The organism is Kaistia hirudinis (assembly GCF_014196455.1).
Classification (GTDB): domain Bacteria; phylum Pseudomonadota; class Alphaproteobacteria; order Rhizobiales; family Kaistiaceae; genus Kaistia; species Kaistia hirudinis.
Genome location: NZ_JACIDS010000001.1, coordinates 738278 through 966721 on the forward strand (window position 1 = coordinate 738278; position 228444 = coordinate 966721).

The window sequence follows — 228444 nt, forward strand, 5'->3', positions numbered from 1 at the left end:
AGCGCGGCTGGCGCGAGCGCACCGCCGAGCCCGGCAGCCGGACCGCGGGCCTCCGCACCTATATGCTGATCGGGCTCCTTGGCGGCGTCTTCGCCGCGCTCGGTCGCGTGCTGCAATCGCCGATCCTGATCGGGATCGGCTTTCTCGGCTTCATCGTCGTTTTCGCCTGGTTCAAGCGCGCGGAATCGCGGGCGGACGAGGATTTCAGCGTCACCGGCACGATCGCCGCGATGCTGGTGTTCGCGCTCGGCGCGCTCGCCATTCTCGGCGACGCGGAACTCGCCGCAGCCGGGGCGATCGTGACGGCGGCCGTGCTGGCGAGCCGCGAGAGCCTGCATGCCTTCATCGCCGAGATCACCTGGGTCGAGCTCCGCGCCACGCTGCTTCTGCTCGGCATGGCGCTGATCGTGCTGCCGATCCTGCCGGACCACGCCTATGGCCCCGGCGGCTCGCTCAATCCGCGCGAGATCTGGATGTTCAGCATCCTCATCGCCGGTCTCTCCTATGCCGGCTATGCCGCTATGCGCATCATCGGCCCCTCCAAGGGCATCGTCGTGACCGGGCTGACGGGCGGCCTCGTCTCGTCGACGGCCGTCGCCGTGGCCTTCGCGCGTCGCGCCGCAACGGGAGAGGATGCGCGGCTGCTTTCGGCCGGTGCCGCGATCGCGGGCGCCGTCTCGCTCAGCCGCGTCACCGTGGTGGTCAGCCTTGTCGAACCGACGCTCGTGCCGTATCTGGCGCCGCCCGCCATCGCCGCTGCCGCGATCTTTCTGGCGCCCGCGCTGTGGTGGGCGCTGAAGAAGGGCCCCGCGGGCGAAGGCGGCATGAAGCTCGGCAATCCGTTCGAGCTGACCCCCGTGCTCGGCTTCGCGGCCCTGCTCGGCGCCATCGGCTTCCTGAGCGGCTGGCTCAGCGCCAATTTCGGCGCGAGCGGCCTGTTTCCGCTCGCCGCGATCTCCGGCCTCGTCGATGTCGATGCGATCTCGCTGTCGACGGCGCGCCAGGCAAGCCAGGGGCTGGACCTCTCCACGGCGGCGACGGCGATCCTGATCGCGCTCGGCGTCAACGCCACCGCGCGGGCCGTCTATGCCGCGATCATCGACCATGGCGCGTTCGCGATCCGCCTCGGCCTTGTCTCGGCGGCGGCCATTCTGGTTGGCGGCGCGGTAACCCTCGCGATCGGCTGAGCATCGCGGCGCTGGTCCGACGGACGCGGCTGGCGCATAGTCTATCCGCGACCCCCGACCGGCCGCAGGAGAGCTGGCGTGCTCAAGCGATTGTCGTCTGCCCCGCCTTCGCTCGGTGTCGAACGCGAGATTAAATTCGCGCTCGATGCACGGGCGGCCGGGCGTCTGCGCGGCGACCCGCTGCTCGCCGATATCGCGCCCACATCGCGGCGTCAGGTCTCGCAATATTGGGACACCGAGGATCGGGCGCTGCGCGCCGCCGGGCTGTCGCTACGGCTGCGGCACTTCGACGACAGGACCATGCAGACGATCAAGCGCGAGGCCGACCTCGCCGCCGGCCTGCTCGCGCGCGTCGAGGACGAGATACCGCTCGACGGCACGACGCCAGACCTCGACGCCCTCGCCCGCCATGTCACGCCGGAATTCCTGGCGGCAGTCTCGAACCGCTTGCAACCCCTCTTCGATGTCGATGTCGAGCGCACGCAATGGCGCTTGCAGCGGGTCGGCAGCGTGCTGCAGTTCGACCTCGACGAGGGCGTGATCCATGCGGGAGAGCGCGAGCAGGCCGTGCTCGAACTCGAGATCGAGCTCGCCGAGGGCGGTGCCGCGCCGCTATTCGAGGTGGCGCGCGAACTCGGGCGGCGCATCCCGCTGACCCTCGTCTTCTGCACCAAGTCGGATCGCGGCTACAGCCTCGTCGGGGGCGCGCCCTGCACGCCGCGACGCCCGCAATCAGTGCCCCTCGGGCCGGCAGCGACGCGCGCCGACGCCTTCCGCGTCACCGCGATGGCGGCGGTACGCGCCTTCGCCATCCATGCCGCGACCTTCACCGAGCAGGCCGAGGCGGAGACCGTCCACGCCATGCGCGTGGCGCTGCGCCGGCTGCGCACGCTGATCCGCTTCGATGCGGACCTCTTTTCGGCGCGGGAAGCGCGGGCGCTGCGCCGCGAGATCGGCTGGATCTTCACCCGGCTCGGCGCGGCGCGGGATCTCGACATCCTGATGGCCGAGACGGCCGCCTGGCCGCCCTCGACGCTTTCCGACCACGCGCTTGCGCAGTTGCGCCGCGCCCGCCATGTCGCCTATCACGCCGTGGCCGAGGCGCTGGCCGCCCCGCGCTATCGCCGCGGCCTGCTCAATTTCGTGGCGCTGGTCGAATGCGGCGCCTGGGCCAGCCGCCCCGCAGCGACGAAGCCGGCGCGCGAAGGCGCCGACGCGGCGCTTGCGCGGCAATGGCGCGCGATCCATGACGCCGGACGGCCGTCGAAGCTCTCCGAAAAGCGCCGTCACAAGCTCCGAATTCACGCGAAGCGGCTCCGCTATGCCACTGATTTCTATAAGACGCTCTATGACGACGATCGCGCGGCCAAGCGCAGCGCCGCCCTGATTTCCGCGACGACGGCGCTGCAGGATCTTCTCGGCCTGCTCAACGACCGCGCGATGATGAAGGCGCTCATCGCCGAGCGGCTGCCGTCGATCGCGCGGCGGAGCCTGCCGCCGCCGACCGGGCGGAACGAGGCGGAACTGCTGGCCGAGGCCGACGAGGCCTATCGCCGGCTGCGCGGCCGGAAGCCGTTCTGGGACTGAGCCCGAGCCGACCGGGACGTTTCTTCCGCGTCAGGGAATGGCGGCCGATGCCTTGGCGGCGCGGGCCGCCGCCACCAGCACGGCGACCGCGCAGGAGGCGAGCCGCGTCAGCTCCGAATCGGCCCGGCTGGTCAGGATGATCGGCACGCGCGCGCCGAGAATGATGCCGGCGGCATCGGCGCCCGCGAGGAAGGAGAGGCTCTTCGCCAGCATGTTGCCGGCCTCGAGGTCGGGGACGACCAAGACGTTGGCGCGGCCCGCGACGGGCGATGTGATGTGCTTGATCTCGGCCGCTTCGACATTGATCGCATTGTCGAGCGCGAGCGGCCCGTCGATCAGCGCGCCGGTGATCTGGCCGCGATCGGCCATCTTGCACAATGCTGCGGCCTCGATCGTCGACGGCACTTTCGGATTGACCGTCTCCATCGCGCTCAGGATCGCGACCCGCACCTCCTCGACGCCGAGCGCATGGGCGAGGTCGATCGCGTTCTGGACGATGTCGACCTTCTCCTCCAGCGTCGGCGCGATGTTGACGGCGGCATCCGTGATGATGAGCGCGTCGTCGTGGCCCGGCACGTCCATGATGAAGCAATGGCTGATGCGGCGCGCGGTGCGCACGCCCGTGTCGCGCGCGACGACGGCGCCCATCAGTTCGTCGGTGTGCAGGCTGCCCTTCATCAGGCCATCGGCGCGGCCGGCGCGCACCAGCGCCACCGCCTTGTCCGCCGAATCGTGGCTGTGCTCCGATGCCACGATCTCGAAGCCGGCGAGGTCGAGCCCAGCGCGCGCCGCGACATCCATGAGACGCGCGGGCGGCCCGACGAGGATCGGCACGATCAGGCAGAGCTTCGCCGCCTGGATGGCGCTTTCCAGCGAGACCGCGTCGCAGGGATGGGCAACGGCGACGCGAAGCGGCTTCAGCGCCTTGGCGGCGGCGACGAGCTGCTCGTATTTGCGATGGTCGGAGCGCTGCGGCGCGGGCATGTCGGGCATCGGGACGTTCCTTGCTGCCGGTCGAGCGTGCCGAAGTCGCGCGCCACAAGCAATGCTAACGGCGCCCCTGCCACAGGGTTTGACATGGCGCAACGGCCTGCGGCGAAGAGAACCGGCATGAGTTTTCTTTTCACATGTGAATTGCAATCCGCGCCGAAATTCTGATTAAGATCGTCGCGACCGGGATGGCGAGAGGAGACCGAGCAATCGGGCTCGCGGTCCCGGAGGGGGAGGAGCATTTCGCGGCCGTTTCAGGCCTTGCGATGTTAGCGCTCATCCTGCTCGCATAGGAGGGTCGCCCGGGCTGTCATCCGACACCCGCAAGCGACGTCAAAGGGAGAGAGACATGAAGGTCAAAGCACTTCTGATCGCAGCCGGCGTCGGCCTCGGCATGCTGTCGAGCACCGCATTCGCCAAGGGTCCGGAGGTCGTCAGCGGCCCCGGCTATGAAGAAGCCTGCTTCAAGCCGTGGAATGCGGAAACGAAGTTCTTCAAGTGGCCGGCCAAGCCCGGCCCGTACAAGATCGCCCTGGTCAACGGCTTCGTGGCCAATGTCTGGCGCATCCAGATGATCCAGACCGCCAAGGCCTATGCGGCCCTGCCGGAAGTGGCCAAGGAGCTCAAGGAGTTCAAGGTCGTCTCCGTCGGCACCGACATGGCCGCCCAGCTCGGCGCCGTCGAGGACTTCATCAACCAGGGCTTCGACGCCGTCCTGATCGACCCGAACACGCCCACCGGCTGGGATCGCGTCATCCGCCTCGCCAACCAGAAGGGCACCGTCCTCGTCGGCTTCGACAACGGCATCGAGTCGAAGGACATCCCGGCGGTCGCGCAGGACCAGATCGACCTCGGCAAGATCTCCGGCGAGTGGATCGTCAAGAACGTCGGCAACAAGGGCAAGCTGCTCGAAGTGCGCGGCGTTGCGGGCACCTCGGTCGACAATGAGCGTCACCAGGGCTTCCGCCAGGTCGTCGAAGCGCCCGGCAACTCGTTCGAAGTCGTCGAAGTCGTCGGCAACTGGGCACCGGGCGACTCGCAGAAGGCGACCGCCGACGCGATCGCCGCGCATGGCAAGTTCGACGGCATCTTCACGCAGGGCGGCTCCAACGGCACCGTCCAGGCCTTCCTCGATGCGGGTCAGCCGCTCGTTCCGATGGCCGGCGAAGGCGAGAACCTGTTCCGCGTCCAGATGGCCGAGCTGCAGGACAAGGGCCTGAAGGGCCTCTCCTACGGCCAGTCGCCTGCCCAGGTCGCGATCGCCATGAAGGCGGCCATCGCCGCGCTCCAGGGCCATCCGATCCCGCAGCTGACCTCGGTTCCGAACCCGGTCGTCGACTACACGACCCAGAAGGCCGGCGAGGACTACTTCCCCGAGCTGAAGGGCGACTTCTTCGCCGCGAATGCGTTCCCGCCCTGCGACATCAAGTTCACGGCGCCGCAGATCATGTCGCAGTCGGGCGACAACACGAAGTAATCCGTCTCGGATACCGCCATTGCACCGCCGGCTGACGCCGGCGGTGTCCCTTCGTCGCGGAACATCATGCCGGGAACGTCCGCAATGACCATTGCCACCACCGCGCCGCGCCTCAAGCTCTCGGGCATCTCGAAAGCCTATGGCGGCGTGCGCGCCCTCACCGACGTCGAATTCTCTGCCGCGCCCGGCTCTATCCATGCCGTTCTCGGCGAGAACGGCGCGGGCAAATCGACCCTCATCAAGATCATTTCCGGCGTGGTCGTGCCCGATCAGGGCACCATCACCTTCGAAGGCCAGAACGTTCGCTTCGCGACGCCCAAGGATGCCAATAATGTCGGCATCGTCTCGGTCTTCCAGGAACTCTCCGTGCTGCCGGACCTTTCGGTGGCTGACAACATCTCGATCGTCGGCCCGCCGAAGCGGATGGGCCTCATCGATCAGCGCGCGCAGCGCCGCCGCGCCGAGGAGCTTCTCGCCCGTGTCGGCTGCGAGGACATCAACCCGCTCGAGCGCGTGCGCAACCTGCCGCTGTCGCGCCGGCAGATGGTCGAGATCGCCAAGGCGCTGGGCCGCGATCCGAAGCTGCTCATCCTCGACGAGGCGACCTCCGCCCTCACCGCCTCGGATGTCGAGCGCGTCTACGAGATCCTGCACAAGCTTCGCCGCGACGGGCTGACGCTGCTCTACATCTCGCACCGCATGCACGAGATCCAGGAACTCGCCGACACGATCTCCGTGTTCCGCAACGGCCGCTACGTCTCGAGCTTCGCCACCGGCGACAAGACCGAGGACGAGGTCGTGCAGATGATGATCGGCCGCGAGGTCACGAGCGTCTATCCGCCGAAGCCCGTCCGCACCGCGCCGGTCAAGCCTGCCCTCGAAGTGAAGAACCTTTCCTGGACGGACCGGCTGAAGAACATCTCCTTCGGCGTCGGCCCCGGCGAGATCGTCGGCCTCGGCGGTCTCGACGGCCAGGGCCAGCGCGAACTGCTGCTGGCGCTGTTCGGCGTGCTGAAGAGCGTCGAAGGCCAGGTGACGGTGAATGGCCGCAACGCCAAGGTCTCGAGCCCGCGCGCCGCGACGCGGTCCTCCGTCGGCATGGCGCTGATCCCCGAGGACCGCAAGACCGAGGGCCTGATGCTGCCCATGTCGATCGGCGACAACATCTCGCTGACGATCCTCGGACGCATCGCGAAGGGCTTCGTGATCGATCGCTCGGAAGAGGCGAAGCGCATCGCCGAGATGATCCAGAAGATGCAGATCAAGATCGGCGCCGTCGGCGACGCCGTCGGTACGCTCTCGGGCGGCAACCAGCAGAAGGTCGTCATCGCCAAATGGCTGCTGACCGGCGCCAAGATCCTGCTGCTCAACGATCCGACGCGCGGCATCGATGTCGGCACCAAGCAGGAGATCTATCGCCTGTTGCGGAACCTCGCCGACGCCGGCACTGCGATCGTGCTCTATTCGACCGATTATGACGAGCTCATCGGCTGCTGCGACCGCGTGCTGATGCTCTATGACGGCTCGATCGTGCGCACGCTCGAAGGCGACGCGATCTCCGAAACCAACATCCTCGCCAGTTCGTTCAACTTGTCCGTCGGGGCAAAGACCTCCGGACGGGAGCCCGTCTCCGCATGAAAGACCTGAAGCTTCGCATCACGCAGAATATCGGCCCGATCCTGGCGCTGATCCTGTTCCTGATCCTCTACGTCTTCTATTCGAGCCTGCATCCGCGCGGCTTCACCTCAGACCTGTTCGTCCAGAACTCGAACGAGGCGCTGACGCTGATCCTGCTCGGCATGGCGCAGACGCTGCCCGTGCTGCTCGGCGGCATCGACCTGTCGGTCGGCCCGCTGATGACGCTGGTCAACTCGCTCGCCTCGCACCTCGTCTCCGGCTCGGCGGTCGAGATCGTCGCCGGCATGATCGCCTGCCTCGTGGTCGGCGCGCTCGGCGGCCTGCTGAACGGCCTGATCGTCGTCTATGGCCGGCTGCAGCCGATCGTGGTGACGCTGGCGACCGGCGCCGTCTTCTCCGGCATCGCGCTGTTCCTCCGCCCGACGCCGGGCGGCACGGTCGACCCGGACCTCAACTGGGTCGCGACCAACGCGCTCGCCGAACTGCCGGCCACCTATGGCTGGTGGCCCAATGGCTCGCCCGCCTGGTTCCAGTTCATCCAGGGCATCCCGATGCCGATCATCATCCTCGTCGTGATCGTGCTCGTGGTCTGGATCCCGTTCCGTCGCTCCGAGACGGGCCGCGCCTGCTATGCGGTCGGCTCGAATGAGGGCGCGGCCTATATGTCGGGCGTCAAGATCGAGCGGGCCAAGCTCGCGGCCTATACGCTGGGCGGCCTCTTCGCGGGCCTCGCCGGGCTCTATTTCGCGATCCAGACGGGCAGCGGCAATGCCGATCCGATCCAGGCCGGCACCTATACGCTGAACTCGATCGCCGCCGTGGTGATCGGCGGAACCTCGCTCTTCGGCGGCGCCGGCGGCGTCATCGGCACGATCTTCGGCGTCGCGGTGCTGCGCTCGATCACCTTCTGCTTCCGCGTCGTCGATTCCGACTCGGCGATCGGCTTCCTCGCCAATCCGCTGCTGCAGCCGATGTTCGAGGGCCTGATCCTCCTGCTCGCCGTTTCGATCGGCGCGGCCGGAATATTCCGCATGAAGAACCGTCTCTCGATATTCAGGTAGGCACCGTGGCAAACACTTCGCTTTCCGCGGTCGTCCGCTCGATCGACAAGCCCCTGCTCTTCGCGGGCGCCTTCATCATCGCGATCCTCGTCGTCGGTTCCGTCTATACGATGGTCACCGCCGGCACGCTGACGCTGCTCTCGCCGACCTATCTGCTGCTGCAATTGAAGGTCGCGTCGTTCCTCGGCATCGTCGCCTGCGGCATGATGCTGGTCGTGCTGCTCGGCCATATCGACCTGTCGGTGCCGTGGACCATGGCGGCATCGGCCATGATCGCGGCCGCCGTCGGGGGTCCCTGGGCCATGCCGATCGGCCTCGGCGTCGGGCTGCTGATCGGCATCGTCAACGGCATCGGCGTCGCGTATCTGCGCGTGCCGTCGATGATCTTCACGCTCGGCGTCAATGTCGTGCTGCGCGGGCTGATGGTCATGCTGACCGGCGGCTTCTCGCCGTCGAGCCAGCCGACCGATCTGATGCTGTTCCTGTCGAAGAACGACGTGCTCGGCGTGCCGAACCCGGTCATCATCTGGGCGCTGGTCTGCTTCGCCGTCGCCTTCATGCTGAAGCGCACGCCGCTCGGCCGCTACATCTATGCGATCGGCAACCGCGAGTCGGCCGTCTATCTCTCCGGCATCAACACCCGCCTCGTGCTGGTGGCGAGCTTCGCGCTCTGCTCGATGCTGGCGGCGCTCGCCGGCATGCTGCTCGCCGGCTATTCCTCGAAGGCCTTCCAGGCGATGGGCGATCCCTATCTCCTGCCGGCCATCGCGGCGGTCGTCATCGGCGGCACCAACATTCTCGGCGGCTCCGGCAAATTGTCGGGCACGGTGGTGGGCACGATCCTGATCGTCTTGCTGCAGAGCGTGCTCTCGGTGATGCAGATGCCCGAGGCCGGGCGGCAGATCATCTATGGCGTCGTGATCATCGCCATGCTGCTCGCCTATGGCCGCGGCGGCCGCTTGAGGCTGTGAGGCGGCGCGGGAAAGCGAGGAGAAGGATGGCGCGGCGGGCGCAGCTGCCGCGCCGTTCCTTCACCTCTCCCAGAGGGAGAGGTCGGACCGGAGGTCCGGGTGAGGGGTTACGGCCCTTTCCGGAGAATTCCCTAACCCCTCACCCGCCGGCTTCGCCGTCGACCTCTCCCTATGGGAGAGGTGAACGATCGAGCCGCCACCCGCCCCTACTCCACCTCCACCACGCGATCCGAATCCAGCACCGCCTGGACGAAGTCCGGCAGCGTCAGCCCGGCCTTCACCTTGGCGTCGAGGCTCGCCTCGGCAGCCTTGACGGCTTCGAGGCGGGCGATGACCTCGCCGGCGCGGCGACGCGGGATCACCACCACGCCGTCCTCGTCGCCCACGATGATGTCACCGGAGGCGACCGGCACGCCGCCGACGACGATCGGCAGGCCGACCGTCCCGGGGCCGCTCCGTGCCGGGGAATTCGGCGTCAGCCCGGCCGCGAAGGTCGGCAGGCCGACGGCGCGAATGCCGACGAGATCGCGGATCAGCCCGTCGGTGACGAAGGCAGTGACGCCGCGGTTCTTCGCCATGCCGAGCAGCAGATCGCCCGTCACCGCGGTCGCCGTGAAGCCATCCGTCGCCGCGACGAGCACGTCGCCGGGACCGGAGATGGCGAGCGCGCCGAACAGCGCCAGATTGTCGGCCGGCCCGCAATCGCAGGTCACCGCCACGCCGAGCACCGGCCCGGCGAGGGGGATCATCGGCTTGATGCGATAATCGAGCCCGCCGCGCCCGCCCATGGTGTCGACGACGAAGCCGGTCGGAACGCCGGCCAGCGCCGCCAGTTCGGCTGCATCCGGCCGATCGAACTTCCGGCGGATCGTCAGCACCGGCGGGTCCTTGATCATCGTATCCTCCCTCGTCGGCCGACGCTTTCGATCGGCGCGCCGGCTCCACTCCCTTGCGTTTCCTTATTGCCGATCGCACGCGGATTGGCGAGGCTCCGGGCATGAGCGAGCGCTGGAAGAAACAGGCCTTCTCGATCGCCGACATGCGGCGGCTGGCGAAGCGTGCCCTGCCCCGCCCCGTGTTCGATTTCGCGGATGGCGCGGCCGAGGACGAGGTGACGCTCGCCCGCAACGAGGCGGCGTTCGGCGACTGGAGCTTCGTGCCCCGCCCGCTCGATGGTCCGGCGACGCGCGACCTCTCGGTCGAGCTCTTCGGCCAGCGTCTCGCTTTGCCCGTGATGATCGGCCCGACCGGGCTCTCGGGCCTCTTCGCCGTCGATGGCGAGCGCGCGGCGGCCCGCGCCGCTGCCGCCGCCGGCACCGCCTTCTGTCTCTCGCACGCCTCCGTCTGCACCATCGAGCAACTGGCAGAAACCGGCATCGCGCCGCGCTGGATGCAGATCTTCGTCTATCGCGAGCGCGCGTTCACGCAGTGGTTCGTCGAGCGCGCCGCGGCGTCGGACTATGACGCGCTGGTGCTGACCGTCGACAACCAGCTTCTCGGCAACCGCGAACGGGACCTCCGCAACGGCTTCACGATCCCGCCGACTTTCTCGCTGCCCGACATGGTGGCGATGCTCGGCAAGCTGCCCTGGCTGCTCGCCATGCGGCGCGAACTGCCCAAGATCACCTTCGCCAACTATATCCGCCCCGGCGAGGCGGCCGACCTCGCCTCGCTTTCGAAACGCATGGCCGGACTGCTCGATCCCGGCCTCTCCTGGCGCGATGTCGACTGGCTGCGCGGGCTCTGGACGAAGCCGCTGATCCTCAAGGGCATCTTGAGCCCGATCGAGGCGCGGCGCGCGGTCGAGGCCGGCGTGGACGGCATCATCGTCTCCAACCATGGCGGGCGCCAGCTCGACGGCGCGATCTCCGCGCTCGATGCGCTGCCGGCCATCGTCGAGGCGGTGGATGGCCGCATTCCCGTGCTGCTGGATGGCGGTGTGCGACGGGGCGGCGACGTCGTCAAGGCGCTCTGCCTCGGCGCCGCCTGCTGCCTGATCGGCCGGCCGCAGCTCTTCGGTCTCGCGGTCGGCGGCGAAGCCGGCGTCGCCCATGTGCTCGACATCTACCGCCGCGAGATCGACCGAACCATGGGCCTCCTCGGGGCCGCCCGCATCGCCGACCTCGAACGCGGCCATCTCGTGAAACAATAGAAACGACAAGAGGGACAGGACATGCCCGAGTTTCCCATCATCGACAGCCACGTCCATCTCTATGACGTGCAGCGCCTTTCCTATGGCTGGCTCGCCAATGTGCCGAAGATCGACCGCAGCTTCGATCTCGCCGATTTCGACGCGGCGCGCGGCCCCGTCGATGTCGAGAAGCTGGTCTTCGCCGAGGTCGCCGTCGATCCGGGCCTCCACATCGACGAGGCCGAATTCATCCAGCACATGGCCGATGCCGACCCGCGCCTCGCCGCCTCCGTCGCGCACGCGCCGCTCGAGAAAGGCGCGCGCGTCGAGGCCGACCTCGAGAAGCTCGCCGCCCTGCCGACCGTGCGCGGCATTCGCCGCCTGATCGAGACCGAACGCGATCCGTCCTTCGTGCTGGCGCCGGGCTTCCTCGAAGGGCTGCGCCTGCTGCCGAAATTCGGCTTCACCTTCGATATCTGCGTCAAGCACTGGGCGCTGACCTATGGCATCGAGCTCGCCCGCCGCTGCCCGGAGGTTTCCTTCGTGCTCGACCATATCGGCAAGCCCGACATCAAGAACGGCCTCCGCGAGCCCTGGTGGAGCCAGATGGTGGAGCTCGCCGCGCTGCCGAATGTCGTCTGCAAGATCTCCGGCGTGATCACCGAGGCCGACCACCAGACCTGGAAGGCCGAGGACGTGAAGCCCTATGTCGCGCACGCGATCGAGGTCTTCGGCTTCGACCGCGTCATGTATGGCAGCGACTGGACCGTCTCCGAGCTGACCCACCGCTATCCCGACTGGGTCGCGATCCTCGACGACGTCGTCGCAGGCGCCAGCGAGAGCGAGCGGAGGAAGCTCTATCGGGATACCGTGACGCGGGTTTACCGGCTGTAGGAGAGCGGGACGCCAGCGCGTCTACCGGCCTCCGACTGAAGCCCGCAGGGCAGGCAAGGCGCCCGAGCCGTCCCCTCTCCCGCGAAGCGGGGGAGTCAGGGAGGGGGCTGCAGCCGTGACGCCAGGGCGTCACCGCATGGCGACCCGCACGATGGCACGCCGACCCGGACGCTCGCCGCGATCGCCCCACGCACTGCCGTCATCCCGGGCTCGACCCGGGATGCCTGCAGCCGAAGCGCCAGACGCGGAAACGCCTCAGGCTGGATGGATCCCGACTTGCGTCGGGATGACGGAGATTTCGCGGTTAGGAGCGTGCTCCACGCCGGACCCGAATCCTCTCCCCTTGCGGGGAGGGAGAAGAGGGCGCCCTCGCCTCAGCGCTTCACTTCCCAGGTCGTGACAATCTCGCCCGTCCCCGGATCCTTGGCGTCCTTGAGCGCGATGCCCATCGCGTCGAGTTCGTTCCGGATACGGTCGGCCTCGGCGAAGTTCTTCGCCTTGCGGGCATCGAGGCGGGCAGTGATGAGGTCTTCAACCGCGCCGATATTGATGCCCTGCTCAGTTGCGCTGCTCGTCTGCTCGCGTTCTTCAATCGCAGCAAAGGCGCTCTCAAGACTCAACTCGATATCGCGCTGGTGATCAATCGCGACCTTCGCAGCATCGTCAACTAGATCGTCGAAGCCGAGCAACTTCAGCGAGGCCGCGAGTTGGCCACCAGCTTCTATCGCACGGGCGCGATTTGAATAGTTGCGAGCGTCGCGCACCAGCTGCCAGACTGCAGCGAGGGCAGCAGGCGTATTGAGATCATCAGCGAGAGCACTCACAACGTCGTCCGAAGGGTACGTGGGGACAGCGAGCCGGATCCCCCTGCGAAGCCCCTCGATCTCGGCCGCTGACTCCATCAGCCCCTTCTCGGTCCAATCAATCGGCTGGCGATAATGCGCCTTCAGCATGTTCAGCCGGGCGATTGAACCCGGATAGCTCCAGTTCTTCAGCCGATCGAGAACCTCCCTGATCGTCACGAAATTCCCGAGGCTCTTGCTCATCTTCTCGCCTTCGACTTGCAGGAAGCCGTTGTGCATCCAGATCGAGGCCATGCGGGGGGAGTTGAAGGCGCAGCAGGATTGGGCGATTTCGTTTTCGTGGTGCGGGAAGACGAGGTCGATGCCGCCGCCATGGATATCGAATGTGTTCTTCGTCGGGTCGTCGCAATTGAGCCCGCCGCCGAAGGGCTCCAGCAGCTTCGCCATCGACATGGCCGAGCATTCGATATGCCAGCCGGGCCGGCCCCTGCCCGCGATGCCGGCCGGTGACGGCCAGCCGGGCTCGTTGTCGGCGGACGGCTTCCACAGCACGAAATCGGTCGCGTCGCGCTTATAGGGCGCCACGTCGACGCGCGCGCCGGCGATCATCTCGTCGAGCGAGCGGCGCGCCAGCGCGCCATAGCGCGGCAGCACGCCATCGAGCGCGTCCATCGCCGCCGGCGAGAACAGCACATGCCCTTCCGCGACATAGGCGACGCCGCGCTGCACCAGCCGCTCGATCATCGCCTTCATGCCGTCGATGTGCTCGGTCGCGCGCGGCTGCTCGCTCGGCGGCAGGCAGCCGAGCGCCGTCACGTCGGCCTGGAACTGCGTGTTGGTCTTCTCGGTGACGCGGCGGATGGCCTCGTTGAGCGGCAGATCGGGATAATCGACCGCGGCGCGCGCGTTGATCTTGTCGTCCACGTCCGTGATGTTGCGGACATAGGTGACGTGATCCGGCCCGTAGAGATGGCGCAGCAGGCGGAAGAGCACGTCGAAGACGATGACGGGCCGCGCATTGCCGATATGGGCGAAGTCATAGACCGTGGGGCCGCAGACATACATGCGCACATGCGGCTTGCCGTCGGCGTCGTGGAAGAGCGGCTTGAGCTCGTCCTTTTCCTTCGTCAGCGTGTTGTAAAGGCGAAGCGTCATCGTCGACCCCGAAGTGAGGAACCCATCAGGCGGGGCGCACTTCTCGGGATGGATCGGGCCGAGACGGAGCGCCCGGCCAGCTTGCGCTAACCGGCCAGGACGTCGCGACAGAGGCAGAGAAGGGCGCGTCGGCAAGCCATCATGCGGGGGTGATCGCCGATTTCCACAGCGCGGTCAAGACACTGTGAACTGTGACCGGATCGTGGCCGATACTTCCAATTTTAATCAAATCGCAATCAATCCGAACGATATCTGAATGCGTGTTTCAGGGCTCGTTCAGCGCCGAAAAGCGAGAGTTCGAGCGGGTCCTGTCGACAAGTTGGAGTATCAAGTCATGGCCACGCGTTCCTTTCTGGTCGTTACCCTGTTCGCCACAATCTTCGGCATCGGCATGGCCGAGCTGGTCCGCCCCTCCCTGCATCGCGATCTGGCCGATGGACGCAATTCGATGCTGGGCCTGTGCCTGAAGAGCGGCATCGGCTGCGGCGTCGTTCCCGGCGGGCCGGTTCGCAACCTCTGAGCCTCGCGCGGGCGCGGTCGATGTTGTAGGAGAGGTCGAGCCGCCAGATCGCGCGGCGACCTTTCAGACGGCAGGCAGAACATGACCGAAAGAGGCCGGACGGACGCCGATCTCGACCAGAGCGCCCTCTACTACCACCAGTTCCCGGAGCCCGGTAAACTCGAGATCCGCGCGACCAAGCCGCTGGGCAACCAGCGCGATCTGGCACTCGCTTATTCCCCCGGCGTCGCCGCGCCCTGCCTCGCCATCGCGGACGATCCTGCCAAGGCCTTCGACTATACGTCCCGCGGCAACCTCGTCGCCGTGATCTCCAATGGCACGGCGGTGCTCGGCCTCGGCGCGATCGGCGCGCTGGCCGGCAAGCCGGTCATGGAAGGCAAGGCCGTCCTGTTCAAGAAGTTCGCCGGCATCGATGTATTCGACATCGAAGTCGACGAGCGCGAGATCGACAAGTTCGTCGATGTGGTGGCGGCGCTGGAGCCGACGTTCGGCGGCATCAATCTCGAAGACATCAAGGCGCCCGAGTGCTTCGACATCGAGACGAAGCTCCGCGCACGCATGAAGATCCCGGTCTTCCACGACGACCAGCACGGCACGGCGATCATCGTCGGCGCCGCGGTCACCAATGCGCTCGGCATCAAGAACAAGCCGATCGAGGAGGCGAAGATCGTCGCCTCCGGCGCGGGTGCGGCCGCCCTCGCCTGCCTCAACATGCTCGTCTCGCTCGGCGCGAAGCTCGAAAACATCACCGTCTGCGACATCGAGGGCGTGGTCTATGAGGGCCGCACCACGCTGATGGACCGCTGGAAATCCGCCTTCGCGCGGAAGACCGACAAGCGGACGCTCGGCGAGGTCATCGACGGCGCGGACATCTTCCTCGGCCTCTCGGCGGCCGGCGTGCTGAAGGCCGACATGGTCCAGCGCATGGCGGATCATCCGCTGATCCTCGCGCTCGCCAACCCGACGCCGGAGATCATGCCCGAGATCGCGCGCGCGGCGCGGCCGGACGCGATGATCTGCACCGGCCGTTCCGACTTCCCCAATCAAGTCAATAACGTCCTCTGCTTTCCTTACATCTTCCGCGGCGCGCTCGATGTCGGCGCGACGACGATCAACGAGGAGATGAAGCATGCGGCGGTGCGCGCCATCGCGGCGCTCGCCCAGGAGGAGCCGTCGGATGTCGTGGCGCAGGCCTATGGCGGCGTCGAGCGAACCTTCGGACCGGATTTCCTGATCCCCTCGCCTTTCGACCAGCGGCTGATCCTGCGCATCGCGCCGGCCGTGGCGAAGGCGGCGATGGAATCGGGCGTCGCGACGCGCCCGATCGCCGATTTCGACGCCTATATGGACCGCCTGACGCGTTTCGTCTTCAAGTCGGGCCTCGTGATGAAGCCGCTCGTCGCGGCGGCGAAGAAGGACGTGAAGCGCGTCATCTATGCCGATGGCGAGGATGAGCGCGTGCTCCGCGCCGCGCAGGTCGCGATCGAGGACGGCCTCGCCGCCCCGATCCTCGTCGGCCGTCCCTCGGTCATCGCGACGCGGTTGAAGCGCTTCGGCCTCAAGATCCGGCCCGATGCCGATTTCGAGGTGATCAATCCCGAGGACGATCCGCGCTATCGCGACTATGTCGACCTTCTGCTCGAAAAGGTCGGCCGGCGCGGCGTCACGCCCGACGCCGCGCGCACCATGGTGCGCACCTCGACGACGGCGATTGCGGCACTCGCGCTGGAGCGCGGCGAGGCCGATGCGATGCTGTGCGGGCTCGAGGGGCAGTTCCGCACCCATTTCAAGATGATCCGCGAGGTCATTGGCCTGCGACCCGGCAGCCGGCGCTTTGCGGCGATGAGCCTGCTCATCTCCTCGGAGTCGACGACCTTCCTCACGGATACCTATGTGAATGTCGATCCGTCGGCGGACGAGATCGCGGAGCTGACCTGCCTTGCCGCGGACCAGGTCCGCCGCTTCGGCATCGTGCCCAAGGCGGCGCTGCTGTCGCATTCGAACTTCGGCTCGCACGACACGCCGTCGAGCCGCAAGATGCGCGACGCGGTCGAGCTGCTGTGGCAGCGGGCGCCGGAGCTCGAGGTCGATGGCGAGATGCATGGCGACTCGGCGCTGTCCGAGACGCTGCGCCAGCGCGCCATGCCGAAATCGCGGCTGACGGGTGAAGCGAACCTGCTGATCTTCCCGAATATCGACGCGGCCAACATCACGCTCAACGTCGTCAAGGTGATGACCGATGCGCTGCATGTCGGCCCGATCCTGCTCGGCGCGGCCAAGCCGGCGCATATTCTCACCCCCTCCGTCACGTCGCGCGGCGTCGCCAACATGACGACGCTGGCCGCCGTCGAGGCACAGGCGAGCTGAGGAGCAGCGCGGCATGACGGCTCGCGACGACAGCACGGCGAGCGATCCGCATGCCGTGTCGCTCTATCTGAGCGACATCCACAATTTCTTCCAGACGCCGGAGCTCGACCCCTTCCTCGGCGAGAACCTGGAAGATTCCGGCATCGAGCAGTTGATGGACACGCTGAAGGCGCGGCCCGGCCTCGCGGCCCGCGTCACGCGGATCGTGATCCATCTGCCGGAAGCGAAGATCGAGCCCGGCCTGATCGGCAAGACGCGGGCGGCGATCATCGCCTATTGCAACGCGCAGATCCGCGTCTGCCAGCAGCGCAAGCGCGACATCCATCTGCAGGCCCGCCGGGCGCTGCCGATCGGCTTCGTGTTCTGGACGGTCTGCTTCGTGCTCTCGCTGTTCTTCGAGCAGGTGCTCGGCTCCGAGACGGCGCTCGGCCGCGTCTTCAGCGAGGGCTTCATCATCGCCGGCTGGGTCGGCCTCTGGCATCCGGCGGAGCTGCTGCTCTACGAATGGCGCCCCTATGCGCGCTCGATCCGCCTCTATGAGCAGATCCGCACCATGGACGTCGCGATCGTGTCGTGGGCGGAGAAAAGCGCAGTGGCGGGCTGAACCACACGAGGCCGGCAGCGACGATGAACGTGAAACACCATCTCGGCTTCGATAGCGAACAGGCGGTGTTGCGCACGTCGATCGCCGTGACCACGGTTGTCGCCGGGTTCGGCATCGCCTTTGGCATCCTGTCGGGATCGTTCTCGATCGCCTTCGACGGCATCTATTCGCTCGCCGATGCGAGCATGAGCGTGCTGGCGCTGGTCGTCTCCAGGCTCATCGCGCTGTCCGCCGATAGCTCGCAAATGTCGGGCAAGCTGCGCGACCGGTTCACCATGGGCTTCTGGCATCTGGAACCCATCGTGCTCAGCCTGAACGTCACGCTGCTGATGGGTGTCTCGATCTATGCGCTCGTCAATGCGATCGGCAGCCTGCTGGCCGGCGGGCGCGTGCTGGAGTTCGATTTCGCGATCCTCTACGCCGTCGTGACGCTCATCACCTGCGCGACGATGGCGATCCTGGAAACACGCGCGGGCAAAAGGCTGCGGTCCGATTTCGTGAAGCTCGACGCGAAGTCCTGGGTGATGTCGGGTAGCATCACGGCGGCCCTGCTGATCGCGTTCTGCTTCGGCTATGCCGTCGAGGGCACGCGGCACGCCTGGATCGCGCCCTATATCGATCCCGCCGTCCTCGCCATCGTCTGCGTCGTGATCATTCCGCTCCCCATCGCCACGCTGAAGCGGTCCCTGTCGGATATCCTGCTCGTCACGCCGCAATCCCTGAAGCGGCATGTCGACGAGGTCGCGGCCGCGACCGTCGCGAGGCACGGCTTCCTGTCCTATCGCGCCTATCTCGCGCGCGTCGGGCGGTTCAAGCAGATCGAGCTCTATTTCATCGTCGCGGCGGACACGCCGGCGCGGAATATCGGCGACTGGGACCGGATCCGCGATGAGATCGGCGAGGCCATCGGCGGCGAGGGCAATGATCGCTGGCTGACGATCGTCTTCACCGGCGACATCGAGTGGGCCAGCTGATCACAGGCAGCAGCGCCGCGCGCGGGCGCCCCGCCCGTCAGCTGGCGGCGCGGGCGTCCGGGAATTCCACGTGGAAGGCGGTTTCGTGCTTCTCGGGAACGCGGATGGAGATGCGGGTGGTCCCGTCCTCCTCGTCGTGCCGCTCCATAACCTCGCCGAGCTCGTAGAGGCGATGCAGCTTCGATAGCGCGGCGTCGGCAAGCCTGACCTCGAAGGTCAAGCGGTCCTTGTTCAGCCGGTCCTCGATGAGCTGCAGCAGCGCCGGGATGCCCTCGCCGGTGAGCGCCGAGATGGGGACGATCGCCGGACGGCCCTTCTCCGCCGTCAGGCGGTCCATCGGGCGCGCGTCGGGCGGCAGCAGGTCGATCTTGTTCCAGACCTCGATGAGCCGTTCGCTGTCGCCGATCTCGATGCCGAGTTGCTCCAGCACCTTCATCACGTCCTCGGACTGCGCCTCGCTGTCCTCATGCGCGATGTCGCGCACATGCAGGATGAGCGACGCCTCAACCACCTCTTCGAGCGTGGCACGGAAGGCAGCGACGAGATGCGTCGGCAGGTCCGAGATGAAGCCCACCGTGTCGGACAGGATGACCTCGGTGCCGTGTGGCAGGACGAGCCGGCGCAGCGTCGGATCGAGCGTCGCGAAGAGCAGGTCCTTGGCGAGGATGCCGGCATTGGTCAGCGTATTGAACAGCGTCGACTTGCCGGCATTGGTGTAGCCGACCAGCGCGACGATGGGATGCGGCACCTTGCGGCGGCTCTCGCGCTGCAGGCGACGCGTGCGGACGACGGTTTCGAGCTCATGCTCGATGCGCGAGATGCGCTCCTGCAGCGCGCGCCGGTCCGCCTCGATCTGCGTCTCGCCGGGGCCGCCGAGAAAGCCGAAGCCGCCGCGCTGGCGCTCAAGGTGGGTCCAGGAGCGGACGAGCCGGCTCTTCTGATAATTGAGATGGGCGAGTTCGACCTGAAGGCGGCCTTCGCGGGTCTGCGCGCGCTCGCCGAAGATTTCCAGGATCAGGCCGGTGCGGTCGATGACCTTGGCATTCCAGGCCTTTTCGAGATTGCGCTGCTGCACGGGCGACAGAGCGTGATCGACGACCACGAGACCTGCCCCGCGCTCGGCCACGATCGCGGCGATCTCGTCGACCTTGCCGCTACCGAACAACGTCGCCGGCCGCGGCGCGGAAAGCGGTACCGTTTCGGCGCCGACAATGTCGAGGTCGATCGCGGCCGCGAGGCCGACGGCCTCGTCGAGCCGCGCCTTGCCGCCACGCTCGTTCAGGCGGGCATCTGCCGAACCTCGCCGATGGCGCGCGCTGCGCAACGGCACGAGGACGAGCGCCTTGTCGGCATCCCGCTCCACGGCCTCGTCTTCGGTGTCCGGATGCTCGGCGTCATCCGGAAACTCCGTTTCCTCGATCATCAGGCTCCCGATCGGTCGCCGTCTTCGCCGGGCTCAAAGAGCTGGACCGGCGCGCCCGGCATGATCGTCGAGATCGCGTGCTTGTAGACGAGCTGCGAATGTCCGTCGCGCCGCAGGAGGACGCAGAAATTGTCGAACCAGGTGACGATGCCCTGCAGCTTCACGCCGTTGACCAGGAAGATCGTCAGCGGGGTCTTGCTCTTACGGACATGGTTCAGGAACGTGTCTTGAAGGTTCTGTGCGCGGTCCGCCATTCGTGTCTCTCACGCCTCGACTTTGTTGGGGACGACAGTCCCGACGGTCGCGCAGGTCGCGACCTGCGAAACAGTTTGCCCGCTTAATGGGCGCACGTCACCCCGGAAATGCAATGCAGCACTGATTTTGCAGTGCAGTATGGCGTCTCAGCCATGCGACCAGCGCGGCGCACGCTCGGCGGAATCGTGAAATGCCTTGCGCAATGCGGTCGCGACGCTGCCGGGCGCGCCATTGCCGATCACCTGATCGTCGATCTTGACGACCGGCGTCACGATGGTCGTGGCGCCCGTGATGAAGGCCTCACGCGCACGCTTCGCCTCCTCCACGCTGAACTTGCGCTCCTCGACCTTGACGCCGAGTCGCGCGGCGACCTCCATCAGAACCGTGCGCGTGATGCCGCGCAGGATCCCATGCTCGGCCGGCCGCGTCACGAGCGTCCCGTCCGCCGTCACGATCCAGGCATTGGTCGAAGAACCCTCGGTGACGTTGCCATCCGCGTCGTAGAGCCAGGCCTCATACACCCCCGCATCACGCGCGGCCTGCTTGGCGAGCACGTTGGGCAGCAGGCCGACCGTCTTGATGTCGACGCGGTCCCAGCGATTGTCGGGCAGCGTGATGACGGCGATCCCCGTCTCGGCCGAATGGTCATGGACGCTGCGCGGCACCGACTTCGCCGTCACGACGAGCGCCGGCTCGGTCTCCGGCGAAGGGAACGGATGGTTGCGCGGCGCGACGCCGCGCGTGATCTGGAGATAGACGAGCCCGTCGCGCACATGGTTGCGGCGCACGACCTCGCGCAGCACGACGCCGAGCGCGGCGCGGCTCATCGGCATGCGGATGCGAAGTTCGGCGAGCGAGCGAATCAGGCGGTCGATGTGGCGGCGCTCGTCGGTGAGGAAACCGTCCCGGATCTCGCACACCTCATAGACGCCATCGGCGAACTGATAGCCGCGATCCTCGACATGGACGGCAGCTTCGGCGTGGCGGACATAGCGGCCGTTGACATAGGCGATACGGGACATGATGAGGCCTGAGAGCGGAGTGGAATAGTGCGGGCGAAGCATAGCCGCGTTCGCGCGGTTTTGCGAAGCGCCCGGGATGACGCCGGCGTGCCGGATGCCGATCAGCCGACGCCGAGCGACTTGAGCTTGCGGTGAAGTGCCGAGCGCTCCATGCCGACGAATTCCGCCGTGCGCGAGATGTTGCCGCCGAAGCGGTTCACCTGCGCCGTAAGATATTCGCGCTCGAAGATCTCGCGCGCATCGCGCAGCGGCAGCGACATCAAATGCTCGCCGCCCCGATTGGGCGTCGTCGGCAGCAATTCGCCGACCTCCGGAGGCAGCATATCGGCCGTGATGAGCTGGTTCTCGTCGCCGCGCGCCAGTATCAGCAGCCGTTCGATATTGTTGCGCAGCTGGCGGATATTGCCCGGCCAGTCATGCGCCTGGAGCACGGCCAGCGCATCGTCGCCGACCTTGCGCACCGGCAGCCCGGTGGTCACCGAGATCTGCTGGATGAAGTGCTGCACCAGCGAGGGAATGTCGTCGCGGCGTTCGGCCAGAGCCGGCACGCGGAGCGGCACCACCGACAGGCGGTGGAAGAGATCCTCGCGGAAGCTGCCCTCCTGGATCTCCCGCTCGAGGTCACGCGCGGTCGAGGAGATGATGCGCACATCGACATTGACGCGGGTCGTGCCGCCGACGCGCAGGAAGTTCTGCTCGATCAGGACGCGCAGGATCTTGCCCTGCGTCTCGCGCGGCATGTCAGCGACTTCGTCGAGATAGAGCGTGCCGCCATGCGCCTCTTCGAGCGCGCCGATCTTGCGCGGACCGCCATCGACATTCTCGGTGCCGAACAGCTCGTGCTCCATCCGGTCCGGCGTGATCGCCGCGGCATTGAGGACGATGAAGGGACCGGACGCGCGATGCGACGCCTCGTGGATCGTGCGCGCCACCGTTTCCTTGCCGGCGCCGGACGAGCCCGAGATCATGATGCGGCTGTTGGTGGGCGCGACGCGCTCGATCGTCTGGCGGAGATGGTTCATCGCCACCGACGAGCCGATCAGCGCCGAGGTATCGCCCGCCCGCTGGCGCAGTTCCTTCACCTCGCGGCGAAGCTTCGAGGCTTCGAGCGCGCGCTCGGCGACGAGCACCAGCCGATCGGCCTTGAACGGCTTCTCGATATAGTCATAGGCGCCGCGTTTGATGGCGGAGACCGCCGTCTCGACATTGCCGTGACCGGAGATCATGACCACGGGCACGTCGGGATATTGCGCCTTGATCGTGTCGAGCAGGGTGAGGCCGTCAATGCGGCTGCCGGTCAGCCAGATGTCGAGAAATACCAGATTGGGCCGGCGCATCTCGATCTCGGCCAGCGCCTTGTCCGTGTCGCCGGCGGTGCGGGTGCCGTGGCCTTCATCCTCCAGGATGCCGGCAACCAGTCCGCGGATATCGGCTTCGTCGTCAATGATCAAAATATCAGAAGGCATGGTTCTGCTTCTTCAGTTTGGCGCCGTAGCGGCAGCTTCCGGCACGACGGTCCGATCAGCCGGATCGGCGATCGGCTCGACGCGCGGTAGCGAAATGCGGATCATGGCGCCCCTCCCTCCGGCCGCCACGGCGGGTGAATCGAGGAGTTCCAGCGTTCCGCCGTGCTCCTCGATGATCTTGCTGACGATGGCGAGACCGAGCCCCGTGCCCTTCTCGCGCGTCGTCATATAGGGCTCCAGCAGCCGGTGGCGATTCTCCACCGGCAGGCCGATGCCCGTATCGATGACCTCGATGATGTTGCGCTCGCCCTCGACCCGGCCGAGCACGGTGATGCTGGCGCCGGCTTGATCTTCGGGCGGCAGCGCCGCGATCGCCTCCGTCGCGTTCTTCACGACATTGGTGAACACCTGCGACACCAGCCGAGGATCGAACTGCCCCATCATGGGCTCATAGGGCAAGTCCGTGCGGAAAGTGATTTCCGGATGCGCGACTTCCTGCAGGAACACCGCCTCGCGCACGGCCTCGCCGAGATTGCGCTTCTCCATGGTCGGCTTCGGCATACGGGCGAAGGACGAGAACTCGTCCACCATGCGCCCGATATCGCCGACCTGCCGGATGATCGTGTCCGTGCACTGGTCGAACACGTCCTTGCCCTCGGTCACGGTCTTGCCGAAACGGCGTTTCAGCCGCTCGGCGGAGAGCTGGATCGGGGTCAGCGGGTTCTTGATCTCATGCGCGATGCGCCGCGCGACGTCGGCCCAGGCGGAGCTCCGCTGGGCGGCCACGAGGTCGGTGATGTCGTCGAGCGTGATGACGTAGCCGTGCTGGCTCGATTCCGCCGCCTCGGTCGTGACGCGGACATTGATGATGCGCTCGCGCCCGTCGCGCACGATCGTCACCTGATCGCGGTGCTCGGCGCGATAGGCATCGCCGAGCGTCGCTTCCATGACGCCGTGGAGCTCCGGCGCGACTTCGAAGATCGACCGGCCGACAATGTCGCCGGAGCCGAGCACGCGCAGCGCGCCGCGATTGATGATCGTGACCGTGCCCTGCGCATCCGTGCCGATGACGCCGGCGCTGACGCCGGCGAGCACCGCTTCCGAGAAGCGGCGGCGCGCGTCGATCTGGGCGCTCGCGGCCATCAGCTCGGCGCGCTGGCTGCGCAGCTCCGCCGTCATGGTGTTGAAGGTCGCGCCGAGCGCGCCGAGATCGCCATCCGCGCTGCGGAACGGCACGGTGACCTCGAGATTGCCGCGGCCGATCTCGTCGGCCGCATCAATGAGGCGGCGGATCGGCGAGACGAGGCGGTTGGCAAGGCCGATGCCGAGCCAGATCGCCGAGAGTAGGAGAACGAGGGCGAGGCCGAGATACAGCACGCCAAACGCGATCTGGACGCCGAGGCGCGTCGCGGCGAGGCTCTTATATTCGTCGACGCTGGCGCTCGTTTTGGCGATATAGGCGAGGACCTTGGGATCGATCTCGCGGGCGATGTAGAGGAACACATCGTTGTAATTGTCGAGGCGAACCACGCCGCCGATGACATTGGTTTGCCCCGGCGGGATCAGCACCGGCTGGCTCCCCGGCTTCGCCGCCTGATCCATGGCGTCTTGGGGCGGGGGCGGAAAATCGGCCGAGAACTGGTAGTCGGACTGGGCGATCATCTCGCCATTCGGCTTCACCAGATAGACGCCGGGCACGCCGCGCAGCGCCGCGATCGAGTTCATGAACTTCTGGAACTGGTCCGGATCATTGACGAGCAGCGTCTGCGCGCGCTCGAAATCCGTCTTGAGGCTCATGATGTCGACCTTGAGCGCACGCGTATGGTCGTCCGCATAGGCCTGGGCGATCTGCAGCGAGGTGTCGACGATCGAGCGCGTTCGCTCCGAGAACCAGTGGTCGAGCCCCCGGTTGAGCGTCACCGACGCGACGATCGCCATGATGATCGCAGGCACCACCGCGACGATCGAGAACAGGCCGACAATGCGGATATGCAGCCGCGCTGCGGCACGGCCGCGCCTCCGGGCGCGTATCAGCACGCCGACCTCGATCGCGGTTTCCACGACCAGCAGCGCCGTGAGCAGGCCGTTCACGACCAGCGCCCAGAAGACGACCTGCTCCGTCGGCTCGATGGGCGTGAGACCCATCAGGAGGAAGAGCGAGGCGCCGGCGCTCGACAGGGCGAGCACCACGGTCACGTAGCCGGCACCGCGCACGGTCAGGCGCCGGCGCTTCGGCTCCTGCTCGGTAGAGATCGGGGCTTGGGTATCTGCGACGGCCGTCACGAAAGGTGCCCTCTCGTCCGGCGCGTCACGGTTGGTCTCGAATCCGACATGCGCCGAAGCTGAGACCGAATTGCAACATCATTGTGGCGAAGCGGCAACAGCCGCCTCACTTATCCTCAGCGCGAAGACCGGATCACCTGCACGTCCAGGTCCCGGATCTTCTTGCGCAGCGTGTTGCGGTTGACGCCGAGCAGCTCGGCCGCCTTGATCTGGTTGCCGCGCGTGGCCGCAAGCGCCGTGCTGATCAGCGGATACTCCACCTCGCGCAGGATGCGGTGATAGAGCCCCGGTGGGGGGAGATTGTCGCCGAAGCCGTGGAAATAGGCCGCCAGATGGCGCTCCATCGAACCGGCGAGCGTGTCCTCCATCGCCGATTCCGGCGCGGCGAGGCTCACCGCCGGCTGGTCGAGCTCGGTGTCGATGATGTTTTCGGTGATCGAGTCCTGCGGATAGAGCGCCGCCAGACGGCGAATGAGGTTCTCGAGCTCGCGCACATTGCCGGGCCAGCGATAGCGCTTCAGCCGTTCGATCGCGGACGGCTCGATCTGCTTGTGCGGCAGGCCTTCCTTTTCGACGAGCGCGAAGAAGTGGCGCACGAGATCCGGAATATCCTCCGAGCGCTCGCGCAGCGGCGGCAGGCGAATCGGCACGACATTCAGGCGGAAGAACAGATCCTCGCGGAACATGCCCTGGTTGATGAGGATCCGGAGATCCTTGTTGGTCGCTGCGATGATGCGCACATCGGTCTTGATCGGCGTGCGACCGCCGACCGTCGTATATTCGCCCTGCTGCAGGACGCGCAGCAGCCGCGTCTGCGCCTCCATCGGCATGTCGCCGATCTCGTCGAGGAAGAGCGTGCCGCCCTCGGCCTGCTCGAAGCGGCCGGCCGAGCGCGCCTGCGCGCCGGTGAAGGCGCCCTTCTCATGGCCGAACAGCTCGCTTTCGATCAGATCGCGCGGGATCGCCGCCATGTTGATGGCGACGAAGGGTCCGGTGCGGCGCTTGCCATAATCGTGCAGCGCGCGGGCGACCAGTTCCTTGCCCGTGCCGGATTCGCCGGAGATCATGACCGTCAGGTCGGTCTGCATCAGCCGCGCGAGAACGCGATAGATGTCCTGCATCGCCGGCGAGCGGCCGACGAGCGGAATATTGTCGCTGCCCTCGTCGACATGGCTCTCCTGCCGGCGCAGCTTCGGCTCGGCGAGCGCGCGCCCGACGATCGAGATCAGCTCCTTCAGGTCGAACGGCTTCGGCAGATATTCGTAGGCGCCCTTCTCCGAAGCGCGGATCGCCGTCATGAAGGTGTTCTGCGCGCTCATCACGATGATCGGCAGTTCCGGCCGCGCCCGCTTGATGCGCGGGATCAGGTCGAAGGCGTTCTCATCGGGCATGACGACGTCGGTGATGACGAGATCGCCCTCCCCCTGGCTGACCCAACGCCAGAGCGTGGCCGCGTTGGACGTCAGGCGGACCTCATAGCCCGCGCGCGAGAGCGCCTGGTTCAGGACCGTACGGATCGCCGCGTCGTCGTCGGCGACCAGAATGTTGCCGATCGGCATGTCACTCATCCTTGTCGGTGGGGAGCGCGCCCGGATAGGCCGGCATCAGCACGCGGAATGTCGTTCTGTTCTGTTGCGACTCGCATTCGATCACGCCGCCATGGTCGCCGATGATCTTGGCGACCAGCGCGAGGCCGAGGCCCGTGCCATTGGTCTTGGTCGTGACGAAGGGATCGAACAGATGCGGGAGGATCTCGGGCGGCACGCCGGGGCCGTTGTCGCGCACGGAGAATTCGAGCGGCAGCGTGACGCGATTGGCCGAGCCCGGAACCGAGAGACGGATGCCGGGCCGAAACGCCGTCGTCAGAAGGATCTCGCCGTCGATATCGTCACCGATGGCCTCGGCGGCATTCTTGACCAGATTGAGGAAGACCTGGATCAGCTGGTCGCGGTTGGCGAAGACCGGCGGCAGCGACGGATCATATTCCTCGATGATGCGGATGTTGCGGGCAAAGCCGGATTGGGCGAGCCGCTTCACATGCTCGAGCACCACATGGATGTTGACGGGCTCACGCTCGATCGGCCGCTCGTCGGAGAAGACTTCCATGCGGTCGACCAGCTTCACGATGCGATCGGCCTCGTCGGTGATCAGCCGCGTCAGCGCGCGGTCATTGTCGTCGACCGAGGATTCGAGCAGCTGCGCGGCGCCGCGAATGCCCGAGAGCGGGTTCTTGATCTCATGCGCCAGCATCGCGGCGAGGCCGGTGACGGAGCGCGCCGCGCCGCGATGGGTCAGCTGGCGATCGATCTTCTCCGCCATGGTGCGCTCCTGCAGCATGACGACGACGGCGTTGGGGCGCTCCAGGATCGGCGAGGCATAGATGTCGACGATCCGTTCGGAGCCATTGCGCGGCGTTCCGACATCGACGCGATATTCATTCACCGCCGAGCCGCGCATGCGCACCTGCTCGATCAAAGCGAGCAGCGGGCTGCCGAAGGGCACGAAATTGGCCAGCGGCTGCCGGCGCAGCATCGCAATCGACACCTGGAAGAAATCCTCGGCGGCGCTGTTCGCCTCGCTGACATGGCCGTCGGCATCGACGAGGAGCACCGGATGCGGCAGTGCGTCGAGCAACAGCGCGGCGCTGTTTTCGGTCGCCTTGCGTGCCGCGGGTGTGGGTACGCTCATGCCGCCCTCCGGAGCGACTCGGCGCTCAAATGGTTGCCGAGCAGCGCGACGACCCGCGCCGGACGCTTCTCGGTCAGGATCGCCAGCCGTGCCGCCTCGTCGAGGCTTCCGGCCGGCAGGCGTTCGATGGTCCAGGCGAGATGCTTGCGGGCCTGGCGCACGCCGACGATCGGCCCGTAGAGCTCCACCATCTCCTCGAACTGCGCGATGAGCAGTTCGACAAGCGCGTCGCCCGTCGGCGCCTCCGGCATCGTCCCGGTCCGGCAATAGGCCGCGACATGGCCGGGCAGCCATGGACGGCCATAGGCGCCGCGGCCGATCATGACGCCGTCAGCGCCGGAGCGCGCGAGCGCCGTCGCGGCGTCCTCGACCGATTCGATGTCGCCATTCACGATCAGCGGAATCGAGATCGCCTCCCGGACGGCGCGCACCTTCGACCAGTCTGCCGAGCCCTTGTAGAACTGGCAGCGCGTGCGGCCATGGACCGTGACCATCGCGACCCCGGCGGCCTCGGCGCGGCGGGCGAGTTCCGGCGCATTGATGGAGGCATCGTCCCAGCCGAGCCGCATCTTGAGCGTCACGGTGACCGGGCTCGCGGCGATCGTCGCCTCGATCAGCGTCAACGCATGGTCGAGATCGCGCATCAGCGCCGAGCCGGAATAGCCCGTCGTGACCCGCTTGGCGGGGCAGCCCATATTGATGTCGATGATATCCGCGCCGGAATCGGCTGCGGCGCGGGCGCCCTCGGCCATCCAGTGCGCCTCGCGCCCGGCGAGTTGCACGACATGAAGCGCATTGCCCGTTGCCTCGGCGCGGAGCAGCGTCTCCGGGCTGCCGATGGCAAGCTCTTCGCTCGCCACCATTTCGGACACCACGAGCCCGGCACCGGCATCGGCGGCGATGCGCCGGAACGGACGATCCGACACGCCGGACATCGGCGCGAGGATCACGCGATTGCCGATCTCGACATCCCCGATGCGCAGCGGCTGCGCCAGCTGGCGCAGCAGGGTTGAGTTTTCGATCAATTGACTACCGAATAGGCATGGCTATGGCTGCCCACATATTAGTCAGGGATTGCGGCGCGGCAAGAGTCTTGTTGCACGCCCAGCCGAAATCTCCGATCCATGCGCGGCAAGCGGTCCAGATACACAGGCACGACGGAAGCAAGCCATGCCAAAAGCCGATCCCGAACGTGTCGTCGCGCTCATTGTCGCGGCCGGACGGGGTGTGCGCGCGGGCGGCGGAATACCGAAGCAGTATAGGGCCGTCGCAGGCAAGGCCATAATCCGGCACACGGCGGAACGATTTGCCGCGCATCCGCGGATCGATGCCGTGGCCGTGGTCATCCATCCCGACGACCGCGCGCTCTATGACGAGGCCCTGGCCGGCCTCGAAGGGCTCGCCGCGCCGGTCGCCGGCGGCGCCAGCCGGCAGGAATCGGTTCTCGCCGGGCTCGAGGCGCTCGCTGGCTTGTCGCCCGACCGGGTGCTGATTCACGATGCAGTGCGCCCCTTCGCCTCGCATGGGCTGATCGACCGCGTCATCGATGCGCTCGACGAGGCCGAAGCCGCGCTGGCCGCCTCGCCGGTCACGGACACACTGAAGCGCGGCGCGGAAGACATCGTCGCCGACACGGTGCCGCGCGAAGGCCTGTTCGCCGCGGAAACACCGCAGGGCTTTCGTTTCGCCGCGATCCTCGATGCGCACAGGCGCGCGGCCGAAGCGGGCATCCCCGTCACCGACGATGCCAGCATCGCCGAATGGGCGGGGATCGCGGTCCGCCTGGTTCCGGGCGAGCGCGGCAATGCGAAGCTCACCACGCCGGAGGATATCGCCATGGCCGAGGAGCGGCTGAATCCGTCGCTGCCGCGCGAGACGCGGGTCGGCACCGGCTATGACGTGCATCCCTTCACCGATGGCGATGCCGTCTGGCTCGGCGGTATCCGCATTCCCTATGGCAAGCGCCTCGCGGGCCATTCGGACGCCGACGTCGCGCTGCACGCTCTAACAGACGCGGTGCTCGGCGCGATCGCGGAAGGCGATATTGGCACGCATTTCCCGCCTTCAGACCCGCAGTGGCGCGGCGCCTCGTCCGACCGCTTCCTGGCGCATGCGGTCAAGCTGCTGCGCGCGCGCGGCGGGCGGATCCTCAATCTCGACCTCGCCATCGTCGCGGAAGGACCGAAGGTCGGCCCGCACCGGGACGCGATGCGCGCCCGCATCGCGGAGATCGCCGGGGTCGGCATCGGCCGCGTCGCGGTCAAGGCGACGACGAACGAGAAGCTCGGCTTTGTCGGCCGCGGCGAGGGCATCGCCGCAATTGGCACGGCGAGCGTGAGCCTGCCCGCCTCGGAGGATGAATCATGACCGACCTGACGCCGCTGCTGCCCGCCGCCGAGGCGCTGATCCGGCGCTGCACCGCGTCGGGACTGATGATCGCGACGGCCGAATCCTGCACCGGCGGGCTGATCGCCGGAACGCTGACCGAGGTGTCCGGCTCGTCATCCGTCGTCGATCGCGGCTTCGTCACCTATTCGAACGCAGCCAAGACGGCGATGCTCGGCGTGCCCGCGGACCTCATCGAGCAGGTCGGCGCGGTCAGCCGCGAGGTCGCGCTCGCGATGGTGGAAGGCGCCCTCGTCCGCTCGCAGGCGGATCTCGCCGTCGCCGTGACCGGGATCGCCGGCCCCAATGGCGGATCGGCCGAGAAGCCGGTCGGCCTCGTCCATTTCGGCGTCATCCGCAAGGGGCGTAGCGCCCGGCACGCCGTGCATGTCTTCGCCGGTCTCGACCGCTCGGGTGTCCGCCGCGCGACGATCGAGAGGGCGCTGGCCCTGCTCGCGGAAGAGGCCGGCTGACGCCGCCTCAGAGCCCGCCGCGCACCATCAGAGCGCCGGCGATCGAGAGCCGCTCGGCCGGCAGATCCCCTGCCCCTTCCGCCTCTCCAGCCTGGCGATACCAGTAGCGCGCATTCCAGTCGTCGCCCTCGGCGCGATGCAGATGCGCATGCACCCAGGCCGAGGCACGGTCCTCACCGTGCTGGACGAGCTCATGCGCGCCGTTCCAGTCGCCCTTCTCGGCGAGAAACAACGCCCGCAGCGGCGCCGGCCAGTGTCTGGGCGGCTCCTGGGCGGCCAGCGCATCCGAAAAGACGTCCGTGGCGGCTTGCTTGGTGTCGGGCATCGGTTCCTCCCGTTGCTGCCGCAAACCTTGCGCTTCCAGCGCGGGGTCGCTATCTCAATCGCGTCCCATAGGAGCGTGGATGTCAAGTTCGACTGAGGCCCGGTGAACCCTGCCCGTGATGGGCAGGGAAGAAAGCCCGCGATGCAACGCGTCGCGGCCCGCTTTGTTGCGGCTTTCTGCTACCGGATTTCCGACGGACATCATGAACATCTCACGATGCGAGCAGCGCGTGCTGCACGCCTTGGCCCAGGGCGGCCAGATCAACCATATCCGTGACACGAAGGGCGCCATCGTCGCCGTCGACTGCATGACGCGCGACGGCTTTCGGCTGGTCGACGGAACGATCGAACTCTTCAAGCGCCTGAAACGGCGGCGCCTCATCGCATCCCGCGGCGGCGCGCCCTACCGGATCACCCGCCTCGGCCTCGAGGCGGTCCGCGCACAACTCGACAACCGTTGACGAATAACGAGGGCGGCCGGATGACGGCCGCCCTCGGCAAGAAGATCGCCATCCGCCACGCCGATACCCGCCAGGGGCCCGACGGGCCAAAGCCTAGGGCGAATCGAGGATTTCGCGGAGGCGCAGGGCGAGTTCGCGCGCCGTATAGGGCTTCTTGAGCCAGCTCTCGTCCTGCGACAGTTCCCGGCCGGCGATGCTCGGTTCGGCATAGCCGGAGGTGAAGAGCACCTTGATGTCCGGCCGCATTTTCCGCGCCTCGCGCGCGAGCTCGTCGCCCGTCATGCCGCCCGGCATGATGACATCCGTGAAGAGCAGGCGGATCCGCGGCAGCGCGCGCAGCAATTCCAGCGCTTCCGCGCCGGTGCCGGCCTCGACTACCTCGTAGCCATTGTTCTGCAGCCGCGCGACGGCAACCCGGCGCACGCGCACATCGTCCTCGACCACGAGGATCAGTTCGTCGCCGCCCGGCAGCGCCTCGGGCTCCGCACCCGCCTGGCCGGCCGGCCCCGCCTTCTGCACGCCGGTGCTGGGCAGGAACAGCCGCACGCTGGTCCCCTGCCCCGGCTCGCTATAGAGTTGGACGTGGCCGCCCGACTGCTTGACGAAGCCATAGACCATGCTGAGGCCGAGACCGGTTCCCGAGCTGACGCCCTTGGTCGTGAAGAAGGGCTCGAAGGCGCGCTGCTTGACCTCCGCGGTCATGCCGCTGCCGGTGTCGGTCACCGAGACCAGCACGAAGGAGCCGCTGCGCACGCCCGGATACATTTCCGCATAGTCCCGGTCGAGCACGCTGCGCGAAACCTCGACCGTCAGCCGACCGCCCCTCGGCATCGCGTCGCGGGCGTTCAGGACCAGGTTGAGCAGGGCATTCTGCAGCTGCGAGCCGTCGATCAGCGCGAGATGCGAGCTTCCCGTCACCACGGTGCGCAATTCGACCGTCTCGCCGAGCGTCCGCCGCAGCAGGCCGGCGAAATTGGTGACGAGCTGCGCGACGTCGGTCGGCTTCGGATTGAGCGGCTGGCGGCGCCCGAAAGCGAGAAGCTGGCCCGTGAGCTTGGCGCCGTCGTCGGCCGCATCCTGCGCCTCGCGGAGCAGTTCGAGGATCTGGGGATCGGCCACGCGGCTCTCGATCATCTCCAGATTGCCGCTGATGACGGTCAGCAGATTGTTGAAGTCATGCGCGATGCCGCCCGTGAGCTGCCCGACCGCCTCCATCTTCTGCGACTGGCGGAGCTCCTCCTCCATGCGGTGGCGGCTGGTCAGGTCGCGGATGAAGCCGGTGAAGATGCGCCGGCCCTGCGAGATCGCCTCGCCGACCGCGAGCTCCATCGGGAAGGTCGAGCCGTCCTTCTTGCGCCCCGTGACGACGCGGCCATAGCCGATGATCCGCCGCTCGCCGGTGGTGAGGTAGCGATGGATATACTCGTCATGCCGTTCGCGATCGGGCGAGGGCATGAGAATGCGGACATTCTTGCCGCAGACTTCGGGGGCGCGGAAGCCGAACAGCCGTTCCGCAGCAACGCTGAAGGATGTCACGGTGCCGCTGTCGTCGACGACGATCATCGCCTCCGGCACGGTCTCGAGAATGGAGCGCAGATGCGCCTCGCGGCTCGCAAGATCGGCCTGCGCCTCGCGCAGACTGGAAATGTCGCTGTTCGTCTCGAGAAAGGCTGGCTGTTCGCCGTCCGCGACCGGCAGGGGAAGCCATCGACTCGCGACCCAGATTTCGCCACCGTCGCGATGGTGGTGGAGCAATTCGCCTTCCCAGGCGCCGAATTCCCGGACGGCGTCGAAAATGGCTTGCGGCGGCTCCGGATAGACGGTCGACAACAACTCGTCGACGTTTCGGCCCAAGGCCTCATCGCGCTTCCAGCCATAGAGCAGCTCGGCGCCGCTCGACCAGGCGCGGATACGCCCCTCGCGGCCATGAATGACGATGTTGGCGCCATCGAGAAGGCGGGCTACCTCATCGACGAGCGGACGGCCAGCATCAGCTGGCGCGGCTCTCTCGGACACGGCGCGTCACCTCTTCAAGCGTCAGTTCGGCCAAACCGCCTGATGGGTGTAGGCGGCGGAAGGGTTATGGTCCGCTTCGACTTCGCCTGCAAGGGTCGTCAACTTGTCGCTCTTGCGCACGATGATCGCGTGCCGGCCGCTCGGCGAAATGACGCCGCGGCTGGTCAGACGCGTCATGATGCGGGACACGGTCTCGATGGTGAGGCCGAGATAGTCGGCCATGTCCAGCCGCGTCATCGGCACCTCGACGACGCGCAGCGCCTGCCCGTCGCGATCGAGGCGCCGGGAGATCAGGAGGAGGAAGCTGCACACCCGCTCCTCGGCGCTCTTGCGGGCGAGAAGGACCATCTGGTCCTGCGCCGCGGCCATCTCGTCGCAAAGCCGCGCGAAGAGCTGGGGACGAAGCTCCGGGGAGCGGTTGATCTCCTCCTGGAAGCGCTGGCGCGCGAAGCGGCGAACCTGGATGCGGGTGACCGCTTCGGCGGTATAGAGGTAGCGATCCTTCAGCGAGACGCCGATCAGGTCGCCTGGATACATGAAGCCCGTGATGACGCGCCGGCCATCGCCGAGGATCTTGTAGATGCGCAGCACGCCCTCGACGACCTCGAAGACATGATCGGCCTCGTCGCCTTCCCAGAACACCGCCGTGCCGGCCTCGAACTTCTCGATGGGCTGGCGGCTGAACAGCCCCTGGAGCGTCGGACGCTCGGCCTCGCAGGGGACCTGCCGGACGAAGTGGTTGACCGCAGCGATCGAATCTTGGGACAGCATGATGGGGCTCCACATCGGGTCGCGATGCAGCCATTTGTGGTCCTCCGCGTGACGACAGATCGATGCGCGTGTTAGCGTGAGTGCCAATTTGTGACGGACTGTAACAAGGCGTGCCGGAACGACCCGGCCAGATACGGCGCATGAGCGACGCAGCTGAACGCACGGAGCACATCCTGGTGGTCGATGACGACCCCAGGATCCGCCAGATGCTCGTGCGTTATTTCGAAGGGGAATCGTATCGCGTGACCGCCGTCGCCGACGGCAAGGCCATGCGCGAGGCGCTGCGCGAGCGTGCGATCGACGCGATCCTGCTCGATCTCGTGCTTGGCGGCGGCGAAGACGGGCTCGAACTCGCGCGCGAAGTGCGCAGCCGTTCCGATGTGCCGATCATCATGCTCACCGGGCGCGACGACGTCGTCGATCGCATTGTCGGCCTGGAGATAGGCGCCGACGACTACATCGCCAAGCCGTTTCACCTGCGCGAAGTGCTCGCGCGGCTGCGCACCATCCTCCGGCGTCGCCGTCCCCGTCCCCTAGCCGAGCCAGAGGCGCGGCCCGGCGACGTGATCCAGTTCGATGGCTGGCGGCTCGATGTCGGCCGGCGCGAACTGCACGACGCCGCCGGCGAGGCGATCGCGCTCACCACGGGCGAGTTCGACATCCTGATGGTGCTCGCGCGCCAGCCGGGCCATGTCTTCTCGCGCGAGACGCTCATGGACCTCACGCGCAGCCGCTCTCTCGAGGCGTTCGACCGCACGATCGACGCGCAGATCGCGCGGCTGCGCAAGAAGATCGAGCGCGATCCGGCCAATCCGAAGCTCGTCAAATCGGTGCGCGGGATCGGGTATGTGTTCACCGGACAGGCCGACGACTGAGGCCGAACTATCGGGGCGCTGACGCCGACCGCGCCGGCGGGGCGCCGCCGCTGTCCGGCAGCCTGACCTTGGGCGTCGCCCGCAGCAGGAAGTTCACCTCCTCGGGGGCCGCATCGGCCGACAGGGTCTGCTCGGAATCGTCGGCGAAATGGATGTGGATCGACGGGCAGCCAGCCTGCCGCGCGCAGTCGGCAACATAGCGAAAGAGCTCCTGCCCCACGCCCACGTCGTCCGCGGCGCTCGCGACGACGAAACAGGGAACTTCCAGCGCGTCGTGCCGCAGAAAATGCCCCGGCCGCACGATAATCGCGAGGCCCTGGACGTAGCCGCGCGTATTGGAGACGACGGCGATCTCGCCAGCGCCGTGCCACCGCGAGCGCAGACAGCGATCGCGCCACCCCTCCAGATCGAGGCCCGGCTCGGACAGCCGCGCAAGCACAAAGGCGCCCTCGATCTGTTCCTCCGCGATGGGATGAGTTTCATACGCCTTGGCCATGTGCCGTTCCCTCGCCGCTGCGCCGCGATCCGGTGTCTGTTTCGTTGCCGACTTCCCGCATGGGCAGGCGCCGGGGCATGATGGGCGCTCTCGGCGCCGCTCGCTCTAGATGCTGCGGCTGTGCCGGCCGGCGCTGCGATCGAGATAGCGATCGAAGACGGCGCAGACCGAGCGCACGAATGGCCGTCCCCGCTCCGTCACCGACACACGTCCGTCACGCAGCACCACCAGCCCGTCATCCACGAACGCCCGCAGATTCTGGATCTCCGTGTCGAACGCTCCTTCCCGCAGCCCGAAGCGGGCGGCGATCTCGCCGAGATCGACCCGGAAGCTGCACATCAACGTTTCGATGATGGTCCTGCGCATCCGGTCGTCGTCCGAGACAGCGATGCCGCGCGCGACGGGCAGGCGTCCTTCCGCCAGCGCGTCGCGCCATTCGGGGATCCGCGTCGCATTCTGGATATAGCCGCCATCGAGCCGGCCGATGGACGAAGCGCCGAGTCCGACCAGCGCCTCGGCCTCGTCGGTCGTATAGCCCTGGAAATTGCGATGCAGACGCCCATCGCCAGACGAAACCGCGAGCTGGTCCTCGCGCGATGCGAAATGATCGAGCCCGATCTGGACGTAGCCCGCCTCGACGATCAGCGCCGCCGCGACGGACTGCTGGGTGAAGCGCTCCGCCGCATCCGGAAGGGACGCATCGGCGATGAGCTTCTGGGCCGGCTTCATCCAAGGCACATGCGCATAGCCGAAGAGCGCGAAACGATCGGCGCGGAGCGGCAGCACATCGGCGATCGTGCGGGCGATCGTCTCGGTCGTCTGGTGCGGCAGGCCATACATCAGGTCGAGATTGATCGAGTCGACTCCGGCCTTGCGGAGGCGTTCGACAGCGCGTTCCGTCAGCGCGAAGGGCTGGATCCGGTTGATCGCCGCCTGAACGCGCGGATCGAGGTCCTGGACGCCGAGGCTGGCCCGGTTGAGGCCGTTCGCCACCGCGACGTCGACCCATTCGCCTTCGAGGACGCGCGGATCGATCTCCGCGGCGATCTCGCAAGCCGCGTCGATCGAGAACTGGCGGCGGAGGGCCACGAGGATGCGTTCGAGATCACGAGGGGACAGCGCATTGGGCGTGCCACCGCCGAAATGGATCGACGAAACGCGCGCGGCATGGCCGATGGCGTGGCGCACCAACGCCATCTCGCCGAGTAGCGCATCGACATAGTCCGAGAGCGCGCTGGAGCGGTTGGTCACCTGCGTATTGCAGCCGCAGTACCAGCACAGCTGCTTGCAGAACGGGATGTGGAGATAGAGCGAGATCGGTTTGTCACGGTCTATGGCGGCAAGCCAGTTCCGATAATCGCCCTCACCTATGCCGGCGTGGAAATGCGGCGCGGTCGGATAGCTCGTGTAACGCGGCACGCGCGCATCATATTTTTCGAGGAGGACCGCATCGGGCGCAGGGCTCCAACGGATGCAATCGCTCTTCAATTCGCAGGCCGCCTTCATATCAAATACCTCGTGAGGACATCGATATGCTTGGCGATTACGGGAATTTTGCCTTGATCCGGATCAAGCGGCCGATGTTTGCCACCGTTCGCGCTCTGCGACGACAGGCGGCAAGACGCGCGGCTAAGGCTGCCGACCGTCCTGACGGGCCCGGAAGATGAAGGTCCTGGAGATGTAGTAGTTAAGCACGAGCGTGACGCACATCGCGACGAAGATGCGCCCGCAATCCCAATAGAACCCGGCAGGCGTCACCAGCGCCGCCACCGTCACCACGACATAGCGCACGGGCAGCAGGAAGGCGCAGTTGAGCGCGAACTGAAGGAAACTGCGCCAGGTCGGCCGGACCCCGAAGGTCCAGAACGCCTGGGCGAGATAGCCGATCCCGAGCCCTGCGGACCAGCCAGCCGCCAGCGCGATGGGCAAGGCCGCGCCGAAATAGAGCGCCGTCGTGGTGCCGAGAAAATCGATGCCGGCGCCCATGGCACTGACGATCACGAACCGCAGCGCCCGTACCCACCGTCGAACGAAGGCGATCAAGGACGTTCCGCCAGATCGAACCTGTCCATTCCACCCCGCCCTACCAATCGTGCCGGCACCGCGACGCTTTCAATCACGATTCGAATCCATCCGATGACGCTCGAAATTCAGCGTCTCCTCGACGATGAAGCGGGGGCGACGCTTGCTCTCCATATAGATCTTGCCGATGTATTCGCCGATGACGCCGATCGACAGCAACTGAATGCCGCCGAGAAAATAGAGCGGAATGACGGTCGACGCCCATCCCGGCACGGCGAAATTCAGCGAGTGCGACACCAACGCCCAAGCGGCCAGTAGGAATGAGAGAGCCGAGATCACGAGCCCGGCGATGCTGATCCAGCGCAGCGGGCGCGTCGAGAACGACGTGATGCCGTCGATGGCGAGGCCAAGCATCCGGCGGAGCGGATATTTCGATTCGCCGGCGAGGCGGGGCTTGCGGTCATATTCGACCTTGGCCGTCCTGAAGCCCAACTGCGGAATGATGCCGCGCAGGAAGAGGTTCACCTCGCCGAATTCGCGCAGCGCCTCGACGGCGCGTCGGCTCATCAATCGATAGTCGGCGTGGTTGAAGATGATGTCGACGCCGAGAGCGTGCAGAAGCCGATAATAGCCCTCGGCGGTGAGGCGCTTGAACTGCGTGTCCGAATCGCGCGCGCCCCGAACGCCATAGACGATGTCGGCGCCCTCGCGGTTCGCCTCGATCATCCCGCGGATCGCGCCGAGATCGTCCTGCAGATCGGCGTCGATCGTGATCGTCAGATCGCCTGGCGCGGTCAGGATGCCGGCGAGCACGGCGTTCTGGTGGCCCCGGTTCCCGGAGAGCTTCAGGCCCGACAAGAGGCGATCGCCGCGCGCCAGCTGGGCAATGAGGGACCAGGTGCGGTCGCGCGAGCCGTCATCGATGAATAGGATCCGGCTTTCCTCGGCGACCAACCGCTCGGCGATCAGATCCTGCAACAGGGATTTCAGCGCTGACGACGCCGCCGGCAGAACCTCTTCCTCATTGTAGCAGGGCACGATGATGGTCAGAGCCGGCGGCGGCTGGCCGGACCCTCCCTGAAACGGATTGCCCTCTCCAGATAGATCAGGTTTCACGTCATCCCGCGCCACAACGCCCACCACGCACAACCCCGACAAGATTCCCCGTTGCCTCATACTACAGAAGCGAGCGGCGAACAGTATGCGGGTGAGTGGTGCCGAGGCCGATCGATATGCATCGGCCGCATTGAAGAGCTGGTGCGGAGCGAATGGCCCTGGATCAGGAAATGACCATCGCGCCAGCGGCGAGCGTGGTGCCGATGATGCTGCCGAACATCAGAGCGATAATAAGAGCGAATGTCGTGCGCATGATCATGACCCCAAGTCTCGCGCGTCAATCCAAGTCTCGCGCTTCGTGAGAAGAGGTGTAGACCCGCTCGCAACCTTCGGCAGTGAACGCCGTCACCATGATTTCGCCACACGCCTTAAGCGTCCGTATCGACGGAACCTGCGCTTGCGCTCGGCCGTTCCAGACGAGAGGATCGATGTCCGGTGAAGCCGATCGTGACGGTGCCTGGGCAGGGCTCCCGTCGCGTCACCCTGGAGAAGAGCCATGACCGATCGATCGCGGCTGTTTCCGTGCCTTCGCTATCGCAACCCACGCCCGGCCATCGATTTCCTCGTGGCTGCGTTCGGATTCGCGATCCATTCCATTCACGAGGGTCCCGACGGCACCATCGCGCATGCGGAACTGCGCTTCGGCAATGGGTTGCTGATGCTCGGCGGATTCGATGCCGATGCCGTCGCCGCCGGGCGCACCGTGACAGGCGGCGCCGGCAGCATCTATGTCTGCGTACCCTATGTCGACGCGCATCACGACAAGGCAGCTGCCGCCGGCGCCGTGATCGCACGGCCGCCGGAGGACACGCCCTACGGTTCGAGGGAATATTCCTGCCGCGATATCGAGGGCTATGAGTGGCACTTCGGCAGCTACGATCCGCTCGCCGCCGACGAAAGCTGAGCAACTGCCTCAGCGATCGAGGCCGGCGACGAGAAGGTATTTCTTCTCGACGAACTCGTCGATGCCGTGATGCGAGCCCTCGCGGCCGTTGCCGCTCTCCTTCACGCCGCCGAAGGGCGCAAGTTCCGTCGAGATCAGGCCGGAATTGATGCCGACCATGCCGTATTCCAGCTGCTCGCCGACGCGGAAGATCCGGCCGATGTCGCGCGAATAGAAATAGGCGGCGAGGCCGAATTCCGTATCGTTGGCCGCGTGGATCACTTCCGCCTCGGTTTCGAAGCGGAAGACGGGCGCGATCGGCCCGAACGTCTCTTCGCGCGCCAGGATCATGTCGGCGCGGGCGCCCGCGAGCACCGTCGGCTCGAAGAACGAGCCGCCGAGCGCATGGCGATGTCCGCCGAGCACCACGCGCCCGCCCTTGGCGATGGCGTCCTTGAGGTGCTCCTCGACCTTGGCGATCGCCTTGTCGTTGATCAACGGGCCCTGCGTCACGCCATCGGCCGTGCCGTCGCCGACCTTCAGCTTCGCGACGGCGGCGGTGAGCTTCTCGACGAAGGCGTCGTAGATCCCGGACTGCGCATAGAGGCGGTTAGCGCAGACGCAGGTCTGGCCCATGTTGCGGAATTTCGAGACCATCGCGCCCTCGACCGCCGCATCGAGATCGGCGTCGTCGAACACGATGAACGGCGCATTGCCGCCGAGTTCCAGCGCGACCTTCTTCACCGTGCCGGCCGCCTGGCGCATCAGCGTCTTGCCGACCTCGGTCGAGCCGGTGAAATTCACGAGACGGATGGCGGGATGCGAGGTCAGCACGCCGCCGATCGCCCGCGACTCGCCGGTGACGACGTTGAAGACGCCCTTGGGGATCCCTGCCCGGTCGGCGAGTTCGGCAAGCGCCAAAGCCGTGAGCGGCGTCTCGCCAGCCGGCTTGAGCACCACCGTGCAGCCCGCCGCCAGCGCCGGTGCCGCCTTGCGCGTGATCATGGCCGCCGGGAAATTCCAGGGCGTGATGGCGCCGACCACGCCGGTCGGCTGGCGCAGCACGAGGATGCGCGCATCGGCGCGGTGGCTCGGCAGCGTCTCGCCGGCGATCCGCTTCGCCTCCTCGGCGTAAAACTCGATATAGGACGCGGCATAATCGATCTCGCCAAGCGCTTCGGCGAGCGGCTTACCCTGCTCGGACGTGAGGATCAGCGCGAGATCGTCGCGATGCGCCATGATCCGCTCATACCACTGGCGGATCAGCTTGGAGCGCTCCTTGGCCGTCTTCGCGCCCCAGGGCTTGAACGCGGCGGCGGCGGCATCCACGGCCTTGGTCGTCTCGTCCGCGCCGAAGCGGGGCACGCGCCCGATTACCGCGCCGCTCGCCGGATTGGTGACGTCGATCTCGCCCTCGCCGACCCAGGCGCCATCGACATAGCAGCGCGACTTGAGCAGCGTTGGATCGACGAGGTTCAGTTCGGTAACGACGGCTTTGTCCATGGCGGGTTCCTCGATCTGGTCCGGGCGCGGGTCAGCCTTCGGGCACGACCGTGCATCGGCGCTGTAGATAGCGTGCCGCGCCGGCCGGCGCCACCGAAGGCGGCGCTAAAGCGCCTGATGCGCGAGGAGGTCCGGAAGTTCCATGATGGAGGCGATCACGTGGTCGGCATGCGGCGCCATCGCCTCTTCCGACAGATAGCCGCTGGTCACGCCGATCGCGAGGACGCCGGCCGCGCGCGCGGCGTCGAGATCGTGCATCGTGTCGCCGATCAGCGCAGCCTCGGCCGGGCCAACGCCGAAACGGTCAAGAAACGCATGGATCTGGCCGGGATCGGGCTTCCGGCCATGGCCGGAATCGTAGCCGATGATCGCGTCGAACAGATGATCGAGGCCGAGCTTCTCGGCCTGGGCCCGCGCACCGGATTCGGTGTCGTTGGTGATGATGCCGAGCAGATAGCCCTCGGCCTTGAGCAGTGTCAGCAGGCTGTGCGGATCGCCGATCGGCGCGACCGAGGCGAGCGCGCCGGCGTTGAACAGCGCCGAAAGCCGCACGGCGAGCGCCTCGGGATCGTCGTCGCCGAGCGCCGGGGCGAACTCGACCGCGATGTCGTCGACGGTGCTGCCCACGAATGGCGAGGTCGGCATGATCGTGGCGCTCGCGCGATCGAAATGCAGGATGCCGGCGAGCCGCGTGTGCAAACCATCATCGTCGCCAGCCAAAGTCGCCAGGACGGACGCCGCGGCGCCGTTCCATGTCAGCGCGAAATCGACCAGCGTCCCGTCCTTGTCGAACAGCAGCGCGCGCAAAGCCATGTCAGATCACCGCCTCGATCAGGAAGGGGCCACGCCGCCCGAGCGCGGCCTTGAACAGATCGCGAAAGGCCTCGGCGGTCTCGGCCCGCGCCGCCTCGACGCCCATGCCGCGCGCCAGGCTGACCCAATCCAGCGCCGGCGCGTCGATGTCGAGCATGCGCTCGGCGTTGCGGCCAAAATGCCCCGCCCCGACATTCTGCATCTCAAGGCGCAGGATCGCGTAGGCGCGGTTCGAATAGATCACTGTCACCACGTCGAGCCCTTCGCGCGCCTGCGTCCACAGCCCCTGCACCGTGTACATCGCGCTGCCATCCGCCTGCAGGGCGACGACCTTGCGATCCGGACACGCGATCGCGGCGCCGGTCGCCATCGGGATGCCATTGCCGATCGCGCCGCCGGGGATCATCAGATAGTCGTGCGGCGCCGCCGAGGCGGAGAGCGACCAGAAGCTGCGCCCCGATGTCAGACCCTCGTCGGCGAGAATGGCATTCTCGGGCAGCAGCGCGGCGACGACGCGCGTGATCGCGTCGTCGGTGAGCGGTCCCGCGAGCCCCTCGATCAAGGCCGGCGGGGCGGCGACGGGCACGGCAGCCGCCTGCGCCGGCGCATCGAGCGCCTCGGCGAGCGCCGCCAGCGCCCCGGCTTCGTCCTCGCCGACGGCGGCCAGCGTCTCGACGCGGCAGGATTCGGGCAGGATGCGGCTCGGCTTGCCGGGATAGGCGAAGAAGGCCACGGGCTCCTGCCCGCCGACCAGGATCATCACATCGAGATCCTTCAGCGCGGCAAGCGCCAGATCGATCGGATAGGGGATGCGCTCGAGCGGCACCCTGCCCCGGCCCCGTGCCGTTCGGGCGCTCAGGACTTCGCCGAACAGGCGCGCACCGGTCGCCGCGGCGATGCGGCCGGCCGTCTCCAGCGCGGCGCCATAGGACGACCGGCCGGCGAGGACGATACCGGCCCGCGTACCATGCGCACGCAAGGCGGCGGCGACACGTTCGATCGTCGGGGCATCGGGAAGCGGCGGCACCGGCCACGCGATCGGCGTGACGGGCGCGGCCTCGACGGGCCCCCAAGCGGAATCGGCCGGCAGGATCATGGTCGAGACGCCCCTCCCCGTCTCGGCCGCGCGAATCGCCGCCTCGGCGGTCGCGCCGACGCTCTCCGGTCCGCTCGCCCGGCCGACCCAGTGCGACATCGGCCGCGCGAGGCTCTCTATGTCGGTGGTCAGCGGCGCATCGAAGGCGAGGTGATGGCTCGCATGGTCGCCGACGACCGTGACGATCGGCGTGTGCGCGCGGCGGGCATTGTGCAGATTGGCGAGGCCGTTCGCGAGACCCGGTCCGGTATGCAGCAGCACGGCGGCTGGCTTCTCGGCCATGCGGCCATAGCCATCGGCCGCCCCGGTCGCGACACCCTCGAACAGGCCGAGCACGCAGCGCATGGCGGGCTTTCGATCCAGCGCCGCCACGAAATGCATCTCCGACGTGCCGGGATTGGCGAAGGTGACGTCGATCCCGTTGGCGAGAAGCACATCGCAAAGCCTGTCGGCACCGTTCATGTCGTCCGTCCTTCGAGGGTGGCAGCGGCAAACTATCGGCCCCCGAGGGCAAGTCAACGCGGCGCCGCGCGCTTCAGATTCGCGGCGGCTCCGCGGCGTCGAGAATGCGGAAGCTCGCCTGACGGCGCCCCTGCCAATGATCAATGCCCAGCATGCCGGCAAAATGGAGCGGCAGGCCGCGGCGCTCCAGCATGGCCCGGCCGAGATCGGTGTCCGCAGCGCGGAACGCGATCGCCTTCAAATTGTGGTCTCCGGTCGACAGCGAGGCGCGGACATGGCCGTTGCCGACCACCTCCGCATAGGCGATGCGGTGGGAGGGCAAGGCGAAGACCGGCTCCGGGTGACCGGCGCCGAAGGGCCCGGCCCGCTCGATCGAATCGATCAGTTCCGCCGTCGCCGCGCGCCCCGTCAGCGCCCCGTCGATCCGCAGCACATGCTCCTCGCGCGCCGCGCGCGAGGCTTCGGCCGCATTCGCCTCGAGGAAGGCGCGAAAATCGCCGAGCCGCGACATCTCGATGGTGAGTCCCGCCGCCATCGCGTGCCCGCCGCCCTTGACGAGCAGGCCCTCGGCGACGGCGCGGCGCACCAGCGCTCCGAGATCGACGCCGGAGACCGAGCGGCCCGACCCCGTCCCCGTCCCGTTGGCGTGGAAGGCGATGGCGAAGGCGGGCCGCCGGAAGCGCTCCTTGAGACGCGCCGCGATCAGGCCGACGATACCCGGATGCCAGCGCGGATTGGCGGTTACCAGAACGGCCGGGCCTTCCGAGCTGCCGATCTCCGCATCCGCCTCGGCGACAGCCTCCTCCAGCATCGCGGTCTCGATCGCCTGGCGCTGGCGGTTCAGATCGTCGAGCGTCGCCGCGACGATCTCGGCCTCGGCTTCATCGTCGAGCGATAGAAGCTTCGCGCCGAGCGCCGCGTCGCCAATGCGCCCGCCGGCATTGATGCGGGGGCCGAGCAGGAAACCGAGATGATAGGGCGAGAGCGGACCATCGACGCGGGCGAGGCGCGCCAGCACCGCGAGCCCCGGATTGCCGGCCTGGCGCAGGATCGCCAGTCCGCGCACGACGAAGGCCCGGTTCAACCCGACGAGCGGGACGACATCGCAGACCGTACCGAGCGCCACGAGATCGAGCCACTGCATCAGATCGGGTTCGCGCCGCGCCTCGCCATACCAGCCGCGCCGCCGCAATTCGCGGTTCACCGCGACGATCGCCATGAAGGTCACCCCGACGGCGGCCAGATAGCCGAGACCGGAGAGATCGTCCGGACGATTGGGATTGACCAGCGCGCGGGATGGCGGCCGCTCTTCCGACATCTGGTGATGGTCGAGCACCACGACATCGCAGCCGAGCGACTCGGCGAGGGCGAGCGATTCGAAGCTGGTCGAGCCGCAGTCGACGGTCACGATCAGCCGCGCGCCCTCGGCGATCAGGCTGCGGATCGCTTCCGGATTGGGGCCGTAGCCCTCGAAGATGCGGTCGGGAATATAGATGCGCGCCTCGATGCCCTGCGCGCGCAGGAACCGCGCCAGGAGCGCCGAGGACGAGGCGCCGTCGACGTCGTAGTCGCCGAAGATCGCGACGCTTTCGCCGGCGGTCACGGCGTCGGCGATGCGCGCCGCGGCGGCGTCCATGTCGGTCAGCGTCGAGGGATCGGGCATGAGCGCACGGAGGCTCGGCGCGAGAAAGCCGGCCGCATCCTCGATCGCCACGCCCCGTCCCGCCATGACGCGGGCGACGAGTTCGGAAATGCCGTCGCGCTGCGCCATCGCGCTGGCCGCAAGCGACCCCGCCTCGTCGAGCCGTTCCGTCCAGACGCGGCCGGTCAGCGAATGCTCGACACCCAGGAAGCGCCGCCGCGCGGGACCGGCTTCCGTCACAGTCTCAGCCGGGAAGGTCGAATTTGGAATGATCGCGATGCGTCGCCTTGATCCAGCGGATCGTGCCGGTGGAGGAGCGCATCACCACCGTATCGGTGGTGATCTCGCCGGAACGGGCGAAACGGACGCCGGCCAGCAGATTGCCATCGGTCACGCCCGTCGCGGCGAAGAGCACGTCGCCGCGCGCCATCTCGCGGTGCGTGTATTTCCGGTCGACATCCTTGATGCCCATGGCGAGCGCGCGGGCGCGCTGCGACTCGGACTGGATCATGAGACGGCCCTGCATCTCGCCGCCCGTGCAGCGCAGCGCCGCCGCCGCGAGGACGCCTTCCGGTGCGCCGCCGCTGCCGAGATAGATATCAATGCCGGTCTCGTCCGGATTGGCGACATGGATCACGCCCGCGACGTCGCCATCGCCGATCAGGCGGACAGCCGCGCCGGTCTCGCGGACGGCCTCGATCAGCGCCGCATGGCGCGGCCGGTCGAGGATGCAGACGGTGATCTCATTGACGGGCACGCCCTTGGCCTTGGCAAGCGCCGTGATGTTCTCGGCCGGCGAGCGGTCGAGATCGACCGTACCCGGCGGATAGCCGGGCCCGATGGCGATCTTCTGCATGTAGATGTCGGGGGCGTTGAGCAGGCTGCCGGCTTCTGCGATCGCGATCACGGCGAGCGAATTCGGCTGGTTCTTGGCGCAGATCGTCGTGCCTTCGAGCGGGTCGAGCGCGACATCGACCTGCGGACCGGCACCATTGCCCACGGTCTCGCCGATGAAGAGCATCGGCGCCTGATCCCGCTCGCCTTCGCCGATGACGACCGTGCCCTGGATCGGAAGGCGGTTGAGTTCCTTGCGCATCGCATCGACGGCCGCCTGGTCCGCGGCTCTCTCGTCGCCGCGGCCGCGCCACCTGGCCGCCGCGACGGCGGCTCGCTCGGTAACCCGGACGATCTCCATCGTGAGGATGCGGTCGAGCCCCGCCTTCTTCTCCACCGTGATCGCCATGACGCGGCCCCGCCCTATGCCAGTTGTTCTATCCGTATCATCTGCGGATGCTCGGCGATGTGTCCATCTGTCGAAATCCGCTCCAACGCCGCCTTCACCTGCGCTTCGGTCGTATCATAGGTGATGAGGATGACGGGTTGCGGCTCGAGCGGCTGCGGATGATCCGGCGCATCGGCCTTCGGCGCACGCCGGCGCTGCACGATGGATTCGAGCGAGATGCCCTGTTCCGCCATCCGCGTGGTGATCGCGGCGAGCGCGCCGGGCCGATCGAAGACCGCGAGGCGGAGATAATAGCCGCCGGCATGCGACTGGATGGTCGCCCGCTGGTAGGGCCGCATAGCCGAGGCCGGACGGCCGAACGTGCCGACAACATCGCCGCGCGCGATATCGGCGATATCGCTCACCACCGAGGACGCCGTGGCATCGCCGCCGGCACCCGGACCCGCGAGCACGAGGCGACCGACGAAATCGGCCTCCACGGCAACCGCATTGGTCACGCCGTCGACGCGCGCGATGGGCGAGGATTTCGGCAACATGGTCGGGTGGACGCGCTGCTCGATGCCGCTCTCGGAACGGGTCGCGACGCCGAGCAGCTTGATGCGATAGCCGAGCTCGTCCGCAGCCTCGATATCCGCCGTGGTGATCGAGCGGATGCCTTCGACATAGATCGCGCCGGCGTCGATCTCGGTACCGAAGGCGATCGCGGTCAGGATCGACAGCTTGTGCGCGGTGTCGAAGCCGTCGACATCGAAGGTCGGGTCCGCCTCGGCATAGCCGAGCCGCTGCGCATCGGCGAGGCAGGCGTCGAAGGACAGGCCCTCGCGCTCCATCCGCGTCAGGATGTAATTGCAGGTGCCGTTCAGGATGCCATAGATCCGCGTCACCGCATTGCCGGCGAGCGACTCGCGCAGCACCTTGATGATCGGAATGCCGCCGGCGGCCGCGGCCTCGAAGTTCAGCGAGACGCCGCGGCTTTCGGCCAGAGCGGCGAGCTCCGCGCCATGATGGGCGAGCAGCGCCTTGTTGGCCGTGACCACATGCTTGCCAGCCTCGAGCGCCGCACGAACGGCGGCGTTCGCCGCGCCCTCTGCGCCACCGATCAGCTCGACGAAGACGTCGATATCAGCCGACTGGGCGAGTGCGATCGGATCGTCGAACCAGGCGAAGCGGGAGACGTCGACGCCGCGATCGCGGCTGCGATCGCGCGCCGATACGGCCACGATCTCGACCGTTCGTCCGGAGCGCGCCGAGAGTTCTGCGCCATGACGATCGACGAGTCGCACCAGCGACGCGCCGACCGTGCCGAGGCCGGCAACACCGAGCCTGAGAGAAGAAACCATAAGCCGCCCCTAGGGGGCCCGGTGCGAGACGGGAGGGCCTCTACCGCCGGGCGCTGCTGATCGGGACGACGTTGTGCAATGTTTTGTCGGCCGATTCAAGGAAGCGGCGGATGTTGCGCGCAGCCTGGCGAATACGCTGCTCGTTTTCGACCAACGCGATGCGGACATAGTCGTCGCCATGCTCGCCGAAGCCGACGCCCGGCGCGACCGCGACATCGGCCTTCTCGATCAGCAGCTTGGAGAATTCGAGGCTGCCGAGCGCCTTGAACTCTTCGGGGATCGGCACCCAGGCGAACATCGACGCCTTCGGTGCCGGGATCTGCCAGCCGGCGCGCGAGAAGCTCTCGACCATCACGTCGCGGCGGTGCTTGTAGGTCGCGCGCATCTCCGCGATGCAATCCTGCGGGCCGTTGAGCGCCGCCGTCGCCGCCACCTGGATCGGCGTGTAGGCGCCGTAGTCGAGATAGGACTTCACGCGGCCGAGCGCGGCGATCAGCCGCTCGTTGCCGACCGCGAATCCCATGCGCCAGCCGGCCATGGAGAAGGTCTTCGACATCGAGGTGAACTCGACCGCGACATCCATCGCGCCCGGCACCTGCAGGACCGACGGAGGCGGATCGCCCTCGAAATAGATCTCCGAGTAAGCGAGATCGGACAGGATGAAGAGCTCATGCCGGCGCGCGAAGGAGACGACGTCGCGATAGAAATCGAGATCGGCGACATGCGCCGTCGGGTTCGACGGGTAGCACAGCACGACGGCGAGCGGCTTCGGGATGGAGTGCATCACGGCACGCTCCATCGCGCGGAAGAACTCCGGCCCCGGCTCGACCGGCACGGAACGGATCACGCCGCCGGCCATCAGGAAGCCGAAGGCATGGATCGGATAGCTCGGATTCGGCACGAGCACGACATCGCCCGGCGCCGTGATGGCCTGCGCCATATTGGCGAAGCCTTCCTTGGAACCGATCGTGGCGACGATCTGCGTGTTCGGATCGAGCTTCACGCCGAAGCGGCGGTCGTAGTACGCCGCCTGCGCCTTGCGCAGGCCATTGATGCCGCGCGAGGCGGAATAGCCGTGCACATCCGGGCGCGCGGCAGTCTCGGCGAGCTTCTGAACGATGTGCTGCGGCGTCGGCAGGTCGGGATTGCCCATGCCGAGGTCGATGATGTCGGCGCCGGCGGCCCGAGCGCTCGCCTTAAGCCGGTTAACCTGCTCGAAGACGTATTGCGGCAGACGCCGCACGCTGTGGAACTCGCTCATGGCTCGGAACCTGTTGTTTTCGTTTCCTCGGACGCGTCACATCCCGTGGCGCGCGCAGCGCATTTAGCACTCGAACGGTGGCGAGACGAGGCCTCTATTGCGGGCATTTCGTGGCGTCGGCCGCCGTGCCCGAATCGCACCCCGACTGAATCTCCTGGATCGTCTTCTCGCCATGCGTCTTGGCGAGGTTCTCGAGGTCCTGCGCCGACGCTGCACTTTGCTGCTGCGCCGTGGCGCCGACGGCCGCGCTGGTCTGCTTCGCCTTCGCCTCGAGCGCGGCCTTGGCCTGTTCCTGCTGCTCGGGCGTCAGAGCCTTGCCGACCGGCTGCTTGCCGGCCTCGTTGATGTTCGGAAAGCCGCCCTGCTGAAGATTCGGATCGGATGAGAAATCCAGCGTCCGCGACACGGTCGAACAACCGGCGACCAGCGAAAGGGCCAGCGTCAAGCCAATGATGGCAGCGGAGCGGCATCGCAACGTTCCAGACTGAGACATCCGCTTCGCCACTCTCCGCCCTCAGGGTAAGCATCTCGTAAACACACGAGCCATATGCCACGAGAGCCGAAGCTATTACACTCCCCGTGTTGGGGAAAGCCGGACGCATCCGATCCGGCTCGCGAGATTGGGAGCGAGAATGCCGGCGAATGGCGGGGCCGATCAGAATAGCGGCGCAATCCCCTTCTTCGTGAAGGACCCGGAACTCCTGGCGAAGAACATCGCCTTGATCATCGAGGGCGCGACTCGCGCCGCGCGGGCCTTCCTGAAGCCGCGCGAAGAAGGCGCGGTTTCGACCGATCTCGCCGACGAGATCGCGCAGATCGTCCGCACGCTCTCCAAGGTGATCGAATACTGGCGCTCCGAGCCAGCCCGCGCCGTCGAGGCACAGAGCAAGCTTTACGGCCGCTATTTCGCGCTCTGGACGGCGATGATGCAGCGCATGTCCGGCCTCAGCGTGAAGCCGATCGCCGAGCCGGAGGCCCGCGACAAGCGCTTTCGCGATCCGCAGTGGAGCGAGAGCATCTATTTCGACTTCTTCAAGCAGATCTACCTGATCACGGTCCAATGGGCCGAGGAGATGGTCGACAAGGCCGACGGGCTCGACCCGCACACCCAGCTGCAGGCCCGATTCTATGTCCGCCAGATTGCCAACGCGATCTCGCCGTCGAATTTCCCGCTCACCAATCCGGAGGTGATGCGCGACACGGTCGATTCGAGCGCCGAGAACCTGGTGCGCGGCGTCAACATGCTGGCCGACGACATCACGGCCGGCGACGGCGAATTGCGCATTCGCCAGTCCGACCTCTCCGCTTTCGAGATCGGCCGCAATCTCGCGCTGACGCCGGGCAAGGTCGTGCACCAGAACGACGTCTGCCAGTTGATCCAGTACAAGCCGACCACCGAGACGGTGCTGAAGCGGCCGCTGCTGATCGTGCCGCCCTGGATCAACAAGTTCTACATCCTCGACCTGACGCCCGAGAAATCCTTCATCAAATGGGCGGTCGAGCAGGGCCATACCGTGTTCGTCGTGTCCTGGGTCAATCCGGACGAGCGGCAGGCGGAGAAGGCGTTCGAGAATTACATGCGCGAGGGTATCCTCGCCTCGCTCGACGTGATCCAGAAGATCACGCGCGAGGATGAGGTGAACGCGATCGGCTATTGCGTCGGCGGGACGCTGCTGTCCTTCACCCTCGCCTATATGGCGGCCACGGGCGACACGCGCATCGCCGCCACCACGCTGTTCGCGACGCAGGTGGATTTCACGTTCGCCGGCGACCTCAAGGTGTTCATCGACGAGAGCCAGGTCGAGGCGATCGAGAAGAAGATGAGCGTGCGCGGCTATCTCGAAGGGAGGAACATGGCCGCCTCCTTCAACATGCTGCGCTCCAACGAGCTGATCTGGTCCTATGTCGTGAACAATTATTTCCGCGGCAAGGAACCGATCCCGTTCGACCTGCTCTATTGGAATTCAGACGCCACGCGAATGCCGGCCGCCAACCACTCGTTTTATTTGAGGAATTGCTATCTCGACAACAAGCTCTCCAAGGGAGAGCTGTCGGTCGGCGACACGAAGATCTCGCTCGGGGACGTCAAGATCCCGATCTACAATCTCGCCGCCCGCGAGGATCACATCGCGCCGCCGCGCTCGGTCTTCTACGGGTCGAGCTTCTTCGGCGGCGACGTGACCTTCGTACTCTCCGGCTCGGGCCACATCGCCGGCGTCGTCAATCCGCCCGCGCGGCGCAAATATCAGTACTGGACCGGTCCGGCGCCGAAGGGCGACGGATTCGAGGCCTGGGTCGACAAGGCCGACGAGCATCCGGGCTCCTGGTGGCCGCACTGGCAGGCCTGGATCGAAAAGCAGGATAATCGCCGCGTGAAGGCGCGCGTTCCGGGCGGTCGGCGGGTCAAGACGATCGAGGATGCGCCGGGCAGCTACGTCAAGGTCATGTCTTGAGCCGACCGCTGCGGATCGCGCTCGTTTGCGGGCGCGCCCTCCCCGTCTCGCTCTATGGCGGCACAGAACGCGTCGTCGAATGGCTGGCGCGCGAGTTGCTGCGCCGCGGCCATGCCGTGACGCTGGTCGGACCCAAGGGCACCTATCTGCCCGGCGTGCGCGTCGTCATGGCGAGCGATGCCGTCAGCGCCGCGGCGAACCTGCCCGCCGATATCGACATTGTGCATGCGCATGGCTGGACCGGCGCCCGCTTCGCCGTCCCCTCGCTCTGGACGATGCATGGCAACGCCCCCGGCTATGGCTTCGAGGGCAACTGGAACTTCATCTCGGCCGATCACGCGGCCCGGCACGGCCGCAGGACCTTCGTCTATAACGGCATCCCGCCGGAGGACGTCTATTTCTCGGCGGAGAAGAGCGACCGACACCTGTTCTTCTCGCGCATCAACCGCGCCGGCAAGAACGTGACGCAGGCGATCGATCTGGCGCGCCGCTTCAAGCTGAAGCTGGATCTGGCCGGCGGCGCCCGCATCGAGCTACTGACGCGCAGCGCCGTCCGACGCGAGGGCGTGTTCTTCCGCTCCTTCGGCGAGCAGTTCCGCTTCCACGGCATGGTCGGCGGGTGGGAGAAGGCGCGGCTCTTCGCGCAGGCCCGCTCGCTGCTGTTTCCGATTCGCTGGGACGAGCCGTTCGGCCTGGTGGTGATTGAGGCGCTGCTCGCCGGCACGCCGGTGATCGCAGCCGCCCGCGGCGCGGTGCCGGAACTGCTCACGCCTGAAGTCGGTTTCCTGTGCGAAAGCACGGACGACTATGGCCGCGCTTTCGCGGAGGTCGGCGCGATCGATCCGGCGCGGTGCCGCGACTATGCGGCGTCCAACTTCTCGGCGGCGCAGATGGCCGAGGGCTATCTGGCGCTCTATCGGCGCATTCTCGACGGCGAAACGCTCGATTGAAGGTCCGGGGCGCTGGACGCGCCCCGGAGCACCGTCGATGCCTCAGGCAAGCGCCTGCTGCAGATCGGCGATGATGTCTTCCTTGTCCTCGATGCCGACCGAGAGGCGAACGACATCCGGCCCGGCCCCCGCCGCGATCTTCTGCGCGTCGGTGAGCTGGCGATGCGTCGTGGACGCCGGGTGGATCACCAGCGAACGCGTGTCGCCGATATTGGCGAGATGCGAGAACAGCTTGACCGACGAAACGAGCTTCACGCCCGCGTCATAGCCGCCGGCGAGCCCGAAGGTGAGAACCGCACCGGCGCCCTTGGGCACATAGTGGCGCCCGAGATTGTAGTAGCGGTCGCCCGGCAGGCCGGCATAGCTGACCCACGACACCGCGGGATGATCGGCCAGGAATTCGGCGACCGCCTTCGCATTGTCGGAGTGCTTCTGCATGCGCAGCGGCAGCGTCTCGATGCCGTTCAGGATCAGGAACGAGTTGAAGGGCGAGATGGCCGGGCCGAGATCGCGGAGACCGAGGACGCGCGCGGCGATTGCGAAGGCGAAATTGCCGAAGGTCTCGCCGAGGACCATGCCGTTATATTCCGGCAGCGGCTGCGACAGCTTCGGATAGCGCCCCTCGCGCAGCCAGTTGAACCGGCCGCCGTCGACGAGGATGCCGCCGATCGAATTGCCGTGCCCGCCGAGGAACTTGGTGAGCGAATGCACGACGATATCGGCGCCATGCTCGATCGGGCGGCAGAGATAGGGCGTCGCCAGCGTATTGTCGACGATCAGCGGCACGCCGGCGCGCTTGGCCACGGCAGCGATGGCCGCGATGTCGGTGACGATGCCGCCCGGATTGGCGATCGATTCGATGAAGATCGCCTTGGTCTTTGGCGTGATCGCGCGCTCGAACGAGGCGATGTCGTCCGGATCGGCCCAGACGACGTTCCAGCCGAAGCTCTTGAACGAATTGTTGAACTGGTTGATCGAGCCGCCATAGAGCTTGTTGGAGGCGACGAACTCGTCGCCCGGCGACAGGAGCGTGTGGAAGACGAGCAACTGCGCGGCGTGGCCCGAGGCCGTCGCCAGCGCTGCGGTGCCACCTTCGAGCGCTGCGACACGCTCCTCCAGCACGCCGGTCGTCGGGTTGGTGATGCGCGTATAGATGTTGCCGAAGGCCTGCAGGCCGAACAGCGACGCGGCGTGCTCCGCGTCCTCGAAGACGAACGACGTCGTCTGGTAGATGGGGGTCGCCCGCGCGCCCGTCGTCGGATCGGGCTGCGCGCCGGCGTGAACCGCCTGCGTCGCGAACCCCGGAAGCCTCTCGTCGGTCATTTCATCCTCCCAGCTTTCTGTGCCGTTACCTATCGATATCGCGACCGTCGACAGGGCAGCAAAGCAAATCGTTCCGCAAGCGGCGGCCGTGGAGGTAGAAAATGCTGCGTGGGGTCGGTCGGCGCGGAGTTCAGGCGCCGAGGAGGCGCGGCCGCTCGATCGCCGGGCAGCGGTTCATGACCACGTCGATGCCCGCCGCCTCGAGGCTGGCCGCGGCCGCGTCGTTGCGAATGCCGAGCTGCAGCCAGACGACCTTGGGCAGCGGCGCGAGCTGCAGGACCTCCTCCGCGAGCGCGGGGATCGCATCGGAATTGCGGAATACGTCGACCATGTCGATCGGCACGGGCACATCGGCAAGGCGGGCATAGACCTGCCGGCCGAACAGCGCCTGTCCGGCGAGACCCGGATGGATCGGATAGGTCTCGTAGCCGCAGCGCGTCAGATAGCCGAGCACGCCATGGCTCGGCCGCGAGGCGTTGGCGCTGGCGCCGACGACGGCGATCGTGCGCACGCTCGTCAGGATGCCGCTGAGATAGGCGTCGTCATAATGGTCGTGGTTCATCGGAACCTTCCTGTCAGACGCCCGGCACGATGACGGCGGTGACCGCCCAGTGATCCTCGACCTTGCCGTAGCAGACGGAAACGGCCTGGAAGGCGAGCGACGAATCATTGGCGCCATAGCCGACCTTGCCCGACGGCAGGACGACCGAATACCAGTCCTCGTCGCTCTGCTCGGCCGAATTGTCCTCGACCGACCCTTCCAGGAACGGGACGATCGTGCCGGCCGGAAGCGTCTCCAGCACCGGCGAAGAAGTCGTCGGCTTCTCGTGGAACGCCGTCTGCTCGGACAGGATCCAGAGATTGCCGGGCGGAACATCCGCCGCCGTCGCGATGTCGAGCGCCTTCTGACGGTCGAAGATCGCCTCGGCCGGCGAGCACAGCGCGTTTTCGGCCGTCGGCGACTTTCCGATCGTCTTCGGCTGCAGCGCCATGCCGAAGAGATCGACGATGAGGCTATCGAGATCCTCGCGGGAATAATCCGTATCCGCCGATGTCGTCAGCGCGGCGGCCTGGTCGAGACGCTCGTCGCCGGGGCGCTTGTCGGGATTGGCGAGCGCCGGCGACGCCTTCTCCTCCGGAAAACCGATCAGCGGCGTATAGATCTTGAGATCGGGCGCGACGGCGGCCTTCAGCGTGGCGACATCGTTCGAATCGACGGCGTCCTGCAGCGACTGGATGAATGTCTTCAGTTCCGGATCATTGGCGCCCGCGGCGTCATAGGTCACGGTCAAGGGCTGATAGGGCTTGGGATCGGCTGCTGCGGCAGTGGCCCCGAAGGCGAGCAGGGGTGCCAGGGCAAGGACGAAAGTGCAGGAACGGATCATGACGCGAGCTCGGGTGGAGGAAGCTGGAGACGGCCTTGGCCGTCGAGAGACGTGAAGGGGTTGTGCGCGACCTCCCAGAGGTGGCCGTCGGGATCGGAGAAATAGCCCGAATAACCGCCCCAGAAGACCTTGGAGGCCGGCTTCACGATGCGCGCGCCCGAGCGCTCCGCATGGGCCAGCGCCGCATCGACCTCGGCATCGCTCTCGACATTGTGCGCGAGCGTCACGGCGCGGAAGCCGTCCCCCGCCGGGGCGACCGTCGCATCATCTGCCAGATTTTCGCGGTTGAAGAGCGCCAGGACCACACCACCCAGATCGAAGAAGGCGATCGAATCGCGGCTGGCCGACGAGGCCCGCCAGCCGAGCGCTTCGTAGAAGGCGCGCGACTTCTGAACATTCGCCACCCCGAGTGTGACGATGTTGAGGCGCGGCGCGAGTCCTGTGGCAGCCATGGAAACCTCCGTTCGCGGGCGGCGCAGCATATCCGATCGGACCGCCCGGTACAGGGCGTAGGACGGTCCGACCGCGCCCAGCATGGACCGGAATTGTCGCAGGCGATGCGGTATTATGATACCACTCTTCACAAGCCACTGTTTTTATTGGATTTACGATCGATCGAGAGCGGAATATCAACTTGACGCGAGGGGGCGTGGCGGTTACAAGCCGCTCCAAAGTCCGGTCCTCGGTCCGGATGCTTCCGCCCCTCACCTTCCGCCCCGGAGCGCTCGTCGCTTCAGGGCTAACGGAAACGAGTTTCGCAATGAGCACCATTTCCACCAAGCCGGCGGACGTCGAGAAGAAGTGGATTCTGATCGACGCCGAAGGCCTTGTCGTCGGCCGGCTCGCCTCCATCGTGGCGAACCGTCTGCGCGGCAAGCACAAGGCCTCCTTCACGCCGCATGTCGATGATGGCGACAACGTCATCATCATCAATGCCGAGAAGGCCGTCTTCACCGGCGCCAAGTACTCCGACAAGGTCTACTACTGGCACACCGGCTATATCGGCGGCATCAAGCAGCGCACCGCGCGCCAGATCTTCGAGGGCCGCTTCCCGGAGCGCGTCATCGAGAAGGCCGTCGAGCGCATGCTCCCCGAAGGCCCGCTCGGCCGTCGCCAGTTCGGCAATCTCCGCGTTTACGCCGGCACGAGCCACCCGCATGAAGCCCAGCAGCCCGAAGTCCTCGACGTCGCCGCGCTGAACCCGAAGAACAAGAGGATTGCCTGAACATGGCTGATCTCCAGTCCCTCCAGGGCCTCGTCGCGGCTTCGGCCGAGGACGCCGCTCCCGTCCATGTCCAGAAGCTCGATGCGCAGGGCCGTGCCTATGCGACCGGCAAGCGCAAGGACGCGATCGCCCGCGTCTGGATCCGTCCGGGCACCGGCAAGATCGTCGTGAACGACAAGGACTTCTCGGCTTATTTCGCGCGCCCCGTCCTTCAGATGCTCGTCCGCCAGCCGATCGGCGTCGCCAATCGCAATGGCCAGTACGACATCCACGCGACGGTCGCCGGCGGCGGTCTCTCGGGTCAGGCCGGCGCGCTGCGTCACGGCATCTCGAAGGCGCTCACCTATTACGAGCCGGAGCTGCGCGGCGCCCTCAAGAAGGGCGGCTTCCTGACGCGCGACAGCCGCGTCGTCGAGCGCAAGAAGTACGGCCGCGCCAAGGCCCGCCGTTCGTTCCAGTTCTCGAAGCGCTGATCGCGTCTCAACCACGCTGTTCGGAAAGGGCGCTTCGGGAAACCGGGCGCCCTTTTCTTTTGATCCGTCACAACCACTTGATGATCCGCATGCGAGGCTCGCCGCTCAATCGGCGCACGCATGGCTTACGGAGGCGTACATGGTATCCAAGGTCTTCATCGACGGCGAAGCCGGCACGACCGGGCTGCAGATCCGCCAGCGCCTCGAGGGCCGGCACGACATCGAGTTGCTTTCGATTGCGCCGGAGCGGCGCAAGGAAGCCGCGGCGCGCGCCGAGATCATCAATTCCGCCGACGCGGTCATCCTCTGCCTTCCCGACGACGCCGCGCGCGAAGCGGTCGCGCTCGTCGCGAACGACCATGTGAAGGTCATCGACGCCTCGACGGCGCACCGCGTGTCGCCCGGCTGGGCCTATGGCTTTGCCGAGCTTGCCAAGGGCCAGCGCGAGGCAATCGCGGCGGCAAATCGGATCGGCAATCCCGGCTGCTACGCCACCGGCGCGATCGCGCTGCTGCGCCCGCTGGTCGATGCCGGCCTCCTTCCGCCCGACGAGCCGATCGTCGTCAACGGCGTCTCGGGCTATTCCGGCGGCGGCAAGGGGCTGATCGCCGAGTTCGAGCAGCAAGACGTTCCGGCGGGCACGCATGATGCGTTCCGCCCCTATGGCCTGACGCTCCAGCACAAGCACCTGCCGGAAATCCGCGCCTATGCCGGCCTCGCCGAGGCGCCGCTGTTCATGCCGTCCGTCGGCCGCTTTGCGCAGGGCATGATCATCGAGGTGCCGCTGCATCTGCACCGCCTGCCGGGCCGACCGGGCGTGGTCGATCTCGAACACGCCTATCTCGCCCACTACGAGGGCGAGCACTTCATCGAGGTGGTCAGCCCGCGCGACGCCGCCGTGCTGAAGGAGGCGCGCGCAGGCGCCGCCGGCTATCAGAGCCTCGTCGACCCGGAAAGCCTCAACGGCACGAACCGGCTCCGCGTGATGGTGGTCGGCAACGAGCGGACCGGGCAGGCGATTGCGATCGCGATCCTCGACAATCTCGGCAAGGGCGCCTCGGGCGCCGCCGTCCAGAACCTCAACCTCGCGCTCGGCCTCGACGAGTCCGCAGGGCTCTGAGCCTCCGGCTCTCCCGATTCGGTCATAGGCCCCGCGCCGGATCGGGAGTAGCTTCGTTGTCGCCCGCGCCAACGGGAAACGACAACGAAGGAGAGGAACGATCATGTCCGAAGGGGTACGGCTGCACCCGGCCATCGATGGCGGCATCCGCCAGGGCTCCGATACATTCGCAGGCGGTACGCTCGTCTGCCATTGCCTCGACAAGCCGGTTAAGGTGCGGATCGAAGGGCAGGTCGTGCACAATCACGCCTGCGGCTGCACCAAGTGCTGGAAGCCCGAAGGCGCGACCTTCTCGATCGTCGCCGTCGCGCCAACTGACAAGGTGAAGGTAACCGAGAACGGCGACAAGCTCGCCGTCGTCGATCCCAGCGCCCTCATCCAGCGCCATGCCTGCAAGGTCTGCGGCGTGCACATGCACGGCCCCGTCGAGCGCGACCACGCCTTCAAGGGCCTGACCTTCGTCCACACCGAGCTTTCGCGCGAGACCGGCTGGCAGGCGCCGCAATTCGCCGCCTTCGTCTCGTCCGTCATCGAAGGCGGGGTTCATCCGAGCCGGATGGGCGCCATCCGCGGCCGCATCCGCGAGATCGGCCTCGAACCCTATGACTGCCTCTCCCCGCCCCTCATGGACGCCCTCGCCACCTTCGCGGCACGGAAGTCAGGCGTGTTGAAGGATTAGCGACAGCAGTTCGACCGCCGGCCTTGGCCGGATAGAAGGTCCTCGTTGGCCCCGCTGGTCGGTCTGCGACCGCTCTGCCCGCTTCATGAAGGCGTCATCCCGGCGAAAGCCGGGATCCATCCAACAGCGGTGCAGGGACAGGTGTGCTCACGCGAGGCATTGCAGCCCCGGACTGCATGGACTCCGGCGTCCTCCGTGGTGACGGCAGCGGGTCGATCGCCTGCGGCCTGCCATTTGTCCATTGGACTCACACCGCCTGACCAGCGCACCAGCCGGATGCCCAGGCCCATTGGAAATTATAGCCGCCGAGCCAGCCGGTGACGTCGACCACCTCGCCGATGAAATGGAGGCCCGGCACCGCCTTGGCCTCCATCGTCTTCGAGTCGAGCGCGCGCGTATCGACGCCGCCGAGCGTCACTTCCGCCGTGCGATAGCCTTCCGGGCCGGCGGGACGAACCTCCCAATGGTTCACTGCCGCATCGACGGCGTGCAGCGCCTTGTCGGAGAAATCGGCCATGCGCCGGTCGGCGCCATGGCTTTCGGCGACGAGCAGCGCGAGGCGGCGGGGCAGATGCTCGGCGAGAAGCGTGCCGAGGCTCTGGCGTCCCCGCTCAGTCCGCGCGCGGCGCAGCGTCTCGCAGAGGTCGGCACCGGGCGCCATCGCAATCTCGATCGTACCGCCTTCACGCCAATAGGACGAGATCTGCAGGATTGCGGGCCCGCTCAACCCGCGATGCGTGAACAGCATCGCCTCGTCGAAGCGCGTCTTGCCGCTTTTGACGGATGCGTCGACCGAAACGCCGGCGAGCGGTTGCAGGCGCTCCAGAAGATCGGGCGCCAGCGTGAGCGGCACCAATCCTGGTCGCGTCGCCACGATCGGCAGACCGAATTGCCGCGCGATGTCGTGACCGAGGCCGGTCGCGCCCATTTTGGGGATCGACAGCCCGCCGCTCGCCACGACGAGCGACCGGCACATGATCGTCCCGCCGGAGGTCTCGACCGCGAAGCCCTCATCCGTCTTCGCGACCGACACCACCGCGGTCTGCAGACGCAGCTCGGCACCGACGGCCTGCATCTCGGCCAGCAGCATATCGACGATCTGCCGCGCCGACCCGTCACAGAAAAGCTGGCCGAGCGTCTTCTCGTGCCAGGCGATGCCATGGCGTTCGACCAGCGCGATGAAATCCTTCGGCTGGTAGCGGCTGAGTGCGGAGATGCAGAAATGCGGATTGTCTGAGAGGAAGTTCTTCGGCGCGGCGTTCAGATTGGTGAAATTGCAGCGCCCGCCGCCCGAGATGCGGATCTTTTCGCCCGCCGCCTTGGCGTGATCGACGACCAGAACGCGGCGGCCGCGCTTTCCCGCCTCGATCGCGCACATCAGCCCGGCAGCGCCGGCGCCGATCACGACGACGTCGAACGCCGCGCCCTTCATGGGCGCGCGCCGAAGATCGTCGCGATCTCGGCCTCGCCGAGCAGGCGGTATGCGCCGGGCTCGAGGTCCGCCGGTAGGTCGAGCGCGCCGACGCGATCGCGATGCAGCGCGGTCACATGATTGCCGAGCGCCGCGAACATGCGCCGAACCTGATGATAGCGGCCCTCGTCGAGCACGACGAACGCCTCCTTCGGTCCCAGAACCTCCATGGCGACGGGCAGCAGCGGCTTGTCCTCGCCTTCCAGCATCAGCGTCCCGGCGCCCAGGATCGCCGCCTCGTTGCCGGCGAGCGGCCGATCGAGCACGACGTGGTAGCGCTTCGGCACATGGCTTTTCGGCGAGATGATCCGGTGCAGCAGCGCGCCGTCATCGGTCATCAGCAACAGGCCGGAGGTTTCCTTGTCCAGCCGCCCGACGGTCGAGATCGCCGGATCGCGACGGCGCCAGCGGTCGGGCAGCAGCGAATAGACGAGCGCGCCCTGCTCCTTGTGCGAGCAGGTGACGCCGAGCGGCTTGTTGAGCATGAGCACGAGCAGGCCCGGCGGCGGATCCAGCGGAACGCCGGCGACCGTCATGCGCTGCGCGAGGTCAGCCTTCACATAGACCCGCTGATCGGGATCGCGCTCCGCCTCGCCGTCGAGCACGACGCGGCCGGACTGGATCAGGCCCTGCACCTCCTTGCGCGAGCCATAGCCGAGATTGGCGAGCAGACGGTCGAGCCGCAGCGTCGGGATCGTCTTGCTCATCGAACGGCCTCGTAAATCTTGTAGCCGCCCTGCTCGGCGACGAGCCGGACGCGGGCGAAGGAGCGGCGCAGCGTCTCCTCATAGGGAAGATGGCGATTGGCGACCAGCCAGAGCGAGCCGCCTTTTCGAAGGCTCGTCGCCGCCTCCTCGATGAAGGCGCGGCCGAGCGCCCGGTCCTCAGCGCCACCATCATGGAAGGGCGGGTTGGTGACGATGAAATCAAGGCCGGCCGGCACGGCGCCGCCCTTGCGGATATCGGCCCAGACGAACCGGGCCCGGGGATCGACGACGTTGTGCTCGGCGCAAGCCACCGCGCGACGATCGATGTCGATCAGCGTCAGCTCTGTCACGCCCGGCGCCATCAGCACGGCGCGCGAGAGAAATCCGATACCGCAGCCGAAATCGGCGCCGCGCCCCGCCGGCACCGGCAGCGTGTCGATGAGCAGACGCGTGCCGGGGTCCATCCGGTCGAACGCGAAGACGCCGGGCTGCGACCAGAGACCGAAATCGGGCAGGATGCGCGGCGCTCCCTCCTCGAGAGCCTCGTTGATTCCGCTGAGCTTTTCCGGTCGCGTCGCGGTGCAGATGCGGTGATGACGCTTGGAGACCTCGTTCGCCGCGACGCCGAAGGCGGCCAACTCGCCAGCGAGGCGCGCGCCGCCCTTGTCCTTGGGCGCCAGCGCGATCAGCTCGCCGCCGGGTTGGAGGGCGCGCAAGGCTGCCGCCAGCGCAGAGCGGCGCTCGACGGTGCCGGGCGGTGCCAGCATGACCAGCGAGGCGACCGTTCCCTGCTCCTTCTCCAGCACCTGGGAGCCGGGGATGAGCGGCGAGAACTGCACCGCGCCGGTCGGCACGGTTGCGAGTTCGGCGGGCGGCGTCCCGTAGACGCCATGGATTTCCGGGCTTTTCATGGGAGACGTTCCTAATGCGGCCGCCGCGCTGGCGAAAGGGCCGACCGCTGCTAGTCTCGCCTCCCGAGGAGAATCAGAAGCCGCAATGCGTCCCGAGATCCTGAATCCGCTTTTCCGGCCGGTGACGAGCCTGCCCGGCGTCGGGCCGAAGACCGGCGAGACGATCGGCCGCCTGCTTGGGACCGAGGAAGAGGCGCGAGTCGTCGATCTCCTGTTCCATCTGCCCGTCGGGCTGATCGACCGGCGGAACCAGCCGGGGATCGCGCTTTCGCCGGAGGGGGCGATCGTCACGCTGGAGGTGCGGATCGACCGCCACCAGCCCTCCCCGCCTGGCAACCGCAAGGTGCCCTATCGCGTCTATGCCCATGACGATACAGGGGAAATCGCGCTCGTCTTCTTCCATGCCGAGCGCGCCTTCCTGGAGCGGACCATGCCGGTCGGCGAGACACGTTTCGTTTCGGGGCGGGTCGAGTGGTTCAACGGTCGCCCGCAGATGGTCCATCCGGACCATGTCGTCGATCGCGAGGCCTTCGACCAACTGCCCAAGGTCGAGCCCGTCTACCCGATGACCGCGGGGCTCGCCCGCAAGACGCTCGCCAAGGCGATCTCCGGCGCGCTGGCGAGCTGCCCGGACCTTCCGGAATGGCTCGATCCCGCGCTTTTTCGCCAGGAGAAATGGCCGACCTTCAAGGATGCCCTGACGCGGGCGCACCATCCGGCCGAGCCGGCGGAGCTCGATCCGGCCGGTCCGGCGATCGCGCGGCTTGCCTATGACGAATTACTCGCCAACCAGCTGGCGCTCGCGCTGACGCGGGCAAACCTCCGCCGGACCGCCGGCAAGACGCGGATCGGCGACGGTCGGATGCGGCGGGCGATCGCGGACGCCCTGCCCTTCAGCCTGACGATGAGTCAGCAGGCCGCCATTGGCGAAATCGAACACGATCTCGCCTCCGACGATCGCATGCTCCGCCTGCTCCAGGGCGATGTCGGCTCGGGCAAGACGCTGGTCGGCCTGATGGCGGCCGCCATCGTGATCGAGAGCGGGGCGCAGGCGGCGATGATGGCGCCAACCGAACTCCTCGCCCGCCAGCACGCCAAGACGATCGCCCCGCTCGCCGCAGCGGCCGGGATGAGCATGGCGATCCTGACCGGCCGCGAGAAGGGCCGCGAGCGCGACACGGTGCTCGCCGGTCTCGCCGACGGGACGATCGATCTCGTGGTCGGAACACATGCGGTGTTTCAGGAGGGCGTCGCGTTCCGCGACCTCGGCCTCGCGATCGTCGACGAGCAGCACCGCTTCGGCGTGCATCAGCGCCTGGCGCTGGCCGGCAAGGGCGCGGCGGTGGATGTGCTGGTCATGACGGCGACACCGATCCCGCGCACGCTGGTGCTGACGGCGTTCGGCGACATGGATGTTTCCCGCCTCACGGAGAAGCCGGCCGGCCGTCGGCCGATCGAGACGCGCACCATTCCGCTCGAGCGGCTCGGCGAGGTGGTCGAGCGCATCGGCCAGGCGGTCCGCGGCGGCGCGCAGGCCTATTGGGTCTGCCCGCTGGTCGAGGAGTCGGAAGAAGTCGACGCGGCGGCGGCGGCCGAGCGCTTCGGCGCGCTGCAGAAATCGCTCGGACCCCTGGTCGGGCTGGTGCATGGGCGAATGAAGGCGGCGGAGAAGGACGAGGCGATGCGCCGCTTCCAGAGCGGAGAAACGCGCGTCCTCGTCGCCACCACGGTGATCGAGGTCGGCGTCGACGTTCCGGATGCCACCATCATGGTCATCGAGCATGCCGAGCGCTTCGGCCTCGCGCAGTTGCACCAGCTGCGCGGACGGGTTGGCCGCGGCTCGAAGCCCTCGACCTGCCTGCTGCTCTATCGCGGGCCGCTCGGCAAGGTCGCGCATGACCGCCTCGCCATCTTGCGCGAAAGCGAGGACGGCTTCCGCATCGCGGAGGAGGATCTGCGCCTGCGCGGTGAGGGCGAGCTGCTCGGCACGCGCCAGTCCGGCATGCCGGGCTTCACCATTGCGCGCTTCGAGCATCACCAGCGGCTGCTCGAAATCGCGCGCAGCGATGCGCGCCTGCTCGTCGAGACCGATCCGGCCCTGCGCACGGAACGCGGCGCCGCTTTGCGCCTGCTGCTCTATCTTTTCCGCCGCGACGCCGCGATCCGGCTGCTTCGGGCCGGATGAGCGCCTCGCTTCCGTCACCCAGAGGCGATAACGAGGAGATGCGCCCACCTCTCCCTCCGCGACCCGCCATGCACCCCAATCCGCTCCTGAACCGACTGATGCAGCGCATTCGCTCGCTGGCGCGTTCCAGCGAGCCCTCGTTCATCGTCGTCGCCGCAGTCATCGGCGTGATGTCCGGGGCGATCGTCGCGCTGATCGGCTCGCTGACGCAGGCCATGCACGTCCTGCTCTTCGCCATTCCGCTGGACGAGCGCCTGTCAGCCGTTTCGATGCTGGAACCGACCTGGCGTTACGCGGTCCCGCTGGCCGGCGGGCTTCTGCTCGGCGTCATCCTCTATATCTTCCGCAAGCCGCGCCCGCCGATCGTCGACCCGATCGAGGCCAATGCGCTGCATGGCGGACGCATGTCGCTGAAGGACAGCCTGCGCGTCGGGCTGGAGAACATCGTCTCCAACGGCTTCGGCGCCTCCGTCGGCCTCGAGGCCGGCTATACGCAGGTGTCGAGCGGCGTCGCCTCGGCGATCGGCATGCGGCTCGGCCTGCGCCGTCCCGATCTGCGCCTCGTCGTCGGCTGCGGCTCGGCAGCGGCGATCGCCGCCGCCTTCGGCGCACCGCTGGCCGGCGCCTTCTACGGGTTCGAACTGATCATCGGCGTCTATTCGATCGCGACCGTCGCGCCGGTGATGACGGCGGCGCTCTGCGGCTATCTGACGGCCCGCAGCCTCGGCATGACGCCGCATGCGGTCTCGATCCCCGGCGCGTTCCATGTCGAGGCCGCCGACTATGTGCCCTATCTGCTGCTCGGGATCCTGCTCGGCCTCGTCGCCATCGGCATCATGCGCCTCATGACTCTGGTCGAGCGCGGCTTCCAGAAAAGCGGCCTGCCCCGCTTCGCGCGGCCGGCCATCGGCGGAGTCGCCGTCGGCCTGCTCGCGCTCGCCACGCCGCAATCCCTCTCCGCCGGCCATGGCGCGCTCTATCTCAACCTCGCGGCCGAGAGCTCCATCGGCGTGCTGGTGCTGGTCATCCTCGCCAAAGTCGCGGCAAGCGCGGTATCGATTGGCTCCGGCTTTCGCGGCGGCATGTTCTTCGCCTCGCTGTTCCTGGGCGTGCTCTGCGGCAAGCTGTTCGCACTGGTCGTTGCGACGCTCGCCCCGGAACACGCGATCGACCCGACCGTCACGGCCATCGTGGGCATGAGCGCGCTCTCCGTCGGCGTGATTGGCGGCCCGCTGACCATGACCTTCCTGGCGCTGGAGGCGACGGGCGACCTGGGACTGACAGGGATCGTCCTCGCCGCCTCCATCCTCTCGGCGCTCACCGTGCGCCGGCTCTTCGGCTATTCCTTCTCGACCTGGCGGCTGCACCTGCGCGGCGAGACCATCCGCAGCGCGCATGATGTCGGCCTGCTGCGCGACCTCACGGTCGGCCGCATGATGCGGACGGATGTCCGCACAGTGCTATCGACGCTGCGCCTCGATGCCTTCCGCAGCCTGTTTCCGCTCGGCTCGACGCAGCGCGTCGTCGTCGTCGATCCGGATGCGCACTATTTCGGCATCGTCGTGGTCGCCGAAGCGCATGCGCGGCGCGGCGCCGAGGACGAGACCGTCGCCGAACTCAGCCGCTATGGCACGGATATGCTGCTGCCGCAGATGGATGCGCGCGAGGCAGCGACCTTGTTCGACAAGGCGGAAAGCGAGGAGCTGGTGGTCGTCGACGACCCGCAGAGCCGCCGCGTGATCGGTCTCTTGACCGAAACCCATTTGCTGCGCCGCTATGCCGAGGAACTCGACCGCTCCCGTCGCGATCTCGCCGGCGAAGTCTGAGAGGCGCTGCCGGCGCCTCCGCGCGGGTGACGACGGCGGCCACAACGTTAGCCCACCTGCCCGCGCTCGGGCACGGCGAAGGTGCGGCCCACAACCTCCGGCTACATCTTCATTGTATGCAAATCTTATAAGTTGTATCATTCATTCCCTCAATCATGGAGGGAATGCGCATGGCCGCCGATCTGAAGCCGCTGGTGCCCGAGTTCCGCAAGAAGGTTGAGGCGCTCATCGCCAACTGCGCCAAGCGCGGGATCGAGATGCGGCCGAACGAGGCGCTGCGCGACCCCTGGCGCCAGGCGCGGTTGTGGCGGCAGAGCAGCGCGATCCAGGAGATCGCCGTCGCCGTCGAAAAACTCCAGAGCGAAGGGGCGCCATACCTGGCAGGTATCCTGACCGCGGTCGGACCGCAGCATGGTCCCCACGTCACCAATTCGCTGCCCGGCTTCAGCTGGCACCAGTGGGGCGAGGCCTGCGACTGCTTCTGGGTGGTCGACGGCCATGCCGAGTGGAGCACCACGAAGAAGATCAATGGCCAGAATGGCTATCAGGTCTATGCGGCGGAAGCCGGACAGCTCGGTCTCGACGCCGGCGGCCTCTGGTCCAAATTCAAGGACTGGCCGCATGTGCAGTTCCAGACTGCAGCCTCCCCGCGCAAGCTCTTCAGCGTCGCGCAGATCGACGCGAAGATGAAAGAGCGCTGGGGCACCACGCCGCCGAAGGACTGAGACGCCGGAAGGCCGCCCCGCAGGGCGACCGGCATTCGGCACTCGCCGTGGTGACGACAGGACGCGGTGAGAGTGTGGGATGACGATCAAGGCCGGATCGTCCCGGGCGGCCCTCATCGAGGGCGGCATACGGCGCCGGCAGAAGCAGGCGCTCATCCGGACCTGTGGCCGGCAACTCCAGAGCGGATCCGGCCGCGCAAGGCGGCCGGATCCGAATGCGTCACGCCGCGTCGGCGGCGACCTTCATCGAGATGATCTTGTCGGGGTCCTGGACGGGCTCGCCTCGCTTGATCTTGTCGATGTTGTCCATGCCTTCGACGACCTTGCCCCAGACGGTGTACTGGCCATCGAGGAAGCGGGCATCGCCGAAGCAGAGGAAGAACTGGCTGTCGCCCGAATCCGGGTTCTGCGCGCGCGCCATCGAGGCGGTGCCGCGCACATGCGGCTCGCGCGAGAATTCGGCCTTGAGCTTCTTGCCCGAGCCGCCCATGCCGGTGCCGGTCGGATCGCCGGTCTGGGCCATGAAGCCCTCGATCACGCGATGGAAGACGATGCCGTCATAGAAGCCCTGGCGGGCCAGTTCCTTGATGCGGGCGACATGGCCGGGCGCCAGGTCCGGGCGCAGCTCGATGATCGCCGTGCCCTTGGTCGTTTCCAGGATGAGCGTGTTCTCTGGGTCCTTGATATCGGCCACGGGGGTCTCCTTTTTCAGATGGGTTGGTTTGGATCGGGCGCCGGCGTCACTTCTTGACGTCGGCGGCGACCTGCATCTTCACGATCTTGTCGGGGTTGGACGGCGGCTCGCCGCGCTTGATCTTGTCGACATATTCCATGCCGCTGACCACCTCGCCCCAGACCGTGTACTGGCCGTCGAGGAAGCCGCCATCGGCGAACATGATGAAGAACTGCGAATTCGCCGAATCCGGATCCTGCGCGCGGGCCATGCCGAGCGTGCCGCGGGCAAAATGCGCCTTCGAGAATTCGGCCGGAATATCGGGCAGGTTGGAGCCGCCGGTGCCGGTGCCGGTCGGATCGCCGGTCTGGGCCATGAAGCCGTCGATCACGCGGTGGAACACGATGCCGTCATAGAAGCCCTCGCGGGTGAGCTTCTTGATCTGCGCCACATGCTTGGGCGCGAGGTCGGGGCGCAGCTTGATCACGACGCGCCCATCCTTGAGATCGAGATAGATCGTGTTCTCGGGATCGAGCTTCTCGTTCGCAGCCTGCGCAGGCATCGCGACGAAGAGGAAGGCGGCGAGCGCCGCCATCAGGCCAAGGAATCGGGTCAAGGATCTCTCCGGAGTCTGGCTGGCCGCGGGAAGCGCGGCGGGCTCAGGAAGCGAATTTTTGTGTCAGCTTTCGGGCGACATGGGGCGGGACGAAGGGCGAGACGTCACCGCCGAGCCGCGCGATCTGGCGCACCAGCGTCGCCGTGATCGGCCGCGTCTGCGGCGAGGCCGGCAGGAAGACGGTGCGGATGGAGGGGGCGAGCTGGCCGTTCATGCCGGCGAGCTGCATCTCATAGTCGAAGTCGGTTCCATCGCGCAGGCCCCGGATCAGCAGCGTCGCGCCATGGGTGCGGGCAGCATCGACCGTGAGCCCTTCGAAGGCGACGACATCGATCCGCTCGGCGGCGCCGGGCTCGCTCGCCGCGGCCTCACGGATCATCGCGACGCGTTCCTCAAAGGTGAACAGCGGCGTCTTGCCAGGATGAACGCCGATCGCCACGATCAGACGGTCAGCGATGGCCAGGGCGGAATGCACCATCTCGACATGGCCGTTGGTCGGCGGATCGAAAGATCCGGGGAAGAAGGCGATGCGAGTCATGCCGGATGTAAACGCCGTATCGCGAAAGTGTTACCGGACGCCGGTTGGAATCTTGGGGGAACCAACTGGCAGGAAAGGCATTGATTAACCACCTGAACAAGTAGTGGACGGCGCGTTGTGATGCCGTTCATAGCCGTTAAAGCAGTTTGTGTCCAAGTTCAATCCGAACAAGACACGGAGTTCGGTCATGACCACGTGGTTTCATGCAGCGATCCTGGCGACTGGTGTCGTAGCGACGGCCGCGGTCGGACTGGCCAGCGCGAGCGCCTACAAGGACGAGCACTTCCCGCTGGCCCAGAAGACCGACCGTCTGGCCTATGTCGCGAGCAGCGCCGCCTCGAATGAAATAACCATCGAGAAACGTATCGACGGTATCTCGATCCTGACCCGCGTACCGACACCGGTCGCGGACTGACCTCAAGACCCCACCCCCTCGACCTCCAAGCGCCGGCCTCTGGCCGGCGCTTTTTTATTGGCACCGCCATCCTTCGGATGCCCATAAGCCTGAAAGCGTGTGCTTTCGCATGCCGGTCTTCGAAGCAGCCCGCCTAGTCTTCGAAGCGCCCGGCGCCTTCCCGATCGCGCTCATAGTGCCGTGCCAGCTCGAATGGCGGCAGCCAGGATTCCCGGCGGATAGTCCAGTTCTCATAGGTGGGCGCAAGCTGGTTCGGGGCATCGAGCGAACCGAGATTGACCTCGATCTCGTCATCGGAACGCGAGAACACCGAGGAGCCGCAGCGAGGGCAGAAGAACCGACCTGCATAATCCCGCGTCTCGCCGGCGATCGTCACCGCATCCTCAGGGAAGATCGCCGAAGCGTGGAACAGCGCCCCATGATGCTTGCGGCAATCGAGACAATGGCAGAGACCGACCCGATAGGGGCGTCCGGATGCCACAACGCGGACGTTGCCGCACACGCAGCCGCCTTCGAATCGATCCACGCCCCTACCCTTCCGCGCCCGCCTCGCCCTCGGTCTCCGCCTCGCTCAGCCGATCGACCGACACGACCTTCTCGCCCTCGTTGGTATCGAAGACGATCACGCCCTGCGAGCCGCGGCTGACGATGCGGACCGGCTTGTCGCCACCCACCGGCATGCGGATCGTCTGGCCACCATCGGTGACCAGCATGATCTGGTCGCTATCCTCGACCGGGAACGACGCGACGAGGCGGCCATTGCGCTCATTGACCGCCATGGCGACGATGCCCTTGCCGCCGCGATTGGTGATCCGGTACTCGAACGACGAGGTCCGCTTGCCGTAGCCATTCTCGGAAATCGTGAGCACGAACTGCTCGGCGAGGCTCATGGCGATGTAGCGATCCTGCGGCAACTGCTCGTTGCCGCTGACGGCCTCGGCATCGCTCTCGACGCCGGCTTCCTCTGTCTCGGCCTCGCCGCGCACCGCACGGCTCATCTTGAGATAGGCCGAGCGTTCGTCGCCGGAGGCATCGAAATGGCGCAGGATCGCCATCGAGATGACCTCGTCGCCCTCAGCGAGCTGGATACCACGCACGCCCGTCGAATCGCGGCCCTTGAAGACGCGCACGTCGGTGGTCGCGAAGCGGATGCACTGGCCGGCCGCCGTGGTCAGCAGCACGTCGTCGCTTTCCGAGCAGAGCTGGACGTCGACGATCGCGTCGCCCTCCTCGTCGAACTTCATCGCAATCTTGCCATTGCGGTTGACGTTGACGAAGTCGGACAGCTTGTTGCGGCGGACCGTGCCGCGCGTCGTCGCGAACATGACGTCGAGCGTCGACCAGCTCTCCTCGTCCTCGGGCAGGAGGAGGATCGAGGTGATGCGCTCGCCATCCTGCAGCGGCAGCAGGTTGTTCAAGAACTTGCCGCGGGCCTGCGGCGCCGCGAGCGGCAGCCGCCAGACCTTCATCTTGTAGGCGATGCCGCGCGAGGAGAAGAACACGACAGGCGTGTGGGTGTTTGTCACGAAGAGGCGCGTGACGAAATCCTCCTCCTTCGTCGCCATGCCGGCGCGGCCCTTGCCGCCGCGATGCTGGGCGCGATAGGTCGCGAGCGGCACGCGCTTGATGTAGCCCTCATGGCTGACCGTGACGACCATGTCCTCGCGCTGGATCAGGTCCTCGTCCTCGAAATCGGCACCGCCGTCGAGGATCTCGGTCTTGCGCGGGGTCGCGAACTCGTCGCGCACGGCGACCAGCTCGTCATGGATGATCGCGACGATGCGGGCGCGGGAGCGCAGGATCTCGAGATAATCGGCGATCTCGATGCCGAGCTTTGTGAGCTCGTCCGCGATTTCCTCGCGTCCGAGCGCGGTCAGACGCTGCAGGCGCAGATCGAGGATCGCGCGCGCCTGCGTATCGGAGAGCTGGTAGGTGCCATCCGCCGCCAGCTTGTGCCGCGGATCGTCGATCAGCGCGACGAGCGGGGCGATATCGGCCGCCGGCCAGTGCCGCGCCATCAACTGCTCGCGCGCGGTGCCCGGATCGGGCGCATGGCGGATCAGATAGATGACCTCGTCGATATTGGCGACGGCGATGCCGAGGCCGACCAACACATGCGCGCGGTCGCGCGCCTTGTTGAGCAGGAAGCGGGTGCGCCGCGCGACCACTTCCTCGCGGAAGTTCACGAAGGCCTGGATCAGGTCCTTCAGATTCATCAGCTGCGGACGGCCGCCCGTGAGCGCGACCATGTTGACGCCAAACGACGTCTGCAGCGGCGAGAAGCGGTACACCTGGTTCAGGACGACATCGGCGACGGCATCGCGCTTCAGCTCGATCACGACGCGCATGCCCTGGCGGTCGCTCTCGTCGCGGATGTCGGCGATGCCCTCGATGCGCTTGTCGCGAACCAGCTCCGCGATCTTCTCGATCATCGTCGCCTTGTTCACCTGATACGGGATCTCGGTGATGATGAGCGCCTCGCGCTCCTTGCGGATCGTCTCGACCGCCACCTTGCCACGCATCAGGATCGAGCCGCGGCCTTCCGAATACGCCGCACGAATGCCGGCGCGTCCGAGAATGAGGCCACCGGTCGGGAAATCCGGCCCCGGAATGATCTCCATCAGATCCTCGATCGAGATCGACGGATCCTTCAGATAGGCGATGCAGCCGTCGATCACCTCGCCGAGATTGTGCGAGGGGATGTTGGTCGCCATGCCGACGGCGATGCCGCCCGCGCCATTGACGAGGAGGTTCGGGAACCGCGCCGGGAGGACGACGGGCTCGCGCTCGGAGCCGTCATAGTTCTCCTGGAAGTCGACCGTGTCCTTGTCGATATCGTCGAGCAGCGAGCGAGACGACTTCGCGAGGCGCACCTCGGTGTATCGCATCGCGGCCGGGCTATCGCCGTCGACCGAGCCGAAATTGCCCTGGCCGTCGACCAGCATGACGCGCATGGAAAAATCCTGCGCCATGCGGACGAGTGCGAAATAGACCGACTGGTCGCCATGCGGATGGTACTTACCGATGACATCGCCGACGACGCGGGCCGATTTGCGATACGGCTTGTTCCAGTCGTAGCCGTTCTCGTTCATCGAATGCAGGATGCGGCGGTGAACGGGCTTCAGCCCGTCGCGCGCATCGGGCAGCGCGCGGCTCACGATCACGCTCATCGCGTAATCGAGATAGCTCCGCTTCATCTCTTCGGTGATCGAGATGCCTTCAAACTCAGGGGGCCGGCCGTCACCCGCACCATCGGGGCGAGGCGGCTCGTTGATATCGGACAAGGGGTGTTCCGGAATCAGTTTCGATTGGTCGCCATCATAAGGATGGCATTGTGGCGGTTCAAGGAAACCCGGCGGCCGACGCCCTCAAAGGGTCGCAAATCGGCTTCTTTCCGCGCTTTTCCCGCCGGCGAAAGACCCCGGCGCTGCGCATGCGACCGGACAAGTGGCAATTTGCGCTATCCGATGTGATCGTCCTCCACGATAAAGTCCCACGCTCGCTGCCGACAGGTGAGCGATTCGCCTTTGACGATGCGCGCCACCGATGCTCTTTTCCTCCCCTGAATTCATCTTTCTTTTCCTGCCGGCAACTCTTGCCGTCACGTTCCTTGTCGGGCGCTATTCCGACCAGGGCGCGAAGCTCTTTCTCATCCTCGCATCCGCGGTTTTCTATATCGTCTCGGGCCCGGAGGACCTCGTCGTCCTCGCCCTCGCCCTCGTCGCGAATTTCTCGCTCGCCCTCGCGATCGAACGTGGCCATTACACGCGGCTCCTGCTCACGATCGGCATCACGCTCGACGTTCTGATCCTCGGCTATTTCAAATATTTCGACTTCGTCACCGATACGATCAACTCGGCGTTCGGCCATGAGGTGTCGCATGGCGAGTTCCGCCATCTGCCGCTTGCCATCTCCTTCTTTACGTTCCAGCAGATCGCGTTCCTGGTCGACGTGGCGCGGAAGCGCATCCGCCGGCCAAACCTCGTCAACTACATCTTCTTCCTGTTCTTCTTCCCGCATCTGATCGCCGGTCCGATCACCAGCTATCTGCCAATCAGCCGGCAGATCGAGCTGAAGCGCGTCTTCACACCACGCGTGCGCAATCTCTGCTTCGGCCTGGCGCTGTTTTCTGTCGGTTTCGCCAAGAAGGTTACGCTCGCCGATCCGCTGGGCGCCTACATCATCCCGTTCTTCGACAAGCAGTCGGAACTCGGCTTCCTCACGGCCTGGCTCGCCGCCTTCGCCTATTCGTTCCAGATCTATTTTGATTTCTCGGGCTATAGCGACATGGCCATCGGCCTCGGCATGATGTTCAACATCCGCCTGCCGCTCAATTTCGCCTCGCCCTACAAATCCTTCTCGATCCAGGAATTCTGGCGGCGCTGGCACATCACATTGTCGAACTGGCTGCGGAACTATCTCTACATTCCGCTTGGCGGAAACCGGCATGGCACCGGCCGAACCTATGCCAATCTGATCCTGACCATGGTGATCGGCGGCATCTGGCACGGCGCGGGCTGGGGCTTCGTGCTCTGGGGCCTGGCGCATGGCGTCGGGCTCGCCGTCAATCGCTGGTATGGACGCTCCGGCCTGCCGAGCCTGCCGCGCTGGTTCGCCTGGCTGCTGACCTTCCTGTTCGTCACCGCCGTCTGGGTTCTTTTCCGGTCGACGACCCTCGCCGGCGCGCTCACCCAGCTTCAGGTCATGGCCAACCCGCTCACCGCCCTGACGGACAGCTATCGCCCGTTTGCACGCCCGGCCGAACTCAACCGCATGCTCGTCCTCGTCGGCATTTCCGGCGCGATCGCGTTGCTCGGACCGCCGGCCTACCGGATCGCCCGGGCGACGATCGGCCCGAACCATGGACTGGCGCTGCGAACCGCGCTCTATTGCGGCGCCCTGTTCGCTCTGGCCCTGATCGGCCTCACAGGCGGAACATCGAAGAATGCCTTCATCTATTTCCGCTTCTAGCAGCCGGCAGGCGATCCGCGACGGCCTGACGACGCGGGCACGGCGCGCCATCGCGATGATGGCGCTCGGCGCCGTGCTGGCCCTGCTGGCCTATGCGGGCCTCGTCGTCCTCCAGATGGGAAGCTGGGCAGGCGCCGAATGGTGGCTGAGGGACATCACCGAGCTCCGCCGGATGCTCTACAAGGAGCGTCTGGCCGCCCTGCCGCCGGACCAGCCCAAAGTGGTGATGTTCGCCGGCTCCGCCTCTCTTTTCGGTGCCAACACCCCGGTCATCGCCGAAGAATCCGGACTTCCCTTCCTGAATTTCGGCCAGCATGCCGGCCTCGACATCGATCTCATCGCCCTCAGCGCGAGCGATTTCATCCAGGCCGGCGACAAGGTAGTGGCGCCCTTTGAATTCGAGCTCTATGCCCGCGACAAGCCGTCAGAGCTCACGCCCGCGAATTTTCTCGCGATCTATTATCGCTACGCCGCGCCGCTTCCGCTGGCGCGAGATATCGAAATTCTCAAGGCGACTTCACCGTTTCGCATTTTCGAGGGCCTCAAGGACGCGCTGCGCTATCGCCTGTCCGGCGTTCGATCTTATCCGGTGCGCGAGGGAGAAGCGCTTCGGCAGGCGTGGCATGAGGAATCTGCGGATCCCGAGGCAGCCCCTCAATGGCCCTACAGCATTTCGTCTGTCTCACCGGACGGAGATCTGATCGTACCGGAGAACACGCCCGCCTCCCGGCTCGCCGGCCTCTCGAAGCTGACGACCCCCAATAGTGCAAGCATCTCGCCGTTCGCGCTGCGCCAGCTCACCGGCTGGCAACGCTTCATCGATGCGCGCGGCGCCCATTTGTACATGACCTGGCCCGTCATCGTGGAGGACGACCACGGCACGATCTTCACGCCGGAATACTGGCAGACCCTGATCGACCTCGCGCGCCGCGCCGACGCGGAGGGATTCCCGATCCATTGCGACCCGATCTCCATGATCGTGCCACGCCAATATCGCTACGACACGGTCTATCATGTGAACGTCAAGGGTCAGTTCCTCTATTCGAAGGCGCTTGGCGCCTGCATCAGGAGCATCGCCGATGAGCCGTTCGATTTCGCGCATGCCGACCCCGAGGAACTGGCCAAACGCGCCCGCGAACGGGTCGACAGCCTGCGCCAGCCCGTCGCCCCGTTCCTGCTGCCCTATGAGCGAAACCTCGATCGCCTCGCCACCCTCGCCGCAACGCTCGCCGCGGACAAGGCCGCGAACGGCGCCTTCCCGGCAGAGCTTTCCTCGGGCTCCGACCTGCCGGACATCTGGTATCGCAGCGACGGGCGCGACTACAAACTGCTGATCGAGGACCCGGAAGAGTGCTACACGGTGGCGATGGCCATGCCGGAGCGTGCCGATCCGGTCCGCAGCAAGGATGGCCGTTGCGCCGCCTATGGCTATTGGAGCGCAGGCGCGAAAGACTGGTAGCGGCCGCGACGGGCCTGCGGGGAGCCGTGAATGGCCGACTATCTGCTGAACGCGCTGGTGACGCTGTTCGTGACGATGGATCCGATTGGACTCGCGCCGATCTTCGTCGGGCTGACGCGCGGCATGTCGCCGGACCAGCGGCGCAGCACGGCGATCCGGGCCACGACCACCGCGGCGGCCATCCTGTTCGCGTTCGCGCTGGGCGGCCAGGGCCTGCTCGGCTTCCTCGGCATTTCGCTGCCGGCCTTCCGCATCGCCGGCGGCCTGCTTCTGTTCTGGATCGCCTTCGAGATGGTGTTCGAGCGCCGCACCAAGCGGAAGCAGGCGAGCGCCGACCGCGTGATCGAGGAAGACGTCTTCACGCGCGACGACGTGCACCACCTCGCGGTGTTTCCCCTCGCCATACCGCTGATCTCGGGACCGGGCGCCATCTCGGCCACGATCCTGACCGCCTCCTCCGCGCCGGGCTTCGTCGGCCTGCTGGGGCTGCTGGCGATCATCCTGCTGCTCATCGGCAGCTGCCTTGCCGTCTTTCTGCTGGCGGGCCCGCTCGACCGGGCGCTCGGCGATACCGGCCGCATGGTGCTGACGCGGCTGCTCGGCGTGCTGCTCTCCGCCCTCTCGGTGCAGTTCGTCGCCGACGGCGTCGTCGCGATCGCGCGGACCGTGTCCGCCCCGTGATGGTGCATGCGTGCGGTGTTATGATGCGCCTGCCGCCGGACCTCGGCGGCCGGAGGAAAAGATCATGTTCATCGCACGTTGGCAGATCGACGCCCGTTTCGGCTACAAGCAGCAGGCGATCGAGTTGATGCGCGAGTGGGAGCGCGAGATCGGTCCGAAGGCAGGGATCGATCCGAGCCGCTCGACGGTGGTGACCGGATCGATCGGCGCGCTCGAGGCGACGATCGAGAACAATATCAGCGTCGAAAGCCTCGCCGAGCTCGAAGGCTTCTTCCAGAAGATCGGCAACATCCCCGCCCATGCGGAATGGGGCAAGAAGCTTGAGCCGCACGTCGTGTCGGGGACGTCGCGCTGGAACATCTTCCGCGTGATCCCGCACAGCTGAGCGACCCGCGCAGCGCCGCGTTCACGCTCCCGGCACGGCTGCCGTCCCGAAGACGACCTCATGCATGATGCGGCCGGGCGCAAGCGTGAACGCGCCTGCAATGCCGAGCGCAGCGACGAAAAGGATGAGCATCGCACGCTGGTGCGCTGCCACGCGGTGGCGGCGGGCGTGCAACACTGCGCCCGGCAGCGCCAGCAGGGTCACGATCGAAAGGATATGGATGGGGCTCCAGTCGCCCCATGTCCGGATCGAATGGATGAGGAAGGACGAGCCGGCGACGACAACCATCAGCGCCACCCAGGCCCAGCCGAAGGCGCGATGCGGGATCGTGCCCTTGGGCGCCGCGATCTGCACCGCACCGAGCACGAAAGCCGCCATGGCCGCAAAGGCATGGATGCGGATCGCCAGCGGGGCCGCGAGCAGCGGCTCGAGGCTCACGCCGGCTCGGCCGCGCTGGTTGCAACGGCGATGCGCTCGGCCACCGCGCCGGCGATGCGCTCCAGCACCTCGTTCCATTCGCCCTCGCGCTTCTGCAGGAAGAGGCGCGCCGTCGGATACCAGGGCGAATCCTCCCTGCCCTCCATCCAGCGCCATTCCGGCGAGCGCTTGAGCGCCACGAAGAGCGGGCGCCCGAGCGCGCCGGCGAGATGCGTCACGGCCGAGTCGATCGACACGATCAGATCGAGATTGGCCATGACCGCGGCCGTGTCCATGAAGGAATCCGGGCCGGTCGCGAAATCCTCCGGCAGCGTCTCGACCCGCATGCCCTCCGGCAGGCTCTCGAGTTGCTCGGTGCCATGGCCCTTCTGCAGGCTGACCAGCGTGACGCCGGGTAGCTTCGCCAGCGGGGCGAAGGCGGCGAGCGGCACGGACCGGACGCTGTCGACGCGCGCATTGGGATTGCCCTGCCAGGCGATGCCGATGCGGAAGCCGCTGCCGGGCAGGCGGTCCTTCCAGGCCTCGACCTTCGCCGGATCGGCGAAGAGATAGGGCACGCCGCCGGGGCGGATGTCGCCGCCGGCATGCAGCGCATTGGGCAGGCTCATCAGCGGCACATGTGCATCATGCAGCGGCACCTTCTCGGAGCGCGCCACCACGGTGACGTTGCCGAGCGTCGCGAGCAGCGCGCGCAGCGACTGCGGCACTTCGAGGATGATCTTGCCGCCGCGCCCCTGCAGCAGTTTCACGAAGCGGCAGAACTGGATGGTATCGCCGAGCCCCTGCTCCGCATGGACGAGCAGCGTACGGCCGAAGATCTCCGAACCGTCCCATTCGGGCGTCGTGAATTCGCGCTTCTCCCAGCCGCCCATGGTGCGGCGCTTCTCGAAATCCGGCCAGCCCTCCTGGAAGCGGCCGAGCGAGAGGAGCAGCGTGCCACGGCCGTAGACGGCCTCGTTCGAACCGGGCTCGGCGCGCAAAGCGGCCTGATAATCGGCGAGCGCCTCTTCCTGGCGGCCGACGACGCGCAACGCATTGGCGCGGTCGGTGCGCGCGCCGGCATAGCCCGGCGCAAGCGCCAGCGCCCTGTCATAGGCGGCGATCGCCTCCTCGTAGCGATCGAGCTCGTAGAGCGCATTGCCGCGCAGCGCGTGATATTCCGCGCTCGCGCCCGGCTTGCCGGCGCCGCGATCGAGCGTCGCCAGCGCATCGGCGGGGCGGCCGGCGACGATCTCCGCGCTGGCACGGCTGACCAGGATGCCGACATCGTCGGGGCGGAGCGCCAGAGCGCGATCAAAGCTCGCCAGCGCATCCTCCGTGCGACCCAGATCCTGCAGCGCCACGGCGCGGCTGATCCAGATTTCCGGGAAGGCGGCGCCGGTATTGATCGCGCGGTCATAGACCGCGATCGCGTCGAGCTGGCGGCCGAGATTGCGCAGCAGGCGGCCCTTATTGTGCAGGAAGGCGACGTGACGCGGCGCGATCGACAGCGCGCGATCGAAGCTCGCCAGCGCCTCCTCGCTCCGTCCCATCTCCTGCAGGCGGATGCCGCGATTATTATAGGCTTCGGCAAAGTTCGCCCGCGCGGCGATGGCGCGGTCATAGCTCGCCAGCGCCTCGTCGTTGCGCCCCAGCGCCTCCAGCGCCGTGCCGCGATTGAACCAGCCCTCGGCGAAGACGGGCTTGGCGGCCAGCGCCTTGTCATAGGCCGCGACGGCATCGGCGAAACGGCCGAGTGCCTGCAGGCTCGTCGCCTTGGCGCTCAGCACCTCGGCAACGCCGCCCTTCAGCGCGATGGCCTTGTCAAAGCTCTCGACGGCCTGCTTGTGCTGCCCGAGCCCGGCCAGGATCAGCGCCATCAGATAGCGCGCATCGAAGACGTTCGGCTTGGCGGACAGTACGAGGCGGCAGGCGCGCTCGGCTTCCGCGAGGCGCCCGGCATTATAGGCCGCGACGGCGTTCGCGAAGGTCGCCTGCAAGGACGACGGGGTGTTCATGCTTGGCGCTCCCTGCCCCTCATGCGGGAATTTCCTGCGTCTTAGACAGTCGCCCGTTGGAGATCAATCGTTCGCGCGGCCCGCGGCCCACACGGGCCGCCAGATCGGACCATGGCGCGATCGACCAATGCGACGTGGCCGCGCCCGAGGGCGAGGTCAGCACGAAGAGGCGGCTCGCGCCGATCCGCTCCGCCTGCTCGCCATAGGGGATCGCCGCCGTCGGCCGGCCGAGCGCGAGGCTCGCCGCGCGCTTCGAGGTGAAGGCCAGCCAGAGCGGGGCAAAAGCGGCGATCTTGGCATGCAGAGCAGCCGCATCGACACGCGCCAGATCGATCGCCTCGTCCTGCCCGACATGCTCCTTGGCGACATCCGTCAGGCCGAGCCCGAACGCCGTCACGTCCGCAAATTCCGTCGGATCAAGCCGCCGCGGCGTCAGGCCGATCGCATGAAGTGTCGGCCAGAACCTGTTGCCGGGCTTGCCGTAATAGGCGCCGACGCGCGCCGACCACGCCCCCGCTCCCGTCCCGCAGAACACGATGTCGAGACCGGGCACAAGGACATCGGGGAGGATGGGCATGGAGGCGAGCGGCCCGCGCCTAGAACGGGATGTCGTCGTCGAGATCGCCGCCGAAGGAGCTCGATGCCGGCGCCGGCTGGCGTCCGGCTCCGCCGCGCGGGCTCTCCATCGGGCTCGAACGGCCGAAATTGCCGCCGGCGCTGCTGCCATAATCGTCGCCCTCGCCCGGACCGCCGCGGCCATCGAGCAGCGTCAGCTCACCACGGAAACGCTGCAGCACGATCTCGGTCGTGTATTTCTCCTGGCCCGACTGGTCCTGCCATTTGCGGGTCTGGAGCTGGCCCTCGACATAGACCTTCGAGCCCTTCTTCAGATATTGCTCGGCGATCTTCGCGAGGTTCTCGTTGAAGATGACGACGCGGTGCCACTCGGTCTTTTCCTTGCGCTCCCCGCTCGCCTTGTCGCGCCAGCTCTCCGACGTCGCGATGTTCAGATTGACGATCGGATCGCCCGACTGCGAGCGGCGCACCTCCGGGTCGCGGCCGAGATTTCCAACCAGAATGACCTTGTTGACGCTGCCGGCCATGATGACTTCCTTCTATCGTCTTTGTCCCAGAATAGACCGAAACGGCCGGGCCAGCCCGGCGCATTGTGGCTTGTCCACACGCAAAGACCAGCCTGTTCACTTTTCGTTCTAGACAATGACAGGCGTTCTGGCAACATGATCCCGTGGAATCGCGGATGCGGACCCGGCAGGCGCGATCACGGGCGGCACGGTTCTTGTTTCGGCGGGTCGATTGCCTAAATTTGCTTGTCGGCCGGGCGCCGGCCCCTCCTCCGACGGATAGGTTCTCATGGTTCACGATGTCGATGCACCACGGCCGGGTGCCAGCGCGGGCAAGTTCATTTCGATCCGCGGCGCGCGCGAGCACAATCTCAAGAACATCGACCTCGACATTCCGCGCGACCAGCTCGTCGTCCTGACCGGGCTCTCCGGTTCCGGCAAGTCCTCGCTCGCCTTCGACACGATCTATGCCGAGGGCCAGCGCCGCTATGTCGAGAGCCTCTCGGCCTATGCGCGCCAGTTCCTCGAGATGATGCAGAAGCCGGATGTCGACCAGATCGACGGCCTCTCGCCGGCGATCTCGATCGAGCAGAAGACCACGTCGAAGAACCCGCGCTCGACCGTCGGCACGGTCACGGAGATCTACGACTATATGCGCCTGCTCTTCGCGCGGGTCGGCATTCCCTATTCGCCCGCGACCGGCCTGCCGATCGAGAGCCAGACCGTCAGCCAGATGGTCGACCGCGTTCTCGCTCTGCCCGAGGGCACGCGGCTCTATCTGCTGGCGCCGATGATCCGTGGCCGCAAGGGCGAATACCGCAAGGAACTGGCCGAACTGCAGAAGAAGGGCTTCCAGCGCATCAAGCTGGACGGCGTGTTCTTCGAGATCGACGAGGCGCCGGCCCTCGACAAGAAGCTGAAGCACGACATCGACGTGGTCGTCGACCGCATCGTGGTGCGCGGCGACATCGCGGCGCGGCTCGCGGATTCGTTCCAGACGGCGCTGGAGCTCGCCGAGGGCATCGCCGTCGCGGAGTTCGCCGATGAGAAGGATGAGAAGGGCAATGAGCGCCGCATCCTGTTCTCGGAGAAGTTCGCCTGCCCCGTCTCCGGCTTCACCATCGCCGAGATCGAGCCGCGGCTGTTCTCGTTCAACAATCCCTTCGGCGCCTGCCCGGAATGCGACGGCCTCGGATCCGAGAAGAAGATCGATCCGGACCTCGTCGTCCCCGATGGCTCGCTGACGCTGAAGCAGGGCGCCGTGGCGCCCTGGGCCAAATCGTCCTCGCCCTATTATGCGCAGACGCTGGAGGCGCTCGGTCGCCATTTCGGCTTCGAGATGTCCGATGCCTGGGACGAGATTCCCGAGGCCGGGCGCAACGCGATCCTGTTCGGCACCGGCCGCCAGGAGATCGAGTTCGTCTATAATGACGGCACGCGCGCCTACAAGACGAAGAAGAGCTTCGAGGGCGTCGTCACCAATCTGGAGCGGCGCTGGCGCGAGACGGAATCGAACTGGGCGCGCGAGGAGATCGAGCGCTATCAGGGGTCGACACCGTGCAAGGCCTGCGGCGGCGCGCGGCTGAAGCCCGAGGCGCTCGCGGTCAAGATCGCCGGCAAGCACATCGCGCAGATCTCCGAAATGTCGATCCGCAATGCCGCGACGTGGTTCGAGGCGCTGCCGGCGGAGCTCAACGACAAGCAGAACGAGATCGCGGTGCGGATCCTCAAGGAGATCCGCGAGCGGCTCTCCTTCCTGGTCGATGTCGGGCTCGACTATCTGATGCTGTCGCGCAATTCCGGCACGCTGTCCGGTGGCGAAAGCCAGCGCATCCGCCTGGCCTCGCAAATCGGCTCCGGGCTGACCGGCGTGCTCTACGTTCTGGACGAACCTTCGATCGGCCTGCACCAGCGCGACAATGAGCGTCTCCTCGAGACGCTGCGGCACCTCCGCGATATCGGCAATACCGTGCTCGTCGTCGAGCATGACGAGGATGCGATCCTGACGGCCGACTATGTCGTCGATGTCGGCCCGGCGGCGGGCGTCCATGGCGGCGAGATCGTCGCCAAGGGCACGCCGGCCGAGATCATGGCCAATCCCGCCTCGCTGACCGGACGCTATCTCTCCGGCGACCTCGTCGTCGACGTGCCGTCCAAGCGGCGGACGATTTCGAAGACCAAGAAGATCCGCGTCGTGGGCGCGCGCGGCAACAATCTGAAGAATGTCACGGCCGATATCCCGCTCGGCACCTTCACCTGCGTCACCGGCGTCTCCGGCGGCGGCAAGTCGACCTTCCTGATCGACACGCTCTATGCGGCGGTCGCGCGGCGGCTCAATGGCGCGCACATCCATCCGGCAGAGCATGACCGGATCGAGGGTCTCGAGTTCATCGACAAGATCATCGATATCGACCAGTCGCCGATCGGGCGCACGCCGCGCTCCAATCCGGCGACCTACACCGGTGCGTTCACGCCGATCCGCGAATGGTTCGCCGGCCTGCCGGAGGCGAAGGCGCGCGGCTACGGCCCGGGCCGCTTCTCGTTCAACGTGAAGGGCGGCCGCTGCGAGGCGTGTCAGGGCGACGGCGTCATCAAGATCGAGATGCACTTCCTGCCGGATGTCTACGTCACCTGCGAGGTCTGCAAGGGCAAGCGCTACAGCCGCGAGACGCTGGACGTGAAGTTCAAGGGCAAGTCGATCGCCGACGTGCTCGACATGAATGTCGAGGAGGCGCGGGACTTCTTCCAGGCCGTGCCGGCGATCCGCGACAAGATGGAGACGCTGGACGAGGTCGGGCTCGGCTATGTGAAGGTCGGACAGCAGGCGACGACGCTGTCGGGCGGCGAGGCGCAGCGCGTCAAGCTCGCCAAGGAACTGTCGCGCCGCGCCACGGGCAAGACGCTCTACATTCTCGACGAGCCGACCACGGGGCTGCATTTCCACGACGTGGCGAAGCTGCTGGAGGTGCTCCATTCGCTGGTCGACCAGGGCAATACGGTCGTGGTGATCGAGCACAATCTCGAGGTGATCAAGACCGCGGACTGGATCATCGATCTCGGCCCCGAAGGCGGCGACGGCGGCGGCGAAATCGTCGCGACCGGCCGTCCGGAGGATATCGTCAAGGTCGAGGGGAGCTATACCGGCCGCTTCCTGAAGGGCGTCCTCAACCGCCGCCCCCCGCGCAAGAGCGAAGCCGCCGCCTGAGGAAGGGCGGCGAGGGCTTCGGGCTACCTGTTCCGGAAGGGGGCGGCGTGCGCGCCGCAGCACTTGCTGTGCGCCTGCCGCTTCATGGACCGAGCGCGCTGGCCCGCGCTCGGCTGCACCGACAGTCCGTCCCCGCACACGGCCGTCAGAACCAGAAACGCCGCTTACGCCTCGGCGCAGTCGTCATCGCCGATTGCAGTTCGCCGAACTCGTCCGGAGCGTTGGCGGGCACCGGGAAGGAGAAGCCGCAGGTGAGCGCCTTTTCGTCCTTCAGCGTCGCGACCACATCCGGCCTCGGGATGAAAGTCAGCCCACCCGACGCGACCGAGGCATCGACCGACAATCCGAATGCGATCCCCGCTCTGTTCTTTGGATCATGGGCCCATCCATTGACCCATCTGAGACCCGTGAGCGACGTCGTCACGGATTCGACATAGCAATAGCTCGGCCGATCGGCCTGCCAGCCAAGCGCCTGGACCGCCTCGCCGATCGCGCGGGCGAGACGAATCGAAACGATCTCCACCCTGCGCAGCGTGAGCGGAAAGCCGCCCGGCGCGGAAAGGGTGGAGAGGCCAGGCAGGCGCCAGACACCGGGCAGAGGCGGATCCTCGGCCTGGGCCGCGAGTGCGCCCCGCGCGGCTGCAGCCGGCTTGTCGTCGAGTTGCCCGAGCCAGTGCAGCGCGGCGAGCTGGAAGCGCAGATTGAACAGCACGTCCTGATGGTGGATCTGATAGGGCACCATCGCTTCGCAGCGAACCAGCTGTGCGGAGAGCCCGTCCAGTGCCTTCGCCTGGCGCATGGACTGCGACCGTCGATCGCGGCGCATCAGACCCCAGGCCGAGTCGCCCCGCGCCGTCCGACCAAATTCCAGGGCCTCGGAAGATATCGCCGTCGCCAGGCTGTCCACCGTGGGATCGGCGTGGATGCGGCTCGCGCCTGCCGCGGCGAAGGCGCGGAGCGATGCGGTCCGCGCGCCCATGGCGTCGCCGGCGAACGCCCTGGCGAAGGCAAGGCTGTTGAGCGCACCCGAAAAGTCCGGCTCGCACGCGACGGCCTTCTCGGACAGGCGCAATCGTTCACCGAGCGGCACGCTGTCGCCGAACACGCCGATATACCAAGCGATATCGCGCGCCAGCAGCGCGCGGCGATGGCGCTCGGATGGGTGCTCGGCAATCGCGCTCTCGATCGCCCGCGAGAGCGTCACCCGTGCTTCCTCGCTGCTCAGCGTCTCGTGGGTTCCGCGCATCACCACGCCGGACAGATTGCCCGCGAGACGGCTGAAGGCGCTGGTGGTCGGGCCCAGGATGCGCGTCGCGCGCGCCAGGAGCCAGATGTCGGCCAGAGCGCGCTGTGCGGTCGTCAGCTCGACATAGTTCGGCAGCAATTCCTGCGGTCGCCTAACGCGGTCGAAACGCTGGCGGAGCTCGCGCGCATAGTCCTCATTGTCCGACAGGATCAGGACGTGGCCGGCGCCTTCGGCCAGCAGCCGCTGGATCGCGAATTCAACAAAGGCCCGCGGCGTGTACTTCTCCACCGGCAGGAACTGCCGCCAGTCTCCCTCGACGATGTCGCCGGCGCGCACGTGAATCGCAGCATACGGGCCGATGGAGAAGCCCGCATTGATCATCGCGATGACGCGCGCGACGTCCGGGCTCCAGCCGATCCGCTCCGATGCGGCACGGAAACGACGACCGGTGGTGAGGTGGCTCTCGTCCCGAAAGCCGAGAGTCGACGCATACTCCACCACATCGATCATCGTGTTTCGGCTGGCCCGAGCCAGGTGCCGCCGCGCATCCGCGAGCGACTGCTCCGTCGGGTCCGGGAGTACCTCGCGGCTATCCAGTTCGTCGATGGCGATGGCGTGCGCCGCGAGGAAATCGGAGGAGAACAGCTCTTCCGCCGCCCCGGGGATGCTCGGACCGCCCGGCCAGGCGAACCGAAACTCCGCGTCGAGAGCCGAGGCAAGCGCCATCGCATTGATAATCGCGTTCAGGCGGCCGCCGAGCCCGTCCCAACGCCGGGCAACAACCGCCGGGCGCGGCAACGCTTCAAGATGCGAGAGCGACAAGAGCGACATGAGGGTTTGGGACTCGATACATGGCCGCCCGTTGTCGCCGAGCGGCCTCACAGCGGCCACCGCCGATCGCGCAATCGCGTCGTGCGGTGCTCACACGTGCCGCGGCTGTTGGCTGCACATGATCCGAGGCGCGGCGCAACAACCGCTCCCCGAAACCGAAACTCAGAGACATACATGTCTCCCCTGGCGCGTTTCGCTCACACCAAGACATCTGGCGCACGTCCGACTTTGCGCGACGCACGTCATCGGATGCGGACCACAACGATCCGCATTCCGGTCAGGCCTGGTGAAGATCGTCCCGTGCCGTTCGACCCAAGATGAGCGGCCTCGCCAAAAACGGCGGGCCGCCTGCTGCTACCTTGCGCCGAGGCCCATGCCCCAAATGAGCCGCCGCGCAAGAGCCTGCTCGCGTACATCCCGAAGCAGCCTCTGCGAGTCAGAATAGCGTCCGATTTCGTGGTCGACAATCCCACAGATTCCGGTGCCGACAGACTGCATTCATCAAAGTCGCGCGATCAGCGTTGAATTGACGGCATCGCGGGACCGATAGTCACGGGATCATGACCATGGATTCGCCTTCAAAATCACCGCCTTCGGACAACGCAGCGCAACTCGCCTCGCCGTCCTATCGCCTGCCCGCGCTCGACACTGATTTTCTGCTCGGCGATTCGATGCGCGGGGTTCGTTTCCTGCTCGAATATGCGAAGGCCGAAGAGGTTTTGCGCGCGCACCACATCCGCTCGACAATCGTCGTATTCGGATCGGCGCGGAGCGCGGAGAATGCCGGCGGGAATCGCGGGCGCTGGTATGCGGAGGCGCGGGCCGTCGGACGGATCGTCTCGGAACGCGGCGGCGCGCTGCAGAACCATTCCGGCTTTCGCGACAATGTGATCGCGACCGGCGGCGGCCCCGGCATCATGGAGGCGGCCAATCGCGGCGCGCGCGAGGCCGGCGCGCCGTCGATCGGCTTCAACATCACGCTGCCGCACGAGCAGGAGCCCAACGCCTGGACGACGCCGGATCTCACCTTCCGCTTCCACTATTTCGCGATGCGCAAGATGCATCTCGCCATGCGCGCCAACGCCCTCATCGTCTTCCCGGGCGGGTTCGGCACCTTCGACGAATTGTTCGAGCTGGTCACGCTGCGCCAGACCGGCAAGGCGCCGCCGATCCCGATCGTTCTGGTCGACCGCGCCTATTGGGATCGCGTCGTCGGATTCGAGACGCTGGTCGAGGAAGGCATGATCGGCCGGCAAGACCTCGACCTGTTCGCCTATGCCGACAACGCGGAAGGCGTCTGGGACGAGCTGGTGGCCGGCGGTGTCGGGCGACATCGCGGCGAACATGACGATCCGCTCGCCGCGGGTCCCGGCTGAGGGCGCCTGTCGGCGCCCCTCCCGTCGGTCAGACCGCTATCAGTAGCCCGCCTGGCGGCGATACTGCTCGGCCGTCGCGGCCGCCTGCGAGGCGGGAACGAGGACGTAGCCGCGCTGCGACATGCAGGATTCGGAGGCGCGAAGGGCTGCGTTGGTCGCTTCCGTCATCGGCGGAACTCCGCACGCGGCGCTATCGGCGACGAACTGATCGGCGAGGGCCGGATTGGCGCGCCCGCTCTGGCCGTCCGTCCGCACCCAGCGCAGAGGCTCCTCGCGCGCCATCGGCGCGGACGGCGCGGCAACCTGCACGGGCGGACTGGTCTGGCAGCCGGCGAGGGTCACGAGGGCTGCGAGGGCGAAGAGGGAAGCGCGTGGGGTCATCATCCAATCACAATCTCAAACATCGAATAAGGTTCCTGCCGATATGTCGGCGGCGAGTCCAGAAGTAATTCTAACAATTGTGACCCGATCCCGCGACAGGGCGCCGTCCTTTGTCGCTTAGACGTGGCGGTAAAGCCGCACTTTCATCATTCGCCCGGCGGCTTGTATGCGCCTTTCGACAAGGCGGTGATCAAACACCCTGCCCCAGTTGGCGCATCAGGCCCGCCTCGTCGAAGACGTGCCAATGCTCGGCGATCCATCCGTCGGCGACGCGATAGAGATCGAAGAAGGCGATATCGATCGCGCGGCCGCTCGCCGGCAGCGGCCCGAATGGACCGGCCTGCGTGCCACTGAGGCGGGATCTGACCGCCACCCTATCCCCGGCGGCCACGATTTCGATCGGCTCGAACCGCCCGTCGGGAAAAGCCAGCCAGAGCGCCGCCAGCTTGGCGGCGACGCCTTCCGGCCCCGTGTCGTCGCCGGCCGGGTCGTGATCGCGGAATTCGGCGGCGAGGAAGCGTTCAGCGCCCTCGCCAGAAGGCCCGCACAGCACGCTCGCGAAGAAGGCGGCGAGCAGCTCCGCATTAGCGCTTGCCGCCAGACTGTCCGCGAAGATGCTCGGCCCCTCCGCCATGGCGCCGTCCCTAATGCGCGTGGGCGCCGCCGGTCAGTTCCGACATGCCGGTGATCACGTCCTCGACGGCCGCGACGCTGGTCGTCTTCGGATCGATATTGTCGGCGACCACCTTGCCCCGCCGCATGACGACGATGCGGTCCACCACCTGGAAGACATGGTGGATGTTGTGCGCGATGAAGATGCACGAATGCCCGGAATCGCGCGCATTGCGGACGAAGGAGAGCACGCCCTGCGTCTCCGCGACGCCCAGATTGTTGGTCGGTTCGTCGAGGATGATCAGGTCGCTGTCGAAATACATCGCGCGCGCAATGGCGACCGCCTGCCGCTCGCCGCCGGAGAGCGAGCCGATCGGCGTTGTCGGCGGGATGTTCTTCGAGATGCCGACCTGCTTCAGCAGATCGCGCGCCACGCGATTCATCTCGTCCTGATCCATGCGGTTCAGGAAGCGCGGCCCCTTGATCGGCTCGCGGCCGAGAAAGAGGTTGCGGGCGATCGAGAGCTGCGTGACCAGCGCCGAGTCCTGGTAGATGGTCTCGATGCCGGCGGCGATGGCGTCGCTGGTCGAATGGAAATCCACCTTCTTGCCGCGGACATGGATGGCGCCGCTGGTCAGCGGCACCGCGCCCGAAAGCACCTTGATCAGCGTCGACTTGCCGGCGCCATTGTCGCCGAGCAGGCCGACGATCTCGTTGTGATTGACCTGGAAATCCACGCCGTCGAGCGCCGTGACGCGGCCATAGGACTTCCGGATCTTCTCCATCTTGATCAGAGGTTCGACCATATCCGTCACGTCCCCGCCTGATGCCGGCGTTCGAGCCAGGAGTGCAGCGCCATCATGCCGAGGATGATCGCACCGATGAAGATGTTGTAGGCGAGGCCCGGCACGCCGATCAGCACGATGCCGTTGCGCATGATGCGCAGGATCAGGATGCCGAGCACGGTGCCGATGATCGTGCCGCGGCCGCCCGTGAGCGCCGTGCCGCCGATCACCACCATGGCGATGACCTCGAGCTCATAGCCCGTGCCGCTGTTCGGATTGGCGGCTGAGGTACGGATCGAGGAGATGATGCCGGCGAGCGCGGCCATGGTCGAGGACAGCATGAAGAGGCCGACCTTCACGCGGTCGACCTGCACGCCGCGCGCCCGTGCAGCGCCGGGATTGCCGCCGGCCGCCTGGATCCAGTTGCCGGTCCGCGTCTTGGTCAGCAGATAGCCGAGGATGATGACCGCGGCGATGAACCAGAACAGCGAGGCATAAATGCGGAAGGGGCCGACATAGAAATCGCCCACCAGAATGGTTGCGAGCCAGTTGCCATCCGCCTTCCAGGTCCGCTGCGGGAAGCCATCGGTGACGAACAGCGCGGTGCCGCGCACGACGAGCAGCATGCCGAGCGTGACGAGGAAGGACGGGATCTTCAGCCGCGTGACGAACCAGCCATTCACATAGCCGATGATCGCCGCAACGATGAGCGCGACCACGAAGGCGAGCGGCAGCGAGACGACGCCGGCGTTGAACAGCGTCCACATCAGCACCGGCGAGAAGCCGAACAGCGAGCCGACGGACAGATCGAACTCTCCCGACGTCATCAGCAGCGTCATGGCGAGCGCGATGAGGCCGAGCTCGACCGTGAAGGCGAGTGTGTTGGAGATGTTCAGCGGCGACAGGAAATCGGGGTTTATCGACCAGAAGACGGCGACCTCGACGACCAGCAGGACGAAGGGGCCGAATTCGGGCTTGGCGACCAGGCGTTGAATCAGGGATCGATGTTCCACGGTGGACCCGCATCATGTTGGAAATGATCGACGCGCCGCGCATCCGCGATCGGGCGCGAATGGAGCGAACGGACGAGAGGCGCAGCGGCGAGGCCGCCGCGCCGGTCGATCTGCGGGTTACTTGCCGGACAGGATGTTGTCGTAGACCTGCGCGGTGTCCTTCTCGTAGAGCGCGCCGGTGATGACGTTGAAGCCCGGAGGAATGCCGCTGGCCGCCATATTGGCGAGCGACAATGCGACATAGCTCGTCGCCTGCGGGTCCTGCCACTGCGCGGCGTTCACATAGCCGTTCAGCACTTCCTGCGTGGTGTCGAGCGAGTTGCCCCAGCCAACGACCGGGATTTCGCCCGGCTTGACGCCGACCTGGTCGAACACGCGCTTGATCGAGCCGGTGACGAGGTCGCCGAGGCCGATGATCGCGTTGATCTTCTGGCGGTTGGTGGTGAGGTAGTCGACCATGCGGTTGATCACCTCGGCCTGGTCGAGCGTAGCTTCGGTCACCTCATAGGTGATGCCGAGCGGCTCGAACACGCTCTTGATGCCCTCTTCTTCCTGCACGCCATAGGTGGCGCCCGGAATCTCGACCGGCATCCAGACGTGATCGCCCTTCTTCACCAGGCCCTTGTCGACGAGGTACTGCGCCCAGTTGCGGCCGAAGACCACGTTGTTGCCGCCGACATAGGCGTTGAACGACGCCTTCGGGTCCGGCGTGTTGAAGTTGATGATCGGAATCTTGGCCACGTTGGCTTCCTTGGCGATCTCGATCAGGCTGCCCGGATCCGGGCTGGTGGTCACGATGCCATCGGCCTTGGCGGCGATGGCGGCGCGGACGGCCTCCTGCTGCGAGGCGACGTCGCCATTGTGGAACGAGGTGTTCACCGTGTTGCCGGTGTCGCTCGCCCACTGCTTGGCGCCCGCGAGGAAATAGGTCCAGACCGGATCGGCCGGACCGCCATGCGAAACCCAGTAGAACGTCTTGGCTTCGGCCGCGATCGGCATGGCAATGGCCAGCACGGCAGCGGACAAAGCGAGAGTCAGCTTCTTGAACACGTCAGACGCCTCCCATTTGATCTTTTCTTTGCGCCGGCGTCGTCCCCCTCGGGCGCAGAGCGGCTGAGACGCGCTGCACCGGACGATCTTCCGGTTCTTCCTCCCGGACCGGCATCAAGGTGCCGGCCACGAGGGCAGACTGACACAAGCGGAACGCGCACTCAACGCCGCTTCGGTCGACTATCGAAGAATTTCAATCGATTTATGGAATTGAATCGTATGATGATTTCGTTATCGCGACCGCGCCGCGCATCGCGGCCGATCAGCCGCTCAGTCCGCCCTCTTCCTTCCAGACCGAAAGCGGCTTGATGTCCGGCGGCTGCGCATTGGCGCGCACCCAGCTGTCGACCACCCAGACCTCGCCCGTCGCCGTGTCGCGGATGGTCGCTGTGTGATGCGGATAGCGGCCATCGACGAGGAAGCCGCGCCGCTCGATCCGGCCGACGGTGTGATAGCGCAACCAGCCGCGGCTCGCGGCGAGCTTCAGCAGCGTGGTGGCGTTCTCCGCCTCATCGACGCAGTCGATCTCGGAGGGCGGCGTGAAGAGCTGGTAGACATCCTTGGCGCCATCCGCCGAGGTTCCGGTCTGCGCGCCCGCGATGCGCTCGAACCACTGGTCAGCACGGCTGATCGCCGCCCGTTCGGCAGCGGCGCTCTTCGCCCCGCTGGCCAGGATGCGCTTCAACGTCTGCATGTCGGACGCGGAGAAGCGGACGAGCGAGCGCAGCGAACAGCCATAGCCATGGCAATAGCGCACCGTCGCCGGCGCGGCGCCCGATCGTTCGGCCGAGAAGGCGGGCGCGACGGGCGCGGCGCTCATCCCGGCAAAGGCGAGGGCCAACGCCAGACCCATGGCGCCCCCACGTCGCGACACGCGGCTTGTTGTCGTCATGGCCTCCTCCCAGCCTTGATCAGGGATCATCCCCCTGCCGAGAGGGCCTCATTTTCGCCGCAGACGTCAATGTTGCGACGCACCAAATCGCAGTCCTGCCATGCTGCTCTGCATCAAGCGCATCGCTGCCATGCGATTTTTCGGTCTCCTCATGAAATGCCCCCTCTCCTATCTTCGCATCATCAAGAGCGTTCGAAATCAGAAGAGCAGCCGCTCTTCTCCGGTTAGATAAGTTGAAGGAAGACGATCATGGCCCTGAACCTCATGGCTAACTACAAGAACTGGCGCAAGTACCGCGAGACGTACAACGAGCTGAGCCGCCTGACGGCTCGCGAGCTGAGCGACCTCGGCATCAACCGCGCCGATATCGGCCAGATTGCCAAGCAGTCGGCTGGTTACTAAGCGAATTCATATTCGCCCCGGACGAACCTCCTCCCTCGTCCCGGCGATCTGGCGGAAAGCGAACCTCCTCCCTCGCTGACCGCCCCTTAAGAGAAACGCCCGTCGACCTCCTCCCCGACGGGCGTTTTTCTTTGTCTGCGCATGGTTGCCGCCGCGCGGCACGCGCCATAATGTCCGCGCCATGATGAAACCGATCCATATCGTCGGCGGCGGACTCGCCGGCTCCGAAGCTGCCTGGCAGATTGCGCGCCGCGGCGTTCCCGTCGTCCTGCATGAAATGCGCCCCGTGCGCGGGACCGAGGCGCACAAGACAGAGAGCCTCGCCGAGCTCGTCTGCTCCAATTCCTTCCGCTCCGATGATGCCGAGGCCAATGCCGTCGGCCTGCTGCATGCCGAGATGCGCATGGCGGATTCGCTGATCATGCGCATGGGCGACAGCCATCAGGTGCCGGCCGGCGGCGCGCTCGCCGTGGACCGCGACGGCTTCGCGGCGGCGGTGACGGCGGCGCTCGAAGCCCATCCGCTGGTTTCGATCGAGCGCGGCGAGGTTGCCGGCCTGCCGCCGGAAGAATGGGACAGCGTCATCGTCGCGACCGGCCCGCTGACCTCGGCGGCGCTCGCCGATTCGATCCGCGCGCTCACGGGCGAGGAATCGCTCGCCTTCTTCGACGCCATCGCGCCGATCGTGCATTTCGATTCGATCGATCGCTCGATCGCCTGGTTCCAGTCGCGCTACGACAAGCCGGGGCCGGGCGGCACGGGCGCCGACTATCTGAACTGCCCGATGACGGAGGCGGAATATAACGCCTTCGTCGATGCGCTGCTTGCCGGCGACAAGACCGAGTTCAAGGACTGGGAAGCCTCGACGCCCTATTTCGACGGCTGCCTGCCGATCGAGGTCATGGCGGAGCGCGGCCGCGAGACGCTGCGGCACGGGCCGATGAAGCCGGTCGGGCTCACCAATCCGAACAATCCGACCGTCAAGGCCTATGCAATCGTCCAACTGCGCCAGGACAATGCGCTCGGCACGCTCTACAATATGGTCGGCTTCCAGACGAAGCTGAAATATGGCGCGCAGACCGCGATCTTCCGAATGATCCCGGGTCTGCAGAACGCTGAATTCGCCCGGCTCGGCGGCCTGCATCGCAACACCTTCCTGAACTCGCCGAAACTGCTCGATCCGTCGCTGCGCCTCAAGGCCATGCCGCGGCTGCGCTTCGCCGGCCAGATCACCGGCTGCGAGGGCTATGTCGAATCGGCCTCGGTCGGCCTGCTCGCCGGACGCTTCGCGGCGGCGGAACGGCTCGGCGAAGCGGTCTCGCTGCCACCGCCGACGACGGCTTTCGGCGCGCTGCTCGGCCATATCACCGGCGGACACATCGTTGCCGAGGACGGGCCGACGCGCTCGTTCCAGCCGATGAACGTCAATTTCGGCCTGTTTCCGCCCATCGAGGTGCCGAAGGAGCCGGGCAAGCGGCTGCGCGGCGCCGAGAAGACGCTGGCCAAGAAGAAGGCCCTCACCGGCCGGGCGCGCGCCGATGCGGCCGCGTGGCTCGGGCTGCCGGTGGCCGAGGCCGCAGAATAGGCCGCTGGACGGGACGGAGCCTCGTCCCGCCAGTCCCCCTACCTCACGGAACTACCGCGCGCCCACGTGGGCGCGCAGATGCCGGACCGGACGCGTGTGCTTCCGGCATGTCATCGCCAAGATGGCGCAAGTCGATCTGTCGTGAAATGGCAAGTCGGCATTGAATTGCGGCCGTCAGGCCGATGAAAATCTTCATGGGCTTTGGCTGGTTGCCGTGAGCCCGGTCAACCCGTACACTCGAATTGTCGCGCCCCACAGCGGCGCCCTGTTTCGAGGGTCTCGCATGAGCCATGCCGGACGGGTGAATTCATGAATCGCGTCTTCAAGCTCGTGCTGATCAAGCCGTCGCATTATGACGACGACGGCTATGTCATTCGCTGGTTCCGCTCGATGATCCCGTCCAATTCGCTGGCGAGCCTCTACGGCCTTGCGCGCGATGCCGACGAACGACATGTGCTCGGCGAGGACGTATCCATCGAGATCTCGGCGATCGACGAGACCAATACCCGCGTCGACGTTCCCGCGCTGATCAAATCCTTCAAGGACAATGGCAATTTCGGCATGGTCGGGCTGGTCGGCGTGCAGTCGAACCAGTATCCGCGCGCCCTCGACCTGGCGCGCCCCTTCCGCGATGCGGGCATCCCCGTCGTGATGGGCGGGTTCCACGTGTCCGGCTGCCTCGCCATGCTGCCCGACAAGAACGTCGACCTGCAGAAGGCGGAAGACCTCGGCGTCAGCCTCTTCGCCGGCGAGGCGGAGGATCGGCTCGACCGCGTCCTGGTCGACGCGGCGCGCGGCACGCTGGAGCCGCTCTACAACTATATGAACGACCTGCCGAGCATCGAGGGCACCCCACCGCCCTTCCTGCCGGCGAGCTATGTGACGAAGACGCTTGGCGGCAACACTTCGTTCGACGCCGGGCGCGGCTGCCCGTTCCAGTGCTCCTTCTGCACCATCATCAATGTGCAGGGACGCAAGTCGCGGCGCCGTTCGCCGGACGACATCGAGAAGCTGATCCGCGACAACCTCGCCCAGGGCATCCATAACTACTTCATCACGGACGACAATTTCGCCCGCAACCGCGATTGGGAGATCATCCTCGACCGCATCATCCAGATGCGGGAGCAGGAGGGCCTGTGGATCGGCCTCATGGTCCAGGTCGACACGCTCTGCCACAAGATCCCGAACTTCATCGAGAAGTGCAAGCGCGCCGGCGTCAGCCGCGTCTTCATCGGGCTCGAAAACATCAATCCCGACAATCTGATGGGCGCCAAGAAGCGCCAGAACAAGATCACGGAATATCGCTCGATGCTGCTCGCCTGGAAGGGGCAGGGCATCATCACCTATGCGGGCTATATTCTCGGCTTCCCAGCCGACACCGCCGAGAGCATCCGTCGCGATATCCAGATCGTACAGCGCGAGCTGCCGCTCGACATCCTCGAATTCTTCTTCCTGACTCCCCTCCCCGGCTCCGAGGATCACCAGACCCTGTTCCGCAAGGGCGTCGCCATGGATGCCGACCTCAACAAATATGATCTCGAGCACGCGGTCACGGCGCATCCCAAGATGAGCCAGACCGAATGGGAGGAGATCTACAAGGAAGCCTGGTCGCTCTATTATACGCCCGAGCACATGCTGACGGTGCTGAAGCGCGCCGCCGCGACGGGCGTGCGCACCAAGAGCATCGGCAAGCTGCTGATCTGGTTCTCGACCTCGGTCGCGATCGAAAAGGTGCATCCGCTGCAGGGCGGCGTGATCCGCTTCCGCAACCGGCATGACCGGCGGCCGAACATGCCGGTCGAATCCCCGCTCCTCTTCTATCCGCGCGAGGCGTGGAACCTGGTGGCGAAGACCACGAAGCTGGTCTTCCTGCTCTGGCGGCTGGAGCGCCAGCGCCGCGCGATCGAGGCCGATCCGAACCGCAAGAGCTACACCGACGCCGCGCTCACGCCGGTCTCGGAAGGCGACGAGGAGACGCTCGAACTGTTCACGCAGAACGACGCCGCCAAGCACGCCGTCCAGCACGCGCACCGCATCGACGAGCTGACGCACCGCGTGGCGTGAGGAATGGCCCGCGAGCGCGCTTGGGGCTGGGCTCGGAGGTTGCCGGCTCTACAATGGCGTCATCCCGGCGAAAGCCGGGATCCATGCAGCCGTGCAGTCTGACGCGCCTGGCCGTTTCGCCAGCACGATACTCTTCGCCGCGCCGTTCCAACGCATGATATCCCGCGCCTCAGGCTGTATGGACCCCGACTTGCGTCGGGGTGACGCCGGAGTGTGGTGGGTCGCCGGTGGGATACTATGACGGCTCCAAGAGGCGGCCTCCGCCCATGCCGCGTCAGTCCTACACCCGCCCCCGCCGTGCGGCGCGCCAGAGAAGCCATTGGCTGCGCCAGGGCGCGAGGTCCGTCATGTCCTTGAGCGGGTCGTGGCTCGAGCGCTCCATGCGGGCCAGCAGCGGCTCCACGAGCGCGAGCGGCAGGAAGGCCGGCAGCACGATGCGGTCTGCCGCGTCGAGCCGGCGCCGCGCCTCGGCGAGATGGCCGCGCGCGACGGCGCGCAGATCCGCGAGCAGCGTGCGCAGCCCCGGCGTCACCCGGCCGGCGAAGATATCCTCGGCCGACACGCCGGCCGCCTGCATCATGTCGCCGGGCAGATAGAGCTGCTGGCGCTGCGCATGGGTCGGCAAGGCCCGGAGCAGCCCGACGATCGCCAGCGCGACGCCGGCATGGCCGGCCGCATCGGCGGTGCCGGGGTCTTTCCCGCCGGCCAGGATCATCGCCGCGAACTGGATCAGGACCGAGTTCGTCTCGCCGGCATAGCCTTCGAGATCGGCGAGGCTGGGCATCGGATCATTGTAGAGATCGAAGATGCGCGCCTCGATCAGGTGGTCGAGCGCGGTGGCCGGCAGCCCGTTGAGCGACAGCGTCTCGATGATCGCCGCGGCGACGGGATTGCCGGCCGCATCGCCCGCCGCCTTGCCGTCCAGCACGTCGCGCCACCATTGCAGGCGAATCTCGCCGGGCATCGGGCTCGAGACGAGTTCGCGTACGCGGGCGATTTCGAGATTGAAGGCGTGCAGCGCGAAGAGATGCCGGCGGGCCGGCTCGGGCGCGAACAGATCGGCGAGGAAGCGGTCGCGATCATGCCGGCGAACCTCCTCGGCGCAGAAGGCGAAGGCGTCCATCGGGTGGTCTCCTGCCTCAGCGAATCGCGATCAAGGCTGCCGCGACGGGGCGGCCCTCGGCGAGCAGGATATTATAGGTGCGAATTGCCGGCCGGGTCCCCATGACTTCGAGCCCGATGCCGACCTCGCGCAGACTCGCCCGCAGCCCGGCCGGAAGCGCCGCGATGTCGCTGCCCGTGCCGATGACGAGCACGTCGATCGCATCCGACTGGTCGAACACGGCGGCGAGCGAATCGCGGTCGATGTCGGCCGCCGTTGCCGCGTCCCAGCCATGGATGCCGCTCGGCAGGCAGAGCAGCGAGCCCGGATGGGTCATCTCCGAGAAGCGGAAGCCATAATCGCCATAGGCGTCGATCGGCACCTGCTGCGGCAGATGCTGATCGCGCACGACGAGTGGCGGCCGCCTGAAGAAGGCCATGACGGATCAGGCCTTCTGCGCGCCCTTGGTCGGGGACTTCGTGTCGTCCGTCTTCTTGTCGTTCATCGAATCGGTCCGAAGGCCGAAATAGATGAGGATCGGCGCGGCAACGCATACCGACGACAGGATGGCCGCGATCACGCCGAAGATCATGGCGAGCGTGAAGGCCTGGATGACCTCGCCGCCGAAGAAATAGAGCGAGAACAGCGCCAACAGCGTCGTCACCGTGGTGATGACGGTACGGCCAAGCATGTCGTTGATGGCGCGATCGATCAGGTCGGCCAGCGATATCTTCTTGTATTTTCGCAGTGTTTCGCGAATTCGGTCATAGACCACGACCGTGTCGTTCAGCGAATAGCCGACCGTCGTCAGGATGGCGGCAAGCGAGGTCAGGTTGAACTCGTGCTGCGTGACGACATAGAAGCCGAAGGTCACGATCACGACATTGGCGGCCGAGATGATCGAGCCGACCGCGAACTGCCACTCGAAGCGGAACCAGACATAGATCGCGATCGCCACGAAGGTGACGATCATCGCGAGCGCGCCGTTCCAGGCGAGCTCGCCCGACACGCGTGGCCCGACGATGTCGATACGGCGGAACTCCGCCTGGCCGTCGAGCGCGGTCCGGACCTTGCTGATCGCCTCCTGCTGCGCGGCTTCGCCGCCGGTCTGCTGGCCGATGCGGATCAGCACCGAATTATCGGCGCCGATCGTCTGCACCTGCACGTCGCCGAGGCCGAGGCCATTCAGCTCGCCGCGCAGCTTGCCGAGGTCCGGCTGCTGGTCCTTGGTCTGGATCTCGATGACCGTGCCGCCAAGGAAATCGATGCCGTAATTCGGACCGATGGCGATGAACAGCACGATCGACAGCGCCGAGAGCAGCGCCGCGATCGGGAACGTCCAGCGCCGCATGCGCATGAACGGGATGGTGGTGTTATCCGGGACGAGGCGAAGATGGCGCATCCTGGAGATCTCCTCTTCAGCGCTCTAGAGCGTGATCTTGGTCGGACGGCGCCAGCGCACCCACATCGCGACCATGAGGCGCGTGAAGGTGAAGGCGGTGAACATGGTGGTCGCAACGCCGATCGCGTGGGTCACGGCGAAGCCGCGGATCGGACCGGAGCCGAGATAGAACAGCACAATCGCCGCAATGAGCGTCGTGACGTTCGCATCGAGGATGGTGCCGAGAGCGCGGTGGAAGCCGGAGTCTATCGATGCGATTGCGGATCTGCCCGATCGGAACTCCTCGCGTATGCGCTCATAGATCAGCACGTTGGAATCCACCGCCGTACCGACCGTGATGATGACGCCGGCGATGCCGGGCAGCGACAGCGTGGCGCCGAGCAGCGTCACGATCGAGAAGATCAGGATCACGTTCACGAGCACGGCGATATTGGCGATCCAGCCGAGCATGCCATAGGTCGCCACCATGAAGGCGCAGACCGCCGCGGTCGCGATGATCGACGCGATCTTGCCGGCGCGGATCGAATCGGCGCCCAGGCCGGGTCCGATCGAGCGCTCCTCGACGATGGTCAGCTTGGCCGGCAGCGAGCCGGCACGGAGCAGGATGGCGAGGTCGTTCGCCGTCTGCAGCGTGAAACTGCCGGAAATCTGGCCGGAACCGCCGAGGATGGGCTCGCGGATCACCGGCGCCGAGATCACCTTGTCGTCGAGCACGATGGCGAAGGCGCGGTTGACGTTCTTCTGCGTGACGTCGCCGAAGGTGCGCGCGCCGCCCGTCGTCAGGCGGAAGGAGACCACCGGCTCGTTGGAGCGCTGGTCGAAGGTCGCCTGCGCGTCGGTCAGGTCCTCGCCCGTCAGCAGCGGCGCTTCCTCGAGCACATAGCTCGGGCCGCCGGCCTCGTTGGACGGCAGGACGATCGTGCCGGGCTTGCGGGCCTGGTCGGCGCTCTGTCCCGGCGCCACGGTCGCATCGACGAGATGGAAGGTGAGCTGCGCGGTCTGGCCGACGAGCGATTTCAGCCGCTCGGGATCGCCGAGGCCGGGCGCCTCGACGAGGATGCGGTCCGCGCCCTGGCGCTGGATCGACGGCTCGGTCGTGCCGAGCTGGTCGATACGGCGGGCGATGACCTCGATCGACTGATCGACGATCGAGCGCACGCGCTGGTCGAGACCGGCCTGCGTATAGGTCATCTGGACGAGGCCGTCATTGGCGACGGAAAGATCGAACTCGTTGACCGGCGTGCCGCCGAGAATCGAGTTCGACAATGGATTGCGCAGCGGTTCGAGACGCTTGCGGACGAGATCGAGCTGCGAGAGATCGCGAACGCGCAGCTGCACGCCCTGGCCCTGCACGCCGAGGCCGGAATAGCCGATGCGCGGGTCTTCCAGCATCGCCTTGCGGATCTCGCTCACGAGCGTGCGCAGGCGCTTCTGGACATAGTCCTGCTTGTCGACCTCATAGAGCAGATAGGCACCGCCCTGCAGGTCGAGTCCGAGGACGAGCTGGCGCTTGGGCACCCAGCTCGGCCAGGAATCGACGGTTTCCTTCGAGAAAAGATTGGGCAGGGCGATGAGGATCCCGACAAGCACCGTGCCGAGGATCGCCACCATCTTCCAACGCGTAAATTGGAGCATGGAAACCGCTTCTTCCGTGAGGTCCGGCCGTTGAAGCGGCCGTTATTGTGAGAAGGATTATTCGCCTTCCTTGACGGGCTCGCCCTTCGCCCGGACGTCGGCGATCGAGCCGCGCGAGACGCGGACGCGGACATTGTCGCCCACTTCCAGCAGCAGCTCGCTGTCGTCGACGACCTTGGCGATCTTGCCGATCAGGCCGCCCGTCATCACGATCGTGTCACCGCGGCGCACGTTCTTGATCATCTCCTGGTGCTGCTTCGCCTTCTGGCGCTGCGGGCGGATCATGAGGAACCACATGATCGCGAACACGAAGATGAACGGCACGAACTGAATCAGCATGTCCACGCCGCCCGGAGAAGAAGCACCGGCGGCCTGGGCGAAAGCTTGCGTCACGAACATCTCTAATCCCTATGAACTGCGACCCGAGGGGTGGCTTGATGAAGCGCATCGACCGGCGCCGGTCCTCACATAGGGCGAGACAGCGGCCTTCGAAACGGCGCGGACTATAGCGGCGCCGGCCCCCTTTGCAAATGGCGCGTCAAGCGTGATACCGCATGCCTCCCGCCCCCGACTTCCGCGCAGCGAAAAAGAGGACCGCGATCGTGACGGCCGAAACCGACTGGAAGCCCCTCGCCGACCGGCTGGACCGCCTCATCGCGCTCATCGAGCGCGCGGTGCCGCCGGCCCGCCCGCCGCTCGATGTGGACGTCGCCGACGCCTTCGTCTGGCACGCCGCCAGCGGCACGCTTCTGCCGGTCAGGAAGGTCAACCGCGTCGACATGCTGCTGCTGAAGGGCATCGACCGGGTCCGCAACATTCTCGTCGACAATACGGACCGCTTCGCGCGCGGCCTGCCGGCCAATAATGTGCTGCTGTGGGGCGCGCGCGGCATGGGCAAGAGCTCGCTCGTCAAGGCGGCGCATGCCAGCGCCAATGCCGATCCGGCGGCGCTGCCGGGCGGCCATCCGCTGAAGCTCGTCGAGATCCACCGCGAGGACATCGACAGCTTGCCGGAGCTGATGGTGCAGCTGCGCGATCTCGACCGGCGCTTCATCCTGTTCTGTGACGATCTGTCCTTCGACAATGACGACACGTCCTACAAGTCACTCAAGGCGGCGCTGGACGGCGGCGTCGAGGGGCGGCCGGACAATATCGTCTTCTATGCGACGTCGAACCGGCGCCACCTGCTGCCGCGCGACATGATGGAGAACGAGCGCTCCACCGCGATCAATCCGCATGAGGCGGTCGAGGAGAAAGTGTCGCTGTCCGACCGCTTCGGCCTCTGGCTCGGCTTCCACAAATGCAGCCAGGACGACTATCTCGCGATGGTGCACGGCTATGCCGAGCATTTCGGCCTGAGCGTCGACCAGGCGCAACTCGACGCCGAGGCGCTCGAATGGTCGACGACCCGCGGCGCCCGCTCCGGCCGCGTCGCCTGGCAGTTCATCGTGGACCTCGCCGGACGGCTGGGCGCCCCGCTCGCACGCTGAAAAGCATTCGGGCGAAGCGCTGGTGCGCTTCGCCCGAATCCATTGTCCATATAAGGCCGCCGTCGATCAGCTCTGCAGGTAATCCAGCGGATTGACCGGGCGCGAGCCGCGGCGGAGTTCGAAGTGGAGCTGCGGCGCGCTGACCGAACCCGTGGCGCCGGCCCGCGAGATGATCTGGCCGCGGCGGACCGTGTCGCCGCGCTTCACCAGGATCTGGCTGTTGTGGGCATAGGCCGAAACCCAGCCATCGGCATGGCGGATGAGCACGAGCTGGCCGTAGCCTTCGAGCTCGTTGCCGGCATAGATGACCGTGCCGGCCTCGACCGCCTTGATCGACGTGCCTTCGGGCACGGCGAGGTTGATGCCGTCATTCTTGTCGCCGGTCGGCGAGGTGCCGAACGAGCCGATGATGCGACCGCGCACCGGCCAGCGGAAGGTGGTGCCGTTGGTCGAACCCGGATCGGCCGCCGCATCGGCGCTCGTGTTGCCGCTCGCCGGCGCATAGGCCGCGGCCTGCGTGCCGGCAGCCGGAGCGCCGGCCATTTCCTTGGCCGCATCGGCCGCACCGCCGCCTGAGGCGGGCGCGATGGACGCGGTGGTCTCCGGGCCGTCCTTGGACGCGCCGGCCGTGGACTGGTCGGCAGCGAGCTTGCCGTCGCCGGTGTTCTCGCCCTTGGCCTGCTCCTCGCGCCGCGCCGGATCCGGAAGCGTCGCAACCGGAGCACCCTGCGTATGGCCGGGGATCTTCAGCTTCTGCCCGACCTGCAGCGCATTGTTCGACGCCATGTCATTGGCGGCGGCAAGCTGGGTCGGCGTCACATTATAGAGGCGCGCGATCGACGAGATCGTCTGGCCGGGCGTGACCATATGCACGCCGCCGAGCGGCGCAGCCTCGCCGGAATTGGCAGCCGCGGTCGCGGCGGTCTTCGTCTCCTGCGCGACGGCACCGGAGGCGGCGGCGAAGGTCGGGATCGTGACCCGCATGCCGGCGACGACCTGCGACGGGTCGGAGATGCCATTAGCCTTGGCGAGTTCCTTGACCGGCACGCCATAGCGGCGCGACAGCGAGGAGAGCGTCTCGCCCGGGCCGAGCGTCACGACGCTGCCACCCTGGGCGTTCCACGTCCCCTTGCCCACCGCGCTCTGGGCCGCGGATGCCACGGCGGTGGAGGCCTGCGCACCGGCCGCTGATGCGGCGGCACTGGCGGCAGGCGCCACGCCCGGCAGCAGAGGCTGCGAGGAGGGCGGCGGCAGGGCGGAACTCTGGATCGGCGGGGAGTAGGGAACCGGCTGCGGCGGCATCGGCTGTGCGCCGCCGATCGCTGCCTTCTGCCCGGTCGTACTGCCCGTAATCATGGGCAGCCCGAACTTGGAAGCATCGCTGCCGCAGGCGGCCAGCAGACCCGCCATCAGGGAAATCGCAGCAACCTGACTGAGGGTCCGGGTCCGAAGAGAAATAACGCTGTTACGCATCAAAGCCACTCGCGACACCACAAAACTAATTGAAGCGAGTAGACAGCAGTAACGTTTATAAACGCTTAAGCGGCTCAGATTGCCGTTCGGAATTCGAAGGAATTGCCTGAACATGGCGCATTGCCGCTCTTTCGCGGCCGCGCTCTCTTCAGAGCGTCTGCGCCTTTCCGGCGATCAGCGGCAGCAGGCGAACCTCGCAGATCGGGCTCGCGCGCAGCTGGCGGTCGACGCGGTCGAATCGCGTCAGCATCTGCACGCCGTCGGCCGGACCGATCGGCATGACGAGGATGCCATTGGTCGTGAGCTGCTCGACGAAGGGGGCCGGCACCTTCTCCGCCGAGGCGGTGCAGACGATGCGATCGAACGGCGCCTTGCCCGGCCAGCCGGCGGTGCCGTCGGCGAAGATCGGCGTGACGTTCTCGACGCGGATCGACAGGAGGCGCGACTGCGCCGCGCCGACCAGCGTGCGGAAGCGATCCAGCGTGTAGACGCGCCGCGCCAGGCGCGACATCACCGCCGCGAGATAGCCGGTCCCCGTCCCGATTTCGAGCACGCGGTCGCGCTCGGTGAGATCGAGCGAGGCAAGCAGGCGGGCGACGACGAGCGGGGGCGTGGAGAGCTGGCCGCAGGCGATCGGCTGCGGCCGTTCGGCGAAGAGCGGGCCATGCCGCGTGTCGCCGTCGAGGAAGATGGCGCGGGGAACGGACTCGATGGCGCCGAGAATGCGCCGATCCATGATGCCGAGCTGCCGCGCACGAAGCAGGAACTCGGCGATCGCGATCATTTCGCGATCACCGGCATCATGATGCAACGGGTCGAACCGAACCGCTCCGAGTGCCATACGCTACACGCCCTCGTTCCGTGAAGCGCAGTCATGCACCCATCCTGGTAAACGGGTTGTTAGCCGTCGCCTCAGCCGAAGAGCGCATTGAGGCCGTGCGCCTCGTCATAGGCCGTCATGTCGAGGCGGAGCGGCGTGACGGAGATCGCGCCCGCACCGATCGCATGGACGTCCGTCCCCTGCGCATGTTCCTCGACCACGCGCTGATGGCGCAGCCAGAAATAGGGATTGCCGCGGCCGTCCGAGCGCTCGTCGACCGTCAGGCCATGGCTCACCATGCCCTGCGCCGTCACCATGACGCCGGTGACGTCGCCGGGCGCGCGGTTCGGGAAGTTCACATTGTAGAGAACACCCGGCGCCGGAGGCAGGGTGAGCAGCTTGGTGATGATGCCGGGGGCGTGGGTCGCGGCCGTCTCCCAGGGGATGACGCGGCGCGCATCGGCATAGGCGAAGGCCTGGCTGAGCGCGATCGAGCGGATGCCGAGCAGCGTGCCCTCGATCGCGCCCGCGACCGTGCCGGAATAGGTGACGTCGTCGGCAGCGTTCTGGCCGGAATTGACGCCGGACAGGATGAGATCCGGCTTGCCGCCCAGCACCTTGTGCACGGCCATGATCACGCAATCGGTCGGCGTCCCGCGCACGGCAAAGTGCCGCTCGTCGATCTCGCGCAGGCGCAGCGGCTCGTTCAGCGTCAGCGAATGGGCGAGGCCGGACTGGTCGGTCTCGGGCGCCACGACCCAGACATCGTCGGAAATCGTCCGGGCGATCTGCTCCAGCACCTTGAGGCCGGGAGCATGAATGCCGTCATCATTGGTCAGGAGAATGCGCATCGTCGCCTGCTTCTTCCTTTCACCTCTCCCTGAGGGAGAGGTCGGCGCGCCGCGCCGGGTGAGGGTTTACGGACTATCCGGAGGGTTCCCTAACCCCTCTCCCGCCGGCCCGCGGCCGGATCATTCTATCTCTCTCCGAGCGGAGGCCTTGATGAAGGCGTCATCCCGGGCTTGACCCGGGATCCATTCAGCCGAAGCGTAAGACGTGAAGGCCTCGGCTGAATGGATCCCGGCTTTCGCCGGGATGACGCCAATCGCCACCGTTTACACGTTCACCGCGGCAACGCGCTGACAGTGCGGCGTTACGCCGAAACCTTCTCCAGCCCGCCCATATAGTTCTTCAGCGCCGACGGCACCGTGACGCTGCCGTCGGCGTTCTGATAGGTCTCCATCACCGCGATCAGGCAGCGGCCGACCGCCGTGCCGGAGCCGTTCAGGGTGTGGACGAAGCGGGTCCCCTTCCCTTCCACGGGGCGATAGCGCGCATCCATGCGCCGGGCCTGGAAATCGCCGCAGACCGACACCGAGGAAATCTCGCGATAGGCCTTCTGGCCGGGCAGCCAGACCTCGATGTCATAGGTCTTCTGCGAGCCGAAGCCCATGTCGCCGGTGCACAAGGTCACGACGCGGTAATGCAGGTCGAGCTTCTTCAGCACGGCCTCGGCGCAGGAAAGCATGCGCTCATGCTCGCCGATCGACGTCTCGGGCGTCGTGATCGAGACGAGCTCCACCTTGTCGAACTGATGCTGGCGCAGCATGCCGCGGGTATCGCGCCCGGCCGAGCCCGCCTCGGAGCGGAAGCACGGCGTCAGCGCGGTGAAGCGCAGTGGCAGTTCCTTCTCATCGAGGATGCTCTCGCGAACGAGGTTCGTGAGCGGGACCTCGGCCGTTGGGATGAGCCAACGCCCAACTGAGATCGTCTTTGTGTCGGCGACATCAAACAATACGGACGCTATGTCGTCATTGATCAAAGGGCGCCCAGACAGCAGCTCAGCCATCCGTCCGAGCACTTCGCCCGTGGCAGGAAGAGAAACGCGATTGTCGCCCAACGTGCCGCTTAGCAGGGATTCATAGTCTGAGCCGGTGACACGAGCCGCAAGGAATAGGTCTTCCTCGAACTTCGGCAACTGCCCGGTCCCGAACAGCGCGTCATCGCGCACCAGCAATGGCGGCTGGACCTCGGTGTAACCGTGCTCTTCCGTGTGCAGGTCGAGCATGAACTGGCCGAGCGCGCGCTCCATGCGGGCGAGCTGGCCCTTGAGGACGACAAAGCGGCTGCCGGACATCTTCGCGGCGCGCTCGAAATCCATCAGCTTCTCGGCGACGCCGATCTCGAAATGCTCCTTGGTGTCGAAATCGTAGAGGCGCTTCTGGCCCGAGATCAGCTTCTCGACATTGTCCTTCTCGTCGCGGCCGACCGGCACATCGTCGAGCGGCACGTTCGGGATCGTGGCGAGGAGATCGTTCAACTCCTTGTCGAGCCGGCGCTCCTCTTCCTCGGCATGGGCGAGGAACTCCTTGATCTCGCCGACCTCGGCCATCAGCCGGGCGGCGGTCTCCTCGTCCTTGGCGGCCTTGGCCTTGCCGATCTCCTTCGAGGCGGCGTTGCGCCGCTCCTGCGCGGCCTGCACCTTCTGCACATGCGCGCGCCGCTCCTCGTCGAGCCCCAGCAGCACCTCGGCGGCCGGCTGCGCGCTGCGATGCATCAGCGCGCGATCGAGCGCAGCCGGGTTCTCGCGGATCCATTTGATATCGAGCATGATGGCGTCTTCGCTTCTCGTCGGAACGGCGGAAAGAGCGATAGTGGCGAAAGCGGGCCGGATCAACCGTCAAGACGGCGCGGCGGCAACCTCGCGCCGCCTTGCCGGAGGCGGGCGATGCGCGTAGAGCCCTTTGTGCAAGCGACAGGACCATCATGACCGACACGACGCCCTGGCCGACGGAAATTCGCCTCTCGCCCGACAAGCGCACACTTTCGGTCCGCTTCGAGGATGGCCGCGCCTATGCGCTCGAAGCCGAATATCTGCGCGTCGTCAGCCCCTCCGCCGAGGTGCAGGGCCACGCGCCGGCGCAGCGCCAGACGGTTCCCGGCAAGCGCGCGATCACGATCAGCAAGATCGATCCGGTCGGCAACTATGCCGTCCGCCTGCATTTCGACGACGGTCACCATACGGGCCTTTATTCCTGGCGCTATCTCGACGAGATCGGCCGCGACCATGACCGGCTGTGGCAGCGCTATCTGGACGAGATCGCCGAGAAGGGCCTGAGCCGCGATCCGCATTGAGGGCCCTTCGGCGGAACCCTGCGGCGGCACGGCGGGTTGACCACGTGGAGCCGCGAGACCGGAGACGCCGCATGACCGTCCATCTGACCCATCCCGAGCGCGTCCTCTATGCCGACGCGGCGATCACCAAGGCCGATCTCGCCGCCTATCTGGAACAGGTTGCGCCGGTGATGCTGCCCCATCTCGCGCGGCGCGTCGTGAGCCTGGTGCGCTGCCCCGAGGGCGCCGCCAAGGCCTGTTTCTTCCAGAAGCACGCCTCCGCCGGCATGCCCCATGCGCTGCACACCACCCCGGTGACCGAGAAGGACGGCGAGGCGGAGGACTATCTCTTCATCGATTCCGCCGACGGCCTCGTGGCCGCAGCGCAGATCGGTACGCTCGAATTCCACATCTGGGGCTCGCATGTCGAGACGATCGAACAACCCGATCGTGTGGTCTTCGACCTCGATCCGGACCCTAGCGTCGCCTTCGAGTCCGTCAAGAGCGCGGCGATCGATATCCGCGATGCGCTGCAGGCACTCGGTCTCGAGAGCTTCCCGCTGCTCACCGGCGGCAAGGGTATCCATGTCGTCGTGCCGATCGAGCCCGAGGCGGAATGGCCGCGCATCAAGGCCTTCGCCGGCACCCTCGCCCGGCGCTTCGCCGAGGACGAGCCGGATCGCTTCGTCGCGACGATGAGCAAGGCGCAGCGGACGGGGAAAATTTTCATCGACCATTTCCGCAACGAGCGCGGATCGACGGCGATCGTGCCGCTTTCGCCGCGCGCCCGCCCCGGCGCGCCGCTGGCCTGGTCGGTGGATTGGGACGCCCTCCCCGATTTCGACGCAGCCAACACCGTCACGATCGGCAATGTCGGCGAACACGATCCCGGCGCGAGCTGGCAGCGCTATTTCGGCATGCGCCAGCGCCTCAGCGACGCCGTGTTCGAGGCCCTCGGCGTCGAGGCGTAAGACGGCTCGGGATCAGAAGCCGTAGCGGGCCATCAGCAACACCTCATGCGCGCTCTGCGAGGATTGCGGCAGGCCGTTGGAGGTGTTCACGTAATCCCGCGCGCCGTAATAATTGAACGCATACTGCGCGAGGAACGACAGATCCTTGGTCGCCGACCAGACGACATTGGCGCCGGCATTGAAATTGTTGCCGCCCGAGGCGCCATAGGTGAGCTGCGCGGTGGCGTCGTTGAGGTCGAAGCGGCCATAGCCGGCGAAGAGCGCCGAGTTCAGCACCGGCGACCAATTGTGCAGATATTGCGCCGTCACGTTCCAGCCGGTCACGCGCGAAAGACTGCCGCCGAAACCGAGATAGGCGTCGGGCGGCGTGAAGTCGCCGCTCGGATTGACGAGGCCGAGATAGCTGGTGGCGCCATCGACATAGGCGGTCTGGAAATAGAGCGAATCCCCCTCCGTGATCATCGGGAGATTGACCATCACGCCCGCCTGCAGCGCATAGCCCCAGGTTTCGGGCGACGACGTCATCCAGGGCACGTCGCCATTGACCGCGACGCGGTGCAGCGCGCCGGAGACCTGGAACTTGCCCCACTCGGCCTTCTGCCCGAGGGCGGCGACGAAATCGGGCGTCCGCGAATCCTGGCCGAAGACGGCGCCGGAATAGGCGTCGGCCGCGGCGATGCCGCCCCCGCGATAATTGCCCTGCTCGGCCGCGATCGTGGCGCTCCACCCCTCGCGCATCGCCAGCGTATAGGCCGCCACGGGCAGCTTGGTGCTGTCGCCGGTGATGGCCGGATCGGTCCCCATGACATTCGCGTTCTTGTAGAAGTCGAAGAACGAATGCCGGAAGCCGACGGTGAGGCCCGACCAGTCGATATAGAGCGTCTGCGGCTTGACCTGCAGCTCGGGCGGCCCGCCCGCGAAGGCATCGGCGCTGCGATACTGGAAGCGCACGTCGGCCACGCCCCGCAGCGGGCCGAGCGGCCCGGTGTCGGTCGTCGTGTTCAGCGTGAGGCCGAGCGTTCCGATGCCATAGAACCGGTCGGCGTCGGCGGGATAATCGGTGTATTCATTGTAGTAGCCTTCGGCCCAGAGATAGCCGCCGGGATCGATGCAGGTCTTGAGCGCATCGACCCAGATCTGGTGCTTGCCGCCCGCCGGACAGCCGACCGCGCCGGTTGCCGGCATCGTCTCCGCGAGCGCGCCACCGCCGAGGGGGGCCGCCAGCATCATGGCAGCGGCCGTCCACCGCACCGAAACCTTCGCGCAAGTCATGGCTCCCCCCTCTGCTTTTTCTGATCAGTTGGATTCGGATTCGCTTGCCGACCGCTTCGCGACTTCGCTCAGGACGGCGCGGAACGCGCCGGCGGCGGTATCTGTGTCCAGCGTCCCCTCGACCACATAGTCCAGTGCGCCGAGCGCCGGCAGGCCGGCCTCCTTCGGCATCTCGTCGAGCGTGGGCCGATGGAAGCTCCGGCCGATCGCCATCACGCCGAGCCCTGCCTTGGCCGCAGCCAGCTTGCCGAGCAGATTGCTGCATTCGGCGACTTCCACCCACTGACGCCGGGCGGAAAGAAGCGCGGCCTCGGCGATGCCGCGCGTAATGCTCGGCTTCAGATAGGAGATGAGCGGCACCGGCTTGGCGGGATCGATCTGCACCGACGAACTGCCGATCCACACCAGCTGTTCGCGCCAGAGCGGCACGCCGCTGCCGGCGTCGTGCCGCTTGCCGAGGATGATGTCGACTTCATGCGCGCGCAGCACGTCGCGCAGATGCTCGTTGCGACCGGTGATGAACTTCAGCCCGAAATCGGGGAACTGCATCCGGAAGATGCCGAGCACCTCCGGCAGCCGGGTGGTCGCGAACTCGTCCTCGATGCCGACCTTGAGGATGCCTTTCAGTCCCGGCCGGGACAGGCGCAGGCGCGCCTCCTCGGAAACCGCCAGGATCGACCGGGCGTAGATCAGCATGGCCTCGCCATCGGGCGTGAGGTTCACCTGCCGGGTCGTGCGGCCCACCAGCCTCCGATTGACGCGCTTTTCGAGGCGCGCGATGCGCTGGCTGATCGTCGATTGAGAGCATCCGATCTCGGCGGCCGCCTGGCTGAAGCTGCGCCGGGTCGCCACCACGTCAAAGGCCCGCAACTCGTCGATATCGACGAGACTTCCATGCTCCTGCATTGCCAACGCCCATGCAATTCCGTGATTCCTCGATCTTTATGCCTCACGGGCGGCGCGACTGACCAGCCTTAATGCCAAAAACCGGCCAGTTATCGCCAAATATGCGCGCATTAAGAGCAATATATCCCAGATGGGAATATATAATATTAGCCATTACTCAAAAGCCCGGCATCGACTACGATCCGAGACGCAGGGCAAGTGGTATGCCGTGCACCCGTGTGGCTGAGCCGTGCCTGCGCCGGCGCTTCGCGACGGCGAGGGTTGCGGATCGCATATGCGGTCAATTATCCGCGCATCGACCCGCCACGATGGCCGAACCGGCTCCACAACAAATCCGTGTCATCAGGGCTTGTCGCGCGCAAAATCGCATGCGTATGATCTTCGTGTTCAAAATTCATACTCAGGATCTGCCGTGAAAAGCCTCATTGCGACACTCGCCCGGAGCGCCGCCTGTCTGATCGTCGGGACCGCGCCGGCGTTTGCCCATTTCCAGGAAATCATCCCCTCGGCCGACGTGCTGCCAAAAGGCGGGAACGTGGCGCTGGACCTCGTCTTCACCCATCCCTTCGAGGGCGGCCCCGTGATGGACATGAAGCGGCCCGTGCAGGTCGGCGTCCTCTCCGGCGGCAAGCGGACCGATCTCGCGGCGGCGCTGGTCGAGAAGCCGGTGGCCGGCAGCATGGCCTGGACGCTGACGCACGAGATCGCCGAGCCGGGCGCCGAGATCTTCTATGTCGAGCCGCAACCCTATTTCGAGCCGGCCGAGAACAAGCTGATCGTCCATTATGCCAAGGTCGTGGTCGACGGCTTCGCCTCGGGCGAAGGCTGGGACGAACTGGTCGGCCTGCCCGTCGAAATCCAGCCTTTGACCCGGCCGACGGGCCTTTGGACCGGCAATCTCTTCTCCGGCGTCGTGCTCAAGGACGGAAAGCCCGTCCCCTTCGCCGAGATCGAGGTCGAGTTCGTCAATGAGGGCAAGGTGCAGGCGCCGAACGACGCCTTCGTCACCCAGGTGATCAAGGCCGATGCGAACGGCACCTTCTCCTATGCGATGCCGCGCGGCGGATGGTGGGGCTTCGCGGCCCTCGTCGAAAGCGACACGCCCGGCAAGGCGCCGGACGGCAAGGATGTCCCGATCGAGCAAGGCGGGCTCATCTGGGTCAAGGCGACCGACATGCCCACGGCACCCTGAAGGCGGATCATGGCCCATATTCCCGATGGCATCCTTTCCGCGCCGGTCCTGATCGGGGGCGGTGTCATCGCTGCGGCGGGAGTCGGGCTCGGGCTGCGCCACCTCGATGACCGCCTCATCCCCCGCGCCGGCATCCTTGCCGCCGCAATCTTCGTCGGCTCGCTGATCTCGGTGCCCGTCGGGCCGTCGAGCGTGCATCTGCTGCTGACCGGCCTGATGGGCATCATGCTCGGCGTCGTCACCTTCCCCGCGGTGCTGGTTGTGTTGCTGCTGCAGACGCTGCTGTTCGGCTTCGGCGGGCTGACGACGCTTGGCGTCAATACGGTCAACATCGCGCTGCCGGGCGTGGTGTTCGCGGCGCTGCTCGGGCCGGCTATCCGCGATGCCGGCAACGCGACGAAGCGGGCCGTGCTGGCGGGCCTTGTCGGCGCGCTCTCGGTCGCCGGAACCGGCCTGCTGGTCGCCGCCTCGCTCGCCCTCTCGTCGTCGGATTATACCCCCGTCGCCAGCGTGCTGATCGCCACCTATGTGCCGCTGATGATTGGCGAGGCCTTTATTACCGCCGCGATCGTCGGCTTCCTGGCGCGTGTGCAGCCCGACGCCCTGCGGCCGGCCGCATCATGAGACGGCTTCTCGCGGCGCTGGCCGTCGTGTTCGCACTGGCCTCGCCGGCCGAGGCCCACAAGCTCAAGGTCTTTGCCACGGTCGAGGATCATGCGATCCGCGGCTATGCCTTCTTCATCGGCGGCGGGCGCCCCGATGGCAGCTCATGGATCGCGAAGGACGCGGCCGGTGCTCAGATCGCCTCTGGGACGACGGACGCCGAGGGCCGCTTCGCCTTCGCCGTCCCCGCAGCCGTCACCTCCGATGTGATCGTCACGGTCGATACGCACGAGGCCCATATCGCCTCAGCAACGATAGCGGCGGCCCGCTTGACGGATGCACCGGCCGAGCCCGTGCCCCCGACGACGGCGACGTCCGCTTCGCCGGCGCCAGCACAGGACAACGCCAGGACCGAGGCGCTGGTGAGATCCGCGGTCCAGAAGGAGGTCGAGCCGGTGCTCGAGCGTCTGGAGGCGATGGATTCGCGGCTGCGCTACACCGATATCCTCTCCGGCATCTTCCTGATCATCGGCCTCGTCGGCATCGGCCTCTGGGCACGGGGGAGACGCCGGTGATCGCACGGGCCGATCCGCGGATTCGTGTCGTGTCGGCCCTTCTGGCCGTCGCGGCCGTGTCGCAGCTCCGGACCCTCCCCGTCTCCGCCGCCGCCTTCGCCCTCGCCATCCTCCTCGTGATCATAGCTGGAGCCGATCGGCGCCTCTGGCGGCGGATGCTGCATGTTGAAGGCTTCATGCTGCTTCTGTTCGTCACGCTGCCCTTCACCATGCAGGGACCCGTCGTCGCCACGCTCGGCCCCCTGGCGGCCAGCAGCACGGGCATGGAACGGGCCGCGCTCATCGCGCTCAAGGTCTCGGCCTCCGTGCTGACGCTCTCCGCCCTGATCGGCGACATTGATCCGGCGCGGCTCGGCGCCACGCTGCATGCGCTGCGCGTACCCGAGCGTTTCAACCGGCTTTTCGTCATGACGGCCCGCTATGTTTCGCTGATCCGTGACGAAGCGCGGCGGCTCAGCGAATCGATGCGCGCCCGGGGCTTCCGGCCCGGCTCCAACCGGCACACCTGGCGCAGCTATGGCCATCTGGTCGGCATGGTCCTCGTCCGCGCGCTCGACCGCGCCGAACGCGTCGAGGAAGCGATGCTGTGCCGCGGCTATGCCGGGCGTTATCCCTATGCTGTGCTCCCTGCCCTGCTTCGCCGCGACTGGATGCTGTTCGCCAGCGTGGTCGCCTGCGGCATCCTCATTCTGGCGATGGACCGGCTATGACCGCGCTGATCGAGCTTCGCGACGTCACCATCGCCCGCGCCGGCGCAACCGTGCTCTCGGGCGTCGACCTCACGCTCGAGCGCGGCGAAAGGCTGGCGCTGATCGGGCCGAACGGCGCCGGCAAGACGACCTTGCTGCGCAGCATTGTCGGGCTCGAACCCGCCGGCGGCGGCAGCATCCGCCTGTTCGGCGAGGAATGCTCGACGGAGCGCCAGTTCCGCAAGGCGCGGCCGCGCATCGGCTTTCTCTTCCAGGACAGCGACGATCAGCTCTTCTGCCCAACCGTGATCGAGGACGTCGCCTTCGGTCCGCTCAACATGGGCTGCACGATGGCCGAGGCGCGTGAGCGCGGCATCGCGGCCCTCGAAGGCCTCGGCATCGGCCACCTCGCCGAACGAATCAGTCACCGCCTTTCAGGCGGCGAGAAGCGGCTCGTCTGCCTCGCGGGCCTCTTTGCGATGCAGCCGGACGTGCTGATGCTCGACGAGCCGACCAATGGCGTGGATGTGGATAACGGTCTGCGCCTGCGCCAGGCGCTGCATGATTTTCCCGGTGCCATGGTGCTCGTCTCGCACGACACGGAGTTCGTCGACGAGCTCGCGACGCGCGCGATGGTCGTCCGCCGCGGACGGCTGATTGCGGCGGAAATCCACGAGCATGCTCATGTTCACCGCCATCGCCACGTGCATCTGGCCTCCGACTAGACTCCTTTGATCGACGGGCCCGATCGCCCCGCCGGGAACAGCGCGCGGCCCCCGCACGTCCATTCTTCGCCGGCTAGCCAATCATCGGCACGGATTTATCTACAATCCCGATATTTAACCTCTCTGGGTTGCTAGGGGTGGTATCGGGCCGCAACTTGCTGTTATCAATTTAGGCAGTCCGGCAACGCGAGTGGCACTTCATTGCCGTGATTGCCGGGAGCTGTCTTGGCTGAGGAAACCGCGCATGCATTTTACTCCAAGGGAAACCGATAAGCTTTTGATCTACATGCTGGCGCAGATCGCGCAAAAGCGTAAGGACCAAGGGCTGAAGCTGAACCATCCGGAGACCGTGTCGCTCATTTCCGTGGCCGCCCTCGAAGGCGCGCGGGCCGGGAAGACGGTGGAAGAGGTCATGGAACTCGCGAGCAAGGCGATCACGCGGGACGACGTCATGGAGGGCGTCGCCGAGATGATCCCCTATGTGCAGGTTGAAGCCGTGTTCACGGACGGCAGCCGTCTCGTCACCGTTCACGATCCCATCAAGTAACCGCAGATTCGGGGCCAGTATGAGCGCAGATCAGAAGAAGGCACCCGTCGGGGGTCTCGTCCTCGGCAAGGGCGACATCGAGATCAATGCCGGCTATGCGACGACGACTCTGAAGGTTCGCAATACCGGCGATCGGCCGATCCAGGTCGGCTCGCACTACCATTTCTTCGAGGTGAACGCGGCTCTCGAATTCGACCGCGCGCAGGCCTTCGGCAAGCGGCTCAACATTCCCGCGACCACGGCGCTGCGCTTCGAGCCCGGCGACGAGAAGGAGGTTGTGCTGGTCCCCTATCAGGGCAAGCAGCGCGTCCTCGGCTTCAACAGCCTAGTCGATGGCTGGGTGGGTGACGAGAGCTACAACGACTACCGGCCCCGTCTGGCGGACGCGCTCGAGCGCGTGAACCGCTACGGGTTCAAGAACAAGTCGTAGTTAGCCACCTCAACAAATTCGGGAATGGAGCTCTGAGATGGCAAAGATCTCGAGGCAGCAATATTCGGACCTCTATGGGCCGACGACGGGCGACAAGATCCGCCTCGGCGACACGGATCTCTACATCGAGATCGAGAAGGACCTGCGCGTCTATGGCGAAGAGGCCGTCTATGGCGGCGGCAAGACGCTGCGCGACGGCATGGGCTATGACAACGAGCTCACCAGCGCTGCCGGCGCGCCGGATCTGGTGATCACGAACGTCACCATCCTCGACGCGGTCCAGGGCGTCATCAAGGCCGATGTCGGCATCAAGAACGGCCTCGTCTGCGGCATCGGCAAGGCCGGCAACCCGTCGACCATGTCGGGCGTCACGCCGGGCCTCGCGCTCGGGCCGGGCACCGACGCCATCTCGGGCGAGCACCTGATCCTGACCGCGGGCGGCATCGACGCGCACGTCCACTACATCTCGCCCCAGCAGGCGCAGGCGGCGCTGTCGAACGGCATCACCACCGTGTTCGGCGGCGGCATCGGCCCGTCCGACGGCACCAACGGCACGACGATCACGCCGGGGACGTGGAACATCGAGATGATGCTCCGCTCCTTCGACGGCTGGCCGGTGAATGCCGGCGTGCTCGGCAAGGGCAATGGTTCGGCGCCGCTTCCGCTCGAAGAGCAGATCATTGCCGGCGCGGCGGGTCTCAAGATCCACGAGGACTGGGGCTCGACGCCGGGCGCGATCCGCAATGCGCTCACCGTCGCGGACAATTACGACATCCAGGTCTGCATCCATACGGACACGCTGAACGAGGCGGGCTTCGTCGAGAACACGATTGCCGCCTTCGAAGGCCGGACGATCCACACCTACCACACGGAAGGCGCCGGCGGCGGCCACGCCCCGGACATTATCCGCGTGGCAGGCCTCTCCAACGTCCTGCCGAGCTCGACCAATCCGACCCTGCCCTACGGGATCAACTCGCAGGCCGAATTGTTCGACATGACGATGATCTGTCACAATCTCTCACCGAAGATCCCGACGGACGTCGCCTTCGCCGAGAGCCGCGTCCGTGCGGAGACGATCGCGGCGGAGAACGTGCTGCACGATCTCGGCGCGATCTCGATCCTCTCGAGCGACAGCCAGGCCATGGGCCGCATCGGCGAGAACTGGATGCGCACCATCCAGACGGCCGATCTGATGAAGCAGCGCGCGGGCGCCTATGCCGGCGATACCTCGGGCAACGACAACCAGCGCGTCCTGCGCTTCGTCGCCAAGGTGACGATCAATCCGGCGATCGCGCAGGGCGTCAGCCACGTGATCGGCTCGATCGAGGTCGGCAAGATGGCCGATCTGGTGCTCTGGGAGCCGGCCTTCTTCGGCGCCAAGCCGAAGATGATCATCAAGGGCGGCATGATCTCCTGGGCGCTGATGGGCGATCCGAACGCCTCGCTGCCGACCCCGCAGCCGGTCATGTACCGGCCGATGTTCGCCGCGCAGGGCTCGGCTCTTGCCAAGACGCGCGTGACGTTCACCTCGCATGCCGCCTTCGAGGACGGCATCGTCGATCGCTACGAGCTGAAGTCCCAGGTCGTGCCGGTCTATGGCACGCGGACGGCCACCAAGGCATCGATGGTCCGAAATTCCGCGATGCCCCGGATCGAGGTCAATCCCGAGACCTTCGCCGTCACCGTCGACGGCAAGCACGCCACGATCGAGCCGGCGAAGCGCGTGCCGCTGAGCCAGCTCTATTTCTTCAGCTGAAGCACCACATCGCCGCCGCGGGGCTCCCCTCCGCGGCGGCGCGATGGCGTCGGGGCCGATGGACATAGTCGATATCCTGTTGGTGGCATTGGGAGGCGGGATCGGCTCCCTGCTGCGCTGGCAAATCGGCCGGATCATCGACCGGCATATCGGCTCGGCCTTCAAGGTCAGCACCTTCTTCATCAATGTCTCCGGTGCCTTCGTCATCGCCTATGTGTCGGCCTCGTTGGCGATCGGTTGGCAGCATCGTTTTGGCGACGTCATCTCCTCGCTGGTCCTTACCGGTGTCCTCGGCGGATACACGACGTTCAGCACCATGCAGCTCGATGCCGTGCAGACGGCGGGTGCGAACCGGCATGTACTCGCGATCGTCTATCTCGCGACTTCGGTCGGCGGCGGCCTTCTGGCCGCAGCCGCCGGCGTCGCGCTGGCGCGGGCATAGGAGGCGTCGATGTGGCAGGCGCCGGTCATCGTTTTCGTGGGAGGTGGGCTCGGGGCCGTCACGCGCGAGTTTCTCGTGCTCGTGCTGGGCAGTTACAGCAGCGCGTTTCCGGTCGACATCTTCGCGGCGAACATCCTCGCGTCGTTTTTGCTCGGACTCGTCTTCGGTCTCCACCAGGCGCATCGTGCGTCGGACCATGTCGCACTTCTGATCTCGACCGGGTTCTGCGGCGGCATGTCGACCTTCTCGACCTTCATCTTCGGAGCCTTTTCGGAAATGACGAGACCCGGCCAGCTGGGGCTTTCGCTCCTCTACATCATCGCCAGTCTCGTCGTCGGCTACAGCGTTACATGGCTTGGACTTCGCACCGCGGCGCAATTGCGTCGCGCCTGAAGTCCGGGCGTTCGGAGGCACATCATGATTCTCGTCGAAACCAAGCTCGGTAACCTCAGCGACCCCGTCTGGCGCGAGCGCGCCGCGCACGCCCGGCTGGACCCTCTGGTTCTGGAGCAGTGGGAGGCTCCGAAGAACCGGTTGCGCAAGGCCAGCGAGGGCGGGATCGAGCTCGCGATCTCGCTGCCGCGCTCGGAGCATCTGCACGACGGCGACGTGCTCCATTTCGACGCCGCGAACAACATCATCGTCGCGGCGCGGATCGCGTTGAAAGAGGTGCTCGTCATCGAGCTGGAGGGCCTCGAATCGCTGTCTCCGGCCGAAATCCTGCGCACCTGCTTCGAGCTCGGCCACGGCCTCGGCAACCAGCATTGGCCCGCGGTGATCAAGGGCACGACGGTCTATGTGCCGCTCTCCGTCGACCAGAAGGTCATGGCCTCGGTCATGCGCACCCATGCCTATCAGCATGTGACCACCCGCTTCGCACCTGGCGAGGAAATCGCAGCCAAGCTCGACGCCAAGGAGGTTCGGCTGCTCTTCGCCGGCGCCGACGCGACGCCGCACCACCATCTCGGCGATCACGCGCGCGGGACCCATACGCATAGCCACGAGCATGGCGCGGCGCACGATCACACGCATGTCCACGACCATGATCACGACCACCATCATGACCATGATCACGGTCACTCGCATTCCCACAGCCATTCCCATTCCACGGTGAAATGATGCCCGGCGGCGGGAGCACAAAGCGCGGCGCGCCATCGGGGATGGCGCATCTCGCGAGGCTGTTGCAGTTCTCGGATTCGACGCTGCCAATCGGCTCGTTCGCCTTTTCGAACGGGCTCGAATCCGCACTGCAGACCGGCGTGGTCTCGAACGCGGACAGTCTGCTGCGCTATGTCGAGCTGATCCTGCGCCAGACGTCGCGGATGGACGGCATCGCCCTGCTCCACGCCCACCGCGCCGCGCTTTCCGGCGATTATGACGGCATTCTCGAAGCCGACCAGGAGATCTTCTGCCGTCGCGTCGGCGAGGAGCAGCAATTGATGCTGACACGGGTCGGCAAGAAGTTCGCCGAACTGGTCCTGAAGATCTCCCCTTCACCGGTGCTGGAACGCTGGCTCGGCGACATCAAGGCCGGCAACACGCCCGGCTGCTATCCCGTCGGCCAGGCGATCGCTCTCGCGCATATGGGCGCGGACGAGCGCGAGGCCTTCGTCATGCACCAATATGGCGTCGCCTCGATGATCCTCTCGGCGGCGCTCCGTCTGATGCGGATCGACCATCTCGATACGCAGCGCATCCTGTTCACGGCGCAGGGACGCGTCGAAGGCGACTATTCCGCCGTGCGCGAACTGACGCTCGACGAGATGGCGTCCTTCGCGCCGGTCTTCGACGTCCTCGTCGCGCATCACACCACCACCCATGTCCGCCTGTTCATGAACTGAACGGGACATCGGCAAAGGAAACGGCCCATGAAGAAGATCACCCGTATCGGCATCGGCGGCCCCGTCGGCTCCGGCAAGACCGCCGTCATCGAGACCATCACCCCCCGCCTGATCGATCTCGGCATCAAGCCGCTGATCATCACCAATGACGTGGTGACGACGGAGGACGCGAAGCAGGTTCGCCGTACGCTGAACGGCATCCTGATCGAGGAGAAGATCGTCGGCGTCGAGACCGGTGCCTGTCCGCACACGGCCGTGCGCGAGGATCCGTCGATGAACATCGCCGCGGTCGAGGAGCTCGAGGAGAAATATCCCGACAGCGACGTGATCCTGATCGAATCCGGCGGCGACAATCTCACGCTGACCTTCAGCCCGGCGCTCGCGGACTTCTACATCTACGTGATCGACGTCGCCGCGGGCGACAAGATCCCGCGCAAGAACGGCGCCGGCGTCTGCCAGTCCGACATCCTCGTGATCAACAAGAAGGATCTCGCGCCCTATGTCGGCGCCAGCCTCGAGGTCATGGACCGCGATTCGAAGCTGATGCGCGGCAAGAAGCCGTTCCTGTTCACCAACTGCAAGACCGGCGAAGGCATCGACGAGCTCATCCGTCTGATCCTCGACATGGCGCTGTTCGACGTGAAGGTGAACGAGCCCGCACCGGCGAGCGCCTGAGCCCATGTCGCTTCACGAGCAGCTCGGCCGCCTGGATGCGGCGCGTGAGGTCAGCGGCTTCAAGAGCGAGCCGGCGCAGATGCGCGCGGCTGCGCCCGGCAAGGTCGGCGAGCTTCGGCTCGGCTTCTCGCTCCGCGGCGGGCGTTCGGTGCTGCACGACCTCTATCGCGTGGCACCCCTGCTGGTGCAGCAGGCGCTCTATTTCGACGAGGCGATGCCGGAGCTGCCGATCTGCCCGATCATTTCGGTCGGCGGCGGCATCCTGCAGGGCGACCGCTACAAGATCGACATCAAGGTGGAAGCCGGCGCCTCGGCGCAGGTCACCACCCAGAGCGCGAACCGCGTCCACCAGATGGATGCCAACTACGCCTCGCAGCACCAGACCGTGACCGTCGAGAGCGGGGCCTATCTCGAATATCTGCCCGACTTCACGATCCTCTATCGCGACTCCCGCTTCATCAACCAGACCGACATCGTCATCGCCGCGGACGCGACGCTGATCTATGGCGAGATGATCCTTGCCGGACGCAAGCATCATCATGCCGACGAGCGGTTCGGCTTCGACCTCCTGTCTATGGCCGTCACGGCTCGGCGGCCGGATGGGAAGAAGCTGTTCACGGAGAAGCTCCTGATCGAGAAGGGCGATCCGACCATCGACGATCCGGCCGTGATGAAGGGTTTCGACGCCTTCGCCAACGTCCTCTGCCTCACGCCGCCGGACGTGGCGACGCGGATCAAGGAGCGGTTCGGCACGAATTTCCCGGATGAGGCGCCGCGCGCGATTTCCGGCGTCAGCCGCCTGCCCAACGGCGCGGGGCTGATGCTGCGGGCCGTCGGCGTCGAGAGCTACGACGTGCGACGCGAGGTGCGACGCTTCTGGCAGATCGTCCGCGAAGAGGCTCGCGGTCGAACGCTCCCGCAAGAATTCCTTTGGCGCTGACGGAAAGACCAAAGCCATGGCCGAGCAGAAAAGCAATGTCCTGACGGAATCCCTCAAGGGAACGAGCCAGGTGTTCTTCATGGAGAACCCGATCACCGGCGTTCTCTTCTTTGTCGCCATGGCCTATGCGTCCTACGTGTCCGGCGTCTGGGCGACCACGATCGGCGCCGCGATCGGCGTCGTCGTCGCGACGCTGACGGCGCGGCTGCTCGATTGCGACGAGAAATCGGTCGCGTCCGGCCTGTTCGGCTTCAACGGCGTTCTCGTCGGCGCGGCGCTGCCGACCTTCATCGCAGCCTCGCCCCAGCTCTGGGTCTATGTCGTGGTGGGCGCCGCCGCGAGCACGGTGATCACCGCCGCGTTCAGCGCGACGCTGACGGCGAAATGGGGCATTCCCGGCTCGACCGGCCCGTTCGTGCTCACCGGCTGGCTGATGGTCGCGGGCGCGTATTCCTTCGGCGGGCTGCATGTCACCGGCGACACGCCGAAGCTCGCCAGCGATTATGTGCAGGGCCTCGTCGCCATTCCTGCGCCGCTTGAACTCGTGCAGATCTTCTTCCGCAATATCGGGCAGGTCTATCTGCTGGGCAGTGAGATCTCCGGCGCGATTATCCTTGTCGGCATCTTCATCGCCTCGGTGCCGGCCGGCATCGCCGCCGCCATCGGCTCGCTGATCGCCATGATCGTGTCGATCGGCATGGGCGCCGATCCCGCCATTGTGAGCCAGGGCCTCTACGGCTTCAGCCCCGTCCTGACGGCGATAGCCGTCGGCGTGATCTTCCTGAAAACCTCGCCGCGCGTCGCGATCTATGCTGCGCTCGCCACCGTGGTGACCGTATTTGTCCAGGGTGCGCTGGACGTCATGGTATCGCCGGCCGGTATACCATCGTTCACCGCTCCTTATGTGTTGACGATGTACCTTTTCATTGCGCCGAAGAAGCTTCTGGCGCCGCATCCGCACAAGCCGGTTGCCGGCCATATGGTCGACAAAGCCAGTGCAAAGGCTCACGCGGCGGCCAGCTAGGGCCGCGGTACCGACCGAGACCGCCGGCCGGAGACCGTCCGGCGGCTCATTCCTGACACATGCTTCACGCGGCATCCCCGGGGGCTCGGGCTGAACCGAAGTCGGGGGAGAGATCAAGGGAAGTCCGATGCAAAACATCAATGCCGGCGATACCGCCTTCGTCCTGATGTGTACCGCGCTGGTATGCATGATGACCCCAGCCCTGGCGCTCTTCTATGGAGGGCTCGTGCGGCAGCGCGACATGCTGTCGGTCATGATCCAGAACTTCGTCTGCATTGGCGTCGTCGGCCTGATCTGGGTCTTCGGCGGCTTCAGCCTGGCGTTCGGCCCCGACATCGGCGGCGTGATCGGCAATATCGTGCCCTATTTCGGCATGTATCAGGTCGGCATCGAACCCAACCCGACTTATGCGCCGAACGTGCCGTTCATGCTGGTCTTCGCCTATCAGATGATGTTCGCCATCATCACGCCGGCGCTGATGACCGGCGCCTTTGTCGGCCGCTTCCGCTTCGGCGCCTATCTGTTCTTCATCGCGCTGTGGACCATTCTCGTCTACCTGCCGGCCGCGCACTGGATCTGGGGCGGCGGTTTCCTGGCGAAGCTTGGCGTCGTCGACTTCGCCGGCGGTATCGTCATCCACACCGCGGCGGGCTTCTCGGCTCTGGCGACGGCGAAATATCTCGGGAAGCGCAAGATGCCGGCCGGCGAGTCGGAATCCTCGCCTGCAAGCCTGCCGCTGGTTGCGCTCGGCGCGGGGCTGCTCTGGTTCGGCTGGTTCGGCTTCAACGCCGGCGGCGCCTATGCCGCCGATGCGCTCGCCGCCTATGCCTTCACCAACACCATGCTGGCCGGCTCGATCGCCATGCTGGTCTGGATGTTCTGGGAATGGCGCGAGAGCGGCCGCACGACCTTCTCGGGCGTGCTGGTCGGCGCCGTCGCGGGCCTCGCGACGATCACGCCGGCCTCCGGCTATGTCGAACCCATGGCGGCCCTCGCCATCGGCGCGATCGGCGCCACCGCCTGCTACCACGCCAAGCATGTGCAGAAGGCGCTCGGCGTCGACGACACGCTTGAGGTCTGGCGCGCCCATGGCGTCGGCGGCATGACCGGCGCGCTGCTGATCGGCATTCTGGCGAGCTCGAGCATCAACAAGGTGGCGGCGAGCGCCGGTCAGTTCGGCGTCCAATTGCTGGCTGTCGTCATCGTCGCCGTCTACGCGTCGGTGGTCACCTTCATCCTGCTGAAGATCCTCGATATGCTCGGCATCCTGCGCGTCTCGCCCGACGTGCAGTTGAAGGGCCTCGACGAGGTGCAGGTCGGCGAAAGCGCCTATCATCTCTGGGGCATGGATCGCACGCTGCCGAAATAGCCTCGCGCATCGCGGGCGCCGTATGGTCAGCCCGCCGGTCCGCCGGTTCGAATGAGAGCACGCCCGGTCTCGATGAGGCCGGGCGTGCTTTCTGTCTTCTGTTCATCCGCATGCGGCCTGGCGGGGCCAAGCGCCGACGCATCGGAACCAAGCCTGGAGAGTGACGGCCGAGGCCCGGCCGTGCGCGGTGGTCATGGACATTACGCTCGCGATCTTCATCCTCGTCTATCTGGCCATGGCCGTCGGGCACCTCCCCGGCTTTCGCCTGGACCGGACCGGCGCGGCCGTCGTCGGCGCGATGATCCTGATCGCCTCGGGCCGGATTTCGCCCGCCGACGCCTGGGCCGCCGTCGACTATCGGACCGTCGGCCTGCTGTTCGGGCTGATGGTCGTGTCGGCCGCCTTCATGGTCTCCGGCTTCTATGACCGCGTCGCACAGAAGGTCGGCGACATTGACGTCGGGCCGAAGACGCTGCTCGCCATCCTCATCGCCGTCTCGGGCGTCATGGCCGCCTTGCTGAACAAGGACGTTGTCGCCGTCGCCATGACGCCGATCTTCTGCTCCATCTGCCTGCAGCGCCGGCTCAATCCCCTGCCCTTCCTGCTCGGCTTCTGCTTCGCGGCCAATTTCGCATCCGCGGCGACCATCATCGGCAGCCCGCAGAACATGATCGTGGCCGAGACGCTGCATCTTTCCTTCATGGGCTTCATGGCGGCGGCGGCACCGCCCGCCCTGCTCAGCCTGCCCGTGGTCTGGGGCGTCATCGTCCTCTGCTATCGCGGAAGATGGGCGCTCACCGAAGTGCCGCAGGCTCCGAAGGCCGGCCCGGTGCCGGCCGACACTCCGGCGATTGCGTTCAACGCCGGCGAGACGATCAAGACGGCCATCGTCGCCCTCGCGGTGGTCGCTGCGTTCATCTTCACGGATCGCCCCCATATGCTGATCGCGCTCGCCGGCGCCAGCGTCCTGCTCATCAGCCGCCGTCTCTCCTCGGGCAAGCTGCTGCACCACGTGGACGGCGATCTCCTGCTGCTGCTGTTCGGCCTGTTCGTCGTCAATGCGGCCCTCACCGCGACCGGCCTCCCCGAGCAGGTGCTGGCGCTGTTACGCGGCATCGGCCTCGACCTGCATGACCCGATCTCGATGCTGGGCGTCATGGCGATCCTCAGCAACATCGTCGGCAACAACCCCGCCGTCATGCTGGTCGCGCCCTTCATCGGCGGCGCCCATCGGCCGGAGGCGCTCGGCGCGGCCATCGCGCTCGGCACCGCGCTCTCGTCCAGCGCCGTGATCTTCGGCAGCCTCGTCGGCATCATCGTCTCGGAGGAATGCCGCAAACGCGGCATCGCGCTGAGCTTCGGCGAGTTCGCGCGCGCAGGCTTGCCGACCTCCCTCATCTGCCTCGCCATGGGCGCGCTCTGGATCCTGCAGCTCCACTGAAAGGCGGCTGAGGCGCACGCCTCTGCCCGGCCTTCGGCCGGTCAATCGCGACGGCCAATATGCGGCAGGTAGGTCTGGATCACATAGATGAACAGCGCCGTCGACCAGCCGATCATCAGGATGCCGCTCGTCGCCGTGAGCGGCGCCATCAGGCGGGTCGCGGCATCGGCTTTGACGTCACCCAGACCGAGCGTCACAACAGGCTGACGATGATGATGCCGCCGATGGTCAGCAGCGTGTTCGAAACCGCATAGGGGATCGTGTAGCCGAGCGCCGGAACCTGGCTCTTCGCCCGATCGGACAGGAGGCCCAGCGCCGCGGTCGATGTGCTGGCGCCTGCACAACAGCCGAGCACCAGCGCATCGTCGAAGCGAAAGACATATTTGCCCAGCAGCAGGCCCAAAGTGACCGGCACGCTCGTGACGATCATGCCCCACAGGAAGAGACTCAATCCGACCTGCTGCACACCCGCAACGAAGCTCGGCCCCGCGGTGATGCCGGTCACGCCGATGAACAGATTGAGCCCGACGACATTCATGAACCAGATCACCTGCCGCGGGACATTGCCGAAGGTGGGATGAACCGAACGCTGCCATCCGGCCGCAATGCCGGCGAAGAGCACGCCGCCGGCCATGGACAGCGTCAGCGGCACGCTTCCCAGCATCAGGACGGGCACGCCGATCAAGGCGCCGATCGCGATCATGAGGAAGACGACGAACACGTCCGTCTCGTCATCGGAAAAATCGGCCCGGCCAATGGCTCCGATCGACGAGCGGATGCGCTGAGGCCTGCCGACCAGCGTCAGGACATCGCCGCGATGGATGGCAGTCTGCGGCAGGATCGGGATGTCGTCGCCCATCGCGCCGCGGCGGATCCGCGTCAGGAAGATGCCATGCGTGGGCTCGAGCTTCGCCAGCTCCGCCAGCGTCTTGCCATCGAAGGCACGCTTGGTGACGACAACGTCGACGCCGCCCATCGGGACGGCGAGCAGCTCCCGATCCTCGACCTCCTCCGCCCCGACTGCGAACATTTGGCGAAGGCTGCCGCGCGTTCCGGCAACGCTGACGATGTCGCCGGTCATCAGCACCGTCGTCTCGTGCGCCGCGATGACCTGCTCGCCGCGGCGGATCTGGTCGAAGAAGCAGCGGCTGTGCACCTCGCTCGCCTCCACCTCCCCGACCTGCCGGCCGATCTGGGGCGAATCGTCGAGCAGGCGATAGGTCCGCATGATGTAGTGATGCCAGGAATTGCCGGACCCGTGACCGGTTCCACCCATGCGCTTCTCATAGGCGCGGCAGACTCCCGGCAGGTCGATCCGCAGCAGCCAGGGCCCGACCTGCGAAATGATCAGGATCGGGCCGATGGTCCCGAAGATGTAGGTCATGGCGAAGGCGGTCGACAGCGAACCGACCATGGACCGTGTCGCATCCGCCGAAAGGCCGAGATTCTGGATGGCGCTGGTCGAAAGGCCAAGAGCCGAAGAGGCCGTCGCTGAGCCGGCGAACAATCCCGCGCTATAGCCCACGTCATATCCAGCGAGGCGCGCCACGACATAGGCGGTGCCCAAGGTCATGACGCACACGACCACGGCAAACAGCGCCTGCAGCGCGCCATCCTGAGCAACGCCGCGGACGAATTGCGGACCGACCCGATAGCCTATCGCGAAGAGGAAGAGCAGGAAGAAGACGGTCGCGACATTGTGCGAGATCTCGATATCGAGTTGCCCGATCACGATGCCGACGATGAGCGTCGTCGCCACCGTTCCGACACTGATTCCGCGATATTTGAACGTCCCGAGCGGATAGCCGATGGCGACGGTCAGAAAGAGCGCAATCGCGGGATGCTCCCGCAAGGCCGTCACAAGCCAGTCCCACATACTCCGACAACTCATGCTCTGTTCAGGGGATCGATCCGCAGGGTACCGCCCCGCCAGGCCTGAAATCCACCCCTGTTTGCGCCGGATGCGCGCATTGGTAGCCGCGCCGCGGGCGCGGCACTCACCAGGGCACGGCGTGTCTCTCGCGGTCGGCTTAGCGGAACCCGCTGCTCGCCGGCGTGACGCCGATCCGCACACATGGTTCCGCGACACGGCAACGGCGGTCGCCAGTCCGGAGCACTGAGCCACCGGCGAGAGCAGCGCGGCAAGCTCAGCGCAGCCGCGGCTGGCGGATCGCCTTAGGTCGAACGAAAAGGGCCCGGCGCTGGTGCGCCGGGCCCTTGTCTCGCGCTCGAACGGCGCGGTTCAGGTGTGGCGGATTTCGGTGCCGAGGACCTTGAGGCATTCGCGGATGAAGGCGGCGAGCGCGGTCCAGCCCTTGGCCGAGACCATCGTGCCGTCGACATAGGCGTCGGTCGGCGACAGGTCGATATAGGTGCCGCCGGCCAGCGCGACTTCAGGCTCGCAGGCGCCGAGCGCCGCGACCTTCTTGCCGCGCACCACGCCGTCGACCGCGATCAGGATCTGCACGCCGTGGCAGATGGTGAAGATCGGCTTCTGTGTCTCGTGGAAGTGACGCACGATCGCCTGCACGCGCTTGTCGGTGCGGATATATTCCGGACCGCGGCCGCCGGCGCAGTAGACGGCGTCATACTGGTCGAGCTGGCGCTCGGCCTCCGAGAAGGTCTTGTTGATGTCGGCATAGTGGCCGAGCTTCTCGGTGTAGGTCTGGTCGCCCTCGAAATCATGCAGCGACGTCTTGATCCGGTCGCCCGCCTTCTTGTCCGGGCAGACCACGTGAACCGTGTGGCCGACCGCCTCCATCGCCTGCTGATAGACGAAGATCTCGTATTCCTCGGTGAACTCACCGGTCAGCATCAGAATTTTCTTGCCGGGCATAGTCCTGTCCTTCGCGTCTGGAGAGGGTGTGGGCGGGCCTGGCCCGCCCACTTCGTGCGAACTAGAACGGAGAATCGGGGAAGTAGAACTCCGCGGCGTTCGCCTGCGTGATCAGCGGCGCATCGAGCTTGACCGTGCCGCGCACCGGGGCGTGGCCGACCAGATTGGCGACCGTCATGTAGATGGCGGTCTTGATCATGGACGGCGGATAGGGCGTCTCGACCGGCGTCATGGCATCGCCGTCGATCACCTTCTTGACGATGTCCTTCATGCCGTTGCCGCCGAGGGCGAACTTGATGTCGGTGCGGCCGGATTCCTTCACCGCCTCGAGGACGCCGAGCAGCATGTCGTCGTCATTGGCCCAGACCGCGTCGATCTGCGGATACTTGGCGAGGTAGTCCTGCATCAGCTTGAAGGCTTCGTCGCTGTTCCAGTTGGCGTACTGGATATCGAGGATCTTGAGGTCCGAGCCGGCGATGCCGTCCTGGAAGCCCTTGATGCGCTCGTCGTCGATGACCGTCGGGATGCCGCGCAGCACGACGAGGTTGCCCTTGCCGCCGAGCTTCTCGACCAGGAACTTCGCCGTATTCTTGCCGACCGCGATGTTGTCGCCGGCGACATAGAGATCCTGGATCGCCGGATCGTTGAGGCCGCGATCGACGACCGTAATGAAGGCGCCGCTATCCTTGACCGCCTTGACCGGCATGGTCAGCTCTTCCGATGTCTGCGGCAGGATCACCAGGGCGTCGAGCTTGCGCCCGGCGGAAAGGTCTTCGAGGGCGCTGACCTGCGCGGTGGCCGAAGGCGACGTCTTGACGATCACCTCGACGTCCGGGAAGGCGGCGTTGATTTCCTTGGCCGCCGCCTGGGCGTGATAGACGACGCCCGCCGTCCAGCCATGGTCGGCCGCGGGGATCGAGACGGCGACCGTCTTCTTGTCGGCAGCGGCGGCCGAGCCGGCCATGAGCAGGGTTCCGATCGCCACGGCGGCGATCCACTTCGTACGGGTCATTGAATTCCTCCCAATGATTGGACCGATCGAGAACGACACCCGCGTGGTCCGGACGCGGGGCTATTTCGAGAAGCGCTGGATGAGCATCGCGATGATGATGATGACGCCCTGGACGGCGGCGACGAGGTACTCGGAGACGAAGTCCGAGAGCACCATCAGATTGGCGATCAGCTCGAGGATGACGGCGCCGGCGACGGTGCCCCAGATGTGGCCCTTGCCGCCGCGCAGCGCCGTGCCGCCGATGACGACCGCCGTGATGACCTGCAGCTCCCACAGGACACCGGTGGTCGGCGTGGCCGCGCCGAGACGCGGCACATAGCAGATGGCCGCGATCGCGACGCAGGCGCCCTGCACCACATAGGCGATGGTACGGGTGCGAACGATCGAGATGCCGGAATAGCGCGCAACGTCTTCATTGGCGCCGGCCGCGGCGCATTTGCGGCCATATTTCGTCTTGTAGAGGATGAAGGAGGCGATCGCCGCGACGGCGAGCGACACCAGGATCGGGATCGGGATACCGCCGACCGTGCCGAAATAGACGGGGCGGTAGGCCTCGCGCAGCGTGCGGTCGATCGGGATCGTGCCGCCATCCGACATATAGGTAATGAGGGCGCGGAAGATGCCCATCGTGCCCAGCGTCGCGATGAAGGGCTCGATCTTGCCGACCGTGACGATCACGCCATTGGCGAGGCCGCAGGCGAGGCCGGTCATGAGCGCGACGACCATGCCGGCCGGAATGGCCCAGGCTCCCCAACTGGGCGCCATAGCGTTCATGAACAGGATGGTGATGCCGGTGATGAAGGCCGCCATCGAACCGACGGACAGATCGAGGCCCCCGGACGAGATCACGAAGGTCGCGCCGACGGCGATGATCGCGATGAAGGCGCTGCGCGTGATGACATTGCTGAGATTGGTCACCGACAGGAAATCGGGATTGACCAGGAAGCCGATGACCAGCAGGGCGGCGAGCGCCAGGAACGGCCCGGCATCGGCCCAGCTGAAGGCGAAGTCGCGCGGGCGGCGGGACGGGGCGGATTGGGTGACGGTACTCATGCTCTTCCTCCCACGGCCGCTTGGCCGCCTTCTGTGTCGGCGGTCGCGAACAGCGCGATATTGGTTTCGGTCATCTGCTCGCCGGAGACTTCGCCATTGATCCGGCCCTGGCGCATGATCAGGATCCGGTCGCAAAGGCCGATCAGCTCCTGCATTTCGGACGAGATGACGATGCAGGCCTTGCCCTGGCCGACGAGCTTGCGGATGAAGGTGTAGATCTGCGCCTTGTTGGCGATGTCGATCCCGCGGGTCGGCTCGTCGATGATCACCACCGACGGGTCGGTCAGCAGGATTTTCGCGAGCAGCAGCTTCTGCTGGTTGCCGCCGGAAAGCTGGCCGGCGGTGACCTTGAGGCTCTTGAGGCGGATGTCGTATTGCGCGACCGCTTCGGCGAGCGCGGCGGTTTCCCGGCGCTTGCGGAGATAAAGTCCGGGATGGAACCGTCCGAGCGCCGAGAGCGTCAGGTTCGGCGCCAGCCGCTCCTGCAGCAGGAGCCCCTTGGCCTTCCGATCCTCCGTCAGATAGCCAATTCCGGCATCGATGGCCTCGCGCTGCGAGCGGATGTGCAGCGGCACGCCGTTCAGTTCGATCCGCGCGCTGGCGGGGCGGAGGCCGACCAGACCCTCGAACAGTTCGGTTCGGCCGGCGCCGACCATGCCGGCGAGCCCGAGGATCTCGCCCTTGTGCGCGGTGAACGAGACGTCCTCGACATAGCCCGGCACGGTCGCGTTCATCACGCGCAGCATGGGCTCGCCGGGCTTCGCGTCGCTCTTCGGCGGATAGAGCGCGGAGAGTTCGCGCCCGACCATGAGCTCGGCCATATCCATCTGGCTGAGCGTCCGGCCGGGATAGGTGCCGACCATCTTGCCGTCGCGCAGCACGGTGACCTTGTCGGCCAGCCGCTGCACTTCGTCGAGCCGGTGGCTGATATAGAGGACGCCGATATTGCGCTCCTTGAGGCGCAGCACGATGTCGAGCAGACGCTCGACCTCGTTCCCCGTCAGGACCGCGGTCGGCTCGTCGAAGATCACCAGCTTGTAGTCGTCGAGCAGCGCGCGCGCGATCTGGACCAGCTGCCGGTCGGCGAGGGCGACATCGCGCACCAGCCGGTTTGGCGAAACATGGCAGCCGAGTTCGGCAAGCTTGTCCGCCGCGATCTGCTGCATCCGCCGGTCGTCGACCACGCCGTTCCGCGTCAGCTCGCGGCCGAGGAACAGATTCTCGGCCACGGTCAGCCCGTCGGCGAGGAGGATTTCCTGGTGCACCAGCACGATGCCCGCATCCTGGGCCTCATGCGGCGTCGCGAAGCTCACGGCATGTCCCTCGATCTCGAGGCTGCCGGCGCTCGGATCGACATAGCCGGAGATGAGGCGCATCAGCGTCGACTTGCCGGCGCCGTTCTCGCCGATGATCGCGTGGATCTCGCCGGCCTCGATCTCGATCGACACGTTCGAGAGCACAGTCACCGGCCCGTATTGCTTGGACAGGCCCCGCGTGCGCAGGAGGCAAGCTCCGGAAGCAGCCTTGGATGTGGCGTTCGCGTCGCGCGGCACCATGCGTTCCCTATCCAGATTATCTGCCATTGCGAAGGGCGCCGGGTTCACTCGAATGCCGGCAGCAGCCGGTCACGCGAATGCTCGATATGCGCGCGCATGGCCTTCGCCGCCGCATCGGGATCGCCGAGCGCGAAGGCGTCGAGCAATGCCTGATGCTCGTCGAGGGCTTCTTCCGTCACGCGCCAATGGAACAGGAGGCGGAAGATGTGAAAATGCGTGTGCTGGAAGCTGAGCATTTCCCGGATGAGCTGATTGCCGGCGAAATCCATGATCTTGTCGTGGAAGACGGCGTCCAGGCGCGCGAAGGTCGAATAATGGACGTGGTCGTCATTGCTCTCGCGGCCGGCCATGACGCCGGCGGCCTCGCGCAGCACGGCGAGCTTGGCCTCGTCCATGGCGGCCGCGGCCTTCGCCGCGCCGTTCGGCTCAAGCAGCAGGCGCAGCTCATAGAGTTCGTCGAAACGGCGCCGGGTGATCTGCGGCGCGGCGCGATAGCCGACCAGATGCGTCTTCTGCACCAGGCCCTCGCCTTCGAGCCGTCCTAGCGCTTCGCGGATCGGGGTCTGCGAGACGTTGAACTCCTTGACCAGGCTGTCGACCGTGATCCGCGCCCCGGGCGGGATCTTCAGCGACATGAGCTGGTTGAAAATCGCCTCATAGACGTCGTCCGCCAGACCGTTGGCGCGCACGATCGTCGTGCTTCCAGAAGTTGTGTCCGTAGGCCGCGTAGCGCTCATTTCCCGGCGTCTTTTCCTCTTGACATGCTGCGGTTGTAGCAAGATGTTGCGACCGATGCAATACGATATCCTATAGGATTTGATATAGGGGTCGATCGTGAAGATCACCGAACAGGCTGCGATGGCTCTGGCCACGCAGCTCCTCATCCAGCGTAACGCATTGACGAATAACGCACCGGTGCAGGCGCGGCATTTGGTCGATGCCGAGATGAAGGGCCACCCTTCGCACGGGCTGCAGCGTCTGCCGCGCTTGCTGACCCGCATCGAGCGCGGTCTCGTCGATCCGAGGACGTCAGGACGAAGCCATTGGCGCTCTGCCTCGGTCCTGGAGGTCGATGGCCTGCGGGGGCTCGGTCCGGTTGTGGCGATGGCGGCGATCGAGCGTCTGCAGGAGCGCGCGGCGACGTCCGGCATTGCCCTCGCCGCGATCAGCAACAACAATCATCTCGGCATGCTCGCTTCCTATGTGGAGAGCATCGCCGCCGAGGGACGGATCGGCATCGCCATATCGTCGAGCGAGGCGCTGGTTCATCCCTATGGCGGCACCCGCGCCATGCTCGGCACCAATCCGATCGCCATCGCCGTTCCGACGGCCGGGCGGCCCCTGGTGCTCGATCTGGCGACCAGTACCGTCTCGATGGGCAAGATCCATCATCATGCCGCCATCGGACGGCCCATTCCCGAGGGCTGGGCGCGCGATGCCGAGGGGCGGCCGACGACCGACGCAGTCCGAGCGAAAGGCGGCGCCATCGCCCCCTTCGGCGGCGCCAAGGGCTATGGGCTCGGCATCGCCGTCGAGCTTCTCGTGGCCGCGCTCACCGGAGCGGATCTCGCGCCGGACATCCGCGGAACGCTGGATGCCGAGGCCGTCTGCAACAAGGGCGACGTCCTGATCGTCATCGATACGGCGCGGTCGCCGGACCTTGCGCTGCGCCTCTCAGCCTATCTCGACGCCGTCCGCGCCTCCCCGCCCGCCGAGCCCGGCCATCCCGTCTCCGTCCCCGGGGACGGAGCCGCCCGGCGCAGGGAGGCCACGCTGCAGGCCGGATTCGAGATCGATCCGGGCCTTCTCGACGAGCTCACCGCTCTCTCTCGCACCCCATCCTCTGTTCTCGAAGGACAAACATAGTGAGCCTGTTCGCTGCCCTGCGGCTTCCGCGCGAAATCCTGTTCGGCAAAGGGCAGCGCCATGCGCTCCCGACCGTGGCGGCACGGCTGGGCCGCCGGGCCCTGATCTGCACCGACTCGCGCTTCGCCGCGACCGACGTGTTCGCCGAGCTCGTGGCCGGCCTGAACGATGCCGGCGTGGCCGTTCTGGTGCATGACCGCGTCCTGCCCGACGTGCCGCGCGATACGGTCGGCGTCTGCGTCGAGGAGGCAAGGACCTTCGCGCCGGACATGGTCATCGGGATCGGCGGCGGCAGCTGCCTCGACATGGCGAAATGCGCGGCGCTTCTACTCAGCCATGGCGGCGCGCTGCCGGACTATTACGGCGAGTTCAAAGTTCCGGGGCCGACGCTCCCCGTAATCGCCGTGCCGACGACGGCCGGGACCGGCTCGGAGGTGACGCCGGTGGCCGTGATCTCGGATCCCGATCGCACGCTCAAGGTCGGCATTTCCAGCCCGCACCTGATCGCGGCCGTGGCGATCTGCGATCCCGAGCTGACGGCGAGCTGCCCGCCCGGCCTGACGGCCATCGCCGGCGCCGACGCCCTGACGCACGCCATCGAGGCCTTCACCGCAGGCCGCCGCGATGGCAGCCATGAACTCGCCCAGCAGCATGTCTTCGTCGGCAAGAGCGACCTGACCGACCATTTTGCCCTCCTGGCGATCAAGCTGCTCGGCCGCAGCCTCGAGCGCGCCTATCGCGACGGCAGCGACGAGGATGCGCGCGCCGATGTCATGATGGGCGCCCTGACGGCCGGCTGCGCCTTCGGCACCGCCGGCACCGCCGCGGCTCACGCCGTCCAATATCCCGCCGGTGCGCTGACCCATACGCCGCACGGGCTCGGCGTCGCGACCATGCTGCCCTATGTCATGAGCTACAATCGTTCTGCCGCCCTGCCGGAAATGGCCCGGGTCGCCGTCGCGCTGGGATTGGGCGGCAACGGGCAGACCGAAGAGCAGATGGCCGACGCCGCGATCGCGGAGGTCAGTCGAATCTTCGCGGCGATCCGCATCACCCCGACGCTCGCCGGCCTCGGCCTTGCCGCGGACAAGCTCGACTGGACCTCCGAGCAGGCGCTCGGCATCGGCCGGCTGATCAAGAACAACCCCCGCAGTCTCGATCCCGCCTCGATGCGGCGCCTCGTCCAGGCGGCCTATGACGGCGACCTCGCGGCGGCAGCCCAGTAACCTTCAGGAACGATCCGATGAACGCCCTTCAGCAGACCAGCCGCCCGCAGCCCATCGCGCCCGATCTTGGCGCCTGTTCGCGCGGCCTCTATATCGACGGCACCTGGCGGCCGGCGGCCGGCGGCCGAACGATCCCCGTGACCGACCCCTCGACCGAGGCCGTCCTTGCCACCGTGCCCGACGCCACGCTGGAAGACGCAGCCTCGGCCGTGGAAGCGGCCGCGAAGGCGGCGGAAGGCTGGCGCAGCACGGCGCCCCGCAAGCGGTCCGAAATCCTCCGCCGCTGCTTCGAACTGATGATCGAGCGCTCGGAGATGCTGGCTACGCTGATCTCGATGGAGAACGGCAAGGCACTGCGCGATGCGCGCGGCGAGGTCGCCTATGCGGCCGAGTTCTTCCGCTGGAACGCCGAGGAGGCCGTGCGCATCACCGGCGAGTTCGGCATCGCACCGGCCGGAACCAACCGCATCGTCGTCGACTACCAGCCGATCGGCATCTGCCTGCTGATCACGCCGTGGAACTTCCCGGCCGCGATGGCGACCCGCAAGATCGCGCCCGCGCTCGCCGCCGGTTGCACGGTCATCCTCAAGCCCGCCACCGAGACGCCGCTCACGGCCTATGCGCTGGCGGCGATCTATGAGGAGGCCGGCGTTCCGCCCGGCGTCGTCAATGTGCTGACGACCACCAGCCCCGGCCCGATGACGGCGGCGATCCTGGCCGATCCGCGCGTCCGCAAGCTCTCCTTCACCGGCTCGACCGGCGTCGGCCGCGCCCTGCTGGCGGAAGCCTCGAAGCACGTCATCTCCTGCTCGATGGAGCTCGGCGGCAATGCGCCCTTCCTCGTCTTCGACGATGCCGATCTCGAGGCGGCCTTGGACGGCGCGATGATCGCCAAGATGCGCAATGCCGGCGAAGCCTGCACCGCGGCAAACCGGATCTATGTCCAGTCCGGCATTTATGACGCCTTCGCCGAGGGCCTCAGCCGCCGGATGGCGGCGATGCGCGTCGGCAATGGTGCGGATGCGACGACCGAATGCGGGCCGATGATCACGCGCAAGGCCGTCGACAAGATCGACCGCCTCGTCAAGGACGCGACGGCGCGCGGCGCTCGTGTTCTCTGCGGCGGCGCGGTCCCCGCGGGCGAGGGCTTCTATTATCCGCCGACCGTTCTGGCCGATGTGCCGGGCGAGGCAGAGATGGCGCATGAGGAGATCTTCGGCCCGGTCGCGCCGCTCTCGCGCTTCGACAGCGAGAGCGACGTCATCGCCCGCGCCAACAACACCGAATATGGCCTCGCCGCCTATATCTTCACGCGGGATCTCGCCCGCGGGATGCGGGTTGCATCAAAGATCGAGGCTGGCATGATCGCCCTCAATCGCGGCCTGGTCTCGGATCCGGCCGCACCGTTCGGCGGCGTCAAGCAGAGCGGCCTCGGGCGAGAGGGCGGCCAGCACCATGGCATCGCCGAATTCATGGAGGCGAAATATATCGCCGCGAACTTCTGAAGGAGGCGAGACCGTGGCGATCGATCCGTTCCGAATTCGTGACCACGTCGCCGACTTCGACGATATCGTCGCCGATATCAGGACACGCAGCGAAACGGCGCGCGCCGGCCTTCCTATGGAAGCCGACATCGCCTATGGCAGCGACCCGACCGAGACGCTGGATCTCTTCTTTCCGGCCGGGCCGCGCGCCGATCTCCCGGTGCATATCTTCATCCATGGCGGCTATTGGCGCATGTTTTCGAAGCGCGACTATTCCTATATCGCGCAGACGGTAACGCGTGCCGGCGCTATCGCCGTGATCGTCGACTATGCGCTGATGCCCGCCGTGCGCATGGCGACGATCGTCGACCAGGTCCGGCGGGCGAAGCGCTGGGTGATCGATACCATCGCCGAACATGGCGGCGACCCGCGCCGCCTGACAGTCAGCGGGCACTCGGCCGGCGCGCATCTGGCGACCTTCCTGTTCCACGCGTCGGATGCGCCGTCCGGCATGCGCGCAGCGCTGCTGCTCGGCGGGCTTTATGAACTCGCCCCGCTGCAGAATTCCTTCCTCCGTCCGGAGATCGGCATCACCGACGCGGAAGTCGCCGCGTTCTCGCCGGCGACCCACCGGCACGACCGGTCGACTGCCGTGTCGGTGCTGGTCGGCGCCGAGGAGACGGAACCGTTCCACCGCCAGGCCGACGCCTTCGCCAGCCTGCTGCGCAGCCAGCGCTGCCCGGTCTCGCGGTACGACCTGCCACGGCAAAACCACATGAGCAGCATCCGCGATCTCGGCGTCCCCGGCACGGAAGCGGCAGTGAGACTGACGGCGCTGCTGGCGGGCGTTTGAGATTTGGGAGTAAAATCAGACAAATAATGAGGATGTCCGGAAAGCGTTCGTTTTCTGAACAGATAGAATTGGCTTCTGACCCGATTCCCCGGCGGGAACGCGACATTGCAACACGACGGCGGCATTGATCTCCGCCGTTATTGGCGGTGGCCCCAGCCTCGTGACCGCGGCAACCGCAGCAGCATCCGAGGTCAGCGAGGCGTCGGCCATGGCTGAGATTCCCGGCCTTGGCCTTCTTTGAACACGTCGCCGGGCGATGCCTTATCCATAAACCCGTCGGTTGATTTGAAGTCGCGCCTTCACTTCGCCGCGTCGGATGCGCCGAGTTCGGTGTCGACCTCATCTTCAAACGCGCGCTTCTTGCTCGCGACAAAGCGCCTGTAGCCCTCCGGATCGATCCAAGCCTTCACGCCTTCCGTCTCCGCGCGCTTCCGCTTTCCTGCGAAGTCGTAATACTCGTTGTGCTCTGCCAGCCAGATATCCGGCTTTATCATCTCGAGCTCATGAAGCGTGTTGCGGTAGTCGTCCGTGATGCCGGGGTAGGAGGGGTCTTTGGCGACGCGGTAGCCCGGGTTGAATCCGGCGCCGTCCGGAAATGCCACCACATAGGAGTCGCCGCCGGCCACCACATTCGCGATCCAGGTGGTGGACCCACGGGTGTGACCCGGGGTGCTGTAGGCCGTCAGGAGCACGTCGCCCAGCTTGACGGTATCGCCATCACGCAGGACGCGGTCCACCTTCACGCTTTCAAAGGCCAGATCATCGCCATATTTGAAGTCATCGCGGTCGCCGCTCTCCATTGCTGCGACATCGTCCTTCATCACGGCCAATTGGGCTCCCGTCAGCCTCTTCATGAAGGCCAGGGCCCCGGCATGATCGATATGGGCGTGGGCGTTGATGATGATCTTGATATCCTCCGGCTTGAAGCCGAGCTTTCGGATCGAATCCACGATCATCGGTCCCGATGACGGCATGCCCGTGTTCATCAGGATGTGGCCCTGCGAGGTCGTGAACAGGAAAACGCCCAGTCCCTCGGTACCCACGAAGTAGAGCGGTCCCACGATCCTCACTGGCTCAGTCGGCTCTTCCCATTTCAGCGACTTGCTGGCGTAGGAGATGAAGAGTTTGTTGTCTGTTGCGAGTTGCTCCCGGGTCACCTGGTTCGGCGGCAGCGTCTGAGCGATTGCGAGCCCGGCGCAATTCAACAGAAGCATCGCAACCATGCTTGCTCGAAGTCGGTCGTACATCGTGTTCTTTCCGATACCTGGAGTGATCATCCATTCTTCGGCAGCCTGGACCGGGCCAAGAGAAGCACTGGGTGCCTGCTCTCCATCGACCGAGCCTTGAAGCTCACCATGCAGTCGTGAGGCGGACCTGAAAGATGTCGGCGCTCTCGCGTTGTTCGGCGACCTCGGCCGCGAGCGGATGCCAGATATGTTGATAGCTCGGGATCAGGCGTACGGCGGGGGTGATGGCAAAATTGTAGAACACCTCAATGCCGCTCTCGTCGTAGGCAATGGCTTCCCCGCCTGAGATTGTCGCGATGCTATTCTTTAGCTTGTCGCTGATCTTGTCGTAGTAATAGCCAATGCCGAAGCTGTCATATTCCCGGCTATCGAGCAGGCCGTAGGCGAACAGCGCGACGCTGGCATCTTGGGTAATCGGGTTCGTTTCTTGGGGGGCATAGCCCAGGCGCGCAAACACGCCGATGCCGCGGATCTGTTCGCCGGTCTTGCGCTTGCGCGCCACGGTTGCCGCATCGTCCTTGAGGTACAAATACTGCGAGATGGTGGCGAGGGCGAACCAACTCTCGTCCTTGAAATTGGTCGGCAGCCCCTCGTTCGAGGCCAAGCCGAGCAGGCTCCCGATCGCCTGCGCTCCTTGAGCGCCCGAAGCCAGAGCGCCGAATGGCGAATCCAGATTGATCTTCGGCTTGTTCGACCAGTTGTAGACCGGCGAGAAGACGCCAGGCAGACCGCCTATGTCATAGGATATCATCGAGGTCAGATAGATGTTGACACTCGAGAACGTATCGGAGTCGGCGAGGCGGTCCGCCTTGGTGTCGGGATCCAGCACGCCGCCGACGACGGCAAATCTCGGGCTGAAAGACCACACGCCGAGCGCCCCCAAGGCTGTCGGATCGAAGAAGTTCGCCGTGATCGGGTTCTTGTTAAAATTGAAGTTGGCGAAGTGATACCTGAAAGCATCGCCGAACACGGTCTGGTCGGGAAGGATGACGGTGCCAATCTTACCGACGACGACGCGGGCCTGCTTGCTGAGGGCCTGCACCAGGAAATATTCCGATGGCAGGAAGCTGTTGTATTCCAGCGGATCCGGCAGCACGAGACCGGTATACTGCGGAACGACCGTGCCGGCGGTGAATGTCGACTCCGGGTCATCGCCGAGTCGCGACTGCGCGCTGAGGTGAATAAGACCGCCGGACCACCAGCCGGCGCGGCCGGTGTCGATGTTGACCGAGAGCTGCGTGTTCTGAACGAAGGCCTCACCCGTCTTGAGGCCGCCCCAAACGATGTTCTGATAATAGCTGGTGGAGTAGAGATCGAAGAAGAAGCCCTTGCGCGCCAGCTCGGTGCGGGTGCCACCCCAGTCCCCGAGCAGCTGAGTGCGCTCCGTGATGTCGCCGACCACCGTGCCCGGCAGACCGAATACCGGTCCGTCGTTGAAAAACGCGACGAGGCCCGGCGCCAGATTGACGAGCGAGATCTTGTCCGTCGGCACCGGGCCCCATGGCGCGGAGGGCGCCGGCTCGGTCGACGTCGAAGCCGTCTCGGTCTTGCCCTCGGTCTTGTGCTTCGCCGCGATCTCCACACCCGCCCCTGAGGCGTTCTCGGCATCGATATGGCCAAACTGAAGCAGACCGTCATTGGCGAAAGCGGCATTAGCCGTCAAAAGAACGACCGCAACGCTGGCTTGGCGCAGCAGGCCGGAGATCTTGACGCGCTTTTCCTCAGCACGGGATTGCGGATTTGCGTCTGCGGACGCACAGGAACCAGATCTCCAGCTCGACACAGCCAACCACTCCTCTTGCGGCGCAGCGGAAGGGACTCGGCGGCTCGGCCACCGGCTTCCGGCGGTCGCAACGTCTGTGAATTGTCGGACAGGGATAAGGGGAGCGTCGGCCAAACAAGGGAGACAAGCGGCCAAATCGCTGCATCGCAGCATCGGGTCCGCGCCGGCGGTTCTCCCCGTAAGGCCACAAATCACGCGACGGCCGTCGCGATCGATTGCCGGCGTGCCGTCGCAAGTGGCTCAAGGCTCGGCAAGTGCCTTGATTGAAGAGGCTTCGGCGAAGCCGCAGAACTAGGCGCGGACGGAGGTCCTGAACTCGTTGGGTGTCGTCTTTGTCCAGCGCTTGAACGCGTAGCGAAACGCCGCGGGGTCACTGAAGCCCAGCAGGAACGCGATGTTTTCCACGGTCAGGCGGGTGTCGCGCAGATATCTAATGGCCGTCTGTTCGCGCAGATCGTCGATCAGCTCACGATACGAGGTATTCTCTTCCTGCAGCCGTCGCCGTAGCGTCCGCGTGCTGAGGCCGAGCTCGCCGGCCAAGGCATCGGCGTCCGGCGGGGATTCGAGCTTCGCGAGCAGCGCTTGGCGGGCCCTGCCGGCGACGCCCGTGTTCTGTTTCATCTCGGTCAACAATTGATCGCAGATGCGGGCGACCTGAGCGTAGGTGACCGAATTGCCCAGAACCGGTTTCTTGTCGAGCCATTCGGCCTGATACGATAGTCTGTTTTGCGGCTGGTCGTACAAGACCTCGCAGCCGAACTTTTCGGCGAGGCGGGCGTCCGAGGAGGGCCTTTGAGACGTCAATTGGACTTGGCTCAGGCGGAAGTCCGAACCCATGACATCGCGGTGCACGCAAAGAAGCGCGCTGAACTGCAATTCAACAATGAAATTGTGCAGTTCCGTGTCGAGAGATTTGAACGGAAGCACCGTTATGCACCACATCGCCGTCGCATTGCGCTCCTCAAACGTAACGGCCAAGAGTGGAGCGGCCAATTGATAGTATTGAAGTCCAAAGGCGACAGTCTGTCGGAAATCGATCCCGCTCAGCAGCGCGAGGCCGTAGATCCCGAAGGTCGAAACGTGAAATTCTGAACCGGCGTCGAAAGCAAAGCTGGGATTTTGGCTGAGCTTCAGCGCGTTCCTGTAGGACTGGAAGATCTGATTGGCCGATACCCTGGTCTGTGGCGACGTCAGTTCGGCTTCCGAGATGCGGATGTCCTCCAGCGCCGCGTGCAGCGGAACGCCTTCCGCCTTCAGACAATCGACGATCTTGCCGATCTTGAAGACGGAATAGACTTTCTCGTCCGGACCAATTTCAAACATGCCTTCTCCATCGGAGATGATTGGCCGCAATTCGCCGGATGTTGGCCGCCACAGGGCTCCCCTCCTCTACCGCGTTTGGTCATGTTCAGCCACGGGCCGCGTTGCTGCCGGCAGCAGCTGCGTGCGCCGCGCGGCTCCGCCATCTGCCATTTGCGATCATCGCAAGTCCCAGATCGTGACGCTGAATACTGATCCGTATGATGGGGTGAGCGATGACACTGATGCGTCCAGCCAAGGACGATAGATTTCTCCTATCAGCTGATCGGTCGTTGGCATCGCTGTGCAGTCCGGATGCGATCTCCGCTTCGACGCATGCCGTGAACACGAGGGTGGCGGAGGCACTGGCGGCGATCACGCTGCCTGACGGGCTGCCCGCGATGCGCGAGGCTTATGCCCGTGGCGAACTCGGCCTTCCCGCCTCGCCCAAATCGCCCCGCGCCCGGACGACGACGATCGAGGGGCCGGCCGGCCCGATCGGTCTGCGCATCCTGGTGCCCGACGAGGTGCGAGGCGTCTATCTTCACATCCATGGCGGAGGCTGGATCGTCGGCAGCAACGATACCTGGGACGAGCAGCTGGAATATTTCGGCCGGGAGGCCGGTATGGTCGCGGTCAGCCTCGACTATCGCCTGGCCCCCGAGCATCCCGCACCCGCAGCCATCGACGATTGCGTGGCCGTCGCGTCCTGGCTGATCGAGCATGCCGAGCGGGAATTCGGCACGTCTTGGCTGTCGATCGGCGGCGAGTCCGCCGGGTCCAATCTCGCCGTCCTGACGCTGCTTCGGCTTCGGGACGCCGGGAAAGGCGACGCCTTCAGGGCAGCGAGCCTGCTGTACGGCGTCTTCGATCTGTCACTCACCCCCAGCGTGTTTCTGGTCAAGGGCGCACCGTTCATCAGCCTGGAGGCGATGCGGCGGTTCACGGGAGCGTTCGCCGGTGATGTGGACCTGAAGGATCCCGCCATCTCGCCGCTCTATGCCGACCTGCACGACCTGTCCCCGGCGCTGTTCAGCGTCGGATCGGTCGATCCCCTGCTGGACGACAGCTTGTTCATGTTCATGCGCTGGCAGGCGGCAGGCAACCTCGCGCAGCTGGCGGTCTATCCCGGCGGCACGCACGGCTTCAACACGCTCAACGGGGAGCTCGCCGCTGTGGGCAATCGGGGGGTCGCGACGTTCCTGAAGGCGATGCGGACCGAGGCGGCGAGCTGATCGCGGAAGGCGGCGATCAGCTGCCGCTGGCCTTCGCAATCGCAGATCCCGGCGGCCTGAGCGGTAGGCGACCCAATTGCCCAGCACCGGCGTCTTCTCGAGCCATAAGGCCGGGAACGGCAGCCTGTTCTTTGGCGGCCCGCCCAGGACGTTGCAGTCGAACTGTTCGCCAAGCCGCGCACCGGGGAACGTGTGTTGAGTTTGGCCGGATTGAGCCACCGGCCGCTCCGGCTGCCGGCCGCCGTCGCGCAGCGCGGCGCCCCAGCCATTCACGACAATCGCAAATCACAGATCGATGAAGCTGATGGCTCAACCATGGAGATGACAGTGGAGAGAATCGGAAGGGCTCTGATGAGCATGCAGGGCGCCTTGAGGGAAGCGTTCGGCAGTCGTTGGCGGCTGCTGCTGTTTCAGGGTGTGGCGATGCTGATACGCGGCGGCCTGGTGATCGCCGTGCCGGTGGTAGCGAAGATACCCATCGATTTCATGATGGGCTGGCTGTTCCTGATTGGCGGCGTCATCGGCTTGTCCGCGATCCTGTCGACCTACGACGTGCCTGCATTTCGGTGGATCCTGGTGACGGCTGTCCTGTCGGTTGCGGCGGGCATCTTGCTGCTGACGCGCCCGTTGGAGGGAGCCGCGTCGCTGACGATCGTTCTCGTTGTATTGTTCGCCGTCGAGGGTTTCGGTCAGATCGTGACGTCGATCGCCTATCGCAAAGTGATCGCGTTCTCGTGGATATGGATGCTGGTCAGCGGCATCATTGACGTGGCCATGGCTGCGATCATTCTCGCCCTCTGGCCGATCAGCGCGATCTGGATGCTCTGTGTGTTCGTGGGTATCAATCTGTTCACGTCCGGCGCGGCGATCGTGACGGCGGCGCTGGCCGTCCGCTCCTTCGCCGGGGTCGCCGTGCCGGTGCCTGCACCCGCGCGCTTGACGTGACGATGGCGGCGGAAGTGCCCGGGGGATACGCAAGTCCGGTCGGCATGGATGAAGGGCGGCCGCCCCCCTCGACATCCAGATGGTCCCAGGGAAACAGGGCATCGACCGCGACACGTCACGCCGGTCACGAATTCCGCTTCGAGATCGACTCGATCAACTCGCTGACGCCCGACAATCACGGCGGCAACATGGATCTGCCGGACAGGGCCCCGGCAGCGTCACCTATCTGCCCGCCCGCTCCCCCGGCGCGCGGCTGTTCATCGGCGATGCCCATGCCTGCCAGGGCGACGGCGAAGTGTGCGGTGTCGCTGTTGAGTGCGCGACCGCGACGACCATTCGCGTCGATCTCATCAAGGGATGGACCATCGATCGGCCGCGGCTCGAGACCGAATCCCTCCTGATGGCCATCAGCAGCGCGAGGCCACTCGAGGATGCCACCCGGATTACCTATCGCGAACTCATCCGCTGGATGGTCGCGGACTATGGCTTCGAAAAATGGGACGCCTACATGCTGCTCAGCCAATGCGGCATAGCGCGGCTCGGCAACTTCGTCGATCCAAAGTACTCCGTCGGCGCTGCCGTCAAGAAGGCCATTCTCGCGTGAAATGCGAGAGCGCGTGACGCTGGTCCTGCTGCCTCACCCTCACGGGCACCGAGCGACACGGCCAGCGATGGCGCTCTGTTCCCCTCCCCTGGATTGCCGGCAGCTGGAGTTTTCCCGCTTGGATCACGATGGCGCGCCAGGAGCGCCACTGGGCTTATGCAGCTCGATCGGGACGTCGTATCCGATCGCGTTGTGGGGTCTGACCTCGTTGTAGTCTCTTCTCCAAGCCTCCAGCCCTTCGCGGGCGTCTGCGAGTCCACAAACGGCGGGCGTTGAGGCATTCCGCCCTGAGCTCGCTGTTGAACACCTCGATAAAGCCGTTGTCGGTCGGAATCGGCCGGGACAACCTCACGCCCAACCACGTCTGGGACGGGACCGCCGCAAGCCGCGGAAGTGGCCAGTGAAATCGCGCCCTCAAAGACAAAACGTATAACAATATCAATGGGTTAGTTAGTGGCGGAGAGGAAGGGATTCGAACCCTCGAGACGGTTTTAAGCCGTCTACTCCCTTAGCAGGGGAGCGCCTTCGGCCACTCGGCCACCTCTCCGCCGCCCGAGATATCTGACCGAACCGCGTCGAACAAGCGGTTTCTCCGCCCTTCCAGAACTTTCGCCTCCCACCCGCCGCCGGTTCGGGCCGCCGGTCGCCGTGGCGGCAATGGCCCGGCGGCGTCATAGTGGCGGCGGGGATTCGGCCGGCCGCGGGGGCTCTGATGCAGGAAGTTGCTTTGATCGTCGTGTGCCTTGCGATCGGCGTTGTGCTGCGCTGGAGCGGGCGGCTGCCGGAGGGAGCCAACAAGGTGCTGGGCGGCTGGGTGATCAATGTCGCCCTGCCCGCGGCAGCGCTCGACAGCGTGCATGGCCTCACCGTCGACCGGGGCTGGTGGCTCGCCGCCGCGACGCCCTGGCTCGGGATCCTGCTCGCGATCATCGTGCTGGTCCCGCTCTGCCGCATGCTCGGCTGGTCGCGCCAGAGGACCGGCGCCCTGCTCCTCGGCGCGGGCTGGGGCAACACCTCCTTCGTCGGGCTGCCGATGATCGCCGCGTTCGCCGGCGCGCAATGGCTCGGCCTCGGCATCGTCATCGACCTGTTCGGCTCCTATCTCGCGCTATCGACCCTCGGCCTTATCATCGCGGCCGTGGCGAGCGAGGGACGGCTCGACTGGCACGAGGTAGCCCGGCGCATCGTCACCTTCCCGCCCTTCATCGCGATCATCCTGGCGCTCGCCCTCAATGACCTTCCGCGCCCCGAATGGATCAGCCAGATCTTCCATTCGCTCTCCGCCACGCTGACGCCCGTCGCACTGGCTGCGGTCGGCTATGCGCTGCGCCTCGATCGCATCGGCGGGCATGTGGCGCCGCTCGCCGTCGGGCTCGCCTTCCGCCTCCTCGTGGCGCCGCTCGCGATCGTCCTGCTCTACCTGCTGCTCGGGCAGGCGGGCGATGCGACCGCCAAGATCGCCATGCTGGAGATGGCCATGCCGCCCATGCTCGGCGCGAGCATCATCGCGCTCGACCATGATCTCGAGCCCGACCTCGGCGCGCTGCTCATCGGGCTCGGCGTTCCGCTCTCGATGGTCACGATCTGGGCATGGTGGAGCTTCATCGCGAAGCTGTAATGCCCGATGACGATCAAGTCATCCCAAATCGATCATCATCTTGTACAATCTATAATTGATACAGATCGACAGTCATGCGGGAATGTGGCCCACAATAGAACGATTCTGAACTATCACCCTATAAGTTGACATCCATAATCAACTATGTTTCTGGTCTGCCTCCTTCAAGATCGGAGACAGAACATGATCCGGAACACGCTCCTCGGCACCGCCGCTCTCGTTGCGGCCCTTGCGGCCAGCGCCGCCTCGGCAGCCGAGGTCAATGTGTATACGACGCGCGAGCCCGGTCTCATCCAGCCGCTGCTCGATTCTTTCACGGCCAAGACGGGCACCAAGGTCAACACGGTCTTCCTGAAGGACGGTCTCGCCGAGCGCGTTGCGAGCGAAGGCACGAGTTCGCCGGCCGATATCCTGATGACGGTCGATGCCGGCAATCTGGTCGATCTCGTAGAGAAGGGCGTCACGCAGCCGATCGAGTCGACCGTGCTGGTCGAGGCGGTTCCCGCCCAGCTGCGCGATCCCGGCAATCAGTGGTTCGGCCTCTCCTACCGTGCCCGCGTCGTCTATGCGGCCAAGGATCTCGACATCAGCGAGATCACCTATGAGGGCCTCGCCGATCCGAAGTGGAAGGGCAAGATCTGCATCCGCTCGGGCCAGCATCCCTATAATACGGCGCTGTTCGCGGCCTATCTCGCGCATCACGGCGCGGCCGATACCGAAAAGTGGCTGACCGGCCTCAAGGACAATCTGGCGCGCAAGGCCGGCGGCGGCGACCGCGACGGCGCACGCGACATCATGGGCGGCATCTGCGATCTCGCGGTGGCCAATTCCTACTATGTCGGCCTGATGCGCTCCGGCAAGGGCGGCGAGGATCAGGTGAAGTGGGGCGAGGCGATCAAGGTCGTGCTGCCGACCTTCGAGGGCGGCGGTACGCAGGTGAACATTTCGGGCGCCGCGCTGGCCAAGAATGCGCCGAACAAGGCCGAGGCCGTGCAGTTGCTCGAATATCTCGTCTCCGATGACGCGCAGAAGATCTATGCCGAGGCGAACTACGAGTACCCGGTCAAGGCCGGCATCGCCGCCGACCCGCTCATCGCTTCGCTCGGCACGCTCAAGATCGACGACAAGCCACTGACGGAGATTATCGAGAACCGCAAGCAGGCGAGCGAACTGGCCGAGAAGGTCGGGTTCGACAACTGATCCAAGGAACGGGCGGGGATCACTCCCCGCCCCTCCTCCACGCGATGCAGCTCGCCTCCGCCCGCCACACGGCAGGATCAAGACCCGCCCGCGCCGCCAGCCCCTGGCGGCGCGCTGCCATGCTTGTCGCCGCGCTGGTCGCCCTGCCCGTCCTCGGCCTTGCCTCGCAGGCGATCGGCGGCTCGTCGGGCCTTTGGCCTCACCTCGTCGCCAATGTGCTGCCCGTCGCGCTTCGCGATACGCTGATTCTGCTGGCCGGTGTCGCGCTCGTCGCGGGGCTGCTCGGCGTCAGCCTGGCCCGGCTGGTGACGGCCTATGATTTCGTGGGCCGCGGCGTGCTCGAATGGGCGCTGCTGCTGCCGCTGGCGGTGCCGACCTACATCATCGCCTATGCCTATCTGGATCTCCTGCACCCCGTCGGCGCATTTCAGGGCGCCATCCGCGCGCTGCTCGGCTATGCCAGCCCGCGGGACTTCCGGCTGCCCGATATCCGCTCCATGCCGGGCTGCATCGTGCTGCTCGGGCTCGTGCTCTATCCCTATGTGTACCTCACGACGCGGGTGATGCTCCTCACCCAATCGGGCAATCTCATCGATGCGGCGCGCACGCTCGGCGGTTCTCCGCGCGCCGTGTTCTGGCGGGTGACCCTCCCCCTCGCCCGCCCGGCGGTCGCCGTCGGCGTCAGCCTTGCGCTGATGGAAGCTCTCAACGATATCGGCGCTTCGGAATTCCTCGGCGTGCGGACGCTCACGGTCTCGATCTACACGACCTGGGTGACGCGCAGCGACCTGCCCGGCGCGACGCAGATCGCCCTGCTGCTGCTCTTCCTCGTCATCGCGCTGGTCTCGTTCGAGCGCTGGGCGCGGCGACGGCAATCCTTCTCGGCGACGGGCGGACGCAACCGGCCGGCACCGACGATCCGCATCGGCGGCGCCGGGGGCATCGCGCTCTTGCTGCTTGGCAGCCTGCCCGTGCTGCTCGGCTTCGTGGTCCCCGCCGCGCATCTTGTCCGGGAAGCCTGGCGGCGTATCGCCTTCGCCGGGATCTCGCCCCGGCTTGCGGGCGAAGCGGTGAGCACGCTCACCTTTGCCGGGACCGCGACGCTGGTGACGCTGCTGCTCGGCCTCGTCGTCGCGTATGCGAGTCGCCTTGCGCCAGGACGCGGCACGTCCTGGGCGCAGCGTCTCGCGACCATGGGCTATGCGGCGCCGGGAACCGTCGTGGCGATCGGCGTCCTCGTCGTGCTCGGCGCCTTCGACCAGTTGATCGACCGGACGGCGCAGCACTGGCTCGGCGTCTCGACGGGGCTCCTGCTGATGGGCTCGGGTGCGGCGCTCGTCTATGCCTATGTCGTGCGCTTCATGGCGATCTCGACCGGCAGCATCGAGGCCGGCCTCGCGCGCATTCCGCGCTCGCTGGATCATGCCTCGCGGACGCTTGGCCGTACGACGCGGCGCACGCTCGTCGAGATCCACCTGCCGCTCTCGAAGGCCGCGCTGGCGGCGGGCGCGCTGCTGGTGTTCGTCGACTGCGTCAAGGAACTGCCGGCGACGCTGCTGCTGCGTCCGCTCAATGTCGAGACCTTCGCGACGCATCTCTATGGCGAGGCGGCACGCGGCACCTATGAGGAAGCGTCGATCGCCGCGCTTGCTATCGTCGCCGTGGGATTGCTGCCAGTGATCGTGCTCGCGCGGGTCGGCCGCACCCGCATGCCGAAGCAGCGCAGCGCGTCGTGACGCAAGGTCGACGCGCCGCCCTTGTCCGGGCGGCGCAAACCGATCAGGCGGCGTCGGCGTGGATGAGCTGCATGATGCCTTCGCTCATCGCGCCATAGTCGCGCGTATTGGTGATCTCGCCGCTGATCCGGTAGTCGTTCATGACGACGATGCGGTCGGCCAGCGTGATCATTTCCGGCATGTCGGAAGTGATGAGCAGGATCGGCGTCCCCGCCTCAGAGAGATCGCGCAGGAGCTGGTGCAGATAGGCCTTGCTCTTGATGTCGATGCCGACGGTCGGCTCGTCGACGATCAGGAGCTGCGTGCCCGCGGCGAGCCATTTGGCGACGGAGATCTTCTGCTGGTTGCCGCCTGAGAGATTGCCGACCGTCTGCTCGAGCGACGGCGTCTTGACCTCAAGCTTGTTGATGAACGGCAGCACCTTGGTGCGGACCGTCCGGTCGGTCAGGAATCCGAGGCGGCTCGCGAGCTTGCGCCAGACTGCGATGCCGGCATTCTCCAGGACCGAATGCATGAGGATGAGCCCCTCCTGCTTGCGGTCCTCGCTGACATAGCCGAGCCGGTGCTGGTGGATCGCCTCGGAGACGCTGGCGATCCGGACCGGCTTGCCGCCCAGCTTCATCGTGCCGGCCGTGATGGCGAAGGCGCCCATGATCGACTTGGCGAGCTCGGTGCGGCCGGCGCCGACGAGGCCGTAGAGCCCGACGATTTCGCCGTCGCGCACCGTGAGGTTCACGTCGCGATGGCCGATCGCGGTCGAGACGCCGGAAAGCTCCAGCACCGCCGGCTTGCCGATCGAATCGCGCTCCGGCCATTCGGGGATCTGCTCGCTGCGGCCAATCATCAGGCGGACGAGGTCCTGCCGCCCGACGCCGGCCATGGAGCGGCTCTCGCAGGCATTGTTGCCATCGCGCAGCACCGTCACCGTGTCGCAGATCGCCACGACCTCTTCCAGCTTGTGGCTGACGAAGATGATGCTGGCGCCATCGTCGCGCAGGCGGCGGAGCAGGCCGAACAGCACGTCGGCCTCATGCGGCGAGAGCGACGCCGTCGGCTCGTCGAGAAGGAGCACCTTGGAGCGCTGCGACAGCGCCTTGGCGATCTCCACGAGCTGCATCTTGGCGACGGAAAGCTGCGACACCGGCGTCGACGGATCGATGTCGAGATCGAGCATCTTCAGCCAGCGCCGCGCCTCGGCATTGATCGTCGCATAGTCGATGCGCTTCAGGGGATGGGCCGAGTTCGCTTCGAGTGCGATGTTCTCGCCGACCGAGAAGCGCGGGATGAGGTTGCGCTCCTGCGGGACGAAGCCGATGCCGGCGCCCATCGCATCGCGCGCGCCGGAGAAGCGTACGTTCTTGCCGTCGAGAAACAGCTCGCCGCCATCCGGGCGATAGACGCCCGTGATGATCTTGATGAGCGTCGACTTGCCGGCACCGTTCTCGCCGAGCAGCGCGTGGATCGACCCCTTGGTGAGGGTGATCGACACATTCTCCAGCGCCTTGACGCCCGGGAAATACTTGCTGACGCCGCGCGCCTCGAAGACCACCTCGGCCATGCTCAGCTCCTCTTCAGCGAACGCTGGACGCGCACTTCGCGCCAGCGATTGACCCCGACCGCCCAGAGGATCAGGCCGCCGAGCACGACCTGCACCAGGAAGGGATCGATATGGAACAGCACGAGGGCCTGCGTGATGATCGCGACGATCGCGACGCCGAGCAGCGTCGCGGTCACGCTGACATGGCCGCCGGACAGTACGGCGCCGCCGATCACCGGCGCGGCGAAGGAGAGGATCAGCCAATCATCGCCAATGGTGGGCTGGCCGATCTGCAGGCGGGCGACAAGCGCGATGCCGGCGAGTGCGGCGAGAACGCCCGAAATCGCATGGGCCGCGATGACGGTCCGCGGCACGGAAATGCCCGAGAGTGCCGAGGCGTGCTCATTGCCGCCCACAGCGAGGATCTGGCGGCCGAGCGACAGGCGGTTCAGCAGGTACCAGGTCGCGACGAAGACGATCGCGCAGGGAATGAGCAGCCAGGGCAACGGCCCCAGGAAGGTCGTGTTGCCGAAGGCCTTCACGCTTTCCGGCACACCATAGAAGGGCTGCGCGCGGGTGATGCCGAGATTGATGCCCTTGAAGATCGACAGGCTCGCCAGCGTGATGACGAAGGCGGAGATCCCGGTCCAGGCGATAAAGAAGCCGTTCAGCACGCCGCCGATCAGGCCGATGCAGATCGCGAGGATCGCGGCGAGCGGGGCCGGCACGCCCCAGACCTCCATGAGACCCGCGAACGAAATCGCCGCCAGGCCGCCAATGGCGCCGACCGAGAGGTTCATCTGACCGATCGCGATGATGATCATCTGCGAGAAGGCGATGAGCCCGTTGATGCAGAGCGCGAGCAGCAGCACCTGGACGTTCAGCGGCGACAGAAAGGACGGGCTGAACGCGGCCATGCCGATGACGGCGACGAGGGTAACGAGCAGCGGGCCGAACCAGTCGGCGCGGACGAGACGATCCATCTCAGGCCACCTTCAGATGCGCGAGGTAGGAACGCCGCGCCTTGTCGACGAGGACGGCGAACAGCAGCAGCACGCCGAGGCAGGCCTGCACCCAGAACTCGCCGACGCGCAGCAGCAGCAGGCCATTGGTCAGCATGGTGACCAGGATGGCGCCGAGGAAGGTGCCGAGCGGCGAGGCGCGGCCGCCCGAAAGCAGCGTTCCGCCGAGAACCGGTCCGAGGAAGGCCGGCAGCAGCCAGTCCTGGCCGAGCTGTCCTGCCATGGACGGGATCGCGGCGCCGTTGCGCGCCATGACGAGCAGGGCCGTGAGCGCGGCGAGCGAGCCCGACAGCATATGGCAGAGGATGATCGTACGGCCGACCGGCACGCCCGACAGCGCTGCCGCCTCGGGCTTCGCGCCGGCGGCGAGCATCTCGCGGCCCACCACGGTGTAGCGATACATGATCGAGAGAAGCACGCCGACAAGGGCGGCGACGATCAGCAGCGGCGACACGAAACCGAAGAGACGCGCGGTGCCGAAGGCGGAGAAGATCGGCGGCAGGCCGCGGAAGGATTCAGCGCGGGTCAGGAACACCATGGCGCCGAAGAAGATGCTCATCGTCGCGAGCGTGATGATGAAGCTGTGCAGCCCGGAGCGCACCACGGCGAAGCCGTTGATGAAGCCGAGGCCGGCGCCCAGCGCCAGGCCGAGCAGGATCGCCAACGGCCAGGGCAGGCCGAGCACCTGGATCAGGAAGCCGCAGAACATCGCGCCGCAGACGCCGATCGCGCCGACGGCGAGGTTGAGCCCGCCGGTGACGATGACGACCATCATCGCGAAACCGATCATCACGTTCACGGCCGCGACGCGGCCGAGCGCGAACAGGTTGAACGGGGAGAAGAAGTTCTTGGCGAGCAGCGCGAAGATCAACCCGAACACGACGATCAGGCAGATCAGCCCGAACTCGTTGGTCAGATAGAAGCGCGGATTGCCGCTCACCCTGCCGCCGGACGGGCTCGCGGGGGTCGGCGTCGCGGAGTGACTGTCGATGGACATTCTCGGGGGCTTCCACCGTCGCTCGGGGGATCTGTCCCGAAGAGGGGCTCCGGGATCATAGGGACGGCGGGCCGATTGGCCCGCCGCGTGGTCTCACATATCAGGATTTGCGACTTACTGCGCGCAGTCGAGATAGGTCTTCTCGAAGTTGGCGAAGAGGTCCTTGGTGATGCCCTGCATGGCCGTCACATAGGTGTCGACCTGCGCGGCATCGACGAAGACGGTGCCCGAATCGATGAACTTCGTCGTCAGCGCGTTGCTCTTGAACGGCGCATCCGCCTTCACCTTGCAGCCGGTGCGCAGCTTGTCGGCCGCGAACGAACCGATATAGCCCTGGCCATAGGGGTTCTGGAGCATGGTGCCGTCGACATAGCCGTCCTTGATGGCCTTCAGCACGACCTCGTCATGGTCGATGCCGACCATCTTGATACGCTTGTCGCCGATCTTGCGCAGCGCGTTCGAGGCGACCACGGCCGGCACCCAGGCCGTCGTGATGATGCCGTCGACTTCGCCGGCATGGGCCGCGAGATAGGCGTTGATCTTCTCTTCCGCCGGCTCCGGAGCATCGATGTCGGCGATGACCTGCACGACCTCGGCGCCCTCTTCCTTCGCGGCCTTCTCGACGGCGTCGATACGGAGCTGCGTGTTCGGGTCGACGAGGAAGCCGGTGAAGTGCGCAATGCGCTTCTTGCCGCCCATCGCCTTCAAGAGTTCCTTGGTGCCGAGATAGGCCGAGTGGCCCGTGTCGGTGCCGAGGCAGAAGGCTGCCGGTGACGGATCCTTGAGGCAGCCCGCGAGCGCGATCACCGGCGCGCCGGCCGAGGTGAGCTCGTTGGCCGTCGAGACCGAACCGACCGGATCGCCCGGGAAGATCAGGAACGCGTTGTAGCCCTGCGTCAGCAGGCTCTCGAGCAGCTCGTTCTGCGCGCTGAGCTCCCACTTCGGCGGGACCTTGTAGTCGGCGGCGGCGAGACCGAAGTCCTTCGCGGCGTCCTTGCCGGCCTGCTCCCAGGCGGTGAAATAGGGGTGCGGTCCGCCCGGAACCAGGGCGACCTGCGTGTCCGAGGCGAAGGCGGAGCCCGCCAGCAGCATCGTGGCCGCCGCGGCAAGGGCAATTTTCTTGGAAATCGACATCTGAGGCATTCCTCCCGAGCGAGTGATTGTCACGCGAGCGTTCCAGCTCCCGGCTTGCGTAACCGACAAGGACCCTAGTATACAAGAATATGTAACGCAACAGGCTTCCCAACCGCGAGCGTCCTGCCGACCGACATGACTGCTGCGACCGCCACCCCCACCGCGAAAGCCGAAACCGACCCGCTCGGCTTCGATTTCGTGCTCGATCGGCGGCACCCCGTGGCCGACCAGATCTATGATTCCCTGAAGGCGGCGATCGTCCAGGTGAAACTGCTGCCGCGCACGTCGATCAGCGAGAGCCGGATGTGCCGGCACTTCGGCGTATCGCGCACCCCGGTCCGGGCCGCAATCCTGCGCCTTTCGGAAGAAGGTCTGATAGACGTCTATCCACAACAGGGCAGCTATGTCGCGCCGATCCGCCTCGCGGATATCCATGACGGCCACTTCATCCGCAAGTCGCTGGAACTCTCGATTCTGACCGAAGCCGCCGCGCGCTGGACTCCGGAGATGAGCCGGCAGGCCCGCGACATCGTTGCACGCGGCGAGGCGGCAATTCAGGCCGGCGACGTCGAGGCGTTCCACGTCGCAGACGAAGATTTTCATCACGCCTTCACGGGCTTTGCGGATCGACCCGGCGTGTGGCCCGCCATTCTGCAGGCCAAGACCCGCCTCTCCCGCTTCATCCGCCTGATCAGCCACATCATCAGCAATGCCGAACGCCTGCCGGTCGTCATCGACGAGCATCTGGCCGTGCTCGATGCGCTCGACCGCGGCGACGCCGAAGAAGCGAGGGCGCGGCTCGACTATCACCTCGACAAGATCTTCAAGCTCTTCGACCAGGTGCCCGACCCGTATCGGCCCTATCTCACGGACTGAACCCCACATGCGAGGGCCGGCCATGCCCCCTCGTTCCGAGACGATCCCTCGCCCGACGGGCCATGCGCGCGCCGCGCAGTGGGATCCAGCCCAAAGGAGGACATCATGAGCGCCCATCAGACGATCGCCCTGGTTACGGGGGCGGCGGGCGGCATCGGTGCGTCGATCGCCCGCAAGCTGGCCGACCTCGGCTGCCGCGTCCTCCTCGTCGACATCGCGCCCGAGCCGCTCGAAAAGCTCGCGGCGGAACTGCCGGGCGGCGCGGAAGCGGTCGTGCTCGATCTCTCCGACACCGCCGCCGTCGAGGCCGCCATCGAACAGCTCACGACCCGCTTCGGCGGGATCGACGTGCTGGTCAACAATGCCGGCATCCTCTCCAACAACAAGATCGCCACGACCTCGATGGATGAGTGGCATCGCGTGACCGCGATCAATGTCGACGCTGCCTTCGTGCTGTCGCGCGGCGTGCTGCCCGGCATGCGCGCGAAGCGCTGGGGCCGGATCGTGAATATCTCGTCCTACGCGGCGAAGTCCGGCGGCCTGACCGCGGGCACGGCCTATTCCGTGTCCAAGGCCTCCATGATCGGGCTCACCTTCTCGATCGCCCGCGAGACGGCGGCCGAGGGCATCACCGCCAATGCAATCGCGCCGGCCTATGTGATGTCGCGCATGATCTCGGAGCAGCTGACCGAGGAACAGCGCCAGCGCCAGCTCGCCCAGATCCCGGTCGGCCGCTTCTGCGAGCCGGAAGAGGTCGCCCATGCGGTCGGCTTTCTCGTCTCGCCGCTGGCCGGCTTCATCACCGGCGAGGTCATCGATATGAATGGTGGCCTGCACTTCGACTGAAGCCGCCGCGGCCCGCCCGCATGACGCCCTGACGCCCCATCGCAGCCGAGCCCATGACCGACCATCTCGACAACGCTCACCTCGCCGCCCTCCCCGCCTCCATCGACCGTCCGCTCTATGACCGGGCGGCGATCACGCCGGGCATCGTTCATCTCGGTCTCGGCGCGTTCCATCGCGGGCATCAGGCCGTGGCGGTCGACGATTGCCTCGCCGCCGGCGCGACCGACTGGGGCATCGTGGCAGCATCGCTGCGCAGCCCCGACACGCGCGACGCGCTGAAGCCCCAGGACGGGCTCTACACGGTCGTCGATCGCGATTCGGACGGCGACCGGTTCCGCGTGATCGGCGCCATCCTCGATGTGCTCGTCGCCCCCGAGGATCCGGCCGCGCTGGTGCGGCGCATGGCCGATCCTGCGACGCGGATCGTCTCGCTCACCGTCACCGAGAAGGGCTATACGCGCCGCTCGGACGGGACGCTGGACGAGGATCATCCCGACATCCGGCACGATCTCGCCAACCTCTCGGCGCCGCGCTCGACGCTCGGCTTTCTCGCTGCGGCGCTGGAAGCCCGCCGGGCTGCCGGCATCGCGCCGTTCACGCTCCTGTCCTGCGACAACCTCCCGGCGAATGGCGCGACGCTGAAGGGCCTGCTCACCCGTTTCGCCGCGCTGCGCTCCGACGCGTTCGGCGCCTATGTCCGCGATCACGTCGCCTGCCCGTCCACCATGGTCGACCGCATCGTGCCGGCGACGACCGATGGCGATCGCGATCTCGTCGCCGCGGCGCTCGGCGTGCGCGACGCCTGGCCGATCGTGACGGAGCCCTATTTCTCCTGGGTGATCGAGGACGATTTCCCGCTCGGCCGGCCGGACATTCGCACCCCCGGCGTCGTGTTCGTCGAGGACGTCGCTCCTTTTGAGCTGATGAAGCTGCGCCTCCTCAACGGCGCCCATTCCGCCCTCGCCTATTCGGGGCTGCTGCTCGGCCACGACAATGTCGCCGCCGCGTTCCACGATCCCGACGCGCGCGCCTATGTCGATGTGCTGTGGTCCGAGAGCGCGGCGACGCTGCCGGATGCCGGTCTCGACAGCGACGAGTATTGCCGCCGTCTCGCGATCCGCTTCGGCAATCGGGCGCTGCGGCACAAGCTCGACCAGATCGGGACGGACGGATCGGAGAAGCTGCCGCAGCGCATCGCGATGCCCCTCGCCGAGAACCTCGCCGCCGGCCGCCCGGCGCGCGCCGAGGCGGCCGCGATCGCCTTCTGGATCGCGGCGCTGGAGCGGCGCGGCGCGGGCGCCTTCGCCTTCACCGATCCGAGGCTCGACCGCCTGACGGCCCTTGCCGTCAATCCGGACGCGGAGGCCGCGGCCGGAGATATCCTTGCTCTGCTCGGACTCGGCACTCAGCTCGAAGCCGCGCGCGCCCTCGTCGCCCCGACACTCCGGGACATCCGCAGCGATGGTGTCCGCGAGGTCATGAGGCGGCTGGTCCGCGGAGGCTGATCGCCGTTCAGTGGACGGCGAAGGCCTCGTGGAAGTGAACCTCGCCCTTGGGCTCGCCGTCATGGAAGGCGAGCCGCTGCAGATAGGGCGGCGGCACGTCGCCGAGGCGCAGCTCCGGATCATGCACGAAGCCGAACCGGCCGTAATAGGCGGGATCGCCGACCAGCACGCAGCCGGCAGCGCCGCGCTCGTGGATCTGCCGCAGGCCCTCGCGCATCAGCGCGCTGCCGATTCCCGCGCGCTGCCGGTCAGGCCGCACCGAGATCGGGCCGATTCCGAACCAGTCGCCCACGGCCGCGTCGATATGCACAGGAGAGAACGCGACATGGCCGACGATCTCTCCCTTCTCTGTTGCGACGAGCGACAGGGCGAGCGCGCCCGCGTCCCGCAGCGCATCGATGATCGCGGCCTCCGTGCCGGCGCTGACCGGCGCGCTGGCGAAGGCCGTGTTGGTCAACGCCCGGATCACAGCGGCGTCCTGCGGCGTTTCGGGGCGTATCGTGAGCATGGCGGCGTTCCTCTCCCGGGCGTGCGTCTTCGGAAAAAGCCTCGTCTCACCCGGGCTGCCCCTTGTCCAGCGAAGGCGCTCTCAGCGCCGTCACGGGACCTTTCCCACGACTAGACATACGCAGTCGTATACCAATTGGAACCGAAAAGGCGTTGCGTCCGGACCACCCCTCCTTAGTCTGGAACGAAACTAAGATAAGCCAGGAAACGACAGGAACGGGCATGGAGCTCTCGGCGATTGCGGCCGTCATTCAGCACACCAACGTCTCGCCGACCGCGACGGACGGCGACATTCGCCGCCTGTGCGAGGATGCGCGCGAGTTCGCCTTCAACGGCGTGATGGTGCAGCCCTGCTGGATCGGTCTCTGCCGCAGCCTGCTGCAAGGCACGTCGATCAAGGTCTGCTCGGCGATGGCCTATCCGATGGGCGGCTCGCTGACGCGCAGCAAGGTGGCCGAGATGCGCCATCTCGTCGAGGAAGGCGTCGACGAGGTCGATTTCATGCCCAATCTCGGGCTGCTGCTCTCCGGCGAGGAAGCTGGCTTCATCGACGAGATCCAGCAGATCGTCGCGGCAGCCGCGGGACGGCCTGTCAAGGCGATGCTGGAGCTTGAGACCTTGTCGCCGGATGAGCGGCGCGCCGCGGTGCTCGCCGCCGAGGCTGCCGGCTGCACCTATGTCAAGAATTCGTCCGGCTGGGGCATCGGCGGCAAGGCGACGGCCGAGCTGATCCGCTTCATGTCGGCGACCGCCACATCCGCCAAGGTCAAGGCCTCCGGCGGCATTCGCTCGAAGCAGGATGCCGAGGACATCCTGGCGGCGGGCGCGGTGCTGCTCGGCACGAGCGCCGGCCCGGCCATCATGCGCGGAGGAGCCGGCAACAGGGCCTATTGATAGGCCGCCCGGGTCTCCTGAGGAGAGGCTCGGACAGACGGAAGGAGAGTGCGTTGAGGGGGGAGCCATGCGCAGCGTCGAGACAATCGAAATCCGACCTATGAACGCGGCGCACCAGACCGGTACGCCGATCTACAAGCAGGTCGCGATGCACATCATTTCGGAGATTTCGGCGCATGAGGCGAAGGCCGGCGCGCGCCTGCCCTCCGAAGACGCGCTGTCGGAACTCTTCGGCGTGACGCGCACCACCGTGCGCCGCTCCATCGGCGATCTCGTGCAGAAGGGCCTGCTCACCAAGGTCCATGGCGGCGGCACCTTCTTCCGCGGCACCTCGGTGATCGAGCAGCCGCTGGCCAGCTCGTTCATCTCGTTCTCCGAGGCGCTCGACGACCTCAACCTCAATTTCGAGACCAGCGTCATCGAGGCGCGCCGCATCAACCGCCCGAGCGAGACCGTCCGCACGCGGCTGGAGCAGGATGGCCCGGTTCACTTCCTGCGTCGCCTGCGCAGCGTCGACGAGCGGCCGGTCATGCTGGTCGACACCTATGTGCCGGTGCGGGAATTTCCCAACCTGCTCGATCATGACTTCAGCCACTGCCGGCTGTTCGCGGTCTTCGCCAAGGACTATGGCGTCGAGGTCTCGCACGGCACGCGCACCTTTTCCGCCATCGCCGCGACAGCGGAGATCGCGCGCTTTCTGGGCGTCAGCGTGAGCGACCCCCTGCTCTACGCCGAACAGACGGCGCGCCGCTCCGACGAGCGCCCGGTCGAGATTTCCAACATCTGGTTCTCCGGCCGCCACTTCAAACTCATTGCCAATCTTTCCCGTCCCAAGAACGAATAGGCCCCACGACCGATGATCACGGTTCCCCACGCCGATATCGTCGTCTTCGCAAGCTATCTGGTCGGCCACTCCGTGGTCGTCGATCGCTTTCCCGACGGCGGACAGACACTCACCGGACGGGACTATGCCAAGGGTCCCGGCGGCAAAGGCTCCAACCAGGCGATCCAGGCCGCGCGCATGGGCGCGTCGGTCTCGATCATCGCCTCGATCGGCCGCGACTCCGACGGCGACGAGGCGATGGCGCTCTGGGAGGGCGAAGGCGTCCGCACGGCCGACGTCGTGCGCAGCGCCGACGTGCCGACCGGCGTCGGCTTCATCCAGATCAATGCCGAGGGCGAGAACACCATCGTCATCGACCTCGGCGCGACCGGGCTGATGACGCCTTCTTTCATCCGCGCCAATGCCGCGGCCGCCAAGGGCGCCAAGATTGTCATGGCGCAGAGCGAGTTCCCTGCAGCCGGCGCGCTCGAGGCGATGGCCGTCGGGCGCGAGATCGGCGCGCTCACGATCCTCAATCCGGCGCCGATGGACGCGTTCCTCTGCGAGGCCGACCTCTCCAATGTCGATCTGATCACGCCGAACGAGGGCGAGGCCGAGGCGCTGGTGCATGGCGGCTCCGTCGAAGCCAATGGCCGCGCGCTGGCTGCCCGGGTTCGCAAGGCGGCCGTGATCACGGCCGGCTCGGACGGCGCCTACTGGTTCCTGCCCGACGGCACGAGCGGTCACGCCCCGGCGCGGCGCGTCGATGTCGTCGACACGACCGGCGCGGGCGATGCGTTCAACGGCATTCTCGCCGCGGGTCTGGTGCGCGGGCTGCCGCTCGACGAGGCGATCCGCCTCGCCAGCCAGGGCGCCAGCCTCGCGTGCACCAAGCGCGAGGTGATTCCGAGCCTTCCCTATCACGCCGATCTGATGGAGGCCGCCCGATGAGCGCCGTTTCCGGAGCGAGCCGCCCGCAATCCCCGTCGGCCCTGCGCAAGGGCTTTGCGCGCCTGCTGCGTTCGCGCGAGCTCGGTGTGTTCGTGCCGCTGCTGCTGATCTCGATCTTCTTCGCCTATCAGTCGCCGGTCTTCCTGACCGAGCAGAACCTGCTCAACCTGCTCCGGCAGATCTCGCTGCTCGGCGTGATGGCCATCGGCGCCACCTTCGTGCTGATCGCCTCGGAGGTCGACCTGTCGGTCGGCTCCGTCTACGGCCTCTCCGGCATCGTGACCGGCCTGCTGATCACCAGCGGCGTTTCCGACTATGCAGCGCTCGGCGCGATCCTGGTGCTCGGCTTCCTGATCGGCACGGCCAACGGCCTCGTCACGGTCTATGGACGTATCCCGTCCTTCATCGCGACGCTCGGCTCGCTCTATCTGATCCGCGGCCTGACGCTCGTGATCACGGGCGGCCAGCCGGTGACGCTCGAATTCGACGCCAATGCCGATTTCCTGCGCTACATCGCCCAGGGGATCGTCTTCGGGAAGGTGTCGATGCAGGTGGTGATCCTCGCGGTCGCGGCGATCATCGGCTATGTGCTGCTGCACCGCTCGCGCTTCGGCTTCGAGATCTTCGCGGTCGGCGGCAATGAGAAGGCTGCGCAGGTCATCGGTATCCGGACGGGCAAGGTGAAGATCCTCGCCTTCGGCATCGCGAGCCTGACCGGCGCACTCTGCGGCGCCGTCAATTTCGGCTTCATCGAAAGTGTCCAGCCGACCAATGGCCAGGGCCTGGAGCTCGACGTCATCGCGGCCGTCATCATCGGCGGCACGCGCCTCGGCGGCGGCCAGGGCTCGATCCTCGGCACGCTGCTCGGCGTGCTGCTGATCGGCGTGCTGCGCAACGGCCTCGTCCTGCTCGGCGTCTCGGCCTTCTGGCAGACGGCAACGATCGGCGCCGTGGTGATCCTGGCTGCGCTCGCAAGCGCCACACTCAATCGCAAGCGCGCCTGACGCGCCCCGCGCAATCTCGCATGACGGTGCGGCCGGGGATATGCCCCGCTGCACCGGGAAGGATTGTCGCCCGGGGGTGGTCTGCGGGCGGCTTTGGTAGCGGCCTGACCGCTGAGGGAGGAAGCAATGACGTTTCTGAAACACATGGCCGCGCTGGCGGCCGGACTTTCGATGATCGCGCTCGCTGGCGCCGCCTCGGCCGAGGAGTTCAAGCTCTCGCCCGAGATCGCGCAGCACGCGAAGGATGGCAAGAAGCTGGTCTTCGCCATCTCCTACCATGACCCGTCGGTGGCCTTTGCCGGCCCGATCCGCGATGGCGTTGCCAAGGCGGCTGCCGATCTCGGCGTCGAGGCGAGCTTCGTCGGTCCCGTCGGCGGCGGCGCCGAGAAGCAGATCGCCGAGCTCGAGACGATCATCGAGAAGGGCGTGGACGGCCTCGCCATCTCGTCGGCCTCGACCGACGCGCTCGCCCCGCTGATCAACAAGACGCTGGCCAAGGGCATCCCGGTCATCGCCTTCAACACCGACAATCCGAAGTCGGACCGCCTGACCTTCATCGGCCAGGACCTCGTCCTTTCGGGCAAGACGGTCGGCGAGCAGCTCGTCAAGTACATGGGCGAGAAGGGCAAGATCGTCATCACCTCGCTCGACACCGCCGCCCAGTGGAGCCTCGACCGCGAGAAGGGCGCCCGCGAGACGCTCGCCAAGTATCCCGGCATCGAGATCGTGAACGTGGTCAACACGGGCACCGAGTCGCAGCAGATCTATGGCGCGATCGAGAACACCTTCGCCGCCAATCCCGACCTGACCGGCATGATCTCGCTGGAGTGCTGCTCCTTCCCGCAGATCGGCCTCTACCTGAAGCGCAACCCGCGTTCGGGTGAGTTCGCGGCCGTCGGCTTCGACCTGCTGCCGCAGACGTTGCAGCTGATCAAGGAAGGCCATCTCGACTCGACGATCAGCCAGAACCCCTATGCCCAGGGCTACAAGTCCGTCGAAGTGCTGACCGACATCGTCAAGAACGGCAAGATGCCGCCGAAGATGATCGACACCGGCGCTGAGATCGTCGACAAGACCAACGTCGACCAGTACATCGGCAAGTAAGGCGGGACTGGTCCCATGACGCCTGCGATCCATCTGAAGAACATCGGCAAGCGCTACGGCAACCTCTGGGTGCTGCGCCATGCCGACTTCCGCGTCGACCCGGGAACCGCCCATGCGCTCCTGGGCGAGAACGGCGCCGGCAAGTCGACGCTGATCAAGATCATCGCGGGCGTCCACGCCCCTTCCGAGGGGACGATCCAGATCGGCGAGGCAGACAATGTCTCCCTCGCCGATGCGGGCGACGCGATGGCCCGCGGCATCGCCGTGGTGCATCAGGAGCTCGATCTTTTCGACAATCTGACCGTCGCCGAGAACATCGCGCTCGACAGCCATCGCAAGGGCTTCTTCAAGCCGGCGCGCGCGCAGATGGTCGCCGAGGCGACGCGCGTGCTCGCCCTGCTCGGCGAGACCAGCCTGACGCCGGACACGCCGCTCGGCCAGCTCACCACATCCGACAAGCAGAAGGTGGCGATCGCCAAGGCGCTCGGCCGTGACGCGAAGCTGATCGTGTTCGACGAGCCGACCTCCTCGCTGAACGGCCATGACGCCGACCAGCTGATGGAGCTGATCCTCCAGATCAAGGCGCGCAGCATCGCCATCGTCTATGTCAGCCACAAGATGACAGAGATCATGCGGATCGCCGATCAGGTCACGGTGCTGCGCGACGGCGCGGTCGCGCTCTGCGCGCCGGTCACCGACATCGACCACACGCAGATCAGCACGGCGATGCTCGGCCGCCCGGCCGGCGAGATCTTCCCCGAGCGCCCGAGCGCGCCGACGGACGGCGAACTCGCGCTCTCGGTCAAAGGCCTTGCCGGGCGCAATGTCGCCGGCGTCGACTTCGAGGCGCGCAAGGGCGAGGTTCTGGCGCTGGCCGGCCGGCCGGATTCCGGCTCGTCGGAGACGCTGCGCCTGCTCTTCGGGCTGAACGCGCAATCGGCCGGCACGATCAGCCTCGCCGGCGCGCCCTATCGCGTCCGCAACAGCCGCGATGCCGTCGAAGCGGGCGTCGGCTACATCGCTGCCGACCGGCTGCGCGAAGGCATCATGCCGCTGCAGGACGTACTGACCAATGTCGGCTCGGTGATCCATCTTCATTTCGGCGAAGGCGGCGAGAGCCTCCGCACCAAATCGCTGAAGGCCATTGCCGACCTCAACGTCAAGGCCCGCTCGCCGGACCTGCCGATCACGGCGCTGTCCGGCGGCAACCAGCAGAAGGCGCTGCTGGCGCGCTGGATCGCGGCCAAGCCCAAGCTGCTGTTGCTCGACGATCCGACCCGCGGCGTCGATGTCGGCGCGAAGCAGGAGATCTATCGCCTGATCCGCAAGCTCGCGGCCGGCGGCACGACGGTGATCTACACCTCGTCCGAGACGCACGAACTGACCGAGCTGGCCGACCGGATCCTGTTGTTCCGCGACGGCTCGATCGTCGAGACCTTCTCCACGGTCGACGCCGAGACGCTCGACCACCGCATCGCATCCTGACGACACCCCACGGGAGGACAGACATGAAACGCCACGGCATCCTCAACGCCGAACTCTCCGGTGCCATCGCCGCGCTCGGCCATGGCGACATCCTGATCGTCTGCGACGCCGGCTTCCCGATTCCGGCGAGCGCCAAGCGGGTCGATCTCGCCCTCGTCCAGGGCATCCCGACCATCGAGCAGGTTCTGGAAGCCGTCGTCTCCGAGTTTATCCCCGAGAAGATCGTCTTCGCCGAGGAGATGAAGGCCAACAATCCCCCGCTCGCGCGCACGGTCGAGCGCATTTTCGGCGCGGATGACCTTGCCACCGTCAGCCATGCTGAGATGCTGTCGGAGATGGGCGGGCGCGCCAAGGTGATCGTGCGCACTGGCGACTTCAATCCGTGGGGCAATATCGCGCTCGTCTCGGGCGTCGATGCGCCGCGCTGGTTCGATCGTGCCGAGGTCGTGACGCCGCCCGACTATCAGAAGCGCATTGCGCGCATGAAGCGGAGCTGAGCGGCTCCCCAAAACGAAGAGAGGGACGACATGGCGGGCGAGACCAAGGCAGGGGCTGACTGGGCCTATCCGGCGGAGCTTTCACCGGAGGCGAACGCGGCGATGGCGTTCATTGCCACGCTGGCCGACGGCCTGCCGCCCCTCTCCGAGCTCGATTCGGAGGAGGCCAAGCGCCTTACCAACCCACTTTCGGCCGCCTACAGCCAGAGCGCGTTGAAGGGCCTCGCCACGATCACGCGGACGACGCTGCCGCTCGCCGGCGGCGCCATGCCGGTTCACGTCATCGACGCCGCGCCGGGCACGCCGCAGCCGCTGTTCATCTTTGTTCATGGCGGCGGCTGGGTGCTGCTGCGCCCCGACGCCTTCGACCATGTCTGCGAGGATATTGCGGTCGCGCTGGGCTGCAAGGTGGTGAGCCTCGACTATCCGGTCGCCCCGCAGGCGCCCTGCCCCAAGCCGCTCGACGCCTGCGTCGAGGCGGTTCGCTATCTGAAGGCGCATGGCGTGCCTGGCCTCGCCATCGAAGGGGCGACCTATATCGGCGGCGATTCGGCCGGCGCCAATCTCTCCCTCGGCACGCTGCTGCGCCTCAAGGGCGACGCGGCCTCGCCCGATGCCGGCGTCCTGTTCTATGGCGTCTTCGACGATGACCACACGACGCGCTCGCATCAGGTCTACGGCGACGGCCGCTTCTATCTCTCTACCGCCGATATGGACTGGTTCTGGCGCTACTACACGGAGGGCGTGCCGGAAGCCGCGCTCGCCGAGGCGCGTCTGCTGCACGCGGATCTCGCGGGCCTGCCGCCGCTGTTCCTGGCCGCGGCCGAACTCGATCCGCTGCGGGACGACACGACGAACCTCGCCGACCGGCTGGAAGCGGCGGGCGTCGCACACGAACTTCACCTGATCGCGGGAGGGCTGCATGGCTGCATCAACTTCGCGAGCTACTATCCATCTGTCGCGGCGACCCATGCCGCCATCGCCCGCTTCCTCGGCCGGTCCTGAGGCCGAGGCTCAGAACGCGCGCTCGGCCCGGCGCCAGTTCGCCGGGCTGGCGCCGAGATGGCGCTTGAACTCGCGGCTGAAGTGGAAGACGTCCGAGAAGCCGCACGCGACGCCGATTTCGCCGACGGTGAGGTCGGTGTCGGCAAGCAGGTTCTGCGCCTTCAGCAGCCGCTCATGCATCAGCCAGCGATGCGGCGAGGTGTTGAGGTGCTGGGCGAACAGGCGCCGCAGATGCGTGGCGCTGACGCCGGCAATGTCTTCCAGCGCCTCGGCCGGCCAGGGCGCCGTCAGGTCCTCGCGCATCGCCTGCATCACCCGCGCCACGAGGCGCGGCATCTCCGCCGTCGGCCCCCTGCCCGACCCGGCAAGGAGCACGAAGAGCGACGCCACGAGCTGATTGAGCTCGAGGTCGAGCGTCGGCTCGCGGCGGGCGAGCGTCGCGAAGAGACGCTGGAACCAGGCCTCGAGCCGGACAGTGTCTCCGGCATCGCGGACATGTTCGTTTTCCCCAAAGATCGCCAAACGCATTGCGCCCGTGCCCGGGCCGTCGAGCCGTAGCCACAGCACTTCCCATGGCTTGGCCGAATCCGCGCGGTGGGCATGCGGCATCTCGTTAGCGAGCCAGGCGACCTGACCGGGCCCGACGCCGAAAACACGGCCGGAAATCTCAACCTCTCCATAGCCCGACCGGCAATAGAGGATGTCCTGACCGACATGGCGGCCGCGCGTCAGCGCGGCGCCTGGCGCGGCCTGGAGATGGCCGGCCCTGAGCACGGAATAGGCCGCCGACACATGCCCGCTGCGCGGGGCATGGCTCAGGGACCGCATGGGCATCGGTTCGTCATTCATGTCTGTTTTGTACAAACAACCGTGCGCCGCGTCTATTCCGGAACGACACGGATTGCGCGATGATCGCCCATATTGGGGGAACAGAGACCGACCCCACCGGTCGGCCCACCGAGGAACGCACGCAAGATGCTCACGCACGAACAGTACCAGCGCTATCAGAATGACGGCTATGTGATCATTCCGGGCCTGCTCAATCGCGAAGAGACCGCGCATTTCCGCGACACGGCGCGCGAGGATCTGCGCCGCCAGGCCGAGGCCGGCGAGACGATGCGCAAGGGCGACAAGGCCGGCAACACGACGCTGCTGAAGATGTGGTACGAAGCGGCCGACGACGTCTATGGCTATGTCGCGCGCGACGAGCGGCTGGTGAACGTCGCCCGCCAGATCATCGGCAAGGACACCTATCTCTACAGCCACAAGATGACCATGAAGGAGCCCCGCGAAGGTGGCGCCTGGGAATGGCATCAGGATTACGGCTACTGGTACCAGAACAAGTGCCTGGCCCCGGAGATGCTGTCGATCTGGATCTCGCTTGACAAGTCGGTCAAGGAAAACGGCTGCCTGCAGGTCCTCCCCGGCTCGCACAAGCTCGGCCGCCTGGACCATATCCGCGTCGACGGCCAGACCGTGGTGGACGAGGAATATCTGAACGCGGCGCTGCAGCGCTTCCCGCTGCTCTATGTCGAGATGGAGCCCGGCGACGCGCTGATCTTCGACTGCAACCTGCTGCACCGCTCGGACGCCAACACCTCCGACATGCCGCGCTGGGGCTATATCGCCTCCTATAACGCCGTCGAGAACGAGCCCTTCCGCAAGGTGCGCGACTACGGCCACTTCCAGGTCATGAAGCAGGTTCCGGCCGGCACGCTGCTGACGGCGAAGGCCAAAGTCCCGGCATGATCGCGCACGAGGACCAGCCGGCCCTCGTTCTGCACGCACTCGGCGAAACGCCGCGGATCGAGCGGGTGAGCATCTCACCGCCCGGCCGCGGCGAAGTGCTGGTGCGGATCATGGCGAGCGGCGTCTGCCACACCGATATCGGCTATGTGCAATATGCCCGCACGACGCCCGTCGTCCTCGGCCACGAGGGCGCGGGCGTCGTCGCGGCGCTTGGCGAAGGCGTCAGCCATGTCGCCATTGGCGACCATGTGGCGATCAACTGGCAGGCCAAATGCGGCGTTTGCCGCAACTGCGTCTCGGGCCGCCGGCAGTTCTGCGAAGGCGTTCTCGGCACGAGCGAGCCGCGCGTCCATCTGGACGGCAAGCCGCTCGCAGTCATGCTGAACGCCGGGACGTTCTGCCCCTATGCGGTCGTGCCGGCGTCCGGCGCGGTGCCGATCCGCAAGGACATGCCCTTCGCCGTCGCCGCCCTGCTCGGCTGCGCGGTGGCGACCGGCGTCGGCGCGGCGATGTTCAGCGCCAAGGTGCAGGCGGGCGACGATGTCGTCATCATCGGCTGCGGCGGCGTCGGCCTCAACACGCTCCAGGGCGCACGCCTCGCCAATGCGCGGGTGATCGTGGCGGTCGACCGCGATCCGGAAAAGCTCGCCCTCGCCGCCCGTCTCGGCGCGACACATGTCGTCGACAGCGCGAAGGAACCGGTTTTCGATGCGGTGATGCAGGCGACGGACGGCCGCGGCGCGGATCATGTGTTCGAACTGGTAGGACGCACCGATCTCATGGTCGAGGGCCTCGGCCTGCTCGCACGCGGGGGACGGCTGACGCTCGTCGGCGCGGCGGGACGCCAGGACGAGATGACGTTCAAGCCGCGCGGCTTCATGAGCAAGCAGCAGACGATCTGCGGCTGCATCTATGGCGACGTCCAGCCGGAGCGCGATCTGCCCCTGCTCGCGGACTGGTATGCCGATGGTCGTCTCGAACTCGACGCTCTGCACACGGACACCATTGAACTCAAGGACTTGCCGGCGATGTTTGAACCGGGATATCGCCCGCATGGCATTCGCACCGTGGTATCGCTCGAGGGCCTCGCATGACCGCCTACGCTCTGGAGACGCTGTTTCCGCGCGAGATCGAGGCCCGCCTCGCCGCGAACCCGATCCTCGTCCTGCCCTTCGGCACGATCGAGTGGCATAGCCACCATCTGCCGGTCGGCCTCGACGGGATCGTCGGCGCGCGGCTCGGTCGCGAGATCGCCGAGCGCGCCGATGCCGTTCTGGCGCCGACGTCCTATTGGGCGGTCGGCGGCGTGCCGTTCCCACATACACTCAACCTGCCGATCGGCCTGGTCGAGCCGCTGATCGAGACGGTCTATGCCCAGTTCGCCGGCATGGGCTTCAAGGTCGTCGTCGGCTTCACCGGCCATTTCGGCCTCGAGCAGACGCTCGCGCTGAAGCGCGCCGCGCTGGCGGTGATGCGCCGGAGCGAGGCGACCATCCTGCCGCTGACCGAATATGACCCGGTGACGGATCTCTATACGGGCGACCATGCCGGTATCGGCGAGGCGTCGCTGCTCTGGGCCGAACGGCCCGATCTCGTCCGCCTCGATGCGGTCGCGGCAAGCGAAAAGCTGGAAGGCGTGATCGGCGAGGATCCGCGCGGCAAGGCCAGCCTCGCCTATGGCGAGCAGCTCGCGACCGCGATCGGCGAGCGCTCTGCCGCGACGGCGCGGCGCGTTCTCGCCGAGATCGGCACGCCGAAGCGAGACGCATATCTTGCCGCGCTCGCCGCCGGGGTCGAGGCGCTGGAACTGACGCAGACGCTGCGCGGACGGCTGCCGAAGTCCTCGGTTCCGCCGATTGCCACGCCGGATTATCTCGACCACTGCGCCGCCCTCGTCGAGGGCGATTATGAGCGGGCCGAGACTCTCGCGCGCGCCAAGGTGGAGAGCTTCCGCGCCCTATCGGTCTGACGGACCAGATGCGTTGCGGGCTGCGAGGCCCGCGACCTCGAGGAACCGGGTGATCATGGCATTGACCTGGTCCGGCACCTCGAGCTGGCAGAAATGTCCCGACCCGACGACGCGGCCATAGTGCAGATGCGGCACGAGCGTACCGAGCCGCGTCATGTCGGACCGCGGGCTCGGTTCGTCGGCCGCGATGTAGAGGCTGGGTGCCGTCTGACGGCGCCCTGCCTCGCCGGGATCGAAGTCGCGCAGTCCGGTAAACGCCGAGATCATCATGTGCTGCGGCGCCAACGTCATGCGGCGCAGGATGTCGGCGCGACGCGCGGCGTCGTCGCTGTCGACGAAGAGCACGCGCGCGGCATAATCCGCCAGCGCCTCCGCATAGCCCGGCCCTTTCAGCGTCTCGATGAAGGTCGTCATGATCGCGCGGGCCGCATCCGTCACGGCGGTCGATGAATCGAGCTGCACCGTGCCGGCGACGCGTTCGGGATATCGCACGGCCAGATCGAAGGCGATGATGCCGCCCATGCTGTGACCGATCACGATCGACCGGTCGAGCCCGAGCGCCTCCGCCATCCAGGCCACATCATCGGTGAATGCCGAGATCGGATAGTCCTGAACCGGCTTGTCGCTCGCGCCATGACCGCGCAGATCCGGCGCGAGGACGGTGTGGCCACGGGCAGCGAAATAATCGAACTGGGGCGAGAGATAGGAGTGATCGCAGCACCAGCCATGCACGAGGATGACCGGCAGTCCCGATCCGCCGTGCTTCAATCGATAGGCGAGTTCGACGCCATCGCGCACCAGTCTGTCCACGGCCTGCCCCTCCCCCGCAATGGCCTGAGCATCGATCGCTCCTTTCTTGCGCGCAAGGGGTCTGCGATCGGCGCCGAAGCGGCGAGAGCCGTCCGCCGACCGAGGTCGGGCCTATTCCTCCGGCACGAGCTCCCAACCGGGACCCGGATTGAAGCTGCGGATGCGCGAGCCGAGGTTCGCCGTCTGTGGCCCCAGATCGGACTGATAGACATTGCCGCGCTGGTCGCAGAGGAATGTCATGATGCCCGAGGCGCCCCACTCCGCCGGATAGGCCAGCATCGCGTAGCCGGCCAGCAGACGGCCGTTGACCACATAGTCATAGGCGCCGCCCGGCGCGTCCGGGCCCTGCCGGGTAAGGATGCGATAGTGATAGCCGTGATAGGTGCCCGGCTCACCGGCCTCGCCCGGCTCGACTGCCGCCTGGGCGATGCGATCGCCAAGGGGGCTCATGTCGGTCTGGTCCTCCGGTTCCCAATAGAGCCCGTCATGCGAGCCCGGAGTCGACAGGAAGCGCTTGGCATATTGCTGCACCGGCTCATCGTCGTGAAGCGACCCGAAATACTCCTGCTGCGCCGCCACGAAATCGGCGCAGGCCGCGATCGCCAGGAGCTCGTTGCGCCCGACATTGCGATCGATGACCGCCTGCTGCCCGGCGGCGACGTCGAAGGCCCAGCCATCCTTGCCCTGCTTCAGCGGCACCGGAAACTCCCACCCGCCCTTGCCGAAAGTGAGCAGCTTCTGCCCGTCCGTCCCGTTGACGACGGCGCTGCCGTTGCTCGCCAGGGCCAGGAAATCCTCTAGCCGCTGCTTGTCGACGTCGGGATCGCCCGACGCAAAGAGGCTACGTCCGCCCGCACCGAAAATCAGGTCGAGCCGACCTTCGCCCGGATGGCGCGCCGCATCCACCAGCGCGGTGGAGGCAGCCTCGGGCGAGGGGAAGACCTGCTGCGCCGCGGCGCCACCGAACGAGCCCGCAAGGAGGGCCAGCGCCAAGATCGAAGTCCGAATATCCGACATCATGTCCTCCCGATCTCAGCGCCTGCGACCGCCGCCGCCACCACGGTTCATCCCGCCACCACCGCCGCCGCGTGGTGCGCGGTTGACGCTCTGGCGGCTCGCTGCGCCGCGATTGGCATAGGCCGGCGAGCCGCCGCCGCGTCGGACATCACTGAATGCCGTCGGATTGGGTGCCTTCTTGACCTGAGGCCGCGCCGCCGGCTGCTTGACCTTGGGCGCCGGCCGGGCCTCGGCCGGTCTCTTGGCGACCGGGTTCTTCGCCTGCGGGGTGGGCCGCTTGCCCGCATCAGGCCGCTTGGCCACCTCGGGACGCTTGCCTGCCTCGGGACGCTTGGCTCCGGCGGCTCCGCGATCGATGGCATTGCCACGATCGATTCCGGCCGGTCCCTTCAGGTCACCCCGCTGTCCGGCATTCTGGCCGATGTTCTGGCCGCCGAGATTCTGGCCCTTGCCAGGCGCTCCGGCCGGGCGTTTCACGCCCTCCCCACCGGGGCGCTTGCGCTCGACCTTGTCGGCGAGGCCCGGCTTGCTGCCCTGTCCCGGACGGTAGCGGTCATTGTCCGGACGCCAGGGGCGCGTATTGCCATTGCCGATATTGCCGTTGCCGATATTGACGCGGTCACCGCCGCCGATCGTGATGTCGTTGCCGATATTCACATTGCCCGGCGGGCGATAGCCCGGATAGCCCGGCCCGTATCCGGGATAGCCGGGCCAGCGCGGTGGATAGACCCAGCCACGGCCCCAATCCCAGGCATTGTCGATCGCCACGCCGACAGCGACGCCAACGCCAAAGCCGATCGCCCCACTGACCCAGCCGGGCGTGCCGTCATAATAGACGGTGGCCGGATCATAGGTCGGGACATAGATGACTTCGGGGTCCGTCGGCTCGATGACGATATAGCTGCTGCTACCCTGCTGCTGGACCGTGACGGTCTGCTGCGGGCTGGATTTGAGCGAGCCGCCCTTCTCCGCTTCCGCCCTCAGTTCCTGGATGACATTCGCAACGTCTTCCGGCTGATTGACGAAGGCGTCGCCGAGATCCGTCGTCGCGTCCAGATCCTCGTTCAGCTTCTGGATTACATCGGGGAAGCGGACCAGCGCCTTGACGGTCGGGTCCCAGCCCTGTTTGTCGGCGCCCGAGAAGTCGTCCTTCTTGACGGCCGCCTCGTTCTTGTCGAGCCAGCGGGCGGCCTGGACGATGTCGATCGGATAGGCGCAGGCCGGCAGAAGCTGCGCGAGCAGCGCATCGGGATAGAGCGCGAACGGCGCCAGCAGCTTGCGCAGTTCCTCATTCGTGAAGGCTTCGTCGGCCGGCGCCGCCTCGAGCGCATCCGCCGGCGCCGCGACCTCTGCCGCTGCAGGCTTCGGCTCCGCCTGTGCCGCCGCATGCTGCGGCAGCGCGAGCAGCAGGAGCGCAAGGGCCAGCAGCGCGATCCCCATCCAGCCCGGCCCGTCGATCAGGGAGCCTCGTGCTGAGGCCTTCGTTCGGCTCATTTGGATCCTCCCCAGGCCATTGGCTGCGCTGAAACAAAATGCGGAGCATGAGCCGGTGATATTACCGCAGAATCAGCACCAGCAGAGTCACATATCGACCTTCGTCACCAGATTGCTTGACCCCGATCAATTGTCAGAAGGTGAAGGCGCACAGGCGCCGTCCGGAATTCATATGGTTACTTTATCTTTCCAACGAACAGGGCCGCCCACGAAGAGCGGCCCCGGTACGCGTCGCTCGATTGTGACTAGCGGGCGTCCGAAAGTTGCTCCGCGATCGGCAGCAGGCGCAGGAACTCGGCGCGATAGCCGCCCTTGTCGGTGCCGACCGCACCGGCCGCCAGCGAGCGGATCGCATCCCAACTCATCGTGCCCGCATAGTTCGATCCCTTGAGCTTCTGGCCGAATGCCGCGACTGCCGCGGCGAAGCGCGCATCCGCATCGGCCGCATCGATCGTGGGAACGACCAGCGCCTGCAGGATCGGCGTCTCGATCAGCTGGCTCGCGTCGGAACCCGGCAGCTTGTAACGGATCTTGAGGAAGCCGAGCTCGCCGGCCCGGTCCCCGTCCGCTTCCGGCGCGGGCTTGGCGGCCGGATAGCGCAGCGCATCCATCGCCTCCACGCCCTTGCCGGCCGGCGTGATCTCATAGAGGGCCGTCACCGTATGGCCGGCGCCGATGTCGCCCGCATCGACCTTGTCATTGTTGAAGTCCTCGCGGGCGAGGCTCCGCGTCTCATATCCGATGAGCCGATATTCCGAGACCAGCGCCGGATTGAACTCGAGCTGGATCTTCACATCCTTGGCGATCATGTCGAGCGTGCCGCCGGCTTCCTCGACGAGGACTTTCCGCGCCTCGGCATAGCTGTCGATATAGCTCGTATTGCCATTGCCGTTCTGCGCCAGCGCCTGCATGAGCGCGTCGTCGAGATTGCCGCGGCCGAAGCCGAGCACCGAGAGCGTGATGCCGTCGTCGCGCTTCCTCCGGATGAAATCCTTGAGCGCGTCCGGATCGGCAATGCCGACATTGAAATCGCCATCCGTCGCGAGGATCACGCGGTTTACCGCGCCATCCTGCTTCGACTGTTCGGCGAGGCGGTAGGCGAGCTCGATGCCCTCGGCGCCGGCCGTGGCGCCGCCCGCATCGAGGCTGTCGAGCGCTGAAAGGATCTTCGCCTTGTCGCTCGCCTTGGTCGGCTCGAGCACCACGCCGGCCGAGCCGGCATAGGCCACGATCGCGACCGTATCCTCTGCGCCGAGCTTTTCCGCGAGCAGCGCGAAGGAGCGCTTCAGAAGCGGCAGCTTGTCGGGTTCGTCCATCGAGCCGGAGGTGTCGATCAGGAAGACGAGATGCTCCGCCTTCCGCGCGGCTGCCGGCGGCTCGTAGCCCTTGATGCCGATCCTCAAGAGCTCCGTCCTGGCGTTCCAGGGCGTGGGAAAGGCCGCGAGGCTGACGCTGAACGGCACGTCGGCCTTGGTCGGCGCCGGATAGTCATAGGGGAAATAGTTCAGCATCTCCTCGATGCGCACGGCATCGGGCGGCGGCAGGATGCCATTGGAGAGCGAGGCGCGCACATAGCTGTAGGAAGCCGTGTCGACATCGATCGAGAAGGTCGAGACGGGATCACTCGCGACGGATTTGAGCGGCGACTCGTCGAACGACTTGAAGCGATCGCCGGAAGGCTCCGACGTGAGGCCCGAGACCTTGTTCCGTTCCATGACGGCGCCCGCAGGTGGCGGCGCGGCCTCCTGCGCGGCATAGAGATCGGCCGCCGACTCCATCGCGGCCACCGCCGCTACAGGCGGCGCCGGCGCGGGGGCTGGCGGTGCCGCGCGGGCAGCCATCTCCTTCCGCACCGCGAGCTGAGCCGGCTTTGCGGCGGGCTGTGATGGCGGTGCGAGCGACTGCGGCACCGGAGCCGGCGCTTCCCGATCGGCGGCAATCTCGACGCGAGGGCCCCCACCGGTCGTCGAGTGGAGCTGATAGGCGAGCGGCAGGGCGATCAGCGCCAGGGCGGTGCCTGCGAGGGGTAGTCTCTTTTCCATGATCCGGTTTCCTGTTGCGAGGAGTGCGGATCTGAGACGATCGACGAAAGACGATCCTTGGCCGGCGCTCTCACTTTCCTGCGCGGCGGCGAAGGCGGCCATCGCCGCGGACACCGCGGCGCGGCGTGCAGCCGGATCGGGATCCGGCGCGCGGAGGCCGGCGAGCGTATTCAGGCGGTCTTGGTCTGGCCCGGTCATCAGAGGAGCCCTCTCAATGTCTTGCGCGCCTCGTGCACGTGCCAGGAAACGGTGACTTCGCGGCATTCGAGAATGGCGGCCGCGTCGGCGTGGCTGAGGCCCTCGGCGTAGACCAGCAGCACGGCATCACGCTGCTTCTCCGGCAGGCTGCGGACAGCGCGCCACAGATCGGCCAGCGCTACGACCGCCTCCTGCTCCGCCGGCTCGTCGCCGGCCACGACCTCGGCCAGAGCACGGGCATTGCGGACGGCTCGTGCGCGGATGCGTTGCTGATCACGGACCGCATTAAGCGTCACGCGATAGAGCCAGGTGGAGAAGCTCGACCGCCCGTCGAAGGAGCGGATCGCCTCGGCGAGCTTCAGGCAGACCTCCTGCGCGGTGTCCTCGGCATCGGCCCGGCTGCCGCACCACTTGAACGCCGTCGCGAAGATGAAGCCGTACTCCGCCTCGACCAGTTGCGCGAAGGCGCGCCCGTCGCCGGCCCGCGCCCGCAGGGCCAGCGCCGCGCGGGCACCCGCCGCATTCGGCGGGTCGGCCGGAATCGTCGATCCGGTGGCAATGGTCACGATGGGCGGTTCCCCCGAGGCGGCTCAGTCATGAGACGCGGCGAACGAGCCGAACCTTGGGCGGTGATGGAAGTTTTTTGAGGTCAGGACCGCGAAATCGGGATCCGGACACCGGGAATTTGCTGCATTGCAGCATCCATTGTGCAGAACAATATTGAAGGGGTGCGCCTACAATATCAACGCAATGACGGCCCAGATGATTGCGCCCCAAGCAGCAAGAGACACAACTATAGCGGCCAGCCAAACATATCGCTTGTACCGGCGCTCTGCTAACTCGGAATCGACGCCGTCACGGTAAAACAGGCGCCAGATGATCGGAGCAAGAACCGACGGCAACGATTATTCTCCAAGATCTCCTCGAACCGGCATCGTCCTTAGCAGATTTCTAGTCGCGGTGACCAGTGCTAGATGATGCAACCGAGCGCGCAAGGCCCTCGGACGGACAAAATGGCTCGATTTCATGCGCCGCAACATCGGGAGATCCGGCTCGCCTGGATCCGATAAATGCGCCATCCGCGACAGGAGGCGCCCTGCCCGGGCGCTCGACCGCCGATCCTTGCTGTGAATCAAGGTGACGCCACCGGGCCTTGTAGACACTGCGGGGAACAGGGGAGATGGCAGTGACAGCGCGGTTCGGCTTCTGGGCTGCAGTAGCGGCCTGCTTCTTCGCTCTCGCCTATGGCGTGCCGCAGGTTCTGCAGGTCGCCGGATGGCTGACATTCCCGGTCGACGAGATTCTGATCTTCGCCCCGTCGCTCGCGCTCGCCCCCAGCTTCGTGCTCGCAAATGTCGGCCTCTACGAAAGCACTGCGACAGGACGCCGCGTCTTCGCGCTCGCCGCCCTGGCCCTGGCGCTGCACTACGCCGTTCTCGTCAGCATCGTCTATGTGGTGCAGCTCGGGGTCGTCATCCCGGCCCGTCTCGCCGGAGGGAACCCGGTATCGGCCCTGTTCGGATGCTGCGGCAGCGGCATGCCGCTCACCGCGGTCGACCTGCTCGGCTACACCCTGATGAGCGTCTCGACGCTCTTCGCCGCCGGCGCGATCGTCGGCAACAGGCCTCTACGCTGGGCGCTCGTCGCCAACGGCCTGCTCGCGCCGTTCCTCATCCTGCAGCTTGCCTGGCCCGGCCTGATCTGGATCGGGGCGCTGTGGCTCGTGACCTTCCCCCTCGCCATGGGGCTTCTCGCCGCCCATCTCCGCCGCACCGGCGGCTGACGAGATCGCGGGTGCCCGCGCCGCCCGCCGTTCTGCGCGGCGCTTGCGGATTTCGCGCACGAACTGCGTGATCTCGCGGCGGTTCTGGAACAGCGGCAGCTTCCGTGGCGGCTCCCGCTGCTCGAGGGCGAGCCCGACCTCCTCAATGGCGTGCTGCTCGTTCAGGCGGCGGACGATCAGATCGACCGGACCGACGGCGATCCTGTCACCGACCTCCAGATCACCGCCAAAGGCCGCCACCAGCAGTTCACCGACGGTGCGCCCCGACTTTTCGCCCGAGACGACGAAGCCATAGACCGCGGCGAGGTCGGCCATGCGCGCGCCGGGCGGCAGAACGAAGTCGCCGAACAGCGCGGCGCTGTCCGCATTTTCGACGGGCCGGGCGAAGAGCTGATCGAGCAGGCGGACATGCTCCGTCGCCGTGACGATATAGACCCGATCGCCTTCGCGCAGCGGCCCCGCGACCTCGTAGCGGATCGAACGGCCGTCGCGGACGATCATCGACGGCCGCGCCCAGCGCGGGATGCGCCGGCCGCGGCCGACGGCGCTGTCGCCCGTCACGCGATAGGCCACGACCTCGTGGTCGCCCTTGCCAGGGAGTTCCAGTTCGATGCGTTCCACCGGTCCGCTGCGGGCCGGAACGACGACGCCGAGCCAGCGCGCCACCGGCCCGATCGTCCAGCCCTGGAGGATCAGCGAACAGAGCACGACGATGAACGCCGCATTGAAGATCTCCTGCCCATTGGTGATGCCGCCGATCATCGGCAGGATCGCGAGCAGGATCGAGACCGCGCCGCGGAGGCCGACCCAGGCGACGAACGCCGTCTCGTTCCGCGAGAAGCCGAACGGGATCAGGCTGAGCCAGACCGCCGCCGGCCGCGCCAGAAAGATCAGCACGAACGCGACGATGAGCGCCGGAACGAGCACGGTGCCGAATTCGCTCGGGGTCGCGAGCAGTCCCAAAGTCAGGAACATGGCGATCTGCGACAGCCAGCTCAGCCCCGGCAGGACGCGGCGAAGTGCTGCGGCGTTCTTGAGGCGCGCATTGCCGCAGATCAGACCGGCGACATAGACCGCCAGGAAGCCGGAGGCGTTGGCGAGGCCGGTCGTGGCGAACAGCACCAGCATCAACGCCGCGAGCAGGATCGGGTAGAGCGCCGGCTCGAGCTCGAGCCGATTCATAATGCGCGCCATCACGAAGCCGCCGACCAGACCGAACATCAGACCGAGACCGATCTGGATGAAGAAGTCCCGCAGCAGCGCAACGATCGGCTGGCCCTCGCCGGCGGCGGCGGTGGCCATGGCGACGAGCGACAGGGTCAGGAAGATCGCCATCGGATCGTTCGACCCGGATTCGATCTCGAGCGTCGAACGGACTCGATCCCTGAGCGTGATCCCGCCGACGCGCAGCAGGAAGAACACCGCGGCCGCGTCGGTCGATGCCACGATCGTGCCGAGCAGCATGCCCTTGGTTCCGGACCAGCCAAAGGCGAACATGGCTGCGACGCCGACGATGCCGGCCGTGACCAGCACGCCAAACGTCGCCAGCGACAGCGCCGGCAGAGCCGCGGTCTTGAAAGAAGAGAGACGAGTCTCGAATCCGCTCTCGAACAGGATCACGGCCAGCGCGAGCGAGCCGATGAAATAGGCGACGCGGCCATCATCGAACCGAATGCCGAGACCATCCTCGCCGGCGACGAGGCCGATGAGCAGGAAGATGAGAAGCAGCGGGGCGCCGAAGCGGGTCGAGAGGAACGAGGTGACCACGGCGGCCGCGACCAAGAGGGAACCCACCAGAATGGCGAGGTTCATGCTCTCGATCATATGTCTTGGTCTCCAGGCCGATGGACTCGCTCGGGCACCGGCATAACACCCGGTCAATTCGACGAAATTGGATCGGCCGCGTGCTCAGATTAAGACGGACCGATTTCGAAGCAGTGAACGACGTCTCATGGTGTGCATAGCACACCGCCGACGATCGGACCCGGCGCACCGGTGGTCTCGGGAAAGCTGGAGGGCAGGCCGGCGACATGGCGGGCCGCCAGATACGCAAAAGCCTGCGCCTCCATAAAGTCGACCGACCAGCCGAGACGGTCGGCCGTGATGATCTCCGCGCCGCTCGCCTCCGCCAGCCGGGCGAGGATCGCGGGATTGTGCGCCCCGCCCCCGCAGACGACGATCCGCTCGGCCCCGCCGGCGAGCGCCACGCCGCGCGCGATCGCCTCCGCGGTGAAGGCCGCCAGCGTCGCCGCGGCATCGGCTGTCGAAAGCCGCGCGACCGGCGCGCGCGAAAAGGCGTCACGGTCGAGCGATTTGGGCGGCGGCAGCTCGAACCAGGGATCGGTGATCAGCTCGGCCAGAACCTGCCGTTCCACGGTGCCCGCGCTCGAAAGGACGCCATCGCGATCCATCGGCGCGCCGGTCCGTTCGCGCACGAGATCATCAATGAGCGCGTTGCCGGGGCCCGTATCGAAGGCGATCAGCCCGCCATCGGCGGCGACTCGCGTGACATTCGCGACTCCGCCGATGTTCACCACCGCCACATCCCCGTCGAGCCCGGCCGCGCGCACCAGCGCACCATGATAGATCGGAACCAGCGGCGCCCCCTGCCCGCCCGCCGCGACATCGGCCGCGCGGAAATCGTAGACGACCGGAATGCCGAGCCGGGCGGCGAGCGCCGCGCCGTCGCCGATCTGCACCGTCAGCCGGCGGGCCGGCGCATGAAAGACGGTCTGGCCGTGAAAGCCGACGAGGCCGACCCGCGGCGCGTCGACATCCTCGCGTGCGAGCAGCGTCTCCACCGCCTCGGCATGCGCCTCGGTCACGATCCGCTCGGCCTCGCCAAGCGGGCCGGAGCGGTCGTTCCGGTCCTGGATGTGCGTGGCGGCGGCGAGCGCGGCTCGCAGCACCGCGCGCTCCGCTTCGCTATAGGGGCGGAAGCATGTCGGCCCGAAGGCCTCGACATCCTCGCCGTCGGTCGCGATCAGCGCCGCATCGACTCCGTCCATCGACGTCCCGCTCATCAGACCGGCGACCACCATCCTCGTCATGACGAATCCGCTCCTGCAGCCTGCCTCCCGCGTAATCGACAAAGTCGCACGTGACAAACGCATTCCGCTTCGCTATATGCCGCGCATGATCCTCTCTGCCCGCACCTTCTTTTTCGGCTGGTATTTTGGCTATCCGTTGCCGAAGGCGGAGGTAGGGACGCGCTCTCAGTAGAGACAAGCCAAAAAGATCCCGAAGCCGCCGAACCTTCTCCGGCGGCTTTTTTGTTGCCGCCGGCCGGGCCAAACCCAAAGGAAACCCGAACGTGCCCAACACCACCGACGACCTGCGCATCCGCGAAATCAAGGAACTGACGCCCCCTTCGGAGGTGATGGCCGAGTTCGTCCGCTCCGAGGCGGCCAGCCGCACCGTCAGTGGCGCGCGCGCCGCCGTGCACGATATCCTGCGCGGCCAGAGCGACCGCCTCGCCGTCGTGATAGGCCCCTGCTCGATCCATGATCCGGAAGCCGCGCTCGACTACGCCCACCGCCTGGCGGCGGAGCGGCAGCGCCTCTCGGGATCGCTCGAGATCATCATGCGCGTCTATTTCGAGAAGCCGCGCACCACGGTCGGCTGGAAGGGCCTGATCAACGATCCGAACCTCGACGGCAGCTTCGAGATCAACAAGGGCCTGCGCCTGGCGCGCAAGGTCCTGCTCGCCGTGAACGATCTCGGCCTGCCCGCCGGCTGCGAATTCCTCGACATGACGACGCCGCAATATTTCGCCGATCTCGTCGGCTGGGGCGCCATCGGCGCGCGCACGACGGAGAGCCAGGTGCATCGCGAGCTCGCCTCGGGCCTCTCCTGCCCGGTCGGCTTCAAGAACGGCACCGACGGTAATGTGAAGATCGCAGTCGACGCGGTCCAGTCGGCCTCGCAGCCGCATCATTTCCTGGCCGTGACCAAGCAGGGCCGTTCCGCGATCGCGGCGACGACCGGCAACGAGGACTGCCACATCATCCTGCGCGGCGGCAAGGCGCCGAACTATGATGCGGCCAGCGTCGAAGCCGCTGCGGCAGAACTCGCCAAGGGCGGTCTCGCGCCCTACGTGATGATCGATGCGAGCCATGCGAACAGCTCGAAGAAACCCGAGAACCAGCCCCAGGTGATCGACGCCATCGCGGCGCAGATCGAGGCCGGCGACGACCGCATCATGGGCGTCATGGTCGAGAGCAATCTCGTGGCCGGCCGCCAGGATCTCGTTCCGGGCAAGCCCCTCGTCTACGGCCAGAGCATCACCGATGGCTGCATCGACTGGGACACCTCGGTCGCCGTGCTCGACCGCCTCGCGGCGGCCGTAGAGGCCCGGCGGCGCGTGCTCGGCGGGAAATCGACCGCCGCCGCCTGACGCGGCGCTTCCCGACCCTCGATCCGAAGGCGGCGCTCGCGCCGCCTTCTTCCTTTCCGGATGAAACTTCGCATCCCGGCTGCTAAACAGCGGCCGAAACCGCCGTTGCCAAGGAAATTGCCGTCATGACCGCCCTCAAATCCGAGCTCATGCAGATCCTGACCGAGCGCGGTTTCATCCACCAGTGCTCCGACACGGCGTCACTCGACCAGCGTTTCGCGAGCGAGACGGTCACCGGCTATATCGGCTTCGACGCCACGGCGAAGAGCCTGCATGTCGGCTCGCTGATGCAGATCATGATGCTGCGCTGGATGCAGAAGACCGGCCATCGGCCGATCGCGCTGATGGGTGGCGGCACCACGCGCATCGGCGACCCCTCGTTCAAGGACGAGGCCCGCAAACTGCTCACCGACGACGCCATCGCCGAGAACCTCGCCGGCATCCGCCAGGTCTTCGCCAATTATCTCGATTTCGACGGCGGCGCTCATCCGGCCATCATGGCCAACAATGCCGACTGGCTGAACGATCTCAAATATATCGACTTCCTGCGCGATGTCGGCCGCCACTTCTCGATCAACCGCATGCTGTCCTTCGACAGCGTCAAGCTGCGCCTCGATCGCGAACAGTCACTGTCCTTCCTCGAATTCAACTACATGATCCTGCAGGGCTACGACTTCGTCGAGCTCTACAAGCGCCATGACTGCATCCTGCAGATGGGCGGCTCGGACCAGTGGGGCAACATCGTCAACGGCATCGAGCTCGGCCACCGCATGCTCGACAGGCAGTTCTTCGCGCTGACGACGCCGCTGCTGACGACGTCTTCCGGCGCCAAGATGGGCAAGACGGCCTCGGGCGCCGTCTGGCTCAACGAGGAAATGCTGTCGTCGTTTGAGTTCTGGCAGTTCTGGCGCAACACCGAGGATGGCGACGTCGAGCGGTTCCTGAAGCTCTACACCGAGCTGCCGATGGGCGAGATCGCCCGCCTCGCCGCGCTGCAGGGCTCCGAGATCAACGACGCCAAGAAGATCCTCGCGACCGAGGTCACGGCGCTGGCCCGCGGCCGCGCGGCAGCGGAAGCGGCGGCGGAGACCGCACGGCGGACCTTCGAGGAAGGCGCGCTCGCCGAGGATCTGCCGACGGTCGAGGTGCCCTCCTCCGAGTTCGGCGCGGGGATCGGCGTGCTCAGCCTCTTCGTGCGCGCCGGCCTCGTCGCGTCCAATGGCGAGGCACGCCGGCAGGTCAAGGGCGGCGGCCTGCGCGTCAACGACGCCGCGGTCACCGACGAAAAGGCGATCATCGGCGCTGGCGACCTGACCCCTGAAGGCGTGGTCAAGCTCTCCCTCGGCCGGAAGAAGCACATCCTGGTCCGGCCTGCCTGAGACGAAACCGCAGGTCGCTCTGGCGAAGCCACGAACGATCAGATCAGCCGTGCGATCTCGTCGGCGGCGTCGAGGTAGCGCATGGGATTGACGGCCTGGCCGTTGATCCGGATCTCGTAGTGGAGATGCGGCCCTGTGGAGCGGCCCGTCGAGCCGATCCGCCCGACCTTCGCGCCCGGCTCGACATGGTCGCCGACCACGACGTCGATCGCGCTCAGATGGCCGTAGCGCGTCACGATCCCGTTGCCGAGATCGACGTCCACCATATTGCCATAGCCGCCGTCCCAGCCGGCCGCGACGACCGTGCCTGCCGCGACCGCACGGGCCGGTGCGCCGCGCTGGGCGCGGAAGTCGACGCCCGTATGCATCGCGGGCCGCCCGAGAAACGGATCGTTGCGGGGGCCGAACCCGCTGGTGATCTCGGCGCTCACGACCGGCCGCGCCAGCGGCAGGCGCTGCGCCGCCGCGCGGATGCGGCCCAGCCGGTCCAGATCGCTCGCCAGCGATCCGAGCTCGGCATCGAAGCGGTCGTCGGGGTCGAGATTGCCGGAGAGCGGCACGAACGGACCACCGACATTGTTCGCGGCGCTCTTCCCAGGCTTGTAGCCGAGACGGGCGAGGATCGTCGCCAGCCGGTCCGCGCGGCCAGCGACCTTCGCGCCGAGCGCGTCGATCACCTGCTGCTGTTGGCTTTCCATGTCCCGAATTTGGCTCTCGACCTGATCGAGCGCCGCGGGCGGTGCGCCGGCGGCGGAGGAGGATGCGGCCGAGGCGAGCATCGCAACGGGACGCGAGACGGGCGCGGCCGAGGCCTGGGGACCGCCGGCAGACCCCGTCGGGGGCTTGGCGATCGGCTTCGGCGGCGGCACGTCGAAGCCCGCCCGCCGCGCGGCCTCGGCGAGGCGCGCCACCATCTGCTGCCGCTCGTCGAGCGTCTGCTGCATGTCGAGCAGCCGGTCGACCTTCTCCGACACGGTCGCATGGTCGACGGCGCGGCGCGAATTCAGCCGGTCGATCTCCGTTCGCAGCGCCGCGATGCGGTCCTCGTAGCTCTCCAGCAGCTGCTCGTTCTGGCTGCTCGACGCGCCGACCACATCGTCGCGAAAGACGAGATAGGCCGTCGCGCCGAAATAGAGCGCCGAGAAGGCGAGCAGCGCGCCGCCCGCGACCAACAGCGTCCGCGGCGTCAGATGGATCGTCTGGATATCGTCGCCACGCGCCAGCAGGATGAGGGTCGGGGTCTTCGTGCGGCGCTTGGGCTTTGGGGCGGCATCGGGCCGCCTCGGGGCCGTGTGACGGGTGGTCGACATCGATCGGACCTCGGCCTGGCTCATACGCTGCATGGGCTTCGCGGTCGCGACGGCGACCTCGATCTCGGCCGATTAGAAATTGGTAAGGTTAATCAAATGTTGACGCGCGACATCACAGCGGCCGGACCAGGGGGCGATAGAAGCCTGGCGTGAGACCGGCTTCGGTTCGGGCGGCGTCATTGAAAGGCGGTTTCAGCGGGCCGCGGAAGTGCTTGATGACGAGACGGCGGAAGGTCGGCTCCGGCGGCAGTCCGTGGCGGTCGCAGAGGAAGCGGAACCATTTGCAGCCGAAGGCGACGTGGCGCCGCTCGTCGCGATAGATCACGTCGAGAATGGCGGCGCTCTCTTCGTCCCCGACCTCGCGCATTTTCTCGATCAGCGGCGGGGTCACATCGAGCCCGCGCGCCTCCAGCACCAGCGGCAATATGGCGAGGCGCGCGAGGAGGTCGTGGCCGGTCTCCTGCGTCGCCTCCCAGAGCCCGTCATGGGCCGGCAGGGCGCCATAGCTGGAGCCCATCGCCTCGAGCCGTCGCGCCAGCAGGGAAAAGTGCTTCGCCTCCTCGAGCCCGACCTGCACCCAATTGTCGTAGAAGGACCGCGGCATGGCCACATCGCGAAAGCGACCGACCAGATCCCAGGTCAGGTCGACCGCATTGAGCTCGATGTGGCAGAGCGAGTGCACCATCGACAGGCGCCCGTGGGGCGAGCCCGTCGACCGCTTCGGCAGATCGCGTGGCGGAACCAGGACCGGACGTTCCGGCCGACCCGGCCGCTGCGGCATGGCGCCGTCGGAGGCGCCGGTCGCGAGCGAGAGGCGCCGTCCGAACCAGGCCTTCGCGGTCCAGAGCGCGAGGTCCACCTTCTCGTCGAGATCGGCGGTCGCGACGATCCGCGCCGCCGCCGCGACCAGGCTGTTGGGTGTGGCCTCGCCCATCGGCTCAGAGCTTCCGTGCCGCCGCGAGGACCGCCTCGGCGTGGCCGGCGACTCTCACCTTGGGCCAGACTTCGGCGATCTTGCCGTCCCTGTCGATGAGGAACGTCGTCCGCGCGACGCCCATATAGGCGCGGCCATACATCGACTTCTCCTGCCACACGCCATAGGCCTCAATCGCCTGACGCTCCGGGTCGGCGGCAAGGCGGACCGTCAGCGCATGCTTCTTGCGGAACTTGCCGTGACGATCGACCGAATCGGGCGAGATGCCGATCACCAGCGTGTCGGCCGCCGCGAAATCATCCTGCTTGGCGGAAAAATCCAGAGCCTCGGTGGTGCAGCCGGACGTGTCGTCCTTGGGATAGAAATAGAGCACGACCTTCTTTCCTAGGAGGGCCGCGAGGGAAACGACACCCCCATCATCGGTCGGGAGTTCGAATTGCGGGGCCTTGGAGCCGATTGCGGGGTATGACATGCGCCTTCCTTTCGTCGCGTTTGGCTGTCTTGAGAAGAGAAATCCGTAGGCAATTTTCAAGGGGGCTGGCGGAAGGTTCGTTTCCGGGTTCCAATCCAGCTGCGGCATACCGGCCGGCAGCCGGTCCCGCAGCGTGTCGTGTTCAATTGGTCCGCCGTCGCGGACGACCCTGTGAAGGTGCAGCCGGCTGACAATGCGTCTGGACGAGTTCCCATCGGCCCGGGCTCACCGGCCGCTGTATGAGCGTGCCCCGAAAAGGCGGCGGCGCTGGTACAGCCTCGTCCTGCGCGCGCTCGGCATTGTCATGCTGCTGCTGATCGTGCTCACCGGGGCGGCGGCGCTTCTGATTGCCTCGGGGCCCGTCGAACTCAACGTCGTTCGTGATCGCGTCGTCGCGACGGTCCAGGCCCGCCTCGGTCCCGGATATGCGGTCAAGGTCGCCGGCGCCTCGATCGATGTCGATCCCGTGCTCGGCCTGGTGGCCGAGATCGACGAAGTCACGGTCCGCGATGATTCGAATGCCGTCGTGGCGCGCATCCCCGCGACCCGCCTCGCCATTGACCCGCTCTCCTTCCTCAAGCTGCGCGTCGATATCCGCACGGTCGAGATATCGAACCCCGAAATTTCGCTGGTGCGCGGCAAGAACGGCCGGATTTATCTCGGCAATGCCGATACGGTGCCACGCCCGCAGGCCCAGGGAGCTACGCCGGCCAGCGATCCCGCGCAGGCGGCCGCCGACAAGGAATTCGACCGCACCGACGGCGGATTTCCGAACCTCGTCACGGCCCTCCGCATCCTCAATGGCGCGCTCGACCCGGTTATCGACGCGGCGTTCGAGCGCAATTTCGAGCGCTTTGCCGTCGATGCCGGCACGATCCAGATCTGGGATGCGCGCAAGCTGCAGCAGCGCACCTTCCCGCATACGGATCTGTCGCTCACCGTGGACGCGGCTACGCGCGACATCAAGTCCTCCTTCACCACGTCCGGCTATGCCGGGCGCTGGGGCATCCTCGCCGAGCGTTCGGTTGATCCTGCCACGCAGGATCGCACGTTCTCCCTCTCGTTCTCCCAATTGACGCTTGCCGACTTCGAACCGAATTTCGGCCGTCCCGAAAGCCTGCTGACCTCCGATATTCCACTCTATGGACGGGCGACGGTGCGGCTTTCCGTCGACGGAGTGGTCCGCGACGCGCAGGCGCGTTTCGATTTCGGCGCCGGCACCATGGTCTCCGGCTTCGGCAAGGACACGATCCTGCTCGACGAAGCGACCGTGCGCCTGCATTGGGATGTCGCGCGCCGTGTCCTGGTCGTGAACCCGTCGACCTTCTTCTTCGGTGACACGCGCGCCATGTTCACCGGCGAGATCCGCCCGCTCGCCGACCCCTCGGACGGGCGCTACGCCTATTCCTTCGAGAGCCGCGGTCCGATCCTCGCCGCGCGCGACGCCAACGCGCCGCCGATCATGGCCGATCGGATTTCGCTCTCCGGCACGGCCGATTTTCCGGCCAAGCGAATCGACATCAACGAGGCGGCGATCTCGTCGGCGGCGGGCTCGGTCGCCGCCGCGGGCTCGCTCGGCCTTGATGGGCCGACGCCCTCGCTCTCGCTCGCCGCCTCGTTCACGCCGATGTCGCTCGAGACGCTGAAGCAGATGTGGCCTCCGATCCTGGCCGGTCCGGCGCGGAAGTGGTTCATGGAGCATGTCGAGGGCGGGCGCGTCGCCGCCGGCCGCTTCGTCGCTGCGGTTCCGGCGGGCGTGCTGTGGACAGGCGAACGCGTGACCCTACCCGAGGACTATATGCGCCTCGACGCCCGGCTCGAGGACGTTTCGTTCACGACCATCGGCACCGTCCCGCCGATCACCAATGCGAGCGGCAACGCCGTCGTCGCCGGATCGACCTTCGGCATCGACCTCGAATCCGGCCAGATCGCGGCCCCGTCGGGCAAGACGGTGAAGCTGACCGCCGGTGCCTTTGCCGTGCCCAACACGGCGCTGCCCCAGCCCAACGCCCAGATCGAGCTGCAGGGCGAGGGCGATATCGGCGCGATGGCGGAGATCGCCAATTCCGAGCCGCTGCGGGCCATGGATCGGCAGAAGCTCGATCCAACCGCGCAGTCGGGCAACGCCACCTTCAACCTGTCGATCAAACTCCCCCTGAAGCCGGGATTGCTGCCCAGCGATGTGGACTGGCGCGTATCGCTCCAGACCCAAGGTTTCGCGAGCGCCGTTCCGATCGAGGGCAAGACGATCAAGAATGGCGATTTCGCGCTGAACGTCGATGCCCGGGAGATCACGATCAAGGGCAAGGCCTCGATCAACGGCGTCCCGGCTTCGATCGATCTGGTCCAGCCGCTCGGCGAAGGCGAGGCGGATGGCGAGGGTGGCCGGCGCCAGGTCCGGCTCGTGCTCGACGCCGACGCACGCAAGCGCCTCGGCATCGGGCTCGACAATGTGCTCGGGGGCACGGTCGGCGCCATCGTCAACGAGCTCTCCGACGGCCGGAAGGGCCAGCATTACGAGCTCGACCTCAAGCAGGCGCGGCTCGTGCTGCAGGCGGTCGGATGGTCGAAGGGCGTCGGCGTGCCGGCAAAGCTCTCCTTCGACATGCTTCCGGTCGATGACGGCTATCTGATCGACAACATGGTCGCGACCGGAGACGGTTTCGGCTTGAAGGGCAAGGCCAAGCTCGATTCGAAGTTCGGCCTCGTTTCCGCCAATCTCGAACGTCTCGCGCTGCGCAAGGGCGACCAGATCTCGGTCGACCTGCAGCGCAAGGGCAATGGCTATGCGATCGTCGCGCGTGGCAGTTCGTTCGACGCGCGCGGCCTGATCACGGCCTACAAGTCACGCGGCGGCGGTTCGGATGACGGCGGCGCGGATTTGAGCGTCAATGCGAAGGTCGACAAGCTGATCGGCTTCGACCAGACGACGCTGAGCGGCGCGAGCATCGCCATCATCGCCTCGGACGGCGTCGTGCAGAAGATGACGCTCGACGGCGATCTGCCGCGCGGCCCGGTTTCGCTGAGCTATATCGACAAGGGCAGCAGCGCCAATCTCGACCTCGAATCGACTGATGCCGGCGGCCTGCTCGGCTTCGTCGACCTGTATGGCCGTATGAATGGCGGCAGGCTTACGCTGTCCGGTTCGCGCAGCGGGGCATCCGGGCCCTTCTCTGGCATGTTCGACGTCACGAACTTCTCGATCGTCGGCGAAGATTCGATGAAGAAGCTCGTGTCAGCCTCCACCGGCACCGGGGCCGATGCGACGCCCACCGGGATCGACCCGTCCAATGTTCCGTTCGGCCGCATGCGGCTCGACTATACCAAGCGCGGATCGCTGATCGTGATCGAGGACGCGGTCCTGCGCGGGGCTTCGGTCGGTGCGACCATGAACGGGACGCTCGATCTCGCCCGCCAGCGCGTCTCGCTGGTCGGGACCTATCTGCCCGCCTACGCCTTCAACAATCTGTTCGGCCGCGTGCCGCTGCTCGGCCTGGCGCTCGGCGGCGGCAGCCAGGGCGGCCTCTTCGGCGTGACCTTCAAGATCGACGGTCCGATGAACGCCCCGAACCTGACCGTCAATCCGCTCTCGATGATCACCCCCGGCATCTTCCGGAAGATCTTCGAATTCCCGGTGGATTGAGCGGAGCGTTGCGGGAGACCGGCACGGCTGGCGCCCTGCCGCTTCGATGATGCCGACGCGACGGGAGGACGGCGCCCGCCCCTCTCCTACCCCGCGCTTCCGACCGCCGGCGGACCGGCGGTCGGGACGGGATCTTTATCAGTCGATATCGGCGATCGCTTCGCCCGAGCTGCCGCCGAGGCGCTGGGCCAGTGCGGCTTCCATGAACGGATCGAGGTCGCCATTGAGCACGTCCTGCGGGCTCGTGCTCTCGACTCCAGTCCGCAGGTCCTTCACCAGCTGATAGGGCTGGAGGACGTAGGAGCGGATCTGGTGACCCCAGCCGATATCGGTCTTCGTCGCCTCGGTCGCGTTGGCCGCCGCTTCGCGGCGCTCCAACTCGGCCTCGTAAAGCCGGGCGCGCAGCATGTCCCACGCCGCGGCGCGGTTCTTATGCTGCGAGCGTTCGTTCTGGCACTGCACGACGATGCCCGACGGAATGTGCGTGATGCGCACGGCCGAGTCGGTCGTGTTGATGTGCTGTCCGCCGGCGCCCTGCGCGCGATAGGTATCGATGCGGCAGTCGCTCTCGTTGATCTCGATCTCGATCGAATCGTCGACCACCGGATAGACCCAGACGCTCGCAAAGCTCGTGTGCCGGCGCGCGCTCGAATCATAGGGCGAGATACGCACGAGACGATGGACGCCCGATTCGGTCTTCAGGAAGCCATAGGAGCGCTCGCCTTTGACCAGAAGCGTCGCCGACTTGATGCCGGCTTCTTCGCCGTCATGGAGTTCCATGATCTCCACCTTGCGGCCGGAGCGTTCGGACCAGCGCGTGTACATGCGCATCAGCATGTTGGCCCAGTCCTGGCTCTCGGTACCGCCGGCGCCGGCATGGATTTCCACATAGGTATCATTGCCATCGGCCTCGCCGGACAGCATGGATTCGATCTGGCGCTCACGGATCTTGTCCTTGAGGACATCGATCGCAGCCTCGGCTTCCGCAACGATCGACGGATCGCCCTCGGCTTCGCCGAGCTCGATGAGCTCAAGATTGTCGGCAAGGTCGCGCTCGCTCTCGACGACGGCCTTGATGCCGTCCTCGAGGCTCTGCCGCTCGCGCATGAGCTTCTGCGCCTTCTGCGGATCGTCCCAGAAGTTCTGGGTCTCGGAGAGCGCGTTCAGTTCCAGGAGGCGTCGGTTCGCACGATCCCAGTCAAAGATGCCTCCTCAGCAGGGTTATGCCCTGCTTGATCTCATCGACGATCTGCTCGATCTCGGCTCGCATGCCCATTCCAGTCTGTGAGGGGCTTCATTGCCCGTCGGGAGGCGCGAACATAGTGTCGGGCTTTGCCGCTGTAAACCGATGAGGCAGGACGCCATGTCACGACGATCAATCGCCCTTTTCGCTGCCGCCCTCGTGGCGATGCTCGCGGCCGCGCCGGCCCTTGCGACCGGATCGCTCGCCGAGCGCACCCTCACCGCGGCCGACAAGGCGCGGCTCGCTGACTTCGGTACGTCGCGCTCCGAGGCCATCGCCGAAGCCAATTCAGGCGGGAATCCATCCGAGGTTAGCGCGCTCGACGGCATCCTCTCCGGCAAGCCGCAGCCGATCCTCGGCGTCGATATCCGAGGCACCTATCGCTGCCGGACGATCAAGCTCGGCGGCACGCTGCCGCTCACCATGTATGACTGGTTCTCATGCCGGATCGACGAAGACGACCTCGGCTATCGACTCGTGAAGACGAGCGGCTCGCAGCGCCTCTCCGGCCACTTCATCGACGACAGCCGCACCCGCCTCCTCTACTACGGCGCCGCGCACTATTCCGACGAGAAGCCGAAGGCCTATGGCCGGGACGCCGACAGCAACCAGGTCGGCTATTTCTACAAGGTCGGCCCGGGGCGCTACCGGCTCGAACTGCCCCTGCCCCAATATGAATCGAAGTTCGACATCATCGAGCTGGTGAAGCGCTGAACCGGATGAAATGAGAACGCCGGGAGCGACCGATCGACGGTCACTCCCGGAGCAGCAGAACTTCTAGAGCAGCGTGCCGTGCAGGATCACGGAGGCGATCGAGAAGTAGATCACGAGGCCGGTCACGTCGACGAGCGTTGCGACGAAGGGCGCCGACGCGCTGGCCGGATCGAAGCCGAGCCGCTTCATGATGAAGGGCAGCATCGAGCCCGCCAGCGATCCGAAGGCGACGATGCCGACCAGACCCGCACCGACCGTGGTCGCGACGAGGATCCAGAAGACGCCATAGTCATGCAAACCGAGGAGCTGCCACGCGACGATGCGCGTGAAGCCCATGGCGCCCAGGATCGCACCAAGGGTCAGGCCGCTCGGCAGTTCGCGCAGCGCCACGCGCCACCAATCCTTGAGCCGCACCTCGCCGAGAGCGAGCGCACGGATGATCAGCGACGTCGCCTGCGAACCCGAATTGCCGCCCGAGCTCATGATCAGCGGAATGAACAGCGTCAGCACGATCGCCTTTTCGAGTTCGGTCTCGAAATGCTGCATGGCGGTCGCGGTCAGCATCTCGCCGATGAACAGCGCCGCAAGCCATCCGGCGCGCTTGCGGATCATGCTGGTGAAGCCGATCTCCATATAGGGCTCGTCCAGCGCCTCCATGCCGCCGAACTTCTGGACGTCCTCCGTGGTCTCCTCGAAGATCGTGTCGATGATGTCGTCGACGGTGACGATGCCGATGACGTGATGCCGCTCGTCCACGACCGGGACGGCGAGCAGGTCATATTTGGAGACGAGGCGGGCGACGTCCTCGCGATCCGTGGTCGGCTTGACGGTCACGGGCTTGCTGTGGCGCGCCGCCGCAAGGACGGGCGCGGACGGATCGGTGGTGATCAGCCGGCGCAGCGTGACCGTCTGCAGCAGCGCCTTCGTCTCGGGATGCAGCACGCAGATCGTGTAGATCGTCTCGCGGCTCTTCTCGACCTGGCGGATGTAATCGAGCGTCTGCGCGACGGTCCAGTTCGCGGGCACGCTGACCATCTCGGTGGTCATGATCGCGCCAGCGCTGCCTTCCGGATAACCGGCCAGATGCGCCACCGCGGTCCGCGTTTCGCTGTCCAGACGCTCGATCAATTGCGAGCGCTGCGGCTCGTCCATCTCGCCGAGAATGTCGGTCGCGCGGTCGGCCGAGACGCCCGAGAGGAGCGTCGCCGCGCGATCGAGCGGCAAGTTCGCAACGACCTCCGCCGCGTCCTCGAATTCCGGCTGGTCGAGCAATTCGACCACGCGCTCGTCCGGCAGGCCGGCGACGACACCGGCCGCCTGCTCGGGCTCCTGCTCGTTCAGATGCTCGACGACATCCGCGACATGGCCGCGCTCGAGATCGAGCGCCGACGCCTCTGCGATCGGACGATCCTTGAGGATGTTCTCTTCCATGGCTCACCTATTTGCGATCGGCCGCCGCGCCGATCCTGGTGAGCCGGATCAGCCGGTCAAACCAATATCGCCGCGGGCGGCAAGCACATTCGACTGCTACTGTCGCTTGGCATTGGGTTGAGGGTTCCGGTTGGGGCCGTGCCGCTTGAGCGGACCGGCTCTGCACGCGCAGAGGTGCGCAAATCGGCGCGCATCGTCAAGTCAATTCACGCTGAAATTCGTGCGCGCACGTGGATGTCATCGGGGCGAAGCGGCGGATGCTAAAGGCTTTCCGGGATTCAGGCGCGGGATGCGACAAGGAGCGCACCGAGACCGATCAGCGCGACGCCGAGCCAGTTCTTCATCGACAGTCGCTCACCGAGTAGGGCGACACCGAAGACCGCCACCAGCACGACGCTGAGCTTGTCGATCGGCGCCACGCGCGCGGCGTCGCCGAGCTTGAGCGCGCGGAAATAGCAGAGCCAGGACGCGCCGGTGGCGAGGCCCGAGAGTACGAGGAAGACATAGCTCCGCGTGCTGACCGAGCCGAACGCCTGCCAGCCCCGTGTCGCCGTCAGCATAGCAGCGATCGCCAGCAGGATCACGATCGTGCGGATGAAGGTCGCGAAATCGGAGCCGACGCCGGCAATGCCGATCTTGGCGAGGATCGCCGTCATGGCGGCGAAGACGGCCGACAGAACGGCCCAGAGGAGCCATGAGGACGATAGCGCGCTCACAGCTCCTCCTGGAGGGTTGGATCAGTAGAGGCCGCCCGTTCCGGACATGACGGCCCGATCGGACTCAGGCGACACGGACAGCGGCTGACCATTGGCGTCCGTCTGCCCGATGATCGAATAGGTGTCGGGCGGACCGGTTCCCGGCTTGAAGGCTTCGAGGATCACGCCCGGCCCCTCGGCGCTCGCGCGCATGCCGGTCTTCCGGTCGATCGGGATCAGCGTCATGCCCTCGGGCATGCGGAACGGGATCGCCGGCTTGTCGGCGAGCGCGAGCTTCAGGAACTCGGCCGCGATCGGCGCAGCCGCCTGTCCGCCGGTCTCGCCACGTCCCATCGAGCGGGGCGTGTCGTAGCCGAGGAACACGCCGACCACGAGATCCGGCGAATAGCCGATGAACCAGGCGTCCTTATAGTCGTTGGACGTTCCGGTCTTGCCGGCGATCGGCTTGCCGACCTCCTTGACGACGGTGGCGGTGCCGCGCTGGACCACGCCTTCCATCATCGAAGTGATCTGGTAGGCCGTCATCGGATCGAGCACCTGCTCGCGATTATCCGTGATGGCCGGCTCGTCCTGATTGTGCCAGGCATCCGCGTCGCATCCTTCGCAGACGCGGTCCTCATGCTTGTAGATCGTCTTGCCGAAGCGATCCTGAATGCGGTCGATCAGCGTCGGACGGACCTGGCGGCCGCCATTGGCGAACACGGCATAGCCCGACACCATGCGCAGCACGGTCGTCTCGGATGCACCGAGCGCATTTGGCAGGAACGGTCCGAGATTATCATAGACGCCGAACCGCTTCGCATATTCGGCGACGAGCGGCATGCCCATGTCCTGCGCCAGGCGCACGGTCATGACGTTACGCGACTGCTCGATACCGGTGCGCAGCGTCGAGGGGCCGTAGAACTTCTGGGCATAGTTCTCCGGCCGCCAGATCGGCTGGCCGAAGCCCGGATCGATCTCGATCGGCGCGTCCATCACCACCGACGACGGCGTATAGCCATTGTCGAGCGCCGCCGCGTAGACGAACGGCTTGAACGAGGAACCCGGCTGGCGCATCGCCTGCGTCGCGCGGTTGAACTCGCTCTCCGCGTAGGAGAAGCCGCCATCCATGGCGAGCACGCGGCCCGTATGGGGATCCATGACCACCATCGCGCCTTCGATCGCGGGCACCTGGTGCAGGCGATAGGCGTCGGGCTTACCGTCGGCCGGCTCGACATAGACGACGTCGCCGACATTGAGCACGCCGGGCACGCTCTTCTTGCCACGCAGCGCCCAGCCCATCTCGGAGGCAGGGATCGTACCCGTCTCGCGATCGGACAGCAGATTGCCGGCGCCATCGCGGCCGGGCTGCAGCCCGATCTCGGCGCCATCCTTGTTGACGGCCGTGACGATGGCGAGGCGCCATTCATAGATGTCGGCCAGCGCCGGCACCGAGCCGACCGCCACGCCCCAATCGCCTTCGATCGGAACATTCTTGACCGGCCCGCGCCAGCCACGCTCCTCGTCGAAGGAGACGAGGCCGTTCATCAGCGATTGGCGGGCCATGACCTGCATGCCCGGATCGAGCGAGGTGCGCACCGACAGGCCGCCCTCATAGAGCGACTTCTCGCCATAGATCTGCATCAGCTGGCGGCGCACTTCCTCGACATAATAGTCGGCGGCGAAGATGTGCGGGCTGGCACGGCGGGTCTTGACGCCGAGCGGCTGCGCCTTGGCGGCCTCGCCCTCGTCCTTGGTGGCGTAGCCGTTCTCGACCATCCGGTCGATCACCCAGTTGCGGCGTTCGATCGCGCGATCGGGATAGCGGAACGGATTGTAGTTGTTCGGGCCCTTGGGCAGCGCCGCCAGATAGGCGGACTCGGCGAGCGTCAGCTCATGGACCGACTTGTCGAAATAGGCGAGCGAGGCGGCGGCGACGCCATAGGAGCCGAGCCCCAGGAAGATCTCGTTCAGATAGAGCTCGAGGATCTTGTCCTTCGAGTTCGCCTGCTCGATGCGGAGCGACAGGATCGCTTCCTTGATCTTGCGATCGAGCGTGCGCTCGTTCGTCAGCAGGAAGTTCTTGGCGACCTGCTGCGTGATCGTGGAGGCGCCGATCATGCGCCCATTCGACGACAACGCCGAGATGTTCTGCAGGCCGGCGCGCAGGATGCCCTGATAGTCGAGGCCGGAATGCTCGTAGAAGTTCTTGTCTTCCGCCGAGATGAAGGCCGCCTTGACGCGGTCCGGGATCGCCTGGATCGGCAGATAGAGCCGCCGCTCGCGCGCATATTCGGCGACGAGCTGACCGTCCGCGGCATGAATGCGCGTCGTCACCGGCGGCTCGTACTTGGCGAGCACCTCAACCGAGGGAAGCCCGCCTGTCAGGCCCGAGACGTACCAGGCCAATCCCGCTGCAACCACCAGAAAGAACACGGCGCCTATCCCAAATATGTAGCCGATCAGTCGCAGAAACATGTCGCTCGCGTTCCCCGTCGATCCGCCATCTTCGGCATACCGGTCGGCCGACGGGACGGACCCCGGTCACAAGTTAAGCTGGACCCGAAAGGCAAGCCGCTCGACAACGCAGCATAGCGCGGCGAAACGCGCGGCGCGACAAACACGCCCAAAATCGCCGACACCGGGCCGCGATGGCCCTGCACCTCCGGGTTCCGGACCATCCGGTCCGGCTTCGATAACCCCGATGGGTTCTCTCTTCCAGTCGATTTGTGGAGATTGTGGGGCGCCCTGCCCCCGATATCCCCGAAGGCGCGTCGCGTTGCGCATGGGCAACGGCGCAATCACGGCGATGCCGTGGCCGGCGCGACCGAGCCGGTGGTCTGCGCGAGCTTCATACGGAAGTAGTCGTCGATGGCGCCCTTCATCGCATCCGCGGTCGTCTGGCGCCATTCCTCGGATTTCAGCAGCTTTTCGTCATCCGGATTGGAGAGATAGCCGAGTTCGACGAGGGCCGAAGGAACGTCCGGCGCCTTGAGCACCATGAAGCCCGCCTCCTGATGCGCCCGCTTGAACAGCCGCACCTTGGGCTTCAATTCCTTGATCATGTTGCGCGCGAAGACGACGGCGAAATTTTTCGTCTCGCGACGCGCCAGGTCGATCAGGATGTCCGACACCTCGTCGGTATCCTCGGTGATGGCGACGCCGGCCAGGATGTCGGACTTGTTCTCCGATTCGGCGATCCGCGCCGCCATCTGGTCCGATGCCTTCTCGGACAGCGTATAGACCGTGGCCCCCCGGACGTCGGCGCCGAAGAAGGAATCGGCGTGGATCGAGACGAACAGATCGGCATGACGGGCGCGGGCGAATGCGACGCGGCCGCCGAGCGAGATGAAGGTGTCGTCGTCGCGGGTCATCGAGACATCGTAGCGCCCGCTCGCGGCGAGCTTGTCGCGCAGCAGCTGCGCGAAGGCGAGCACGATGTCCTTCTCCATCGTCCCCGACTTGGCGATCGCGCCGGAATCGATGCCGCCATGGCCCGGATCGATGACGATCCGCAGGCGGCCATCCGCTTGAGGCGCGGCGGGCGGCGTGACGGCAGCACCGACAACGGCCTTCTCATTGGCGCGATAGGTGCGCACGGCCTCCGCGAATTTCTCGCGCGTCGTCGGCACCATGTCGACCACCAGCTTGGCAGGCTGGTCGCCGGCGGCCGGAAGCACGAAGGACTTGTCGACACTGACCGGTGCGCTGACGTCGAGAACGATGCGCGACTTGCCGGCCGAGATCATGCCGTAGCGAAAGGCGGAGGCGAGCCCCTTGCCCTTCGCGCCGGCTCCTTCCGGCAGGGCGAAGGTCACCCGCGGCAGATCGATGACGACGCGGTCGGGCTCATCGAGCACGAACACCGAGACATCGACCGCCGCGCTCATGTCCATGACGAAACGCGTGCGCTGGGAGTCGCCGACGATCCGCGCCTCCCGCGCCACGACATCAGCGGGCGCATTGGCGGCGGACGGCTCGGCCGCAGACGCCGCCTCCGCCGTCTCTGCAGCCGACGCGGCATGCGGGACGGCAAGGGAAAGCGCGACCAGAACGGCCACAACCACCGTCGATCCGATCCGCTGCAACAGGGATCCGGTCGTGCGTTTGATGCTTGGCTCCTGCATTCGACCCGTTCGCTAGAGACGCGTCCCGGCGGACCTTGGCTGTTTAGACGATTAGGAGCGAATGGTTAACCCCGTCTTCACGCCCATCCCGCCTTCCGTAGACCTGATACGCCCATCTCGAAAACCTTGCCAAGAATCGTCGCCTTGCCTAAAAGGAATCCTGGAATTCATCCTCCAGCCGGCTTGCCTTTCATTCGGGCGCTGCCGGTGCGATGCGGTGAGGCGAAGAAAGGAACCGGACCGGAGGCTAGGTCGCAGGTTCCGGATCGTTGTCTTGCGCTCAATCTGGTGCTCGGTCAGGGGATGGACAGGCATCCTCGCCGCGCATGGCGCATTCGTTTTCGCGCGCAACGGTGAGGCTTGTCTGCGGTTCGCGCGGCGATCCATCGTCGCGTGCACTGGTGGCTCTGTCCCCGCGCCGCCGCAACGAACGGGTTTCAAGCGCGTCAACATGGTCCTGCCGGAGTTCTTTCCCTTCACAAGCATGATGCCGGGTGATTCCGGCGTCGCTTTGTCGACGGGTTCGGTGGCCTTGGGCGTGCTTCCAGCATTTCCCCACATCCCCCATGACAGTCTCCCCGCGACCACCGCGGCGTCGGCGCCTTCCGCCGGCCGCACGCGTCCGAGCGGAGGCTCCGGAGAATCTGCACTATGGCCAACAAGATGCTCATCGACGCCACCCACCCCGAGGAGACTCGGGTCGTTGTGGTGCGCGGCAACCGGGTCGAGGAGTTCGACTTCGAGTCTGCGAGCCGCAAGCAGCTGCGCGGCAATATCTATCTAGCCAAGGTCACGCGCGTCGAGCCGTCGCTGCAGGCGGCCTTCGTCGAATATGGCGGCAACCGCCACGGCTTCCTCGCCTTCTCGGAAATCCATCCCGACTATTATCAGATCCCCGTCGCCGACCGTCAGGCCCTGATCGAGGCCGAGGAAGCGGAGGAGCGCGAGGCCGAGGAGCGCGCGTCGCGCCAGGCCGCCAAGCGCCAGTCGCGCCATGCGAGCGCCGCCAGCGAGGCGGAGCAGGTTTCCGAAGCCCCCGCCGAAGCCCCCGCGGCATCGGATGAGCAGCCGGCCGAAGGCGCCGCCGAGACCGCTTCGGAAGAGACCGAGGCCGCTGCCGCGGCGTCCGAAGACAATGGCGACCTCGACGCGCCGCCCTCCGACAGCCATGTCGAGGAGATCGGCGGCGAGGAGGAGCATCCCGAGGACAGCGTCGAATCCGTCGGCGCCGAGGATGCGCTCGAGGAAGTGCCGGAGCGCCAGCGCGTGCGCGCCCGGCAGTACAAGATCCAGGAAGTGATCAAGCGCCGGCAGGTGCTGCTGGTGCAGGTGGTCAAGGAGGAGCGCGGCAACAAGGGCGCGGCTCTGACGACCTATCTTTCGCTCGCCGGCCGCTATTCGGTGCTGATGCCGAACACGGCCCGTGGCGGAGGCATTTCGCGCAAGATCACCAATACGGCGGATCGCAAGCGCCTCAAGGAAGTCGCCTCCGAGCTGGACGTGCCGGAAGGCATGGGCGTCATCCTGCGCACCGCGGGCGCCTCGCGCACCAAGCCCGAGGTGAAGCGCGACTTCGAATATCTGCTGCGCCTTTGGGAGAATGTGCGCGAGCTGACGCTGCGCTCTGCGGCGCCCACCCTCGTTTATGAGGAAGGCAGCCTGATCAAGCGGTCGATCCGCGACCTCTACAACAAGGACATCGACGAAATCCTCGTCGCCGGCGACGACGGCTACCGCGAGGCGAAGGACTTCATGCGCATGCTCATGCCGAGCCATGCCAAGAACGTCCAGCCCTACCGCGAGACGCAGCCGATCTTCGCGCGCTACGCCGTGGAAGCGCAGCTCGACGCGATGTTCTCGCCGCAGGTGACGCTGAAGTCCGGCGGCTATCTCGTCATCAACCAGACGGAAGCGCTGGTTGCGATCGACGTGAACTCCGGCCGTTCCACGCGCGAGCACAATATCGAGGACACGGCCTACCAGACCAATCTGGAAGCGGCCGAGGAAGTGGCGCGCCAGCTGCGCCTGCGCGATCTCGCAGGCCTCATCGTGATCGATTTCATCGACATGGAGGAGAAGCGGAACAACCGCGCCGTCGAGAACAAGCTGAAGACCGCGCTCAAGAACGATCGCGCGCGCATCCAGGTCGGCCGCATCTCGCATTTCGGCCTGCTCGAAATGTCGCGCCAGCGTATCCGGACGGGCGTCGTCGAGAGCTCGATGGAGGTCTGCCCGCACTGCCACGGCACCGGACATGTCCGCGCGCCGGCTTCGGTCGCGCTGCATGTGCTGCGCTCGATCGAGGACGGTCTGCTCAAGGGCGCGACGCACAACCTCATCATCCGCACGCGGGTCGCCGTCGCCCTCTACATCCTCAACCAGAAGCGCGGCCATCTGGCCGAGATTGAAGAGCGCTTCGGCATTTCGATCACCGTTCTCGCCGACGAGAGCGTGACGTCGGCCGCGCACTACACGCTGGAACGCGGCGAGCCCGTGACGCCGCGCGAGCTTCCGGTTCCCGCGCCGACCATCGTCCAGCCGGACTCGATCGAGCCGGTCGACGAGGTCGTCGTCGAGGAGGAGGAAATCGAAACCGCCGAGGCCGAGGCCGAGCCCGAGGAAGCCGCGTCGGAACGCGGTGGCGAAGGCGGCGGACGCCGCAAGCGTCGCCGTCGTCGGCGGCGTCGTGGCGACGGCCCGGCTGCATCGGCCGAGGGCGATAGCCAGGCGACGTCGGAAGCTGCCGATGGCGAGGATGGCGGCGAGGACGAAGACGGCGAGGACGAAGGCGACGTCGCGGAAGCGGCCGAGGGCGAAGCCGCCGAGGGCGCCGAATCGGCCGAGAGCGCCGAAGCCAAGCGCCGTCGCCGGCGCGGCCGTCGCGGCGGCCGTCGCGGTCGCCGCAATGGCGCCGACGAGAACGGCCTGGAAGGCGGCGACCAGCCCTCGCTCGAACTGGACGAGACCGGCGAGGTCCTGTCGGATCGCTATGTCGAGGTCGAGCCGACCGGGATCCGCGAGATCGATCCCGAAGACGCCGGCGAGCGGCTGATCGAGGACGACGTTCCGGTCGCCGATGTCGGCGAGATGGAAGTGCCGCTGTTCGACTCGATCGATGACCAGCCGGAACTCGACATGCCGGAGGTCGGCGACGACGAGGATGACGAGCCCACCGATGGGCCGTCCGACCTCCATGTCGTCACCGAGGATGCGATCGAGGCGAGCGCCGAAGAGGCGGTCGTCCCCGAGGCTGAGGTCGAGGTTGAGGTTCAGATCGAGCTTCAGAACGAGCCCGAGCCCACGCCCGCGCCGCAGCCCGTCGAGGACAATCGTCCGAAGCGCGGTGGCTGGTGGCAGCGCCGCTCGCAGGGCTAGTTCGCCCGCACGACTTTGAAGATCGAGAGGCCCGCGCGGTTCGCGCGGGCCTTTTCGTTTGGGTCAGACTGTGACGCTGAGCCGGACGGCCAGATTGCTGCGCGTCGCCTCGGAATAGGGGCAGACGATATGGGCCTTGGCGACGAGGTCTTCCGCGAGCGCCTTGTCGAAGCCGGGAACGGCGACCGTAAGCGCGACGTCGAGACCGAAGCCCGTGCCGTCGTCGCGCGGACCGATGCCGACCGAAGCGGTGACCGCCGTCTGATCCGGAAGCTTCTGCTTTTCCTTGCCGGCCACGAAGCGCAGCGCGCCGAGGAAGCAGGCGGCATAGCCGGTCGCGAACAACTGCTCGGGATTGGTGCCCGGCCCACCGGCACCGCCGAGTTCGCGCGGAACGCTCAGATCGAGAGAAAGACGGCCATCGGCCGTGGCGCTGTGGCCGTCGCGGCCGCCGCCGGTCGCCGTGGCCGAAGTGGTGTAAAGCGGCGTCATGCTGTGCTCCAGATGTCGTTGGCGGCGAGGTTCGCCGGAATGAACCGCCTCGGTGGCGGCGATCAATCAATCGCACACGATTTAATCGTGCACGATTGCATATTTGGAAGGGCAGCCATGCATTTCGTGCGCTTCCGATTCAATCGCGCGCGATCTATTTTCGACGGTCGATCGATGGAGGCCGGCATGACGCGAGATGGACTGAAGACCGAGGAGATTGGGCTCGAGGATCTGCTCTGCTTCGCGCTCTATTCCGCGAGCAATGCGTTCAGCCGGGCCTATCGTCCGATGCTCGACCAGCTGCAGATCACCTATGCGCAATATCTGGTCCTCGTGACCCTCGGTGCTGCCGACGATTTGACCGTCGGTGAGATCGGCGAGCGGCTGTTTCTCGAGTCGAACACGCTGACCCCTCTTTTGAAGCGCCTCGAGGCGGCCGGCTTTGTCGAGCGCCGCCGCGACGCGAACGACGAGCGGCAGGTGCGCGTGCGGCTGACCGAACGGGGCCGTGCGATTCGCGGCGAGGCCTGCCGGGCGACGCTCACCCTCGCCGAGCACATTCCGCAGGGGCTGGACGACATGGCGAGCCTCCGCGGACAGGTGACGGCGCTCCGCGACGCGCTGACGCGCAGCGCGACGGAAGCGCGCAATGCCCCGCCGCGTCCACCGATTCCCGCCGCAGGGCTTTGACTTGCCCGCCGCGCGGCGGCATAAGGCTCGAACGATCGCTAACGGAGGCTGACGCCGATGGGCTGGTTTCTGACCGAACTCTTCACCTGGTGGAACGGGCAGACCATGGGCACGCGTTTCTATACGTGGCGCAAGGGCGAGAAGGTCGGCACCGACGAGTTCGGCAACACCTATTATCGCACGCCCGACAAGCATCACACGGCCGGCGGCTCCGCGGAGCGGCGCTGGGTGATCTATAACGGCTATGCCGACGCCTCGAAGATTCCGACCGGCTGGCACGGCTGGATGCACCACCGCACCGACACGCCGCCGACCCAGCAGGACTACAAGCCGCGCGAGTGGCAGAAGCCGCATCGGCCGAATCCGACCGGGACGCCCCTCGCCTATCGCCCGCCCGGCTCGATCGTCGGCGCCGATGAGCGTCCGCGCGTCAGCGGCGATTACGACGCCTGGACGCCGTCCTAGCCGCGTGCCTCGCGCCACGCCTTGGCTCGCGCATCGATGACCGAAACACCCCCACGCACGGGCTGGGCACCGATGGTGCCCGAGCTGCTGGTGGAGGATTTCGCCGCGAGCCTTCCCTTCTGGCGTGACGTCCTCGGTTTCGCCGTCGCTTATTCCCGTCCCGATCAGTTCTTCGCCTATCTGGAGCGGCCCGAAGGCGCCCAGGTGATGCTGCATCAGCGCGCTAATGTCTGGGAGACCGGACCGCTCGAGCGGCCATTCGGGCGCGGCGTCATGTTCCAGCTCTATGTCGCCGACGTCGCGGCCGTAGAGGCCCGAATCGCCGCCGCGGGCGTTCCGCTCCATCATGGGCCGCGCGAGGTCTGGCGGCGGACCGGCGACCGCGAGAGCGGCCAGCGCGAGGTCTTCGTTCTCGACCCGGACGGCTATCTGATCATGGTGGCCGAGCGGATCGGCGAGCGACCCCTCTCTCCTGTGACGGCGGTCATATCGCCCGAGCCGCAGCGCGGCTAGCACGGCGCGTCGCGGCCCTACCGGCCGCCGGAGACCGCCCTTGTCCCGCGCGCTCATCCTCCTATGCGTCATGCTCTTCGCCTTGATCCGGCCGGCGATGGGGCGCACCTTCGACAGCGCCTATTCGCGCTTCGACTATGAGCGCTGCGAGACGGTCGCCTCCCCCGAGCCCGGCGTGGTCGATATGCGCCGCTGCCCGGGCCACGCCACGATCGCCGTCATCTGGACCGCGGAACCCGACAGCTCGGAAGTGACGTTCAACGCCGATGGCGCCGCGGATGCGCTCGGGCTCGGCAGCTTCTACGAGGCGGGCGACACGGTCGAATGGCGCCTGCGCAAGCGCGCCGGCGACGTCGCCACCATCGCCGCCATCGTGCGCTACGCCTATGGCCCGGCCGTGGGGCGGCTCGACTATAGCAGCCTCGTCGTCTATCGCATCGAGCCCTCGGGCCGCTCCTGCGTGATGGGCATGGTCGACGGCGCCCGGCCGAACGCCCATGCCGAGGCGCGGCAGCTCGCCGACCGCTGGGGTCTCGACTTCGTCTGCGGCGTCTCGCCCCGGCGGTGATTCGGCCCCGCCCGTCCGCGGCGGCGTCGAGATGGCTTTGGCGCCGCCTGATGACAGATCCCATGAGCCTGCGCTGCTAATGCGCTGATCAGGCAGGCCTGTCGGGCACGGCGCCGAGCCGTCGCGCCTCCACCTACGCGCCCGCTCCGACGACCCGGCCATCTCCGGCAAGTTATCCCGGTCCTGTGGAAACCGAGGACAGATCATGACAGTCCCATGACCGTCATCCCCCTGTCGCAGGGAGGCGCCGAGGCCGGAATGCGCGAAATCCCGCCGGTCTCGCGCGGCCATCGTGCCGCCGCCCATAATTCCATGCGGCTGTCCAGATGTAGCCGCCGAAAGTTTGTCGCCTACCATTCCTTGACGCTCTCGTCGGACTCGGCATAGCTTCTGACCCGTTAAGAACGGAATGCGCACCGGCGCCTCGCGCCCCGGATTTTCCAACCCAACCACGAGTTTCTGCGTAACGTCGGCGAACGGACATGGTCGCCGCGACGATCTTTTTTCGTCGTGGAACCCGACCTCCCGCGCTGGCTGAATGCGTCTGGAAACACTATATTTAGAGTTCCTGCGTAAGGTCGCCTACAAGATGATGGTTCTCCGGGGCCACATCGGCGGGCAGCGTTGGACATGAACTGGTGCCGGCCTATGCTGTGAGGTCGGCCCATGGCGGGCATTTCCCGCCATGCGAGACAAAGAGGCTTTGACCAGGATGCGGATCGAACGTCGCTACACCACCGAAGGCCAGTCGGCGTATGCGGGTATCGAGTTTCGGACCACCAAGAGCGAGATCCGCAATCCGGACGGCTCGATCGTGTTTCGCCTCGAAGGCATCGCGGTGCCGTCGAGCTGGAGCCAGGTGGCGAGCGACATCATCGCCCAGAAATATTTCCGCAAGGCCGGCGTCCCCGCGCGGCTGAAGCGCGTCGAGGAAAACGACGTCCCCTCCTTCCTGTGGCGCTCGGTCGCCGACGAGAAGGCGCTGGCGGCGCTGCCGGAGAACGAGCGCAGCGTCGGCGAGGTCGATTCCCGCCAGGTCTTCGACCGTCTCGCCGGCACCTGGACCTATTGGGGCTGGAAGGGCGGCTATTTCGACGGCGAGGCCGATGCCGCCGCCTTCTATGACGAGCTGCGCTTCATGCTCGCGACCCAGAAGGTCGCGCCGAATTCGCCGCAGTGGTTCAACACCGGCCTGCATTGGGCCTATGGCATCGACGGGCCGAGCCAGGGCCATTTCTATGTCGACTTCAAGACCGGCAAGCTGACGAAGTCGAAGACCGCCTACGAGCATCCGCAGCCGCATGCCTGCTTCATCCAGTCCGTGCAGGACGACCTCGTCAATGAGGGCGGCATCATGGACCTTTGGGTGCGCGAGGCGCGCCTGTTCAAGTATGGCTCCGGCACCGGCTCCAATTTCTCGCGCCTGCGTGGCGAGGGCGAGCGGCTCTCCGGCGGCGGCAAGTCGTCCGGCCTGATGAGCTTCCTGAAGATCGGCGACCGCGCCGCGGGCGCGATCAAGTCGGGCGGCACGACCCGCCGCGCCGCCAAGATGGTGGTGGTCGATGCCGACCATCCGGATATCGAGAACTACATCAATTGGAAGGTGCGCGAGGAGCAGAAGGTCGCCGCGCTCGTCACCGGCTCCAAGATCAATGCGCAGCACCTCAAGGCCATCCTCAAGGCCTGCGTCAATTGCGAGGGCTCGGGCGATGATTGCTTCGACCCGGCCAAGAACCCGGCCCTGAAGCGCGAGATCCGCGCCGCGAAGAAGGCGATGGTGCCGCAGAACTATGTCCTGCGCGTCATCCAGTTCGCGAAGCAGGGCTACACCGACATCGACTTCCCGATCTACGACACCGATTGGGATAGCGAGGCCTATCTGACCGTCTCGGGCCAGAACTCGAACAATTCCGTCTCGATCTCGAACGAGTTCCTCCGCGCGGTCGAGACCGATGGCGACTGGAAGCTGATCCGCCGCACCGACGGCAAGGTCGCCAAGACGCTGAAGGCGCGCGATCTCTGGGAGCAGATCGGCTATGCCGCCTGGGCTTCCGCCGATCCGGGCCTGCATTTCAACACCACCATGAATGAGTGGCACACCAGCCCGGCTTCGGGGCGCATCAACGCCTCCAATCCGTGCTCGGAATATATGTTCCTCGACGATACCGCCTGCAACCTGGCGTCGCTGAACCTGCTGCAGTTTCGCGCTGCGGACGGCGTCTTCGACGTCGAGGCCTATGAGCATGCCTGCCGGCTGTGGACGGTCGTGCTCGAGATCTCCGTGCTGATGGCGCAGTTCCCGTCGAAGGAGATCGCGGAACTCTCCTACGAATTCCGCACGCTCGGCCTCGGCTACGCCAATATCGGCGGCCTGCTGATGACCTCCGGCATTCCCTATGACTCGGCGGAAGGCCGCGCCATTTGCGGCGCGCTGACCGCGATCATGACCGGCGTTGCCTATGCCACCTCGGCCGAGATGGCCAAGGAGCTCGGCGCCTTCCCGGGCTATGCGAAGAACCGCGAGCCGATGCTCAAGGTCATCCGCAACCATCGTCGCGCCGCCTATGCCGAAGTCGCCGGCTATGAGGGCCTGACCGTCTTCCCGGTGCCGCTCGACCATGACTCGCTCAAGGACAAGCGCCTTTCGGAGCGCGCCAAGGCGACCTGGGATCGCGCGCTGGAGCTCGGCGAGGCGCATGGCTACCGCAATGCGCAGGCGACGGTGATCGCGCCGACCGGCACGATCGGCCTCGTCATGGATTGCGACACCACCGGCATCGAGCCCGACTTCGCGCTGGTGAAGTTCAAGAAGCTGGCCGGCGGCGGCTATTTCAAGATCATCAACCGCGCGGTTCCCGAGGCGCTGCGGCAGCTCGGCTATGCCGAGCACCAGATCGCCGAGATCGAGGCCTATGCGGTCGGTCACGGCTCGCTGAAGCAGGCGCCCGGCGTCAATACGAGCGCGCTGAAGGCCAAGGGCTTCACCGACGAGGTGCTGGAGAAGGTCGAGGGTTCGCTCGTCGCCGCCTTCGACATCAAGTTCGTCTTCAACAAGTGGAACCTCGGCGAGGCCTTCTGCAAGGATGTGCTCGGCTTCTCCGATGCGGAGTTGAACGACCCGACCTTCGAGATCCTGCCTGCGCTCGGATTCTCCAAGAAGGAGATCGAGGCCGCGAACATCCATGTCTGCGGCGCGATGACGCTCGAGGGCGCGCCCTTCCTCAAGACCGAGCACTATGCCGTGTTCGACTGCGCCAATCCCTGCGGCAAGCTCGGCAAGCGCTATCTCTCGGTCGAGAGCCACATCCGCATGATGGCGGCGGCGCAGCCCTTCATTTCGGGCGCGATCTCCAAGACCATCAACATGCCGAACGATGCGACGGTGGAAGAGGCGAAGAGCGCCTACATGCTGTCGTGGAAGCTCGGCCTCAAGGCCAATGCGCTCTATCGCGACGGTTCGAAGCTGTCGCAGCCGCTGAATTCGCAGCTCCTCGCCGATGACGAGGACGATGCGGAGGACGCCGCCGAGGCGCTGGTCGCCAAGCCCGCCGCCGCCCGCGCCGAGCAGATCGCGGAGCGGATCGTCGAGCGCATCGTCGAGGTGCGCAAGCGCGAGAAGATGCCGGATCGCCGCAAGGGCTACACCCAGAAGGCGATGGTCGGCGGCCACAAGGTGTATCTGCGCACCGGCGAATATAATGACGGCCGCCTCGGCGAGATCTTCATCGACATGCACAAGGAAGGCTCCGCCTTCCGCGCGCTGATGGACAGCTTCTCGATCGCGGTCTCGGTCGGCCTGCAATATGGCGTGCCGCTCGACGTGTTCGTGAACGCCTTCACCTTCACGCGCTTCGAGCCGGCTGGCATGGTGACGGGCAATGACGCGATCAAGAATGCGACGTCGATCCTCGACTATATCTTCCGCGAGCTCGCCGTCTCCTATCTCGACCGCTACGACCTCGCCCATGTGAACCCCGACGACATCGACACGACCACGGTCGGCGGCGATGCGCCGGAGAAGCCGGCCGAGATTTCGCACGGCCTCGTCCGCGGCAAGACCGAGCGCTTCAAGCTCGTCGAGCGCGCTGCCGAGCCCAAGGGCTCTGCCGGCGGCCCGGCCACGCTCGGCAAGGTGATGCCGCTGCGCGCCGGCACGGCGGGCAACACGGCGACCGCCTTCAAGCGCGACCTCGCCGTCGAGCCCGAGGCGGAGCTTGCCACCGGCTATGCCGAGCCGGCGGAAGCAGCCCCCGCCCCGTCCGCCGCCCCCAAGGCGACCAAGGCCGAAAAAGCCGCGATCGCCCGCATGAAGGGCTATGAGGGCGAAAGCTGCACCGAATGCGGCAACTTCACCATGGTGCGCAACGGCACCTGCCTGAAGTGCGATACCTGCGGCAATACGAGCGGGTGCTCGTAGGTCGAGAACCAATCTTGTCGCCCCGGCGATATGCCCCTATCTTGGGTGCATATCGCCGGGAGCAAGATCGGTGTCCTATCATCATGAACTCGAAATCGTCGGCGGCGAGGCGATCGTCGGCCATGCCGTGCGTAGCCGGCGCGATCTGGTCGATGCGGTTCGCGGCGGATTGCCGATCGGCACGATCGAGCATGTCGTCGCCAGCGGGCGGTTGAGTCTCGCCGAAGTCGATGCCGTCGTGTTGCCGCGAAAGACGCTCTCGCACCGCAAGACGATCGGTACGCTGACGCCGGACCAGTCCGACCGGCTCATGCGCGCGGCCGGCATCATCGCAACCGCAGAAGAGATCTTCGGATCGAAGGAGAAGGCCGGCCGCTGGCTGCGCCGTCCGACGACCGCGCTCGATGGCGAGGCGCCGATCGCGCTGCTCGACACCGCCCAGGGCACCCTCATCGTCCGGGACCTGCTCGCACGGATCGATCACGGCCTCGCCGCCTGATGATCGTCTGGCGGATCTGCCGTGCGGCACATGCCGATCTGCTGGGCGAAGGCGCGCGGCTCTACGGCGGTCGCTGGAATACGCCCGGTCACCCGATGATCTATACGGCCGAAGCCGCGGCGCTCGCCGTGCTGGAGGTGCGGGTTCACCTCGATCTGACGCCAGACCTGCTTCCGGATGACTACCTTCTGATCGGTATCGAGACCGGCGACACTCCGCCCGAGATGGTGCCGAAGATCCCTGACGACCCGGCCGCCTTCGGCGACGATTGGCTGGCGACGCGGCGAAGCGCTTTGCTGCATGTCCCATCCGTGATCGTTCCAGAAAGCGCCAACTTGCTCATCAATCCCCGGCATCCGGGCGCGGAGACCCTTCGCATCGTCAGCCGCCGTCCGTTTCGTTTCGACGATCGCCTCTGGCGGCCGCTTTCGTTCCATCAGTGATAAGAGGCTTCAGGAAACCCGCGCCGGCAGTCAGAAGAAGCGCGCAGCCTTCGGCGCCGCCGCCGGCCAACACCTTCATCCCCGCCGGCCTTGGCCGCAGGGTTGTGAGCGAAGAGGTCGCGCGGGGCGGCCGAGTGCCCGCGCGCGGGCGGCGCGCCGGCTGAATTGGATAGATGAGGTGCCCGAGCCGCCCGTTTACGGCAGCCGGCGCCCCGCGCCGACGAGATCTGCGACCGGTACCGATGGACCGTGGGTGTTTCGTTGCTGGGTCACCCGGCGGCACGTCCCACGCCAGCCTCCGCCTTACGGAAGAAGCCCAACGCCCGCCGCTGGCCCACGTGTACGGACCCAGCGCATCGGAGTTCCAGCCGCCCTTTGGGGCGAGGCACGTGACCCCTCGCCCCAAGGCCCGCCGAGCCCCACCCGCAAACGGAACGACCGGTTCGCCCTCTTCGGTGGACGGGGATGAGGCAAGTATGCGCCCGCTAGGAGGGGGCGGGGATAGATTATTTTCGCCCGGAACCGACACGCCCGCCCTCGCCTATTCGTGTCGCAGTGCCTCGATCGGGTCGAGATGGGCGGCGCGGCGGGCTGGGAAATAGCCGAAGATCATGCCGATCGCCGCCGAGAAGGCGAAGGCGAGGATGATGATCGCGGGGCTGACGACGAAGGGCACGCCGAGCGCCGTCACGGTCGCAAAGGCGAGGCCGAGGCCGAGCAGGATGCCGGCGAGGCCGCCGAACAGCGACAGCACCGTCGCCTCGACGAGGAACTGCGTCAGCACCTGCCCTTCCAGCGCGCCGATGGCGAGGCGGATGCCGATCTCGCGCGTACGCTCCGTCACCGAGACGAGCATGATGTTCATGATGCCGATGCCGCCGACCAGCAGGCTGACGGCCGCGACGGCGCCAAGCAGGCCGGTGAGCAGCGTCGTCGTTCCCGTCACGGTCTCCAGCATCTGCGTCATGTCGTTGACGGTGAAATCATCCTCCTTGCCGGCGATGATGCCGCGCCGCTCACGCAGCAGCCGCTCCAGATCGCTCTGGACCTTGGACGTCGAGACGCCGTCGCGGGCCGAGACGACGACGACCGCGACATCGGTATTCCCGGCGATGCGGCGCTGGAAGGTGCGGAGCGGCATCAGCACGACGTCGTCCTGGTCGCTGCCCATGCCGGACTGGCCCTTCCTGGCCAGCGTGCCAATCACCTCGCAGGAGATCTTGCCGACGCGGATCGACTGGCCGAGCGGATCGGTCGAGCCGAACAGCTTGGAGCGCACCGTCTGGCCGATGATGCAGACGGCGCGGCCGCCACGCTCGTCGCTGTCGAGGAAGCCGCGCCCGCTCGCAATGTCCCAGTCGAGCGCCGTCAGATAAGCGGCATTGGTTCCCGTAATCGAGGATGTCCGGCTCTCGCCGCCGAAGATCACGGTCTGGCTCGACTGGGTGAGCGGCGCGACGGCGCGCAGGCCCGTCACCTGATCTTCGATCGCGGTGACGTCGCGCGCATTGAACGATTTGGCCGTTGTGCTGGCGCGGCCCGGACCGAACTGGCCGGGCCGGGCGAAGAGCAGGTTCGAGCCGAGCTTCGAGATCTCGGAGGTGACCTTGGCCGTCGTGCCATTGCCCACCGTGACCATGGCGATGACGGCGGCAACGCCGATGACGATGCCGAGTACGGTGAGGAAGGAACGCAGCTTGTTGCGACGGATCGCCTTGAGCGCGAGCTTGAACGCCTCATAGAGCATGGGCCGGCTCCGCGCGTTCCTCGTCGGATTCGATCCGCCCATCGACGAAGCGGATGGTGCGGCGCGCATGGGCGGCGATATCCGGCTCATGCGTGACCATGATCACGGTGATACCCTGCTCGCGGTTGAGCGCCGTGACGAGTTCCATGATCTCGGCAGAGGTGCGCGTATCGAGATTGCCGGTGGGCTCGTCGGCGAGCAGCACAGCCGGATCAGTGACGATGGCGCGGGCGATCGCGACGCGCTGCTGCTGGCCGCCGGAGAGCTGCGACGGCGTGTGATCGGCGCGGCCGGAGAGGCCGACGCGGGCCAGCGCCGCCAGCGCGCGCTGCCGCCGCTCGGCCGCCTCCATGCCGCGATAGACCAGCGGCAGCTCGACATTCTCCACCGCCGAGGTGCGCGCGAGCAGGTTGAAGCCCTGAAAGACGAAGCCGAGCATATGGCGGCGCAGCAGCGTGAGCTGCGCCCGTTCGAGCGTCGTGGTCGGGATGCCGGCAAAGAGATATTCGCCCGAGCTCGGCGTATCGAGGCAGCCGAGGATGTTCATGGTCGTCGACTTGCCGGAGCCGGACGGTCCCATGATCGCGACGAATTCGCCGGTATCGATGGTGAAGCTGACGCCGTCCAGCGCGGCGACGCGCGCCTCGCCCTCGCCATAGACCTTGGCGACGTCGCGAAACTCGATCAGCGGCGCCTCGCTCACGGCCACCGCCTCAACCCGCCTTGGTGGCGTCGACGATCAGCGCGTCGCCGGGCTTGATGTCGCCGGAGCGCACGGCCGTGCGGCTGCCGTCCGAGGCGCCGATCTCGATCGTGACGGAGACGGGCACGCCGTCCCGCAGCACCCAGACCGTCCGCCCATGTCCGGTCGGCTCCGCATTGGTCATCGGCGCCGAGCGCGGCGCGCGGAAGAACAGGAAGCCGCCGCCCGAGGCGTCCGTCGTCGGCGGCGCGTAGCGCAAGGCCGCGTTCGGAATGAGCGTCGCGTTCTGGACCTCGTTGACGACGATGTCGGCAGTGGCGGTCATGCCGGGGCGCAGCAGCAGCTCCGAATTGTCGACGGAGAGCAGCGCCTTGTAGGTGACGACGTTCTGCACCGTCTCGGACACGAAGCGCACGTCCTTGATCGCCGCGGGGAAGACGCGGTCGGGGAAGGCGTCGACCGTGAAGGTGGCCTTCTGGCCGATCTTGACCTGGCCGACATCGGCCTCGTCGACATCGACGCGCAGTTCCATCTTGGCGAGGTCGCCGGCGAGGACGAACAGCACCGGCGCGGAGAGGGACGCGGCGACGGTCGCGCCCGGATCGACGCTGCGCGTCAGCACGACACCGTCGATCGGCGAGACGATCTTGGCCTTGGTGAGATTGGTTTCGGCGAGGCGCAGATTGGCCTCCGCGGCATCCACCTCGGCCTTGGCGGCGTCGACGGCCGCGATGGCGGCATCATAGTTGGCCTGCGCGTCGATGAGCTCCTGCGAGGACGAGACATTGCGGTCGACGAGCACCTTCTTGCTGTCGAGCACGTTCTTCATCTGCGCGATCACGGCCTGCAGCTTGGCGACCGTGGCATTCGCGGCGGCGAGCTTGGCCCGCGCGCTGTCGACATTCACTTCGAGCGTGTCGGTCACGAGCTCGGCGAGGACATCACCCGTCTTCACGCGGCTGTTGTAGTCGACGAACACCGATTTCACCCGGCCGGAGAGTTCGCTCGACACATCCACCTGCTCGATCGGCTGGATCGAGCCCGTGGCCGTGACGGTGACGGTCAGGTCGCCGGTCGTCGCCTTGTCGGTGGTGTAGACATAGGACGTGCCGCCGCGGCCGAAAAAGAACCAGGCCGCGAGCGCCGCCACGACGAGGACGACGAGCCCGATGGCGAGGCGGCGCAGCAGCCGGCCGCGTGGACGCCGCCCTGCCGGCGCACCGAGGATCGCCTTCAGCGCCTCGGTGGAGGGCCTGTTTGCCGCCTTCTGGTCTTGTTCGCTCATGGGTCTCATAGCTGCTGCCGAATGGAGCCACTCCTAGCAGTTGCAGAAATTCTTGGTCAAACAATGACTTGTATCAAACGTAAGCGCATCGTGTCGCTTTGTTGCCAGCCGATCACGAAGGCATGAACGTCGGCGGTGTAACCGGGAAGACCGTTTCAGCGTATTGCGGTCAGATCGACCCCGAACCATTGGCGAAGGACCGCACCGGATGAGCAGACCGAGGATACTCCCCTGGCAGGACCGGCGCGGCGCCTTCTCGCTGCTGCGCGCAGCGGTATTCGTCGGCGTGTTCCTGCCCGGGCTCTGGCTCGTCTGGCGCGCCTTCGCCGGAACGCTCGGGCCGCGGGTGTGGATCGAGATCAACCATCAGAGCGGCCTCTGGGCCGTCCGGCTGCTGCTGCTGACGCTCGCGGTCACGCCGCTGCGGCACGTCTGGCAATGGCCGGAGCTCGTCTTCGTGCGCCGGCCGCTCGGCGTCGCCGTCTTCGCCTATGTCGTGATCCACCTCGTCGCCTATGCCGGCGACATGGCGTGGGATGTCGGCAAGGTCGCCTCGGAGATCGTGGCGCGGGTCTATCTCGCCATCGGCTTCATCGCGCTGATCATGCTGATCCCGCTCGCGATCACCTCCACCGACGGCATGATGCGGCGCATGGGCGGCCTCGAATGGCGGCGGCTGCATGTCCTGATCTACCCGATCGCGGCGCTCGCCACCGTGCATTTCTTCCTGCAATCGAAGCTCGGCGTGACCGAGCCGATCGCGATCGCTGCGCTCGCCGTGTGGCTCGGCCTCTGGCGCCTGCTGGCCGCTTGGCTCGGCGCGCCGCGCGTCGGCTCGCTCGCCGCCACGGCTCTGCTCGGTGCGGTCGTGGTGATCGGCACCGCCTTCGCCGAGGCCGGGTATTATTTCTGGAAGGTGCACGCCCCGCTCGCCCGCGTGCTGCCGACGAACTGGGCGCTCAATGCCGGCATCCGTCCAGCCTGGATCGTGGCGGCCGTGCTGGTCGCCGTGCTGGCCGTGGCGGTGATCCGCCGGTTGATGCCGGCCCGCGAGCCCAAGCGCCGGCGTCAGACGGCCTCTGCCGAAAAGCCGCCGGTCTCCTCGCAGCGGCAGGGGAATGCGGCATAGCGCTCGACGCGATAGGGCTTCGAGGAGAGGCCGCGGCAGAAGGCCGTGACCGCATCCTCGAGCTTCGCGACCTTCGCCGCCGCATCGGCATTGGCGCGCGCCATGTGATCGCGCGCCGCCTCCGCCTCGACGGCGAGCCGCGCCAGATCGGCGGAGACATGGCGGCCGTCGCGGACGATGAAGCGGCCGTCGACCATGACATGGCGCACCGCCGTCGCATCCTCGACCAGGACGAGCTGGTTGGCCGGGTCGTTGATCGGCGTCCAGTTCGGATGTTCGAGCGACAGGAAGACGATGTCGGCGCGCTTGCCCGGCGCGAGGACGCCGACATGCTCCATGCCGGCGAGCCGGGCGCCGCCTTCCGTCGCGGCGCGAACGATCTCCGGCGCGGTCAGCCATTTGCGGTGGTCGGGCTGGCGGACATAGGAGACCTGCGCGGCCGCTCGCATCGCCTCATACATGTTCTGATTGTCGGCCGAGGCCGGGCCGTCCGTGCCGATGGCGAGATTGACGCCGAGCTCCAGCATACGGCGCGAATCCGCGATGCCCGAGCCGAGGCGCATGTTCGAGCCGGGATTGTGCGAGATCGAGGCGCCCTTGTCGGCGAGGCGCTTCAGATCGTCGTCGTCTAGCCAGATGCCGTGCGCGACGGAGAAATGCGGTCCGAGCAGGCCGAGATCGTCGACATGGGCCAGCATCGACTTGCCGTAGCGCGCCTCGGCGGCGACGACCTGGTATTTCGCCTCGCCGATATGGCTCTGCATGACCGTGCCATACTCACGCACCAGCCGGTCCGAGCCGCGCATCAGTTCGTCCGAGCAATGCGTCGGAATGGTCGGCGCGACGCCGAGCTTCACGTGGTCGCGGTCATGCGGCCAGGTGCGGAGCGCCTCCTCCATCAGGCGGAGGATCTCGGCCGCGTCCGTGCCGCCGCTCTCCGAGACGAGACCGCGCAGCTCCGGCGGCAGCGACTCGAGCAGCCCCGGCTGCGCCGCGTAGAAGCTCGTATCGGCGAGCATCGGCGCCATCACCGCGCGGATGCCGGCATCGCGATAGGCCTGGCCCATCACGATCAGTTCCTCGATCGAGGCGACGGGCAGGCCGAAGGTCAGGTCATAGGCGAGCGTGCAGCCCTTCAGCGCCATCTCGATCGCGCCGAGATAGGTGTTGAGATATTTGATCTGCAGCGTCTGGTTGGCGAAGCGGGCCGGCGTGACGATCAGCAGCAGTTCGAGGTTCATCCGGTCGCGGAAGCCGCGCAGCAGCGCGCCCGAGCCATGGGTGTGGCCGTTGACGAGACCGGGATGCAGCAGATGGCGGCTCGCATCGACGCGCGTCGCATCCGCCGGCGCCTCGAGACCCGGCGCACCGATTGCGCGGATCGTGCCGTCCTCGATCAGGATGTCGCGGAACGGCGCATCGCGCCCCGCCGCATCGAGAACCCGCCCGCCCCGTAGAACCGTGAAATGCGCCATCGCGCTCCGCTCCCTGTTGCCGGCGGGGACGCTATCAGGTCTCGCCACGGGGGCAAACACCGCGCGACCCGCATCTGGCACCGAAACGAGCCTGCCTGAAATTGAGGCTTGCGTCGCTCATTTAGGTAAGCAACACTGACCTAGTGGGAGTCTTCTCAGGCAGCCATCGGCGGAAACCGGCATGTCCCTCAGCAGTCCCTCGCTTGCCCATTCGCCCTATGAGGACACGCTGGCGTTCGTCATAGGCACGCTGTTCGTCGCGCTCGGCCTGACCGTACTGAAGGCGGCCGGCCTCGGCGTCGGCAGCACGGCCGGCATCGCCTTCCTCGTCTATCTGACGACCCATGCCGATTTCGGCACCGTGTTCTTCCTGATCAACGTGCCGGTCTTCGTCTTCGCCTATGTCACACTCGGCCGCGCCTATCTGGTTCGCTCGGTGCTCGCGACCGGGCTCCTGTCGCTGGAGGCGAGCCTGCTGCCGCGGCTGTTCACGATCGGCCATGTCGAGCCGATCTTCGCGGCCATGCTGGGCGGACTGCTCTGCGGCATGGGCATGCTGGCGCTGGTGCGGCACAGGGCGGGCGTCGGCGGCTTCATGATGGTCGCCGTCTTCCTGCAGGAGCGCTATGGCTGGCGCGCGGGCCGCGTGCTCATGGTCGCGGATGCCGTCGTCGTCGGGGCGGCGTTCCTGCTGATGGAGCCGCTGCATGTCGCGCTCTCGATTGTCGCGACGCTCTGCCTCAACCTCGTCCTGGCGCTCTATCACAAGCCCGGACGCTATGCGGGATTCTAGTCGCGGCTGATATCGCCGCATTGCTCGACGAGGTCGGCCATGTCGCCCTTCTCGGGCGCTTCCTGCCTGAGGCCGTCGACGACGCCCTGGCGATCGGCGGCGGAGCGGTTCTGGCTGACCTTCCACTTGCCCTCGATGCGCGCGATCGGGATCTCGAGCCCGACGATCCCCTTGATCTGTCCGGCCAGGAAATCCGCCGGCGCATCTTCGACGCCCCAGGGATGCTCCCGGCTCGCCTCCCGCGACAGCGTGAGATCGCCGATCTGACCGCGGAGCCAGGTCTCGTCGTCGATGACGCGGGGCGTGCCCCAGGCGTGAACCGTCGCATAGTTCCAGGTCGGCACGACCTTGCCGTGCTCGCGCTTCGATGCGTACCAGCTCGGCGTCACATAGGCGTCAGGTCCCTGGAACAGCACCATGACCTCGGCGCCCTGCCTGAGCGCCGCCAGCTGGTCATTGGCCTTGGCGAGATGGGCGCGCAGCAGGCCCTTCTCGGTGGCGGCCTCATCGACGAGGAACGGGATCGGGTTGGCCATCAAGCCGCCCGCCCCGGCGCTGACGAGCATGCCCAGCGGATGCGCGCGGATGAAGGCGTGCAGCACCTCGAGCCGATCCTCGCGAAAGGCGGGCGGCCTATACATGACGCGCCTCATCGCCATCGACGCCATAGACATGCTCTTGGCCGTCCGGATCGATGACGATGCCGTCGCCGACATAATCCGGCCCGACCGGCACCTTGCCGTAGCCACCGGGGATGTCGAGCACATAGGTCGGCTGGGCGAGGCCGGAGAGGCGGCCGCGCAGCGCGCGCATCAGCGCCCTGCCCTCCTCGATCGTCGTGCGGAAATGGCTCGTTCCGGGCGCGAGGTCGCCGTGATGCAGATAATAGGGCTTCACCCGCGCCTCGACGAAGGCGCGCATCAGCGCGGCCATGGTCTCGGGGTCGTCGTTGACGCCTTTCAGCAGCACGGTCTGGCTGACCAGCGGGATGCCGGCATCGGCAAGGCGCGCCAGCGCGGCGCGCGCCTCCGGCGTGAATTCGCGCGGATGATTGGCATGGACGGCGACATAGACCGTCTTGCCGCAGCCCTTGAGGACGGAGACGAGCTCCGCCGAGATGCGCGGCGGATCGACGACCGGCACGCGCGTATGGAAGCGCAGGATGCGCACGTGATCGAGGCTCGCCAGCCGTTCCAGCAGCGCGCCCAACCGGCGCGGCGCGACGACGAGCGGATCGCCGCCCGTGATCACGATCTCCCACACTTCGGGATGAGCGCGGAGATAGGCGAGCGCGGCCTCCAGCTCATCGTCACCCATCAGCGTCGGCCCGCCCGGACCGACGCTCTCGCGGCGGAAGCAGAAGCGGCAATAGACGGCGCAGACATGCACGAGCTTCAGCAGCACGCGGTCGGGATAGCGATGGACGAGGCCGGGCACCGGACTATGCACGTCGTCGCCGATCGGGTCGGCGCGCTCCTCCGGCCGATGATCCAGCTCGCGACTGTCGGGCAGGAACTGGCGCGCGATCGGATCGGACGGATCGGCCGGGTCGACGAGATCGGCCATGGCCGGCGTCACGGCGATCGCGTAGCGGGCGGCCACGTCCTGCAGCCCCTCCAGCGCCTCGGGCGGCGCGAGGCCGGCCTCGACGAGGCTTTGCGGCGTGCGCAGCGTGAGCGGCTTTTCGATCGGAACGACGGGAGAGCGCGGCATGATCCGCCTCTCTTCGATCATTCGGCCATCGGTGTCCAGATCACGTCGGTGATCCGCGTGGCGCCGGTGGCCAGCATGACGAGCCGGTCGAAGCCGAGCGCGATGCCCGCCGCGTCCGGCATGATCGCCAGCGCGGCGAGGAAATCCTCGTCGAGCGGATAGCGCACGCCATAGACGCGCTGCTTCTCGTCCATCTCGGCGAGGAAGCGGCGGCGCTGCTCGGCCGGGTCGGTCAGCTCCCCGAAGCCATTGGCGAGTTCCAGCGCGCAGCCATAGAGCTCGAAGCGCTCGGAGAGGCGCGGATCATCGGCCTTGCGCCGCGCCAGCGCCGCCTCGGCGATCGGGTAGTCCATCAGGATGGTCGGCCGGCCGATGCCGAGATGCGGCTCCACCTTCTCGACGAGGATGCGGCTGAAGATGTCGCTCCAAGTGTCGTCCTCGGCAAGGCGGATGCCGGCCTCCCGCGCCGCCGCCGCGAACGCCGCGCCGTCCGTCGCGCCGCCGGGCTCGATCGTCGCGAGCAGGTCGATGCCGGCGAAGCGCGCGAACGCCTCCGGCACGCCGAGGCGCTCCGGCTCGGCGAAGGGGTCGCATGCGAGGCCGCGATGGCGGAACGTCCTGCTTCCGGCAGCCTCGGCCGCCGCCGCCATCAGCCGCGCGCAGTCCTCCATGAGCGCCGAATAGGGCTCGCCGACGCGATACCATTCGAGCATCGCGAACTCGGCGGCGTGGCGGGCGCCCTCCTCGCGATTACGGAAAACGGGGCCGAGCGTCCAGATCCGCGTCTCGCCCGCGGCGAGCAGCTTCTTGGCCGAGAATTCCGGCGACGTGTGCAGATAAAGCGGCTTCCGCCGCCCATCGGGATAAAGCCGCTCCGTGGCGAAGGCGTGCAGATGCGCCTCATTGCCGGGCGAGACCTGCAGCACGCCGCATTCGACCTCCGTGAAGCCGGCCTCGGCGAAATAGCCGGCGACGCGCGCCTTGATGCGGCCACGCGCGAGAAGCAGCGGCCGGCGGTCGGCGTGGACATGCGGCGTCCACCAGGGCGAAGCGATTGGCGTCATGGGATCACCAACTGCCCGACGCATTCGGAGAGTTCAAGCCGTCCGGCGACAGGCGGCGCATGAGTTTGCACTGGCGCAGACGTGCGGAATCGGTATGGTGCGCGCCAATCCGCGCCGGTTTTCCGGTGCCGCGCCTTAGATCGAGGAAAGTTTCAGTGAAGGTCATCGCCAGCCAGATCCGCAAGGGCAACATCATCGAGATCGATGGCAAGCTCTACGTCGTGCTCATCGCCGAGAGCTTCCACCCCGGCAAGGGCACGCCGACGACGCAGATCGACATGCGCCGCCTCTCGGACGGTGTGAAGATTTCGAACCGCTACAAGACCACCGAGCAGGTCGAGCGCGCCTTCGTCGAAGACCGTGACTTCTCCTACCTGTTCAAGGACGGCGAATCCTACACCTTCATGAACACGGAGAACTACGACCAGATCTCCGTTTCGGCCGATGTCGTCGGCGATTACGCGCCCTATCTGCAGGAAGGCATGGTCGTCCGCCTGTCGATCTTCCAGGACCAGGCCGTCGCAATCGAACTGCCGCAGCGCATGACGCTCGAAGTCGTCGAGACCGAGCCGACCACCAAGGGCCAGACCGCCTCGTCCTCCTTCAAGCCGGCCATCCTGTCGAACGGCGTCCGTTCGATGGTTCCGCCGCATATCGGACCGGGCACGCGCATCGTCGTCATGACCGCCGACGGCTCCTACGTCGAGCGCGCCAAGGACTGAGGCACGCCGCGGGCCTCCCCCGACCCGCGACGAACGACGGCTGTTGTCGACATGCCACGCAGGCCCACAAGTGGCCTGCTTGGCTTGACCACACGCCATGGTTAACCGATTGTTCAAGGATCACGAGCGAGTCTGGCCTGCCCGGACGGGCTCGTGTGGATCTTGCGGATCGCAGTATCGGGGGAGTGGCTGCGCGTGAGGTCGCGGGCTTTATTGGATCTTGCGATCGCGGTCAGCATCGCGGCCCTGCTCTCGGCGCTTCTGGTCGGGGTGGATGGCATTGCGTCCGGCCGCGCCGTCAGTCCATGGATCCCAGCTGCACTCGGCCTGCTTTCCGGCCTGGGCGGCGCCGCCGTCGCCTATATGCTCTGGCGCGAACGCGGCGCCGAGGCGCGCGCGGCCCAGGCGCCTGCCCGCTTCGCTTCCGCCCCCGTCCATCAGACTGATCCGCTCACACGGCTGCTGGACCGCACAGCCTTTCTCGGCGCGCTCGCCCGCGTGATCGAGGCACGGCGTCTCGACGGCCCGCATTTCGCGCTCTTCACCGTCGATCTCGATCATTTCCGCAACGTCAACGACGTGCACGGCCATGCCGTGGGCGACACGGTGCTGATCGAGACGGCCCGGCGCATGTCGATCTTCAATGGGCGCGGCACGACGATCGCCCGCCTCGGCGGCGACGAGTTCGGCCTGCTGCTCGAACTCGACACGATCGACAACACGCCCGAGCATCTCGCCCGCCGCATGCTGGAGACGCTCTCCGCGCCGATCTCGATCCCGCAGGGCCTGCTCCGCGTCGGCGCGACGATCGGCGTCGCGACATCGGAATTTCGCAATGCCGGCAGCGAGGAGCTGATGCGCGCCGCCAACCTCGCCCTCGCCGAGGGCAAGCGGACGCGGCGCGGATCGATCCGCTTCTTCGAGGCCGGCATGGACGAGGCGCTGCGGCTGCGCTCGACCCTCGAGGCGGATCTGCGCCGCGCCATCGCCGCGGGCGAGATCGTGCCCTTCTATCAGCCGCTGATCGCGCTCGACGACGGACGCCTGACCGGCTTCGAGGTGCTGGCGCGCTGGCAGCATCCGCAATATGGCCTGATCCCGCCGGCGTCCTTCATTCCGCTCGCCGAGGAACTCGGCCGCGTCGGCGATCTCTTCTACCAGATCCTCACCACGGCCTGCGCCGATGCGCGCAACTGGCCGGGCGAACTCGGCATTTCGGTCAATGTCTCGCCGACCCAGTTCGCCGAGCCGCAGCTGGCGACGCGGATCCTCGCCATCCTGCGCGAGACCGGCATGAGCCCCGCGCGCCTCGAACTCGAGATCACCGAGAATGCGCTGGTCGACGAGGTGTCCTCGGCGCGCCAGAGCCTGATCGCGCTCCGCGAAGCCGGAGTCGCCGTGGCGCTCGACGATTTCGGCACCGGCTATTCGAGCCTCCGCCATCTCTCGGACCTGCCAATCGACCGGGTCAAGATCGACCGGCTCTTCGTCGAAGGCGCGCGCAAGAATGTCGACAATTGGCGGATGGTGCGCGCCATCGTCCAGCTCGCCCACGCGCTCGACCTCGAGACGACGGCGGAGGGCATCGAGATCGCGGATGTCGCCGATATCCTGCGCGATGTCGGCTGCGACATCGGCCAGGGCTTCCTGTTCGGCCATCCCAAGCCCGCCGACGCGACGCTCGACTGGCTCCGCGAGCTGGTCGGCAATCCGATCGGCGTCCTGCCGCGCCTGGCGATCTAGGCCCGCCGCATCCGGATAACCCGTCGTTCAGCCTGGCGGAGGTCCTCAGCTTGACCTTTCCGTCACGCCATGACGAAGCTCTAGCCGGGCTGCTGTCCGCATTCATCTTCCGGACGCGGCCGAACCGGCGTCAACGCCCGAGCAGCCGGATGAAGGAGGAGGCTTCCATGCGGATGCGCAATCGACTCGCAGCCATGTTCCTGTGTGCTGTCGGATCCTGCGTGGCGGCCGCGGCCGCCTCGGCCGACGTCTCACTGCCGCCCTTCTATGAGGCGGCCAGCGCGCTCAAGGCCGACGGGAACCTCGGCACGGTGCTCAAGAGCGAGCCCGTGGCGACGCGCATTCCCGGCGCCAAGGCCTGGCGGATCGTCTATGTCTCGTCCGACGCTGCGGGCCGCAAGACCCTGTCGACGGGGCTGGTCGTGGCGCCGGACGGACCGGCACCGAAGGAAGGCCGTCCGGTGATCGCCTGGGCGCACGGGACGACGGGAACCGCGCAGAATTGCGGTCCGTCGCAGGTTCCCGATCCCGCGCAGGCCCTGAACCAGTACTTCCTCGTCGGCGGAAATTCCTGGACGGACTATGGCCTTCCGAGCGTCGAGACCTTCGTAAAGGACGGCTATGTCGTCGTCGCGACGGATTATCAGGGCCTCGGAGCCGGCGGAAAGCACCAGTACTCGATCGCGGCGACCAATGGGCGCGACGTGATCAACTCCGTCCGCGCCGCCGCCTCGATGAGCGAGACGGGCGCCGGCAAGAAGGCCGTCGTCTATGGCTGGTCGCAGGGCGGCGGCGCGACGCTGGCCGCCGCGAGCCTCAGCGACTATATCGCCGAGCCGGGTACGGCGGCCGACGGCATCGAATTCGTCGGCTTCGTCGCGCTGGCCCCCGACGACGTCGCGGCCGCCGCTCCGTCCGTCCCGACCGACGAAGCCTCGGCCGAGAAGGTGATTGCGGGCCTGACGGCGAGCTTCTCCGACAATGTCTTCAACTTCACCCACTTCATCATGTTCATGTGGGCCACCGAGGCCGCGTTCCCCGATCTGAAGCTCACCGATCTCTTCACCGAGGACGGCGCGACCATGATCGACGCGATCGTCTCGCAGAAATGCGTCCACGTCACATCGGACACGCTGAACTATGCCGTCGGCGCCGACTACAAGACGCTGCTCCGCGCCGCACCGACCAATGCGCTCGCCTGGTCGAACGCCCTGATCAAGGGCAGCGTGGAGCCGGTGAAGCCGGTCGCGCCGGTGATCATCTATTGGGGCACGCATGACACGGTCGTCCCGCCGGTCATGGGCGAACTCTATCGCAAGCAGATGTGCGGCCTTGGCGGCAATATCACGCGCGTCCAGCTGGACGGCGAGCAGACGCATTTCTCGACGCCGGGCGCCTCGGCGCCGCTCTATGTGCCGTGGATTCAGGACCGCATTGCCGGCAAGGCCATCGAAGACGGCTGCAAGTCCGGCGGCTGACGCGCCGGTTCGGAACCGTTCCGGATCAGCGGCTCAATGCCAGCAGATGGCGATTGGCATGAGCGAGGCGGAGGACCGCGCGGCGCAGCACGAATTTGTGCAAGGCGCCGGCCGCCGCCGGCTCCTCGATCTGCATCGTCTCGAACGCCGCCTCGGAGAGCCGCTGTAGGCCACACGCGCCCTGTGCGACCACGGTCGCCGTGCGCGGCAGGCCGAGATAGAGGCCGATCTCGCCAACGACGTTGCCGGCGAGAATGGAGCGCAGGCGCCTGGATCGGGTGCCGCCATCCGGATCTGACACAGCAAGACGGCCGGACTCGAGAAAATAGAGATCGCGCCCGTGGCTGCCGCCTTCCATGACGATGCCGCCATCGCCGAGCGACAGCGGCTCGAAATAGCGCGCGATCCGCAGCGCCATCGCCGTATCGCCGACCTCGCGCCCGAGACAGTCTGCGAGTTGCTCCATCGGCGCGTCGCGCCAGTCCGGATCCTCTTCGAGCAGGCGGCGCTCGCACCATTCGACGGCATGGTCCAGATCGGGCAGAACGGGCATGCCGATCTCGTCGCCGCCGGCGTCGCGGCGAAACTGCGCGAGCGCGGCCGGCGGCGGTTCGCTGAGGAGGATGGTGAAGCCGCGCTGCTCCGCCAGACGGCGAAGTTTCGCGAAGGCATGCACCGCCGACGAATCCATTCCGCTGACGAGGCGCAGATCCAGCACTAGGAAGCGAACCGTCCGCGGCTCGGCCGCCGTGCGCGCTTCGATGTCGGCGATCAGCCGATGGGCGGTGCCGAAGAAGATGTAGCCCTCGAGGACGAGGATCTCGATCTCGCTGCCACGGTCGATCAGTCTCTGCTCGTCGGCCTGCGGCCGGTCGACATTCGAGCGGAACGTCGCCCGCGTCAGGCGATGGCGGACGATGTCGGCGCGGCTATAGGACAGCACGAACAGCACGAGGCCGGCAAAGAGCCCTACAGCGACGCCCTCCAGGAAGCCGACGCCGGCGGCGACGGCAAAGATCAGGAGGACGATTGCATACTCGCTGACCGGCAGGCGGCGGCGGCTCTCGACCAGCCAGTTGGCGAGAAAGTCGAGGCCGATGAAGATGGTGACGCCGCCGACGATCATGCGCGGGACGAAGGAGAGCACGCCCGCGCCGGCAAAGAGCGCGACCGCCGAGAGAAGCGCGACCACAAGGGGAACGGCGCGGCTCGGGCGGCCCAGCCGCTCGGCAAGCACGGTCAGGCCGAGTCCCTGGAAGCCGATCAGCCCGCCGCCGGCCGAAACGGCCACATTGGCGAGGCCCGCGGCGCACAGCTCACGATCGAGATCGACCTCGCGATGCGTCGCGAACTCGATGCCGGTCGCGTTGAGCAGGACGCCGACGACGGCGAGCGCCACGGTACTGGCGAGGAGCGGCCAGGCCGCGCCGATCGCGCCCCAATCGGCCCGCCCCAGCACGTCCGGCGTCAGAGGCTGCCACATCCCCGCCGGCGGAAGAGGACCGATCAGCAGTCCCCTCGCCTGCAAGGCCTCGGCCGAATAGCCGGCGAGAGCCGCGACGGCATAGAAGACAACGCCGCCCAGAACGAGCACCACGGGCAAGGTCGCGGCATGCTTCACGCGGCGTGACGCCACCAGCATGGCGATGCCGAGGAGCGCCCCCGGCACCCAGGCAACGAGCGTCGAGGCTTCGCCGAGCTTAGCCAGCGTGCGGAGTTGGACCGGCATGTCAGTCATGAAGCCGGTCGCGCCCTTGATCAGCAGCCATCCGGTCGCCGCCAGGAATCCGCCGACCACCGGATAGGGAATGAAGCGGACCAGCAGGCCGAGGCGGAAGCGGCCGAGCGCCATGAGCACGACGCCGGTCGACAGCGCCGCGACGGCGAGCATGACGACGGCCGTCTCGAAGAGAGGCGCGCCGGCGACCGTCAGCGCGGGCACGGCGGCGAACTGCGCGGCGGCGAGCGCCAGGATCGCCGCCGTCATGTCCTGCGGCGGACCGATCATGCCGCGATAGGACGAGCCGAGCCCGATCAGCGTGTTCAGGACCGTGGCGCTGAACAGCGCAATGCCGATTCCCTGCGGGAGAAAACGCGCGAGCGGGCCGGAAAAGACGATCGCCGAAAAGGAAATGGCGAAGATGATGGCGAGGATGCCGATGAGAAGACCCACGACAAGGGTCTCCGCGGCGCGGCGAACCGGCCCATTGTCGCTCGTCACATTCCCCCCTTGGCGCGCCTCTCGCCATATCGACCGACGGAAGCGGGGCTTGCCCCGCAGGCAGCCCGTCGGGTCGTGGGGCATTCCCCGTCGATACCCGCGAACCGGGTGATCTTGGGTCAGGAACGTCCCGCGAGCAATGGGAGAGCGCGCCTTACGGCGCGACGCTCACACGAGGCGGGATTGTTCCTTGGCGGCGGCGATGAAGGAGGCGAACAGCGGATGCGGCTCAAGCGGCCGCGACTTCAGCTCCGGATGGTACTGCACGCCGATGAACCAGGGATGGTTCAGGAACTCTACGGTCTCCGGCAGGACGCCGTCCGGCGACATGCCCGCGAAGTGCATGCCGCAGGCCTCCAGGCGGTCCTTGTAGTCGATATTGACCTCGTAGCGGTGGCGGTGGCGCTCGTGGATCGTCGTCGCGCGATAGATCGACGCGATCTTGGAGCCCGCCTCGAGCTTCGCCTCATAGGCGCCGAGCCGCATGGTGCCCCCGAGATCGCCGGCCGAATGGCGCTTTTCGAGCATGTTGCCCTTCAGCCATTCGGTCATCAGGCCGACAACCGGTTCTGGCGTCGGGCCGAATTCGGTCGAGCTGGCGTTCTCGACGCCCGCGAGACTGCGCGCCGCCTCGATCACCGCCATCTGCATGCCGAAACAGATGCCGAAATAGGGCACCTTGCGACGGCGGGCAAAGCCGGCCGCGCTGATCTTGCCTTCCGAACCGCGCTCGCCGAACCCGCCGGGCACGAGAATGCCGTTGACGCGCTCCAGATAGGGCGCCGGATCTTCCTTCTCGAAGATCTCGCTCTCGATCCAGTCGATGTTGACCTTGACCGTATTGGCGACGCCGCCATGCTGCAGCGCTTCGATCAGCGACTTATAGGCATCCTTGAGGCCGGTGTACTTGCCGACGACGGCAATCGTGACCTCGCCCTCCGGATTGCGGATCTTGTTGGTCAGCGCCGTCCAGCGGTCGAGATTGGGCGACGGAGCGCCCTTGATGCCGAAGGCGGCCAGCACTTCGTCGTCCAGCCCCTCGGCATGATAGGCCGTGGGCACGTCATAGATATGCGCGACGTCGAGCGCCTGGATCACGGCGCTCTCGCGCACATTGCAGAAGAGCGAAAGCTTGCGCCGCTCTTCCTTCGGGATCGGGCGATCGGAGCGGCAGAGCAGGATATCGGGCTGGATGCCGAGCGAGCGCAGCTCCTTCACGGAATGCTGCGTCGGCTTGGTCTTAAGCTCGCCGGCGCTCGGGATATAGGGCAGCAGCGTCAGGTGGATATAGACGACGTCGCCGCGCGGCAAATCGTTGCCGATCTGACGGATGGCTTCCAGGAACGGCATCGCCTCGATGTCGCCGACCGTGCCGCCGATCTCGCACAGCACGAAATCGACGTCGTCATTGCCCGAGAGGACGAACGCCTTGATCGCGTCGGTGACGTGCGGAATGACCTGCACGGTGCCGCCGAGATAATCGCCGCGCCGCTCCTTGGTGATGATTTCCTGATAGATGCGGCCGGTGGTGACCGAATCCGCCTTCGAGGCCGGACGGCCCGTGAAGCGCTCGTAATGGCCGAGATCCAGATCGGTCTCGGCGCCGTCGTCGGTGACGAAGACCTCGCCGTGCTGATACGGGCTCATCGTGCCCGGATCGACGTTGAGATAGGGATCGAGCTTCCTGAGGCGGACCCGGTATCCTCTCGACTGGAGCATGGCTCCGAGGGCCGCCGAAGCGATGCCCTTGCCGAGGGACGAAACCACGCCGCCGGTGATGAATACGTACCGCGCCATGGGCCTTGACCTTAGCCTTCCTCAAAACGATTCGCCTCGACAAAAGCGATCCGTCCCCGCCTTTCGGCGGTCGCGGCGCTTTGCGAGGCCTCCAAACGAAACGTCGCCGCCAGATGCCGGGCGGCGACGCGCTTCAAAGTGTTCTCGCCTGCCCTATTGCTGGGCGGGCGCGGCGGGCGCCGCAGGCTCGGACGTGGCCGGAGCCGCAGGCGTTGCGGCCGGTGCAGGCGTCGCGGCCGGCGCGGGAGCGGCGGCAGCCGGCTCCGAAGCGGCAGGCGCAGCAGCCGCAGGTGCGGCGGGCTCGGTGGCCGCCGGAGCGGCCGCGGCAGGCGCAGCCGGCTCGGAAGCCGCGGGAGCGGTTGCCGGAGCCGCCGCATCGGCGGCAGGCGCCGTCGCGGCCGGAGCAGCGCCGTTCGCACCCTGATCGCCGAGCTTCTGGCCCGGCAGCTGGTTGAGAATGCCGCCGCCCGCGGGCGCCGAGGCCGGCGTCGAGGTCGAGCTTGATTCGCTCTGGATCCGGTCGAGGATCGAGGCCGGGCGGTCACCGTAACGCGTGATGAGCGTCAGGATGATCGAGGTCGCGAAGAACGCCGCAGCGAGAATCGCCGTGGTGCGGGTCAGCACATTGGCCGAGCCGCGGGCGGTCATGAAGCCGCCTCCGCCACCGATACCGAGGGCGCCACCCTCCGAACGCTGCAATAGAACAACGGCGACGAGCGCGACGACCACCATCAGGTGGATCACGATGATGACTGTCTGCATCGATGTCTCTGGTCGGAACCCTGAAATTTGGGCGCGTTGTACACGATCGATCTGAACGTTTCCAGTGCGCCGGCCTACATATGGAGGCGCGGCAGCGCGGCGCAAGCCGCGGCACAGGCCTCAGACGTATGCCGAGGCGATGCCGAGGAAGTCCGCCGCCTTCAGGCTGGCTCCGCCCACCAGCGCGCCATTGACGTCTGAAATGGCCAGAATGTCGGATGCGTTGGACGGCTTCACCGAGCCGCCATAGAGGATGTGGATGCGCCCGCCCTCCTCGCCGAAGCGCTCGACGAGGCGCAGCCTTATATGCGCGTGCATCTCGGCGATATCGGAAAGCGAGGGCGTGACGCCCGTGCCGATGGCCCAGACCGGCTCATAAGCGACGACCAGATCGTCACCCGTCAGCCCCTCCGGCAGCGAGCCCTCGAGCTGGCCGTCAATCACCTGCAAGGCAAGGCCCGCCTTGCGTTCCTCAGCCGTCTCACCGACGCAGAGAATCGCGATCAGGCCGGCATGATGGACGGCCTTCACCTTGCCGCGCGCATCGGCGTCGCTCTCGCGATGGGCGATGCGCCGCTCGGAATGGCCGACGATGACGAAGGCCGCGCCCGTATCGGCGATCATCTCGGCCGAGATATCGCCCGTATGCGCGCCATGCGTGCCGGGATGGCAATCCTGCGCACCGATTCCCACGCGCGAACCGAGTGCGATCACGGCGAAGGTCGACAGCAGCGTCACCGGCGGGCAGACGACGAGCTGGACGCGATGCCGCAGCCCCGCACCATAGCCCTCGACCATGCGACCGAACTCGCTGGCCGAGGCCTTGAGGCCGTTCATCTTCCAATTGCCGACGACAAGCGGCTTGCGGGCGTGCATGCGATTTCCTCCGATCCGGGCGCGTTACCGCCGGTATGCGCCCATTCCCGGCGCATGTGTCAAGTCTTGGCGCGGACCATTCCGGAGCGGTCGCTAGGCGCGTTTGCGACGTCGTCATCAAGGTCGTCGACCCCGCCTTGCCGGGGGCCGATCACCTTTCTATGATCGCGCGCCCAAAAGCGGGGGTGTACGGCCGCTCACATTGGCTCGCCACCCGCGGCGCGAGACGTTCGAAAGGAATCCGATGCTCGAGACCATGCGCAGATATGCCTCCGGCTGGGTGGCGCAGATCCTGATCGGAATTCTGATCGTCTCCTTCGCGATCTGGGGCATCGCCGGTGCGCTGTCGGGCATCAACACCAATACGGTGGCCCAGGTCGGCAATACCGAGATCACCGTGGTCGATTTCGACCGCGCCTATCGCGGCGCCATCGACAATCTCTCGCAGCGAGTCGGCCAGGCGATCACGCCCGACCAGGCGAAGGCGTTCGGCCTGCCGAACCAGGTCCTCGGCCAGCTCATCGCCGAAGCCGCCCTCGACGACCAGGCCGACACGCTCGGTCTCGGCGTCTCGCAGGACACGCTGATCAAGGAGATCGGCGAGGACCCGGCCTTCAAGGGGCCGGCAGGAACCTTCGACCGTACCTTCTTCGTCCAGCGCCTGCGCCAGCGCGGCATGACCGAGGACGACTACGTCATGGAGCGCGAGGCGTCCGAGAAGCGCCGCCAGCTCGCCGCCACGCTTTCGGCCGGCGCCACGCTGCCGACGGCGCTCGCCGAGGCGCTGCACGCCTACCAGACCGAAGCACGCACGATCAGCTACATCGTGATTCCGGCTTCCGCGATTCCCGATGTCGGCCAGCCCAATGCCGACGAGCTGACGGCCTATTTCAACGACCACAAGGCCGATTGGCGCGCGCCGGAGATGCGCGAAATCTCCTATGTGAAGCTGCAGCCCGAGGACATTCTCGATCCGCAGGCGATCACGGATGCCGACGCGCAGAAATATTACGACGCCAACAAGACGAGCTACACGACGCCCGAGACGCGCCATGTCTACCAGCTCATCTTCACCGACGAGAGCACGGCCCAGGCGGCGGCTGCCAGCCTCAAGGGCGGCGCGACGTTCGAGAGCGCCGTCGAGGGATCGGGCCGCAAGATGGAGGATGCCGATCTCGGCGTCGTGACCCGCGACAAGCTGATCGATCCCAAGGTCGCCGAAGCCGCGTTCAGCCTCGCGCCGAACACCGCCTCCGACGTGATCGTCGGCTCGTTCGGCCCGGTCATCGTCTATGCCACCGACCTGATGCCGGAGCATGTGAAGCCGTTCGACGAGGTCAAGGACGAGATCAAGCAGGACCTCGCGCTGACGGCCGCGCGCAACGACATCGCCACGATCCGCGATTCGATCGAGGACGCGAAGGCAGGCGGCGCGACGCTCGACGAGATCGCGACCAAGAACAAGCTGAAGCTCGTCAAGGTCGATGTCGACCAGAGCGGCAACGACGCCGAGGGCAAGCCGGTCGACGACCTCCCCGCGAAGGACGCCCTGCTGAAGGGCGCGTTCGAGAGCGATGTCGGCATCGACAATGCCTCGATCCCGACCGATGACAATGGCTCGGTCTGGTATGCGGTGAACTCGATCAATCCGGCGCATGACCGCACGCTCGACGAGGTTCGCCAGAAGGTCGTCGACGCCTGGCGCAAGGCGACGACCGCCGACCGCCTCGCGGCCAAGGCCAAAGAGATTGCGGACAGCGTCGGCACCAAGGGCGAGACGCTCGAGGCGGCGGCCAGCGCGCTTTCTCTGAAGGTCGAAACCGACAGCGGCCAGACGCGCGGCTCCAAGCCGCCGGCCGATTTCTCGGTCGACGCGCTCAAGGCTGCCTTTGGCGGTCCGAAGGGCCATGTCGCGACCGCGCCGGGCGCCGATCCGGATCAGCAGATCGTGCTCAAGGTCGATGATGTGACCGAGACGCCGTTCAAGGCGGGCGATCCGGCCGTCGCGGCTGTCGAGAAGCAGCTTGCCGAGGCGATCCAGAACGATCTGCTGCAGCAATATGTGAACGAGTTGCAGAATTCGCTCGGAGCCAGCATAAATCAGACGGCCGTGCAGCGCGTGATCGGCGCGAGCTGACGACGGTCGAGGTCGGGAAGGCCCGAGAGCCACGATGATGAAGAACCGCGCGCAGGAACTCCGCCCTGCCCGCCCCCTCGGGGCGGAGCGGTTCCTTGCGACCATCGCATCGGTCGGTGGCATCCGGGCGGGCGCCGTCGCTCCGCGCGATCTCTGGCGATGGCGCTGATCGCCTGTCCCGGCAGCGCCGGGACGACGATCTCCATCACCCTCTCCCGAACGACCGCACGGGCGCACCAGGCCCGCCGAACCAATGGACCGATATCATGCTGATCGAGCCGTCGCTTGAGACGATCGCGCGCCGCTATGAAAGCGGAGAGCCGCAGGTCGTCTGGACGCGAATGGTCGCCGACCTCGAAACGCCCGTCTCCGCCATGCTGAAGCTGTCGGCCGGACGGTCGAACTGCTTCCTGCTCGAATCGGTCGAAGGCGGCGCGGTGCGCGGCCGCTATTCGATGATCGGGATCGAGCCGGACCTCGTCTTCCGCGCCATCGGCGAGCGCGCGGAGGTGAACCGCTCCCCGGCCTCGGGCGAACATTTCGAGCCGATGGAGGGCCGCTCGCTCGACGCAATCCGCAGCCTCATCGCCGAATCGCAGATCGAGCTGCCGCACGGCCTGCCGCCCATGTCGGCCGGCATTTTCGGCTATCTCGGCTACGACATGGTCCGCCAGATGGAGGAGCTGGGCGCACCCAATCCCGATGCGCTCGGCGTGCCGGACGCGATCCTGCTGCGCCCGACCGTCATGGTCATCTTCGACGCGGTGAAGGACGAGATCACCATCGTCACGCCGATCCGCCCCGAGCCGGGCGTCGGCGCCGAGCGGGCGCATGCCAAGGCCGTCGAGCGGCTGACGCGGGTGGTCGAGACGCTGGAGGGACCGCTGCATCATGCCGGCGGCCCGGCCGACGTCGATCTCTCCGTGCCGGTGGTCTCGAACACGCCGCA

202 protein-coding genes, 1 tRNA gene and 2 pseudogenes (2 of these 205 only partly in view) are annotated in these 228444 nt (G+C 66.5%); 99 read left to right on the plus strand and 106 right to left on the minus strand.

The window, feature by feature from the left end; all coding sequences use genetic code 11:
- Nucleotides 1–1187 carry the 3' portion of an MgtC/SapB family protein gene (locus GGR25_RS03430; RefSeq protein ID WP_183397298.1) on the plus strand. Its footprint begins 64 nt before the window's first position, so the window shows 1187 of its 1251 coding nt (coding positions 65–1251); its start codon lies beyond the left edge, outside the window; its stop codon occupies nt 1185–1187.
- 78 nt (nt 1188–1265) lie between these two features.
- Nucleotides 1266–2774, plus strand: coding sequence for a CHAD domain-containing protein (locus GGR25_RS03435; RefSeq protein WP_183397299.1), 1509 nt, complete (start codon nt 1266–1268; stop codon nt 2772–2774).
- A 30-nt stretch (nt 2775–2804) separates the two neighbouring features.
- Here GGR25_RS03435 and GGR25_RS03440 read toward each other — a convergent pair whose 3' ends face one another.
- The gene (locus tag GGR25_RS03440) at nt 2805–3767 is read right to left on the minus strand and encodes a phosphate acetyltransferase (RefSeq protein ID WP_183397300.1); all 963 of its coding nucleotides are present in this window, start codon (nt 3765–3767) and stop codon (nt 2805–2807) included.
- Nucleotides 3768–4113: 346 nt separating this feature from the next.
- Between GGR25_RS03440 and GGR25_RS03445 the strand changes: the two genes are divergently transcribed.
- The 4 genes from GGR25_RS03445 to GGR25_RS03460 all read left to right on the plus strand — a co-directional run bounded on the left by GGR25_RS03445 (nt 4114) and on the right by GGR25_RS03460 (nt 8911).
- The gene (locus tag GGR25_RS03445) at nt 4114–5241 is read left to right on the plus strand and encodes a substrate-binding domain-containing protein (RefSeq protein ID WP_183397301.1); all 1128 of its coding nucleotides are present in this window, start codon (nt 4114–4116) and stop codon (nt 5239–5241) included.
- Nucleotides 5242–5325: 84 nt separating this feature from the next.
- On the plus strand, nt 5326–6879 hold the full coding sequence (locus GGR25_RS03450; RefSeq protein ID WP_183397302.1) for a sugar ABC transporter ATP-binding protein: 1554 nt from the start codon (nt 5326–5328) through the stop codon (nt 6877–6879).
- A complete protein-coding gene (locus tag GGR25_RS03455; RefSeq protein ID WP_183397303.1) occupies nt 6876–7940 on the plus strand; it encodes an ABC transporter permease in 1065 nt (354 codons plus the stop codon). The genes GGR25_RS03450 and GGR25_RS03455 overlap by 4 nt, the downstream gene beginning before the upstream one ends.
- A gap of 5 nt (nt 7941–7945) precedes the next feature.
- Nucleotides 7946–8911 carry an ABC transporter permease gene (locus tag GGR25_RS03460; protein WP_343067956.1) on the plus strand — a complete coding sequence of 322 codons (966 nt, stop codon included), beginning with the start codon at nt 7946–7948 and terminating at the stop codon, nt 8909–8911.
- 206 nt (nt 8912–9117) lie between these two features.
- On the opposite strand, the gene GGR25_RS03465 is transcribed toward GGR25_RS03460, so the two are convergent.
- Nucleotides 9118–9807 carry an RraA family protein gene (locus GGR25_RS03465; RefSeq protein ID WP_183397304.1) on the minus strand — a complete coding sequence of 230 codons (690 nt, stop codon included), beginning with the start codon at nt 9805–9807 and terminating at the stop codon, nt 9118–9120.
- A gap of 101 nt (nt 9808–9908) precedes the next feature.
- Between GGR25_RS03465 and GGR25_RS03470 the strand changes: the two genes are divergently transcribed.
- Together GGR25_RS03470 and GGR25_RS03475 are read left to right on the plus strand one after the other, a co-directional pair.
- Complete coding sequence (locus GGR25_RS03470; protein WP_183397305.1) at nt 9909–11063, plus strand: alpha-hydroxy acid oxidase; 1155 nt, start codon at nt 9909–9911, stop codon at nt 11061–11063.
- Between the two features lie 21 nt (nt 11064–11084).
- Complete coding sequence (locus GGR25_RS03475) at nt 11085–11936, plus strand: amidohydrolase family protein (RefSeq protein WP_183397306.1); 852 nt, start codon at nt 11085–11087, stop codon at nt 11934–11936.
- A 374-nt stretch (nt 11937–12310) separates the two neighbouring features.
- Here GGR25_RS03475 and cysS read toward each other — a convergent pair whose 3' ends face one another.
- Complete coding sequence (gene cysS, locus GGR25_RS03480; RefSeq protein WP_183397307.1) at nt 12311–13894, minus strand: cysteine--tRNA ligase; 1584 nt, start codon at nt 13892–13894, stop codon at nt 12311–12313.
- 334 nt (nt 13895–14228) lie between these two features.
- Between cysS and GGR25_RS03485 the strand changes: the two genes are divergently transcribed.
- The 4 genes from GGR25_RS03485 (at nt 14229) to GGR25_RS03500 (ending at nt 18359) form a co-directional block, all read left to right on the plus strand.
- On the plus strand, nt 14229–14414 hold the full coding sequence (locus GGR25_RS03485) for a hypothetical protein (RefSeq protein WP_183397308.1): 186 nt from the start codon (nt 14229–14231) through the stop codon (nt 14412–14414).
- Nucleotides 14415–14495: 81 nt separating this feature from the next.
- Nucleotides 14496–16781, plus strand: coding sequence for an NADP-dependent malic enzyme (locus GGR25_RS03490; RefSeq protein ID WP_183397309.1), 2286 nt, complete (start codon nt 14496–14498; stop codon nt 16779–16781).
- Nucleotides 16782–16794: 13 nt separating this feature from the next.
- A complete protein-coding gene (locus tag GGR25_RS03495) occupies nt 16795–17385 on the plus strand; it encodes a hypothetical protein (protein WP_183397310.1) in 591 nt (196 codons plus the stop codon).
- A gap of 23 nt (nt 17386–17408) precedes the next feature.
- Nucleotides 17409–18359 (plus strand): cation diffusion facilitator family transporter, encoded by a 951-nt coding sequence (locus tag GGR25_RS03500; RefSeq protein ID WP_183397311.1) that lies wholly within the window; start codon nt 17409–17411, stop codon nt 18357–18359.
- Nucleotides 18360–18396: 37 nt separating this feature from the next.
- Here GGR25_RS03500 and hflX read toward each other — a convergent pair whose 3' ends face one another.
- The 8 genes from hflX to dusB form a co-directional block, all read right to left on the minus strand.
- Nucleotides 18397–19782, minus strand: coding sequence for a GTPase HflX (gene hflX, locus GGR25_RS03505; RefSeq protein WP_183397312.1), 1386 nt, complete (start codon nt 19780–19782; stop codon nt 18397–18399).
- Entirely contained in the window at nt 19782–20036 is a 255-nt protein-coding gene (hfq, locus tag GGR25_RS03510) for an RNA chaperone Hfq (RefSeq protein WP_183397313.1), read from the minus strand. Before hfq ends, hflX begins: the two co-directional genes overlap by 1 nt.
- Before the next feature lie 147 nt (nt 20037–20183).
- Complete coding sequence (locus GGR25_RS03515) at nt 20184–21059, minus strand: D-amino-acid transaminase (protein ID WP_183397314.1); 876 nt, start codon at nt 21057–21059, stop codon at nt 20184–20186.
- A 101-nt stretch (nt 21060–21160) separates the two neighbouring features.
- Nucleotides 21161–22525 (minus strand): nitrogen assimilation response regulator NtrX, encoded by a 1365-nt coding sequence (ntrX, locus tag GGR25_RS03520; protein ID WP_183397315.1) that lies wholly within the window; start codon nt 22523–22525, stop codon nt 21161–21163.
- A 12-nt stretch (nt 22526–22537) separates the two neighbouring features.
- Nucleotides 22538–24808 (minus strand): sensor histidine kinase NtrY-like, encoded by a 2271-nt coding sequence (locus GGR25_RS03525; protein ID WP_343067958.1) that lies wholly within the window; start codon nt 24806–24808, stop codon nt 22538–22540.
- Between the two features lie 116 nt (nt 24809–24924).
- Nucleotides 24925–26367: a nitrogen regulation protein NR(I) gene (gene ntrC / locus GGR25_RS03530; RefSeq protein WP_183397316.1), complete on the minus strand. Its 1443-nt coding sequence runs from the start codon at nt 26365–26367 to the stop codon at nt 24925–24927.
- Nucleotide 26368: 1 nt separating this feature from the next.
- Nucleotides 26369–27496 carry a two-component system sensor histidine kinase NtrB gene (locus GGR25_RS03535; protein WP_183397317.1) on the minus strand — a complete coding sequence of 376 codons (1128 nt, stop codon included), beginning with the start codon at nt 27494–27496 and terminating at the stop codon, nt 26369–26371.
- A complete protein-coding gene (gene dusB / locus GGR25_RS03540) occupies nt 27493–28431 on the minus strand; it encodes a tRNA dihydrouridine synthase DusB (protein ID WP_183397653.1) in 939 nt (312 codons plus the stop codon). Before dusB ends, GGR25_RS03535 begins: the two co-directional genes overlap by 4 nt.
- A gap of 235 nt (nt 28432–28666) precedes the next feature.
- Between dusB and GGR25_RS03545 the strand changes: the two genes are divergently transcribed.
- Entirely contained in the window at nt 28667–29863 is a 1197-nt protein-coding gene (locus GGR25_RS03545; RefSeq protein WP_183397318.1) for a bifunctional 2-C-methyl-D-erythritol 4-phosphate cytidylyltransferase/2-C-methyl-D-erythritol 2,4-cyclodiphosphate synthase, read from the plus strand.
- On the plus strand, nt 29860–30354 hold the full coding sequence (locus tag GGR25_RS03550) for a CinA family protein (RefSeq protein ID WP_183397319.1): 495 nt from the start codon (nt 29860–29862) through the stop codon (nt 30352–30354). Before GGR25_RS03545 ends, GGR25_RS03550 begins: the two co-directional genes overlap by 4 nt.
- 7 nt (nt 30355–30361) lie before the next feature.
- On the opposite strand, the gene GGR25_RS03555 is transcribed toward GGR25_RS03550, so the two are convergent.
- Nucleotides 30362–30679 (minus strand): hypothetical protein, encoded by a 318-nt coding sequence (locus GGR25_RS03555; RefSeq protein ID WP_183397320.1) that lies wholly within the window; start codon nt 30677–30679, stop codon nt 30362–30364.
- A 202-nt stretch (nt 30680–30881) separates the two neighbouring features.
- Between GGR25_RS03555 and GGR25_RS03560 the strand changes: the two genes are divergently transcribed.
- A complete protein-coding gene (locus tag GGR25_RS03560) occupies nt 30882–31139 on the plus strand; it encodes a YjhX family toxin (protein WP_183397321.1) in 258 nt (85 codons plus the stop codon).
- 93 nt (nt 31140–31232) lie between these two features.
- On the opposite strand, the gene GGR25_RS03565 is transcribed toward GGR25_RS03560, so the two are convergent.
- Entirely contained in the window at nt 31233–33155 is a 1923-nt protein-coding gene (locus GGR25_RS03565; protein WP_183397322.1) for a PAS domain S-box protein, read from the minus strand.
- A gap of 21 nt (nt 33156–33176) precedes the next feature.
- The gene (locus GGR25_RS03570; protein ID WP_183397323.1) at nt 33177–33926 is read right to left on the minus strand and encodes a cyclic nucleotide-binding domain-containing protein; all 750 of its coding nucleotides are present in this window, start codon (nt 33924–33926) and stop codon (nt 33177–33179) included.
- A gap of 140 nt (nt 33927–34066) precedes the next feature.
- On the opposite strand from GGR25_RS03570, the gene GGR25_RS03575 reads away from it, so the two are divergent.
- On the plus strand, nt 34067–34801 hold the full coding sequence (locus GGR25_RS03575) for a response regulator (protein ID WP_183397324.1): 735 nt from the start codon (nt 34067–34069) through the stop codon (nt 34799–34801).
- Nucleotides 34802–34808: 7 nt separating this feature from the next.
- On the opposite strand, the gene GGR25_RS03580 is transcribed toward GGR25_RS03575, so the two are convergent.
- The 4 genes from GGR25_RS03580 to GGR25_RS03595 form a co-directional block, all read right to left on the minus strand.
- Nucleotides 34809–35297: a hypothetical protein gene (locus GGR25_RS03580; RefSeq protein WP_183397325.1), complete on the minus strand. Its 489-nt coding sequence runs from the start codon at nt 35295–35297 to the stop codon at nt 34809–34811.
- A 105-nt stretch (nt 35298–35402) separates the two neighbouring features.
- The gene (gene hemN / locus GGR25_RS03585) at nt 35403–36803 is read right to left on the minus strand and encodes an oxygen-independent coproporphyrinogen III oxidase (protein WP_183397326.1); all 1401 of its coding nucleotides are present in this window, start codon (nt 36801–36803) and stop codon (nt 35403–35405) included.
- Between the two features lie 123 nt (nt 36804–36926).
- The gene (locus GGR25_RS03590) at nt 36927–37340 is read right to left on the minus strand and encodes a GtrA family protein (protein ID WP_183397327.1); all 414 of its coding nucleotides are present in this window, start codon (nt 37338–37340) and stop codon (nt 36927–36929) included.
- A gap of 69 nt (nt 37341–37409) precedes the next feature.
- Nucleotides 37410–38435, minus strand: coding sequence for a glycosyltransferase family 2 protein (locus GGR25_RS03595; RefSeq protein ID WP_343067959.1), 1026 nt, complete (start codon nt 38433–38435; stop codon nt 37410–37412).
- 496 nt (nt 38436–38931) lie between these two features.
- Between GGR25_RS03595 and GGR25_RS03600 the strand changes: the two genes are divergently transcribed.
- Nucleotides 38932–39339 (plus strand): VOC family protein, encoded by a 408-nt coding sequence (locus tag GGR25_RS03600; protein WP_183397329.1) that lies wholly within the window; start codon nt 38932–38934, stop codon nt 39337–39339.
- A 9-nt stretch (nt 39340–39348) separates the two neighbouring features.
- Here the strand turns inward: GGR25_RS03600 and GGR25_RS03605 are convergent, their stop codons facing one another.
- The 8 genes from GGR25_RS03605 to GGR25_RS03640 all read right to left on the minus strand — a co-directional run bounded on the left by GGR25_RS03605 (nt 39349) and on the right by GGR25_RS03640 (nt 49183).
- On the minus strand, nt 39349–40821 hold the full coding sequence (locus GGR25_RS03605) for an NAD-dependent succinate-semialdehyde dehydrogenase (RefSeq protein WP_183397330.1): 1473 nt from the start codon (nt 40819–40821) through the stop codon (nt 39349–39351).
- A 105-nt stretch (nt 40822–40926) separates the two neighbouring features.
- Complete coding sequence (locus tag GGR25_RS03610) at nt 40927–41634, minus strand: HAD family hydrolase (RefSeq protein WP_183397331.1); 708 nt, start codon at nt 41632–41634, stop codon at nt 40927–40929.
- A gap of 1 nt (nt 41635) precedes the next feature.
- On the minus strand, nt 41636–43192 hold the full coding sequence (locus GGR25_RS03615; RefSeq protein WP_183397332.1) for an acetolactate synthase large subunit: 1557 nt from the start codon (nt 43190–43192) through the stop codon (nt 41636–41638).
- A gap of 73 nt (nt 43193–43265) precedes the next feature.
- Nucleotides 43266–45074: a single-stranded-DNA-specific exonuclease RecJ gene (recJ, locus tag GGR25_RS03620; protein ID WP_343067960.1), complete on the minus strand. Its 1809-nt coding sequence runs from the start codon at nt 45072–45074 to the stop codon at nt 43266–43268.
- A gap of 4 nt (nt 45075–45078) precedes the next feature.
- On the minus strand, nt 45079–46077 hold the full coding sequence (glpX, locus tag GGR25_RS03625; protein WP_183397333.1) for a class II fructose-bisphosphatase: 999 nt from the start codon (nt 46075–46077) through the stop codon (nt 45079–45081).
- Between the two features lie 14 nt (nt 46078–46091).
- Nucleotides 46092–47417 carry a homoserine dehydrogenase gene (locus tag GGR25_RS03630; RefSeq protein ID WP_183397334.1) on the minus strand — a complete coding sequence of 442 codons (1326 nt, stop codon included), beginning with the start codon at nt 47415–47417 and terminating at the stop codon, nt 46092–46094.
- A gap of 40 nt (nt 47418–47457) precedes the next feature.
- The gene (locus GGR25_RS03635; protein WP_183397335.1) at nt 47458–48678 is read right to left on the minus strand and encodes an LL-diaminopimelate aminotransferase; all 1221 of its coding nucleotides are present in this window, start codon (nt 48676–48678) and stop codon (nt 47458–47460) included.
- 94 nt (nt 48679–48772) lie between these two features.
- Nucleotides 48773–49183 carry a hypothetical protein gene (locus tag GGR25_RS03640; protein WP_183397336.1) on the minus strand — a complete coding sequence of 137 codons (411 nt, stop codon included), beginning with the start codon at nt 49181–49183 and terminating at the stop codon, nt 48773–48775.
- Nucleotides 49184–49310: 127 nt separating this feature from the next.
- Between GGR25_RS03640 and GGR25_RS03645 the strand changes: the two genes are divergently transcribed.
- Entirely contained in the window at nt 49311–51131 is a 1821-nt protein-coding gene (locus tag GGR25_RS03645; RefSeq protein WP_183397337.1) for a PHA/PHB synthase family protein, read from the plus strand.
- Entirely contained in the window at nt 51128–52081 is a 954-nt protein-coding gene (locus GGR25_RS03650; protein ID WP_183397338.1) for a glycosyltransferase, read from the plus strand. The genes GGR25_RS03645 and GGR25_RS03650 overlap by 4 nt, the downstream gene beginning before the upstream one ends.
- A gap of 42 nt (nt 52082–52123) precedes the next feature.
- Here GGR25_RS03650 and GGR25_RS03655 read toward each other — a convergent pair whose 3' ends face one another.
- The 4 genes from GGR25_RS03655 to GGR25_RS03670 all read right to left on the minus strand — a co-directional run bounded on the left by GGR25_RS03655 (nt 52124) and on the right by GGR25_RS03670 (nt 55241).
- The gene (locus GGR25_RS03655) at nt 52124–53404 is read right to left on the minus strand and encodes an O-acetylhomoserine aminocarboxypropyltransferase (RefSeq protein WP_183397339.1); all 1281 of its coding nucleotides are present in this window, start codon (nt 53402–53404) and stop codon (nt 52124–52126) included.
- 130 nt (nt 53405–53534) lie between these two features.
- Complete coding sequence (locus GGR25_RS03660) at nt 53535–53966, minus strand: CoA-binding protein (protein ID WP_183397340.1); 432 nt, start codon at nt 53964–53966, stop codon at nt 53535–53537.
- A 13-nt stretch (nt 53967–53979) separates the two neighbouring features.
- On the minus strand, nt 53980–54789 hold the full coding sequence (locus GGR25_RS03665; protein WP_183397341.1) for an SH3 domain-containing protein: 810 nt from the start codon (nt 54787–54789) through the stop codon (nt 53980–53982).
- Nucleotides 54786–55241 carry a VOC family protein gene (locus GGR25_RS03670; protein WP_183397342.1) on the minus strand — a complete coding sequence of 152 codons (456 nt, stop codon included), beginning with the start codon at nt 55239–55241 and terminating at the stop codon, nt 54786–54788. The genes GGR25_RS03665 and GGR25_RS03670 overlap by 4 nt, the downstream gene beginning before the upstream one ends.
- 308 nt (nt 55242–55549) lie before the next feature.
- Here GGR25_RS03670 and rplM point away from each other — a divergent pair, with 308 nt between their 5' ends.
- The 4 genes from rplM (at nt 55550) to gfa (ending at nt 58286) form a co-directional block, all read left to right on the plus strand.
- Nucleotides 55550–56014 (plus strand): 50S ribosomal protein L13, encoded by a 465-nt coding sequence (rplM, locus tag GGR25_RS03675; protein ID WP_183397343.1) that lies wholly within the window; start codon nt 55550–55552, stop codon nt 56012–56014.
- Between the two features lie 2 nt (nt 56015–56016).
- Nucleotides 56017–56487: a 30S ribosomal protein S9 gene (gene rpsI / locus GGR25_RS03680; protein ID WP_183397344.1), complete on the plus strand. Its 471-nt coding sequence runs from the start codon at nt 56017–56019 to the stop codon at nt 56485–56487.
- 139 nt (nt 56488–56626) lie between these two features.
- The gene (gene argC / locus GGR25_RS03685) at nt 56627–57607 is read left to right on the plus strand and encodes an N-acetyl-gamma-glutamyl-phosphate reductase (RefSeq protein WP_183397345.1); all 981 of its coding nucleotides are present in this window, start codon (nt 56627–56629) and stop codon (nt 57605–57607) included.
- Between the two features lie 103 nt (nt 57608–57710).
- On the plus strand, nt 57711–58286 hold the full coding sequence (gfa, locus tag GGR25_RS03690) for an S-(hydroxymethyl)glutathione synthase (RefSeq protein ID WP_183397346.1): 576 nt from the start codon (nt 57711–57713) through the stop codon (nt 58284–58286).
- Nucleotides 58287–58533: 247 nt separating this feature from the next.
- Here the strand turns inward: gfa and GGR25_RS03695 are convergent, their stop codons facing one another.
- From GGR25_RS03695 to GGR25_RS03705, 3 genes are read right to left on the minus strand one after another with little or no spacing between them, the layout of a single operon-like run.
- Nucleotides 58534–59718: a BaiN/RdsA family NAD(P)/FAD-dependent oxidoreductase gene (locus GGR25_RS03695; protein WP_183397347.1), complete on the minus strand. Its 1185-nt coding sequence runs from the start codon at nt 59716–59718 to the stop codon at nt 58534–58536.
- Complete coding sequence (locus GGR25_RS03700; RefSeq protein ID WP_183397348.1) at nt 59715–60464, minus strand: pseudouridine synthase; 750 nt, start codon at nt 60462–60464, stop codon at nt 59715–59717. The genes GGR25_RS03695 and GGR25_RS03700 overlap by 4 nt, the downstream gene beginning before the upstream one ends.
- Nucleotides 60461–61375, minus strand: coding sequence for a class I SAM-dependent methyltransferase (locus tag GGR25_RS03705; RefSeq protein WP_183397349.1), 915 nt, complete (start codon nt 61373–61375; stop codon nt 60461–60463). The genes GGR25_RS03700 and GGR25_RS03705 overlap by 4 nt, the downstream gene beginning before the upstream one ends.
- An 85-nt stretch (nt 61376–61460) precedes the next feature.
- On the opposite strand from GGR25_RS03705, the gene recG reads away from it, so the two are divergent.
- From recG to GGR25_RS03720, 3 genes are all read left to right on the plus strand, one after another.
- Nucleotides 61461–63560, plus strand: coding sequence for an ATP-dependent DNA helicase RecG (gene recG / locus GGR25_RS03710; RefSeq protein ID WP_183397350.1), 2100 nt, complete (start codon nt 61461–61463; stop codon nt 63558–63560).
- A 98-nt stretch (nt 63561–63658) separates the two neighbouring features.
- The gene (locus tag GGR25_RS03715) at nt 63659–65386 is read left to right on the plus strand and encodes a chloride channel protein (protein ID WP_246409175.1); all 1728 of its coding nucleotides are present in this window, start codon (nt 63659–63661) and stop codon (nt 65384–65386) included.
- A gap of 170 nt (nt 65387–65556) precedes the next feature.
- Complete coding sequence (locus tag GGR25_RS03720; RefSeq protein ID WP_183397352.1) at nt 65557–66111, plus strand: M15 family metallopeptidase; 555 nt, start codon at nt 65557–65559, stop codon at nt 66109–66111.
- Nucleotides 66112–66331: 220 nt separating this feature from the next.
- On the opposite strand, the gene GGR25_RS03725 is transcribed toward GGR25_RS03720, so the two are convergent.
- From GGR25_RS03725 to coaD, 3 genes are all read right to left on the minus strand, one after another.
- Nucleotides 66332–66796 (minus strand): peptidylprolyl isomerase, encoded by a 465-nt coding sequence (locus GGR25_RS03725; RefSeq protein ID WP_183397655.1) that lies wholly within the window; start codon nt 66794–66796, stop codon nt 66332–66334.
- 55 nt (nt 66797–66851) lie between these two features.
- Nucleotides 66852–67346 carry a peptidylprolyl isomerase gene (locus GGR25_RS03730; protein ID WP_183397656.1) on the minus strand — a complete coding sequence of 165 codons (495 nt, stop codon included), beginning with the start codon at nt 67344–67346 and terminating at the stop codon, nt 66852–66854.
- Nucleotides 67347–67443: 97 nt separating this feature from the next.
- The gene (gene coaD / locus GGR25_RS03735) at nt 67444–67938 is read right to left on the minus strand and encodes a pantetheine-phosphate adenylyltransferase (protein ID WP_183397353.1); all 495 of its coding nucleotides are present in this window, start codon (nt 67936–67938) and stop codon (nt 67444–67446) included.
- A gap of 187 nt (nt 67939–68125) precedes the next feature.
- On the opposite strand from coaD, the gene GGR25_RS03740 reads away from it, so the two are divergent.
- Nucleotides 68126–68353: a hypothetical protein gene (locus GGR25_RS03740; RefSeq protein ID WP_183397354.1), complete on the plus strand. Its 228-nt coding sequence runs from the start codon at nt 68126–68128 to the stop codon at nt 68351–68353.
- 133 nt (nt 68354–68486) lie between these two features.
- Here GGR25_RS03740 and GGR25_RS03745 read toward each other — a convergent pair whose 3' ends face one another.
- Both GGR25_RS03745 and gyrA read right to left on the minus strand, forming a co-directional pair.
- Nucleotides 68487–68879 (minus strand): GFA family protein, encoded by a 393-nt coding sequence (locus GGR25_RS03745; RefSeq protein ID WP_183397355.1) that lies wholly within the window; start codon nt 68877–68879, stop codon nt 68487–68489.
- Nucleotides 68880–68883: 4 nt separating this feature from the next.
- Nucleotides 68884–71550 (minus strand): DNA gyrase subunit A, encoded by a 2667-nt coding sequence (gene gyrA, locus GGR25_RS03750; protein ID WP_246409266.1) that lies wholly within the window; start codon nt 71548–71550, stop codon nt 68884–68886.
- A gap of 349 nt (nt 71551–71899) precedes the next feature.
- Between gyrA and GGR25_RS03755 the strand changes: the two genes are divergently transcribed.
- The 4 genes from GGR25_RS03755 to GGR25_RS03770 all read left to right on the plus strand — a co-directional run bounded on the left by GGR25_RS03755 (nt 71900) and on the right by GGR25_RS03770 (nt 75849).
- Nucleotides 71900–73324, plus strand: a complete 1425-nt coding sequence (locus GGR25_RS03755; protein WP_183397357.1) for an MBOAT family O-acyltransferase — start codon at nt 71900–71902, stop codon at nt 73322–73324.
- Nucleotides 73299–74783 carry a hypothetical protein gene (locus GGR25_RS03760; protein WP_183397358.1) on the plus strand — a complete coding sequence of 495 codons (1485 nt, stop codon included), beginning with the start codon at nt 73299–73301 and terminating at the stop codon, nt 74781–74783. The genes GGR25_RS03755 and GGR25_RS03760 overlap by 26 nt, the downstream gene beginning before the upstream one ends.
- A 30-nt stretch (nt 74784–74813) precedes the next feature.
- Nucleotides 74814–75464: a MarC family protein gene (locus GGR25_RS03765; RefSeq protein WP_183397359.1), complete on the plus strand. Its 651-nt coding sequence runs from the start codon at nt 74814–74816 to the stop codon at nt 75462–75464.
- 64 nt (nt 75465–75528) lie between these two features.
- Nucleotides 75529–75849 carry a hypothetical protein gene (locus GGR25_RS03770; RefSeq protein WP_183397360.1) on the plus strand — a complete coding sequence of 107 codons (321 nt, stop codon included), beginning with the start codon at nt 75529–75531 and terminating at the stop codon, nt 75847–75849.
- 21 nt (nt 75850–75870) lie between these two features.
- Here the strand turns inward: GGR25_RS03770 and GGR25_RS03775 are convergent, their stop codons facing one another.
- Genes GGR25_RS03775 through GGR25_RS03790 form a run of 4 tightly spaced genes read right to left on the minus strand, consistent with a single transcriptional unit; the run spans nt 75871 to nt 79387 of the window.
- Nucleotides 75871–76287, minus strand: a complete 417-nt coding sequence (locus tag GGR25_RS03775) for a DUF2306 domain-containing protein (RefSeq protein WP_183397361.1) — start codon at nt 76285–76287, stop codon at nt 75871–75873.
- Entirely contained in the window at nt 76284–78284 is a 2001-nt protein-coding gene (locus GGR25_RS03780; RefSeq protein ID WP_183397362.1) for a tetratricopeptide repeat protein, read from the minus strand. The genes GGR25_RS03775 and GGR25_RS03780 overlap by 4 nt, the downstream gene beginning before the upstream one ends.
- 19 nt (nt 78285–78303) lie before the next feature.
- Nucleotides 78304–78861: a mismatch-specific DNA-glycosylase gene (locus GGR25_RS03785; protein ID WP_183397363.1), complete on the minus strand. Its 558-nt coding sequence runs from the start codon at nt 78859–78861 to the stop codon at nt 78304–78306.
- Between the two features lie 19 nt (nt 78862–78880).
- Nucleotides 78881–79387, minus strand: a complete 507-nt coding sequence (locus GGR25_RS03790) for a single-stranded DNA-binding protein (RefSeq protein WP_210299790.1) — start codon at nt 79385–79387, stop codon at nt 78881–78883.
- Nucleotides 79388–79655: 268 nt separating this feature from the next.
- Here GGR25_RS03790 and uvrA point away from each other — a divergent pair, with 268 nt between their 5' ends.
- Nucleotides 79656–82571, plus strand: a complete 2916-nt coding sequence (uvrA, locus tag GGR25_RS03795) for an excinuclease ABC subunit UvrA (protein ID WP_183397364.1) — start codon at nt 79656–79658, stop codon at nt 82569–82571.
- Between the two features lie 145 nt (nt 82572–82716).
- Here the strand turns inward: uvrA and GGR25_RS03800 are convergent, their stop codons facing one another.
- Nucleotides 82717–84648 carry an O-fucosyltransferase family protein gene (locus tag GGR25_RS03800; protein ID WP_183397365.1) on the minus strand — a complete coding sequence of 644 codons (1932 nt, stop codon included), beginning with the start codon at nt 84646–84648 and terminating at the stop codon, nt 82717–82719.
- A gap of 566 nt (nt 84649–85214) precedes the next feature.
- On the opposite strand from GGR25_RS03800, the gene GGR25_RS03805 reads away from it, so the two are divergent.
- Nucleotides 85215–86024 carry an LOG family protein gene (locus tag GGR25_RS03805; RefSeq protein WP_183397366.1) on the plus strand — a complete coding sequence of 270 codons (810 nt, stop codon included), beginning with the start codon at nt 85215–85217 and terminating at the stop codon, nt 86022–86024.
- 39 nt (nt 86025–86063) lie between these two features.
- Here the strand turns inward: GGR25_RS03805 and GGR25_RS03810 are convergent, their stop codons facing one another.
- The 6 genes from GGR25_RS03810 to GGR25_RS03835 all read right to left on the minus strand — a co-directional run bounded on the left by GGR25_RS03810 (nt 86064) and on the right by GGR25_RS03835 (nt 90757).
- Nucleotides 86064–86408 carry a YajG family lipoprotein gene (locus GGR25_RS03810; RefSeq protein WP_183397367.1) on the minus strand — a complete coding sequence of 115 codons (345 nt, stop codon included), beginning with the start codon at nt 86406–86408 and terminating at the stop codon, nt 86064–86066.
- Nucleotides 86409–86595: 187 nt separating this feature from the next.
- Nucleotides 86596–87039 (minus strand): ester cyclase, encoded by a 444-nt coding sequence (locus GGR25_RS03815; protein WP_183397368.1) that lies wholly within the window; start codon nt 87037–87039, stop codon nt 86596–86598.
- A gap of 10 nt (nt 87040–87049) precedes the next feature.
- Nucleotides 87050–87823: an ATP-binding cassette domain-containing protein gene (locus GGR25_RS03820; protein WP_183397369.1), complete on the minus strand. Its 774-nt coding sequence runs from the start codon at nt 87821–87823 to the stop codon at nt 87050–87052.
- Between the two features lie 5 nt (nt 87824–87828).
- Nucleotides 87829–88815, minus strand: coding sequence for an ABC transporter permease subunit (locus GGR25_RS03825; protein WP_183397370.1), 987 nt, complete (start codon nt 88813–88815; stop codon nt 87829–87831).
- Between the two features lie 117 nt (nt 88816–88932).
- The gene (locus tag GGR25_RS03830; RefSeq protein WP_183397659.1) at nt 88933–89814 is read right to left on the minus strand and encodes a substrate-binding domain-containing protein; all 882 of its coding nucleotides are present in this window, start codon (nt 89812–89814) and stop codon (nt 88933–88935) included.
- A 313-nt stretch (nt 89815–90127) separates the two neighbouring features.
- Entirely contained in the window at nt 90128–90757 is a 630-nt protein-coding gene (locus GGR25_RS03835; protein ID WP_183397371.1) for a hypothetical protein, read from the minus strand.
- Nucleotides 90758–91012: 255 nt separating this feature from the next.
- Here GGR25_RS03835 and GGR25_RS03840 point away from each other — a divergent pair, with 255 nt between their 5' ends.
- From GGR25_RS03840 to GGR25_RS03850, 3 genes are all read left to right on the plus strand, one after another.
- Complete coding sequence (locus GGR25_RS03840; RefSeq protein WP_183397661.1) at nt 91013–91159, plus strand: DUF1127 domain-containing protein; 147 nt, start codon at nt 91013–91015, stop codon at nt 91157–91159.
- 181 nt (nt 91160–91340) lie between these two features.
- Nucleotides 91341–92744, plus strand: a complete 1404-nt coding sequence (gene trmFO / locus GGR25_RS03845; protein ID WP_183397372.1) for a methylenetetrahydrofolate--tRNA-(uracil(54)-C(5))-methyltransferase (FADH(2)-oxidizing) TrmFO — start codon at nt 91341–91343, stop codon at nt 92742–92744.
- 309 nt (nt 92745–93053) lie between these two features.
- On the plus strand, nt 93054–94808 hold the full coding sequence (locus tag GGR25_RS03850; RefSeq protein WP_183397373.1) for a B12-binding domain-containing radical SAM protein: 1755 nt from the start codon (nt 93054–93056) through the stop codon (nt 94806–94808).
- 280 nt (nt 94809–95088) lie between these two features.
- Here GGR25_RS03850 and GGR25_RS03855 read toward each other — a convergent pair whose 3' ends face one another.
- Genes GGR25_RS03855 through yajC form a run of 5 tightly spaced genes read right to left on the minus strand, consistent with a single transcriptional unit; the run spans nt 95089 to nt 99346 of the window.
- Nucleotides 95089–95931: a phytoene/squalene synthase family protein gene (locus GGR25_RS03855; RefSeq protein WP_183397374.1), complete on the minus strand. Its 843-nt coding sequence runs from the start codon at nt 95929–95931 to the stop codon at nt 95089–95091.
- Nucleotides 95932–95947: 16 nt separating this feature from the next.
- Nucleotides 95948–96349, minus strand: coding sequence for an Mth938-like domain-containing protein (locus GGR25_RS03860; protein WP_183397375.1), 402 nt, complete (start codon nt 96347–96349; stop codon nt 95948–95950).
- Nucleotides 96350–96355: 6 nt separating this feature from the next.
- Nucleotides 96356–97312 (minus strand): protein translocase subunit SecF, encoded by a 957-nt coding sequence (gene secF / locus GGR25_RS24590; protein WP_183397376.1) that lies wholly within the window; start codon nt 97310–97312, stop codon nt 96356–96358.
- 24 nt (nt 97313–97336) lie between these two features.
- Nucleotides 97337–98947, minus strand: coding sequence for a protein translocase subunit SecD (gene secD, locus GGR25_RS24595; protein ID WP_183397377.1), 1611 nt, complete (start codon nt 98945–98947; stop codon nt 97337–97339).
- A 57-nt stretch (nt 98948–99004) separates the two neighbouring features.
- On the minus strand, nt 99005–99346 hold the full coding sequence (yajC, locus tag GGR25_RS03875) for a preprotein translocase subunit YajC (protein WP_183397378.1): 342 nt from the start codon (nt 99344–99346) through the stop codon (nt 99005–99007).
- Between the two features lie 155 nt (nt 99347–99501).
- Between yajC and GGR25_RS03880 the strand changes: the two genes are divergently transcribed.
- Nucleotides 99502–100437 (plus strand): ATP-binding protein, encoded by a 936-nt coding sequence (locus tag GGR25_RS03880; RefSeq protein ID WP_183397379.1) that lies wholly within the window; start codon nt 99502–99504, stop codon nt 100435–100437.
- A gap of 66 nt (nt 100438–100503) precedes the next feature.
- Here the strand turns inward: GGR25_RS03880 and GGR25_RS03885 are convergent, their stop codons facing one another.
- From GGR25_RS03885 to serS, 4 genes are all read right to left on the minus strand, one after another.
- Nucleotides 100504–101847, minus strand: coding sequence for a peptidoglycan DD-metalloendopeptidase family protein (locus GGR25_RS03885; RefSeq protein ID WP_183397380.1), 1344 nt, complete (start codon nt 101845–101847; stop codon nt 100504–100506).
- A 211-nt stretch (nt 101848–102058) separates the two neighbouring features.
- On the minus strand, nt 102059–102694 hold the full coding sequence (locus GGR25_RS03890; RefSeq protein ID WP_183397381.1) for a protein-L-isoaspartate(D-aspartate) O-methyltransferase: 636 nt from the start codon (nt 102692–102694) through the stop codon (nt 102059–102061).
- A 128-nt stretch (nt 102695–102822) separates the two neighbouring features.
- Nucleotides 102823–103581, minus strand: a complete 759-nt coding sequence (gene surE / locus GGR25_RS03895; RefSeq protein WP_183397382.1) for a 5'/3'-nucleotidase SurE — start codon at nt 103579–103581, stop codon at nt 102823–102825.
- A gap of 302 nt (nt 103582–103883) precedes the next feature.
- Nucleotides 103884–105341 (minus strand): serine--tRNA ligase, encoded by a 1458-nt coding sequence (gene serS, locus GGR25_RS25130; protein ID WP_183397383.1) that lies wholly within the window; start codon nt 105339–105341, stop codon nt 103884–103886.
- 155 nt (nt 105342–105496) lie between these two features.
- On the opposite strand from serS, the gene GGR25_RS03905 reads away from it, so the two are divergent.
- Both GGR25_RS03905 and ligD read left to right on the plus strand, forming a co-directional pair.
- Nucleotides 105497–105865, plus strand: a complete 369-nt coding sequence (locus GGR25_RS03905) for a gamma-butyrobetaine hydroxylase family protein (protein WP_183397384.1) — start codon at nt 105497–105499, stop codon at nt 105863–105865.
- Nucleotides 105866–105936: 71 nt separating this feature from the next.
- Nucleotides 105937–106815 carry a non-homologous end-joining DNA ligase gene (gene ligD / locus GGR25_RS03910; RefSeq protein ID WP_183397385.1) on the plus strand — a complete coding sequence of 293 codons (879 nt, stop codon included), beginning with the start codon at nt 105937–105939 and terminating at the stop codon, nt 106813–106815.
- Nucleotides 106816–106827: 12 nt separating this feature from the next.
- On the opposite strand, the gene GGR25_RS03915 is transcribed toward ligD, so the two are convergent.
- A complete protein-coding gene (locus tag GGR25_RS03915; protein ID WP_183397386.1) occupies nt 106828–108045 on the minus strand; it encodes a porin in 1218 nt (405 codons plus the stop codon).
- A gap of 66 nt (nt 108046–108111) precedes the next feature.
- On the minus strand, nt 108112–108993 hold the full coding sequence (locus GGR25_RS03920; protein WP_183397387.1) for a LysR family transcriptional regulator: 882 nt from the start codon (nt 108991–108993) through the stop codon (nt 108112–108114).
- Nucleotides 108994–109417: 424 nt separating this feature from the next.
- Here GGR25_RS03920 and GGR25_RS03925 point away from each other — a divergent pair, with 424 nt between their 5' ends.
- From GGR25_RS03925 to GGR25_RS04005, 17 genes are all read left to right on the plus strand, one after another.
- The gene (locus GGR25_RS03925; protein WP_343067973.1) at nt 109418–110185 is read left to right on the plus strand and encodes a DUF4198 domain-containing protein; all 768 of its coding nucleotides are present in this window, start codon (nt 109418–109420) and stop codon (nt 110183–110185) included.
- Between the two features lie 9 nt (nt 110186–110194).
- Complete coding sequence (cbiM, locus tag GGR25_RS03930) at nt 110195–110809, plus strand: cobalt transporter CbiM (protein ID WP_183397389.1); 615 nt, start codon at nt 110195–110197, stop codon at nt 110807–110809.
- Nucleotides 110806–111363, plus strand: a complete 558-nt coding sequence (locus tag GGR25_RS03935) for a cobalamin biosynthesis protein CbiL (RefSeq protein WP_183397390.1) — start codon at nt 110806–110808, stop codon at nt 111361–111363. Before cbiM ends, GGR25_RS03935 begins: the two co-directional genes overlap by 4 nt.
- On the plus strand, nt 111360–112073 hold the full coding sequence (gene cbiQ, locus GGR25_RS03940) for a cobalt ECF transporter T component CbiQ (protein ID WP_343067962.1): 714 nt from the start codon (nt 111360–111362) through the stop codon (nt 112071–112073). The genes GGR25_RS03935 and cbiQ overlap by 4 nt, the downstream gene beginning before the upstream one ends.
- Nucleotides 112070–112777: an energy-coupling factor ABC transporter ATP-binding protein gene (locus tag GGR25_RS03945; RefSeq protein WP_183397391.1), complete on the plus strand. Its 708-nt coding sequence runs from the start codon at nt 112070–112072 to the stop codon at nt 112775–112777. The genes cbiQ and GGR25_RS03945 overlap by 4 nt, the downstream gene beginning before the upstream one ends.
- A gap of 244 nt (nt 112778–113021) precedes the next feature.
- Nucleotides 113022–113324 carry an urease subunit gamma gene (locus GGR25_RS03950; protein WP_183397392.1) on the plus strand — a complete coding sequence of 101 codons (303 nt, stop codon included), beginning with the start codon at nt 113022–113024 and terminating at the stop codon, nt 113322–113324.
- Nucleotides 113325–113343: 19 nt separating this feature from the next.
- Entirely contained in the window at nt 113344–113754 is a 411-nt protein-coding gene (locus GGR25_RS03955; protein WP_183397393.1) for an urease subunit beta, read from the plus strand.
- Nucleotides 113755–113791: 37 nt separating this feature from the next.
- Nucleotides 113792–115510, plus strand: a complete 1719-nt coding sequence (locus tag GGR25_RS03960; RefSeq protein WP_183397394.1) for an urease subunit alpha — start codon at nt 113792–113794, stop codon at nt 115508–115510.
- Between the two features lie 58 nt (nt 115511–115568).
- A complete protein-coding gene (locus GGR25_RS03965) occupies nt 115569–115952 on the plus strand; it encodes a fluoride efflux transporter FluC (protein WP_183397395.1) in 384 nt (127 codons plus the stop codon).
- Between the two features lie 9 nt (nt 115953–115961).
- Complete coding sequence (locus tag GGR25_RS03970) at nt 115962–116345, plus strand: CrcB family protein (RefSeq protein WP_183397396.1); 384 nt, start codon at nt 115962–115964, stop codon at nt 116343–116345.
- Nucleotides 116346–116369: 24 nt separating this feature from the next.
- The gene (locus GGR25_RS03975) at nt 116370–117071 is read left to right on the plus strand and encodes an urease accessory protein UreE (RefSeq protein ID WP_183397397.1); all 702 of its coding nucleotides are present in this window, start codon (nt 116370–116372) and stop codon (nt 117069–117071) included.
- A gap of 41 nt (nt 117072–117112) precedes the next feature.
- A complete protein-coding gene (locus GGR25_RS03980; protein ID WP_183397398.1) occupies nt 117113–117793 on the plus strand; it encodes an urease accessory protein UreF in 681 nt (226 codons plus the stop codon).
- Nucleotides 117794–117820: 27 nt separating this feature from the next.
- Nucleotides 117821–118468 carry an urease accessory protein UreG gene (gene ureG / locus GGR25_RS03985; protein ID WP_183397399.1) on the plus strand — a complete coding sequence of 216 codons (648 nt, stop codon included), beginning with the start codon at nt 117821–117823 and terminating at the stop codon, nt 118466–118468.
- A gap of 4 nt (nt 118469–118472) precedes the next feature.
- On the plus strand, nt 118473–119408 hold the full coding sequence (locus GGR25_RS03990; protein WP_183397400.1) for an urease accessory protein UreD: 936 nt from the start codon (nt 118473–118475) through the stop codon (nt 119406–119408).
- Nucleotides 119409–119424: 16 nt separating this feature from the next.
- On the plus strand, nt 119425–120432 hold the full coding sequence (gene yut / locus GGR25_RS03995) for an urea transporter (protein ID WP_183397401.1): 1008 nt from the start codon (nt 119425–119427) through the stop codon (nt 120430–120432).
- 127 nt (nt 120433–120559) lie between these two features.
- Nucleotides 120560–121801 (plus strand): ammonium transporter, encoded by a 1242-nt coding sequence (locus GGR25_RS04000; protein ID WP_183397402.1) that lies wholly within the window; start codon nt 120560–120562, stop codon nt 121799–121801.
- Between the two features lie 193 nt (nt 121802–121994).
- Nucleotides 121995–123242 carry an ArsB/NhaD family transporter gene (locus tag GGR25_RS04005; RefSeq protein ID WP_183397403.1) on the plus strand — a complete coding sequence of 416 codons (1248 nt, stop codon included), beginning with the start codon at nt 121995–121997 and terminating at the stop codon, nt 123240–123242.
- 41 nt (nt 123243–123283) lie between these two features.
- Here the strand turns inward: GGR25_RS04005 and GGR25_RS04010 are convergent, their stop codons facing one another.
- The 7 genes from GGR25_RS04010 to GGR25_RS04040 all read right to left on the minus strand — a co-directional run bounded on the left by GGR25_RS04010 (nt 123284) and on the right by GGR25_RS04040 (nt 130436).
- Nucleotides 123284–123439: a hypothetical protein gene (locus GGR25_RS04010; protein WP_183397404.1), complete on the minus strand. Its 156-nt coding sequence runs from the start codon at nt 123437–123439 to the stop codon at nt 123284–123286.
- Nucleotides 123436–125118, minus strand: a complete 1683-nt coding sequence (gene aspT, locus GGR25_RS04015) for an aspartate-alanine antiporter (RefSeq protein ID WP_183397405.1) — start codon at nt 125116–125118, stop codon at nt 123436–123438. The genes GGR25_RS04010 and aspT overlap by 4 nt, the downstream gene beginning before the upstream one ends.
- 366 nt (nt 125119–125484) lie before the next feature.
- Nucleotides 125485–126078, minus strand: a complete 594-nt coding sequence (locus GGR25_RS04020; protein WP_183397406.1) for a DJ-1/PfpI family protein — start codon at nt 126076–126078, stop codon at nt 125485–125487.
- Nucleotides 126079–126139: 61 nt separating this feature from the next.
- Nucleotides 126140–127090 carry a substrate-binding domain-containing protein gene (locus GGR25_RS04025; protein WP_183397407.1) on the minus strand — a complete coding sequence of 317 codons (951 nt, stop codon included), beginning with the start codon at nt 127088–127090 and terminating at the stop codon, nt 126140–126142.
- Nucleotides 127091–127150: 60 nt separating this feature from the next.
- A complete protein-coding gene (locus tag GGR25_RS04030) occupies nt 127151–128143 on the minus strand; it encodes an ABC transporter permease (RefSeq protein WP_183397408.1) in 993 nt (330 codons plus the stop codon).
- On the minus strand, nt 128140–129699 hold the full coding sequence (locus GGR25_RS04035; protein WP_183397664.1) for a sugar ABC transporter ATP-binding protein: 1560 nt from the start codon (nt 129697–129699) through the stop codon (nt 128140–128142). The genes GGR25_RS04030 and GGR25_RS04035 overlap by 4 nt, the downstream gene beginning before the upstream one ends.
- A 44-nt stretch (nt 129700–129743) precedes the next feature.
- Nucleotides 129744–130436 carry a GntR family transcriptional regulator gene (locus tag GGR25_RS04040; protein ID WP_183397409.1) on the minus strand — a complete coding sequence of 231 codons (693 nt, stop codon included), beginning with the start codon at nt 130434–130436 and terminating at the stop codon, nt 129744–129746.
- 97 nt (nt 130437–130533) lie between these two features.
- Between GGR25_RS04040 and GGR25_RS04045 the strand changes: the two genes are divergently transcribed.
- Genes GGR25_RS04045 through GGR25_RS04060 form a run of 4 tightly spaced genes read left to right on the plus strand, consistent with a single transcriptional unit; the run spans nt 130534 to nt 135128 of the window.
- Nucleotides 130534–131565, plus strand: a complete 1032-nt coding sequence (locus tag GGR25_RS04045) for an Ldh family oxidoreductase (RefSeq protein ID WP_183397410.1) — start codon at nt 130534–130536, stop codon at nt 131563–131565.
- The gene (locus tag GGR25_RS04050; protein WP_183397411.1) at nt 131565–132791 is read left to right on the plus strand and encodes an iron-containing alcohol dehydrogenase; all 1227 of its coding nucleotides are present in this window, start codon (nt 131565–131567) and stop codon (nt 132789–132791) included. Before GGR25_RS04045 ends, GGR25_RS04050 begins: the two co-directional genes overlap by 1 nt.
- 17 nt (nt 132792–132808) lie before the next feature.
- Nucleotides 132809–134296 (plus strand): NAD-dependent succinate-semialdehyde dehydrogenase, encoded by a 1488-nt coding sequence (locus tag GGR25_RS04055; protein ID WP_183397412.1) that lies wholly within the window; start codon nt 132809–132811, stop codon nt 134294–134296.
- A gap of 13 nt (nt 134297–134309) precedes the next feature.
- Complete coding sequence (locus GGR25_RS04060) at nt 134310–135128, plus strand: alpha/beta hydrolase fold domain-containing protein (protein ID WP_183397413.1); 819 nt, start codon at nt 134310–134312, stop codon at nt 135126–135128.
- A gap of 299 nt (nt 135129–135427) precedes the next feature.
- Here GGR25_RS04060 and bla read toward each other — a convergent pair whose 3' ends face one another.
- The 3 genes from bla to GGR25_RS04075 form a co-directional block, all read right to left on the minus strand.
- The gene (bla, locus tag GGR25_RS04065) at nt 135428–136375 is read right to left on the minus strand and encodes a subclass B3 metallo-beta-lactamase (protein ID WP_183397665.1); all 948 of its coding nucleotides are present in this window, start codon (nt 136373–136375) and stop codon (nt 135428–135430) included.
- Nucleotides 136376–136478: 103 nt separating this feature from the next.
- Complete coding sequence (locus tag GGR25_RS04070; RefSeq protein ID WP_343067974.1) at nt 136479–138158, minus strand: carbohydrate porin; 1680 nt, start codon at nt 138156–138158, stop codon at nt 136479–136481.
- Nucleotides 138159–138449: 291 nt separating this feature from the next.
- Nucleotides 138450–139481, minus strand: a complete 1032-nt coding sequence (locus GGR25_RS04075) for an AraC family transcriptional regulator (RefSeq protein ID WP_183397415.1) — start codon at nt 139479–139481, stop codon at nt 138450–138452.
- 212 nt (nt 139482–139693) lie between these two features.
- Between GGR25_RS04075 and GGR25_RS04080 the strand changes: the two genes are divergently transcribed.
- The 3 genes and pseudogenes from GGR25_RS04080 to GGR25_RS04090 form a co-directional block, all read left to right on the plus strand.
- Nucleotides 139694–140692 (plus strand): alpha/beta hydrolase, encoded by a 999-nt coding sequence (locus tag GGR25_RS04080; RefSeq protein WP_210299792.1) that lies wholly within the window; start codon nt 139694–139696, stop codon nt 140690–140692.
- Between the two features lie 195 nt (nt 140693–140887).
- Nucleotides 140888–141637, plus strand: a complete 750-nt coding sequence (locus GGR25_RS04085) for an HdeD family acid-resistance protein (protein ID WP_183397416.1) — start codon at nt 140888–140890, stop codon at nt 141635–141637.
- 140 nt (nt 141638–141777) lie between these two features.
- Nucleotides 141778–142241 (plus strand): annotated as a pseudogene (locus GGR25_RS04090) (acetamidase/formamidase family protein); the annotation flags it as partial.
- A 123-nt stretch (nt 142242–142364) separates the two neighbouring features.
- Here the strand turns inward: GGR25_RS04090 and GGR25_RS04095 are convergent.
- Nucleotides 142365–142584: pseudogene (locus tag GGR25_RS04095) on the minus strand (integrase core domain-containing protein); the annotation flags it as partial.
- Nucleotides 142585–142695: 111 nt separating this feature from the next.
- Nucleotides 142696–142788: transfer RNA gene (locus GGR25_RS04100), tRNA-Ser, on the minus strand.
- Nucleotides 142789–142953: 165 nt separating this feature from the next.
- Here GGR25_RS04100 and GGR25_RS04105 point away from each other — a divergent pair.
- From GGR25_RS04105 to GGR25_RS04115, 3 genes are all read left to right on the plus strand, one after another.
- Nucleotides 142954–143859, plus strand: coding sequence for an AEC family transporter (locus tag GGR25_RS04105; protein ID WP_183397417.1), 906 nt, complete (start codon nt 142954–142956; stop codon nt 143857–143859).
- 183 nt (nt 143860–144042) lie between these two features.
- Nucleotides 144043–145059, plus strand: a complete 1017-nt coding sequence (locus tag GGR25_RS04110; protein WP_183397418.1) for a Fe(3+) ABC transporter substrate-binding protein — start codon at nt 144043–144045, stop codon at nt 145057–145059.
- Nucleotides 145060–145178: 119 nt separating this feature from the next.
- Complete coding sequence (locus GGR25_RS04115) at nt 145179–146795, plus strand: ABC transporter permease (protein WP_246409177.1); 1617 nt, start codon at nt 145179–145181, stop codon at nt 146793–146795.
- A 43-nt stretch (nt 146796–146838) separates the two neighbouring features.
- On the opposite strand, the gene GGR25_RS04120 is transcribed toward GGR25_RS04115, so the two are convergent.
- The 4 genes from GGR25_RS04120 to GGR25_RS04135 all read right to left on the minus strand — a co-directional run bounded on the left by GGR25_RS04120 (nt 146839) and on the right by GGR25_RS04135 (nt 151443).
- The gene (locus GGR25_RS04120) at nt 146839–148353 is read right to left on the minus strand and encodes a sugar ABC transporter ATP-binding protein (RefSeq protein WP_183397420.1); all 1515 of its coding nucleotides are present in this window, start codon (nt 148351–148353) and stop codon (nt 146839–146841) included.
- A gap of 2 nt (nt 148354–148355) precedes the next feature.
- Nucleotides 148356–149315, minus strand: a complete 960-nt coding sequence (locus GGR25_RS04125) for an ABC transporter permease (RefSeq protein WP_183397421.1) — start codon at nt 149313–149315, stop codon at nt 148356–148358.
- A gap of 1 nt (nt 149316) precedes the next feature.
- Nucleotides 149317–150351, minus strand: coding sequence for an ABC transporter permease (locus GGR25_RS04130; RefSeq protein WP_183397422.1), 1035 nt, complete (start codon nt 150349–150351; stop codon nt 149317–149319).
- 114 nt (nt 150352–150465) lie between these two features.
- Nucleotides 150466–151443: a sugar ABC transporter substrate-binding protein gene (locus tag GGR25_RS04135; RefSeq protein ID WP_380147070.1), complete on the minus strand. Its 978-nt coding sequence runs from the start codon at nt 151441–151443 to the stop codon at nt 150466–150468.
- A 177-nt stretch (nt 151444–151620) separates the two neighbouring features.
- On the opposite strand from GGR25_RS04135, the gene GGR25_RS04140 reads away from it, so the two are divergent.
- The 3 genes from GGR25_RS04140 (at nt 151621) to GGR25_RS04150 (ending at nt 154712) form a co-directional block, all read left to right on the plus strand.
- Complete coding sequence (locus GGR25_RS04140; protein ID WP_183397424.1) at nt 151621–152361, plus strand: GntR family transcriptional regulator; 741 nt, start codon at nt 151621–151623, stop codon at nt 152359–152361.
- Between the two features lie 105 nt (nt 152362–152466).
- A complete protein-coding gene (locus tag GGR25_RS04145) occupies nt 152467–153207 on the plus strand; it encodes an SDR family NAD(P)-dependent oxidoreductase (protein ID WP_183397425.1) in 741 nt (246 codons plus the stop codon).
- A gap of 53 nt (nt 153208–153260) precedes the next feature.
- Entirely contained in the window at nt 153261–154712 is a 1452-nt protein-coding gene (locus GGR25_RS04150; protein ID WP_183397426.1) for a mannitol dehydrogenase family protein, read from the plus strand.
- A 7-nt stretch (nt 154713–154719) separates the two neighbouring features.
- On the opposite strand, the gene GGR25_RS04155 is transcribed toward GGR25_RS04150, so the two are convergent.
- Nucleotides 154720–155220 (minus strand): GNAT family N-acetyltransferase, encoded by a 501-nt coding sequence (locus tag GGR25_RS04155; protein ID WP_183397427.1) that lies wholly within the window; start codon nt 155218–155220, stop codon nt 154720–154722.
- 221 nt (nt 155221–155441) lie between these two features.
- Between GGR25_RS04155 and deoC the strand changes: the two genes are divergently transcribed.
- From deoC to GGR25_RS04195, 8 genes are all read left to right on the plus strand, one after another.
- Nucleotides 155442–156113, plus strand: a complete 672-nt coding sequence (deoC, locus tag GGR25_RS04160) for a deoxyribose-phosphate aldolase (protein WP_183397428.1) — start codon at nt 155442–155444, stop codon at nt 156111–156113.
- Nucleotides 156114–156213: 100 nt separating this feature from the next.
- Nucleotides 156214–156957, plus strand: a complete 744-nt coding sequence (locus GGR25_RS04165; RefSeq protein WP_183397429.1) for a GntR family transcriptional regulator — start codon at nt 156214–156216, stop codon at nt 156955–156957.
- Between the two features lie 12 nt (nt 156958–156969).
- Entirely contained in the window at nt 156970–157887 is a 918-nt protein-coding gene (locus GGR25_RS04170; protein ID WP_183397430.1) for a ribokinase, read from the plus strand.
- Entirely contained in the window at nt 157884–158891 is a 1008-nt protein-coding gene (locus GGR25_RS04175; protein WP_183397431.1) for an ABC transporter permease, read from the plus strand. The genes GGR25_RS04170 and GGR25_RS04175 overlap by 4 nt, the downstream gene beginning before the upstream one ends.
- A gap of 126 nt (nt 158892–159017) precedes the next feature.
- Nucleotides 159018–159995 carry a sugar ABC transporter substrate-binding protein gene (locus GGR25_RS04180; protein ID WP_183397432.1) on the plus strand — a complete coding sequence of 326 codons (978 nt, stop codon included), beginning with the start codon at nt 159018–159020 and terminating at the stop codon, nt 159993–159995.
- Between the two features lie 15 nt (nt 159996–160010).
- The gene (locus GGR25_RS04185) at nt 160011–161480 is read left to right on the plus strand and encodes a sugar ABC transporter ATP-binding protein (protein ID WP_183397433.1); all 1470 of its coding nucleotides are present in this window, start codon (nt 160011–160013) and stop codon (nt 161478–161480) included.
- Between the two features lie 23 nt (nt 161481–161503).
- A complete protein-coding gene (rbsD, locus tag GGR25_RS04190; RefSeq protein WP_183397434.1) occupies nt 161504–161977 on the plus strand; it encodes a D-ribose pyranase in 474 nt (157 codons plus the stop codon).
- 30 nt (nt 161978–162007) lie between these two features.
- Nucleotides 162008–162982 (plus strand): alpha/beta hydrolase, encoded by a 975-nt coding sequence (locus GGR25_RS04195; RefSeq protein WP_183397435.1) that lies wholly within the window; start codon nt 162008–162010, stop codon nt 162980–162982.
- 9 nt (nt 162983–162991) lie between these two features.
- Here GGR25_RS04195 and GGR25_RS04200 read toward each other — a convergent pair whose 3' ends face one another.
- A complete protein-coding gene (locus GGR25_RS04200) occupies nt 162992–163816 on the minus strand; it encodes an AraC family transcriptional regulator (protein WP_183397436.1) in 825 nt (274 codons plus the stop codon).
- 141 nt (nt 163817–163957) lie between these two features.
- Here GGR25_RS04200 and GGR25_RS04205 point away from each other — a divergent pair, with 141 nt between their 5' ends.
- The 3 genes from GGR25_RS04205 to GGR25_RS04215 are packed head-to-tail and all read left to right on the plus strand — an operon-like array spanning nt 163958 to nt 166700.
- Nucleotides 163958–164731, plus strand: a complete 774-nt coding sequence (locus GGR25_RS04205) for a phytanoyl-CoA dioxygenase family protein (RefSeq protein ID WP_183397437.1) — start codon at nt 163958–163960, stop codon at nt 164729–164731.
- Nucleotides 164728–165825, plus strand: a complete 1098-nt coding sequence (locus GGR25_RS04210; RefSeq protein ID WP_183397438.1) for a zinc-binding dehydrogenase — start codon at nt 164728–164730, stop codon at nt 165823–165825. The genes GGR25_RS04205 and GGR25_RS04210 overlap by 4 nt, the downstream gene beginning before the upstream one ends.
- Complete coding sequence (locus GGR25_RS04215; protein ID WP_183397439.1) at nt 165822–166700, plus strand: creatininase family protein; 879 nt, start codon at nt 165822–165824, stop codon at nt 166698–166700. The genes GGR25_RS04210 and GGR25_RS04215 overlap by 4 nt, the downstream gene beginning before the upstream one ends.
- Here the strand turns inward: GGR25_RS04215 and GGR25_RS04220 are convergent.
- The 7 genes from GGR25_RS04220 to GGR25_RS04250 all read right to left on the minus strand — a co-directional run bounded on the left by GGR25_RS04220 (nt 166689) and on the right by GGR25_RS04250 (nt 177094).
- Nucleotides 166689–167510 (minus strand): alpha/beta fold hydrolase, encoded by an 822-nt coding sequence (locus GGR25_RS04220; protein ID WP_183397440.1) that lies wholly within the window; start codon nt 167508–167510, stop codon nt 166689–166691. The genes GGR25_RS04215 and GGR25_RS04220 overlap by 12 nt on opposite strands.
- A gap of 111 nt (nt 167511–167621) precedes the next feature.
- Nucleotides 167622–168527, minus strand: a complete 906-nt coding sequence (locus GGR25_RS04225) for a DUF2950 domain-containing protein (protein ID WP_246409181.1) — start codon at nt 168525–168527, stop codon at nt 167622–167624.
- 15 nt (nt 168528–168542) lie between these two features.
- On the minus strand, nt 168543–170021 hold the full coding sequence (locus GGR25_RS04230) for a DUF3300 domain-containing protein (RefSeq protein WP_246409183.1): 1479 nt from the start codon (nt 170019–170021) through the stop codon (nt 168543–168545).
- Between the two features lie 245 nt (nt 170022–170266).
- Nucleotides 170267–172063, minus strand: a complete 1797-nt coding sequence (locus GGR25_RS04235; RefSeq protein ID WP_246409185.1) for a vWA domain-containing protein — start codon at nt 172061–172063, stop codon at nt 170267–170269.
- Between the two features lie 197 nt (nt 172064–172260).
- A complete protein-coding gene (locus GGR25_RS04240) occupies nt 172261–172827 on the minus strand; it encodes an RNA polymerase sigma factor (RefSeq protein ID WP_380147018.1) in 567 nt (188 codons plus the stop codon).
- A gap of 1061 nt (nt 172828–173888) precedes the next feature.
- The gene (locus tag GGR25_RS04245) at nt 173889–175868 is read right to left on the minus strand and encodes a potassium/proton antiporter (protein WP_183397443.1); all 1980 of its coding nucleotides are present in this window, start codon (nt 175866–175868) and stop codon (nt 173889–173891) included.
- A gap of 125 nt (nt 175869–175993) precedes the next feature.
- On the minus strand, nt 175994–177094 hold the full coding sequence (locus GGR25_RS04250) for an anhydro-N-acetylmuramic acid kinase (protein WP_183397444.1): 1101 nt from the start codon (nt 177092–177094) through the stop codon (nt 175994–175996).
- A 263-nt stretch (nt 177095–177357) separates the two neighbouring features.
- On the opposite strand from GGR25_RS04250, the gene GGR25_RS04255 reads away from it, so the two are divergent.
- Nucleotides 177358–178440 (plus strand): 3-deoxy-7-phosphoheptulonate synthase, encoded by a 1083-nt coding sequence (locus GGR25_RS04255; RefSeq protein WP_183397445.1) that lies wholly within the window; start codon nt 177358–177360, stop codon nt 178438–178440.
- Nucleotides 178441–178565: 125 nt separating this feature from the next.
- Entirely contained in the window at nt 178566–179819 is a 1254-nt protein-coding gene (gene tyrS / locus GGR25_RS04260; protein ID WP_183397446.1) for a tyrosine--tRNA ligase, read from the plus strand.
- 38 nt (nt 179820–179857) lie between these two features.
- Here the strand turns inward: tyrS and GGR25_RS24905 are convergent, their stop codons facing one another.
- From GGR25_RS24905 to GGR25_RS04275, 3 genes are all read right to left on the minus strand, one after another.
- On the minus strand, nt 179858–181129 hold the full coding sequence (locus GGR25_RS24905) for a M23 family metallopeptidase (protein WP_281378546.1): 1272 nt from the start codon (nt 181127–181129) through the stop codon (nt 179858–179860).
- 112 nt (nt 181130–181241) lie between these two features.
- Complete coding sequence (locus GGR25_RS04270; protein ID WP_183397447.1) at nt 181242–182063, minus strand: ferritin-like domain-containing protein; 822 nt, start codon at nt 182061–182063, stop codon at nt 181242–181244.
- Between the two features lie 4 nt (nt 182064–182067).
- Nucleotides 182068–182535 (minus strand): peroxiredoxin, encoded by a 468-nt coding sequence (locus tag GGR25_RS04275; RefSeq protein WP_183397448.1) that lies wholly within the window; start codon nt 182533–182535, stop codon nt 182068–182070.
- 193 nt (nt 182536–182728) lie between these two features.
- Here GGR25_RS04275 and GGR25_RS04280 point away from each other — a divergent pair, with 193 nt between their 5' ends.
- Nucleotides 182729–186178, plus strand: a complete 3450-nt coding sequence (locus tag GGR25_RS04280; RefSeq protein ID WP_183397449.1) for a YhdP family protein — start codon at nt 182729–182731, stop codon at nt 186176–186178.
- A gap of 138 nt (nt 186179–186316) precedes the next feature.
- On the opposite strand, the gene prfB is transcribed toward GGR25_RS04280, so the two are convergent.
- Nucleotides 186317–187448, minus strand: a protein-coding gene (gene prfB / locus GGR25_RS04285) for a peptide chain release factor 2 (RefSeq protein ID WP_183397450.1) whose coding sequence is annotated in 2 segments (ribosomal slippage) — nt 186317–187378 and nt 187380–187448 — 1131 coding nt in all. Because the reading frame shifts where the segments join, the coding sequence is not laid out codon by codon here.
- A 93-nt stretch (nt 187449–187541) separates the two neighbouring features.
- On the opposite strand from prfB, the gene GGR25_RS04290 reads away from it, so the two are divergent.
- Nucleotides 187542–188135: a DUF4893 domain-containing protein gene (locus tag GGR25_RS04290; RefSeq protein WP_183397451.1), complete on the plus strand. Its 594-nt coding sequence runs from the start codon at nt 187542–187544 to the stop codon at nt 188133–188135.
- A gap of 63 nt (nt 188136–188198) precedes the next feature.
- Here GGR25_RS04290 and mgtE read toward each other — a convergent pair whose 3' ends face one another.
- From mgtE to GGR25_RS04310, 4 genes are all read right to left on the minus strand, one after another.
- Nucleotides 188199–189566 carry a magnesium transporter gene (mgtE, locus tag GGR25_RS04295; RefSeq protein WP_183397452.1) on the minus strand — a complete coding sequence of 456 codons (1368 nt, stop codon included), beginning with the start codon at nt 189564–189566 and terminating at the stop codon, nt 188199–188201.
- 278 nt (nt 189567–189844) lie between these two features.
- Nucleotides 189845–190282 (minus strand): EamA family transporter, encoded by a 438-nt coding sequence (locus tag GGR25_RS04300; protein WP_183397453.1) that lies wholly within the window; start codon nt 190280–190282, stop codon nt 189845–189847.
- Between the two features lie 21 nt (nt 190283–190303).
- Nucleotides 190304–192739, minus strand: a complete 2436-nt coding sequence (locus GGR25_RS04305; protein WP_183397454.1) for a penicillin-binding protein 1A — start codon at nt 192737–192739, stop codon at nt 190304–190306.
- A gap of 323 nt (nt 192740–193062) precedes the next feature.
- Entirely contained in the window at nt 193063–194349 is a 1287-nt protein-coding gene (locus GGR25_RS04310) for an N-acetylmuramoyl-L-alanine amidase (protein ID WP_246409187.1), read from the minus strand.
- Nucleotides 194350–195039: 690 nt separating this feature from the next.
- Between GGR25_RS04310 and GGR25_RS04315 the strand changes: the two genes are divergently transcribed.
- On the plus strand, nt 195040–197763 hold the full coding sequence (locus GGR25_RS04315; protein ID WP_183397456.1) for an Rne/Rng family ribonuclease: 2724 nt from the start codon (nt 195040–195042) through the stop codon (nt 197761–197763).
- A 63-nt stretch (nt 197764–197826) separates the two neighbouring features.
- On the opposite strand, the gene GGR25_RS04320 is transcribed toward GGR25_RS04315, so the two are convergent.
- Nucleotides 197827–198255 carry an organic hydroperoxide resistance protein gene (locus GGR25_RS04320; RefSeq protein WP_183397457.1) on the minus strand — a complete coding sequence of 143 codons (429 nt, stop codon included), beginning with the start codon at nt 198253–198255 and terminating at the stop codon, nt 197827–197829.
- Between the two features lie 186 nt (nt 198256–198441).
- On the opposite strand from GGR25_RS04320, the gene GGR25_RS04325 reads away from it, so the two are divergent.
- The 7 genes from GGR25_RS04325 to GGR25_RS04355 all read left to right on the plus strand — a co-directional run bounded on the left by GGR25_RS04325 (nt 198442) and on the right by GGR25_RS04355 (nt 205850).
- A complete protein-coding gene (locus GGR25_RS04325; protein ID WP_183397673.1) occupies nt 198442–198945 on the plus strand; it encodes a MarR family winged helix-turn-helix transcriptional regulator in 504 nt (167 codons plus the stop codon).
- 57 nt (nt 198946–199002) lie between these two features.
- Complete coding sequence (locus GGR25_RS04330) at nt 199003–199410, plus strand: NADH:ubiquinone oxidoreductase subunit NDUFA12 (RefSeq protein ID WP_183397458.1); 408 nt, start codon at nt 199003–199005, stop codon at nt 199408–199410.
- A 36-nt stretch (nt 199411–199446) separates the two neighbouring features.
- Entirely contained in the window at nt 199447–199923 is a 477-nt protein-coding gene (locus GGR25_RS04335) for a VOC family protein (protein ID WP_183397459.1), read from the plus strand.
- Between the two features lie 40 nt (nt 199924–199963).
- Nucleotides 199964–200491, plus strand: coding sequence for a hypothetical protein (locus GGR25_RS04340; protein ID WP_183397460.1), 528 nt, complete (start codon nt 199964–199966; stop codon nt 200489–200491).
- Between the two features lie 712 nt (nt 200492–201203).
- Nucleotides 201204–204908: a vitamin B12-dependent ribonucleotide reductase gene (locus GGR25_RS04345; RefSeq protein WP_183397461.1), complete on the plus strand. Its 3705-nt coding sequence runs from the start codon at nt 201204–201206 to the stop codon at nt 204906–204908.
- A gap of 70 nt (nt 204909–204978) precedes the next feature.
- On the plus strand, nt 204979–205407 hold the full coding sequence (gene parS, locus GGR25_RS04350) for a type II RES/Xre toxin-antitoxin system antitoxin (RefSeq protein ID WP_183397462.1): 429 nt from the start codon (nt 204979–204981) through the stop codon (nt 205405–205407).
- On the plus strand, nt 205407–205850 hold the full coding sequence (locus GGR25_RS04355) for an RES family NAD+ phosphorylase (RefSeq protein ID WP_183397463.1): 444 nt from the start codon (nt 205407–205409) through the stop codon (nt 205848–205850). The genes parS and GGR25_RS04355 overlap by 1 nt, the downstream gene beginning before the upstream one ends.
- A gap of 541 nt (nt 205851–206391) precedes the next feature.
- Here the strand turns inward: GGR25_RS04355 and GGR25_RS04360 are convergent.
- The 3 genes from GGR25_RS04360 to GGR25_RS04370 are packed head-to-tail and all read right to left on the minus strand — an operon-like array spanning nt 206392 to nt 209594.
- Nucleotides 206392–207597, minus strand: a complete 1206-nt coding sequence (locus GGR25_RS04360) for an ABC transporter permease (protein ID WP_183397464.1) — start codon at nt 207595–207597, stop codon at nt 206392–206394.
- Nucleotides 207587–208300 (minus strand): ATP-binding cassette domain-containing protein, encoded by a 714-nt coding sequence (locus GGR25_RS04365; protein WP_183397465.1) that lies wholly within the window; start codon nt 208298–208300, stop codon nt 207587–207589. Before GGR25_RS04365 ends, GGR25_RS04360 begins: the two co-directional genes overlap by 11 nt.
- Before the next feature lie 10 nt (nt 208301–208310).
- Complete coding sequence (locus GGR25_RS04370) at nt 208311–209594, minus strand: efflux RND transporter periplasmic adaptor subunit (RefSeq protein ID WP_183397466.1); 1284 nt, start codon at nt 209592–209594, stop codon at nt 208311–208313.
- Between the two features lie 199 nt (nt 209595–209793).
- Between GGR25_RS04370 and GGR25_RS04375 the strand changes: the two genes are divergently transcribed.
- Nucleotides 209794–210714: a protein-methionine-sulfoxide reductase heme-binding subunit MsrQ gene (locus GGR25_RS04375; RefSeq protein ID WP_183397467.1), complete on the plus strand. Its 921-nt coding sequence runs from the start codon at nt 209794–209796 to the stop codon at nt 210712–210714.
- On the opposite strand, the gene GGR25_RS04380 is transcribed toward GGR25_RS04375, so the two are convergent.
- Nucleotides 210654–212189: an amidohydrolase family protein gene (locus GGR25_RS04380; RefSeq protein WP_183397468.1), complete on the minus strand. Its 1536-nt coding sequence runs from the start codon at nt 212187–212189 to the stop codon at nt 210654–210656. The genes GGR25_RS04375 and GGR25_RS04380 overlap by 61 nt on opposite strands.
- A gap of 181 nt (nt 212190–212370) precedes the next feature.
- Between GGR25_RS04380 and GGR25_RS04385 the strand changes: the two genes are divergently transcribed.
- Nucleotides 212371–212982: a DUF6198 family protein gene (locus GGR25_RS04385; protein WP_183397469.1), complete on the plus strand. Its 612-nt coding sequence runs from the start codon at nt 212371–212373 to the stop codon at nt 212980–212982.
- Here the strand turns inward: GGR25_RS04385 and GGR25_RS04390 are convergent.
- From GGR25_RS04390 to epmA, 3 genes are read right to left on the minus strand one after another with little or no spacing between them, the layout of a single operon-like run.
- A complete protein-coding gene (locus GGR25_RS04390) occupies nt 212979–213623 on the minus strand; it encodes an FMN-binding negative transcriptional regulator (RefSeq protein ID WP_183397470.1) in 645 nt (214 codons plus the stop codon). The genes GGR25_RS04385 and GGR25_RS04390 overlap by 4 nt on opposite strands.
- Entirely contained in the window at nt 213616–214695 is a 1080-nt protein-coding gene (locus tag GGR25_RS04395) for a lysine-2,3-aminomutase-like protein (RefSeq protein WP_183397471.1), read from the minus strand. Before GGR25_RS04395 ends, GGR25_RS04390 begins: the two co-directional genes overlap by 8 nt.
- 17 nt (nt 214696–214712) lie before the next feature.
- Nucleotides 214713–215759, minus strand: a complete 1047-nt coding sequence (epmA, locus tag GGR25_RS04400; protein ID WP_183397472.1) for an EF-P lysine aminoacylase EpmA — start codon at nt 215757–215759, stop codon at nt 214713–214715.
- 155 nt (nt 215760–215914) lie between these two features.
- Here epmA and efp point away from each other — a divergent pair, with 155 nt between their 5' ends.
- From efp to GGR25_RS04415, 3 genes are all read left to right on the plus strand, one after another.
- The gene (efp, locus tag GGR25_RS04405) at nt 215915–216481 is read left to right on the plus strand and encodes an elongation factor P (protein ID WP_183397473.1); all 567 of its coding nucleotides are present in this window, start codon (nt 215915–215917) and stop codon (nt 216479–216481) included.
- Nucleotides 216482–216694: 213 nt separating this feature from the next.
- Nucleotides 216695–218224 carry a putative bifunctional diguanylate cyclase/phosphodiesterase gene (locus tag GGR25_RS04410; RefSeq protein WP_183397474.1) on the plus strand — a complete coding sequence of 510 codons (1530 nt, stop codon included), beginning with the start codon at nt 216695–216697 and terminating at the stop codon, nt 218222–218224.
- Nucleotides 218225–218391: 167 nt separating this feature from the next.
- Entirely contained in the window at nt 218392–219702 is a 1311-nt protein-coding gene (locus GGR25_RS04415) for an alpha/beta fold hydrolase (RefSeq protein ID WP_210299795.1), read from the plus strand.
- 25 nt (nt 219703–219727) lie between these two features.
- Here GGR25_RS04415 and GGR25_RS04420 read toward each other — a convergent pair whose 3' ends face one another.
- The 5 genes from GGR25_RS04420 to tpiA form a co-directional block, all read right to left on the minus strand.
- Nucleotides 219728–221875: a SulP family inorganic anion transporter gene (locus tag GGR25_RS04420; protein WP_183397475.1), complete on the minus strand. Its 2148-nt coding sequence runs from the start codon at nt 221873–221875 to the stop codon at nt 219728–219730.
- Nucleotides 221876–222091: 216 nt separating this feature from the next.
- The gene (gene pyrG / locus GGR25_RS04425; protein WP_183397476.1) at nt 222092–223720 is read right to left on the minus strand and encodes a CTP synthase; all 1629 of its coding nucleotides are present in this window, start codon (nt 223718–223720) and stop codon (nt 222092–222094) included.
- Nucleotides 223721–223731: 11 nt separating this feature from the next.
- Entirely contained in the window at nt 223732–223857 is a 126-nt protein-coding gene (locus GGR25_RS24910) for a hypothetical protein (RefSeq protein WP_281378547.1), read from the minus strand.
- Between the two features lie 16 nt (nt 223858–223873).
- Entirely contained in the window at nt 223874–224482 is a 609-nt protein-coding gene (gene secG, locus GGR25_RS04430; protein ID WP_183397477.1) for a preprotein translocase subunit SecG, read from the minus strand.
- Nucleotides 224483–224602: 120 nt separating this feature from the next.
- Nucleotides 224603–225358 (minus strand): triose-phosphate isomerase, encoded by a 756-nt coding sequence (gene tpiA / locus GGR25_RS04435; RefSeq protein ID WP_183397478.1) that lies wholly within the window; start codon nt 225356–225358, stop codon nt 224603–224605.
- A gap of 256 nt (nt 225359–225614) precedes the next feature.
- Between tpiA and GGR25_RS04440 the strand changes: the two genes are divergently transcribed.
- Together GGR25_RS04440 and trpE are read left to right on the plus strand one after the other, a co-directional pair.
- Nucleotides 225615–227495 carry a peptidylprolyl isomerase gene (locus GGR25_RS04440; protein ID WP_210299796.1) on the plus strand — a complete coding sequence of 627 codons (1881 nt, stop codon included), beginning with the start codon at nt 225615–225617 and terminating at the stop codon, nt 227493–227495.
- A gap of 266 nt (nt 227496–227761) precedes the next feature.
- On the plus strand, nt 227762–228444 hold the start of the coding sequence (trpE, locus tag GGR25_RS04445) for an anthranilate synthase component I (protein ID WP_183397480.1). It continues 829 nt past the right edge of the window; the window shows 683 of its 1512 coding nt (coding positions 1–683); the start codon lies at nt 227762–227764; its stop codon lies beyond the right edge, outside the window.

Excerpts from the sequence above, each read along its gene's own strand:
- GGR25_RS04215 (WP_183397439.1), top strand. The coding sequence starts at position 165,822 with ATGACCGCCTACGCTCTGGAGACGCTGTTTCCGCGCGAGATCGAGGCC.
- GGR25_RS03495 (WP_183397310.1), top strand. The coding sequence starts at position 16,795 with ATGACGGCTCGCGACGACAGCACGGCGAGCGATCCGCATGCCGTGTCG.
- gfa (WP_183397346.1), top strand. The coding sequence starts at position 57,711 with ATGTCCGAAGGGGTACGGCTGCACCCGGCCATCGATGGCGGCATCCGC.
- GGR25_RS03990 (WP_183397400.1), top strand. The coding sequence starts at position 118,473 with ATGTCGCTTCACGAGCAGCTCGGCCGCCTGGATGCGGCGCGTGAGGTC.
- GGR25_RS03915 (WP_183397386.1), bottom strand. The coding sequence starts at position 108,045 with ATGATGCTGGCGGCCCCCCTCGGCGGTGGCGCGCTCGCGGAGACGATG.
- GGR25_RS03485 (WP_183397308.1), top strand. The coding sequence starts at position 14,229 with ATGGCCACGCGTTCCTTTCTGGTCGTTACCCTGTTCGCCACAATCTTC.
- GGR25_RS04210 (WP_183397438.1), top strand. The coding sequence starts at position 164,728 with ATGATCGCGCACGAGGACCAGCCGGCCCTCGTTCTGCACGCACTCGGC.
- argC (WP_183397345.1), top strand. The coding sequence starts at position 56,627 with ATGGTATCCAAGGTCTTCATCGACGGCGAAGCCGGCACGACCGGGCTG.
- GGR25_RS04390 (WP_183397470.1), bottom strand. The coding sequence starts at position 213,623 with ATGTATAGGCCGCCCGCCTTTCGCGAGGATCGGCTCGAGGTGCTGCAC.
- GGR25_RS04105 (WP_183397417.1), top strand. The coding sequence starts at position 142,954 with ATGCAGGAAGTTGCTTTGATCGTCGTGTGCCTTGCGATCGGCGTTGTG.
- GGR25_RS03800 (WP_183397365.1), bottom strand. The coding sequence starts at position 84,648 with ATGTCGCTCTTGTCGCTCTCGCATCTTGAAGCGTTGCCGCGCCCGGCG.
- glpX (WP_183397333.1), bottom strand. The coding sequence starts at position 46,077 with ATGGCGATCACGGTGGAGAAGAAGGCGGGGCTCGACCGCATCCTCACG.
- GGR25_RS04380 (WP_183397468.1), bottom strand. The coding sequence starts at position 212,189 with ATGGCGCATTTCACGGTTCTACGGGGCGGGCGGGTTCTCGATGCGGCG.
- rpsI (WP_183397344.1), top strand. The coding sequence starts at position 56,017 with ATGGCTGATCTCCAGTCCCTCCAGGGCCTCGTCGCGGCTTCGGCCGAG.
- GGR25_RS04200 (WP_183397436.1), bottom strand. The coding sequence starts at position 163,816 with ATGCCCATGCGGTCCCTGAGCCATGCCCCGCGCAGCGGGCATGTGTCG.
- GGR25_RS04000 (WP_183397402.1), top strand. The coding sequence starts at position 120,560 with ATGCAAAACATCAATGCCGGCGATACCGCCTTCGTCCTGATGTGTACC.
- GGR25_RS04150 (WP_183397426.1), top strand. The coding sequence starts at position 153,261 with ATGACCGACCATCTCGACAACGCTCACCTCGCCGCCCTCCCCGCCTCC.
- GGR25_RS03935 (WP_183397390.1), top strand. The coding sequence starts at position 110,806 with ATGAGACGGCTTCTCGCGGCGCTGGCCGTCGTGTTCGCACTGGCCTCG.
- GGR25_RS03980 (WP_183397398.1), top strand. The coding sequence starts at position 117,113 with ATGGCGCATCTCGCGAGGCTGTTGCAGTTCTCGGATTCGACGCTGCCA.
- GGR25_RS04360 (WP_183397464.1), bottom strand. The coding sequence starts at position 207,597 with ATGCTCTATGAGGCGTTCAAGCTCGCGCTCAAGGCGATCCGTCGCAAC.
- GGR25_RS03715 (WP_246409175.1), top strand. The coding sequence starts at position 63,659 with ATGCAGCGCATTCGCTCGCTGGCGCGTTCCAGCGAGCCCTCGTTCATC.
- GGR25_RS03945 (WP_183397391.1), top strand. The coding sequence starts at position 112,070 with ATGACCGCGCTGATCGAGCTTCGCGACGTCACCATCGCCCGCGCCGGC.
- surE (WP_183397382.1), bottom strand. The coding sequence starts at position 103,581 with ATGCGCATTCTCCTGACCAATGATGACGGCATTCATGCTCCCGGCCTC.
- GGR25_RS03440 (WP_183397300.1), bottom strand. The coding sequence starts at position 3,767 with ATGCCCGACATGCCCGCGCCGCAGCGCTCCGACCATCGCAAATACGAG.
- GGR25_RS03610 (WP_183397331.1), bottom strand. The coding sequence starts at position 41,634 with ATGGCTTTGCGCGCGCTGCTGTTCGACAAGGACGGGACGCTGGTCGAT.
- GGR25_RS03785 (WP_183397363.1), bottom strand. The coding sequence starts at position 78,861 with ATGCCCATCCTCCCCGATGTCCTTGTGCCCGGTCTCGACATCGTGTTC.
- GGR25_RS04195 (WP_183397435.1), top strand. The coding sequence starts at position 162,008 with ATGGCGGGCGAGACCAAGGCAGGGGCTGACTGGGCCTATCCGGCGGAG.
- GGR25_RS03660 (WP_183397340.1), bottom strand. The coding sequence starts at position 53,966 with ATGAACCACGACCATTATGACGACGCCTATCTCAGCGGCATCCTGACG.
- GGR25_RS03450 (WP_183397302.1), top strand. The coding sequence starts at position 5,326 with ATGACCATTGCCACCACCGCGCCGCGCCTCAAGCTCTCGGGCATCTCG.
- GGR25_RS03820 (WP_183397369.1), bottom strand. The coding sequence starts at position 87,823 with ATGGTCGAACCTCTGATCAAGATGGAGAAGATCCGGAAGTCCTATGGC.
- GGR25_RS03975 (WP_183397397.1), top strand. The coding sequence starts at position 116,370 with ATGATTCTCGTCGAAACCAAGCTCGGTAACCTCAGCGACCCCGTCTGG.
- GGR25_RS04135 (WP_380147070.1), bottom strand. The coding sequence starts at position 151,443 with ATGCTGCTGGCGGGCTCCGCCTTCGCCTCGGACACGCAGGTCGCCCTG.
- GGR25_RS03730 (WP_183397656.1), bottom strand. The coding sequence starts at position 67,346 with ATGCCTGCGCAGGCTGCGAACGAGAAGCTCGATCCCGAGAACACGATC.
- ligD (WP_183397385.1), top strand. The coding sequence starts at position 105,937 with ATGACCGTCCATCTGACCCATCCCGAGCGCGTCCTCTATGCCGACGCG.
- GGR25_RS04320 (WP_183397457.1), bottom strand. The coding sequence starts at position 198,255 with ATGACGCCGCTTTACACCACTTCGGCCACGGCGACCGGCGGCGGCCGC.
- GGR25_RS03655 (WP_183397339.1), bottom strand. The coding sequence starts at position 53,404 with ATGACCGACGAGAGGCTTCCGGGGTTCGCGACGCAGGCGGTTCACGCC.
- GGR25_RS04005 (WP_183397403.1), top strand. The coding sequence starts at position 121,995 with ATGGACATTACGCTCGCGATCTTCATCCTCGTCTATCTGGCCATGGCC.
- secG (WP_183397477.1), bottom strand. The coding sequence starts at position 224,482 with ATGCAGACAGTCATCATCGTGATCCACCTGATGGTGGTCGTCGCGCTC.
- GGR25_RS04375 (WP_183397467.1), top strand. The coding sequence starts at position 209,794 with ATGAGCAGACCGAGGATACTCCCCTGGCAGGACCGGCGCGGCGCCTTC.
- GGR25_RS04315 (WP_183397456.1), top strand. The coding sequence starts at position 195,040 with ATGGCCAACAAGATGCTCATCGACGCCACCCACCCCGAGGAGACTCGG.
- GGR25_RS03560 (WP_183397321.1), top strand. The coding sequence starts at position 30,882 with ATGAACATCTCACGATGCGAGCAGCGCGTGCTGCACGCCTTGGCCCAG.
- GGR25_RS03960 (WP_183397394.1), top strand. The coding sequence starts at position 113,792 with ATGGCAAAGATCTCGAGGCAGCAATATTCGGACCTCTATGGGCCGACG.
- GGR25_RS03705 (WP_183397349.1), bottom strand. The coding sequence starts at position 61,375 with ATGAAAAGCCCGGAAATCCATGGCGTCTACGGGACGCCGCCCGCCGAA.
- GGR25_RS03665 (WP_183397341.1), bottom strand. The coding sequence starts at position 54,789 with ATGATCCGTTCCTGCACTTTCGTCCTTGCCCTGGCACCCCTGCTCGCC.
- GGR25_RS04305 (WP_183397454.1), bottom strand. The coding sequence starts at position 192,739 with ATGTTTCTGCGACTGATCGGCTACATATTTGGGATAGGCGCCGTGTTC.
- GGR25_RS04330 (WP_183397458.1), top strand. The coding sequence starts at position 199,003 with ATGGGCTGGTTTCTGACCGAACTCTTCACCTGGTGGAACGGGCAGACC.
- GGR25_RS03780 (WP_183397362.1), bottom strand. The coding sequence starts at position 78,284 with ATGAACACCCCGTCGTCCTTGCAGGCGACCTTCGCGAACGCCGTCGCG.
- GGR25_RS03695 (WP_183397347.1), bottom strand. The coding sequence starts at position 59,718 with ATGAAGGGCGCGGCGTTCGACGTCGTCGTGATCGGCGCCGGCGCTGCC.
- GGR25_RS04040 (WP_183397409.1), bottom strand. The coding sequence starts at position 130,436 with ATGAGCGCTACGCGGCCTACGGACACAACTTCTGGAAGCACGACGATC.
- GGR25_RS03645 (WP_183397337.1), top strand. The coding sequence starts at position 49,311 with ATGCCGGCGAATGGCGGGGCCGATCAGAATAGCGGCGCAATCCCCTTC.
- secD (WP_183397377.1), bottom strand. The coding sequence starts at position 98,947 with ATGCTCCAATTTACGCGTTGGAAGATGGTGGCGATCCTCGGCACGGTG.
- GGR25_RS04235 (WP_246409185.1), bottom strand. The coding sequence starts at position 172,063 with ATGGAAAAGAGACTACCCCTCGCAGGCACCGCCCTGGCGCTGATCGCC.
- GGR25_RS04140 (WP_183397424.1), top strand. The coding sequence starts at position 151,621 with ATGACTGCTGCGACCGCCACCCCCACCGCGAAAGCCGAAACCGACCCG.
- GGR25_RS04250 (WP_183397444.1), bottom strand. The coding sequence starts at position 177,094 with ATGACGAGGATGGTGGTCGCCGGTCTGATGAGCGGGACGTCGATGGAC.
- GGR25_RS04025 (WP_183397407.1), bottom strand. The coding sequence starts at position 127,090 with ATGACCCGTACGAAGTGGATCGCCGCCGTGGCGATCGGAACCCTGCTC.
- GGR25_RS04030 (WP_183397408.1), bottom strand. The coding sequence starts at position 128,143 with ATGAGTACCGTCACCCAATCCGCCCCGTCCCGCCGCCCGCGCGACTTC.
- GGR25_RS03500 (WP_183397311.1), top strand. The coding sequence starts at position 17,409 with ATGAACGTGAAACACCATCTCGGCTTCGATAGCGAACAGGCGGTGTTG.
- GGR25_RS03815 (WP_183397368.1), bottom strand. The coding sequence starts at position 87,039 with ATGGCGGAGGGGCCGAGCATCTTCGCGGACAGTCTGGCGGCAAGCGCT.
- dusB (WP_183397653.1), bottom strand. The coding sequence starts at position 28,431 with ATGTCCGGCGTGTCGGATCGTCCGTTCCGGCGCATCGCCGCCGATGCC.
- GGR25_RS03805 (WP_183397366.1), top strand. The coding sequence starts at position 85,215 with ATGGATTCGCCTTCAAAATCACCGCCTTCGGACAACGCAGCGCAACTC.
- tpiA (WP_183397478.1), bottom strand. The coding sequence starts at position 225,358 with ATGCACGCCCGCAAGCCGCTTGTCGTCGGCAATTGGAAGATGAACGGC.
- GGR25_RS03790 (WP_210299790.1), bottom strand. The coding sequence starts at position 79,387 with ATGGCCGGCAGCGTCAACAAGGTCATTCTGGTTGGAAATCTCGGCCGC.
- GGR25_RS03885 (WP_183397380.1), bottom strand. The coding sequence starts at position 101,847 with ATGGCGGGTCTGCTGGCCGCCTGCGGCAGCGATGCTTCCAAGTTCGGG.
- yajC (WP_183397378.1), bottom strand. The coding sequence starts at position 99,346 with ATGTTCGTGACGCAAGCTTTCGCCCAGGCCGCCGGTGCTTCTTCTCCG.
- rplM (WP_183397343.1), top strand. The coding sequence starts at position 55,550 with ATGAGCACCATTTCCACCAAGCCGGCGGACGTCGAGAAGAAGTGGATT.
- GGR25_RS04225 (WP_246409181.1), bottom strand. The coding sequence starts at position 168,527 with ATGTCGGATATTCGGACTTCGATCTTGGCGCTGGCCCTCCTTGCGGGC.
- GGR25_RS03515 (WP_183397314.1), bottom strand. The coding sequence starts at position 21,059 with ATGTCCCGTATCGCCTATGTCAACGGCCGCTATGTCCGCCACGCCGAA.
- bla (WP_183397665.1), bottom strand. The coding sequence starts at position 136,375 with ATGTACGACCGACTTCGAGCAAGCATGGTTGCGATGCTTCTGTTGAAT.
- GGR25_RS04335 (WP_183397459.1), top strand. The coding sequence starts at position 199,447 with ATGACCGAAACACCCCCACGCACGGGCTGGGCACCGATGGTGCCCGAG.
- GGR25_RS03580 (WP_183397325.1), bottom strand. The coding sequence starts at position 35,297 with ATGGCCAAGGCGTATGAAACTCATCCCATCGCGGAGGAACAGATCGAG.
- GGR25_RS04205 (WP_183397437.1), top strand. The coding sequence starts at position 163,958 with ATGCTCACGCACGAACAGTACCAGCGCTATCAGAATGACGGCTATGTG.
- coaD (WP_183397353.1), bottom strand. The coding sequence starts at position 67,938 with ATGACTCGCATCGCCTTCTTCCCCGGATCTTTCGATCCGCCGACCAAC.
- GGR25_RS03470 (WP_183397305.1), top strand. The coding sequence starts at position 9,909 with ATGAGCGAGCGCTGGAAGAAACAGGCCTTCTCGATCGCCGACATGCGG.
- GGR25_RS03830 (WP_183397659.1), bottom strand. The coding sequence starts at position 89,814 with ATGCCGATCGCGGCCGAAGCCAAGACGTTCTACTGGGTTTCGCATGGC.
- GGR25_RS04370 (WP_183397466.1), bottom strand. The coding sequence starts at position 209,594 with ATGAGACCCATGAGCGAACAAGACCAGAAGGCGGCAAACAGGCCCTCC.
- GGR25_RS04075 (WP_183397415.1), bottom strand. The coding sequence starts at position 139,481 with ATGTTTGAAATTGGTCCGGACGAGAAAGTCTATTCCGTCTTCAAGATC.
- GGR25_RS03630 (WP_183397334.1), bottom strand. The coding sequence starts at position 47,417 with ATGGTTTCTTCTCTCAGGCTCGGTGTTGCCGGCCTCGGCACGGTCGGC.
- rbsD (WP_183397434.1), top strand. The coding sequence starts at position 161,504 with ATGAAACGCCACGGCATCCTCAACGCCGAACTCTCCGGTGCCATCGCC.
- GGR25_RS04290 (WP_183397451.1), top strand. The coding sequence starts at position 187,542 with ATGTCACGACGATCAATCGCCCTTTTCGCTGCCGCCCTCGTGGCGATG.
- GGR25_RS04270 (WP_183397447.1), bottom strand. The coding sequence starts at position 182,063 with ATGGGCGAGGCCACACCCAACAGCCTGGTCGCGGCGGCGGCGCGGATC.
- epmA (WP_183397472.1), bottom strand. The coding sequence starts at position 215,759 with ATGACGCCAATCGCTTCGCCCTGGTGGACGCCGCATGTCCACGCCGAC.
- GGR25_RS04385 (WP_183397469.1), top strand. The coding sequence starts at position 212,371 with ATGTCCCTCAGCAGTCCCTCGCTTGCCCATTCGCCCTATGAGGACACG.
- GGR25_RS03760 (WP_183397358.1), top strand. The coding sequence starts at position 73,299 with ATGCCTTCATCTATTTCCGCTTCTAGCAGCCGGCAGGCGATCCGCGAC.
- ntrX (WP_183397315.1), bottom strand. The coding sequence starts at position 22,525 with ATGCCTTCTGATATTTTGATCATTGACGACGAAGCCGATATCCGCGGA.
- GGR25_RS04325 (WP_183397673.1), top strand. The coding sequence starts at position 198,442 with ATGACGCGAGATGGACTGAAGACCGAGGAGATTGGGCTCGAGGATCTG.
- recG (WP_183397350.1), top strand. The coding sequence starts at position 61,461 with ATGCGTCCCGAGATCCTGAATCCGCTTTTCCGGCCGGTGACGAGCCTG.
- GGR25_RS03755 (WP_183397357.1), top strand. The coding sequence starts at position 71,900 with ATGCTCTTTTCCTCCCCTGAATTCATCTTTCTTTTCCTGCCGGCAACT.
- deoC (WP_183397428.1), top strand. The coding sequence starts at position 155,442 with ATGGAGCTCTCGGCGATTGCGGCCGTCATTCAGCACACCAACGTCTCG.
- tyrS (WP_183397446.1), top strand. The coding sequence starts at position 178,566 with ATGACCGCCCTCAAATCCGAGCTCATGCAGATCCTGACCGAGCGCGGT.
- GGR25_RS03920 (WP_183397387.1), bottom strand. The coding sequence starts at position 108,993 with ATGCAGGAGCATGGAAGTCTCGTCGATATCGACGAGTTGCGGGCCTTT.
- GGR25_RS03970 (WP_183397396.1), top strand. The coding sequence starts at position 115,962 with ATGTGGCAGGCGCCGGTCATCGTTTTCGTGGGAGGTGGGCTCGGGGCC.
- GGR25_RS03860 (WP_183397375.1), bottom strand. The coding sequence starts at position 96,349 with ATGGCCTTCTTCAGGCGGCCGCCACTCGTCGTGCGCGATCAGCATCTG.
- GGR25_RS03810 (WP_183397367.1), bottom strand. The coding sequence starts at position 86,408 with ATGATGACCCCACGCGCTTCCCTCTTCGCCCTCGCAGCCCTCGTGACC.
- hfq (WP_183397313.1), bottom strand. The coding sequence starts at position 20,036 with ATGGCGGACCGCGCACAGAACCTTCAAGACACGTTCCTGAACCATGTC.
- GGR25_RS03965 (WP_183397395.1), top strand. The coding sequence starts at position 115,569 with ATGGACATAGTCGATATCCTGTTGGTGGCATTGGGAGGCGGGATCGGC.
- GGR25_RS03850 (WP_183397373.1), top strand. The coding sequence starts at position 93,054 with ATGAATCGCGTCTTCAAGCTCGTGCTGATCAAGCCGTCGCATTATGAC.
- GGR25_RS03855 (WP_183397374.1), bottom strand. The coding sequence starts at position 95,931 with ATGGACGCCTTCGCCTTCTGCGCCGAGGAGGTTCGCCGGCATGATCGC.
- hflX (WP_183397312.1), bottom strand. The coding sequence starts at position 19,782 with ATGATCGAGGAAACGGAGTTTCCGGATGACGCCGAGCATCCGGACACC.
- GGR25_RS03445 (WP_183397301.1), top strand. The coding sequence starts at position 4,114 with ATGAAGGTCAAAGCACTTCTGATCGCAGCCGGCGTCGGCCTCGGCATG.
- cbiM (WP_183397389.1), top strand. The coding sequence starts at position 110,195 with ATGGCCCATATTCCCGATGGCATCCTTTCCGCGCCGGTCCTGATCGGG.
- GGR25_RS03545 (WP_183397318.1), top strand. The coding sequence starts at position 28,667 with ATGCCAAAAGCCGATCCCGAACGTGTCGTCGCGCTCATTGTCGCGGCC.
- ntrC (WP_183397316.1), bottom strand. The coding sequence starts at position 26,367 with ATGCCGATCGGCAACATTCTGGTCGCCGACGACGACGCGGCGATCCGT.
- GGR25_RS03575 (WP_183397324.1), top strand. The coding sequence starts at position 34,067 with ATGAGCGACGCAGCTGAACGCACGGAGCACATCCTGGTGGTCGATGAC.
- yut (WP_183397401.1), top strand. The coding sequence starts at position 119,425 with ATGGCCGAGCAGAAAAGCAATGTCCTGACGGAATCCCTCAAGGGAACG.
- hemN (WP_183397326.1), bottom strand. The coding sequence starts at position 36,803 with ATGAAGGCGGCCTGCGAATTGAAGAGCGATTGCATCCGTTGGAGCCCT.
- GGR25_RS04165 (WP_183397429.1), top strand. The coding sequence starts at position 156,214 with ATGAACGCGGCGCACCAGACCGGTACGCCGATCTACAAGCAGGTCGCG.
- GGR25_RS03570 (WP_183397323.1), bottom strand. The coding sequence starts at position 33,926 with ATGCTGTCCCAAGATTCGATCGCTGCGGTCAACCACTTCGTCCGGCAG.
- GGR25_RS03700 (WP_183397348.1), bottom strand. The coding sequence starts at position 60,464 with ATGAGCAAGACGATCCCGACGCTGCGGCTCGACCGTCTGCTCGCCAAT.
- serS (WP_183397383.1), bottom strand. The coding sequence starts at position 105,341 with ATGCTCGATATCAAATGGATCCGCGAGAACCCGGCTGCGCTCGATCGC.
- GGR25_RS04130 (WP_183397422.1), bottom strand. The coding sequence starts at position 150,351 with ATGTCCATCGACAGTCACTCCGCGACGCCGACCCCCGCGAGCCCGTCC.
- GGR25_RS03770 (WP_183397360.1), top strand. The coding sequence starts at position 75,529 with ATGTTCATCGCACGTTGGCAGATCGACGCCCGTTTCGGCTACAAGCAG.
- GGR25_RS03905 (WP_183397384.1), top strand. The coding sequence starts at position 105,497 with ATGACCGACACGACGCCCTGGCCGACGGAAATTCGCCTCTCGCCCGAC.
- GGR25_RS04120 (WP_183397420.1), bottom strand. The coding sequence starts at position 148,353 with ATGGCCGAGGTGGTCTTCGAGGCGCGCGGCGTCAGCAAGTATTTCCCG.
- GGR25_RS04175 (WP_183397431.1), top strand. The coding sequence starts at position 157,884 with ATGAGCGCCGTTTCCGGAGCGAGCCGCCCGCAATCCCCGTCGGCCCTG.
- GGR25_RS04245 (WP_183397443.1), bottom strand. The coding sequence starts at position 175,868 with ATGATCGAGAGCATGAACCTCGCCATTCTGGTGGGTTCCCTCTTGGTC.
- GGR25_RS24905 (WP_281378546.1), bottom strand. The coding sequence starts at position 181,129 with ATGTCGACCACCCGTCACACGGCCCCGAGGCGGCCCGATGCCGCCCCA.
- GGR25_RS03475 (WP_183397306.1), top strand. The coding sequence starts at position 11,085 with ATGCCCGAGTTTCCCATCATCGACAGCCACGTCCATCTCTATGACGTG.
- GGR25_RS03720 (WP_183397352.1), top strand. The coding sequence starts at position 65,557 with ATGGCCGCCGATCTGAAGCCGCTGGTGCCCGAGTTCCGCAAGAAGGTT.
- GGR25_RS03950 (WP_183397392.1), top strand. The coding sequence starts at position 113,022 with ATGCATTTTACTCCAAGGGAAACCGATAAGCTTTTGATCTACATGCTG.
- GGR25_RS03835 (WP_183397371.1), bottom strand. The coding sequence starts at position 90,757 with ATGACGACAACAAGCCGCGTGTCGCGACGTGGGGGCGCCATGGGTCTG.
- secF (WP_183397376.1), bottom strand. The coding sequence starts at position 97,312 with ATGCGCCATCTTCGCCTCGTCCCGGATAACACCACCATCCCGTTCATG.
- trmFO (WP_183397372.1), top strand. The coding sequence starts at position 91,341 with ATGATGAAACCGATCCATATCGTCGGCGGCGGACTCGCCGGCTCCGAA.
- pyrG (WP_183397476.1), bottom strand. The coding sequence starts at position 223,720 with ATGGCGCGGTACGTATTCATCACCGGCGGCGTGGTTTCGTCCCTCGGC.
- GGR25_RS04280 (WP_183397449.1), top strand. The coding sequence starts at position 182,729 with ATGCGTCTGGACGAGTTCCCATCGGCCCGGGCTCACCGGCCGCTGTAT.
- GGR25_RS03890 (WP_183397381.1), bottom strand. The coding sequence starts at position 102,694 with ATGATCGCGATCGCCGAGTTCCTGCTTCGTGCGCGGCAGCTCGGCATC.
- GGR25_RS03635 (WP_183397335.1), bottom strand. The coding sequence starts at position 48,678 with ATGAGCGAGTTCCACAGCGTGCGGCGTCTGCCGCAATACGTCTTCGAG.
- GGR25_RS04345 (WP_183397461.1), top strand. The coding sequence starts at position 201,204 with ATGCGGATCGAACGTCGCTACACCACCGAAGGCCAGTCGGCGTATGCG.
- GGR25_RS03600 (WP_183397329.1), top strand. The coding sequence starts at position 38,932 with ATGACCGATCGATCGCGGCTGTTTCCGTGCCTTCGCTATCGCAACCCA.
- GGR25_RS04230 (WP_246409183.1), bottom strand. The coding sequence starts at position 170,021 with ATGAGCCGAACGAAGGCCTCAGCACGAGGCTCCCTGATCGACGGGCCG.
- GGR25_RS03740 (WP_183397354.1), top strand. The coding sequence starts at position 68,126 with ATGACCACGTGGTTTCATGCAGCGATCCTGGCGACTGGTGTCGTAGCG.
- GGR25_RS03615 (WP_183397332.1), bottom strand. The coding sequence starts at position 43,192 with ATGAACGGTGCCGACAGGCTTTGCGATGTGCTTCTCGCCAACGGGATC.
- GGR25_RS03880 (WP_183397379.1), top strand. The coding sequence starts at position 99,502 with ATGCCTCCCGCCCCCGACTTCCGCGCAGCGAAAAAGAGGACCGCGATC.
- GGR25_RS03605 (WP_183397330.1), bottom strand. The coding sequence starts at position 40,821 with ATGGACAAAGCCGTCGTTACCGAACTGAACCTCGTCGATCCAACGCTG.
- GGR25_RS03550 (WP_183397319.1), top strand. The coding sequence starts at position 29,860 with ATGACCGACCTGACGCCGCTGCTGCCCGCCGCCGAGGCGCTGATCCGG.
- cysS (WP_183397307.1), bottom strand. The coding sequence starts at position 13,894 with ATGACGCTTCGCCTTTACAACACGCTGACGAAGGAAAAGGACGAGCTC.
- GGR25_RS04355 (WP_183397463.1), top strand. The coding sequence starts at position 205,407 with ATGATCGTCTGGCGGATCTGCCGTGCGGCACATGCCGATCTGCTGGGC.
- GGR25_RS04115 (WP_246409177.1), top strand. The coding sequence starts at position 145,179 with ATGCTTGTCGCCGCGCTGGTCGCCCTGCCCGTCCTCGGCCTTGCCTCG.
- GGR25_RS03455 (WP_183397303.1), top strand. The coding sequence starts at position 6,876 with ATGAAAGACCTGAAGCTTCGCATCACGCAGAATATCGGCCCGATCCTG.
- GGR25_RS04170 (WP_183397430.1), top strand. The coding sequence starts at position 156,970 with ATGATCACGGTTCCCCACGCCGATATCGTCGTCTTCGCAAGCTATCTG.
- GGR25_RS03670 (WP_183397342.1), bottom strand. The coding sequence starts at position 55,241 with ATGGCTGCCACAGGACTCGCGCCGCGCCTCAACATCGTCACACTCGGG.
- GGR25_RS04415 (WP_210299795.1), top strand. The coding sequence starts at position 218,392 with ATGCGGATGCGCAATCGACTCGCAGCCATGTTCCTGTGTGCTGTCGGA.
- GGR25_RS04185 (WP_183397433.1), top strand. The coding sequence starts at position 160,011 with ATGACGCCTGCGATCCATCTGAAGAACATCGGCAAGCGCTACGGCAAC.
- GGR25_RS03535 (WP_183397317.1), bottom strand. The coding sequence starts at position 27,496 with ATGAGCGTACCCACACCCGCGGCACGCAAGGCGACCGAAAACAGCGCC.
- GGR25_RS04440 (WP_210299796.1), top strand. The coding sequence starts at position 225,615 with ATGCGCAGATATGCCTCCGGCTGGGTGGCGCAGATCCTGATCGGAATT.
- GGR25_RS04080 (WP_210299792.1), top strand. The coding sequence starts at position 139,694 with ATGACACTGATGCGTCCAGCCAAGGACGATAGATTTCTCCTATCAGCT.
- ureG (WP_183397399.1), top strand. The coding sequence starts at position 117,821 with ATGAAGAAGATCACCCGTATCGGCATCGGCGGCCCCGTCGGCTCCGGC.
- GGR25_RS03465 (WP_183397304.1), bottom strand. The coding sequence starts at position 9,807 with ATGATCAAGGACCCGCCGGTGCTGACGATCCGCCGGAAGTTCGATCGG.
- GGR25_RS04395 (WP_183397471.1), bottom strand. The coding sequence starts at position 214,695 with ATGCCGCGCTCTCCCGTCGTTCCGATCGAAAAGCCGCTCACGCTGCGC.
- GGR25_RS03955 (WP_183397393.1), top strand. The coding sequence starts at position 113,344 with ATGAGCGCAGATCAGAAGAAGGCACCCGTCGGGGGTCTCGTCCTCGGC.
- GGR25_RS03765 (WP_183397359.1), top strand. The coding sequence starts at position 74,814 with ATGGCCGACTATCTGCTGAACGCGCTGGTGACGCTGTTCGTGACGATG.
- GGR25_RS04020 (WP_183397406.1), bottom strand. The coding sequence starts at position 126,078 with ATGCCCGGCAAGAAAATTCTGATGCTGACCGGTGAGTTCACCGAGGAA.
- aspT (WP_183397405.1), bottom strand. The coding sequence starts at position 125,118 with ATGTGGGACTGGCTTGTGACGGCCTTGCGGGAGCATCCCGCGATTGCG.
- GGR25_RS03490 (WP_183397309.1), top strand. The coding sequence starts at position 14,496 with ATGACCGAAAGAGGCCGGACGGACGCCGATCTCGACCAGAGCGCCCTC.
- uvrA (WP_183397364.1), top strand. The coding sequence starts at position 79,656 with ATGGTTCACGATGTCGATGCACCACGGCCGGGTGCCAGCGCGGGCAAG.
- mgtE (WP_183397452.1), bottom strand. The coding sequence starts at position 189,566 with ATGGAAGAGAACATCCTCAAGGATCGTCCGATCGCAGAGGCGTCGGCG.
- GGR25_RS04275 (WP_183397448.1), bottom strand. The coding sequence starts at position 182,535 with ATGTCATACCCCGCAATCGGCTCCAAGGCCCCGCAATTCGAACTCCCG.
- GGR25_RS04035 (WP_183397664.1), bottom strand. The coding sequence starts at position 129,699 with ATGGTGCCGCGCGACGCGAACGCCACATCCAAGGCTGCTTCCGGAGCT.
- GGR25_RS04155 (WP_183397427.1), bottom strand. The coding sequence starts at position 155,220 with ATGCTCACGATACGCCCCGAAACGCCGCAGGACGCCGCTGTGATCCGG.
- GGR25_RS03555 (WP_183397320.1), bottom strand. The coding sequence starts at position 30,679 with ATGCCCGACACCAAGCAAGCCGCCACGGACGTCTTTTCGGATGCGCTG.
- GGR25_RS04145 (WP_183397425.1), top strand. The coding sequence starts at position 152,467 with ATGAGCGCCCATCAGACGATCGCCCTGGTTACGGGGGCGGCGGGCGGC.
- gyrA (WP_246409266.1), bottom strand. The coding sequence starts at position 71,550 with ATGAAGCGGAGCTATCTCGATTACGCGATGAGCGTGATCGTGAGCCGC.
- GGR25_RS04055 (WP_183397412.1), top strand. The coding sequence starts at position 132,809 with ATGAACGCCCTTCAGCAGACCAGCCGCCCGCAGCCCATCGCGCCCGAT.
- GGR25_RS04110 (WP_183397418.1), top strand. The coding sequence starts at position 144,043 with ATGATCCGGAACACGCTCCTCGGCACCGCCGCTCTCGTTGCGGCCCTT.
- GGR25_RS04125 (WP_183397421.1), bottom strand. The coding sequence starts at position 149,315 with ATGGATCGTCTCGTCCGCGCCGACTGGTTCGGCCCGCTGCTCGTTACC.
- GGR25_RS04180 (WP_183397432.1), top strand. The coding sequence starts at position 159,018 with ATGACGTTTCTGAAACACATGGCCGCGCTGGCGGCCGGACTTTCGATG.